Genomic DNA, 230,686 nt, shown 5'->3' on the forward strand with positions numbered 1-230,686 from the left:
GGCAAATCAAGGAATATGGCGTCAATTTTCCCGAAATGCGTTCGATATCTTTCGCCGAGCTGTTGGCTCGTGATGAACAGAACCGGTGCCAGATCGGTATAGACCTCCGAAGCATTTGCCATGATATGTACCAAGAGCGGTTCCAATTCGTGCAACGGCATGGGCCTGAAGTCGTGATTCCAACATGTAAAGACAGCCGCTATGCGCTGCTCTTCTTGGTAATGTTCGGAGCTTTTCCGGAAAACTCTGACGTGGCGCAGGTTTACATCAATGCTCTCGACGGGGAATACAAGGAATCCGCAAAGATCAGGCTTTGCCGATTTGAAAACCAGATCGAAAATTTGTCGCCTTAAGTAACTCTCAATGGCCCAATGTCACACTTCTCATCTCTGTACTGTCACGGGAGATTGAGCGTTATTGACAGCGCCCGTGAAACTCATGCTACAATTCGCCCAATGCGATAACGTTTGCAACATCTGTCTGGGGTGTGGCAGTCGCCAAACTTCCGAAGTAGCAAGGATGACGAAGTTCAAGTGATTGTCTCATGCAGTATTGTTCAGACTTATCGATAAGAAGAAAGTTTAGTCGTCTGCGTATCTTATTTCCTCTTATCTATCTGTTTAGCCCAAACACGCAATTCTCTCTCTTTGCGGTCTAGTCTTCGCTAGAAGATACACTCTTGTGTCACTCACGAGAGCGAATGTGCACGTGTCAAACCGTTGTTGTTCAACAAACTGCAGGAGAACCCATGAAGGCGAAAATTCTTCGTGTAAGCATGTTTCTTTTCGTTCTGGGCGTGACGATGAACTTCTTGGTTCACCAACAGGTCTTTCAAGCTGCTCCGCACGCGGCATCATTCCTGGTCGGTGGCAGCAAATTTTGGGCTGGGCTTGCATGCGGCGCGACCGTAGGCGGCTTGGTGTTTGCCGCGCCAACAGGAATACTGCTTGTCGCAGGTGTCGTTGCTGCTGTTGGGACATGCGGCGATGCTTTCTTCGGATAATCAACCCTTGATCAGTGGATTCACTCCCGCAAAGCGGCTAGGGTATGCGGTTGTCTTCATAGGGTTGGTAGGCGCGTTTTTCTATTTGAGCAATCTGTTCTTTGAACGAGTTCATCGAGAAGTGCGCGTTTACTCCACCCTAAGAGGACAATCCCTTGACACTTATCTGGCCGGGGGGATTTCGTCAACTGAGCAACTGCCTGTGGAGACGTAACTTCGATTGTGTAAAAGGCAGGAGGGTGTAAGGTGGCTTTGGCCTGACGAGCTAAAGCCGAACCTGAAAAGGAGCCTTACACCCATGGCGAAGATTGTATCGATCACCGAGCAATTTCAGCAGTTCTTGACCAACCTGAAGGAGAGCTTCTGGGGCGATCTGGAGCAAACGCCAGTGCGTGCAAATGCTGGTGGCTTATGGGGTGCGGCAGGATAAAAGGCGCAAGTTACTGGCCTTTCTGCGCACCCAGGGGGAGGGTCAGGCTCACTGGGAGGCGTTGCTTGAGGATCTCTACCGGCGCGGTCTGAAGGGCGACAAGCTGCTGCTGATCGTCACCGACGGCTGCCCCGGATTGGCTGCCGCCATCCAGACCGTGTATCCGCGCGTGGCCCATCAGCGCTGCTGGGTGCACAAGATGCGCAACATCTTGGACAAGGTCCGCAAGCGCGACCACGACGCCGTCAAAGCCGATGCCCAGGCCATCTATCTGGCCGAGGGAAGACGGCAGACCGAAGCTGCCGCACGCATCTTCTGCCGCCGCTGGCGTCGTGAGTATCCCACCATGGTGCGGCAACTGGAACGCGATCTGCCCGACCTACTGGCCTTCTACCGTTTTCCCAAGCACCTGTGGCGCAAGCTGCCCACCACCAATGTCATCGAACGCTGCTTCGTGGAAGTCCGACGCCGTACTCGACCCATGGTCTGTTTCGTCAATGTGCAGTCCGTGGACCGCATCATCTACTCCATCTTCCAGAGATTCAATCTGGAATGAAAACCCGCACCCTCCAAATATTTACACAAGCTGCTTGACGTCACCATGATGTTCATTTACTTGAAACAATCGTTTCAATAATGTATTTTGAATGGATGAGCCGTCCAGTCGACGAAGAGCGCCCGGTAGAACTGCGCGCAGCTATTCTCCAATATTTGATCGAGCACGGGATCACAGATCTATCCCTTCGACCATTAGCGAAAGCCGTCGGATCGAGCCCCCGCGCTTTGCTCTATCATTTTGATTCGAAAGAAAATCTTGTCATATCCGTCCTGGCCGACATGAGGCAACAGCAAGGGGCGCTTTTCGCTCAAATACGGACCAAGACATTAGCTGAGGCGTGCGGCGAGATGTGGAAGATTTTGAGTTCTCCGAACTTTGAGCCGCAAGTGCGCTTGTTCTTTGAGCTTTATGGAATCGCCCTGAGACAGCCTCTGCTGTACAAGGAATTTCTCGCGTCCGCCGTCGACGACTGGCTTGAGTTTACCGTGAAGCAGTTACGGGAAGACGGCTATCAACGCCGCGAGGCGATGTTGGTTGCGACCACGGTACTCGCTGGTTTTCGCGGTTTCTTACTGGATCTGTGCGCAACGCAAGACCGCCTGCGTGTAAATCGTGCGGTTTCCGCGTGGCTGCAAACCCTCGACACAATCGTGCCGACGAGTAAGGCGTAGCAAAAATGCTCAGAACAGACCAGCGATCTGCACCGACGATAGTTGCACTTTTGCTTATTCTGACGATCCCGGGCCTGCCGTTGTCGAAGTGGGAAAACGAATTCGCTGGAGTAGGTCACCTTGTTGGCTACGAGATCATCTGGTGGATTCTCACCCTCTCAGTTCTCTTTTACGTTCAATACGTAGAACTCCGTTCGCTGAGTTCGATCGGGTTTCGGAATGTCAGTTTGCAGGATTTGCTGATCGGTCTCGGTGCAGGGATTGTAATGATTGCCGGATTTGCCGGAATTTACTACGGCGTGCTTCCCGCCATGCATTTGTCCGAAAGCTCGCAAGTAAATCAGTTGATCGCTACCCCATTCTGGTGGCGACTCATCTCCGTAGTCCGAGCAGCCATTGGGGAGGAAGTAATTTTTCGAGGGTTCGCTATCGAACGAGGCCGTGAAGTTTTTGGAAGCCTGCGCATCGCAAGCGCACTCTCCTGGATAGTGTTCACTTTGGAGCACATCACCACATGGGGGTGGTCGCACGTGCTCATCGCGGGGTTCGGAGGTTTGCTTTTAACACTTCTTTATGTTTGGCGAAGAAATCTCTGGATCAACATCATTGCCCATTTCATTGTTGATGGAGCCTCTGTCCTGTTGGCATAAAACTCCAAGGAGCTCGACCAATCTGTGGCGCGATTGGGCGCTTCACCAATATGGATGAACTTCTATACGGAATAGCGATCCGCTAACCTTCATCCGGCGCTTAAAGCGCTTGAGCTAGGTATTAGCGTGTTGTCATGCCTTCGAGCTACACGTTGCGCATCAGTGATTGTACGATCCCATTACAGCGGAGTCCGCGCATTGCGGCAGTGCGCAAGGGGAAAATGCCTGATTGCGGGTTGAAGACAAATCATCAGTGGCTGCTGGCCGCCTTCTTCGCCCTGCTAAATTCACACCAGCATCGCAAACGTCTGGGGCCGCCGGGCGTACTCTCTTCAGATAACAGAGGAAAGAGATTCCGAGACACCCATCCACATACCATTTCGCAAAACTCCCCTCAAAAACCTGCTCGAAAAACCACCATCATGAGCGTCCCACTCCGGACCAGAGATAACTTTACTTAGATTTTGGCGGAAACGGTGCCTCTTGGGGAAATAGCTGCGAAGCCAACTTGTCAACTTGTCCTTTCTGTAGTGTTTTGGTTTTTGCATATAGTTTCTCCGCCTCCGGCCTATTCCCTGAAGCCTGATACGCGCGTCCCAGCAGAAAATAAGCCTCTGGCTGTGTAGGGTCCAGGTCCACGGCGCGCTTCAAGGCCTGAATTGCCTCTGGATAGCGGTGTTCTTGCGTTAGGATGGCCCCAATATCGAGATAAGCAATACGGATATTGTTCCGCAGATGCAACGCCTTTTGCAGCAGCTCCAGGGACCTCTTTAGATTGCCAGTCTTATATTCCACGTCACCCAGATACGCCAGTGCCTGGGCCTGATCGGGATAACGGGCCAGTTCCTCCTCAAATTCTTCTCTGGCCTTCTCAAACTGAAACATTTTCCAGTAAAGAAACCCTAGTCCGAAATGAACATCGGGTTGCTGCGGAGCGGCCTGAGCGGCCGCCTGAAATTCTGTAATGGCCTCCGGGGTACGGTCAAGGCCATCCAAAGCTTCTCCATACAGAACATGTACCGCTGCCGAATCCGGTTTTTGCTGAAGAATTTTCCGGAATTCCTCAAGCGCGCAGGAGTATTTTTTAGCGAAGAGGCAACTTTGAGCCAGCACCTGCCGCAGTTCCAGATTTTCTGGATCGGCTTTTACCGCGGCAGCCAATTGTTCGGTAGCTTTTGCAAATTGCTCAGAGCCATAATAGCTCATCCCCAGCAGTACGCGGATCTGCAGGCTATGTGGATCTGCCGCTTGCGCAGCACGCAACGGTGGTATAGCAGATTCAAAATGCCCCTGTTTGAATTCAGCAAGCCCAAGATTAAGTTGTAGAATACGCAGCGTTGGTTTGATTGCCAGGGCTCGATGATATGCAGAAACTGCTTCAGCATATTGGCCCTCCTCTGACAGTACAAGACCAAGACTGGCGTAGGCCTCAGCATCGTTCGGATTGGATCTTATGATTGCGCGCCATACGTCAGCGGATTCGGTGAGTTTTCCCTGAGCTTTCAGTTCCATGGCTCTCTTTGCGTCTGAGCTCACTATCTGAGCCCCCATCCAAAGAGCGAGAATGAATGGTGTCAAGAAAATCAGTTTCTCACGATGCATGTAACCAATCATAAAAAGCCTGCTTCTCGCTTGTTGGCGAGAAGCAGGGTATAAGCAGGAGGCTTACTACGACTACCAGATGATCTTGGCACCGAACTGGAAGACTCTCGGATCATAGGCTGAATTGATCTTGCCGAAGTCGGTACCATTCACTGAGCTGCTAATACCACCGCTGGCCCCTCCGCCAACAGTGTTTGCAGAAAACTGGGTGTGATTGAAGACGTTATAGCTTTCCGCACGCAATTCAATGTGCTGCTGTTCGCGCCACAATGGAAACTGCTTAAAGAGGGCCAGATTCCAGTTGTCGCGCCCTGGCCCGCGTAATGCGTTGTGACTCAAATTTCCGAAGGTCCCGATACTGGAAGTGCCCGGCAGAATCGCGGCCGAAAACGGCGTCGGGTCAAACCAAAGAACGGTGTTGTTGCCGCTGGACAGAGTGGCCTTTGACTTGGGATAAGTAATGCGCCCGTTCACATTAGGTCTGATGGAACAGTTTGGAACGACATTGCAGATGTTGTTCGACACATTGCCACCATTGTTCACTCCAAGGTTGAGAGGAGCGCCCGTCATCATGTTGACGATGCCGGACAGCTGCCATCCTCCAATCGTAGACTTCAAGAAGGAATTCGACGAATTGCGGAAGAAGGGCATGTCATAGATAAAATCAGCAAAGCCGACATGGGTGCGATCGAAAATGGACGGTCCCATGTCGTAGGTCCACCCTATATAGGGATTTGAAACTTGGTCCAGATCAAAGCCGTCGCCGCCAGTGCCCGTAGTGGCGTCCATGGCTTTGGAATAGGTATAGCCTAGTTGCAGTTGCAGCCCCATTCTGAAGTTGGAATTGAGCGATACCTGCAAAGAGTTATAGTTGGAGTTTGCCTCGTTTTGGTCCATCAGGATGGAATGATATCCGAGATAAGGAAGCGAGCTGTTATAGGTTGGCTTGGTGCTCGGACAGTTTACTCCCCCTACTAAGCAGGCAAGCGAACTGAAGGCAGGAAGGTTGATATTCGCAGCATCGCTCTGGAATCGGTTCACGTTTCCTACATAAGAAACATTTAGTACCGCCTGCGGCGCTAGCGCATGCTGGATGCCGAGACTGTACTGCATGCTCATGGGCAGACGGTATTTGTCGGAATTCAATGCCGTGATGGTGGGAACAACCACCGGAAGTTGCTGGGCATTGATCACGCTGCCGTTCGCAATGTTTAAGTGTGGGTCAGAGAGAGAGACATTGTTGAGCGTTACATTAGAACTAAAGGGCACGTTCGCACCGGACTGATACATATCGTTGCCTTGGATGCGCTCATACATAATGCCAAATCCGCCGCGGAATACCGTGTTGCCCGTACCGGTCGCATCATAGGCAAACCCAATGCGTGGGCCAAAGGCAAGCCAATGATTTTTTACAAGCCCACGGGGAACACCGGGTGTTACTCCACCAATTCCCATACCATTCAGATAAAACTCGTATCCCTGCAGAATGGGGTTGGGGCTGGTACCAAGCCCTGGGCTATTGAGCGCTATCTGATTATCGTTGCTTCCCGGATAAAAGATCGGCGTCTTTGACGGATCATACAGATTTGGGTAAAAGTTCGCATGTTGTTTGTTGGCTTCATAGGTATGCGGAATTCCGTCCCAGCGCAACCCGAGATTGAGCGTGAGCCGTGAGGTTGCGCGCCAGTCATCTTGGAAATACAACGCATAAGACATACTGTTCCAGTGCCGTGTGTCCTTCAGCGCAGCTTCACTATAGCTTTGTGTCAAACCAAGCAGGAAATCAGCAAAGTCATAACCTGTAAATGCGCCGTTGAAAGTGAAGCTTCCCTGGGGAGAAACTTGAAGAGGCTGGGCCTTGAGGAAATAAAGCCAGCTTCCTCCAACCTTGAACTGATGACCTCCCTGCGTCCATGAAAAATCATCAGAAATCCCGTAGGAATCGGCGGTGTTTTGCCATGGCTCCCAGTTGTTATTGTAGGTAGCACCGGTCTGGCTCCCAAGGCTGATGGTTGGGGTCACGCTGACCGGTCCGTTGAAGATGCGGTTTTGCTGGAATCCGGAAACGTTGCTCAGCCCCAGCGGCAGAATGTTAATCCTGTTTCCGCCATAAGTAAACCTCGCCTCATTCAGCATATGGCTGTTGATTGCGTATGTCGCACCCACAACAGCGCTGTAAGAAGGATTGCCAAAGGTATCACCCACCGTGGGCAGATTGGCGCTACTCCAGCGCGTTGGAATATCGGTCTGCGAAACCTGTTCTGCGATGTAATGGCCGAAAATCGAGAATTTCTGCGTAAAGGTATGGTCGATGCGGACAATTTCCTCGCGTACATTTGTTGGCGCATTCGCCGGTCCTACAAAGCGTGCTCCGGAGTTCGGCGCAGGAAAGATGCCAGCCTTCAACAATGCCTGTGCATTGGGATCGAGCAGACTAGCAGGAATCGTGTTGTTCGTGAAGTAATTTAGCGTTGCGCCTTTGGATGTATCGGTCGTTCCTCCCGGACCGCATTGACTAAGAGTTTGACCTGCAGCGGCAAACTTGTTGGCGACTTCCTGGGACACCTGGCAGTTGAACGGCGTATGCACGCTCGTCACAATACCCGAGTTGATGGCCTGCGCCAGATTGCCTCCATACGTGGAGGTAAATGGTACGCCTACGTTAAAGTTGTTGCCCTGGATCAGACTGCGCCATTCCATGTTGTAGAAGAAGAAGGTCTTCGGATTTCCTCCTCCATGCAGCGCAACCGGGCCTCCTACGTTGAATCCCCAGAGGTTGAACCGAAGCTTTGCCACCTCATTATGCGAGCCGTTGGCGTTGTACTGCGGATTGAAATAATTGCGCGCATCAAAAGCGTCATTGCGCCCGAACCACCATCCTGATAGATGAAAGTTTCGGGTGCCCGACTTAATCACTGTGCTGATCGTCGCAGCGGAGGAAAGTCCATACTGCGCACTGTAGTTCGAGGTAAGCTGTCGGAACTCTGCCAACGCATCTTCTGAAGGCATGACAATTGCACTGCCGCCGCCCCCGCGATCGTCAATCTCGCCGCCATCCAGCAAAAAAAGATTGTGGCTCGTGCGCATTCCATTAAAGCTAACGTTGGAATCGCCCCCCATCGGCGTAGGAACCTGAAAGTCTGACTGAAGACTCGATGATCCTGTCGTGAGGTTCATGAGCGAATACAGGCTGCGGCCATTCGATTCCAATTGCGTGATCTGCTTACCGGAAATGACATTACTCACTTCTCCAGAATCGGTTTGCAGTTTAATTCCGGCAGCAGATACAGTAATCGTTTCCTGAGTGGCACCAATTTGGAGGGCAAAATTTTCACGGGCGCGATCGCCTACGTTGAGGACGATGCCGTTTTTTGTTTCCGCCTTAAATCCCGGCGCTTCTACCTTTAAGTCATAAGTGCCAATCTGCAGGGCAGGAAGTACATATTGCCCTGTCTCATTCGAGGTGGCGTTGTGCATAATGCCTGTTGCAGTGTCCGTTGCCGTGATAACGGCATTGGGAATGGCCGATCCGGATGGGTCCGTGACCGTTCCCACAATGGTTGCTGTGGCCGACGTCTGTCCAGTTGCGCGGAAACCCACGGTCAGCAACAAACAGGCGATAAAAATCCTGTTCGTCATGCTTAGCACCCTAAGGATTCTGGCCTGCCTGGAAATGGGCTGCATCATAACGTTTTCCTCCTAAATCAAGGCTTCGCTAACTCGATTTACTAAATTGATTTAATCACCGCCATACACGATAATCACAGAACAGTACATCTGTCAATCTTTCGCTTTTGTCGGGTAGAAATACTGGAGGATGAACTTGAAAAACGAGCGCCAAAAGCGGTACCTGATAACATCGCGATCCGGCGTCCGGAGTACCCATCGCGATTTGTCGTGTATATGGCTTGAGGCCTTCATTAAAGGATGACTCTCATGAAAATGAAATTTCTGCTTGTCTGCGTCATGACCGCGGCCCAAGGGGCAAACCTTACGGCGCAGGTTGAAACAGAAGTGCCTCCTGTGATCCCCCATGCCAAACCCATTACCATGGAGCACATAAAAGTACATGGAACGTCACTGGAAGGTAACTTGGAGGGTGAAGCTGTGGACCGCGAAGTGTTGGTCTTTCTGCCCCCCAGTTACCAAAAAGATCGCCATCGGAGATATCCGGTGGTCTATGCGCTGCATGGTTATTCCATAGGAGCTGAGCAGTGGACGCGAGAAATTCACGTGCCGCAAACAATCGAAGGGGCCTTTGCGCAGGGCGCACAAGAGATGATCATCGTGCTTCCTGATTCGAAAACAGTCTATGGTGGATCGATGTACTCCAGCTCCGTCACCACGGGAGACTTTGAGGACTTCATCGCGCACGATCTGGTCTCCTACATAGACGCCCACTATCGCACGATTCCCAATCGCATGGCGCGTGGGTTGGTCGGCCACTCTATGGGTGGATATGGCGCAACCCGCATTGGCATGAAGCATCCCGATGTCTTTGGAAGTCTCTATATCATGAGTCCATGCTGCCTTTCTGCGCGGCTTGCTGGCCCTTCCAATCCTGAATTTGAAAAGCAAGTGGAATCTGTAAAAACACCTGCCGATACGGCCAACCTTCCCTTCTTGGTGCGCGCGCAGTTTGCCACCGCGGCCGCATGGTCTCCTGACCCGAAAAGACCTCCTCTGTATCTGGACCTGCCAGTGAAGGATGGTGTTGCTCAGCCTGATGTCCTGGCCAAGTGGGCCGCAAATGCGCCACTGGCCTTCGTGGACCAGTACATTGGCAATCTTCGCCGCTATCGCGCCATCGCTATGGACGTCGGTGACCAGGATGGCTTGCGCTTGGATGCAGGCAAGCTGCACGAAGTTCTTGATAACTATGGAATCGCAAACAGCTTTGAAATCTATCACGGCACTCATACCAGCGCTGTGGCAGACCGCTTTCAGAACCACGTGCTCCCGTTCTTCAGTCGGAACCTTTGCTTTGAGGAGAGGTGCCAATGATTTTCTCCTCGATCACTGCCACAAAACACCCGTCATGATATTTTTCAGAATGCCTGCTGCTGTGGCATCACCGAACTATAGGCTTAAGTACTCGGTTAAATATGTAGGCCGGGGATTTCGTCGCGTTCTGGTTTTCGCCGTCCATGAGCGAAGTACAGTAGGAGTAGGGGCAAAGTCGGCAAAAGCATTCGGCGCACATTGAGGCGCCGAATCACTTTTTCCGGGCACTGCTTCGCTTCTTTCGTGATCGCATCGGCAGCATTGCCGGCAATAACCCAGCTTGCCGATTCGGCCACCACAGCTTCATCCTCGAACCAGAGAAATCCGAAGTCGTCAATGCACTCGGGAAAATCCGGCTTGATGATGATGTATCCCGGAATCACGGCGCCCGGAATGTAGGAGTTATCGGCTCGGTTATTGCTGTAGGTCTCGGTGGCAAGTCGCGAAGCCGGCATCGCTGAGCAAACCCACTGCCGCTGGTGCAAGGATTATGGCAGTCTGAAGGTGAATCAGGCCAAGCGCCTGAATGAGCTTGAGGCGGAGAACGCGAAGCTGAAGTGTTTGCTGGCGACTCTTAGCCTAGTAATCTCGTGTTGAAAAACTTCCCCTGGGGAAATGGGTGGTCTACTCCGTTTTTGCAAGCGCAGAGATGCTAGTGACACACAGCAGTTTGCGCAAATCTATCCAGCCACTTGCGAGTCAGCTGCTTTTGGCAATCAGCCTGGCGTGCTGCTTGTTCCGCATATTACAGGTGGCTTGCCCACATCCAGCTTGTAATCTATGTTGTGTTGTCACCGTTTCTATGCGGTTAAAGCTACGGCGGACATCTGCTGCTCGCTGTACAGCTTCTTGTGCACGTTGACTCCTGGTCATTGCTGCAGAGGGGGCTTAATTGTTAAAGTACACCAGTTCGATTGCGCTATCTGCAATTGTTATTGCTCAATAGTAAAATTGCGTTGTCTCACGCCAACCGCTGGAGTGCCCTTGAGAAAAAGACGTACAGGTTCCGCTGGTACTGCTGATCCTACTGTCGTTGAGGAATCCATTCGGCCTTACGCGATCGCAGATAAACTGCGGACATTGCGGCTTCGCCGAAGTATGGGATTAAAGCAGCTAGCACAGCATACAGGCCTTTCACCTGCAATGCTTTCACGTCTGGAAAATGGAAGGCTTATGCCAACTCTGCCAACACTTGTGCGAATCGCCCTCGTATTTAATGTGGGACTCGATTACTTTTTCACCGATCCTCGCAAACGGCATATTGTTGCCATTACTCGTAGAAGCGAACGCAAACTCTTTCCCTCTGATCCGGAAGCACCGCTCGTTCCCTGGCATTTTGAAATATTGGATTTCCGCGCAAACGAACGTAAGCTGAACTGTTATCTTGGGCATTTCCATTACCTCCCCGAAGATAAGGTCCCCTCGCACGCACACCCCGGGATTGAATTCCTCTATCTGATAAAAGGGCATCTGGAGATTGGCATAGGAGTAGACAAGTTTCGCCTAGGGGCAGGAGACGCTATCTACTTCGATGCGATACAAAGGCACTCTTACCGGAGCGTAAAAAAGTCTGCATGTACAGCACTCGTGGTCACATCTAGGACTTAAGGAACACCCTATAGTCTGACAGCCATGGTCGGATCACTTTTCTTTCTGCGCAAACAAAAGCGGTCTGCTTTGCATCCCAAGCAACAAATCCTACTTTTCACTCTTTGAATCAGATCAATTTCCAGTAGGTACGCCTAGCTTATAAGTATGGCATCTACTTCAAAGCGGCGGGTTGTTATTGTCGGAGGCGGCCCTGGCGGTCTTGCGGCAGCCATGCTCTTGGCGCAGCGTGGTTTTAACGTTCAGCTTTTTGAAAAACAGACTGTGATCGGTGGCCGCAGCGCTGAGGTTCGCCTGGGACCATATCGCTTCGACCTCGGCCCCACATTTCTTATGATGAAGTTTCTCCTGGACGAGCTTTTTATAGAGGGCGGGCGCACATCACAGCAATATCTCGAGTTCAGGCGGCTGGATCCAATGTATGCGCTGAACTTTCCTGACAAAACACTTCTTGCTCGTTCTCACCCGGAAGCGATGAAGAAAGAGATTGAAAAGCATTTTCCGGGTGAAGGCCAACACTTTGACAACTTTTTGACGAAAGAGGGTCGACGCTTCGCGAAGTTATATCCTTGCCTTCAGAAGCCCTACGGTACATGGACTAGCCTTATCAGTCCCACTCTAATTGCTGCCACTCCATATATAGCTGCGGGCAGATCTCTCCATGATGTATTGGCAAACTATTTCACTTCAGAGCAATTGCGCTTGGCATTTACTTTTCAGTCAAAGTATCTGGGCATGTCTCCCTGGGAATGTCCCGGATTATTCACGATGATTCCGTACACGGAGCACGCTCATGGTGTCTATCACGTCATGGGTGGTCTTTGCCGCATAGCAGATGCTTTCGCCCGAGTAATTAGAGAAGAAGGCTCTGACATCTACACCGGGACACCTGTAAAGCGAATTCTGCTTGACGGACGGCGGGCCCGCGGCGTCGAACTGGAAGATGGCGAAAAAGTTGAAAGTGATTACGTTGTCATCAATGCTGATTTTGGTCATGCCATGAGCACACTTTTTGACGCATCACTGTTAGGCCGTTATAGCCCCCAAGCTCTGCGTCGCCGACGCTTTTCCTGCTCAACATTCATGATGTATCTGGGTCTGGATCGTTCTTATACAGCACCACATCACAGCATCATTTTTGCGAACAATTACAGACAGAACTTGGAAGCGATCGCACGAGGAAGAGAAGACTTTGAAGATATGTCCGTATATGTTCGGAACTCGGTTGTAACTGATCCTTCCGTAGCACCACCTGGTCACAGTGCTCTATACATTCTGGCCCCGGTAGCGAATAACACCAGCAATATTGATTGGTCCCGCCACAAACAGAAGTGTCGTTCAAGCATACTTCGAATCCTGCGTGAACGTACTTCATTCGGAGACATCGAGCGACACATTCAAACTGAACTGATCATTACACCGGAAGATTGGGAGAAGCAGTATTCAGTTTTTCTTGGCGCTACATTCAACATGGCGCACAGTTGGAGCCAGATGCTCTATTTTCGTCCTCACAATCGATTTCAATTATTCGAGAACTGTTATCTGGTCGGCGGCGGAACACATCCTGGTAGCGGGCTGCCAACTATCTTTGAATCTGCAAGGATTTCGTCCAATTTGATCTGTCGTGATAGTGGGGTCGCATACCCAAAGGCGACACACTTTCAAATGGCGCTTGTATGAAGACAACAACCGCACACACCATGACTATTGAGGCTCGCGCCAATCAGCCTGAATGGGCCGGATTACCGGTTCCAGTGCGCTGTAGTTATCTCACGAAGCTTCGGCATATTCTCGCAAAAGAATGCGACGTGATTTCTCATCTCATTGCTGAAGAATGTAACAAGCATCCCCTGGATGCACTTGCCGGAGATATATTTGTCACCCTTGAGTATTTGCGCTTTGTGGAACGCAACGCACCCCGAATTCTAAGACCACGTGCTCTATCAAAGCCACGGTTCTTTTTCTCCGGTACGCAGTTTGAACTACGTTATGAGCCTTATGGGGTCGTACTAATTTTTGCGCCATCCAACTATCCTCTCCAGCTTTCGCTCGTACCAGCTGTCACTGCTCTGGCGACAGGAAACGCGGTGATTTTAAAGCTGTCTGACCGGACTCCGCGGACATCAGCCTTGCTTTCACAGCTTTTTGTTAAGGTTGGACTGCCATCGGGACTTGTTCAGATATGTAGCGTAAAGCCAGAAGAAGCCTCCGCTTTCGTGGAGGGAAAACCCGATTTTATCTTCTTTACTGGAAGCAGCTGCAACGGCCGAACGGTGGCCCAACAAGCAGCCAAGCACTTAATTCCTGGGGTATTCGAATTAGGAGGAAAAGACGCAAGCATTGTTTTCGCTGACTGTGACATTCAGCGTGCAATAGAGGGCATAACATATGGGGCATTCACGAATACCGGCAGGCTTTGTGTAGCTGTAAAGCGGGTTTATGTGGAGGCTTCAATCTACGCGGATTTCCTTATCAGGATCCGAGACCGGATCAAAGATTTGCGTATTGGCTGTACTGGGAACGAGTGTGATTTTCTACCCATGCCTGAGATTGACAGAAAGCACCTTCGATTACAGGTCGAGGATGCGCTGAGTCGCGGTGCTCAACTTATTTGGCCGCAGGATCTCGTTGAGGCACTTGATCAACCAGTCGTCCTTGCAAATGTTTCTTCTGCATCGACCTTGCTTACCGAAGAGTCTTTTGGCCCTGTGCTGTGCGTTGGCTCCTTTACGAGTGAAGATGAGGCCATACAGCTAGCCAATTCTAATCCGTTTGCTTTAAGCAGCAGTATCTGGACCAAAGATCGCGCTCGGGCTGATAGAGTCGCTACTCAAATGAGTGCAGGAAGCTGCATGATCAATGATGTTGTGCGGGCCATAGCGAATCCGTACATGCCTTTTGGTGGTAACGGCCTGAGCGGATACGGGCGATATCGCGGTCCTGAAGGGCTTCTTACTTTTTCGCGTTGCAAAAGCATCATGAAAACATACACCCACCGCACACGTGAAAGGAATTGGTTTCCATACCGCGCACACACTATGCGTCAACTTTCATTTCTCATGCGAATACGCCATGACATCGCTGGTTTTCTTCGTAACACTTCACAGATGTTTGTAGCGTGTCTGCTTATGATAGTTTTGCATCCATTCCTAACGGCACAAGAGTTTTCAAAGACACAGTTGACCGTTATTGCTCAACTCACATCTGAAGCACAAGGGAATCTTGGATATCTCGTATTTGCGTCACACAACGGATTTCCTGACGATCGGAACCGGGCAGTCCAGCACGGTTTCTATTCAATTCCGCGAGGAACTACACAAATGAATTTTACCCTGGCTCTGTCTCCAGGCACCTACGCGATCGCCTTGTATGAAGATTTGAACGGGAATCATAGGCTCGATCGCAACTGGATTGGAATACCCAAAGAGCCAGTTGGTGTTTCGAAGAATCCTTCTACTCATTTTGGTCCTCCCAAATTTGACGATTGTTCATTTCTCGTCACGAAACAGCGAATGACCATAGTGATTCGATTGGTGCGTCCATGAAAAAAGAGATCATTGTCATCGGCGCTGGGCTGGGTGGAGTATCAGCAGCCATTATGCTTGCGCAGAGAGGTTATCAGGTTACTGTCTTTGAAAAAAACGGTCATGTTGGCGGAAAACTTAACCTGCTTAAAACCCAAGGATTTAGTTTTGATCTCGGCCCTTCCATTTTTACTTTGCCCCAGATGTTTCGGCCACTTTTTGATCATGGCAATCGACGTATGGAAGATTATCTAGACCTAAAACGCGTTGATCCTCAATGGCGCAATTTTTTTGAAGATGGCACTGTACTCAACTTGTGGGAAAAACCTGAAAGGATGCAATCTGAGCTAAGTCGCTTTGGACCACACACATGGGAGGAGTACTGTGAGTTTCTGAAATATTCTCGTCAGCAATATCGCATTCTTGAGCGAGGCTATTTTCGGAAGGGGTTGGATAATTTCTGGCAATTCCTTCAATTTTACGGTCTGCGGGATGCAAGAGATCTGGATTATTCCAGGACCATGTCGGGGAGTATTTATCAAAGACTGAGTAACGCATATCTGCGGGACATATTCGAATACTTTATTAAATATGTTGGTTCGAGTGCGCTGGATTCACCAGGGTTCATGAATTTGATGCCCAACATACAACTTGAATTTGGACTGTGGTATATCTCGGGTGGTCTTTATCAGCTGGCGCATGCCCTGAACTGCCGGATGAAGGAATTGGGAGTCACTGTATGTCTGGAGCACACAGTGGAACAGATCCAGACGAAAAAGAGTGTCGCAGTTGGAATTCAATATCGCGATCCATCTGGTGACTTACATACGCTGACCGCAGATTATGTCATCTCCAATATGGAAGTCATACCTGCAATGAGGCGACTTCTTAAAGTTCCATCTCATGTGATGAAACGGCTACAGCGCTTTGAACCTGCCTGTTCTGGAATCGTACTGCATCTTGGACTTGATCGCATTTACCCACAATTGGCGCACCATAATTTTTTCTTCTCTCGGGATCAACATGCACATTTTCATCGTGTATTCAGGAAAAAACAGTTACCGGATGACCCAACAATTTATCTTGTGGCCCCTACCCGCACAGATCCATCACAGGCGCCGGCAGGATGTGACAATTTGAAAATTCTGCCACATATTCCTCATCTTGATGAGCGCCGGCCATATTCGAGTTCAGATTATGCAGCGCTCAAAAACATATGCCTGGACAAGCTCGAACGTATGGGGTTGAAGGATTTACGCAAACACATCATCGTAGAAGACTTCTGGACTCCGTTGGATATCGAGCGTCGCTACTTATCGAATTGCGGATCCATATATGGAGTTGTATGTGACCGACGAAAAAACTTCGCCTTTAAAGCCCCTCGCAAAAGTTCTAGATACAAAAATCTCTACTTTGTTGGTGGAAGCGTAAATCCGGGGGGTGGAATGCCCATGGTTGTTTTAAGTGGACAGCATGTAGCAGATGCAATCGCAAAAGAAGATGGGTTGGCGTCATGATCTGGACGGCAATTAGCGCAGCAGGCATTCTTGCCGGAGCCCTGCTGCTTCGTCATGTCCCAAAATGCGGCCCTGTCGCTCACTGTGATTTTCCAGAATTTTCCATCATTATTCCAGCACGCAATGAAGCCACAAATCTGCCAATCCTGCTGGGTTCCATTGCCCAATCAAGACTGCAGCCTGTGGAGACTCTCGTAATTGATGATGCTTCAACAGACAATACTGCCGCCATCGCAAAAAGCTTTGGGGCGCGAGTCCTACCTTCCAACGCTCTGCCGCATGGGTGGACGGGCAAGACATGGGCCTGTTACCAAGGTGCAAAACAATCGAAAACTGATCTGCTCTTGTTTCTTGATGCCGATGTCTCATTTCTTCCCGGTGGTCTTGAACGAGTCATTACAACATGGAGTTTGCAGTTTAATCCAAAGACAGTCCTTTCAATCCTGCCTTACCACAATGTGTCGGCTGTTTACGAGCAATTATCGATCATTTTCAATCTACTCATGGCGGCGGGAGCCGGAAGTTTCGGAGTATTTTCTTCTCCGAGACTATTTGGCCAATCCCTTCTGATTCCAAAACAACTGTACTTTGAGGTTGGCGGGCATCAATCTGTCAAAGGTTTTGTTCTTGAAAATCTTCGGCTTGCCCATTTGCTTCACCGCAGGCAGGCAAACATTGTGCCTCTTGTCGGTCAAGGAACGATTCAAATGAGGATGTTTTCTAAAGGTTTTCAACAGATGACAAGAAGTTGGTCGAAAGCTTTTCTTCAAGGGGCCAAAGATTCAAGCAAGCTAGTTGTTTTTTTGTCGGTCTATTGGATTTCAGCATTATGGTTCTGCCCGCTTCTTGTGATAGGCCACTCAAGCCAAGAGCTCATGTCACTGGTTGTTGTTTACTTGGTTTTGGCATTGCAACTATACCTGGTTGCCCGGCAACTGGGTAAATATCATTTGTTGACTTGTCTTCTCTATCCCATACCTCTGGCTTATTACTGCATCGTGTTCGGGATGTCCATGATTAATCAGGCAACTGGTCGAAAAACACTTTGGAAAGGGCGTCAAGTATGAAGCTGATTGGCTATACCGCAAACATTCTAGGGTGGCCAATACTCCAGTTAACCATCGGATTCGCAGTGACACATTTCCCAGACCGGTTATTTGCTCGGGATTGTTGGCTCACTGCTAGTCGCGCCTGGGAAGACAACGGTGAATTCTACGCAGGCCGCTTAGCAATCCGTCGGTGGAAACATCTACTTCCTGACGGGTCTTCATGGTTTGGGGGATTTCCAAAGCGAAAGCTTATCTCGCATCATACGGGATATTTAGCCAGATTTGTGACTGAAACCCGGCGCTCAGAGATCGCACACTGGTGTATGTTATGTTGTTTCCCGCTCTTCTTTCCCTGGAATCCCACTTGGGCATGCCTCGTGATGGGGACCTACGGCCTTGCCGCTAATCTTCCTTGCATTATCGTACAGCGGTATAACCGGTTAGTTTTATTACGCATTCTTACCATGCGCTTTGAGAAGAAGAAAATTGCACGACATTGCGGAGTACATAGATGAAGGTATCGAGTCAAAAACGACGTTACCTTATCCATATAATGAGTACCTATGATGAGCGAACCGGCACCCGCAGCTACATTGTACGGACGCGACGTTGGTCAACGCGACCAACTCAGATAGTCAGAGCTGCGGAACGACAGTTTGCAGACGAATGTGAGCTTATCAAAGTCCTGAATCCCCTTCTGCCGCAGGGATCTGATGTACGAGATGTTTTGAACGATGTGGAAGGACCCGAAGGATTTATTTATCTTCTTCATCTAAACCATACCCAGGCAGCGAGTCTTGGATGCATTTGAAAGAATATAGAACCCGTCTGAACGTCCTCTGTATCTGGACCTGCCAGTGAAAGATGGTATTGCTCAGCCTGATGTCCTGGCCAAGTGGGCCGCAATGCGCCACTGGCCTTTGTGGACCAGTACATTGGCACTACTTCGCTTCTTTCGTGATCGCATCGGCAGCATTGCCGGCAATAACCCAGCTTGCCGATTCGGCCACCACAGCTTCATCCTCGAACCAGAGAAATCCGAAGTCGTCAATGCACTCGGGAAAATCCGGCTTGATGATGATGTATCCCGGAATCACGGCGCCCGGAATGTAGGAGTTATCGGCTCGGTTATTGCTGTAGGTCTTGATCTTTGAGACCGTGCCCACACCGGCTACGTACGAAGTGCTGGACACCGGATGTGTACCAAGAATGTAGTTAATAGCTCGAAGTGTGTATTCAGGGCCCACAAGGTCGGGAAATGCCTTGTGCAGAAAGTACATCCGGATAGCCATGTTTACCACGGCACCTGAGCCGCCCCATGTGCCCAGACTGGGAGGCACTCCGAACGGTGTGGCATCCAGCTGCTTATCCAGACTCGCCATATAGTTCTTCACTGCTTCCCGCATTTGTTCTTTTGCGCTGGTGTCCAGATAAGGCAACGCACGGACCGCGGTCCAGCCATACATGTCCATCTGCTGTGGCATGATCATCTGAGGAAAGAGCTCCCTCACGCGGGACTTATAGGGCTCAGCGCCATGGGTGGTTATAGTTAATTCCAGGGCCGCCGCCCAATCAAGTCCAACATTGACTCCGGGAGGGCCGAAACCGGCGGGAGGTGTTGCCGGTGCGCTTGTCATGCCGGAAGTTGTCGAAGCGCCCGAGCTCCTCTGTCCTGGATGAGACACCGCGCCCTGAGACGCCGCAAGAACTCCACTCCCGGTAAGACGCGCCGGGTACTGCGTAGGGTGGGCCTTCTCCTCGTTCCACGCTTTGATCGCGGTATCGAGGCAGTCTTTAGCGAGTGCGTCGTCCCAGCCTTTCAGCACGTCGGCGGCTGCGGCCAGAGCCGCAATAGCATTCCATTGGAAAAATGGATTGTTCGTCGTGAAAATCCAGCGGTCGTCCGGCTTTCCGGAGAAGTCGCCTTTGACTTCATTTGGCCCGAGCTTTGGATCATAGATGCGGTTATCGGTCTTCGATGCTCCGTCGCCAATCTGCGTATACTGGCGCAGATCTGGTTCGTGAGTGCCGCGAATGGCGTGGCCGATATTGTGGAACTGCGCCAGAATATACAGCGCACCGTGCTTGACTTGTTCAACCGTATCGGGGACACCGTCCGGGCGGTGCATCTCAACTTCTCGCGCAGCTTCGTTCACCGTCAGTTCGTCATATTTGAGATGGAATTCACGATAGGCCAGCGCTAAGGACTGAATCACGCTGAGCTGCGCAGGTTCCTCCAAATCAAAGTCGCCTGCATCGTACCAGCCGCCTACGTTCATTCCTGGGATGTGGTCGCCGCCCTTATACTTCCCGTCCGTTGCCTTGTCTTGATACCATCCGTCGAATTGTTCGCCGACCACTGGCGCCATGCGCCCATCGTCCAGATGCGAAGCGCCGTGCCACATATGGTAACCCTCGCGCACCGAGACGTGGTCCATCTGCTCGGCGAGGTGATGGTCCAGGCTGTCCTGCCAGATGTTCGCATAAACATCCTTCGCAATTGGAAAGGGTGCCGTACGCTGGTCTGCATATTCGATGACATACAGACCCGGCTCCCGGACCGAGGTGAAATCAAATTTTGAGTAAACATAGCGCAACCAAGGCATTGCGGGCGTAATCGGCCCCTCAAAAACCTGCTTGTAAGATCCGTTTTCCGTCAGGCGCAGAACTTTGGCTGTCTTTGGACCCTTGTACTTCGGATCGAGCTCAAGCACCGCAACTTTGGAAAAATCTGGTGCATAACCAACCTGGCTGTGCGCAATCATCGGCGGCCTTGTCCAGTTCGGAATCACGTCCGGTCGGACATGCCAGACGATGGCCCCTGCGGTCTTGCCAGAAGGAATCAACGAGCGCAAAACAAACCAACCGTTCTGCGCCCTGTCACGACCGTCAAACAACATAAGGTCGGTGGTGTCTGACGTAACCTTGACTCGGGCCAGCGCGTCGTCAACTCCCAGGGTAATGCTCGTGCCTTCAGCAAAGGGCAGCGGCTGCATATATCCTTTTGCTCTGTCCCAGTCCTCCAGATAGTATGCCTTTTTCGGCTCGTCGGGCAGCGGCAAAACCTTGACCATGGGATCATTCGGTGTGCGAGGGAAGATGCCGGCCTTGGTTCCGTCCACCAGGTAGGCTTTTCCCATATAGATCGAAGGCAGGAACTCCAGGTTAAAACCTGCTCTTCCAACCAACTTCTGCGGCAGCGGCTTGTCCAGATTCACACTGACCCTCACACCACCTGGCTCCGCCGCGACTTCCAATGTATAGCTGAAATCAAAGCTCGGAAACGCGAGATCTGCCGTAAGGCGGTTATTGGCCTTATCGGCATGTCTTCTTTTAAGGGTCGCTACCAGGTCCCACTGCTCGGGGGTCGGCACCAGTCGCACATCGCCATTGGTGGCGATGCGCTGGTCGTGAAGGATCATCTCTAAGGCCGCATTCTTCTGGTCTACGAAAACTGGGTGATATGTACTGTCGTACAGAAATACGCTGAAGCCCTGAGCGTCCAGGTAATTCTTGTCGTTCACCCTCATGGTGAAATCAGCACCGAACAGGCCAGGGCCAGAGATCAGGATAAAAAGAAGACAAAACTTGATCGTGTTAAGCATGGATGGAAATCCCGTTTCCGATTGCTAGAGAGAGGCTTTTACTTTCCATGGCCCACGGATGATGGTTGCCCGACTGGCTGAAACAGCCGCGGAGCGAACTCTCTCAGATCCCGGCGCCATGTCTGCCACTCGTGGCTGGTACCGGATGATTCATAAAACACATGCTGGATCCCAGCTTTCTCAAGAGATGCGTGTAGGTCCTCGATCCCTTCTTTCATGCGCGTCGGTTCATCAGTACCCACGCCGATCCAAAGCAGATGCACGCGCTTTGCGAACGCATATGGATCTGCCATTGCGCCGTGAAACGCAGTGTTTAGGTCTAGGCTGTTGTTTCCTCTTGCAAACACATTCATCGCGCCGCTAAAGCCGCCGATGTATGAGAACAGATCAAGATGGTTGAACGTAACCTGAAACGTTTGCATGCCGCCCATCGAAAGGCCCGCCATGGCCCGATGGTCCCGATCAGCTATGGTGCGAAATGTCTTGTCAATAAAGGGTATTAACACTTGTGTCATGTCATCTTCAAACGCACCCATCCGCTCCTGCATCACCTCTAGAAACCCTGGAGAGCCGAACGGTTTTCCACTCAGGTCAGGAACCACATAACCAGCGCGACTGGCATAGCCGTTCGCCATTACCACGATCATCGGTTTCGTGCTTCCGCTGGCAATTAGATTATCGAGGATAAAGTTTGCTTTGCCCTGGCGGATCCACCCTGTTTCATCTTCACCCCCGCCGTGTTGCAAATAGAGCACTGGATAGCGCGTCTTTGATGCGTCATAACCCGGGTGCAGATAGACAAGCGCATGGCGCCAACTACCTGTCACACTGGAGTGATACCAAATTTCGCGCACTTGTCCATGAGGAACATTCTGCGGCAGGTAATAATCCGCTCCTGCCTCAGGCACTTCGACAGCGCTCGCCCACTTACCTCCGCCAAAGTAGGCCGTGCTGCCCGGATCGCTGACCTCGGCCCCATCCACATTGATGGTGTAGTAATGGAGCCCCGGGGCCATGGGAGGAGTCGTTGCGGTCCAAGACCCATCCGCCTGCTTGACCATGTCCATCTTTGGGCCGCTCCAGAAATTAAGTTTTACCGTGCTTGCATTTGGTGCCATGATGCGAACTAGGACACGTGAATTGCTGTCAACTTTTGGATACTGTGCATCGAGAACATTGGAACTTGCGGGTTTGAAGTCACTCGAATCCTGCGCAAAGCAGAAGCTCAGTGCGAATACCACTCCGATTGCAATCGATCTCACCCAGTAACTCCCCAATTAAAGTGAATTTGCTGGCTACCTTCTTCGAGCAAAACGAATACTAAACCAAGGAAATATTTACAGTAAAGCGATTTATCTAAGAAATTATCGCGTGCTGAGTGATGGACTTCGGATCCACAAGTGCTGTTCTGTGGCAACGTACTCATACAGAAGGAGAAGCACAGGAGAAGAAGCGTTCTCTGGGCAGTTCCCATGGGATGAGAACTATAGACTCTAAATAAATGTAAATAAACGCAATAACGTTTTTAATATTTACCTATAGCTGTGGCCTGTTAAGCGCCTGATTGATCGGTAACGGTTCTCGTCGCCTAGTCATGGTTGCTCACCGTCCCATCTGTTGTCCGGTGAGCGAGCAATCCAACCTGATCCCAACCCAGAACTCCGGCGCCGGACAGCGCGCCGAACAGGCCGGGAATGGCATCCTAAAACCTCCCGGTCATCATGCGAATTCCGGCAAAAATCAGGCCACCGAGGCGGATGACTTCTCCGGCATACATGGCGAACGTCTTAAACGTGTCGATCAGGGTGGTTGCCCCGGAGAAATCCATCATTCTCTGAGCATGGGCGACGGCACTGCTGGCACCCGCGAACAGGAGTGCAGTCAGAGTCGGCTTCATTGTGTGTGCGGCGCGGAGAAGGCTTTCTTTGGTGAGGAGTCTTCTCAAGCTTCGGGCAGGCTGAATTGGCTGCCGGGAGGCAGCTTTTATGGCTTCCTTTCGAACAAGTCAGAGGCATGCAATAGCCAAAAATGCTAATTTGGCTGCCCGGCCGCGTGATAGAATCGCTGCTGCTTCAGCAGTGTACGACCCGGCGCTTCCTGCGTTCACGAAGCAGATGACTTTGCTTCCGTTTCGATTCGTTCACAGAAGCTGAGCATGTTTCCAAAAGGATCTATCGCCACAGTCTCGAGCGTGCCCCATTCGGTGGTGTCCAAGCCTGGACGCATGTAGCGATACCCTTTCTCGCTGATCTCGCAATGAAACTCGCGAACGCCGCGCATCATCACTCGAAGCCGTGCGCCAGGCGAGCCATCACCATGATGTTCGCTCAGATGCAGGACAAGCCCGTTCCGAGAAATCTGCCGGTACAGCGGAGCGTTCTCGTCGTAGCGGTGGTCCCAGTCGACGGCGAAGCCCAGGAAACCGAGGTAGAATTCGTCGGCTTTCTGAACGTCAAAAATGCGCAGGATTGGTACGACCTGCTGAAATTGGATGGCCTCCACCATCTTTCCTCACCGCCTCATTACACGCAAATGCGTATGTGAAATGGATGATGCACCTTGCATTGCAGCCGAACCGCAGATAGATAATACGCATACTCTTACTAACTCGCAACCCCTTGAGCCAGCCGGACTGCGTGCTCTGATCATCAAGGCTGCAGGCACACTTCGGGTCGGGTGGCACATGAAGATCACGAATTCAGTAACCTGCGACTTCTGTCACGGCAGAGGTCGCGGGTTCGAGCCCCGTCGTCCAAGCGGCCATCTTTCACAGCTTCTCTTTCTCTATTTCAACAAAGAGCTGCGCCGTTTCCTGGCATAACGGGAGAACAAGCTGTCCGTGTCACCATCCTGCGCGCCCCAGATCAGGCCGGTTGCTCGACCAGAGGAGCATGGGTTTCGGCCTTGGGACGGTCTGCTTCCGGAGCATCTGCGATTCGCTTTGAATAGTTGCAGGCCACCGTTGGTTCTTCCTCCCCTTTCCGTCTACGTTTCCTGGTGCCTTCTTCCTCGTCAGATGCAGCCTTGCGGTTGGGGCAGACAAGGTAGATGCCCGACTTTAAGGTCTTCTCCAGCAGATAGGAGGAACCGCATTCCGGGCACTTCTGGTCCACGGGTTTATAGTTTGCTGTGAAGTCGCACTTCGGGTAGTTCTCGCATCCATAAAAGATGTTCCCGCGACGCGCCTTTTTCTCGACGATCTCGCCTTCATGGCACTTCGGGCATTTCACGCCGATGGTGTTCTGTTTGATGTATTTGCATTTCGGGTAGCCAGAGCAAGAGATGAACTCGCCGTACTGGCCCATGCGTTTCACCAACTGCTTGCCACACTTTGGGCAGCTTTCATCGATCGGTTCTGGTGGCTTCTGTTGCTGCTTTTGGTTCAAGCGGCGAACGGTCTTGCACGGTGGGTCCTCGTTATAGCCGGGGCAGGCCATGAATGGCCCCCAGGGGCCGTTGCGCAGGACCATGACACGGCCACAGTTTTCGCAATATTCCTCTTCTTGCTCTTCCTGGCCCTCGGTCTGAAGATGAGGCTTGGCTTCGAAGTTCTCCCGGGTGTAGTCGCAGCTGCCCTTCTTTTTCTTGTCGTAGGAACTGCAAGCATAAAAAGAGCCAAATTTGCCCCATTTCAGCACCAGCGGAGAGCCACACTGAGGACACTTCTCATCTGTCGGCTTCTCCATCCGCTTGATGTTCTCCATGTGCTTACTGGCGTCTTTCAGCTCTCCCTCAAAGTGGCCATAGAAGCCTTTAAGGAGGTCGGTCCACTTTTCCCGACCGTCTTCGATGTCATCCAGTTCTTCTTCAAGTTTTGCCGTATATTGGGTGTCGAAGATATAGGGGAAATTTTTTACCAGCAGGTCGTTGACCACGGTACCAATTTCCGTGGGGACAAAACGGCCGGACCGGCCGCCAATCTTCTGCACGTACTCACGGTCCTGGATCGTGTTGATGATGGAGGCATAAGTGGAGGGACGGCCAATGCCGCGTTCTTCGAGCTCCTTGACCAGCGACGCTTCGTTATAGCGCGGAGGCGGTTCGGTGAAATGCTGCTCGGGCTTCAGTCCGCGGAGTGAGAGGGACTGGCCTTCACGGAGTGCAGGAAGCTTGTTGGCGAGTGCTTCATCTTCCTCATCCTTTGTGTCCCTGGCCTCTTCGTAGACCTTGAGGTAGCCGTCAAAGCGGAGCACCGATCCGGTAACACGGAAGTCATAGCTGCGGTCAGCGCGGGCGACGATGTCCACTGTGGTCTGATCAAAGACGGCCGGAGTCATCTGCGAGGCCACAAAGCGCCGCCAGATGAGCTTATACAGTTTGTACTGTTCTTCACTCAGATACTTGCGGATCTCGTCCGGGTGCAGGTCCACATTGGTCGGACGAATGGCCTCGTGTGCATCCTGTGCGTCCTTTTTGGACTTAAACGTATTTGCAGATGCTGGCAGATAAGCATCGCCAAGGTTGGACTTGATCCAGTTGCGCACGGCGGTGATGGCTTCAGGTGCGACACGGGTAGAGTCCGTACGCATGTAAGTAATCAGACCGACGGTCTCATTGCCGATGTCGACGCCTTCATAGAGGCGTTGTGCTACGCCCATCGTGCGCTTTACGTTGAAGCCCAACTGGCGGGCCGCATCCTGCTGGAGCTTGCTGGTGGTGAAGGGCGCGGCAGAATTGCGCCTGCGCTCTTTGCGCTCCACGGAGCGGACCGACCATGAGGCACCTTTCAATTGCGCGATGACCTCATCAGTCAGCTGCTGATTGGGGAGCGCAGGTGCGTCCACTGTTTCCACGCGGGCGCGCTGGCCGTCGATACCGACAAAGCGTGCGGTGAAAGGGGCCGATTTGTGTGCTTCCAGCTCGGCGTCAATCGTCCAGTATTCCACTGGTTTGAAAGCTTTGATCTCACGCTCGCGCTCGACGATGAGGCGGACGGCCACTGTCTGCACGCGGCCAGCAGAAAGGCCGCGGCGGACCTTGTCCCACAGCAGGGGAGAAACCTGATAGCCTACCAGCCGGTCCAGGACGCGGCGCGTGGTCTGCGCGTCCACCAGATGGGAATCAATTTTGCGCGCGTGCTGAAAGGCATCGCGCACGGCCTTGGGTGTGATCTCGTTGAAGGTGACGCGATGGATGGCGTTCTTTTTGACGACCTTGCTCAGTTCTTCCGCCAGGTGCGCGGCAATGGCCTCGCCTTCGCGGTCGGGGTCAGGCGCAAGGTAGACCGCTTCTGATTTAGCGGCCAGCTTTTTCAGGCGGTCCACGACCTTTTCCTTGCCGGGGATAATGACCAGTTCCGGCTCAAAGGTGCGGTGTTTTAATTCAACGCCAATTTCGTTTTTGGGCAAATCCTTGATGTGACCGAGGGATGCCTCGACCGTGTAGTCTTTGCCCAGATATTTGTTGATCGTCTTGGCTTTTGCGGGAGACTCGACGATCACAAGTGATTTACTCATCGTTTTCCTTTAAGGGCCGGTACCTACAGACCCAATGCTTCTGGAAGCTATCACGGTTGGCCGCACAGAATCCAGAGCCAGACATCTTAGAGACGCAAAACATTCGTGAACGATGCATGACAAATGCTCATACTCACGCGGGAATCAAAAACTTTTGACGTAATTTTTGCCCGGAAGTTGTTTGATGCGTCCTGCGAGCTCCAATTCAAAAAGCGCGGTAAACACTTCTGACGAACTCAGCTCTGGCTCCAGCTTCTCCATGATCTCGTCCAGTTGCAATGCTTCGTCATGCCGAAGCACACTCATCAGACGGGACTCAGCGGGCGGCAAGGGAGCTTCCTGAAATAACGATGCACCAGGTTGCGGTTTTGATGCAAGCTCCCAGGTGGATTCGATTTCCAGACGAACCTGTGTAGGCAGCTCTTCCCAGACGTCCTCCCAGGTGGCGACAAGTTTAGCTCCCTGTTTTATCAACGTGTTAGGGCCCCAGGCGTTTCTGGTGGTCACGTTGCCGGGAACGGCAAAGACGTCACGGTCCTGTTCAAGAGCACAACGGGCGGTCACACGTGTTCCGCTATGCTCGCCCGCTTCGACGACCAGTACGCCGATACTCATTCCGCTAAGGATGCGATTGCGCTTTGGAAAGTTTTGCGGAGCAGGAAAGGTTCCCATGGGAAACTCAGAGACGATGGCTCCGCCGGTGGCGATGATCTGCTCAGCGAGAGACTTGTTTTCCTTGGGATAAATGATGTCAAGGCCCGTTCCCCAGACGGCTATGGTTTTACCGTTGGCGGCCAGGGCGCCTTTGTGGGCGGCAGTGTCTACACCGCGCGCCATTCCGCTAAGAATGACCATTCCACGAGCGGCCAGGTCCCGGGAAAGCATTTCGGCCATGCCAGTCCCGTAGGGGGTGGGATGACGAGTGCCAACGACGGCAATGGCAGGTTTAGAAAGCAGGGATGTGTCGCCACGGACCCAGAGCAGAGCCGGCGGGTCAAAGATCTGTTGTAAGCGCGGCGGGTATTCCGGGTCCTGGCAGGTGAGAAATGTGATGCCGGCCTTTTGCATGGCTTCCCACTCCTGACTGGCCGCGCGGAATGCCTCTCCATCTGCGATGAACTGCACGGACTGGGCAGGGAAGTTGAGCGCTTCCAGTCCGGTAAGAGGTAGGCGAAGGACTTCTTCAGCAGATTGAGTCTGACGGACAGCAGCGCGGATACGACGGGGGCCAAGACCCGGAGTCAGTGCAAGGGCGAGCCAGGCGAGGCGTTCTCCCGCGACGGCTTCATAGGAAGCAGCAGTGGTCATCTCTATTTTGCTCTCTTGTGCTTTTGTGGAATTAGCAGGGAGAGTAGCGGGGGCGGCAATGCAGAGTCAAGTTACGGAAGAATCAGTATGGGGCTGCTCTCATGCCGCGCGCAGGTCCTTTGCAGGACCCACCCCGCAGACGAGAGGCTGTTATTCGCCGAGCAGCAGCCTCTGGATCCCCTTTGCCCTGCCTGTTTCTCCGTCGCATTCAATGATTGTGGCGGCCATGCGCGGGTCGCCTTTCGCCGCCTCAAACTTTCCTGGCATTCCAGTAAGAAAGCGCTGTAGGACGAGGTCTTTTTCTACGCCAATGACGCTTTCATAAGGACCGCTCATTCCTGCATCCGTCTGATACGCTGTGCCTCCTGGCAGGATGCGATCATCTGCGGTCGGCACATGGGTATGGGTGCCGATGACTGCTGTTACCCGGCCATTGAGGTACCAGCCGAGGGCGGCTTTTTCAGAAGTTGCTTCGGCATGGAAATCGACAAAGATGACCCGGGCAGTGATGTGTTTCAGCAGGGCGTCGGCCGTGCGGAAGGGGTCGTCGCTTTGCCCCATAAAAACGCGGCCCTGGAGATTCATCACAGCATAGGGCTGACCGGAGGGAAGCTGCCCCTGATAAAAACCATGTCCCGGGGTGCCGGACACATAATTTGCCGGGCGGAGAACACGACGAGGTCGCTCGTGGCTGTCTGCAGGGACGGATTGCAGATACTCCAGGATTTCGCGTTTGTCCCAGACATGGTTTCCCGTGGTGATGACGTGGGCGCCCATGTCAAAAAGCTCATCGGCGATGGCCGGGGTCAGTCCGAAGCCACCGGCAGCGTTTTCACCGTTCATGATGACCAGATCAATGTGTCGTTCTTCGATAATGTGGCCGATGTGCTCGCGCACGATGCGGCGCCCGGCACTGCCGAAAACATCTCCTACGAAAAGAATGCGCAAAAAAGCAACCTTTCTAGAACATAAAAAATTCTGATGCCGCGCGGGGATGCGGCGCAATCTCTCATTGTCGCATGAAGGATTTCTGTCAATTTGCAATACGCATTCGACACGAGCTATGGTAGCGTGGCTCTATGGCCGTCAATACCCGATTCGCAACCGGAGTACACGCATTGCTTCTGCTCGCTGCCGAACCGGATGTACTACAAACTTCAGAAGACGTAGCGCGCAAGCTCCATACCAATCCCGTCGTTGTCCGCCGCGTATTTCTGCAATTGCAGGAGGCTGGTCTGGTAAAGAGCGTCAAAGGGCCCAACGGCGGCACCCGTCTTGCGCGGTCAGCCAAGGACATCACACTGGCCCATGCCTGGCGCGCCCTCGATGGCGGCGAGCTTTTCCATGTTCCGCCAGACGGGAAAATCAATTCTTTTCTCGAACAGGAATTCAAGAGCGTCCGCAAGGCACTGGAAAAAGAGCTGGCCAAGACCACCCTGAGCCAGATTGCGAAAAAGGCAGGGAAGGGCGGGAAGAAAGAAAAACGCTGACCGGGCTTTGCAGTCATAGACCAGAAACACATCTCCGTCGTAGTCTGAATAGCATTGTCAGATTTCAGACGGAGTACACGGTTGCTGGACGCCCATTCATGGCCCTGCTCACATTTCTCTATGCCGTTGCGGTTTTCCTGAGCGCATTTCTGCTTTTTGTGGTGCAGCCCATGGCGGCCAGGCAGCTTCTTCCGGTGCTGGGTGGATCGGCGGCGGTCTGGACAACCTGTCTGGTGTTTTTTCAAACCGTCCTTCTGCTTGGCTACCTTTATGCGGACCAGGTGGCCACGCGGCTCGCGCCCAAAAGACAGGCAATGGTGCATGTGGTTGTCTTGGCGTCTGCACTGGCAGGTCTGGGAATCCGAATCCATCCCAGCCCGTGGGCGGCCACATGGCACCCGTTTCTTACGATCTTTGTTCTGCTGGCACTCATCGTGGGAGTGCCCTATTTTGCCCTCTCGGCCACAACTCCGCTGCTTCAGGCATGGCATGTGCTCAGTTTCCGCAGTGAGATGCCGTACCGGATGTTTGCTTATTCCAATGCGGGAGCATTGCTGGCACTCGTGCTCTACCCTGTGCTGATCGAGCCGTACCTGAGTCTTCATCTTCAGACCCGCTGCTGGTCTGCGGGTTTCTTCCTGTTCGCCGTACTGTGTGGCGGTATTGCCTGGAGTGTGCGTCATACCTTGCCGGTCCGTGCAACCGGGCCGATGGACAAAGAATGCATCCCTCTGCGACGGAAGCTACTGTGGGTCTCTCTGCCGTGCTGTTCTTCGTTGTTGCTATGCGCCTTCACCAGCCAGTTGAGTCAGAACATTGCTGCCATCCCGCTGCTTTGGATCCCGCCGCTGTCGATGTATCTGCTGACTTTCATTCTGGCCTTCCACTCACCACGCGCCTACCCGCGGTGGTTGATGCTGCGACTGACGGCTTGTACGCTTGGGGTCCTGGGATATGTGGCCTACGGAACAAAGACGACATGGCCAGTCCAGGTACTGGTTCCGCTCTATTGCATTTCTTTGTTTGTCATCTGCTTTTTCCTACATGGGGAGCTGTACAGGATGCGGCCGACGGCCGAGACGGCCACCCGGTTTTATCTGGCCCTCTCTCTGGGGTCTGCCATCGGGGCCATGTTTGCCGGAGTGGCCGCACCTGTTTTCTTCCGCGCCAACTATGAGCTGGTGGTTGGGCTGGCGCTGACCTCCGCTCTTGCCCTGGTGGTTACCTGGAATTTTGGCCTGGGTGCGCGCCTTTTCTGGACAGCAGCGGTGCTGGCCCTGGTATGGGTGGGTGCAGTGCAGGCGCGTGTGTGGCAGCAGGACACCATTGCGCAACTGCGCAGCTTTTATGGAATTCTTCGTGTGACCCAGACCCACTGGCCGCCCCGGGCCGAGATCACGCGAACTTTGTATCATGGGACCATCCAGCATGGGACCCAGATGTTTGGCAATGGTCTGCGTATGCAGCCCGCCTCTTATTACGCCCCTGACTCAGGGGTCGGGCTGGCGTTGCGTTTCTGCTGCTCAGGACGGCCGAAGCGGGTGGGCGTAGTTGGCCTGGGAACGGGTACGCTTGCGGTCTATGGCCAGCCTGAGGACTCATTCCGTTTTTATGAAATTGACCCACTGGTAGAGCGGCTGGCGCGCGAGCTGTTCACGTATCTGCGCGAGACCCCGGCCCGGGTCGATGTTGTTCCTGGAGATGCGCGGTACTCTCTGAACGTGGACCGCGGGGCCCCGTTTGATGTTCTGGTGCTCGACGCCTTCTCCGGGGACGCGGTGCCGGTGCATCTTCTCACCACGCAAGCGCTATCCCTGTATCAAAAGCATTTGACGCCGGATGGCATTCTGGCCTTCCACATATCGAGCCAGTATCTGAATCTGGAGCCAGTGCTGGCGCGCGAGGCGCAGCAGGCAAGGCTGCACGCGGTCACCGTCTTTTCCTCAGCAGAAGAATCTTCAGGAATCTTTGCTGCGGAATGGGTCTTGCTCACGCGCAATGAGCGTTTTCTGGCCCAGCCCGAGGTCGCGCGCGCCTCTCGCCCTGCACAGATACAAAAGAACGTAAGACTCTGGACGGACGATTATGCCAGCGTGTTGCCGATTCTGAAATGGGGACCGCACACCCGCTGATGCAGGGCCGCCCTTGAGGCGGAAAGATGGCACCAGCGTGGGCCCTCCTCAAAGGGCAAAAGATTGCATGGCCTTATTTCGGCATGGGCCTCGGCTGAGGAGCAGGAAGATTCGGTATCGGACGCCCCTGAGGCTCGGATGGATGCAGGATGGAAGGTTCGCTGTAAGAATGCTGCTCACTGCTGGCCGCGATGATATGCCCGTCGCTGTTATAGGTAATATTCCATAGCCAGTAGCCCGTGTTCCACAGCGGTCCGGTAAAAAGCACCTGTTGCTGGTCTCCTCCTACGCTGACGCGCAGGGTGGGAGGAATGGCGGAGATCAGACGCAGATCGACGCCGGGATTTTTGAGGACCTGCAGGCTGTTCCCCGTCATTTCTGCATAGCACACGGAGAGCAGCAGCCATTGTCCGTCCTCATGGCTGTTCTTCCTTGCGACCTCGTGGGGGACCACTTCACTGAATAGCTGAAAGTTTCTGGGGTCCTGAGGGGCCGGCTTGAAGCGGGTCACGCCATGATCAAGGACCGGAACGATGCGGACGCGGCCCTTCTGGCGGGGGACCAGAGCGGTGAAGACAGATTCCGCTCCAGAGGCGTCTTTGCGTGTGTAGTGCATCAGCAGGTAGTCCGGAATCAGAGGGCACACGGCCTGTTCCTGCGTCCATGGTCCCATTTGGAAGTCGAAGCCATAAAATTCGGCAGCTTCCTGGACCCTTCTTTGCTCTTTCTTAAGCAATGCAGCGTCCGCAGGATCCATTTGCTCTGGCGAGAGATGCTGAAGAGAAAAATACTCAGGCTGCTGCGCACCCTGCTGAGCGAAAATCCATGAAGAGGAAAAAAGAAAAAGAAGTGCAACGGGAACCAGACGCAGACGTTTCTTCATGCGCTTTTACTCTATATCATTCTTCGATTATGCCAAAACAGAAAAGGCAGCCGAAGCTGCCTTTTCTGTTGAGTCCCAGGGGACTACTGGCGTGTCCGGTGGGTGGTCGTGGCCCGCCGCGCGGGGGTCTTTTTCGCAGGGGCCGGAAGCTCACCATCCTTCATGGTGATCATCAACGGATTCTGCGTGTAGGAGTCAAAGGTGGCAATATAGGTCACCTGCGTGTTGGGTTGCGGCACTTCCTTGAGCGGCGTCTTCATGTTGATGGTGAAGTCCGCTTTTTGTGACTGCTTGGCATCATCGGAAACTGCGAGTTGGACCGAATCGGCCGTAGCAGAGATGACCGTGCCCGGGACCTCCACGGTCTGGCCTTTCAAGACGTCCCAGACCTTTCCTGAATCTTCCGGCGAGCCATTGGCCAGGATGAACTCCTTGTCGCCGAGGGCCAGCGTCTTCAGGTCAGGTGTGCTGACAACAGCCTGGTGCGCCAGGTCCTGTGGTGATGGCGGCGGAGGCGCTGCTACAGGCTTATAATCAGCCGGCGGAAAGAGATTGGTGCGGGCAAGCTGCTGGATCTGCGCATATCCATCCAGATTGGTCTGGCAGGCCGTGTCGGTCTGGGCGCAGTGGTATTTCTTATACCAGTATTCGGCAGCCTTTTCAATCTGGTCTTTATAGGGCGGCTGGGCGAACTGGGCGGCACGTGTGAGGAACCAGATGCCGTTGACCAGGTCCTTCGGGTCCTGCTGAAGGTAGGCATTTCCCAGATTGTAGACAGCCAGCAGACCGGGGCCGGGCTTTTCTGTGTCCGCCTGGTTTATGGCCTTTAATTCGGCCGTGTAGGCATCGATGGCGCCTTTGTAATCTTTTTTGGCCACATCATCAGCGCCAATGATGTCTTCAAAGACCGGCGTAGTGGTCGCCTTCAGCTTCTGATAATCCGCATCCGACATGCTTGCCGGCTTGGGAGCATTCAGGCCAGCCTGGGCCTTGGCTGCCGCGTCATCGAGCTTCGACTGATCACCGTTGGCCGTCTGCTTCTCGATATAGGCGACAAAAAACAGAGCACGAAGGTTATTGGGGTTGACTGCCAGCAGACGCTTGGCCGCATCAAGGGTTTTGTTGGCGTCGCCAGTCTGCTGGTAGGCGGCCATAAGCTGCTCCAGCATCTCTTCTTTAACCACGCTGTTCGGATACTGTTGCAGAAACTGCTCAATGGCTGCGGCCTTTGCTGCGGGAGACGACTGGCCCATCGCATTGGTGTAGGCATTGTACTCAGCCGGGTCTTTGATGGTGATGGTTTGCCCCTGCTGCGCACCCTGACTCTGGCCATCATCGAGAGCCAGAGCTGCAGGGACGAGCGGCGCTGCCCCGGCGGTGACGGCCAAGACTGAAGCAAATACGACCTTCTTCATTCAACGCTCCTAGGAAAAATCCTGAAATATTGCTGATGCGGATTGGAGGGTGCTCCACTTGCATGGAGCATATCATTCTTTCCTGCGAGAGAACCGGTCATGTCCATGCATTGTGCTGAATTATAGAAATCCACAGCTATGAGTGACAAGTAAACGCTTTTCGCGTCTGCGTCAATCGGAAAATGTGATGCATCTTCAACACAAACCGTTGACTTGATTTCCTCTGTTTTCCTGAGTGTAAAGAAAAACAGTTTTGGCAAAAAGGAAAAGGTGCGCCCCGGCTATACTCAAATTCGCAATCTTATCCCGCAAGAGGAGTTTCTATGCCAGAAAACGAAGTCAAGATTACTGTCCGTCCGAATGGGCCATTTCGAGTGGAAGGCCCGGTAAAGCTGATGGATGCAGATGGAAAAGAATGGGACCTTTCGGGAAGACCAGCCTTTTCCCTTTGCCGCTGTGGCGGATCGACCAACAAGCCGTTCTGCGATGGCACCCATTCGAGGATCGGATTTCAGGCGGCCGAGGCCGCTGTGGCCAAAGCAGAAGCAGAGAAATAGCCTGTCCGCGCCCGACCGGAGTGATCAAGGCATCTTTTTGCGGCCCTTGATGGGCCGCAGGGGCGGGCGTACGCTGAATTTTCCATTCTCGCTGCCACTTCATTCCATACCAAAGAATTGACAGCAACCGTGCCTGCCTGAATACTGATGCAGAAGCACGATGATAAAACCAGGCTCGCATCCAACGCTCGCCGATGTGGCGCGCAAAGCCGGGGTCGGCACAACCACTGTCTCGCGCGTGATCAATGGCGGACACCGGGTCAGTCCCCGAACGCTGAAACGTGTCCGCGCAGTGATTGAGCAGCTCGGATATATGCCCAACCAGGCGGCGCGCATCCTGAAAGGCGAACGCACCAAAACGATTGGGCTTGTCGTGCCGAGTATTGCGGACCCCTTTTTTTCAAGCTGTGCTGAAGCGGCGCAGGAGATCGCCCGGGTCCATGATTCGTTGCTGATTGTTACGGTCACGAACAATGATCCGCATGTGGAAATGGAAAACCTGAATGTGCTGATGCGGCACCGGACCGACGGCCTGTTGCTGGCCCCGGCCAACTACCAGAGTGACGCTCTGGCTGAATATCTAGGGCGGATTTCGACCCCGGTGGTCACCTTTGACCGTCCTGTGCCGAAAACGGGGATTCCCAGCGTGGTGGCTGATAACTACAATGGCGCGCGCATTGCCACCGAGCACCTCATCAGCCATGGCTATAAGCGGATCCTGTGCCTGGGCGGAGAGCCGACCCTTTATACGCTGCGGGAACGCCTGCGCGGATATCGCCATGCGGTTGAGGAGCACGGCCTGACGCCGATTATTGATATGTCGGTAAAGGACTACAAGTCGGCAGAATATGCCATCGAAAGCCACCTGGCTACGGCACAACCGCCGGAGGCCATTTTTACTCTGAAAAACAGCACAACCATCTACGCGTTTGAGACCCTGCAAAAGCTGAAAGTAGCCATTCCTAAAAGCGTGGCCCTGCTGGGCTTTGACGATTTCGAGCTGGCCGCCACGCTCCGGCCCTCGATCAGTGTCATCCAGCAGCCGATTGAAGACCTGGGGCGCATTGCCGCCGAGATGCTGTTTGAACAGCTATTGCCTGCCAAGAAGGGCAAACATCCAACTGCAAAAAAGCGTCAGGACCAGGTAAAGCTTGAAACGAAGCTGGTGCTTCGCCATTCCTGTGGGTGCAATCCGGTGCCAGAGCCAGCTGCCTGATTCTCGCAGCAGCATTCTGACGGAAGCCGAAAAGGAGAGGCGGGTTTCCGGAGAGGGAATTTCCCCCCGGAACATGATGGAATCGTTTCCACCTATCAAAATTTTCGTGTATATTGCAAAGGGCTGCTCCCGGCAGTGTGCAGCACGACCGGAAAGGTTTTCCAGGCTGCCTTTGTGGATCCTGTTCCGGCACCTGACTGCCAATTTGCCGTCTGTCTCAGTAGGGCTTTTTACGATATATGAGTTCTTTTTCGATTGGTGTGGACCTAGGTGGCACGAACCTTCGCATTGCGGCCTACAACCGCGCATCCGGTATTCTTGAGACCATCCTTCTGCCGACGCGGTTAGCGGCGGGCCGCCACGCAGTGGTGGAAGACATCTGCACCGGGATCCGTGGGCTGCTGGAAAGGTGGTCCGGAGAGTACAGTCTGACCGGGATTGGGATTGGTACACCGGGGCCGCTGGAGCTGCCGGCGGGCCGCCTGCACAGTCCCCCGAATCTTCCAGGCTGGGACGGTTTTGGCCTGCGCAACGAAATTGAAGCTTGTTTGGGAATGCCGGTCATTGTGGAAAGCGACGCCAATGTCGCCGCGCTGGCGGAGTGCGTGCTCGGCAGCGGGCGGAGCCTGGGACTGGACTCGCTTTGCATGTTGACGCTGGGGACGGGTATTGGCAACGGCATCATTCTCGAAGGCAAGGTCTGGCATGGTGCCAATGGCATGGCCGGGGAGGCCGGACATCTCACCATTGATCCGGATGGGCCAGCCTGCGGCTGCGGCAGCTATGGCTGCCTGGAAGCATATGCCTCGGCCACTGCCGTCAGGCGGATTGCTCTGGAAGCGGCTGCTGCAGGAAGGGCGCCGGGGATTGCGGCGCTGGCTGGGCGAAATCCCGAGTTCACCACTCTTGACCTGTCGGATTTGGCAGAGCAGGGGGACGCCGACGCAAAGCGTATTTTTGAAGATGTGGGAAGGGCCCTTGGCATTGGGATTGCGGATCTGGTAAATACCCTGAATCTCCCGCTTTATGTCGTGGGCGGAGGGCTAGCAAATGCCTGGAGGCTTTTCGCTCCTACGCTGTTGGCTGAGGTGCGTCGCCGGAGCTACGTCTACCGTTTAACCGAGCCGGGAAGCTCGGTGCTGGACAGCGGGGCCTCCGAGGGCACACGTATTATGGCTGCAGAACTAGGCGCGGATTCCGGGCTGCTGGGGGCCTGCATCCTGCCCTACACGATGAGCAAAACAAAGCAAGACGGACTGGAAGCAAGATCAAGTCGGCGGGCATGAAAATCAATTTCTATCTCTTTAAAAGCACCATCGTTGGCGCATTGGGCGGGCTGCTCTTTGGATTTGACACTGCTGTCATCGCGGGTACCACCCATCAGCTAACGGAAGTCTTCCATCTTTCCCCTTTTGCACTGGGGGTGACGGTTTCCATCGCACTGTTTGGGACTGTAATCGGCGCCATGTCCGCCGGTGCGGTGGGACAGAAAATCGGCAGCCGGGAGACGCTGCGCATCATGGCCGTGCTTTATGTGATTTCGGCCATTGGGTGTGCGTTTGCCTGGAACTGGGCAGCTTTAGTGGCCTTTCGATTCATTGGCGGGCTGGGCATTGGCGGGTCCTCGGTCCTGGGGCCGGTGTATATTGCAGAACTGGCCCCGGCAAAGTGGCGGGGCCGTCTGGTAGGTCTGTTTCAGATCAACATTGTGATCGGGATTTTGCTCGCGTATGCCAGCAACTATCTTATTGCCCGGCTTGACCTTGGAGTCTTGCAGTGGCGGTGGCAGCTCGGCATCGCCGCCGCTCCGGCCCTGCTTTTTCTGATAATGCTTTTTGGCATACCGCGCAGCTCTCGCTGGCTGGTTACTCAGAACCGGATTGATGAGGCCCGTCAGGTGCTGCAGCTGATGGGGTCACCGGATTCAGAGGCAGAATTGCGCGAAATTGTGGATTCCATCCATCTGGAACGCAGCGAGAAGACGGAGCCATTGTTTCAGTTCAAGTACAGACTGCCGATCTTTCTCGCGATTTCCATTGGCATGTTTAACCAGCTTTCGGGAATCAACGCCATTTTGTACTACATGAATGATATTTTCCGTGCCGGCGGCTTCAGTGCTGTTTCCGGAGACCTGCAGGCGGTGCTGGTGGGTGCGATGAACCTCGTCGCCACACTGCTGGCCATGACCGTAATTGATAAACTCGGCCGCAAGACACTCCTGCTGGTAGGATCGGTGGGAACGACGATCTGTCTTGCCGGAGTCGCTTCCATTTTCTTTATGAACCAGCACCAGAATTATCTAGTGTGGCTGCTGGTTGCTTATATCTTCTTCTTTGCCATTTCGCAGGGAGCGGTCATCTGGGTCTACATCAGCGAGGTCTTTCCAACGCGGGTGCGCTCCAAAGGGCAGAGCCTGGGCAGCTCCTCGCACTGGATCATGAATGCGCTGATTTCGCTCACCTTTCCGGTTCTGGCGAAGCATTCCTCAGGAACGCCCTTTGTCTTTTTTGCGGCCATGATGGCGCTGCAGTTTTTTGTAGTGCTGTTTGTCTATCCTGAGACCAAAGGCCACACACTTGAAGAGATGCAGCACCGGCTGGGTATTGAATAACAGACTGAAACAAGGTCCGGGAAAGATACGGGAAGGAGACCCCATCCCGGACCCCGAGGCTGTAGGCTGCGGAGTTCAGACTGACTGGCCTGCAAGCCACGCCTCTATGCTGGCGGCCGGAATCCTTTGGCCCAGAAAGAAGGGACCAAAAAGAGCATATATGGCACTGACGCGGTCAAAACGCATTTCATAGATGAGTTTTTTAAAGACGAGAGGGTCGTCGGCGAAAAGATCCACTCCCCACTCCCAGTCATCAAATCCGATGGATCCAGTGATGATCTGGCGTACCTGGTCGGCATAACGGCGGCCGATCATGCCGTGCTCGTGCATCATCTGCTGGCGGCTGTTCATTGGCTCTGTGTACCAGTTCACCTGCTCGCCGCGCTTACGGTCCATGGGATAAAAGCAGAGATAGCGGGCGTCGGGTATGGCTGGATACAGGCGCTGCGACATGGCCCTGGACTGGCGGTCCACGACTTCACGGACCCCTGCGTCCCATTCTGCAGTTCCTGGTTCGATGCCCTGTTGGGCCAGTGCACCGTAAGTCTTGGCGGAAGACTCGTAAAGCCCCAGCTCGACGACCGAAAGATAGGAATTGGATGGCCTAAGGAAGTCGTGCAAAGTCGTCTGGGCCAACTGATGCTGTGTACGGTCCAGATCGGCAAAAGAGGGGCGGAAATGGAGTAGCAGCAGGTCTCCCTTATGTCCGAGAAGGGAGTATGCGGCAGAATGCTCCCAGCCGGCCAGCAGGGTTGAGAACTCTTTGGCTGCGGCCTGCCTTGCTTCCGGAGCAAGTTTTTTCCATGATGCCCAGTCGATGTGGAACATCTGGTGCAGGACGCAGGAGCCTTCAAGAGTGATGGGTACGGCAGGTAACTCTACCAAGGGAACAAACCTCAGAATGGAATATCGTCATCGCTGATTTCAGCCGCCTGACTCAGGTCGTCCGGGCCTGGGGTGCTCTGATTGAATGCGCCAGCGCCTGAGGAGCGCGAGTAGCTGCCGCCTTCGCCTTCTCCGCGTCCACTCAAAAGAGAAAGATCATTGATGACAATCTCAGTGCGGTATTTCTTCTCCCCGGTATTCTTGTCGTCCCAAGACCGGGTCTGAAGTTTGCCTTCCACGTAAAGTTTTGAGCCCTTTTTCACGTAGTCGCGAATAATTTCAGCCGTGCGCTGAAAGGCGACAAGATTGTGCCACTCGGTTTTGTCCGTCCAATTTCCGCTCTGGTCCTTGGTGCGATCGGTGGTGGCCAGAGAAAAGCTGGCAACAATTGTGCCATTGGGGGTGGCGCGGATCTCCGGGTCCTTGCCTACGTTGCCGAGCAGGATGACTTTGTTGACGCTCTTTGCCATAGAATCTTCGCTTTCTCCTGAAGCATAACAGAAGAAGGAACCATATCTTTCCTGTGCCTTCCGAGGGGGGAAAGCTGGCGCCAGGCAGGGCCAGATTGTTCCGGCGACTTCATGCGTTTCATAAGACAAGGCCAAGTTTTCAGGGGAAGAAAAAAATCTGAGAAAAGTAACAAATTTTTATGTGGATAATGGTAACTTTTTTTTGATAATTATAATGACTTAAGTAACATTTCTGCCAGCGGTTCCGATTCGCAAGGAAAGGTGCTGGTGTATTTCAACGATACATGCTTACAAGAGGATGCGTTTCCAATGCCGGAAGAATATAAGCAGCGCCATTGTTTCCCCCTGCGCCTGTCCGCAACGATGCGGCGGCAAGCCAATGATCTTGCGCATCGCGAAGGAATTTCACTGAACCACTTCATCAGTCTGGCCATCGCGGAAAAAATCAGCCGCATGGAATATCAGGTGTGGCTGCAAGAGCAGGCAAAGCCGGACACGCTGACGTCTGCTACGCCAATTTCCCGTCCACCATCCTTTGACAAGCGAATGTAAGCACCCTTTGCGCCAGCCACCTTAGCGCAGGCGGCTGGCGAAGCCTGCTTTCAGGCCATGCCGGAGAAGTTCGAGAAGGTCTTTGAGCGGTACGGGCCGACTATAAAGGTATCCCTGCGCATAGAAGCATCCACACTCCATCAGGGCCTGGGCCTGGGCGGGTTCTTCAACCCCTTCAGCTGAGATCCGCATTCCGGTACTGCGCGAAAGCTCAACCAGAAACTGGACGATCCCTGAGCTCACGGCGTCCTTTTGCATGTTCCGGACGAAGCTCTGATCAATTTTGATGGCGTCGATGGGATATTTCTGAAGATAGAGCAGGGAAGAGTAGCCGGTCCCAAAATCGTCGAAGGCGATGCTGACTCCCATGGCCTGGATCTGCTGAAAGAGCGCGCCGGTCTGTCCTGCATCTTTCAGCGTGATGCTCTCTGTTACTTCAAGTTGTACGGATTGGGGTGGGACCTGATACTTTGCCAGTGCATCGGAAAGCCCGGTGAGAAACCCCGCCTTTTCCAGCTGCTGGCTGGAAACATTGATGCTGGCCAGCAGGTCTGTTTTCAGTGTCTGCCGGATGGTCTGCATGTCGGCACATGTCTGCTCAAGGACCCAGGAGCCCAGAGGAACGATATAGCCGGTCTCCTCGGCCAGGCGGACAAACTCACCCGGAGAGATCATGCCGCGAATGGGATGTCGCCAGCGGACCAGAGATTCAACGCCATAAATGGAAAGGTCGCGCAAATCCACAATGGGCTGATAGTGCAGTTCGAACTCTTTGCGCTCCAAGGCCTGCTTCAGTTGCAGTGTGGTTTGCAGTCGGAGAAAGATTGCATCGCCTTCGGCGGCATCATAAAAGCTGTAGGTGTTTCCCCCCGCCTTTTTTGCGTGTTGGAGTGCAACATCGGCTCCGCGCAGCACCTCTTCAGCACTTGTGCGGTCGGCATCAAGAACGCACAGGCCAATGCTGGCTGTTACGGAAAAGGAGATGCCCTCCAGGTCAACTGGTTCTTCAATGACGCCCAGGAGGCGTTCTGCCATACGCGCTGCCTGCTCGCGGTCGTAAATCCTTGTGATAAGAATGGCAAACTCATCGCCTCCCAGGCGGATGAGAATGTCTTCACTCCGTGTACTGACCCGAAGGCGATGGGCGACTTCCTTGAGTAAAAGGTCGCCGATGTGGTGTCCCCAGAGGCCATTCACGGTCTGGAAGCGGTCCAGATCCATGTAGAGCAGAAATCCTCGTGTTTTTGCTGCGCCTCTTGCGGAATTCAGCTCATCCCCCAGCACATTCAGCAAGTATGCGCGGTTGCTCAGGCCAGTAAGGGGGTCGTGATAGGCAAGGTGGCGCAGTTTCTCTTCTACCCGCATCCGCTCACGAATCTCTTCGTACAAGGCCTCATTCTGCCGCGGGATCCTCTGCTGGCTGAAGTTTTCTACCAGACGGCGCTGCTGCTGGAGCAGTTCCTCGTCCGACTGCTGCATCGAAGACCGCTTTTTCCATTTGAGAATGGCAAGAGTGGTCCTGGCGAGAAGTAGCAGAAGAGCGAGACATACAAGTATCCAGACAGCGAAACCAAAGGACATAGGCAGTTTTCCGATCAAGCTACAAGCGGGACAAACTTTGGTAATTGATCACTTGCGCTGATTTTACGCTGCAGGTGGGAGAGCGTGTTCCGAAATTTGTTTTGAACTTCGGAACACGGCCCCATTTTAACGAAAGAGAGACAGGTCGATGGCATCGCCCATGGCTTGATATCCGGCATCTTTGGGATGTAGATGGTCGCCGGAATCGTATTCGGGCAAGAATGTGTCAGGATGGGCGGGGTCCTGGGTGACCTTATCAAAGTCTATGACGCCGTCAAAGACTCCGCTGGTCCTGATCCAGTGGTTATAGGTCTGACGGATTTGTTCCCCTTCGGGAGTGGAATACCCCGCACCCATGTAGGGTGTCAGTGTGGCACCAAAGACCTTGATTCCGTGCTGATGGGCGCGAGTGACAAGCTGTGAGAGACCAAAAATCAGATCATCGGCGGTAATGGGCTTGTCCGCAGCATTTTCCGGACGCTTCAGGTGGCCGATGTCGTTAATGCCTTCCAGGATGATGAGGTATTTCACTCCGCTTTGTGCGATGACGTCCCGGTCAAAACGCGCAAGGGCGCTGGGTCCGTAACCATCGTGCAGGACGCGGTTTCCACCGATGCCTTCGTTAAGTACACCAAGATGGGCAGTGCGCTTGTCGGCCTGAAGGCGGGCGGCAAGAACATCGGGCCAGCGGTGGTTGGCATCGCGCGTGGAAAGTGCTCCGTCCGTAATGGAGTCGCCAAAGGTGACGATGGATGCGGCATGGTCTTGTGCGCTGGTGCTGACGTCTACGCCTTTCACAAAACACCACGAATAGAGGGGGCTGGAGTTGTCCGGATTTGAGGCGGCAGTGGCATCGCCCTTCAAAATATAGTTGGTTTGGTCGGCGAAGGAGTGGCAAGTCATGGTGTGAATGTACTGTTCCGGCAGGTAAACGCTGACGATCAGGTCAGACAATGGCGGGACCTGCATGGGGACAGGGTCGCTCACAATAAAGGCCCCTGCGGGAATGGTTGCTGAAGGTTTCCCCTGAAAGGTGAGCGCGCGATCGGAACCGGGCCGGGAAGACCCTCCACCTGCGCTGATGGCCACATGGGCTGCGCCAATGACTAGCGGATCGGTGCCAAATTCATTGCTCAGCTGAACGCGAACCGCATTTCCTCCAATACTGATATGAACAATGTTCCGATAGGTGGAGTTTGACGGGGACACCTGTACCGGATTTACGGCATGAGGAAGCGGCGAGGCGGCCCAGGTCCCGGTCCAGGTTGCAGAGGTCTGGGCGAAGGCCGACAGGCCGGTCAAGGCCAGGACAGCACATGCGAGCGTTTTCTTTGGCATTCGGTTCCTTTCTCAGATGAAAATTGGAGCAAGGCCAGCATAATGCAGAGAAGCGTATGCATGTGCAGGTTTTGCATTTCAAGACGTTATTTTATGTGGCGAAGGGGGCCTGTAAGGGAATGCAGGCCTGGGGCAACAGGGCGATGCTGCTCGTAAAATGAAAGTAGTGAGGGAAATCAATTATCTATGAAACTGAAACTGCCGGAGGGCACATTCCAGGCCTATCTTTTTGACTGTGACGGGACCATTGCTGATTCCATGCCTCTGCACTATGTGGCTTGGAGGACGATTCTGGGAGAGTGGGGCTGTGAGTTTGACGAAGAGCTGTTTTATTCCCTGGGCGGGATGCCGGTGCGTGAAATTATTGCTCTTCTCAACCAACGTCATGGCCTGGAGATGCCGGTAGAAGAGATTGCTCGCCGCAAGGAAGGCATGTACTACGAATTGCTGCCGCAATTGAAAGCGGTACCTGAGGTGCTGGAGCACATTGACGAGGCCTATGGAAAGGTGCCCTTTGCAGTGGTATCGGGAAGCACGCGGCACTCAGTGATCGCCTCACTCTCGGCGCTGAACCTGCTGGAGAAGTTTGACACCCTGGTCTGCGCAGGAGACTACAAACAAAGCAAGCCGCACCCGGAGGGTTTTCTGCTGGCGGCCGAGAGACTGGGAGTGCCTCCGGAGCAGTGTCTTGTCTTTGAGGACACTGAGATGGGGATCCAGGCGGCGCAGGCCGCAGGAATGGCCTCGGTAAAGGTCCCGTTGCCGTGGGAGCGGGTGTAGAAACAGACTGCATTTCACGGTATTGTAGGAATCATTTGGAGGGGCAGGGACCGTAAGCACCACCCACACATTGGCGAGGCGTAACTCCCGACACGGGCGTCTGGGTCTGCTGCCTTTAATTGCGGCGACCTACTTCATGGTTTCTGGCGGGCCTTATGGAATTGAGGACATCCTGGGCGGCGCTGGTTACGGCAAGGCGCTGCTCATCCTCATTCTGTTTCCCTTTCTGTGGAGCTTTCCCACGACCCTCATGCTGGGAGAACTGACCAGCGCCATTCCTGCCGAAGGCGGCTTTTATGTCTGGGTGCGGCGTGCACTTGGCCCATTCTGGGGATACCAGGAGGCCTGGCTCTCCCTGACGGCCAGCATCTTTGACATGGCCATCTATCCAACGATTTTTGTGCTTTATCTGGGAAAGTTATTTCCAGCCTGGACGGCAGGCGGGCGCGGCATGATATGGGAGCTGGCACTGGTTGCGGCATGTTGCGTCTGGAACCTCTATGGTGCTCCAGCCGTGGGGGAAGGCTCTGTGGTCCTTTTTGCCGCGCTGCTGACGCCTTTTGCCGTGCTTGTGGTCCTTGGATTTCTTCATGGCCTGCACGGAAGCCGCGGAAGTACGCTTTACAGCGGAGGCAACATCAGCACGGCCATTATTGTTGCTTTGTGGAACTACATGGGATGGGACAACGCCTCCACGGTGGCTGGAGAGGTGCAAGATCCGCGCCGCAACTATCCGAGGGCGATGTTATGGAGCGCCACACTGGTGGCCGTCTCCTATGTTCTTCCTGTGCTGGCCGTGGCCTGGGCCGGGGTTCCCGTGGAGCAGTTCTCGACCGGCTCCTGGACAGATGCGGCACGCTCTTTGGGAGGGCCGATGCTGGCCGGCGCTGTGGTCTTATGCGGGACTATCAACGGACTGGGCATGTTCAACGCGCTGGTGCTTTCTTACACGCGCCTGCCCATGGTGCTGGCGCAGGAGGGGATGTTGCCCTCATGGCTTGCAGTGAAAAATCGCCGTGGCGTGCCCTGGGCCGCCGTGTTGGTGTGCGGAGTAGCGTGGGCCGCTGCTCTCGGGTTCCGTTTTGAAGAGCTGATTTCGCTTGATCTGATGCTGTATGGCAGCAGCCTCATCCTGGAGTTTCTGGCGCTTGCCGTGCTGCGCTTCAAAGAGCCGGATCTGCGGCGCCCTTTCCGCGTAGGAAATACGTTTCTGGCCTGCAGTCTGGGCGTTCCTCCACTGCTGCTGATTGGCTACGTTCTCTATGCGGCGCGGGAAGAGCGCATGGCGCATATGCCGGCCCTGTTGTTTGGGCTTCTGATCGCGCTGACCGGGGCGGTTTTTTACCCAATTTCGCGCCGGAGATGGGGGACAGGGGCCATGACAGGGGCTGCGGCCTATCTTTCCGAGGCGGGTCCATCCTAAAGTACTGCGGCTTGCTGAAATTTTCCTCTAAAACCTGCTAAAATCGATTGAATCCACTCCATGGAGAAGCGATGCAGGCGATACTTGCGCTCGAAGACGGGCGCATCTTCCGCGGCCAGGGCTACGGCGCCAAAGGTGAGTGCTACGGCGAAGTCGTTTTTAATACTTCTTTAACCGGTTACCAGGAAATTTTCACAGATCCCTCCTATGCCGGACAGATTGTCGTTCTAACCAACCCTCAGATCGGCAATTACGGCACCAATTCCGATGACAATGAAGCGAACCGGCCTTTTATTGAGGGGCTGGTAACGCGCGAATTTTCTCCCATCAGCTCCAACTGGAGATCGCAGATTGTTGCCGATGAATATCTGGAGCGGTTCAACGTTCCGGTGATTTCCGACATCGATACCCGCGCCCTGGTGCGGCATCTGCGTACGCATGGCGTGATGCGCGGCGTGATCTCCTCCATTGAGACGGACCCCGATGTACTGGTCGAGAAGGCGCGCTCGATCAAAAAGATGGAGGGAACGGACCTGGCCAGTATTGTCAGCACGAAGTCCCGATATGAATGGGAGCACGACGGGCCGGACCCGCTCAGGCAGGGCGAAGGGCCCACGCTGCCGAAGCCAGATCTGCACGTAGTGGCATACGACTTTGGCATCAAGAAAAATATTTTGCGGATGCTGGCCAATGAAGGCTGCCGAGTGACGGTGGTCCCGGCCCAGACTTCGGCCGAGGATGTGCTGGGTCTGAATCCGGACGGCATCTTTCTCTCCAACGGTCCCGGTGATCCGGAACCGGTGGAATATGCGCAGCAGAACATACGCAAATTAATGGGGCGAAAACCGGTCTTCGGCATTTGCCTGGGACATCAGCTCATCGGCCTGGCGCTGGGCGGAAAGACCTATAAGCTGAAATTTGGGCATCATGGCGGAAATCATCCGGTGAAACAGATGCAGACCGGCAAAGTGGAAATTACCGCGCACAACCATAACTTTGCAGTAGATCCGGATTCGATCAATGCGAATGAAGTAGACCTGACGCACATTGATCTGAATGACAATACGCTCGAAGGCCTGCGGCATAAGTCGCTTCCGCTGTTCAGTGTGCAGTATCATCCCGAGGCCAGCCCTGGTCCGCACGATTCGCACTATCTTTTTCGGGACTTCCGAAAGATGATGGAAGATTTTAAGAAATAAACGGCGGGCCATTGGGTCCCGCCATTTTTATGACACAGATTGACAAGATTAAGGGAATAGATCGATGCCACGCAGGAATGACATCACTAAGATTCTCGTGATCGGCTCAGGGCCGATTGTGATTGGCCAGTCGGCTGAGTTTGATTATTCGGGCACACAGGCGTGTAAGGCCCTGAAGCAGGAAGGTTATGAGGTGGTGCTGGTGAACTCCAACCCGGCCACGATCATGACCGATCCAGAACTTGCGGACCGCACCTATGTTGAGCCGCTGACGCGCGAATATGTGGAAGAGATCATCCGCATCGAGTCGCAGATGCTCAAAGATGAGGGACGCGAGGGAAAATTTGCGCTTCTACCCACGGTGGGCGGACAGACGGCGCTGAACCTTGCAGTGGAACTGGCCGACTCCGGCGTTCTGGACAAATACAATGTCGAACTGATTGGCGCGAAGCTGGAGGCCATCAAAAAGGCCGAAGACCGGCTGCTCTTCAAGGATGCGATGACCCGCATCGGTCTTGATGTGCCGAAGTCGGCATTGGTGAACAATATTCGCGACGGACTGGATTTTGTAACCAAAATTGGCTTTCCGGCCATCATCCGGCCGTCGTTCACACTGGGTGGCTCCGGCGGCGGTATCGCCTACAACCGTGAAGAGCTGATGGAAATCCTTGCCCGCGGTCTAGACCTTTCTCCGGTGCACGAGTGCCTGATTGAAGAATCGGTGCTGGGATGGAAAGAGTACGAGCTTGAGGTGATGCGCGACCTGGCAGACAACGTCATCATTGTCTGCTCGATTGAAAACATGGATCCGATGGGGGTCCATACGGGAGACTCTATTACGATTGCTCCCGCACAGACGCTGACGGACCGAGAATACCAGAACATGCGGACCGCTGCGATTGCAGTGATGCGCGAGATCGGCGTGGAGACAGGCGGATCGAACGTGCAGTTTGCGGTGAATCCGCTGACGGGGCGTATGACAGTGATTGAGATGAACCCGCGCGTTTCGCGCTCCTCAGCACTGGCGTCGAAGGCCACGGGATTTCCGATTGCCAAGATCGCGGCCAAGCTTGCGGTCGGCTATACGCTTGATGAGATTCCCAACGACATCACGAAAATGACTCCGGCATGCTTCGAGCCGACGATTGATTATGTTGTTACGAAGATTCCAAAATGGCAGTTCGAGAAGTTTCCCGGAGCAGACGAAAACCTCGGCCCTCAGATGAAATCTGTGGGAGAAGTGATGGCGATCGGCCGTACCTTCAAGGAATCTCTGATGAAGGCCCTGCGCTCGCTCGATACCGGAAAGAAGGTTGGAGCTGAGGTCCTCGATCCACGCAGGCTGACGCAGATGTTGGTGACGCCAAAGCCGGGCCGCATTGATTATGTGCGTTTTGCCTTCCGGCGCGGACTGAGTGTCCGCGAGGTGGCCCGGATGACTTCCATCGATCCATGGTTCCTCTATCACATCAAGGAAGTGACGGACATGATTGCTTCCCTGGCCGAAAGCAGTCCGGACACGGTTTCTGAGGAGATGCTGCGGAAGGCCAAGCGAATGGGGGTTTCCGATGAGCGGATTGCAGAGGTTTGGGGGCTTTCTGGGAGTGATGGCGTCAGGCAGGTGCGGCAACTGCGTCATCGCCATGGAATCAAGCCTGTCTACAAGCTGGTCGACACCTGCGCAGCCGAGTTTGAGAGTATGACGCCTTACCTCTACTCCTGTTATGACGAAGAAGATGAGGCGACGCCGACCAACAGGCCCAAGGTGATCATTCTGGGAGCAGGGCCGAACCGCATCGGGCAGGGAATTGAATTCGATTACTGTTGCTGCCATGCCGCATTCGCACTGAAAGAAGATGGTTATGAGACCATCATGGTGAATTGCAATCCGGAGACGGTTTCCACCGACTATGACACAAGCGACCGCCTCTACTTTGAACCGCTGACACTGGAAGATGTGCTTGCCGTCTATGAACACGAAGCGCAGAGCGGGGCTGAGATTGGCATGATTGTGCAGTTTGGTGGACAGACGCCGCTGAATCTAGCCCTGCGTCTGAAGGAGGCAGGCGTACCGATTCTGGGGACTTCACCCGAATCCATCGATCTGGCGGAAGACCGTAAGCGCTTCGGAAAACTTCTGGAAGAACTTCAGATTCCTCAGCCTCCGGGCGCAATGGCGACCAGTGTGGAAGAGGCGCTGGAAGGTGCCAAGCGGATTGGATATCCGGTGCTGGTGCGGCCTTCCTATGTGCTGGGCGGACGCGCCATGACAATTGCATATGACGACGACGCGGTGGCGCGCTACATGAAGGAGGCAGTGGAGTATTCACAGGAGCGGCCTGTCCTGATCGACCACTTCTTAGAAGATGCGGTCGAGGTGGACGTAGACGCGCTGTGCGATGGAACCGATGTGGTGATCGCCGGCATCATGCAGCACATTGAAGAAGCGGGCATCCATTCGGGCGATTCATCCTGCGTGCTTCCGGCCGTAGACCTTGCACCGGAGGTACTGGAGACGATCCGCACCTATACGCGCAAACTGGCACTCGCCCTGAACGTTGTGGGTCTGGTGAACTTACAGTTTGCCATCCAGCGGAGGAATGGAGAGCCGGACAAAGTCTACGTAATTGAAGTGAACCCACGCGCCTCCCGTACGGTGCCCTATGTGTCCAAGGCGACCGGCGTTCCGCTGGCCAAGATCGCCTCGCGTCTGATGACGGGACGCAAGCTGCGTGACCTGCTGCCGGAGTATGTCTCCTCACGCAAGGACCTGGAAACCGGGACCCATTACTTTGTGAAATCACCGGTCTTCCCGTGGAACAAGTTTCCGGGTGTGGACACGGTGCTGGGGCCGGAAATGAAGTCTACGGGCGAAGTGATGGGCGTGGCAGACAACTTTGGCGAGGCCTTTGCCAAGGCCCAGCTCTCTGCCGGACAACATCTGCCATTGAAGGGAACGGTCTTCTTCAGTGTGAATGACCGCGACAAGCAGCATGTGGTGGATGTCGCGCGGCAGTATGTGGAACTAGGTTTCCATCTGGTGGCGACCGAGGGTACGGCCCATGTTCTGGAACAGGCCGGAATGGTGGTGGAGCGTGTCTACAAGGTCAAGGAGGGCCGTCCGAACGTCGTGGACCTGATCAAAGGCGAGCGCATCCAGCTGATCGTGAACACGCCGCATGGCCAGGACCCCTTCTTTGATGAAAAAGCCATCCGGAGAGCAGCGGTCATGCAACGCATTCCCACCATTACCACAATTGCCGCGGCGCGCGCAGCGGCTGAAGGAATCCAGGCACGGCAGAAACACACAACCACAGTGAATGCGCTGCAGCACCTTCATGCCGCACAGGCCGCGGCGAATGCAAAATAGCCTGCCTGAATTACTTCAGGCAGGCTGCTGCTGGGTCATGCAGTGCAGAGCCCCCAGGCCCCAGATAAAGTCACCGCAGTGAATTCCAACGACCTCGCGGTCTGGGAAGAGTCCGGCGAGGATGCTCAGGGCCTTGCGGTCGTTAGGATCATTGAATGTGGGGACCAGCACGAGGTCATTGGCAATGTAAAAGTTGCCGTAGCTGGCAGGCAGCCGCTGGCCGTCAAAAACAACCGGCGCTGGCATGGGAAGCTCGACGATTTGAAAAGGCTTGCCATCCAGATTGCGGGCCGATTTCAGGCGGTCAAGATTTTCTGCGAGCGGCAGATGGTTTTCGTCATCGCGGTTTGTTTCGATGACGGTGACGATGGTGTTCTCATTGACAAAGCGGGTGATATCATCCACATGGCCGTGGGTGTCGTCTCCTGCAATGCCACGGCCTAACCAGAGGACCTGGTCCACGCCCAGATAGTCGTGAAAGGCCTGCTCTAACTGTTCGCGGCCGATGCCGGGATTGCGCTGCTGGACTTCACTCAGAAGGCACTCTTCTGTGGTGATGAGCGTGCCTGCTCCATTCACGTCAATGGAGCCGCCCTCAAGCACCACGCGGTGGTCGCCAATTTTCGGGGTCCATTGCGGGAGACGGAGTTCTTCGGCCACGCGGCCGGGGAACTCGTCGTCGAGTTGCCAGTCGTCATACTTTGCCCAGGCATTGAATTTCCAGTTTGTGATGGCGGAATGGCCCTGGCTGTTTTTGATGAAGATGGGGCCGGAGTCACGTGTCCAGACGCGGTTGGTGGGCCAGCGATGGAACCAGATGCGGGCAAGGTTGGCACCTGCGCGCTGCAGGATGCGATGGGCGCGTTTTTCCGCGGCTGCATGGTCCACGAGAATATGGACCTCTTCGACGCGCGAAAGATGGCGGACAATATCAGCATAGACCCACGGAATCGCCTGGAATTTTCCTGGCCAGTCATTTGGGTTATGCGGCCAGGCGATCCATGTAGCGGTGTGTCGCGCCCACTCAGCAGGCATACGGTATCCATTTTCGCGGGGAGTCCCTGACAAGGTCATTTTGATCCGATTCCGTGCTTCAGAATTTACTTTTCCACACCCGATCCATCCAGAAAGCGGTGGACAATCGGTGCATAGGCATCGATGCGTCGATCGCGCAGGAAGGGCCAGTTGCGACGCACATCTTCAAGTGCGCGGACATCAATTTCACCAATCAGGATTTCTTCCTTGTCGTGAGATGCCTTAGCGAGGATGCGGCCGAAGGGGTCGGCAATAAACGATCCGCCCCAGAATTCAAGGCCGGGACCGTCAACCCGGTTTCCGCGCACATCGCCCTGTTCGTGCCCGACGCGGTTGACCGCGCCCACATAGACGCCATTTGCAATGGCGTGCGCACGCTGGATGGTCTGCCATGCTTCATACTGAGCGGTGCCATATTGCTCTTTTTCGGAAGGATGCCAACCGATGGCGGTCGGATAAAAAAGCACATTCGCTCCCTGCAGCGCCGTGATGCGCGCGCCTTCGGGGTACCACTGGTCCCAACAGACGAGCGTGCCAATTTTACCGACAGAGGTATCAAATGCCTTAAACCCGAGGTCGCCTGGAGTAAAGTAAAACTTCTCGTAATAGAGCGGGTCATCGGGAATATGCATCTTGCGGTAAAGTCCGCCGATGCTGCCATCCTGTAGCAGAAGGACGGCGGTATTGTGATACAGTCCGGGAGCGCGGCGTTCAAAGATCGAGGCGACCACGATGACCTTTTCCTCCCGGGCCACGGCGCTCAGGCGTTCTGTGCTCGGGCCGGGAACAGACTCCGCAATATCAAAGAGAGCATGGTCTTCGCGCTGGCAGAAGTATTGCGCCCGAAACAGTTCTGGCAGGCAGATGATATTTGCGCCCATGCGCGCGGCTTCGCGGACACGCTCCACCGCCTTCTCCAGGTTTTCATCCGGGTCTGGCGAGCAGGACATCTGCACGAGGCCGATTTTGTAATTTAAGGTAGATGGCATTTTTTGTCTCTAAAAAAATCTATACAGCAGCTTTGTTGCAGGACAGAGAAAAGGCGCAGGCACGAGCACCTGCGCCTTCATCCTCCTTTTATTTTATTCGAAGATCATGATTGCCGCAGCTATCGTGGTGGTCCACAGACCGCGCTTGTCGCCAATCGCTGACTGAGTAACATTTGTGGTGCGGACGATTTTGTTGGAGATCCGGTAAATCTCCTTTTTCTCGTCCCAGCTTTTGTCCGGATCAAATTCCAGATTCAAAGTGGTGGCCAGCATCTCGGCAGCCAGTTCTTCGGCATATTCTCCGGCCTGTTCTTCGGTTTCCCCAAAGCTGTGGTGCTCGCTCAGGTAGCCGTAGGTGTTGCGGTCCGATGGAATGGCCACGCCGATGCTGGAAGCGAGAAGGCGATGAGGTTCGCGCGTGGAATTCTCTGCGACCACGGCAAAGACGACCTCGCCCGGGTGCAGGTATTTCAGCCCTTCTTTTCTGGGAATAAGCTTCGCTTGCGGAGGAAAGATTGAGGAAACACGCACCAGGTTCTGCGCGGCAATTCCGGCGTCGCGCAAAGCCAGTTCAAAGGACGTTAGCCGCTCTTTGTGCTTTCCTACTCCCTTGGTGAAAAAGAGCCGCTGGGGGACCATGCTTTTGCCCAATTCCGAATCCTCCCCTGAGGAAGTTCACTTGCCGGAGGAAAAGTAACACATTTTTCAAGAAATTGGGATGCAAATTCCAGCAGAAAAGTTCAGCCACTGATGGAAGGCAGGCGCTCGGAGGCGCCGAACAGAAAAACCACTCCAATGGCCAGGCTGTAGAGGGCCCCGACAGCGGCAACGGCACGATAAAAGCCTGGATGCAGCTTTCCTGTGCCGAAGACGCCACTGAGGGCGGCCGTCATCAATGTGTTCATGACCACCAGACCGGTACCGAAAGCAAGCAGTCCCAGAAGCCCCAGGATGGTGCCTCCCAGGCTGGCGGTGAGGAGAAAAAGCATCAATTGTGTCGGAGTTTCGGCCCCCAGCCCATGCAGAATGCCGATGCAGAAAACACTGCTGCTCGAATAATTCCAGCGAAAGGCCGCGGGTTGCTGCGCATCTTTTTGCAGCAGGCGATACAAACGCCACTTGGCCTGAAACAGGGCATTCATCAGGAGCTCCCAGCGGCTCTCCAGTGCGCGGTGGGAATGAGAGTGGTCATGCCGTAAACGGACCAAATTGACCATCACAAGGAGGCCCAGGAGGATCAGGGTAACGCCGACCACACGCTCGGCCCAGGAGTCCATCCGGGCGGGCAGTGACAGATGCAGCAGGATGACGAGCGCGCCCAGGGTCAGCACGGTGAAAGCATGCCCAAGCGCGTAGAGAACGCCAAGCCTGATTCCTTCCAGGCGTGTGCGCTGGACGGCGGTAATGTCTGAAATCGCGGCCAGGTGGTCGTAATCAAAACCGTGCCTCAGCCCGAGCAGAGCGCAGGAACCAATCGCAAGTACAAGTTTCCAGTGCATTTCCAGCCTTTAAAGATGCAGTCTACCTTATCCCTTGAGGCCGTGCTTCTGTGTGCGGGGAGGGCACAAAGGACGGCCGGCAGGACCAGTAGAATCAAAAATGTGCTGGTAGCCGATTTTGATTTCCATCTTCCTGAAGACCGCATTGCGCAAAGACCGCTGGCTGACCGGGCCGGAGCGCGGATGCTTGCGTTTGACCGGACCACGGGTGCGTTTGAGGACCGCGTCTTTCGCGATTTGCCTTCCCTGCTGCGGGAAGGTGATGTGCTGGTGCTGAACAATAGCCGTGTGATTCCGGCGCGTCTGTTCGGACACCGGTCTGGGCTGCATACACAGCCCCAGCACAGGGTGACGGGGCGTGTCGAAGTCTTTCTGACCGAGCAGATCAGCGAATGGGAGTGGCGCGTGCTTGCGCGTCCCGGACGTAAGGTGCTCAAAGGGGAGATTTTAACCTTCGGCGAAAATGTCCTGCGCGCAGAGGTCATCGAGCATGGCGAATTTGGAGAGCGCGTTCTGCGTTTTGAACCGGTCGTCGATTTTTATGGCGCTCTGGAACATCTGGGACATATTCCGTTGCCGCCTTACATTCATCGGGAGGATGAAATGGAGGACCGCGAGCGGTATCAGACAGTATACGCGCAGCAGCGCGGATCGGTGGCTGCTCCGACGGCAGGATTGCATTTTACGCAGGAAATTCTGGAACAAATCCGCGGGCAAGGAGTTGAAATTGTCTCCATTACACTGCATGTGGGGCTGGGGACCTTCCAGCCGGTGCGCGTGGAAAAAGTAGAGGACATCCATTTACACACCGAGCGCTACACGCTCTCGTCCGAGGCGGCATCCGCAATGAACAACGCGAAGCGCGAGGGCAGGCGCATCGTTGCAGCCGGTACAACGACCGTTCGCACGCTGGAGCACTGTGCCCTAAAGTCCGGCAATGGTCCTCTGGAGCCGCACTCTGGAACAACGGACATCTTTATTTCGCCGGGGTTTTCTTTTCGTTTGGTGAATGCCTTGTTGACCAACTTTCATCTGCCCAAGTCCACATTGCTCATGCTGGTCTGCGCCTTCGGAGGAACAGAGAAGGTGCTCAAGGCCTACCGCCATGCTGTGCAGTCGGGTTATCGCTTCTTTTCTTATGGCGACTGCATGTTTTTATCCTAAGCTGAGGCGAAGAAGAAACGAAAATCAAAGTAGAATGGGGACATGCAGTCCCCTTCGGTTCCGGAAAGCCTCGCCTGGGCGCACCCTGTGGTCCAGGAATGGTTTGTACGCCGCTTCGGTACTCCAACCGAACCCCAGGAACAGGGCTGGCCACATATTCTTGCGGGCAGGCCCGTGCTGATCTCGGCCCCGACTGGGTCAGGCAAAACGCTGGCTGCATTCTTGATCTGCATTGACCAGCTCATCCGCAAGGCGCTGGACGGAAGGCTGGAGCCGCGGACTGAGGTCGTGTACGTCTCGCCGCTGAAGGCCCTGTCGAACGATGTCCAAAAGAACCTGGAAGCGCCGCTTAAAGAAATCCAGCAGCTGGCCCTCGAACGGGGCCATCTTGGAACGCAGATCCGCGCGGCCGTGCGCACGGGGGACACTCTGCCTGCTGAGCGACAAAGGATGCTCAAGCAGCCACCTCACATTCTGGTAACGACGCCGGAGTCGCTCTACATCATGTTGACGGCGGAGAAGAGCCGCAACAATCTGCGCCATGTACATACGGTGATTGTGGATGAGGTCCACGCGATGGCCGATGACAAGCGCGGTGCCCACCTGGCACTGACGCTGGAACGGCTGGACGCACTGGTGCGGGGTGAAAATCGCCTGTCGGTTGGAGAATGGGTAACAGGACACAAGGCAGCTCCGCAGCGCATTGGGCTTTCGGCCACACAGAACCCGATTGAATTGGTTGCCGAGTTTTTGCGGGGTGGATGCGAATCACCGGTGGAGATTGTGCAGGTAGGTCGGCGGCGCGATCTCGATCTGGCCGTCGAGGTCCCGGATGAAGAACTGGGCGCTGTGGCAAGCAACAGCATTTGGGACGGTATTTACAAGCGGCTTGCAGAACTGGCCCTGGCGCACCGCTCCACCCTGGTTTTTGTTAATACCCGGCGCATGGTAGAGCGGATTGCCTTCCGCATGGGCGAGCTGCTGGGAGAGGAAAACGTCGCGGCCCACCATGGAAGCCTTTCCCGCAAGCTGCGCCTGGAGGCAGAACGCAAGCTCAAGCAAGGTGAAATCCGTCTGCTGGTTGCGACCGCATCGCTCGAGCTGGGCATTGACATTGGCAACGTAGACCTGGTTTGCCAGATCAACTCTCCGCGCGCGATTGCGGTGGCGATACAGCGAGTGGGACGGGCAGGGCACTGGCGCGGCGCAATTCCCAAAGGGCGATTTTTCGCAACGACTCGCGATGATCTTCTGGAGCAGGCAGCCACGATCCGGGCCATCCGTGCGGGCGCGCTGGACCGGCTGGAGGTCCCGCCCAAGCCACTCGATGTGCTGATGCAGCAAATTGTTGCTGCGTGTGCAGCCGAACCGTGGGAAGAGGACACTCTATTTGCGGTGCTGCGGCGCGCGCAGCCCTATCACTCGCTGACGCGCGAAGAGTTTGACGAGATACTCTGTCTGCTGACCGAGGGCATTGAGGCCAGCCGTGGCCGGTACGGGTCCTATTTATTGCGGGACCGCGTGCGTGGGCGCGTGCAGGCACGGCGTGGTTCGCGGACCATAGCGGTATCGAACGCAGGAACGATTCCGGACACCGCTCTGTATGCGGTGATTGCCGAGCCGGAAGGCGTGCAGATTGCCACCCTTGACGAAGATTTTGCTGTGGAGTCCTCCGCGGGGGACATCATTCTGCTGGGCAACACAAGCTGGCGCGTGGAACGTGTGGAGAGCGCCGGCCGGGTCCTGGTTTCCGATGCTCAGGGGCAGCCCCCAACGGTGCCTTTCTGGCGGGGAGAGGCCCCGCAGCGGACGGATGAACTCTCCCAGTTCGTCTCCGATCTGCGCGAAGAGATAGACCGCCGCACAAAAGATGTGCTGCCCGGATACATCAGTCAGGCCCATCCGCAGATCGCTGAGACAGTTTCCTGGCTAAAGCAGGAATGTGGTGTCTGTGATTCCGGCGCAGAGCAGATGATTGCCTACATTGCAGCCGGCCGCTCCGTGCTCGGTGTTGTGCCTTCACTGACGACGATTGTTGCGGAGCGCTTTTTTGATGAAGGCGGCGGAATGCAGCTTGTCATTCATGCACCGTTTGGGGGGCGCATCAACAAGGCCTGGGGCCTGGCGCTGCGCAAGCGCTTTTGTCGCGGCTTCAACTTTGAATTGCAGGCGGCTGCAACAGACAATGGCCTCAACATCTCCCTGGCTGAACAGCACAGCTTTCCTCTGAGCGATGTCTTCCAGTTCCTCACAGAACAGACCGTCACCGAGCTTCTGGAGCAGGCCTCGCTGGCATCACCCATCTTCAAGTCTCGCTGGAAATGGGCGGCGGGGCGGAGCCTGCAACTGCTGCGGTACAGGAATGGGAAGCGCATTCCACCCCAGATCCAGCGCACGCGCGGAGACGATTTGCTGGCCAGCGTCTTTCCACAGGTGGCGGCGTGCTTTGAGAACATTGAGGGCGACATTGAGGTCCCGGACCATCCTCTCATTCGCGAAGTGATGAAAGATGTGCTGGGAGAGGCCATGGACCTGGAGGGGTTGAAACGTGTTCTTGCTGGAATGCATTCAGGCAAGATCCGTTGCGTGGCTGTAGATACGGCGACCCCTTCGCATTTTGCGCATGAAATGCTGAATGCGAATCCTTATGCTTATCTGGATGATGCTCCGTTGGAAGAGCGCCGTGCGCGTGCTGTAAATATGCGCGGGATCCTGCCGGACCATCTGCTGGGTGAAGCAGGAAGGCTCTCTCCAGAGGCGATTGCATCTGTGCGGGAAGAAATCTGGCCCGATGTGCGCGATGAGCACGAATTTCACGACCTGTTGTGCTCTCTCATCATTGTGCCTGCCGAGATATTGTGCTCCCCCGGCGCGCGGGACTGGGATGTTTTCTTTTCACGTCTTGAAAGGCAGAGACGGGCCACACTGGCACGCACAGCAGAGAAAAACTACCTCTGCGCAGCGGAGAGGATGCAACATTTAAGGCTGCTCTTTCCGGCAATCGAATATGCCGATGCTCTGGATTATGTATCTGAAACAGATACAAACAGGGAGGAGGCCCTGCGCAGGGCCATCCAGGGATGGATGGCGATCCTGGGCCCGGTCACCTGCCGCAGGATGGAAGAAAAGCTTGGCATCGCTGCCGGCGAAATCTGGAAGCAGATGCTGAGGCTGGAGATGAATGGCACGATTCTTCGCGGAGTGTTTGAAGGACACGGTCCGCTGGAGGCCATCCCGGACGAAGATGTGGAATGGTGCGAGCGGCGCCTGCTGCAGCGTATCCATAAGCGGACCCTGGTGACGTTACGCCGACAGATAGAACCAGTTTCAGCTTCGGTTTTCATGCAATGGCTTTTGCGCTGGCAGCACCTTGCGCCATGTACGCAGCTCAGCGGCGAGTCTGGCTTACTGGAAGCGCTACGCCAACTGGAAGGCTTTGAGGCACCGGCCATCGAATGGGAGCGTTCGATTCTGCCGCAACGTGTTTCCGGATATGATCCACGCTGGCTCGATGCTCTCTGTCTTTCCGGAGCTGTCGGATGGGGGCGCATCTCTCCGCATCCTGCATTTCATTCCATCGAATCGGGCGGCCCGCGGCGCGTGGTGCCAACCAGCATGGCGCCTGTCACGTTTTTTATCCGTGAAGAGGCGTTTTGGATGGATCGATGCCTGACCCAGCGTCAGATTCCGGAAAATTGCCTGGCTGCCTGTCTGAGCGGGACTGCAAGCAAAGTACGCGAAGTACTGTTATCGAGTGGGGCGATGTTTGCAGGAGACCTGGTGCGCAGGCTCGGCATTTCTGCAGCAGAAATCGATATGGCATTGTGGGAGCTGGTGGCTGCTGGACTGGTGACAGCCGATGGGTTTGACAGTCTGCGGATGCTGATCGATCCGCGACGAAACCTGGGACGCAGAACAAAACAAGCTGCGGGACGCTGGAGTCTGTTTCGAAGCGCGGAAGGGGCGACCCCGGTACAGCGCGAAAACGAGATTGAATCAGCCTGCCGTGTTGTATTGCGTCGCTATGGGGTTGTTTTCCGTGACCTTCTGGAGCGCGAAACAACCATGCCACGCTGGCGGGACCTGCTGGGCTCCCTGCGCAGAATGGAGGCCCGCGGCCAAGTGCGCGGCGGACGGTTTGTCCAGGGTTTCCATGGCGAACAGTTTGCTTTACCTGAAGCACTGGATTCCCTACGCGAGGCCCGGCGCGAGGGGACCTCCTCCTGGACTGTGAATCTTGCAGCAGCCGATCCGATGAACCTGATTGGCATTGTGCTTCCTGGCGAACGCATTGCCGCTGTCGCTGGAAACCGGGCCACGCTGGATGAAAATGTCTGGGCACCACTTCAGGCCCGGAACGGAACGATGGTCCCCGGTCCTTCTTTTCTTCTGACTGAGTCAAATTATGAACAGCCCCCCACGACCTGACCCACAATCGTCGTTGAAGAAAGATGTGGACTACTATATGGACGGTCCTTTTCTTGTATTCACAGAGGCCTATCACCTGAAACGCGGTTATTGTTGCGGTTCGGGTTGCAGGCATTGTCCCTGGAAGCAGCAGGGGAATGCAGGAGAGGCTTCCTGCTCTGACCCTGGCAGTCCGACCTGAACAAACATCATTCGCTAGCGCCCGCCTGGCGACGGCGTGGATCCAGGCGCTGGAGTAGTGACTGGTCCGCGCACCAGCAGGGCCATTCGCGGAAAGGTAAAACTGCCGCCAGCGTCGTCAATTACGTTGACCTGACAGGTGTAAAGGCCTGGTTTCAGATCGGTCAGAGGTACATCAAACTGAAATGCCACAGCATCGCGCGAGGGATCATTCAGTTGTGTGGCCTGCACCAGGGGTGTTTCATAGACCTTGAGTCCATTGCTCAGAAATTCAATGCTGGTCATGACCCGGACCGGCGCAGCTGGGCTGTCCTTTTCGCCTTTGGATTTTGCAGGGGAAACGGATGCTGTCGTGGCCTGTGCAGCCGCTTTCGCAGGGTTATAGACCTCATAGAAAAAGTAAATGTGCTGGTCCTGGCGAAAAACGTGCGCCAGATTCGGCACTAGCTCTTGCCCGTCATGCACGAGCGGACTGTCAGATTTTTTATTGGCGGGAATGCGCTGGCTGGCGAGCACGACGGAACTGAGTTTCACCGGGGCCTTGCGCAAGTCGGGCACATTGATGTCTGTTTCAAATGACCCCATGCGCCCGGTCTCGTTCTCACGGACCACAAATTTCAGGTGATACTTGCCGGCAGGCAGGATGAAGCTCGTGGAGTACTGGATATTTTTCTGACGTACCTGCTGGGACTGGTCAACGGCGAGCTTTACGGTGTCGCGCGCGTCTCCTATGCGACGACCCGCTGCATCTTTCACTTCGCCGATAATGTCGAGTGTGGCCTTGTCCCGATCGCCGCCTTTCACAAACGGTATCTGTGATCCGGGGACCAGAATGGAAATCGGAATGTAATAGCGGTTGTCATCCTGCCGGAAGTAAAGCGCCTGCAGATAGACGGCGACATCCGTAGCGGGCAGGTCGCTGGCAAGCTGTTCATCCAGTTCGCGCTCACGGTCTTCCTTATTGGAATGTTTGAAGTCTGCGGGGGCGTAGTATCCGTGGCGATATTCCAATTTGACATCGCTGCGGTTGACTTTGATCGTGAGGCGGCGATAAGTCCCGTCGCGCCGGGGATCGGTGGAGCGATAGCCCAGGACGTAGTAGGCGGAAGTGTCCTGCTGCATCTGCTGGAAGGCGGGGGCGAAATCGTTGGAGTCAAACAAGGCCTTGCCGCCGGTGTCTGAAGACAGAGTGGCCATCACTTCCTGCGAATTGAAGTTGGCGTCAAGGTTGTTCTGGAGCGCCGCTCCGTTGTAGCCACTGGTTCCACGCAGGCTCCCTGTGGTTGCATCGCCCAAAGGCGAGATGGCCTGGAGACCGCGTGAGTCAATGCTATAGATGGACAGATTAGCGCGCACGGCTGCATTGATGGCTGCATGAAGCGAAGCCTGGTTCTCAATACCATCGCGCGAAATTCCGCCAGAGAAATAGACCAGCGCCTTTTTCTGATTGATATAGTTCAGAGATTTTGCAATGGATGCAATCGCATAGAGCTCACGGTCCGTATTGATATCGTTGTATTCACTCTCATCTGGCGTATAAGCGGTCGCGTCCTCCACTTGATTGGTGGTGCTTGTGGCACCGGGGGCGTAGCCCTGGGTCTGGTCGCCTGAGTAGCGGTCAATCGCATTCAGCAGCAGTTGCTTGTTCTGCGTGAAGTCCTGGTCCAGCGAAAGGGAGGCATCCAGAGAAACCACGGCGACCACGTCGGCGGGCTGCATTTGTTTATTGATGTAATTGCGTGCTGCGTCCTGCGCGCGTTCCACATCTTCCGGCTGCATGGAAGTGAGGTCGAAGAAAAGGACCACCAGGCGGTGGTTACGCAGCGCATCTCCGGTGACGATACCAGTTTTCCCCAGGACAATATTTCCGGCTTTGCCGCTGATGGTGGCTTCATTAAGGGCGGCAGCCTCGTCTACGCTTTCAAAGTCAAAACTGATGATCTGCTGCGGCTTGCCATTTTCAGTGATGGTGAAGTCATTTTTGGTAAGTCCCTTCACAATCTGGCCTGTTTTTTTATCGCGAACCACTACGTTTGTGAGGACGAGGTCGCTATTGACTTTCAGGGTGAAGGACTGAGATTGCTGGCCGTCCTGCTGGGCCTGAAGCAGCAGCGGGGCCATGCACAGAAGGAGAAAAAGATGCTTCAGAACGATGCGCGGCGCGAAGTGATTTCTCATCCCTTGTGTCCTCCTTAGAAGCGGTATCGTCCGAGGAATGTGAATTGCCGCATGGTTGCAGCCGAGGTCACCTGTCCGTAAGTGGCCGATCCTAGGGTCGTGTCTACACCTGCATACTGGACGGTGTTAAAGACGTTGTTGGCGGTGGCGCGCAATTCCAGATTTCTGAAATCTCCAAACCGGATACTTTTCGAGAACGAAGCATCGACGGAAACCGTTCCTGGCCCGGGAATCGAATAGCGGGATGCAGTGCCGTATGTGCCGGCAGGTTCAGAAAAAGCCGCACGATTGAACCAGCTTTGCAAAGAACCACCTCCCTGCGTGATCGAGACGCCCGGCACACGGTCGGGCCGAAGGGAACCTGCACTTCCGCGGGCCACATCTGCAACCGCTGCGGCGTAGGCAGGTGTGAGAGGTTCACCGGTCGCAAATTGAAAGGTGCCGGAAAGGGAGATATTGGCCAGAGTGTGCGAAATCCAGTTCCCGCTGGTCAACAGGTGAGTATCTGGTCCAAAAGGCAGTTCATATACAAAATCACCCCTGAGATTGTGGCGGACATCAAAGCTGGAATTGGATTCTTCAGCGAGAAGATTTTGCCAGTTCTGGGCAACGGTCAGGCCGGTGCCTCCATTTCCGCCAATCGAACTTGCATTGTCTATCGAATGCGAATAGGTATAGGTTGCGCCCAGTGCAATGCCGTTCTGCATCCGTTTGCGCAGGCGTACGGCGAGCGCATTGAAGTTTGAAAAGGCGATGGAATCTTCCCAGTCGTAGTAGTAACCGCTCAGGCTTTCCGTAGCTGTTCGGCCGGGTGCGCTGACAATGTCAAGGCGTGTGCCTTTCGATCCGTTGTAGCCCACATTCAGCACAATGCCCAGTGGAAAGGTGTGCTGCACGTCCAGGTTCCAGACCTGGACATAAGGCAGACGGTAATTTTTGTTGACTGCATAATTGCCGACTTTTTGCGGACCTGGAAAACCATTGGCCAGTGTGATGTCAGCCCCGGAAGTGGCCTCATTGGTCTGTACATCAGCAAAAGGAGGCTGGAAGGCGAAGTTCTGCACGAACTTCACATACTGTCCGTTGGCAAAATTGATGCCATAACCTGCGCGGACGACAGTATCTTTCACTGCACGCCAGGCAAAGCCAAGCCTGGGAGAGAAGTCCAGGTGTTCGGGTTCAATCAGAGTGCGTGGGAACTTTCCCGAGTAAGGTCCGACTCCATTTGGCATGACTGGGACCACGGACGTAAAGTCATTCCCCACGTCAAGGTTTACTAGTCGATCGTCTTTTTCCGAATAGGGCGAGAAGTACTCATAGCGCAACCCGGCCATGATGGTGAAGTTTGGCAGTGCCTGCCAGGTGTCCTGTCCGTACAGGTCAAAGACATTCTCCCGCAGATATGCCTTCTGGTAGGGGGCCTGAATCGCTGTCTGCTGCGGCAGGCCCAGAAGCAAATCGGCGAGCGAGGACCCGGAGTCGGCCAGCGCCCCGCTGGTATTTTCATTCGTGCCCGGGGCCTGGGTGTAGAGTCCTGTGAAGTAGAAGGTCCCGGTTGAGTTGCTAGTGGCGCCAATCATGTCCAGATGCACACGCCGGAAGTCTCCGCCGAAGCGGAAATTGTTCTTTTTATGGATCCAGGAGCTGGACTCAGAAACGGAGATGGTCTGGTTGATGTGAAAATTAGGCTGCTGCTCATTGAATCCTGTGAACTGGTTCATCACCAGATTCGGCAGGCCATAGTTGAGTGGGGAAGCGGCCTGGCCATTGAAGATGTTGATGCCAATCTGGCTGGCAATATCGGTGGCATTTGTAAAGTAATTGGTCAGTTGCAGGTTGCTGCGGTTCCAGCCAAGATTCAGATTGTTGATGAATTTTCCTTTGCTCAGCGAATAGCCCGCCTGCACGGAGTACTGGTGCATTTGCTCCTTGCCGCCGAGAACCGGAAAGATATTCAGCTGGTCAGAAGCCGTGTGACTGTAATTGAAATTGCCGTTGATGCTTTGTTGCCAGTGGTTGCCGCCCTGGCCCATAAACTGCCGGATCATCCCCATGATCGGTGATCCAGCGTTCTGGCCAAAGCTGCGCATATATCGCACGCCTAGGTTCGTGGTGTTGTTTTGGGCTGTTGTAATCCGCTGATAGTTCTGTGCCTGCCCGGGAAGGTTGGGAAGAGGAATATAGCTGAGCAGGGCCGTGGCCTGCGGAGCAATCCGCTGCGCAGGAATGGTGTTGTTTGCAAAGGGCTGGCCAGTCTGCGGATCGTAAATGATAATGGGCTTGCCTTGCTGGTTGGTCAATGCGGAAAGGTCCCCGGCACGTTCCTCCGCAGTGGGTACGGTACCGTATTGGGTGAAAGGAGAAGAAGTGCGATTGTCAGCAAGTGTAAAAAACAGAAAGTCTTTTGTATCGTTCTCCAGCAATTTGGGAATGTAAGGAGCACCGACAAAGGTCAGTCCAAAGTGATTGGAACCATAAGCGGGTTGGTTCAGCGGTGCACCGCGAACAGAAAAAGGTTCTGCGTTGAGGGCAGAGTTGCCGCCATTCCAGAAGATGGCGCCGTGCGGCTGGTTGGGTTTAAAGTTGCGGAAATTGCCGCGTCCGCGGCCACCGATCATGATAGGGCCACCACCAGGCCCCCAGGACCGCCAAAGCCGCCCGGCCCGCCCCTGCCTCCACTGCTGCTGCCCGGAACCTGCGACAGAGACTGGTCAAACTGCATGTTCTCCATGTTCTCCCGCATCTGGCCCATATTGATTCCGGCGAATGGATTGGTGGACCCACTCTGGCCGCTGACTGCAACTGATTCATTGGAGAAGTCGGAGTTGTTTGCTAATGAGGGAAGCGATGTATCTGAAGACGCATTGCTGTTTCCCGCCTGAATCAGCCCGGAGGCAGCATTGAGCAGGCCAAGGTTTTGGGCGCCTCCAAGATTGCGAAGGCTCTGGGCGGCCAGGGACGTGCCTTCCTGCTGCTGCGCACGGGAAGCCAATGTCAGCGCAAAGTCGGCCTGCTGGTCATGCGCTGAAGCAGCATTGAAGATCACCTCTTTGGTTTCCGAAGCGAAAGCGGCAAAGTCTGTACGCACCACATAGCGCCCGTTCTGAGGGATGGCCAGCGAATAGGACCCGGTAATATCTGTAACCGTGCTGTACTTTTTTCCCGTCAGTGTATTTGTTGCCGTCACGCTGACTCCGGGAAGCGGCACGGTGCCTGACTTTACGGAACCATGAACGGTGCCACCCGATGCCGCGGCGGAAGCAGGAGGGCCCTGCGTTTGTGCAAGGCAGCAGGACCAACAGACCAGCAAAACACAGATTGGCAGCAAACGGCGCACAGAGAATCTCTCCTGGTAAAACTAGTGTGGCAGCTGTAGAGGGGCACCGCTCCCTGGGGCCGGACCACCTTGGCCGCGCATTCTCGGTTCCACCACATTTAATACGGAAGCGACAAAGTTTCCGTTCTGTAGTTCGCCGCGTGCAGAGACCATGTCGCCTACCTTGATGTCGGCCAGAGTGATGCTCTCACGATGCTTCTGGAAGGAGGTATTTTCATTCACTGTAATGGTCTGTGTTTTCTTGTCCGGCCTTTCGATGGCGATGGTCAAATTGTCCGTATTGATGGAGGTGATTTTTCCGGCTGTCCATGTCTTTCCGAAATCTGCTTCCATCTGCTTCATGCGCTGCACAGCTTCGGCATCTAGTACAGCGAGGAAGGCCGCGCCAAGTTTATGGCCCTGGTCGTCCAGCTGTCCGCCTGCCACAATGACATCCCCCACATGCACGTCGGAGACCTTCGCTGGTTGTCGGTCTTTCATGATGCGGGTGTTGGGGCCGGTTTCAACCTGATAGGTCTCACCCTGTTCATTTTTTACCGTCAATTCATTTCCAGAAATGGCCGTGACCGTTCCGCGCACTCCATTTCCCATTCCCATGGTGCCGAAGCGCGGTGGGCCTTCCTGCTGCTGGGCGCAAACCAGGGTGAGCAGAAGACAGGGGAGAAAAATCAAGGCAAAGATGCGGGTTTTCATGGTTGGCCTGCCTGCAATGGATTTGACTGCCAGTTTAGACGGGAAACAGGTCCTCCAAGACTCAAGGAAAGCACAGTTTCCCGAGGGTAGGTGTTGCGATGAAAAGCAACAGCGATGAGCCAAACGTAGATGCCATGGAAAGCTTTTCCGCGAGGCGAGGAAAATTGAAGCTCCTTCCCCGGTTGACGAATCTTTCTTCCATGCGGGCAACACGCAGCGGCAAAACACCTCTAAGTTAAAGGAAGGAGACCAGGATGGGGCAGGGCGTGGTCATTTCTGATTCTTTGGTGCAGGATTATTGTTGTGTTCGATCACAAAGCGAGTGGCTGGTCCGGTCACTGAGTCCTGAGGACATGATGGTCCAGTCCTGTCCTGAAGCCAGCCCGGCAAAATGGCATCTTGCACATACGACATGGTTTTTTGAAACATTTCTTCTTCGCGAAGCCAGTCCCGATTACCGCCCCTTTCATCCTGATTTCCTTTGGCTTTTTAACAGCTACTACAATGCCGTCTCTGATCAACCAGAAAAGAAGCTGCGCGCAGTATTTTCCCGGCCCTCCCTGGCCGAGATTCTGGCATACCGCAGGCATGTGGATGATGCAATGGCAGGGCTACTGCATCGAGGGCTGCCGCCAGAGATGGAACAGCGCGTGGTGTTGGGCCTGCATCATGAACAACAGCACCAGGAGCTTCTGCTGACCGATATCAAGCATGCATTCTGGACGAACCCATTGCGGCCGGCCTACCTGGACCTGCCGTTTGAGCAGCCGCTCTCGCCGAGCGAGAACCTGGACTGGCGTCAGTATGAGGGCGGAGTGCTGGAGATCGGCCATCGAGGGAGCACTTTCTGTTTTGACAACGAGTTGCCCCGTCATCCGGTGTACCTTCAGCCTTTCCAATTAGCATCACGCCCGGTGTCATGCGGGGAATACCTTGCATTCATGAACGATGGCGGATATGAACGGCCTGAACTCTGGCTTTCCGAGGGATGGCAGACCGTGCAGTCTCACGGATGGCGCAGTCCGCTGTACTGGTACAGGGAAGAAGGGACGGAAGAATGGCAGATTTTTACGCTAAGAGGAAGTTTTCCTTTCTCTGTACTTGAGCATACTGCCGTGTGCCACGTAAGTTATTTTGAAGCCGACGCCTATGCGCGCTGGTCCGGTAGGCGACTTCCCACGGAGGCGGAATGGGAAGTGGCAGCAGCAGAAAAGCCAGTGTGCGGAAACCTCTTGGAGCAAAATCTGCTCCACCCAGCAGGAGTTTCTGGACAGATGTTTGGAGACGTGTGGGAGTGGACGGTGAGCGCGTATCTGGGCTATCCAGGCTTTCACGCATTGCCCGGAGCGCTGGGTGAATACAATGGCAAATTCATGGCCAACCAGATGGTGTTGCGCGGAGGTTCCTGCGTTACACCGCAGACGCATATTCGGGCCAGCTACCGGAATTTCTTTCCCACGGCGACCCGCTGGCAATTCTCGGGCATTCGCTTAGCAAGTTAGAAACCACATAAAGGGTATACGATGCACGCTCTATCTGCGATCGCACCACCATTCCCCGCCGCGTCGGGCCCTCTGGGCGCTGAGGTCTTTGCGGGGTTGACGGCATCTCCCAAACGGCTCAGTCCATGGCTGTTTTACGACGAGCGGGGCTCCGGGCTCTTTGAGCAGATTACGGCGCTTCCCGAGTATTATCTGACGCGTACAGAAAGGTCCATTCTGGAGACCCATGCCGATGCGATGGTTTCTGCCGCCAGTGGCTGTGGACGGATATCGATCATGGAACTTGGCGCTGGAACCGCTACCAAGACCGGGCTGATTCTGCAGGCGGCGGTCCGCAGGCAAAATACGGTGACATACTACCCAATTGATGTAAGTGAAACGCCGTTGCTACAGGCCAGGGACCGATTGGAGGCCGACATCCCGGGAGTGTCGGTGCTTCCGCGTATTGCTGACTATACGAGAGAACTGGCCAGGGTAGAAACTTCTGGAGAACGACGACTGGTGTTATATATCGGATCGAGCCTTGGAAACTTTGAGCCGTTGGAGGCGCTCGGCCTGCTGCAGTCTCTTCGCGAGACCCTGACTGCCGGAGACAAACTGCTGCTGGGGGTGGACATGGTGAAAGACGTCTCGCTGCTGCTGGCGGCCTATGACGATTCCGCCGGGGTCACTGCGGCCTTCAATAAGAACGTGCTGGTGCGAATCAACCAGGAATTAGGCGCCAACTTCGATATCAATCTTTTTCAGCACCGTGCCGTCTGGAATGAAAATCATTCCCGCATCGAAATGCATCTGGTCAGTCTGGTTGCCCAGCAGGTGCAAATTCCAGCGCTTGGGCTAAAGTTGTTTTTTGAGCCAGGAGAGAGCATCCATACGGAAAACAGCTACAAATTCCATGATGAGGACGTGATTGAAATGCTGGAGCGCTCTGGCTTCCATCTCTCGGACCACTGGACAGACAGCAGGGAGTGGTTCGGCGAGTACCTGGCCACAGCATGGTAAGAGAAAAAGCGGGGTTGATTTGAAGGGACTGGAACCGGTGTTGCTCTCCCCAGCAAAGGCCGTGCATTTTTGTTGCACAATGGAGGCATGGGACTGCGGGAGATCATCTGCGCGGGAGTGCTGATTTCAGCGTCTGTGACCTGCACAGCAGATGCCACGCAGAGTGAGCCGGCCCCGTCCCTGCGGGTTCCCGTGGCCCCTCTGGGTTATGTAGCGCCAAGCCCCTTTTACCTTACGGCCCGCCTGTCTTCCGTTTCTCTGGATTTCATTGATAAAGACCATCTGTTGTTTACCTTCCGCGTTCCCGGCTTGATGCAGCGGATCCCGGAAGACCCTGTTGAGGATGAAGACCAGACCATCCGCGCTGTGGTGCTGGAGCTGCCGTCCGGAAAAGTGCTCACCAAGGCGGAATGGAGGATGCATGATCGCTCCCGCTATTTATGGTGGCTCGGGGACGGACTCTTTCTGGTGCGGCAGCGCAGCCGGCTGTTTGTTACCGACAAGACCCTGCAGCTGCGGCCGTTTTTAAACAGTGAGACGGCGCTGGAATCGGTACAGCTTTCTCCCGATCGAAGATGGATTGCCATTGAAGCAGAAGGGAAAAAGGAAGAGCGTCAGTCCCTGGCCAGCACGGTCCCGTCTTTTGGGGATGCCCGGCCGGAAAACAAGCCGGTGCAGATTTTTATTGTGGATGCAAAGAGCCGCGCCGTGACTGCCCGCGCCGAGGCGCTGGATGCTGTTGATATCCCAATGGTGGGCGACGGGCACCTGCTGGCCATTGAGGGAAAACATAACAGTTGGATCATCCGTTACGACCCATTTCATGGCGAAGCGCGACAACTGACAGAGATTGAGTCCTCATGCCATCCATCAGAAATTGCGGTGAGCAGCAACGTGGCCCTTGTCATTGCCTGTCCGCGTTCTGGAAACGATCATCTTGTCAGTGCAATCAATTTGGAGGGAAAGGTCCTCTGGCAGCAGCGCTGGGAGTCGCGCTATATCTGGGCCACCTTTCAGTTGAGCCAGAACGGGAGCCGCTTTGCCTATAGCTCTCTGCAGGTGTCCCATCCTGTGGGCACGCTGGACCCCGTTGACCAGGAGTCGATTGAAAGGCAGCTGGTCGGAGTGTTTGATACCTTCACCGGGAAACTGCGCCTGGTAAAAAACGCTACACCGATACTCAGCGCCGGGCAGAATTATGCTCTTTCTTCAGACGGTACGAGATTCGCCATTCTGCGCGAAGGGGCCATTGAAGTCTATGATCTGCCCCCCGCAGAGGAAGACCCAGGAGCAGAAAGACTTCCGCCGAAGAAGTAAGCTGAGTATCAGAGTTTGAACAGTTCGCGTAAGCGTCGAGTCTGGGCGCGGCTGACAGGGATTTCCGTCTGCTTTTTATCATCCATGCGCAGCTGATAGCTGCTCTTGAACCACGGAACGACTTCTTTGATGTGGTTGATGTTCACAACGTAGGACCGGTGCGCCCGCCAGAAGATGGATGGATCAAGCTGTTCCAGCAGCTCTTCCAGGGTACGGCACTTGGACTGCCCTTCCAGCGTAGGTGTAACCACCGTGATGATGCCTTCATCAATGGAGGCAAAGCAGATGTCCTTCTGGTCCACCAGGAGTAGACGGCTGTTTGCCTGAAGGACAATTTTTCCGCTGTGCCGCTGGGGCTGCTGCTGCTCGATGAGCTTTAGAAGAGCACTTAGACTGGCATTGCCGCTGCCCAGGTCTCCGATCTTTTCATGTCCGTGGACCTCCTGCAGGCGCTGGCGTGCGCGCTCAATGGCTTGCATGACACGGTCGCGGTCAAAGGGCTTCAGCAGATAGTCAATTGCGTTTACGTCAAAGGCCTTGACCGCATATTGATCATAAGCGGTAGCAAAGATGATCTGGGGAAGGTGAGCCGATTCGTCGTGTTCCAGCAGCTTCTTCAGAACGGCGAATCCGTCCAGCCCCGGCATCTGAACATCGAGAAAGACCACATCCGGCTGATGAGTCCGGATCAGGTCCACGGCTTCGATTCCATTTGTGCCCTGGGCCAGTATCTCCACGCTGCCCGTAGTGTCGAGCAGATATTTCAGCTCTTCGCGAGCCAGCTCCTCGTCGTCAATAATCAGGGCAGTCATGGCTATCGGTGCAAATTAAAAGTATAGGGAGTGAGGGGCGCTACAAGCAAACATGGGAGACGGACGAAGAAAAGTCCAAACAGCATTTCTCTCCTCCTTTGCACCGAAACCAGGCGCAAGGGAGGAGAGCTGCTTGGGGAGAAAAGCTACTTTGCTGCGGGAGGAACAAACAGTGCCAGTTTGCATTTCCAGGTAACGGACTGGCCCGGTTTCAGCGTGATCATGCCGGTGTCCATGCCGTGCCATTCCTTCCCCCAGGGATCGCCGAAGTTGAACTGCTCTTCGATTGCGGCAAACTGCTTGTCCGGCGGGGCATAAACCTGTACCGTTTTGATCTCTGGCGACTCGCCGATGATGTGAATCCCGTACTGGGAAGCAGGGTCTGTAAAATCTACAACCACATTTCCATCGCTCCGCTTCAGGTGAGCAAAATTGTCGTCGAGGAAGATGTCATCGAGTGGTTTTCCGTCCGGAGCGTTGAAATCATATTTCGTTCCTTTTACAGGAAGCAGTTTGCCGGTAGGGAAGACGTCATCATAGTTGTTTACCTGCGCAACCGCTTCTGCAGGAACGTGCAGGCGTGCCTGGGTCCGGTTGCCGCTGGGCACAGCAAAATATGGATGCCATCCGATGGAAAGGGGCTCAGGCTCATTACCTACGTTTGTTGCTTGAATCGTGGCTTCTACTGCATCACCCGTCAGCGAGATGGTGAATTTCAGGTCTGTCTGCGAAGGCCAGTATCCGCCAAAGTTTCCTGCATGGATGACGCCTGTAACGGTCTGGCCGTCGGATGTGTTCTCTACATGAACATCCTGGGTTTTGCTGGCCAGGATCAGTCCATGCATGGCATGTTTCTCTGCGCCGGGCTTCTTGCCGGCCCAGTTGGCGGGCAACGTGATCTGTTTCCCATTCCATTCTGTCGTGATGGTCTTCCCATCAGCAGAAAGCTTGCCGCGGATGCGGTTCGGGTAGGGCACCAGAAAAGCTCCGCCGAAGGAAAAACTAGCATTTCCGTTCAGGTCATCTGGGCCGCCATTCAGTTTCTGTGCAGCTACTTCCAAAGAAGGCGAGGCGAGCACATTGATTTCACCTTTGCCCGGAATATTGGCCGTGATCTGGAACAGATTCATGCCGCGGCCCGGCAGAACCGTGGCGGAGAGGAATTCGGGCTTGGCGCCATGGCTGGTCGCGGCGCGTTGCAACCTGACCACGTCCTCGCCGCCAATCTGGGTGACGGCAGGCTGAGCAGGGGCTTCATTTTGGGCCGGAGGCGCGGGCTGATTGCATCCGGCGACTGGCAGCAGCACGACTGCAGCTGCAAGCAGAAATCGTTTGTCACAGACGGACATAGTTGGACCTCATGAAAAGGAAACGTTTGCTTTCAAAAACGTTATCATTCTACGCGATAGGGTCATATTTCATCAGGCTTTCATTCCGGCAGCCGTGCAAATTCTTTCTGCATCCCTCAAAATAAAAAAGAGGAGAAGGAATGACGACGCTGCACACTGCCTCAGCAGAAGAATACACAGGCGAAGAGTTTCATCGGGCAGTCCTCAAAGTGAAGCCAAAGACTGCCGTCTTTGATTGCGATGGCACTTTATGGAGCGGCGATGCCGGATATGGCTTCATGGTCTGGTCGATGGAGTCCGGGCTGCTCTCCCGCAATGCCTCCGACTGGCTCGATTCCCAATATCGCGCTTACCGCGCCGGCAAGGTCTCGGAAATGGAGATGTGTGGAGAGATGGTACAGGTTTATGCCGGATTGCGCGAAGAAGAGATGCGCAAGGCTGCGGCCACTTATTTCCGCACACACATGGAAGCCAACATCTTTCCAGAGATGCGTGCCCTGATTGCGGCTTTGCGAGAAAACGGAACGTCCCTCTGGGCGGTAAGCTCCACCTGTAACTGGGTGATTGAGGAGGCCGTGCGGCACTTTGGAATTCCGGCGGAACACGTTCTGGCCGCAAGCGTACAGATAAAGGACGGGGTGGTCACCAGCGAACTGCTGGATGTACCAACCGATGAGGCCAAGGCGGATGCCCTGGTACGGGCCGGGGTGCCCCATCCTGACTGTGTCTTTGGCAATTCGATCCATGATGAGGCGATGTTGAAGATTGCGCGTCATGCCTTTCCTGTCAATCCCACGCCAGCGCTGCTTAAGAGTGCGGCCGACCAGGGTTGGACCGTCTTTTTCCCGGAATCCGTGCTGAAGGACAGCAAGGTCTAGATTTGCAAGATGCGGATTGTATCGCTTCAGCCCAGTATTTCCATCATTCTTGAGAAGCTGGGCCGCCTGGATACGCTGATTGCCTGTACACGCTACTGCCTGGCTGCCGTTCCCGGGCTGCGCCAACGCAACCCGGTTGTGGTCCATGATTCGTGGACAGCTGCCACAGACGAATTGACGGCATTGTCTCCCGATCTGGTAATGGCGTCAGCACCTTACCGGCAGGAATCTCTGGCCGCGATTCTCAAGGCCGGATTTCCTGTGCTGAGTTTCTCGCCGCACACTTTGGCAGATATTTACAACGATATTCGCCTGATTGCCGCAGTGGTCGACGCCAAGTTTCAGGGTGAAGTATTGATTGGAGAAATGCAGTCTACGATGGAGAAGGTACGACGGCAGGCAGCATTGGCCGCCACATCCCCACTTGTGTACTGCGAAGAGTGGGGAAAGCCTTTGATCCATTCGCAGCCCTGGGTGAAAGAGCTGGTGGAGATCGCAGGTGGGCAATTTCTGGGCGCACCTGGGAAGACGACGAATGCCGAAACGGTGGTCTCGGCAGATCCAGACGTCATCGTGATGGCGTGGTGTGGTGCAGGGGACCGTGTGCCGCTGGAGCGCGTCGTCAGACAGCGAGGCTGGCAGGACCTCAAGGCAGTGCGCCAAGGGCGGGTTTACTGTATCGCCGATGAATGGCTGAACACGCCGGCTCCGGTTCTGAAGAACGGCCTTCGCGCGCTGGCCTCTGTCCTCCACCCGGAAGTTTTTGGTGATATCGAGCAACAGATGGGCAGGCGCATCGGTATTTCCCTCAATAACGCTTAAACTAAAATAAGCTTGGTGACCGACGCACATCCGAGGGAAACGGCCCCTACAGTCCGCTATGTGGTAGCAGCGCTCATTCTTCGTGGAAACACGGTCTTGATTTGCCAGCGCCGTCCTGATCAGGCCATGGCGCTCAAGTGGGAATTTCCCGGCGGAAAGATGGAACCGGGTGAGGGGCCGGAAGAAGCGTTGGTCCGTGAGCTCAGGGAAGAGCTGGGCATTGAAGCTGTGATTGGTCCGCTTGTGGCCCATGTGCGGCACACCTACCGTAATGGGGGCGCCGTGGATTTGCAGTTCTTTGCTGTCCGCCAATTCAGTGGCGAAATCACCAACCATATCTTCCATGATCTTCGCTGGTGTCCGCTTACCGATCTGGTGCAGTTTGATTTTCTCGCTGCGGACCGGGGGCTGGTCAAAGACCTGGCCGCAGGTAAACTGCTCTAATCTTCCGAAGGACAAGGCCTGGTGCGGCGTCCTTACTGCTTTCAATGTTATGGTTATCAGGAGCCATGAACAGTACGCGGAACCCTGTTTTCTTTCTCCTGGTCGTTTTGCTTTCTCTGCTGGCCTCACCTGCTGAGGTCCGCCTACCGGATGTCATCAGCAGCCACGCGGTCTTTCAGCGGAATGCTCCCATTCACATCTGGGGATGGGCCGCTCCCGATGAGGCCGTCACCGTGCGCTTCCATGATCAGTCCCTCCAGGCCACGGCTGATGATCTGGGGAGGTGGGCCCTGTGGCTTTCTCCGGAGAAGGCCGGTGGCCCCTATACCCTGACGGTGCAAGGCTCCAGGCCGGGAGAAGCGCCACTTACGCTGACGGACATCCTGGTCGGTGATGTCTGGCTGGCCTCCGGCCAATCAAACATGGAGATGCCGCTGATGGGCTTTCCGGGAAGCGCTGTTGTGAAAAACAGTTCCCAGGAAATTGCGCAGGCGAATTTGCCCCAGGTGCGGTTGCTTCGCATCGAGAAAAAGAGTTCGTTTTATCCGCAGACTGACATTTCAACTTCATGGACGGAGTGCACTCCGCAGACGGCCGCTCAGTTCTCTGCCGTGGCGTACTTTTTCGGAAGAGAGATCAGCCAGCGAGAGCATGTGCCCATTGGCCTGATTGATTCCACTTGGGGAGGGACCCCGGTGGAGGCGTGGATCAGTATGGACACCATCGGTTCCAACGCTGGATTGATGCCGGTCTTTTCCTACTGGGCGCAGTTTACAAACGAACTCAGCGATCGGGACCTTGTCCTGGCAAGGGAAAAACGCGACGACGATGCGGCAGCGCAGGCTGGAAGGCCAAAGCCGCAGCACCCGTGGCATCCCGATGGGACCTCCTGGCAGCCCTCTGGGTTATACAACGGAATGATCGCTCCCTTGGTTCCTTACACCATCAAAGGTGTGCTTTGGTATCAGGGAGAAACCAACAGCAACCCGGTCCGCGCTCCTTATTATGCGCGTTTTTTCCGTGCCCTCATTGCCGACTGGCGGATGCACTGGAAGGAAGGTAACTTCCCCTTTCTTTTTGTGCAGATCTCGAATTTCTATTCACCAAATGAAGATTGGGGCATGGTCCGAGATGCCCAGCGACGCACCCTGAATGTAGCGAATACGGCGATGGCCGTGACACTCGATATTGGTGATCGCAACAATGTGCATCCGGCAGATAAACAGGATGTTGGCGCAAGACTCGCGTTGGCCGCGCGTGCTCTGGTTTACGGTGAGCCGCAACTGGAGTACTCCGGGCCTCTTTTCCGCACGGCAACTGTGGAGGGCCGGGCCATGCGTGTTTGGTTTGATCATGCCGGAGGCGGCCTGATGATTCACGGTACTGAGCTCAAAGGTTTTGAGATTGCCGGGGAAGACGGAAAGTTTGTCCCAGCAAAAGCACGAATCGAGGGGCAGACAGTGGTGGTGGAAGCTACGGATGTCTCTCGTCCCCAGGCTGTCCGCTATGGGTGGGCGAGCTTCACGGATGCAAACCTGTTCAATCAGGCAGGGCTTCCGGCATCTACTTTTACCTCGGAGCAGGGGCCCGACTAGCCGAAGGCCAGTTCATCGGCGGATTCCAGCGGGGTCCCACAGACGCGGCAGATGACAGCAGAGCAGTCTCCGCACACCAGAGGGTCATAAACTTCGCGTCCGCAATTTGGACACCAGAGGCGTATTTCGTTTTCTTCTTTGGATTTTTCAGGGTGCGGTCCAGGCATTCTGAAGATGAGCGTAGCATGGAAATGGCTGGGGCTGTTCAATTCATTCTCAGGAAATACAATGCAACAATTTGTCAGAATCTGTGGAACTTCCGAATTGCCTGCTTCAGGAGCAGCACGCGAAATTGCTTCAGGCGACCGGATGCTGTGTGTGGCCAATGAGGGCGGCGTCATTTCCGTCATGGACAACGTGTGTCCGCACCGTGGCGGCCCGCTGGGACAAGGAATGGTGGAAGCAGGCAAGATCATCTGCCCGTGGCACGCCTGGGCTTTTGACTTGAAGACTGGAGCGGCGGAGCATACACCTCTGGCCAAAGTGCAGGTATATGAGGCCAAAATCGAAGGTGAAGATGTGCTTGTGAAACTGTAAATTACAAAGAAAGCTGATGAAAAGGCAGGAGAGTCTTTCATGTTCACATGGCTGGAGCGCTTTCAACCCTTTGGCGTATTGGTAGGCCGCTTCGTCCTGGGTGCCATCATGATGGTCCACGGAGCAGATAAAATTTTTCCACGTGGATCACTCTATAGTTTTACCCGGATGGTCGGTCATCTTGGGATGCCGCCCTGGCTCGGATATCTTTCTGCCTTTACGGAATTTTTTGGCGGAGCGCTCCTGATCCTCGGACTCCTCGTTCCGGTTGCCTCCCTGGGGATTGCCGTGAATATGGCTGTGGCAGTGCTCAAGGTCCACCTGCATCATGGCCTGACAGGGCCGGAAGGATTTGAATATCCTTTGTCACTTTTTGCCCTGGCGCTGCTGCTGCTTTTCAGCGGTCCCGGTTATCTGGCCCTGGATTCCGTGCTAGGGATACAGCGGAGACGGTAGCTTATTCCACTTTCAGCGTCAGCACCTGTTGCCCATTCAGTACGCTCTCAATGGGAACAGAAGCCAGCGGTACTGCCGACTCGCCATTCAGTGTGAGCTTCTGGTTCTGGCGCATGGGTTCGAGCACGTTTGCCATGGAAACAGGCAAGATGGTCAACGTGCGTCCATCCACTACCGCCTGTGGAGAGGGATCAAGGAGCGTGACATAGAGGTGGTCATTCTCATGTTCACTATTTAACTGTTCAATGGTCGCCGCCACGTCGAGGGGCTGCGAATTCAGAAACCGGGAAGGAGATTGCGTAAGACGGTCAAGCGTACTTCCATCACTGACCAGCAGGCGGACATTGCCTTCGGGTAAAACTGCGGGCAGCGTCACTGGAATGCGAATATTTTTGATTTCTCCATGCCAGGGGCGGATGGCCGCATTAATCATGATCGTTTGTCCCGCGTGGACCATGGTGGCCGCCGACTGAGCGCTTTCCAGTTGCGCGGTAAGACGCCGCGGTATGGCCTCGACCTCGACGTTTACGCTGTGGATCGGGGCCTGACGAGCAGCATTGTCATAGATGCGGGAAAAGTGCTCCCCTACCATGAGCGCGGCAGTCAGGTTGGCAGGAAGGTCGCCGGGTGCGGCCAGACCGGTGAATCGGACCTGAGGGTAGCCGGAAATGTCGACCGTGCTCTGCACGCGGTAGCTGGTTTCGGCGGTAAAGTTATTGCGCTGCATCAATCCCTGAAACACAGCAACCATGATTACCGAGGGGGTAATCTGCGGCTGGTCCACTACTTCCATGTGGAGTGTGTGCGGCGTGGCCTCGCCATGGATGGTCACGGTAATCGGAATCATCCTGGCCTGCTCGCCGAAGCGGCCGAAGATGGCAGATTCCCGGTCCTCCGTGAAGGAGCCTACTGTTTCCGTGGTGTTAATGATTTTGAATGCATTGTAGGGAGAAGGAAGCGTTGCCACGACCTGCGCCTTGGTCATGGGCAAGGAGACAGGGCCATATTGAGTAATCGGATGTCCGCAGGCCAGGAGCTGCTTCGGGTCCACATAGGTCACCGTGCAGGTCGCGGCAATCTCAAGGTCGCCGCGCATCAGCAGCGCGCTCACGGCGGATCCGGGAACGATGGGATCGGGCTGTTTTTCATCTCCAGAGGAGCCACCGATTCCCGCCACTGCTGTAGTTCCCAATGCAGCCGGAGCATGTTCTTTCCAGAACGCGAGCGCCTGCTGGTCAAACCCGCTGAAGACCAGGGGTGTGTCCATCGGACGGATGGCATCAGTTTGCACCGAATCAGAAACCGGGGGCAGCTCATCGGCTGCAGTGCCCTTCGAGGCAGCCAGCAGACCCGGGCCACCGTGGGCCACCTCCAGCATCTGTGCAATCGGGGTGATTCCGGCTATCGGTTCCTTGCTGAAGAGACCGATGCGATAGCTGAGGGCACCCAGAAGCTTGCCGTCTATATAAACCGGGCTTCCGCTCATTCCAGCAACGACACCCGTATATTCCGGTTTAGCTCCCATCAGGCGGGCCAGGATCATGTCCTGCCCGGGGCCCAGTGCGTTATGCAGAAGGCCCAGAATTTCCACTTCCATTGGCTCCGGTCTGGTGCCAGAGAAAACGGTGTAGGCGATCCCATGCTGGCCGCGGTGTACCTGGTCCAGAGGGTAAAAGCCTGCTGTATAGGGGGGAGGAGTCGGTGGCAGAGCATTGGTCCCGGACACGGTCTGCCCCCCCATGGTGATTGCTGCTCCCAGGATGAGCCAACCGATGTCTTTCAGGCGGGTAATCACGTCTACAAGAGTAGAGTATCAGTTCTGTGGACAGAACCATTTTGGTTTTGTAACAAAGGCACCTTCAGAAAGCTTGCAGTCGGGTGCCTGGGAGTCCGACAATGAAGTCACCGATGACGTATTCCCTTCGTAAGGCCCTGGTCTTGTGCGTGCTGGCAGTTTTTCTGCAAGCCGAGCTGCCCGTTCCGGCACAGCAGCAGACACAACAGTCGACCCAGCAGCAAAATCAGCAGACCCAGCAGGACCAAAACGCCCCCGAAGCCGGAGGGCCTGCCGGCGATACTGGCGCCATTGCCATCCCGAAAAAGAAGGAGAACGAGACGCCTCCGCCTCCGCCGCCGGAGCCCAAAGTAAAGAACCCGCCCGGGTTGGAGAATTATTCTCTGCGGGTGAATGTTCCGGTCGTGAATGTGGATGTGGGCGTCATTCTGGAAAAAACCCACCAGTTTGTGCCGAACTTACAGAAAGAAAACTTCCGTATTTATGAGGACGGGGTCCCGCAGACCATCACTGACTTCCGCCGTATCCAGGCCCCCATCACCGCAGTGCTGCTGGTGGAGTTTGCCGCCAATAGCTGGTGGTTTATTCAGGACATGGAAAATGCTGCCTATACTTTTGCCCAGCAGCTTAGACCTGACGACTATATCGCCGTTGTCATGTATGACATGCACACGCAGATCCTGACAGACTTCACGCAGGACAAGCGGCTCGTTTACGAGGCGCTGAATTCCCTGACCATCCCCACCTGGCATGAGACCAACCTGTTCGATGCGCTTTATGAAACCCTCGACCGGCTGACTCGTGTGGATGGACGCAAGTATGTGATCCTCATCTCTTCTGGCCGCGACACCTTCAGCAAGATCACGCTTGACAAGGTGATGCAGAAAATCAAGGCCACACCGAATGTAACGATTTTCTCCATTGGTACTGGCCAGACGGCGCGTATTCTGGCCGACAGCTATGGCATGATGGGGCCTATTCGTAATCTCGATTACCTCCAGGCTGACAACCAGATGACGACCTTTGCCCGTATGACCGGAGGTATGGCTTTCTTTCCTCGTTTCGCCGGCGAAATGCCCGACATCTTTCACCAGATCAATGATTCCATCCGAAATGAATATGTACTTAGCTATCACCCCACAAACCAGAAACTGGATGGAACATACCGCAAAATCCGCGTGGAACTGGTGGACAATGAGGGCCATCCCCTGCGGATGCAGGATGAGAAGCACCATCCCTTGAAATATGACATTATTGCCCGCGACGGGTATAAGGCCCAGCAGGAAGTAGAATAACCAGATTTTCACCTCCCCGGGGAGCGCGCTTCAAGAGCGGATTCACAGTCGATTATCCTGATTTCTACATGTCCAAGGCTTCTGTGAAACATCCGCTCCCCTCGGTTCGCGCGCAGATGGAAGCGCATCCGGAAATTCCTCTGGCTGAGGCCCTCTCGGCGGACCCTTCGCTGCCTCCGCTGGTCCAGCTGCGCCGTTTCGATACGCATCGGTTGATTCCTGCCAAGTACAGCAGCAACCTAGAATCGGTCCTGACTCGGATCGCTGACGACGATCATCATCTGCAGCACATCTTTGAGCTGGACAACGCCACCAACGCCCGGCTGGAAGCGGAGGAAAATCTTCGCCCCGGAATTACGCAGCGCGAGCTGGTTTTTCACGTACCGCACTATCGCATAATCAACGCAGCATTCACCCATCCTCACCCGCTCGGAGCGCGTTTTTCCACACCGGACCGCGGAGCTTGGTACGCGGGGTTTGAACTGGCGACGGCCAAGGCTGAGATCATTTTTCACAAATCGGTTGAGTTTGCCGAAATTAACTGGAAAGAACGCGAAGAGATACAGTATGACGAATATCTGGCAGATTTCACCGGCAGCTTCCATGACCTGCGGGCAGAGGCGGTAACGCCGGGACGCTTTCATGCATGTCTGGCCCCGGACAGTTATGTAGAATCCCAGAAATTGACGCTTCATTTGCTGCAGCACGGGTCCCTTGGCGTCATCTATCCGAGCGTCCGCCGTAAAGGAGGAACTTGTATTGCCTGCTTTCTTCCCAGTGTGGTGGCCAATGTGCGTAAAGGCAACCGCTACAGACTCACGTGGACGCCTACACGGGCCACACTGGTCAAAGAAGGATTTTGAAATTGAGATACAAACGCGTGCGCTGGAGAGCTATGTAGGGTCGCCCAGGTCGAAAGAAACATTGGGCCGGATGCGGAAGGTCCTTTGTTTTCTATCTTCCAGTGCTAACAGGATATGCTCTTCATTTTCAGAGGTCCCAACAGCCTTGAGAAGTTTTCCGGAGGAAGAAGTCAACAGACGCACCCGTCCGGAGACGGTGGCCAGGCTTTTCCCACCCAGACACAATTGCGCAAGACTTCCCTGATAATGAAGCTCAGCGCTCACGCCGTGCACTTTGGCTTTGAAGGTGGATTGTCCGGAGGGTGAAACAGGGCGGATGTTCCACTCAATGAATTCGCCTTGCTGACGCACGCCGGAAAGGCGCCAGACATAATCTAAGAAGACCAGTGCCGCCGGTGAATAGCCGCCTGGATCTATCTGTGTAAATTCGCCAGTCAGCGGGTCCATCTGCTGACGAAATTCTGCGTGGCGGCTGATGGCTTCAACCCAGCGCTGCATCATCCAGGCAAGATCAGCCGGTTTGCCGTAGTGCTCCATCCAGCGCGGCGCACGCAGTGCGGTGAGGGCCTGCGACGCTCCTCCCCATGAGTTGCGCGGAATTGGACGCACAAAATCAGGATCATCGAGTGCAATGGAGGGTAGTGGATAGGGTGCCCAGAATGCCTTTGGGTTGTGAATCTGCCGTTCGTAGATTGCTGCAAAGAGCTTGGCATCGACAACGTGCTCTCCAAGGACGCGGGAAATCACATCTCCGCGAATGCGAACAAAATGACCGTCCGTGTCGAGATCGTAAAAAGCAGCGTCTTCCGGGCAGTAGAGCTTTGCGATGATGAGTTTGCGGATGTGCTCTGCCTCTTCAGCCCAGCGGTCGGCCTCACTCTGCTTTCCGAGGGCCTTGGCCATGGCAGCCAGCGCCACTCTGCCGCCGTAAACAGTAGCTGACAAATCAGGGCACAGACGCGGCATTCCCGGAACAGGTAGGCACTTACGGGCGTCCGCATCCGGGCAGCGATTAGGAACTCCCTTCCAGCGCGGGCTGTTGTCGTGACCTGTATCGTAGGTGCAAAAGCCTTCGCACAGTCCCGTGCCCCGCGTATTGCGGTAACGGAGCAGCCATGCATCCCAGCGGCTGCACGCAACATAGGCCTTTTCGAGCAGTTCATTGTCTTGAAACCTCTGGGCCATTTCCCATGCCGTAGCAGCGATCGGTACGACCATCTGAATTTGCCCAAAGCCAACGGAGTCCTTCTTTATGCTGCATGGTAGCTGCCCATCTTCCTTTTGCAGAGAGAAGAAAATCATATGGTTGTTGCGGGCGATGTCCGGGCAGAGCGCACTGTAAACTTCGCCTTCCTGCGGCGCGCATTCCAGCCACACGCCGGGATACACGCTCCCTTCGACCAGTACCGAAGCGGAGTAAGGATGCAACTGCGTGATGTTTCCATGAAGCACAGAGAGCGCCGCTTCATAGGTGTGCATCAGGCGCCCATCGTCCGTGCTGAATTGCAAATCGTCAGGTTGCAGGACCTGCTGACTTTCAGCAAATAACCTGTATCCGCCGAAGGCCAGGATTCCCGTTTGAAGAAAGCGTCTTCTGTCCATCGTATGCTTTCTGAGGTTTGACCATATAGGGCCTGTTGTCAAGGTGGAAGGGCTTCATAGCTGGAAATCTTAATTATGAACAGGTCAAGTGAATCTTTGACAATTCATGTGGTCAGACCTCACACTGAAAATTTATATGACACTTTTGAAACGCCGCGATTTTTTGAAGGCGGCCGGGGCTGTTGCTGTTACTTCTTCAGGCAGCTTTTTCTCCTTGCATGGAGCGGAAAATGTCCCGCGGGCAAAATCCGCTTCGAATCGCAATCTATTTGACGCTCGTGATTTTGGCGCGGCAGGAGACGGAAAAACCAAGGACACCTCAGCCATTCAGCAGGCAATCGATCGCTGTCATGTCATGGGGGGTGGCGAAGTTTTCCTCTCCTCTGGGAATTATCTGACCGGAGCCATCCAGTTACGATCCCAAACGACCTTGCGGATCGATCACGATGCCGTGCTCCTGGGAAGCCCTGATTGGACTGACTATCCCGTAACCCAGGTGCGTTGGGAGGGGAAGTGGATTGCCGGACATATCGGCCTGGTCTACGCCATAGACGCCGAGCAGATCGCTGTAACTGGTAGCGGAAAGATCATCGGAAATCCAGCACTGGGTGGAAGACCAAATCAGCGGGACCCCCTGCGGCATCCGGCCCTCATTGAGCTGATTTCATGCCGGAATGTTCGGCTTGAAGGATTTTCTACCAGCTACGAGCGCATGTGGTCCGTGCATCCTACCTATTGTGAAGATGTCACCATCCGCAATCTGACCATACGCAGCAGCGGAGGCAATGGCGACGGTATCGACGTGGATTCCTGTAAGCGCGTATGGATTGATCATTGTGATATTTCCACCGGGGATGACTGCATTTCTCTGAAGTCCGGCCGGGGCAGCGAAGGGCATTCCCTCATGCGGACGACGGAAGACGTACGCATTACGAACTGCACTTTTGCAGATTCGCTTTTTGCATGCATCGGAATTGGCAGCGAGACATCCGGTGGAATTCGCAATGTGCGCATCGAGCATTGCCGGTTTACTCATGCCCGCAGCTATGCCATCTACATTAAGAGCCGGGAAGGGCGAGGTGCGTTTATCAAAGATATTGTGGCCGACGACCTGGATGTTTCCGGGATGGAAGGCGGGTTTCTCCGCATCAACCTGCTCAGTTCGGGACTGCAAGACCAGGCACCGGTTCCCGGCAGCGAGGGCATTCCCTCCGCGGAAAACTTCCGGTTCTCCAACATTCATGTGGACGATGTTCCTGTGCTTGTGAAAGCAACTGAAATTTCTCCAGAGAAGCCCCTGCACGGGTTTGTGCTGGAAAATGTTACCGGGACCTGCCAGAAAGGCGTCTTTCTTGCCCATGCGAAAGGAGCGCGTTTTCGGAAGCTTCACCTGACCGGACATACAGGAACCATGATCAACCTTCAGCCCTGAGTAGAGGTTTGTTCCTGCTTCCGCTCAAGGTCGGCCTCGTGGGCCACGCGCAGCGCATAGCGAGTCGCAGAATATTGCGCTCCGGCAAGCAGGATCAGGCCGGTAAGAAATGCCCACATCATCAACGTTACGGAAACAGAAAAAGGTCCATATACCGAACGGAGATCGAGCCAGGGCAGCAGCTTTACAAACAACACTTTGGCCCCTTCCCAAATCAATCCAGTGACGATACCGGTTGGAAGTACTGCCCGGAGCGGTAGTTTCCGGTTGGGTAGTACCCAGTACACGATGGAAAAAACAGCAACGCTCAAAAACGCCGCAGAAATGCGCAGAAAACTCCGCTCCAGGAACAGATAGACGAAGTTGTTGGTCTTTCCAAAGAAGAGAAACTTCAGTACTGCTCCCTGGGCGGCGGTGAAGGCAATCGAAGTGAGTGCCAGCAGGCCCATGCCTAAAGCCAGTCCCAGAGAGATCATCTGGTTCATTCCATAGCTGCGGTTTTTTGCCACCTGCCAGACCCGGTTCAATGCGACTTCGAGAGGCAGAAAGACGCCGGTAGAGGAGATGAGAAGCATCAGGATGGAGAGGACCTGCACTCCACCCCGGGGTGTTGCAAGCAGGCTCATGTTCCGGACCACGAAGTCCTGGTTGGAGGGGAGAAAGTAGCGCAGCATGTCAGCAATGACATCTTCCATGGCCTGCGAGTGAAAGATCCTGCGCGCCAGCGTGAACATCAGCACAATAAACGGAAAAAGAGAGAGGATGGCATTGGCCGCGACGCTAAAAGCATAGGTATGGACCTCGGTCTGTGTCAGATAGCGGACAAGGGAAACGATCTGGTTCCGGAGTCCATGACTGTGTCTGGGTGGTTTTGCCAAAGGTGGAACGGCATCTTTTTCAGGCATTGGCTCTGTTTTTCATCATAAACATGTGTCCGGCGTGCTGGTCCGTCCAGGCAAGACAACCGCATTTCAGAAATGGGTGACCGAAGGACATGCTGGGCCGTCCAAGGCCCTGGACCCTTTTAGACATTTCCATGCTTTGAGATTACCAAAGGCCACTGTCCCTTCGTAACTCACTGAAAATTGTGCCATTTAAGTGCATTTTTTACTTGATTTTGCGGCAAAATTCCTACATAACATAGGGCACAGCCCCGCTTTTGGGGCAGAGGAACATTTGTTGGAAGGCCGTTTTGTGTTGGGTGTTCGTTTCAGGAAAACTGCTCTGAATTGAAAGGCTGCCGCTTGCAGAAGTGGCGGCCTTTGGCATTTTGGAGAGACCTTTCCTGAAACCTTAACGAAAGGAGTACGCGTGAAAGAGCGTGGTGTCGTGAAGTGGTTCAACGGAGCCAAGGGCTATGGATTCATCCAGCGTTCGACAGGTGAGGATGTCTTTGTACATTTCTCGGCCATTCAGGATTCTGGATATAAAACTTTGAATGAAGGCGAATCTGTGGAGTTTGAATGCCAGCAGGGTCCCAAAGGACTTAGCGCGGCAAATGTTGTACGCAACAATTGATCAGATCATTTCCGGGGTCTTGACCGCCCCGCAGCTTTGATGACCGCAGGTCTTCATTTCTGTGGACCCTCCCTCCGCACAGAATGAAGACCGCGATACATGTTCCTTTGAAATTTCCCCGGGTCTAAAAAGAGTGCAATCCACAAGCCGGAAGAGTTCGTGCATTTTCAAAGCGAGCTGGCCTGATTCAAACCTTTCCATTTGTGAAAAATGGTAAGCCAAGTCGTCTTCCCGAAAGTGCATAGGAAAAGCGGCTTCCATGGATACTTTCGATTCGATTACTTTTCAACAACATACAGCTCATGCAATATGTAGATATTTCATAAATGGAAAAACTGGATGCCTAAATCTGCTCCTACGGTTTTCGTTGTTGATGATGAGGTGGTCATCGCGGAAACGCTGGCCACGATTTTGCTTACACACGGCTATTCCGCCATCCCATTTATGGATCCGTTGCAGGCCCTGAACTATACCAAAATTCGTCTCCCGGATCTCTTGGTTACGGATGTAAGAATGCCCCAGATGTCCGGTATCGAGCTGGGGATTGAGATCAGAAAAATTTGTCCTGGGTGCAGGGTTCTGTTGTTTTCAGGCCATGCATCGTCGGCCAGCATTCTCAAAGATAAGCGCATTGCGGAGATGAACTTTACTCTGCTTGCAAAGCCAGTCCATCCAAAAGACCTTTTACTAAAAATAAATAGTTTAATGGAGTGAATCCTTGCCAGCGATCTTCTGCATGGCCCATTGGGCTGCCTCAGCCAGTACCGGGTCATCCTCTCTGGACCATTCCTGAAGTTTAGGCAGGAAACGTTTCAGACGGCTATTTCCCATCGCGATAGCGATATTGCGGCGCAGGCCCTGCAATTTTGTCCGCTTCACCGGTGAGCCGTAGAAAAGTCTGGCGAAGTCTTCCGGACCAATTTCCGCCAGCCAGTCCAGGGAGGGATTTACCAGCTCGGTCCGGGGTTGGAGCTCCGGGTCAGCGGCGATGGGCGCTTTGCGGTTCCAGGGGCAGACGTCCTGACAGATGTCGCATCCGAAGACCTGCCGTCCGATTCCTTCGCGTAGCTCCAGAGGAATTGCGCCGCGCTTCTCGATGGTCAGATAGGAGATGCAGCGGCTGGCATCCATCTGACGGGGGCCAGTAAGCGCCCCTGTGGGGCAGGCATCCAGGCAGCGGGTGCAGCTTCCGCAGCGGTCAGCGGCAAATGCGGCACGCTGCTCCGGAGGAACAGGAAGTGAAGTCAGAATGACTCCCAGAAAGGTCCACGAGCCAAGCTTCTGGTTGAGGATACAGGTGTTTTTCCCGGTCCAGCCGATTCCTGCATATCGGGCATAGACGCGCTCCACCACAGGGCCGGTGTCCACATAGCAGCGTGATTGAAAAGGTCCCAGGTGTGTTTTGAGGGCAGCGTCCAGTTTTTCCAGCCGCTTTCGCAATACGTTGTGATAATCACTGGGCACGAGGCCATCATCTTTGCCGACGCGTGCCGTCCATGCATAGCGCGCAATCCATCCCGATTCCTCGGGTGCAGGCTGGATGGAAAGCGGTTGGTTGGAGTGGTAGGCGGCGGCACAGACAATGACAGACCGCGCCCAGGGTGCGGCAGCATGTAAAGTTGACCGTACGTAATCTCCGGCCTCGTTCCGCCGCTTGAGATATTCCATTTCGCCCGCATTTCCTTCTTCCACCCAGCGAGTAAAGCGATTGCGCTCCTGGATGTCCTCCGGCGAACCAGGCTCCGGGACGGCCGCGATTCCGGCGGCAGAAAAACCGGCCTCCTGGGCCTGCTGAGAGATGATCTTCTGGAGTGAGGACGGCATGGAAATGCTCTACTCTATGGTAGTTGAGAAACGGGGGGCCATTGCCTGACAAGCGGATACCACGCCGTCGCTGGCGCATTGCACTTTTGCTGGCGTGTGGCGTGCTGGTCAACTATTTTGACCGTGTAAACCTTTCCGTCGCACATAATGCACTCTATGCCGCGTTTGGCATTTCTGACATCACATACGGATATCTGCTGGGTGCTTACAACTGGACCTATGCCCTATGCCAGCTTCCCGTAGGTGTGCTGCTGGACAGATTTGGTGTGCGACGGGTCGGACGGATCAGCACCTTCCTGTGGAGTATGGCTTCTTTTGCCGCTGCCCTTACGCCAAACATCGGGGGCTTTTTTGCTGCCCGTTTCCTCCTGGGCATCGGAGAGGCGCCGACCTTTCCGGCAAATGCAAAAGCGGTGGGGTACTGGTTTCCTGCCAAAGAACGCAGCTTTGCTACGGCGCTGTTTGATGCCCAGGCAAAATTTGCGTCAGCGATTGGCGTGCCACTCATCGGCCTTCTGCTCTTGCGTATCGGCTGGCGACTGAGCTTTGCAGCTACCGGTCTCATCAGCTTCTGTTATTTTCTTCTTTTTTCCCTGGTCTACCGCGATCCAAAAGAAGACGACGGACTGACCGAGGCGGAAAGCCGTTACATTGCTGAAGCAGATGCCGAGAAACAGGTGTATCAACCGGACGAACATGTTTCCCTGGGATATCTGTTGCGCCGAAAAAAGGTCATCGGGCTTGCGTTGGGCTTCGGCTCCTACAATTATGTGTTCTACCTTCTTTTGACCTGGCTGCCGAGCTATCTTTCGCGTTCCCTGCACATGGACCTGATGCAATCGTTTCTTTATACCGGAGTGCCCTGGATTGCGGCAACCGTGACGGACCTTATGATTGGCGGCTGGCTGGTGGATGCGCTGATCCAGCGCGGATGGAATGCGGACCTCGTCCGGCGTGTTGTGCTCATTAGTGGAACGGCCCTGGGACTGGGCATCTTCGGAGCGGCCTATGCTCATTCTTCCGTACAGGCGTTGTTCTGGATCAGCCTCTCCATCAGTGGCCTTGCCGCCGCTGCTCCGGTGGGCTGGTCTGTGCCCTCGCTGATTGCGCCTCGGGGCAGCGTGGGAAAACTTGGTGGCATTCTGAATTTCGCCAATCAGGTCTCCGGCATTGCTGCCCCGGTGGTTACAGGGTATCTGGTCTCGGCTCAGCATTCCTTTGCGCTGGCCTTTGGCGTTGCTGCTGCGTATCTGGCGGCGGGAATCGCTGGCTACATTTTCCTTCTCGGAAAAATTGAACCGATTCCTGCAGAAGCGGGTCCGGAGTCCGTAGCATAATGTGTCAGGGAAGGTAAAAGACCTCGCGCATCATGGGAAAACGCTCTCCAGGGCGCAGTCCTTCCAATGGAGCGAAATACGCAGCCATGGCTTGCTGCCAGCGCGTATTGACCGGATCCTGTTCAATCTTGCTCCAGGTATCTTCAAAGTCCTCCACACGCATGGTCAAGACCAGAAGTTCATCACGCCGGAAAATGGAATACTCAGTGACCCCGGCGCGCTTGAGCAGTGTGAGCATCTCTGGCCAGACGGACTCATGGGCTTTGTCATAGGCGTCTCCGGCACCGGGCCGAAGCTTGAGCATAAATGCGACTCTCTGCATGGTGCTTCCCCTTCTATTGTGCTGATGGCCACGTAGCGACGGTGACAGCAAAGGGAGCCATCGTGACGGTCGTGCCGTCTGCCTGCGATTTCCGCGGCGCTTCTTCCCCGGTGGCTTCGTCCACTGTCCACAGCATCGCGTGGGCCGCTTCCTGCGGCAGGACCACTTCGACAGGATGGTTTCGTTTGTTGACCAAAAGCAGCTTTTTGCCTTTAGGTGTCAGGAAGGCCTGCGCTGCCGTCTCTTGCTGGTCGTGGGAGATGGTTGTTTCCATGAGTTTGTCTCCGGCGTGGAAATTGTCCCGAATAAGCTTCAGCACCCAATAACGCGCATTCGGCTTTCCCGTACGCCAGTCCATCATGGATACGCTGGGAAATTGCGATGGATAGCCGACGAGCTGAGACTCGCCAATCACATCAATCCCTTGCCGTGCGAGGCCCATAAAAAGATACGCATACATGGCCCCGGCAGCATTCCAGTAAATTTCAGGGGTGGTGAAGGGAAGCGCCCTTCCCAGCGCGTTCTCTTCGCCGTCGCCAGGAAGAATGACACCTAGCTCGTCGATGTCGGTCCTGGTTTCAGGAGAGAGACGCTTACGGATGGCTTCAATAAATTTGACCTCAGCCAGAAAACGGTCCGCCTGGTCGAAAAAGGCATATTGCCAGACATTGGCATCGTGACCATCCGGCGGAGAGGCATAGAAGTGATATGAGATGAAATCGAGCGGGATTCCGGGCTTGTGGTTCGCATGGTTTAGAAAGTATTCATACATGTCGGGCCGGTCGGCCATGGCAAGCGCAAGGCCCACAAACTTTGTTTGCGGGCTAACCCGGTGGATGGCGGAAACAATGGCGTCATAGCGTTCGGTGTACTGTTGTGGCATTGTCTTGTGCTCAAAATCGGGCTCATTCAGGACTTCCCAGTAAGGAAAACTGTAATGGTAGCCGGAGCGGTGCTCTTTGCCGCTTTCGTCAAGAAAGCCGCCTTTGGTGTACCAGCTCACCAGACGCGCATAGTAGTCGCCCAGCTCCTTGCCTGATGGGTCCCTGAGCTCTGTTCCCTGCGTGTAGTTCCATGTGACCTGATTGGGATCGTCAGGATACGCGACGGGCTTGTCTGTCTTAAAAAGCCACGCAGGTATTGTGCTGAAATTCATGATGGTGGAATGACCTTCAGTGGCGTTGAGAAAATCTGTGGTCATTGGATCAATGAGAGAAAAATCCCACGATCCTTTTTCAAGTTCCGCCACGGCGAGCCTGGGATAGGGCAACCAGGGGACATAGCGGACATAATCAGCGCCCAGGGCCTTGAGCGCGGCGAAGGACTGGTCGTGGATGGGGGAGCCTCGCCGCAGCATCGGATTTACGACAACCTGAAGGGTGGGTGTGGACCGGGAAATGAGCAGGACTTTGTTCCAATCCACTGAGATGGAAGGCGTCTGCTGCGCAGGGGAAAAAGTGGCCAAACCCAGCAGAAGCGCGAGTGTCGAAAGCGATATTTTTCGCGTCATAAGAAGTGGTCTAAACTCCGTCGGCGCAATGATAGTACGCCCGGATACAAATATGAAATAGAATTTCTATTGAAAATGCACAGCGATTGGAGCTACACTCCGCTTTGCCTGAGTCAGGTCATGAAAAGAGGATGAAATGCACACAGAGGACCGCTACGAGCGGGTTTTGGATCAGCTAGATGGCTTTGTCATTGAAATTCCTTCCTGGGGTTTTGCCAATACCGGCACGCGGTTCGGCAAATTTCTTCAGGCAGGGGCCGCAGCGGCCCTGGAGGAAAAATTTGCAGATGCGGCCCAGGTGCATGGTCTGACCGGGGCCACCCCCTCGCTGGCGCTCCATGTGCTGTGGGACCTACCCGGTGGTGTTGCCGATGTGGCAAAGGTAACGCAAATGGTCTCCCGATATGGCATCCGGGCCGGTTCGATCAATCCAAACCTGTTCCAGGACCAGGAGTACAAATTCGGGTCTATCTGCAATCCGGACCCTGCTGTGCGCCGTAAAGCCGTAGATCATCTGCTGGACTCGGTTGAGATCGCAAAGGCGCTGGGGTCACAGGACATTTCCCTATGGGTGTCCGATGGTTCGAATTATCCGGGTGCTCAGAGTATTCGGAAGCGGATTGTCTGGATGGAGGAGGCGCTGCAGGCCACGCATGAAGCCATGAATGACGGCCAGCGCCTTTTGATCGAATACAAGCCCTTTGAACCGGCGTTTTATTTTACCGACATCGCCGATTGGGGAATGGCCGCGCATCTGGCGCAACACGTGGGGCCGCGGGCCTTTGTTCTGGTAGATACCGGACACCATTACCAATCACAGAACATTGAGCAGATCGTCGCCTGGCTTCTGCATCTGCGGCGCCTGGGCGGGTTCCATTTCAACGACCGCCGCTATGCCGATGATGACCTGACCATTGGATCGATTGATCCGTACCAGGTGTTCCGGATTTTCCATGAGATCCTGAGCGAGTCGGACAGAAACGTAACTGAATCGGTTGCATACATGATTGACCAGAGCCATAACATTAAAGGCAAGCTGGAAGCGATGGTGCAGACCGTGGTCACAGCGCAGGAGCTTTATGCCAAAGCGCTTCTTGTAGACCGCGAGCGTCTGGCGGAGTTGCAGTCTGCATCCAGGACGGTGGAAGCTGAGGAGTGTCTGCGCGACGCATTTTGGACAGATGTACGTCCCTTGCTGAAGAGCTGGCGTGAGCGGCGTGGTCTGCCGGCAGATCCATTGAGTGCGCTTCGCGAAAGCGGGTATGTGGAAAAGATTGAGCGTGAGCGGGGCGCGCGAAACGCTACGTTCACGAGCAGTTATGCGTGATGATTTCTATTGGTAAATAGATTCTATATAGGTATAATCTGACTCAATTGCTTCTTAGAACCAGTAAAGGAACTTTTATATGTCTCCCGTCGCCGAACCGGCAAAAAAACTGAACCTGAAATATTTGGAAGACCGTTGGAACGATACGGAAGCAGCCGGGATGGATGAGCCAGAACGACTGCGCTATCGCTCGAACCTGCTGGGCTCGGACCTGCGCATTACCAATTTTGGCGGCGGCAATACGAGCTCCAAGATCGATCAGTCCGATCCTCTTGACGGCAGCACAAAGCGGGTGCTGTGGGTGAAAGGAAGCGGCGGAGACCTGGGCAGCATCAAGCGAAGCGGTTTTGCCACGTTATATCTCGACAAGCTGCTGGCGCTTGAAGCGCTTTACAAAGGCGCGGAGTTTGAGGATGAGATGGTGGATTACTATCCGCTCTGCACCTTTGGCATCAATCCGGTGGCGGCTTCGATTGATACTCCGCTGCACGGCTTTCTGCCTTTTGCCCATGTAGACCATCTGCATCCAGACTGCGCGATTGCGCTGGCAGCGGCGGCCAATGGTCGCGAAAAGATGGAGCAGTTCAATCGCGAATACGACCACAAGCTCATTTGGCTGACGTGGCAGCGTCCAGGCTTTGAGCTGGCCATGATGCTCAAACGTGCTGTGGCGGAAAATCCGGGCTGCGATGGTGTGGTCCTCGGCGGACACGGGCTATTTACCTGGGGAGAGACCCATCGCGAATGTTACGCAAACACTCTTACGATCATTGATGAGCTGACAGACTTCATCGAGAAGCATATTCAGAGGAAGGGCAAGGCGATTTTTGGCGGCCAGAAGAGAAGGCCACTCGACAACCGAAGCGATCTGGCGCTGGAGATCCTTCCCTTTTTGCGCGGCCGTGTTTCCCAGCAGAAGCGGCTCATCGGGACCTACTGCGACCTTCCGGAAGTGCTGGAGTTTGTGAACTCGACGGATGCCGCAAAGCTGGCATACCTGGGCACCAGCTGCCCTGACCACTTCATCCGCACGAAGATTCGTCCCTTCTTTGTAGACTGGGACCCAGCCAGCGACCTCAGTGTTTTGAAAGAACAGATTGAGTCCGGGCTGGAGCAGTATCGTAAAGATTACGTAAGCTACTATCAAGGCCATCGCGATCCTTCTTCTCCGGCCATGCGGGATCCCAATCCGACCGTTGTGCTCATTCCCGGCATCGGCATGTTCAGCTTTGGCAAAAATAAACCGGAGTCACGCATTACTGGCGAGTTTTATGTGAACGCCATCCATGTGATGAAAGGCGCAGCTGCGCTTGACGAGGGAAGAGTTTCAGGAACCGTTCCGCAGTGCGGATCGGCTGCGCTGGCCAGTGACTTCAAAGTAGAAGACAATTACGTAGCGCTGCCTGCGTCGGAAGCCTTCCGCATCGAATACTGGAAACTTGAAGAGGCGAAGATTCGCCGCCAGCCTCCGGAGAAGGAATTGAGTCGACAGATTGCTTTGGTCGTCGGAGGCGGCAGCGGTATCGGCAGGGAAGTGGCCCTGCTGGCGGCCGAGCGTGGCGCGCATGTTGTTGTTGCCGATCGCGATTTTGCTGGGGCAGAGCGGGTTGCAGAGGAAGTGAAGAGCGTTGCGGGCAAAGAAGCGGCCCTGGCAGTTTCCGTGGACATCCGCAGCCGCGAGGCCATTCGCGCCGCAATGCGCGAAACGGTGAAGGCCTTTGGCGGACTCGATATTCTGGTCAATACGGCTGCCATCTTTCCTTCCTCCCCAGACGGGGTCATTACAGAAGCGCAATGGGCCCTCACGCTGGAGATCAATGTGACTGCGAACTTCCTGCTGGTGGATGAGATTGGCAAGTTGCTGCGCGACCAGGGGCTTGCGGCCAATGTGGTGTTGACCAGCTCGGCCAATGCTGTGGTCCCGAAAAAGGGAAGCGAGGCCTATGACGTGAGCAAGGCAGCGTTGAGTCATCTTGTGCGTGAACTGGCCGTTTCACAGGCGCCACTGGTGCGTGTCAACGGCATCAGTCCGGCAACGGTTGTAAAGGGTTCGACCATGTTTCCGCGCGACCGTGTGATTGCCTCGCTCAAAAAATACGAGATTCCGTTTGATGCAAAGCTGAGCGATGATGACCTGCGGAACCTGCTGGCAAAGTTCTATGCAAAGCGCACGTTGACGCACCAGCCGATTGACCCGCGCATCTGTGCCGAGGCCATTTTGTTTCTTGCGGGCCCCAAGGCCCCATGCACCACCGGTCACCTGATTCCTGTGGATGGTGGTTTGGCCGATGCATTCCTGCGCTAGCGAGAAGACTCCATGCCAGAGAACCTTCCCTCGATGGTCGCAATCGATCTGGGTGCGGAGAGCTGCCGCGTCTCGCTGCTGTGCTGGAAAGACGGCCGGCCACAGATAAACCTGGTGCATCGCTTCCGGAACGCTCCGGTGGAGCAGGGCGGCTCCTTGCGCTGGGAACTGAGTCGGATTTGCGCTGAGGTGGAAAGGGGCCTCCGGTTTTGCGCAGAAGAGGCCCAGGGACCAATCGCTTCGATCGGTGTAGACGGTTGGGCAGTGGATTATGTCCGCCTGGACCAGGAAAGTAGGCCGTGGTCAGAGCCGTATTGTTATCGTGATACCCGAACCGAAGCCGCCGAGGCCGCGGTGCGCAGGCAGATTACTCCGGAGGAGCTGTTCCTGATTGGCGGAGCCCAGCCTCTGCGACTGAACACGCTCTTTCAGCTTGTGGCGGACAAGCTGGCCGGCCTGCCGGACAGTGCGCCGTGGGTGAATCTGCCCGAATACCTGCTGATGTACCTCGGAGGAAAGCGCGTTTCAGAATTTACCAATGCCACACACACTGGTCTGGTGGATGCAAAGACGCGCTCATGGAGCAGGGAAATCTTCAGCCGCTGCGGTCTGGATCTCAACTCGGCCCCGGAGTTGGTCCCCACGGGCAGCATTCTGGGAGAGGTCAAAGGTGAAATTTCCAGCTTGGCAGCCTTCCGGCGGGCAAAACTGGTTGCTCCATGCTGTCATGATACTGCTTCTGCTGTCGCTGGCATTCCGCTGCATGGTGATGACTGGGCCTACATCAGTTCCGGGACCTGGTCGCTTGTAGGTGTGCTTCTCGACCGCTCCATCGCCACTCGCGAGGCCTTTCATGCTGGTTTTACAAATCTGGGCGCGGCAGGAGAGCAGATCTGTTTTCATAAAAACGTGAATGGGATGTGGTTATTGCGGCAGTGTATGGCACAGCTCTGTCCGGAACAAGAGTGGCCGATGGCTGACCTGATTGCTGCTGCGGAACGCTTGCCCGCTCCGCAGGAACTGCTTGAGGTAGATGATCCTGATCTATTACTGCACGGAAAGATGGCATCGCGCATCAATGCGCAACGGAGGCGGCGTGGACTGGCGCCACTGGAGGAAAGTGCCTCGGCGATGCCCGAATTCGCGTCGCTGATTTTCCACAGTCTCGCGGCGCGCTATGCAGAGGTCTTACGCAACGCAGCCGAGTTCAGCGGAAAGAAGCTCCATCGGCTTGCCGTGGTAGGTGGTGGTAGCCAGAACCAGTTCCTAAATCGCCTGACGAGCCAGGCCACCGGCCTTGATCTGGTCTGTGGCGTGGCAGAGAGTTCGACTGTCGGTAACTTTGCCGTGCAGATTGCAGCGCTGGAAGGGGCGGCGCAATCGCGAGAGCGCCTCGCATACTGGTCCGGCCTGCTGACTGGCATGAGAGAATGCTGACGTTCGCTGTATACTTACGCTTTCATCCTTGCCCTTTGGGAGGCGTGGTTCAATTTGGCCCAGCAAAAGATCAAGCGGCTCTATCTTATCCCGATTCTGTCCAAAGCGCTCGACATTCTGGAGCTCCTTGAAGAAGAAAAGCGGCCCATTACGCTGGAGGCCATTTACCAGCGCTCGCACATCTCCAAAACAAGCGTCTATCGTATCCTGAAAACTTTTGTGCATCGCGGGTATGTGGCCCAGTCCGCAGACGGGTCATATCGTTTGGTTTCCCGCCCCAAAAAAATGCGGTTCGGCTTTGCAGGACAGAGCGCGGAGATGCCGTTTTCAGAGGCGGTGACCAGCAGCCTGCGAGCAGCCGCAGCCGCGTCTGGAGTAGAACTGCTGGTCCGCGACAACCGCTATGACGCAGAAACCGCCATCAAAAACGCACGGGAGTTTGTGGCCGAAGGCGTAGACCTGGTGATTGAATTCCAGATTGAGGAGCACGTCGCACCGACCATCGCGCACATTATTTCGCGTGCGGGGATTCCGCTGATAGCCATTGATATCCCGCATCCTCATGCCTGTTATTTCGGAGTAGACAATTTTCAGGTCGGCTACGAGGCTGGAGAGCTGCTGGCGCAGCACGCCATCTCGAAGTGGAAGAGAAAGGTGGACTGGGTAATTGGTCTGGATATTGCCGAGGCGGGTGGCTTTGTGCAGAGCCGCATCACGGGCGCATTTGAAGGCATCCGCTCGCTCTTGCCGGACCTACCGCAGGAAGCGCTCATCCGCCTGGATGGCCGCGGGATGCGCGAGACCAGTGCCCGTGTGGTGGCTGATTTCTTCCGACGTCATCAGCGCGCGGACCGCATTTTGATAGCCGCGGCCACCGACACCAGCGCCCTGGGAGCTTTGCAGGCCACACTGGATGCACAGCGAGAAAAGAACGTGGCCATTGTTGGACAGGACTGTATCCCGGAGGTGCTGGAAGAGATGAAAAAGCCGCAGAGCCCCATCATCGCTTCTGTCTCGCATGAAGCCCATACCTATGGCCCGCGGCTGATTCAGTTGGGTATCGCTATCCTGCGCGGACACACCGTGCCGCCCTACAATTGGGTCCAGCATCGGATGGTTACGGCGAAGATGGTGCAGGAGCAGCAGGACTGAATGTTTTAAAGAGATCCAGGCTCCACCAGCCGGTAACCCGCTGGGACTGAAAATTTTGCATCATCAATGGGTGCGGTTGAAAAACCACCACTCTGTGTCTGCATTTCCATAAGCACATTCGCTGTCTGCGCCTGCGGCTGGGCCGTCTGCGTGTCCGCCGGAGCCGTATTGTCCTGAGGTGGCTGCTTTCTACGCCCGAAGCCGCCGAGTCCAAACCCGCCCAGGCGGCTGCTGAGCGCGGAAGCAGCCGATTGCTTCGCAACATCACCCGCAGAAGGCGTTTCCGGGGCAGAGGAAGCGGGCAGAGGGGCCTCACTGGCTGCCGGCAAAGGGTCACCATTTGCGGTAGCGCCCACACGCAGGACCTGCAGGATGGGAATGCCCTTCATCTTCGAGACTTCCTTCACCATATCGGACATTCCCTGCGACATGGCCGGTTGCATGGCTGCCATTTCAGCGGAAATACCACTTCCGCTGAAGACTGTTCCCATCTTGGCTGCAAATCGCTGATAGAACGCTCGGGCCTCTTCGTAACCAGGGATGTCTGAGGCAAGCCACATATCATTCGTCATGGCAAATGCTCCCTGCTGCCCGGTTTTCCTATCTGTGCCGACCATCTGCATGGTCAGAATGGTTTCATGGGTGTCCAGTCCGCTGACCTGTTTTGTGGCCCCGGTATCGCGCAAGTTGATTTTGAACTGCACGTCTGTATCATTGGCGGCCTGTGGTTGTTCTCCCTTTTGTTGTGCCTGCTGCTCGCGCGCCTTTTGCGCGGCGCGTTCCATATTTTCCCGCATCTGCTGAAAGGTCATTACGGTGTAGGTGTGCTTCTGCAGGTCCACATTGGTGACCGTTTCCTTGTCCAGGTCTACGATTTCCATAGCGTATGGGCTGATCCGGGCCATACGGTTTTTCTGCACATAGATGGTGGAAACGATGGGTGCATTGGCCTGCTGGCGCATGCGTGAATTGAAGACACTGGCCATTTTCATCATGCCTAACATAGAGCCGCCAGTCATCTGGGTTGTTTCCTGGTACTGGAAGTCAGCATACGCAGTGAGAGGGAAGAGCGTGCCCAGCAATAGGGCGCCGTAAAGTTGTGCCTTCATAAGTTCCTTCCTTCAAGAGGAATTGAACGGGTCCGGGCAGGCGTGCAGGAGAAAAGGTCCTTCCCTGAAGCCGCAGTCGTCCATTCGGATAGGGAAGGGTCCGGCAAAATGGTTTCAGGCATTGCTTCGTGGTTTTGTTTCCTCTGCCGACTTGCTCCCCTTGGCCGTACCCGCTACTCTCATCCTGTGGGTTTTCAGGACTTTTGGGGGAACGAAGCCGCAGTGGGACAACTGCGGGCGGCCATTGCGCAGGGAAGGCTTCCTCACGCTCTGGTGCTTGCCGGACCGCGGGGAGCAGGCAAGTACACGCTGGCCCTGATGCTGGCGCAGGCAGCAAATTGTCTCCAGCCACGGGAAACCAATGGTCTGCCAGATTTTTGTGGATCCTGCCGCAACTGTACGCGGATTGCTGAGTCCATGCCACTGGAAACCCGCGTCGAGGAAGCGATTGCTGCCCGTGAAGAACTGCGCGAAGTAGATAAAAAGGAAACGCGCATCCTTGTCCAGACCCATCCCGATGTTCTCGTTGTTCCTCCCGATCCTCCGCAGCTGCTCATCAAGCTGGGGCAGGTCCGGACGGTCATCCGGGAGATTTACCGGATCCCCTCGGACGCAAGGCGTGCGTTCTATATCTTCACGAGTGCAGCATTCATGAAAGAGGCCGCAAATTCCCTGTTGAAGGTCCTCGAAGAGCCGCCGCCGCACGCAACCATCGTTCTGCTGGCGGAAAACCCCGGCGAATTATTGCCTACCATCCGGTCGCGTACCGGCCTTGTCCGTCTCCGGGCGCTTGACCTCAGAGAGATGGAGCAGCTTGTGGCCGATTGCCGTACCGATCTGCGCCCCGCACAACGCTCCTTAGTCGCACGTCTGGCGCAAGGAGCTGTTGGAGCCGCTCTGGGCTTTGATCTGGATCGATATCTGGCCTCCCGTCAGGACGCGATGACCCTCCTCCGTTTTGCAGTGATCGATCCGGACCACACGACCCTTTTCCGCATGACGGAAACATATCGAGCTGGGGCAGAAGGCCAGGGAAAAACAGAAGGAATGTTGCTGGCCTTCTCTGGATTACTGGAAGACATTCTGCTGGTCCAAAGTGGGCAACCCTCGCTGGTCCGCAACCAGGACATCCTGCCCGAATTGACGAGCATTGCCGGGAAGGTCCATTTTGAATGGCTGGAAAACGCAGCGCGGGCCGTCCAGCATGTGCGCTCAGGGATGCGGCGCAATCTGCTCCGCTCGCTCTCGCTCGATGCCTTTGCCGAACAGATTTGCAGTCGGTAAGGATTGCGGAATCATTTCATCGAAAAATTGTTTCTTCGTGACCCTATTTGGGTTACTCTTGATGTCAAGTTACTGCTTACAACTGTAATCTGAGGGATACTCTGTCTTTGAGGAGAAGGAATATCCATCCGGGGCGGAAGTAGCATCTCAATTTAAAAAACGCTGTACGGAAAAGATATGGCTGACGCACTTTCTTTACCGGATACGCGCAGGCTGCGTTCCGGAGATTCTGCCCTGGCTCCCGGAACAAGCAGCGCAAATGCGCCGTCTGACCCTGCAAGCCTTCCAGCGACTGGGCCAAGGAAGCTGGTTCGTCCTCCCTTGTCGGCCCGCGCGGGAACAGCCCCGTTCCCACGTCGCCGCCCTTCTCCTTTGCTGGCGCATCAGGAAATGCAGCCTGTACCCGAAGAAAGCTCCCATGCAGAGACCTTTTATTTGCAGAAGCAGATGCTGGCCCAGACGCCGATGGTCTTCGTACTGGAGGACGGGCAGCGCATTGAAGGCATCATCGAATGGTATGACAAGGACTGCATCAAGCTTCGGCCTCCAGCCCGGGTCCTCATTTATAAAGCGAGTATTAAGTACCTTTATAAAGAGCAAGAACAGAAAACCTGAGTGGCTGGCCTGCAGCAGGTTTGTTATGCCATGAATCATTCCTTTCCGCTGAACTTTCGACCTGGGCTACCGAAACTCCCCTTCCTGCACTCATACCTAGATAGCGATCCCCAGAGACGTTAAGGTTGAGAGATTCCTCCTAAGGCTGTTAATCTCCCTTTAGCGCATCTAAGTGATTGATTTCATTGGTGTAATTACATTTCTGAAAGTGCACTCGTAGTACTTCTTCATGGTGTCTTTACCGAAAGTCAAACCCGAATGGCCGGGCAGAATTGCAGCTTTGATGCAGAAGCATCGCCTGACGCAGGCGGCCCTGGCGCAGCGCCTGGGGGTCTCCTCGGCCACTGTTTCCCGTTGGATGAAGGGTACACATGAGCCCACCGGGGCCGCGTATGTGGCATTGGGCAATCTGGCTGGGCCGCCGGACGATGTCTATTTCTGGGAGCAGGCTGGTATCAACAGTTCGGGATTTGCCGAAAGCCGGTCTCGCGTGCTGACTTCATCGCTGAAGGTAAAGCTGGGTGAGTTCAGGTTCGTTACCGGCCGGAAGTTGAAGAAGAGTACTGTCGCCGACAAGGGGAATGCCGTCGCCATTCCTTTGCTGAACATCACAGCGTATGGAGACGAGGTCCCTCCGGAACAGCATGTGCGGATTGGCGATGCCCGGATTGAAGAGGTCCTGACTGTACCCCTCTCGTGGTGTCCTCATCCCGAGGCCATGATCTGTGTGCATATGACCGGGGATTCCATGCTTCCGATCATCGATTCAGGTACGCTGCTTGCGGTGGACACCGAGGTGACGGACAAAGACACTTTACTGGGAAAGATTGTACTGGCCAGCCACCGAAATCTTGGCTTTAAAGTCGCCCTTCTGCAAAGACTGCCTTCGGCGGACATTCTGGTGCCTGCGAATCATCGCTATGCGCCGATTGATATCGCCAACGATACCAAATGGAGTATCTTTGGGCAGGTGCTCTGGTGGCTTACCCGGCCACCCGTTGTCAGTCCTGAAGCAGATACGCAATCGCCTCCAGCATCTCCTCGGGAGCATAAACAGAAGCCACACCGGTAGCAATGTTATATTTCTGTCCCAGCTCTCGGATGTAATCGGCACTCCCTAAAGTTGTTTCAAGGGCAAGAAGGCGCACGGCCGGGAAAAGACGGTGGATCTTCTCTGCCAGAATTGCCGCTTGGGGCTGTTCTATGGTGTGGCAGAGGACCACGATGTGAAAGGTGTCCTCACGCAGGGCTTTCAGTGTGTCTTCTGGGTCTGCAGCTTTCGATTGCCATCGGGTGTGCACGACCGCGGCCCGCGTTGCCAACAATTGCGGATCGTTTCCAACCAGAAGGATTCTTGCACTCATGTTTCGTTCCCGACAGTGAAAGCCTGCCCATTGCGTGAGAGAAATTGGTTACAGAAGTGAATTGCAGCTCTGCAATAGTTGTATCCTCTTGACCGCAAAAGGGCAACCGTCACGGAGAAAGTTTGGAATCGGTTAGAGTAAAGTCATGCCATCAGAACAGGATGCAGGTCAACAGTTTCAACAAGCTGTTGCCATCATGGCGCAGCTTCGCGCCCCGGGGGGGTGCCCTTGGGACCGGGAGCAGACCTTTGACTCCATCCGCAAATATACGCTGGAAGAAACCTACGAGGTGCTTGATGCAATCGAGCAGAGAGATTGGGGACACCTCAAGGAAGAACTGGGTGACCTTCTGCTGCAAGTGCTCTTTTACGCGGAAATGGCTTCCGAGGCGGGGCATTTTACAATTTCCGATGTGATTCGCTGCCTGAACCAGAAACTCGTCCGGAGGCATCCGCATGTTTTTGGCGATGCGGCTTCGGCTGCGGCTGGAAACACGGCCGAAGGGTTGGCAACGCAGGGGATTGATGCCGGACAGGTCCTGCGCAATTGGGAAGAGATCAAGCAGCGCGAAAAATCCGGAAAGGAAGGGCGGAAGGGAAGGTTGGAGGCTGTTCCCCGTTCGCTGCCGGCCCTGATGGAGGCACAGAAGCTGGGATCGCGGGCCGCAAAGAGCGGCTTTGACTGGCCAGATGCGCAGGGCATCCTGGAAAAGCTGCAGGAAGAAATTGAAGAACTGGAAGCAGAGAGAAGGAGGCCGGAGCAGGACCTCGAAGCGATCAGCATGGAGCTGGGAGACCTTCTGTTCACGGTAGTCAATCTTGCCCGCCACCTGAAGGTGGATCCGGAGATGGCCCTGCGCGAGAGTAATGCAAAATTTCGCCGCAGGTTTTCTCAAATGGAAGCCCTGAGTCCAAAACCGCTGGAAGAGCTTCCATCTGAAGATCTGGAGGCGCTTTGGACGGCTGTCAAAGAGCAGGAGTCCAGAAGCGTTTCCGAATAAGAGAAGAAAAGCACAATTTCTAGACGCCGATGCTCAGCAGGAACCACATGACCTTTACCACGCCGCAGGGGCGGCAAATTTTGGTACGCCACTGCCAGGGATTTGAGGAGCTGGATGCCTGTGTCCAGTTACAGATAGACGTCTGGGGATACTCCGACGGGGACGTCATTCCCCGGCGGGTCTTTACCGTGACACAGAAAATCGGCGGCCAGGTGCTTGGAGCCTTCGATATCACGCACGGGAACCAGGCAACACCTGAGCGCCTGGTAGGTTTTGCCATGGCCATCCCGGCGGTCCGGGAGCCATCGTCGGCACGTCTGGAACCATACTTGCACTCCCACATGCTGGCAGTGAATCCTGAATACCGGAACTCCGGCATTGGCCGCCGGCTGAAGCTGGCCCAGCGGGAAGATGCAGTCAGCCGGGGTTTTCGGTTAATGGAATGGACCTTTGATCCGCTGGAGATCAAGAACGCTTTTCTGAATATCCACAGGCTGGGGGCCGTGGTCCGCAGATATACGCCGAACTTTTATGGTGTATCCTCATCTCGTCTCCAGGGTGGGCTGCCAACAGACCGGCTGCATGCTGAGTGGTGGATGCAATCGGAGCGGGTCGAGGCAGTGCTGGCTGGAAAGGCCGCCCTACCTCTGCGGGTGGAGCAGACGATTCTGGTCCCGCGTGAGATATACGAATGGAAGTCCTCAACAGAAGACCACGCACGTGCGCTCGAAGTGCAGACCAGAAACCGCCAGCTCTTTCTTGAGGCGTTTCAGCGTGGATTGGCAGTCATAGGCTTCAGAACAGATGCCGAAGGCAACGGGGTTTACGAACTCGGGGCCTGGCAGGAACCCAGGTGAGATTGTATGAAGATTGATTCCATCGTTCTGCGGGAAATCCGGATGCCACTGGTACAGCCGTTCCAGACCAGCTTTGGGACGACGACAGACCGTCGCATCATGCTGGTTGAGGTCCGTGCTGAAGGGCTGACCGGGTGGGGAGAATGTGTCGCCGGCGAGCATCCTTATTTCAGTGAGGAGACCATAGATACCGCCTGGCTGATGACCATGCAGGAACTTGCGCCAGCCCTGGCCAGCGCCGATCCTGAACACGGCGGCAAGTGTCCCGGAATCTTCCGTAAGGTCCGTGGGCATCGCATGGCGAAGGCCGCGCTGGAGAATGCTGTCTGGGACCTGGAAGCACAGATGCGAGGGATTCCACTGGCACAGCTCCTCGGCGGCACACGGGAGGTCATTCCCTGCGGGGTCTCGATTGGGATCCAGCCCACGCTGGAAAAGCAGCTTGCCGCGGTAGAAAAAGAGCTTGCAGCCGGGTATCAGCGCATCAAGCTGAAGTGCAAACCTGGGTGGGACGTTGAGATCTTTGAGGCGGTACGAAACCGATGGCCCGAGATTCTGCTGAGCTGCGACGCCAACTCCGCATATCGTCTGAACGACATGGACCACCTGGCCAGTTTTGACGCCTTCGATCTGCTGATGATCGAGCAGCCGCTCTGGGCCGATGATTTTTACTTCCATTCCATGCTGCAGAAGCGGATCAAGACCGCAGTTTGTCTGGATGAATCGATCCGCAACCGGCGCGATGCGCTGGCAGCCATCGACATGGGGTCATGCCGCATTATCAACATCAAAAACGGGCGCGTCGGCGGCTTCAGCGAGGCCATTGCCGTGCACAATGCTGCGCAGGAAAGAGGCGTACCGGTCTGGTGCGGGGGAATGCTGGAAAGCGGCATCGGCCGCTCGCACAATATTGCGCTTTCTTCACTTGAAAATTTCTCACTTCCTGGAGATGTCTCGGCCTCAAAGCGCTACTGGACTGAGGACATCATCGAGCCAGAGGTGGAAGTCTCTTCGCAAGGTGAGATCCGCGTGCCCACGTCGCCGGGACGCGGTTTCCAGGTGAAAACGGATCTTGTGGAAAGGCTTACGGTGCGCAGGGAAGAGGTCCGTGCCCTGGCGCTGGCCTGATGCATTCCTGAAATGACTGGGCAACACCTTACCGTTGCGTAGCGTTCCAGTGAGATGTCCAGATATGGGTGCCATCCAGAAAAAAAGTTGAGGCACCCAGAAGGTCTGTGCGATAGGTGCGAATGTGCGCCTGTTCGAGCTTTTCCAGGGTCTCAGGTTTCGGATGGCCGTATAAGTTGTGTCGACCCACCGAGATGACGGCGTAGGACGGTGAGACGGCCTGAAGAAAGGCTGCTGTTGTCGAGCTCTTGCTGCCATGATGCCCTACCTTGAGCAAATCGGATTGCAGGCCGCCTTCGGCAATCATGCGCGCTTCACTGGGGGCTTCGGCATCGCCTTCCAGTAGTGCTGAGGTGTGTCCATAGTTGACCCGCAGTACTAGAGAATCGTCGTTGGCAGGTGCAGCTTTGGGGGCGTAGTCCGGGGCCGGGGACAGGACATGTACTTCGATTCCTCCAAAGCTGAAAGTATCTCCCGCGAGATGCTGCCGAAGATGTACATGGTTGTAATCGGCTTCCTGCAGGATGCTGTCATAGGCCGGGCTGTGAGGATTGCGCCCCACCCACAACTCGTCAGGATGAAAATTTTCAATTACAGCGGGAATGCCGCCGATGTGGTCCGCGTGGGCATGGGTGATGGCAAGAGCATCCAGGTGACGGATGCCCAGCGCCCAGAGCGTTTGTGAGACTACATCTTCCCCGATGTCAAAGCGGGCGTCGGGAGCCGCACCCACGATTCCGCCTGCATCAACCAGCAGCGTCTTTCCCAGCGGGGTCATCAACAGAATACAGTCACCCTGTCCCACATCCAGTGCGCTGATGCTGAGATAGTTTTGCCGATGGAAAGGTCCATGCCATCCGGTGAGGATGGTGGCTCCGGCAAGAAGGAAGAACAGGGCTGCGGCCGCTGCAAACTTTTGCCTGCGCGCCATCCAGAGTGCGAAGGAGAGACAGGCCAGAAAGGCCAGAATCGCAAAAGAGGAAGGTGTGGCCAGCCGCAGGTTTCCCCAGGGGGAAAGCGAGGCCCAATGTACAGGCAGCAGCATGAGATGCAGCACTGCGGCCGTAAGCAAAGAGGGCAGAAGGGCAAGGGCGGGCAGGAAGGCCACACAGAACAGCGTCAGCATCGCGCAGGGTAAAAGGATGCCCAGAAGAGGAAGGACCAGCAGATTCACTGGGATGCCGGTGACGGTCACGCGATGAAAATAAAGCGCCATGGGCAAAGACATCACCAGTTCAATCACAACAGAGACCAGCAGAAGTTCCAGCAGGCGGAGCGCAAACCCTGTCCCTAGGGGGACCATCTGAGCGATTCGTGGGCCAGCCACCAGTTGCATGTGTTCGACGAGCAAACGTAGGCCTACGCGGAACTGCACCACACGCGGCGGGAGCGCCGGGTCACAGGGTAGTACCCAGAGATTTCGCAAGGCCCGCAGATAAGGTGCAAAGCTCTTCTCTGCGATGGGGGCGGCCACCCCAGCGGTAGACAGCACGGTCAGCATAGTCATCTGAAAACCTGCATCAAAGAGAGCGCGGGGATTGGCCACCAGAAGCGCCAGAGCTGCCAGACCGAGTGCATTCAATGCACTGCGTTCCCGCCACAAAAGACGTCCCGTGAGGTAGAGTGCAATCATCCAGAAGGCGCGCTGGACAGGCTGCCCATATCCAGTAAAAAGCGCATAGAGGAAGGCAAGAGCGATGGTGACCAGGGTCGCAACCGGACGAGAAAGCCTCAGGACATCGGCCACAAAAAAGACGAGTCCGGCAAAGATGGCCACATGCAGTCCTGAAACAACAAGGAGATGAAAAGTTCCAGTCCGCTCAAAACTTGTGCGGACACCGCGCGTCAGATATGCACGGTCTCCTGTGAGCATGGCCGTCAGCATGGTGGCGTCTTCGCGGCTGATGCGAAAAAAACCTGGGGATGGATTTGCAGCATGAGCAATCAGGCTTGCACTTACTTTTTGCTGCAAACTGTGCAGCCAACAGGAAAAGGACGCGCGGCCGCCCTGGCGAATGATATGGATGGCATGAAGGTTCGTGCTGCCAATCGCCCCAATACCTTGGGAAAGAAGCCAGATCCGTTCGTTCCACACGCCGGGGTCAAGATATTGCTCCGGTAAATGGATGGAGGTGGTCGCGCGGACGATACTTCCACAAGGTATCGCTGGAACAGGATCGGCCAAGGGTGCGTAGATCTTAAGCAGAATGCCACCGGAGACGGTCTGCATCCCTTCTTTTTCCTCGCTTACAGCGTGGACCTGCAGATGAATCTGCTGGGTCTGCTCCTGTCGGATATTTTGTGAAAAAGGCAAGGTCGATACGGCCAGGTGCGGAGCGTCTGTGCGGACGACAGTCCCCTCCACCGTGCGTACTTTACCGTCGGCCAAGTACGCAAGATCTGTCTGAGGATTCGGATAGGGAACTGCCTCGACGCAAAATGCTCCCAAAAGCAGAAACAGCACTGTGGGAGGGACGAGAGCCAAGGGGGATGGGGCATCGGCAGACAGGAGGCTGAGCATTGCGCACAGAGTTGCGCTGACAAAGAGCAGAGCAGGGGAGATCCAGAAAAAATGGCAGATGCAAACACCGCAGGCAAACCAGAGGGCGGCAAAAAACAAGGGTACTTCGGTAAAACGCAGCGGTTTCACAGCCTCTGCTGGCATAGCTCAATCAAGCAACAACACCGTTACACTTTCCAGATGGAACGTCTGCGGGAACAGGTCCACCATGTGGATGCTTTGGACGTGATAGCCGAATTCTAGCAATGCTCTCAAATCGCGGGAGAGAGTTGCCGGGTCACAGGAGACATAAACCAGCTGTTTGGCCCTTACTTTCGTAAGTAAGGAAGTGATTTCCTTGCCAAGTCCTGCACGAGGAGGGTCGGCCAGGATCAGGTCTGGTGGGGCCTCTTTCCGCTCTACCTGTTGGCGCAAAAATTTAAGCGTCTGGCTGGCAACCGCCTGATGGCCAGTTCCGGACAAATTGTGATGCAGGTCCTGTGAAGATGAGGGGGAAGCTTCAACCCCGATGACATGATCAAAAGTTTCAGCAAGTTTGCGTGAAAAGAGGCCAACTCCGGCGTACAGGTCCCACGCCAGATTACCAGAGCGGCCGTGGCAGGCCAGGCTGGCAAGATGGTCGACGAGAAAGCGGTTGACCTGGAAAAATGACCCGCTACTGACGCGGTAGGTATGGCCGGCTGCCCGGTATGTTAATGATTGCGCCTTCCATGTGGCCGCCCTGGAAACACGGTGTTTTCCCTTTTGTGAAAAATAGACGGCGGCCCCGGAGAGTGCAGGGACTTCCGGGCGAAGCGCCTCACAGAAGTGCCCAAGGACCGCGCCGACGCGCGGCAAATGTCTGTCTGTCCAGAGAGAAAGAAGCAGTTCATCCTGGGCATGGTTGGTAAAAAACTCGATCTCCTGAAAATTGCCGATGCCGCAGCTCTGGCCCACGCGCTGGACAGCGGCGATGGCCTGCTCAAGCATGGGTGCGGAGATGGGGCATTGATGGACCGCCAGCCCCTGATGCGAGCTGCGCTTTCGATAGCAAAGGCCGAAAGGCTGCTCAGCAATATGAAGGCGGACGCGGTTTCGATAGGCCCAAGGAGCAGCGAAGACTGGTTGAATTTCCGGCAAACCACGCAGATGCGCCCGCTCCAGTGTTTCAGACAAAATGCTGCGCTTGATTTCCAATTGCAGAGCATAGTCTGCATGCTGGTAATGGCATCCGCCGCATAATCCATAGTATTCGCAGGGAGGCTGAGAGCGCTGGTGTGAAGCTTCCAGTATCGTCTCCACCTCTGCCTGAATGTACCCAGGTCGTTCTTCAACGCTACGGGCCTCCAACAGTTCTCCCGGAAGCGACAGAGGAACAAAGACGGCCTTGCCTTCCACGCGAGCGAGTCCGGCGCCGCCATAAATGCACTTTTCAATTCGCAGCTTCATGACTGGTCCATGTAGAAGAGGCTCAGGCGGTGCAACTTGTATCGTTCGAGTAAGCGCTTGTGTACGAACTGCTGTTCAATTTGCCGGATCTGTACGGCGCTCATCCGCCGCTTGTAGGGGGCCAGTTCCTGCTCTGCCTGGGTGCGGAGGCTTCGCAGCTCGTCTTCCGGAGTCATGGTCAGTAGCTGGGCAAAGAGCTTTTCTTCGAGCGTGGCCAAAGTGCGCTCTAAGTCTTCCAGATCAGGCAGCTCAACACGGACGCCGGCAGCCAGCGCCAGAAGACGCTGTGCGGTTTCCTCGAAGCGTGCGGCTTTCAGGTCCTCGGCGCAACGTTCAAGATGTGAGGCGATGCGGTCTGCCTCAAACCCGGCAGCTGCCGTATGGTCGTTATGCTGTGCTGTGGAGGCACCCGTCGCTGCCTCTCGCATCTCCTCCACGGCGGCCATGACCTCCTGCGCGCAATAGGCCAGTCCGTTGATGCGCCGAGAGCGCGATCTCGCCCTGCGCTGTTCATATTTCTCAAACGTAGCGTCAATGCCTCGCAGAACAGCTTCAAGTGGCACGCCGGCCTCGCGCCAGGCCTCAATCAGCGCCCAGTCCAGGGTGGAAAGCAGAAGCACAGAACCGCGTTTCCTCTGGAAGTGTTCTTCGATTTCCGTAAAGTAGTTGAAATAGTTTTCCAAGATGTACTTCTGTTGATGCGGGTTGCGGAAATGGCGCCGCTTCTGTGCACATTCATTTCCCGCGGGCCGAACTACAGTGCCATCCGTAGTGGAAGCCACCGCCTCCGAGGGCCTTGTCCAAATCTATAGCGTCAGACGGCAGCTTCTAAGAAGATGCCCGGTTAGTTTCATCCGCATGGGCATGGCTCTTTGCGCTCCGGTTGCGGTCATGGATGATACGAAGGCCGTCAAGGGTCAACATATCGTCAATTTCTGAAATATATTTTGATTCGCTTGCAATCAGGTGGGCAAGTCCACCGGTTGCGATGCACTTTGTGCCTTCCCCTAGCTTCGCAATCATGCGTCCAAGGATAAAGTCCACCAGACCAATATGGCCATAAAAGAGACCAATCTGCAGATTGTCAACGGTGTTTGTGCCAATGATCTTTGCCGGACGTTTGATTTCCACGCGCGGCAGGCGCGCAGCGCGCGCAAATAGCGCTTCCGCAGAAATATTCAGCCCCGGGGCGATGGCTCCGCCAAGAAATTCTCCCTTGTGTGAAACCACATCAAAATTCGTCGCTGTACCAAAATCCACAACAATGGTCGGGCCACCATATTTGGCGAATGCTCCCACGCAGTTGGCTACGCGATCAGCACCAACCTCACTGGGGTTGTCGGTCAAAATCGGCAGACCGGTCTTGACTCCCGGCTCAATGAACAACGGTTTCTGGTGAAAATAACGCTCACAGAACTGGCGCAAAACCCAGTCCACCGGCGGGACCACAGATGCAATGACCACCGATTGGATGCGGGAGCTTTCCACCCCCTCGCTGTGTAGCAGGCTCCGTACCAGAATGCCATATTCGTCGGCGGTCTGGCCGTGGCGCGTGCTGATCCGCCAGGTGGCGCGCAGTTTGTCCGTGAGGCCATCGCTCTTCAGCGTGTATAACGCGATGACCGTGTTCGTATTGTTTACATTCAGCACCAGGAGCATAAGTTTCTTTCTTGTTTCAGGCTTCGCGGACTCCTCCGGAATACACCGTCCGGACTCCTTCGGTGGTACGCACCAAAAGAAATCCACGGGGGTCCAGACCCTCGGTCACGCCCCAATATCCCTCACCTTCCTCGACGCGCACATGCTTGCCGCGCACCCAGGAGGAGGCTGCTTCCAGACGGCGCAGAATTGCCGGCGCTGATTCGCGGGACAGCCCGGAAATCTCACGATGAAGCGATTGTAACAAGGCAATCAGCAGCTCCTGTCGCGGCCAACTCCTTCCCGTCTCGATTCGCAGGGAAGTCGCGATATCTCCCAGATCCGGAGGAAATTGTTCCTGCTGGACGTTCATTCCAATACCAACGACGGCATGGCGGATCCGAGTAACTTCGGCATTCAGCTCCGTAAGAATTCCGCAGAACTTCCGACGGCCAAACAGTAGGTCGTTGGGCCATCGCAGATCGCATTCCAGAGATGTGACCTGCCGGACCGCCTCACGCACTGCCAGTCCAGCAGCCAATGAGAGCCAGAGCACCTCTGCTGGAGGAATCTGGGGACGAAGCAGAATGCTGACATAGAGTCCGGAACCGGGCGGAGAAGACCAATGGTGTGCGCCCCGTCCTCGGCCCGCAGTCTGTTCCTCCGCAAAGTAGACGCTGCCGTGCGGCGCGCCAGCCTCTGCCTGCTTTAGAGCGTGGGTGTTTGTGGAATGAATGCTGGGGAAAAAATGCAGTTTGCCGTGGAAGGGAGTTCTCTCCAGGGCATGGTCCAGAGCTTCAAGATCAAAGCAGTCCTTCATGGCACAAATTCGTTATTTTTGTCGGGCCAGGACGAGAGTAATATCGTCCGGCTGCTCCTGGCCACCGATCCAGTTGCGCAGCGACTGCATGACTTGTTCCGAGATAAAGTCAAGCGGCTTATGGCGATGGCGGCGCACAACCTCAATCAGCCGGTCTTCGCCAAATTCGCCAAATTCATTTTCCGGTTCGGTGACTCCATCGCTGTATGCAATCAGAATGTCCCCCGGATGCAGTTGCTCCACACCCTGGTCATAAGTTGCGTGCTCCAGAAGACCGACGACGGTGCCACCGCAACCCAATGTTGCCACACTGTCGTCGGCCCGCAGCACCAGCGGTGGCAGTTGTCCTCCGCAGGAGTAGGTCAGTTGCTGCGTGGATCCATCGTAATGCGCGAGAAATAACGTTGCATATTTTTCCGGCTGTGTGCTGCGGTAAAGATGACGATTGAGCTGTGTCAGGATTCTGGCTGGTTCCAGAAATGGGTCGCCCTCCCCATCTCCATTGCGGCTGGCCAGAAGGTCCTCGCCAGCAAAGCGGTATGCGCGGACGGCCGAATGCAGAGTGGCCATCAAAAGTGCGGCAGAGATTCCCTTTCCACTGATGTCGCCGAGCGCCAGCCCAAGCTGGGAATCACCGAAAACCAGGAAGTCGTAGTAGTCTCCGCTTACAGTGCGTGCCGGATAGCATGCGCCATGTAGTTCCAGCATGGGCAGGGAAATCGCGCCGCGAGGGAACAGGTTGGCCTGGACTTCCTGTGCAATGGAAAGCTCACTTTGCAGACGCTCTTTTTCCCGCTGCTCGGCCAAAAGGCGCTCCAGTGAGTAGGCCATGCGATTGAAGGAACGGGAGAGGGCCGCGAGCTGGTCATTGCGCGTCACCTTTATGCGGTGGGTCAGATTGCCTTTGTCGATCTCCACGGTGGCGTCATACAGATCGCTGACCGATTGCGTGATGGTCCGGTTCAACCGCATGGCCATGATGAAAGCAATCATCTCCAGCAGGCCAAAGAAAATCGCCACTCCAATCAGGATGTCCTGTACAACTGTGGCGATCCTCAGTGAGGTGATAAAGAGACGATTGTAAAGAAGCGAGGGGCGGGATGTGACGATGGTAGACGTATCGCGCAGCTTTCCTGTGGACCAGTCCCTGGTCTCCAGCGGAGCATAGAAGGTGATGGGAATATCGTAGAAATGTTGGGCTGCGGGCAGAGAGCCGCCAGCGATGGAATTTTCCCGGATCTCCTCGGTGACTCGCTTGTGCCGGGTCAACTCTGCCTCGACGCCTGTATGTTTGCCGTCAGCCGATGGAGCTGGAGCAGTCTCATCCTGCACAACGGGAATCATTTCAATCCTGCCGATGCCATGAGCCACTTCATCAATGCTTGAGCTGTCCAGAAGTACGCTGGAGATGAGGGTCGTGGTATGTCCGTTCAGGGTATGCGAGTCCACCGCGCGCAGATAAAACCTGTTCTGGTCCCAGACCACTCCTTTCTCAAAGCCGTCTTTTACCCAGGCGGGCACTTGAGTAATGGAAGTGGCGTTCAGGCTCTCAGGCAGGACCGGGAGGGGTTTGCCATCATAAAATGCGGCAACACGCAGGCCCAGGTCACGACTGTCAGATGAGATGTCCACTTCAGGCAAGGGAACGGCGCGGACCGAAGGCTGCTGTGCGAGTACATGCGCCACATGCATGGAAAAGGCGCGATTTTCCGCAGCAAAGTGTTCCAGTTGGGCATTCAACTCCGCCGTAGCAGCAAAAATGGCAAACTGTCCGCTGAATACATAAAGCGAGATCAACGCCAGCATCACAAACAGCACCACCGGCGTCAGAGCCATCAGCAGATAGGTAAGGATGAGACGGTTACGCAGCTTCCAGAGAAAGCGGCCGAAGATCCAGCGAAAGAAGAGTGGTACACAAAAAATGACCAGTAGGACCAGCGTAAAGATGCTGATACCGTTAAAAATGTGTCCCGCCAGCCCAGGGAGCAGCCGCTCCGGAATCAGGACCAGATAAATGGTCAGCAGCCAGAAGGCAAGGCGATGTACCTTACTTTGCGGAGGCTCACGCCGCAGTGCACGAAATACGCGAGCTTCAAAATTTCTGACTCGTCCCATAAAGTGCTGATGCAATTGAGTGTATCGCAAGGCGGAAGGAGAGGAGCCGCTGGCGGGACCGTTTCCGCAAAGCGGGGGTCTCGGGATTTCCTCCACTGAAATCATCCGTGGGTCCGGGCTTCAGAGGAGTAAACCGGTATGTTTCGCAGCAGGTAAACTAGCCAGGACCTGGTCGACCCTCAAGAGGACAAAAATGCTTTTTCTGGAGAGGGGCAAATGATCCATTCTGCAAACTTGGCCTAAAACCAATTTGTTCAGAAATGGACATGCTCTGTTCGGAAGCGAACATTTCCCGAAAAGGGGGAATTCAGCAAGTCTTTTTATATCTATTGCTTAAACATAAATTGGCTTTGGTATATCTCATGCTTTTATGATGCGCTAAGAGGCCCACCATGCAAACTCTCCGGCAGGACGTTTCTTATGCTCTGCGCCAGATGCGCCATTCTCCCGTCCTCACGCTGACTGCAATGCTCACGCTCGCGCTTGGCATTGGTGCAACGACGGCAATTTTTTCTTTGATCCATACAATCATGCTGAAGTCCCTGCCAGTTGTGGATCCCTCCAGTTTGTATCGGGTGGGCAGCGGCAATGACTGCTGCGTAGAAGGCGGCCCGCAGGATGAGTGGGGCATGTTTTCTTATTCGTTCTACCAGCGGATGAAGGACGCAGCCCCGGAATTTGAGGAGATGGCGGCTTTCCAGGCAGGTGCATGGCAGTATAGTGTGCGCCGGGCAAATGCCGAGCGGCAGGCCCGAGCCATGTATGGTGAGTTCGTTACCGGCAATTACTTTTCTACTTTTGGAATCAAGGCTTTTGCTGGACGCACGATGACTCCGGCGGACGACCAGCCCTCCGCGCCTCCGGTGGCCATGCTGAGCTACCGCGCATGGCAGCAGGAGTATGGCGCTGATCCCTCCGTGGTGGGCTCTTCGTTCATTCTGGAAGGTCGTCCTTTCACCATCATCGGAATTACACCGCCAGGATTTTTCGGAGAGACATTGCGCAGCAATCCCCCGGATTTGTGGCTTCCGTTACAGCAGGAGCCGATGGTGCGGGGCGATGATTCTCTGGTCAAGAAGCCCGCTTCCGCGTGGCTCCGTGTGATTGGACGGTTGCGTCCGGGTGCTTCCGTGAGTGGCTTGTCTGCACGGTTCACAACCATGGTGCGAGAGTGGCTCCAGACAGACTTTATGTCCGATGCCGGCGCGCCTAAAGAATGGCTTCCCCAAATCAAAGCCACTCTTCCCAAGCAGATCATCAAGGTCATTCCGGCCGGCTCGGGCGTAAGCGATATGAAGCATGAATACAAAGACAGCTTACGCATTCTTCTTATTGTTTGCTGTCTGGTCCTGCTGATTGCCTGTGCCAATATCGCAAACCTGCTCCTGGCCCGAGGAGCTGCGCGCCGAAATCAGACTTCGGTGCGGCTGGCGCTGGGGCGTCCCGACCGAGGCTTATCCGGCAGTCGCTCACAGAGAGTCTTGTTCTCTCTGTGTTTGGTGGGGCATTGGGAGTCGCTGTGGCCTATCTTGGCGTAAAACTGATGATTTCTTTGGCATTCAGCAGGGCGCACTTTGTGCCAATTGATGCAACGCCTTCGCTCCCGGTCCTGGCCTTTGCTTTTGGGTTGTCGCTTGTCACCGGGGTGCTCTTTGGGACCGCGCCAGCATGGATTGCCACACATGCTGATCCAGCCGAGGCGCTTCGTGGAGCAAGCCGCAGCACGCATGACAAGGCATCCCTTCCGCAGAAAGCGCTGGTTGTGGTCCAGGCGGCACTTTCGATTGTTCTTTTGGCCGGTGCGGGATTTCTCACACGGAGCCTGCAAAAGCTCGAACATCAAAACATGGGGTTTGAGACAGACCACCGCGTGAGCATCGTTCTGAATACGCCTCCTGCCAGTTATTCCCAGGCACGTCTGGATGGACTCTATCGCGAACTGCAGGACAGGCTGTCTCGGATTCCCGGAGTGCAGCGGGCGGCGCTGGCCCTGTACTCTCCTCTGATCGACAACTGGGGTGAACTTGTAATTCGGGAAGGCAAAGGTGTGCCTACATTCAGTGATGATGCGTCATCGTCCTGGGACCGTGTCAGCGTCGGATATCTGGAACTGATGGGACAGCATCTTGTGCAGGGCCGCAGCATTACCGAGCAGGACACGGCCTCCTCGCGCAATATTGCAGTAGTGGATGAAGAGTTTGTTCGCAAGTTTTTCAAAAAAGGAGAAGATCCGCTGGGCGCACATTTTGGCATGGACATGCCACAGTACAGCGGAACCTACGAGATTGTTGGCGTAGTCCGCTCGGCCAACTACACCGATACGACGGGTCATTGGCGGCGGCCCGTGATCTTCTTGCCCCTGGCGCAGCACGCTCGTTATGACAATCCTCTGATGCAATGGGTAGACGACCGCACGCATCGAATCGAAAGCGCCGTCCTGCAGATTCGGGGCAGCATGACGGGTCTGGAACCCCAGATCCGGCGCGCCTTCAGTGAAGTGGATCCCAACTTGACGATCGTTCGTATCCAGACGATGCAGGAACAGGTAGACGGCACCTTGGATCAGCAGCGCACCATGGCGGAGATGACTGGGCTTTTCGGCGTTCTGGCTCTTGCCCTGGCTGCGATTGGTCTCTACGGCGTGACCGCATACACGGTCGAGCGGCGTACCAGCGAGATCGGTATACGCATGGCGCTGGGGGCCGATCGGGCGAACGTCGTCAGAATGGTGCTGCGGGGCGCATTTTTGCAGATCCTGATTGGTCTTGCGATTGGTCTTCCGATTGCCATTGCTTGTGGACGCCTGATTGCAGCCCAACTTTATCAGGTAAAAAGCTGGGACCCGCTGGTATTGTTCGGGGCCGTATTCTCCCTCGGACTCTGCGCTTTCCTGGCCAGTGTGATCCCGGCCCAGCGTGCGGCCTCGATTGATCCGGTAAAAGCATTACGGACGGAGTGATTTGCCGCAGAACCAGGAGTAGCTCCGGTTCCATCCTGATCTTCCGGCTTTGCGAGGCATTGTCGGAAGATCTTGGATGCTCAGGCGCAATTTGTCCCTCGACTGTCCTGCCAGCTATGATGGCTGAGGAACTTTTCTGAAGACGGAAGCCAATCCGGAACAATTTCATAGAAGGAGAAGACAGGAAATGCGAGTTGGTCTGCTTACTGGAGGCGGGGACTGCCCCGGTCTGAATGCAGTGATTCATGCTGTGGTGAAAAAGGGCATTTACCACTATGGCGATGAGTTTGTCGGCTTTCTGGAGGGCTGGCGTGGTGTTCTGGAGAACCTGACGACGCCGCTGACCCTTGAGGCCGTGGACGGAATTCTGGACCAGGGCGGCACGATTCTGCGCACTTCACGCACCAACGTCCGCAAGATTGAAGGGGGCATTGAGAAGTGCATTGCCAATCTGAAGGCCAATAAGATTGATGCGCTGATCGCCATTGGCGGCGATGATACCCAGTCGGTGACCAACGCGCTGGTCAAGGCCGGCGTACCCGGCGTGGGCGTTCCCAAGACGATTGACAACGACCTTTACGGCACCGACGCGTGTTTTGGCTTTGATACCGCTGTCTCCATCGCGACGGAAGCCATTGACCGGCTGCATACGACCGCCGAAGCCCATAACCGAGTCATTGTCTGCGAAGTGATGGGCAGAGACGCAGGCTGGATCGCACTGACCGCAGGCGTTGCCGGAGGCGCACATGCCATTCTGGTTCCGGAAAAGCCGATTGATATTGACCACGTCTGCAAGCTGCTCAAATACAACCACGATCACGGGAAGAAGTATGGCATTGTGGTTGTGGCAGAGGGGGCAAAGCTGCCCAGTGGCGGCCAGGCTACCGTGGGTGGCAAGGTAGACAGCTTTGGTCACGCACGGCTGGGGGGAATCGCCCAGGCACTGGCAGAGCTGATTGAAGAGAAGACCGGCTATGAAACCCGCTCGGTCAACCTTGGGCACACCCAGCGCGGTGGTACTCCTACAGCTTATGACCGGATGCTCTCGACCCGCTACGGTCTGGCGGCGATTGACCTGGTACATCAAGGAAATTTCGGACGACTCGTGGTGCTGCGCGGAACAGAAATTAAAGACATTCCGTTGGAAGAAGCCATTTCAAAGAACAGAACAGTGGATGAGCATTTTCTTGAAATCCTTAATGGACTCGAACCGAAGGTGTAGGGTCCACTCCGCAGACGGACAAAAGGCTGGAGACATCTATCTCCAGCCTTTTCTGTTGCCAGCTCTCGATACTTCATTAATTACTTTAAGCAATTGACTGCGGGAACCATTTTGGTTAACAGGAGAAAACCCGCATATTTACGGTCGAAACCCGAGGTTTTTCCTCAACTATAAGGAAAAGTTCTTGAATTTCAGGAGGAAAACGGGGTATAAGCACAGGGCCGGGAAAATTCTTCAGGCGGCATCATGATTTTCAGTGGGGGCAGAAAATGAAAACGTCAGCAGCGCGCAGTGAAGTTCGTGAGGTCATGGACATTCGGCAAGCAGCAGAATATCTTGGCATCAGTCCCGACACTCTTTATAAATATGCCTCGGAAAGCTTTGTTCCCGCTTTTAAACTGGGGAACCGCTGGCGGTTCAAAAAATCGCGGCTGGACGATTGGATGGACCAGCAATCCGGCGGAGCTTCCCGGGCGGAGATCAGGGTGGTCCGGCCGCGGCAAAAGAAACCGGTCCGGGCGGCACGATAAGACGGCTTTTGGGCGGCTTTCCTTTAAGAATTTCTGTTGAAAAACAGGCATACGGAATGCCTTGCGTCATGGCGTGAGCGTATACTCGCCAGCTGATGGGGGAGTAACGTTTATGGAAACGACAGAGGCACGATTGATTCCGCACCTGACGGTGAGCGATGCCGCAGCGGCCATTGATTTTTATAAAAAGGCCTTCAACGCTGTGGAAGTTGCCCGGCATATCGCCCCGGATGGAAAACGCATCATGCATGCTCGGGTGGAACTCTTTGGCAGTGCATTGATGCTGAACGACGATTTTTGCGATTATACCGGGGGAAAAAGCAATACCCCGGAGGCGCTCTCCGGCTCTCCGGTGACATTGCACCTGCAGGTAGATGATGCACGCCGGGTATGGGATTTGGCGGTGGCAGCAGGGGCCAAGGTTGTCATGCCATTACAGGAACAGTTTTGGGGCGATATTTATGGCATGTTCATCGATCCCTTTGGCCACAAATGGTCCGTTGGAGAGACCGTGAAAAAACTCAGCGAGACCCAAATTCAGGAAGGAGCAAAGCAAGCCTTTGGGCATGCCCCCAGGGCTTAAAGCAGAAGTTCTCCGGACAGACCCTGTACCGCCGGGGGAAGGCTGCGATTCAGCGGATCTGAATCTCCCCGGAGCCAGTTTCGGCACGAACTGTCGGGCCTCCTCCGTGGATGTCTCCCATGACGTGATGAGAGTTGAGGTTGCCGTGGATGGTCAGAGGTTGGCTGCTATGGATGGAGCCAGATCCGGAGGACGCATCCAGCGAGAAGTGTGCATCTCCTGTGATCATGGTGATGGAGCCCGAGCCGGTTTCGAGTTTCCATGAGGCCGTAGGCTGTCCCTGAATTTCCAGATCACCTGAGCCAGTTTCGGCAAAAAGGGCGCCCTGAACATTTTTCAGACGAATGCTTCCGCTGCCGGTCTGCGCCTTGACATTATCAGATGCGAGCATTTCCGCGCGAATCTCTCCGGAGCCAGTTTCGAGTAGGACCTGGCGAGACAGCCCCGAGGCATCAATGGATCCCGAGCCAGTGCTGATCTTTGCCGGGCCACTCAGGTTGGTGATGTGAATATCGCCAGAGCCGCTGCTTGCGGAAAGGTCTGTACCTTTCGGGGCTGTGATGTCGTAATCAATCGAAACATTGTGTTCGTTCAGGTGCTTTCCAATGGAAACCGTGTTGCCATTTTGCTCAATCGGAGGGTTGGAAACAATTTGTTGTACTCGCTGCTCGGGTGAAGAGCTGTCCATCCAGCTGCCCCATTTGCCGGCATGAACGTGTCCAATGATGTGAATCCTGGAGTCCTGTCCCGCAGTGACCCGAATCGAACCGGACCCGGTGCTGATGCTGAGTGTTGCCGGACCATTGACGTGCAGTGTTTTATCGAAAGTGCCGTCGGCGGCAAACAGGGCCGCGGGACAAAGCAGCAGCAAAACTGCAGACGATTTTTGAAAGACAGATACCATTTTGTTCTCCTGGCGAATGTCCTGCATTATTGTTGCAAAACGACAGTGTCTCCTTCCTTCAGTCCCTCAAGAATCTCGGTCTTGCTTCCGTTTGAGATTCCGAGCTTTACCGGGACCTTGCGCTGCCCATCTTTCTGTTTTGGGTCAGGGACAAAGGCGAAGGCATTCTTCTGGTTGTCATAGACAATTGCCTGTTCAGGAACAGTAAGTGCGTTCTTGTGTTCCGTAATCAGAATCTCTGCATTGGCAGTCATGTTGGCTTTCAGCTCGCCGGTAGGATTGTCAATCGAGACGCGAACCTCAAAGGTGGTCACATTGTCCTTTTCAACCCCAAGAGGTGCAATTTTTGTGACCTTGCCATGGAAGGTCTTATTGGGAAAGGACTCAACGCGGATCCGTGCCGGCTGGCCAAGGTATACGCTGCCGATGTCGGCCTCGTCCACTTTTCCCTGAACATAGACCTGTGTTGTATCGCCAAGTGTCATGACCAACGTGGCTGTAGATCCGAGAACCAGAATTGAACTGACCGCATCGCCAATCTCCACGTCGCGAGACAAAACGACGCCGTCGATAGGAGAGACCAGAGTGGTGTAGCTGAGTTGCTCGTTGAGCTGGTCGAGGCTGGCCTGGGCCTCCCTGACCTGGGCTTCGGCCTGCTTTAATTTGGCTTCATCCACCTGGATCTGCGCCAGTGCCGCATCCCTCTTGTTCTTTTCAGCAACGTAATTGCGCTGCGCGTCATCGAGCACCTGCTGGGAAACGATTCCATCCTTTTGCATGGCGAGATTGCGCTCGTAAGTTGATTGATAGAGAGGCAGATCCGGGGCCGCAGCGTTGACCCGGTCCTGGGCGATATTTGCCTGGTAAGTGACGACATTGGCCTGGGCTGCGGAAAGCTGCGCCTTTTGCGCCGCTACCTGGGCAAGAATTTCCTGCTGATCAAGTTGCGCCAGCACCTGTCCTTTGTGTACATGCTGATTGATGTCGACGAACAGTTTTTCGACGATGCCGCTGGCTTTGGATTTGAGCTCCACTTTGGTAATGGGCTGGATCTTGCCAGTAGCCACAACGCTCTTTGCGATGTCAGCACGCGAAGCTTTTGCCAGACGGCCGGAGTCAATTTTTGTCCCGCTGCCATGTGCTGCCGAAACAATCACAATCAGAATGATGAGCGAGGCCGCCGAGATACTACCCCAGAGCCACCATCTTTTTTTCTTTCGCTGCACAGCCACTGGACATACTCCCACAAATCAGTCTCATGGCGGCTGTAGATACTCCGCCTGCCAGGTATACGTAGAGGAAAAGGAATTGGTTCCCGGACCCTGTCCTCTTGATAGACTCAGAAAAAATGTCTGGATTTCTGCTTTTCCGGTTTGTTTCCATCGCCATGCTGATTCTGGCCAACGGATTTTTTGTGGCAGCAGAATTCGCCATTGTCAGCTTGCGCGATACCAGAGTGGAACAACTGATTGCGCAGAGGAGGCCGGGAGCGCGCATCGTCCGGCGGCTGCAGCAGAACCTTGGAGACTTTCTGCCTGCAGTCCAGTTTGGAGTTACGCTGTGCAGTCTTGCTTTGGGCTGGATTGGCGAGCCGGTGGTTGCAGACATTTTTGAGGTGTGGCTGGCAAATGTGCCCCACGCGAGGGTCTATGCGCATTTGATTGCAGTTCCGGTGGCCTTTGCGCTCATTACCTATTTTCACGTGCTGCTTGGGGAGCTGGTTCCAAAGTCACTGGCCCTGCGAAAGGTAGACCAGATGGCGCTGGGCGTTGCCGGTCCGATGGATGCGTTTATCCGCGTGACGCGTCCGGCGGTGCGGCTGATGAACCGGTCTGCCTCCCTGGTACTGAAACTATTTCATGCCCCCATGGCGCATGAGTCTTCCGTGCACACCCCGGAAGAGTTGAAGCTGGTGGCGACAGCGGCGCGTCGTTCCGGTGTGTTGCCGGAATTTCAGGAATCGTTGATTCATCGTGTGGTGGAGGCCAATGATATTTCTGCCAGAGAGATCATGACGCCCCGCCAGCGCATCTTCTCTCTTCCGGCCGACATGCTTGTAGAAGAGGCTAGTGCGCGCATCATTGAGGAGCAGCACTCACGTGTTCCTGTCTATGATCCGGCGCGAGGGCAGGACTACATCATCGGCGTCGTCTACTCAAAAGAGATATCGAGATTGATGCATTTCCGGGCCATGGCCCGCACACGGTTTGCGGATGCGCCATTTTCTGAGCTGCGGCTGCGGCAGGTAATGCGCGAAGTGCTCGTAGTGCCGGAGACCAAACCTGTCCTGGATCTGCTGCGAGAGTTTCAGCAGCGCCGCCGGCACCTGGCCATTGTTGTCGATGAATTCGGCACGACGGTCGGGCTGGTCACGGTAGAGGACGCAATCGAGCAGCTCATTGGCGAAGTCGAAGATGAATTTGATGTGACGGTGCGCAGGCCTTTGACTTCAGCCAGCGGAGGGGTCGTCCTTGATGGAAGCGTCAACCTGCGCGATCTAGAAACACAGATGAACTGGCATTTGCCCCGTGATGGAGGAGCAGAGACGCTGGCTGGTTTCTTGCTGGCCCGGCTGGGGAGGATCCCCCGGGGAGGCGAATGTGTGGAGTACGAAGGCCGTAGGATCACCGTGGCCGAGATGAGCGGTCATCGCATCAGCAAAGTACTTGTACAGGAGATTGCTCAACAAGAGAAGACGGAGAAGGCCTCCTGATGCGGGTGCTTCGCATACTGCTGATGCGACTGATGTACATTCTGCCAGTCATCTGGCTCGTGGTGACGCTGGTTTTCCTGCTGATCCACATCGTGCCGGGTGATCCGGTGGAGCAGATGCTGGGGGAAGGTGCACGCACACAGGACATCGCCGCTCTCCGCCATGCTTATGGGCTGGATGTCCCCATAGGAACGCAGTATCTGCACTACTGGCGAGGTGTGCTGCACGGAGACCTGGGTCGTTCCCTCCGGTTGAATGATTCTGTGACGCATCTGGTGCTGACGCGATACCCGTACACACTGGAGCTGACGCTGGCAGCGTTGGTCATTGCTTTGGTACTTGCTGTTCCGGCTGGAATCAGCGCGGCACTGCACCGCTCGCGTTGGCAGGACCATACGGTCGGTGTGGTCAGTTTGCTCGGTCTGTCATTTCCGGTCTTTGCTTCTGGGCCAATTCTTATCCTGCTGGTCTCCATCAAACTCGGCTGGCTGCCTGTTAGCGGGGCGGGAGGGTGGGACCACCTTGTCTTGCCCGCGTGTACGATGGGTGCGGCCCTGGCTGCGATTCTGACTCGCATGGTGCGCACGGCCATGCTGGAAGAGCTGGGACAGGACTATATCCGAACGGCACGCGCCAAGGGTCTGCCGGAGCGGACGGTGGTCTATAAACATGCCCTGCGCAACGCAATGGTTCCTGTACTGACGCTGGTAGGACTGCAATTTGGCGCGCTTCTGGCCGGGGCGATCGTGACCGAGACAATATTCAGTTGGCCGGGAATCGGACGGCTGACCCTTTCCGCTATCTCCAATCGGGACTATGCTCTGGTACAGGGCTGTATCCTCGCCGTCGGGCTCACCTATGTGCTGGTGAATCTCGTCACGGATTTGCTTTATATGGTTGTGAATCCGCGGGTCCGTAGCTGAAGAAGATCTTTTACCGGTTGGGCAATGGGCTGCACTCCCAAAATGGTCTGTCGCATATTTTTCCTGAGCGGCGGCTCTTCACAAAAGTACAGAAAAATGACGATGATATATGTTTCAGGCCCCTACCTTGGGCCGTCATCGAGCGTGTAGACTGAGGATATCTCCCCTGAAAGTAAAGAGTAGGAATGGCACTTCTTCAACCCAAACTTAACCTGAAAGTATCGCAGCGGCAGATCCTCACGCCCGGGCTGATGCAGATGGTGAGCGTGCTTGCGCTGAACAAGATCGAGTTGAAGGAGATGATTCAGGCCGAGATTGCGGAAAATCCGATCCTCGAAGAGTTGGAAGAAAACGTTCCTTTGCTGGATGATGTGGCCAGCCGGGAAGAACAACTGGCGCAGCCAACAGAGAGCAGCTTTGGCGATGCCGCCATAAAGAAATCGGACCCTTTTGATGAGATAGATTTCGGCTCTTATTTTCAAGAGTATCTGGACCCGGGCTTCCGCTCCCCGGACAGCTTTGAGGTCTCGGAAAAACCCTCAATCGAGAATTTTCTTTCCCGACCGGGCACACTCACAGACCACCTTAGCTGGCAGCTTGGATCTCTGAACATCTCACCTGCCGTGCGTGACGCGGCGGAATATATCATCGGCAACCTGAATGAAGATGGTTACCTTACCGCAACCGATGAGGAACTGCTTGAGGGGCATCTGCGCGAGCAGTTAGAGCCGGAGCACGACCACGGTGTTGTTCCGGCCGTCCGTCCGGAATTCCGAATGACTGACATTCCGGAGGCGATCCGGGAGCGGGCCCGAGGACATCTGGCAACGGCATTGGAAGTTGTCAGGTCTCTTGATCCGTTAGGCGTAGGGGCACGCGACCTTCGTGAATGCCTGTTACTACAACTGGATGCCCAGCGTCATGAATTTGAACTCATCTATCAGAGGCAGAAACACGCGGCGCAGGCTCCGGAAATTCATGCTTCGACAGAAGAGATCTCCGAAGATCTGGCAGGAGAAGACCACAAGCATGGAATGAATGGCAATGGGCATGCCCAGCGCCTGGCTGTATTTCAGGCCGCAAGAGAGATTGCGGACAAGCACCTGCTGCTGCTGCAGAAGCGCGACATGCGGGAGGTGGCAAAAGCTGCTGGATGCTCGGTAGAAATTGCCCGGCAGGCCGTGGATCTGATTCGCACCCTCGATCCACGTCCGGGACAGCGTTATAACCGTTCAGAGACGCGCCTGATTGAGCCGGATGTCGCCTTCGTGAAGCGCGGCGATGACTATGTTGTCGTGATGAACGATGAAGATATGCCTTCTCTGCGTCTAAACCAGGGATACCGTCGTATGATTACGCAGGACGGGACAGAAAAAGAGGTCCGGGACTACGTAAAAGAACGCTACCGCTCTGCGCTGCAGCTGATGCGGAACATAGAACAGCGGAAGAACACGATCCTGCGGACCTGCGAGGCCATCGTGCGGCGGCAGAAGGAGTTTCTGGAAAAGGGCGTGGAATCGCTCAAGCCGATGATGATCAAGGAAGTGGCGGAAGAAATTGGTGTGCATCCATCCACAGTGAGCCGCGCTGTATCCAACAAATATGTACATACTCCGCAGGGAGTTTACGAGCTGCGCTTTTTCTTTTCGGAGGGAGTCAACGGACCGGAAGGTGCGGGCACTCCCTTGATGCTGCTCAAACGGAAGGTAAAAAAACTGATTGAAGAGGAGGACCCCAAAAAACCGCTGACCGATGATCAGATCGCAAATATGCTTCAGTCACAGGGAATCAACGTGACACGCCGTACCGTGGCCAAATATCGCGAGGACATGAGAATTCCGAGCACCCATCAGCGTCGGGTACGGAGTTGAGGTAGAATCTACAAACCTGCTGAGGATTTGTGCATCTCCAGCAGTACAACATTTGGGAAGGGAGCTTTCGCCATGCAGGTTGAGTACACTGGCAGGCAGGTGACCGTCACCCCCGCTCTTCGCGCCATTGCCGATGAATCCATTGCGCGCATCGCAAAAATCCTGGGAAAAACTACGAGCGCCCACGTGGTCTTGACGGCGGAAAAATACCGTAAATTTGCCGAAGTCACCATAAAGACGCGCTTACAAGACATTGTGGCGACGTCAGAGGCCAATTTCATGGAGACCGCGCTCCGCGAGGCGCTGGAAAAGGCCGAAACCCAGGCCATCCGCTGCAAAAAGAAGATACAGGCCGTGAAACGGCAGCCGAAAGAGGAAAAACTTGCCGCTGAGCCCCAGTTGGCCCGTCCTCGCCGCTCGGCAAAGACCTCGCCTTCAGCAGCAGAAGAGACCATTCCAGCCCAGACCTCGGGAAAAGCCAATGGAAATGGACATGCCCGCCAGAGCATTCCAGTAACCGTGCATTCTTTTCCGGCCCGGGTCCCCGTACCGGAGCCACACATCGTCCGTTCCGCTGATTCTGTAGCGATCCGTCCCATGACCCTGGAGGAGGCGGTGAAAGAAGCGGAGTTTCGTGACCGCGAGGTCTTCGTCTTCCGCGACCATGAGGGGCAGGTGAAGGTGCTGCACCGCAAGCGGGATGGCAAGATGGAGCTGATTGAAGCTCCCTGAACCAAGCTGCCTTCTGCGGGTGGCCTTCTGGACAGAGAAGGTCATCCGCATACCACCTGGGGCCTGACAATGGTACGCTGGGCACATGCCATCCAAAAATGTCCGTAAACCTGCTGATGGTCCACGGAAAAAAAAGAACACTCCTGCGCACAATGTAGAGGAGGACCGTTCGCTCATTATCATCACCGGCCTCTCCGGGTCCGGAAAACTCTCCGCCCTCAAGGCATTTGAAGACATGGGGCATTATGCCGTGGACAATATGCCAATCGATCTGGTCCCGCGTTTTGCCGAACTGATTGGGGAATCCACCACCACAACAAAAGCGGCCCTGGTTGTTGATGTGCGGGAAGGGCAGGGACTGGAGCGTTTTCCTCAGATGCTGCAGGGCATCCGCCACATTTTACCCACGACGGTCATTTATCTTGAGGCTTCGGAGCCGGTGCTGCTGCGTCGTTTTTCTGAGACGCGGCGGCCGCACCCTCTGGGCAGGCAGGAGATGGTCGCCTCGGCCATACGCGCCGAGCGGAAGCTGCTGGATCCTATCCGCAATGTGGCAGACGTCATTATCGACACCTCGAATTTTAATGTCCATGAGCTGCGGGCCTACATACAGGACAAGTTCGCCGGGGCCGGAGATGGGAAAGACCTTTTGATCTCCTCCATCAGTTTTGGATACAAGAACGGTCTTCCACTGGAGGCTGATCTTGTCTTTGATGTTCGCTTTTTGCCGAATCCGCACTTTATTCCTGAATTTCGTCCTCTGACCGGCAAACATCCAAAACTGGTGTCCTATCTCCGCAAATTTGCGCAGACGCGGGAATTCTTGGATCGTGTAACCGGGCTACTGCTGTATCTTCTGCCTCATTACATCCATGAGGGAAAAAGCTATCTGACAATTGCTTTTGGCTGCACAGGAGGCCAGCACCGCTCGGTAATGATTGCTGAAGAAATCGGCAAGCGGCTTGCAAAAGAGGGCTATCGTGTTAAGACCGCCCACCGCGACATGCCGCGTTAATAGATCTCCGCTGTGATTTTCATACTCAGGTCTACGGCCGGGGCAGAATGTGTAAGAGCTCCTACGGAGATGTAGTCCACGCCGGCAAGAGCGTATTTACGAACAGTTTCAAGGTTCATTCCGCCAGAAGCCTCAATCGGAATGCTGAGGCCGCGTTCACGTACCAGCGTGACGGCCTTCCTGACTTGTTCCGGCGTCATATTATCCAACAGCAGGGACTCTGCGCCGTGATCGAGCGCAGTCGTCAGTTCCTCGAACGTGCGCACCTCGATATCGATCGTCTGGCCCGGTTGGCGCAGTTCCTTTGCGCGATTTAGAACTTTTTCAATTCCTCCGCCAAGAGAGATGTGATTGTTCTTGATCAAGATGCCATCGGAAAGGTCGAGGCGATGGTTCTTTCCTCCGCCGCAGCGGACAGCATATTTATCCAGAACGCGCAGTCCGGGTACGGTCTTTCGTGTGTCCAGGATGTGCGCGCTGGTGCCGGCAATGGCGTCTACATACTGACGGGTAAGTGTGGCGATTCCGCTCAGGCGCTGCATCAGATTCAAAATGACGCGCTCGCAGGAGAGGATGACGCTGGCTTTGTGGCGGATGACGGCAAGGGCGTGTCCCCGGGAGACACGGACGCCATCGAAAATTTCAGGATGATGCACAACCTCAAAGCGGCCGTGGTCTTTGCCATCAAGCCGGGCAAAGATCTCCAGAAAGCGCGGAATGCAGCCCAGTCCTGAGACTACACAGTCCTGTTTGGCGATGATGGTTGCTGAAGCACGCAAGGATGGATCAATGGTAAGCGCAGTGGTTACATCATGCGTAGCTTTGTCTTCTACTAATGCCTGTTCGAGAATCGCGTCAATCCGCCTGCTTTTCCAATCCATTATGCAAATTGCTCCAGTCTTTCCAGTGCGTCGAGCGTTTCCTGCCGTAACATGGATGCTTCCTCTGCCTGTTTTTTCAGGCCGGAAACAACCTTCTCCGGTGCTTTGGCCAGAAAAGATTCATTTTCCAACTGACGTTTTGCATTGGCCAGAAGTTTTTCGTACTGTTCCAGTTTTTTGTGCAGGCGTTCACGTTCCGCCGCAAGGTCTATCTGTTTTTCATAGGGCGTGCCAACGGTAAAGTTGGCTGTGGTCCGCGTATTGGCTGGCCCGAGCTTCCACTCTGAAGGAAATTGAATTTCAGAAACGCGAGCGAGTTTTTCAATGATGTCCTGGTTTGAATCGGCGAGGTTCCTGATTGCATCCGTCGCCGTAAGTTCGATGGCCACCGGCTCGCGTTCTGGCACATCCAGGTCTTTCCGCAGGGCGCGGACCGTCACGATGAGTTCCTGCAGGACAGACATCTCATTTTCCGCTACAGGATTCCGAGCGTCTGCACTCGCCTGAGGATAACGGGACAAAGCGATGGACTTTGCCGGAGGATTTTCCTCATAGAGCGCGTGCCAGAGCTCTTCTGTAAGGAATGGCATGAAGGGCGAAAGCAGTCGAAGCGCTGCTTCAAATGTGCTCAACAGGGTCATCAAGGCTGACTTGCTGCGCTGCTGATGGATGGAACTGCTGAAATCCAGCCTGATTTTTACCATCTCCAGATACCAGTCGCAGAAGTCGCCCCAGAAGAACTGATAAACAAGATTCGCGGCTTCGTGGAAGCGATATTCGCCCAGGGCCTGATTGACCTCTGCTGCAACCTGGTCCAGTCGCGATGTGATCCAGCGCGCCTCGATGGGAGCATCCGGCCCGGGAGCGGTCCTATTTGTAAACCATTGCGGATCAAGTTCAATCCCAGCTTCTTTTGCCTTGTCCACGTTCATGAAGATGAAGCGCGCCGCGTTCCATATCTTGTTTGCAAAAGCACGATATCCCTCAGTACGCGCTTCGCTAAAGGCAATGTCGGTTCCGGGAGACGCCATGGCCGCCAGCGTGAAGCGCACAGCATCTGTGCCATATTTGCTGACGATCTCGATAGGGTCAATCACATTGCCTTTGGTCTTGGACATCTTCTGACGTTCCGCATCGCGCACCAGTGCGTGAATGTAGACCTCGCGGAAGGGCACAGCATCTTTCAGTGTGCGCTGCGAGCCGTCCGGCATGGGCATGTCCAGCATGAAGTGGCAGCCCAGCATGATCATCCTCGCCACCCAGAAGAAAAGTATGTCAAAACCTGTAACAAGCAACTGCGTCGGATAGAAAACGTCGAGATCCTGTGTGTGCCTTGGCCAGCCAAAGACAGAGCAGGGAAGCAGTCCGGAGGAGAACCAGGTATCGAGCACATCGGTTTCCTGCTGAAGCACAGCACTTTCGCAGAAGGAACATTTTGCCGGCGTTTCGCGCGCGACCGTGATCTGTTTGCAGGCCCGGCAGTGCCATGCAGGGATGCGGTGCCCCCACCAGAGCTGGCGTGAGATGCACCAGTCGTGGATATTGCGCATCCATTCGAAATACGTTCTGGCGTACTGCTCCGGAGTAAACCGGATATGCCCCTGCTCCACCGCGGCAATGGCTTTGTCCGCCAGAGGTTGGATCTTGATGAACCACTGCGTCGAGAGCCGAGGCTCTACCACCGTCTTGCAGCGGTCGCATTTGCCAATGGATAGGGTATGGTCTTTGATCGCACCCAGCAGCCCCTGGGATTCCAGGTCCGCCAGAATCTGTTTGCGCGCCTCGTAGCGGTCGAGTCCGGCATAGGCACTGCCTTCGGCATTGATGTGTGCCGTTTCATCCATTACATTGATGGAGGGCAATCCGTGGCGCTGTCCCAATGTAAAGTCATTCGGATCATGGGCCGGAGTGACTTTTACCGCCCCGGTGCCAAATTCGGGACTGACCCACGCATCGGTAATGACCGGGATTTCGCGACCAACCAGAGGCAGCCGCAGGTGCTTGCCGTGCAGATGCTGGTAACGCTCGTCATCAGGATGTACGGCCACGGCCACATCGCCCAGCATGGTTTCCGGACGGGTGGTGGCGATGGTAAGAAACGCTCCTGGTTCTTCCGTGACGGGATACCTGATTTCCCATAGTTTTCCTTGCTGTTCTTCATGAACAACTTCAAGGTCGCTGATGGCTGTCTGGCAGCGCGGGCACCAGTTGACGATGTAGGCGCCGCGATAAATCAGTCCCTGTTCATATAGCCGCACAAAGGCTTCTCGCACAGCCACAGACAGGTTGTCGTCCATCGTAAAGTATTCGCGTGCCCAGTCCACGCTTGCGCCCAGGCGCTTCATCTGGTTGAGAATTGCGCCGCCGTAGTGCTGCTTCCATTGCCAGACGCGCTCAATGAAGGCCTCGCGGCCCAGGTCCTGCCGTTTTTTTCCTTCGGCGGCCAACTGGCGTTCCACCATCATCTGGGTGGCAATTCCGGCGTGGTCCGTGCCCGGAAGCCATAACGTCAGGTCGCCACACATGCGTCGCCAACGGGCAAGGATGTCCATCTCCGTCTGGTTGAGCATGTGCCCCATATGGAGCCGTCCAGTGACGTTGGGCGGGGGCAGAAGCATGGTGAAGGGGGATGCGGCAGGAGTGCCCTTCGGCGTAGGCGTTTCAAACAGGCGCTCGCGCACCCAGTACCCTGCCCAGCGGTCTTCTATGGCAGTGGGATCATAAGCTTTTGGCAAATCGTGAGACATGAATCAAAAATCCTAACCTTTCACGATAAAGCATTGTGATGGAAGAACAAAGGCCGCCGGAAGTGGCGGCCTTCGCTGCTGAAATTCTTCTGCTCTAGAACGGGTTCAGCTTGCCCAGGCCTTTCTTCTTCTTTTTGGTGGAAGACTCTTTACTATTGTCTACTGGGACATTCTTCTTGCCTTTGGTCCCGGTCTGGACCTGTGCTTTAGACTGTTCTCCCGCCTTTACGTCGTTGATCTGCTCAGGAGCAGGGGCGGGTTTGTCTACCGGGGGCAGCGGAGCATTGGTATTCGATGGGCCTACGGGCTTCAATCCATATTCTGCTCCCGGATTTGCAGGAGCGCTGCTGCCATTTCCAGGCGCGGCGGTCTCGCCAGTCCCTGTAGCTGGAGCACTCGTGTTTGCTGCTCCCGTACTGGAATTTGCACTAGGATTGATGACTTCCACGCTGGTGGACGTTCCCCCACTGCTTCCGGTTGGGACTGCTTCCATCTCCACCGCTGCGCCGCTGGAAGCCCCGGAGGCCGGAACAGAAGCGCTGGTGGCCGCCGCGGCCGCGGTTGCGCTCGCGCCTTGCGTGGGAGCGGGAATCGGCTGGCCCTTGACCGCAGCCTCGTACATGGCGGCTGTGGCCTCTCTCACCTGGGGCGCCGTGGTTTGGGGCGGATCCGTAACTGTAGGCTCGCCAACACGGGCAGCGCGGATAGTAGACGGCCCTGGTTTTACCAGGAGAAGCGCGCGGTCTTTAATGTGGACGTTGGTGCGGCTGCCTTCTTCGGCCTCACTTTCGGCCAGCTCGGCTTGCGTGGGTTCAGGAATGGGACGTCCCATGGCAATCAGGCGGTCCTTGGCATCTTCCACGTGCGGTGCCATCGCATAACGGGTCACCACGCGATCGTAAGCGGCGGCAGCGCGGTCGTTGTATGCCTGGACCAGCTCTTCTTTGGCTTTTGGCGGCAAATTCAGCTTCTGGGTCATCTGCGCCAGAGTGACATAGGCGTCACCAAGAGTAATGAGCGTCTGGTCACTTTTACTGAAGAGTGGATACGTATCAGCCACTGTCTGCAAGCGGGCAATGGAGGCAGTCCAGTTTTCGCGCGCAGCGTAGAACTCACCAATTTCAAATTGTCGTTGCGCCAGCACTTCCTGCACTTCGCGCAGCCGCTGTTTGGCCCTGGGAATCAGAGGCGAGTCCGGAAACTGCTGGATCATCGTCCGGTATTCCTGTTCGGCGTGCATCGCATTCTGAGGATCGCGGTCCGGCTTTTCCATCTGCTGGAAATAAATGTCGCCCACCTTCATCTGCGCTTCGGCAGCCTCAGGAGTGTTGGGGAAGAAGGTGATGAAGTCCTTGTACTCCTGCTCGGCCTGGGTAAGGGCGGCCGATCCGCCTTCCTTATACCAGGTGTCGCCGATGGCGAGCTTGGCGCGCATCGCGTATTCGGTATCAGGGTAGGTATTCAGGAGGGTCTGCAAGTCAAGGCGGGCCACATCATACTTGCCCTTTTTCAGGGCCTTCATCGCCTTGTCAAACAGCTCCTTGTCCGGCTGCTTGGAGTTCACGTTCGCCAGCGGATTCTGGCTCAGGTCCGTTTGCTTCTTCTTTTTCTTGCCCAGGGCGTGAGACGCTGCTGGTATCAGCGCCAGACACAGGCAAACAGCCGACATTTGTGTAACAAACCGTTTCATAACACTTCAACTCCTGGGCACGGGTGAAACGCAGGGTCCCGCGATTCTAAAAAGATCTGGCACCTTGCTGTGACCCGCATCGCCGCGAACCTTAAACAACTACTTCTGCCGCCCTGCGTGCCGCTTCGAGCAGAGAACGCGCATTTTCCTCGGCCTTTCCGTCACCAAAGACAGCATTGCCTGCCACCAGCAGCTCGCCACCATTTTCGACGACAGCGGGAATCGTATCGTGAGCCACGCCGCCATCCACTTCAATCCTATAACTCAGCCCCAGTTCCTGGCGAAGCTCGCGCAGCTGCCGCAGTTTTTTAAGCGAGTAAGGGATAAATTTCTGCGCCCCAAAGCCCGGATTTACGCTCATGACCAGCACGTGGTGCACCATGCCCAGCACCGGGCGCAGCAGATGCACCTCTGTTGCCGGATTGATGACAACAGCTGGCTGCATTCCGTGCCGCGCAATCAGTTCCAGAGTGCGGTGCAGGTGCCGGCAGGCTTCATAGTGGACACTTACCCAGTCGGCCCCGGCGTCAGCGAAAGCCGGAATATATTCATCCGGATTTTCAATCATCAGATGGCAGTCCAGAGGCAGTTTGGTGACCTTGCGCAATGACTTGACCACGGGCGGACCGAGCGTAATGTTCGGGACAAAGTGGCCGTCCATCACATCCACATGGATCACGCTGCCGCCGCCGCGCTCTGCCGCCGCAACCTCGTCCGCAAGACGGGCAAAATCAGCCGAAAGAATAGAGGGAACCAGCTCAACCACGATATGGCCAGTGTATCAAGTTTAGTGCAAACGCTCATCCCCGTTAGAATCAAAACGTGTCCCGGCAAGACGGCCCGAAATTCACTGTTCGACAGCGTATGGCGCTCGCCATTGTGCCGCGGTTGACGGCGGCCCTTCTGGCAGCCATTGGAGCAACGCTGCGGTTTCGGGTAATCGCTGAACCGGGGGCCACGCCCGCGACGCCTCCGGCAAGAGGGATCTTCTGCTTTTGGCACCGTTGTACGTTACCCTGTGCCTGGTATTTCCGCAAATTCCGCTGCTCCATCCTCATCAGCCGTAGCTTTGACGGCGAGCTGATCGCCCGGACGCTGGCGCTTCTGGGCTTTGGTAGTGTGCGCGGATCGAGTTCGCGCGGCGGTGCAGCAGGTCTTCTGGCATTACAGCAGGTCATCGAACAAGGGGAGCCCGTGGTCTTTACTGCTGACGGCCCGCGCGGCCCGATCTATCAGACAAAAATGGGGCCGGTAAAACTTGCCCAGATGACCCAGCGGGAAATTGGCAGCTTCTATCTTTTGCCGGAGCGGGCGTGGGTGGTGCGCTCCTGGGACCAGTTTTTGGTTCCAAAACCATTCTCGCGGGTGGCGGTCAGTTGGTCACGCCCAGTTGCACCTCCCTCGCCGGATGCAGACGCCGCCGCATTGGAAGACAAGCGCAGAGAACTGAATGATGCACTGGAGCGCGCAAGAACCAACGCAGAGCGATATTTCGCTTCATCCGGCCAGACGCACTAGCTGCTCGGCTTCCACCCGGGGGCCAAGAATTGAGACCTTGGGCAACTGGCCGCGGGCCATGGCCACTTCATCGCAGCGGTATAGGCGCGGGCAGTTCTGGCAGTCCTTGAAAATTTTGTCTGGAAGCGCGGCGCGGTCTTCGACAACGCGGAAGCCATATTTGAAGAAGAAATCCGGGATGCGTGTAAAGAGGCAGACGCAACCGACGCCGTGCTCCTCCGCTTCATCGAGCAAAGCGCTCAACAGGTTTGCACCCGCGCCCTGGCCCTTGGCCTCAGGACGGACGACGATCGAGCGCACCTCGGCCAAGTGCGGGCCATAAAGGTGGAGCGCGCCGCAGCCAAGAAAGACACCAGAATCACTTTCAGCCACGGTAAAGTCGCGTATGTTTTCACAGATCTCAGGAAAGGCGCGACGCAACAGCGTGCCGTCGCCGGAAAGGCTGTTCACAAGCTCGTAGATGTTGGTTGCGTCCTGGAGGCGCGCCTTACGCACCTGCATGGGATGCCTCCTGCGCTCCGAGATCGACCTTGCCGTAGATATCGATGAGGTTCTGTACTCGGCCCTCGGCGTCTTTCAGCGCTTCCTGCACGCGGTGACGTGCCGTTCCTCCAAGCACATCATGGCAGTCGAGTGTCGCTTCGAGTGTAATGGCAGCAAAGAAGTCCTGCTCGAACTCAGGGCCAAATTGCTTGAGTTCATTGAGGGTCAGTTGGTCCAACTCACAGCCTTTGTCCAGACAATAACGAACAGCATTGCCGATTTTTTCATGGGCCTTGCGGAAGGGAACTCCCTTATGAACAAGATAGGTCGCCGCAGCCATTGCATTCATAAATCCGGTTTGGCAAGCTGCGCGCATCCGGTCGGTGCGGAAGTTTAGCGCCGCCGTAAATTTCGCCAACAGATTGAGGGTAAGATGCATTGCGGTGGTTGCGGTAAAGACAGGCTCCTGGGTCTCCTGTAGGTCCTTGTTGTAAGCCAACGGCAGGCCTTTTAGTTGTAGAACGACTGCCTGGGCTGCTCCATTCACCCGGCCCACTTTGGCGCGGACCAGCTCCGTCAGGTCAGGATTTTTCTTCTGCGGCATCGCGCTTGATCCGGTAGAAAATGCCTCGGGCAAATCGACAAAACCAAACTCAGCAGTGGAGAACAGCGTGATCTCTTCCGCAAATCGGCTGGCATGCAATGCAACCAGCGTCAGCGCGTTCAGATATTCGAGGACAAAGTCGCGGTCGCTGGTTGCGTCCATGCTGTTGGCCGTTGGGGCGGTGAAACGAAGCTCTCTGGCAGCAACATTGCGGTCCAGCGCCAGCGTCGCTCCAGCAATGGGGCCCGAACCAAGCGGGCAGAAATTCAGGCGCTTCGCGCAGTCTTCGAGGCGTGAAATGTCGCGCAGCAACATCTCGACATACGCCAGCAGCCAATGTGCAACAAGCACAGGCTCGGCGCGCTGCAGGTGCGTGTATGAAGGCATCACGGCACTGCCCATCGTTTTCGCTTTTTCAATCAGCTGTTGCGCCCATGCTGCAATGTGCATGATGGCCACGCGAATACGGAAACGAATGTATAAACGCAGGTCTGTTGCGATCTGTTCATTACGGCTGCGGCCCGTGTGCAGTTTCAGGCCGAGATCGCCGAGGGCGTCGACGAGTTTCATCTCGACGAAGTGATGGATGTCTTCGGCATCGGCCTCGCTGATACCTGATGCTGCAATCTGGTCCAGAGCAACGGAAATCCGCGACCTCTCATCCTGTGTCAAGACCCCGGCCGCTTCAAGAGCGAGCGCATGAGCTTTACTGGCAGCTACTTCGTCATCGAGCAGTTGCCGGTCAAAGCGAAAGGAACGCTGCCAGTGGTCGAACGCAGGATCCAGCGGTTCGCGGAAGCGACCAGACCACATCTTGCCCTGCTGTTCACTCATCAAGATTCTTTGCCTTTCGTGGTGCTTCCGTTTTTCGCCCCGCTGTTCAGTTGCGGCATCTCTGATCCCTGGCTCAGCGTAATCAGGCCGGTCTGCGCATAGGTCAAAAGCTTTGCGCGAGTGTCCGCGATGTCGAGATTGCGCATGGTGAGTTGGCCGATGCGGTCGCGAGGAGAAAACGCGGACTCGGTCTTCTCCATGCTAAGACGTTCGGGAGCAAAGGTCAGGTTCGGTGATTCGGTATTCAGAATCGAATAATCATTGCCGCGCCGCAATTCGAGCGTGACCTCTCCGGTGACGGCGCTGGCCACCCACCGCTGCGCAGACTCGCGCAGCATGATGGCCTGCGGGTCAAACCATCTCCCCTGATAGAGCAGACGGCCCAGCTTGCGGCCGTTCTCGCGGTACTGCTCGATGGTGTCCTCGTTGTGAATGCCGGTAATCAGGCGCTCGTATGCAATGTACAGAAGCGCCATTCCTGGAGCTTCATAGATGCCGCGGCTCTTGGCCTCGATGATGCGGTTCTCAATCTGGTCACTCATTCCGAGGCCATGACGTCCGCCAATGCGATTGGCCTCCAGCATCAGCTCAACCAAGTCAGAAAATTCCCTGCCGTTGATTGCGACCGGAACACCCTGTTGAAAGCGGACCGTCACCTCTTCGCGCTGGATCTCCACATCCTCGCGCCAGAAGGGCGTTCCCATAATGGGTTCGACGATACGGATGCTGCTGGAGAGCAGTTCGAGGTCCTTCGCTTCATGAGTTGCGCCCAAAAGATTGGAGTCAGTCGAATAAGCCTTCTCCGCGGACATCTTATAGCTGAACCCGGACTTCTGCAGAAAAGCAGACATTTCAGCGCGGCCGCCGAGCTCTTCGATGAAAAGCGGATCCAGCCATGGCTTGTAGACCTTCAGGTCCGGATTGACCAGCAGTCCGTAGCGGTAGAAGCGCTCAATGTCATTGCCTTTGAAAGTGGACCCGTCGCCCCAGATGTTGACGCCGTCCTCTTTCATGGCCGTCACCAGCATAGTCCCGGTGACCGCGCGTCCAAGAGGCGTGGTATTGAAATAAGTCACTCCGGCAGTCGAGATGTGAAAGGCCCCTGACTGCAAGGCGGCAATGCCTTCGCGCACCAGCGGTCCGCGACAATCGATGAGCCTTGCCTTTGCTGCGCCGTACTCAAGGGCCTTGCGCGGGATCGCATCGTAATCGCTTTCGTCTGGCTGGCCCAGGTTGGCAGTGTAAGCATAGGGAATAGCACCTTTCTGCTTCATCCAGTGAAGAGCGGCACTGGTGTCAAGGCCGCCGGAAAAAGCGATGCCAACCTTCTGCCCAATCGGCAGACTTTCAAGAATGACAGACATCTGGTCGAAAACCTCGGATTTTATCGTTCGCAATGACGTTGAAAATGGAAATTTACTTTTTCGTGCCCTTGTTCCCCGTCGCTGCCCCTAATAAAAGCAGCAATAGCGCCTTCTGCGCGTGCATCCGGTTCTCCGCCTGATCGAAGACCACAGACTGCGGGCCATCGAGAACTGCGTCGGTCACCTCAGCATTACGATGCGCAGGCAGACAATGCATAAATACAGCGTGAGAAGCGGCATGGGACATCAGCGTTTCATTGACCTGATAGGGCTTGAAGATCGGTGCACGCTTGGTCGCCTCATGTTCAAATCCCATACTGGTGCACACGTCGGTGTAGACCGCATCGGCCCCTGTCACGGCCGCAATCGGGTCGTGAATGACTGTGATATTGCTCCCGGTTTTGTTGGCGATGGCACGTGCCTGCGCTACAATCTCGGCCTTCGGAGCATAATTCTTTGGGGTGCCGATGGTGCAATGTGATCCAAGCTGCGCCGCAGTCAACATCAGCGAGTGGCACACGTTGTTGCCATCACCGACATAGGTGAATTTCAAGTCCTTCACCGACCCGAAGCGCTCCTGAAGCGTCATAAAATCCGCCAGCGCCTGGCAGGGATGTTCCAGATCGCTCAGTGCATTGATTACCGGAACACTCGCATACTGCGCCATTTCCGTAATCGTCTCATGAGCGTAGGTGCGCAGGACGATGATCGAAACCCAGCGCTCAAGATTGCGGGCCATGTCTGCCAGCGATTCGCGCTCGCCGAGCGGCGACTGCGTCTGGTCTACGAAAATCGCATTCCCGCCCATCGTGTTGATGGCAGTTTCAAAGGTGAGCCGCGTGCGCAAAGACGACTTCTCGAAGAACATCACCATCTGCTTTGCATCCAGCGCATGCCGATAAGCCGATGGATTTGCTTTTACGTCGTGTGCCAGGTCCAGAATGGCCGCTGTTTCCTGCGGCGTGAGATCTGAGATAGAACAAAGGTCGCGCCCCGCAAGCGTCGCGCCCAGGCCAGCTTCGGGTTCAAGAACAGCAACGGTTTTGCTAGCCAATTTCAGTTCCTCCTTGGGATTGAGCGCGCTCGCCGGCGTAGGCAGGGCTGTGCTCGGTAAAGATTTGGTCCAGGGCAGCCGCGGCTTCATCCACGTGTGCCCGTTGAATGATATAGGGCGGCAGGAAGCGCAGCACTGTCTCGCTCGTGCGGTTGATGAGGATGTGCCGTTTCATCATCTCCGCCAGAACAGTTTTCGCCAGTTCAACGGATTCCACTTCAATGGCCAGCATCAGGCCAAGCCCTCGCACTTCCGTAATGGCGCTGTGCTTCTGCATAAGCGTTTTGAGCTTTTGCTGGAAATAACCGCCAACGCTGTGGATGTGGTCGAGAAGGTGCTCCTTCTCCATGGTGTCAATCACAGCAATCGCTGTAGTGCAGGCAAGCGGACCGCCTCCAAATGTTGTGCCGTGCATTCCCGGATGGATTGCATGCGCAGCCTCTTCCTTGCAAAGCATGGCGCCCAGCGGCAGCCCTCCGGCAAGCGGTTTTGCGAGGGTGGTCACATCGGGCTGCACTCCGTAATGTTGATAGGCGAACCACTTTCCTGTGCGCCCGAGTCCGGCCTGGATTTCATCTATGATCAGCAGCGCGCCTGTCGATTGCGTCAGTTCGCGTGCCGTCTGCATAAATTCCTGCGAAACAGGCCGGACACCGCCCTCGCCCTGGACTGCTTCCAGCAGCACTGCACAGACATCGGTCGAAAACTTTGCCTTGAGGTCAGCAACATCATTGAAGCGGACAAACTCCACTCCAGGCATCACCGGAGCAAATGGCTCCCGGTACTTTTCCTTGTGTGTCGCAGCCACCGAACCCATCGTGCGCCCATGGAAGCTGTGCTCAAGGGCCAGAATCTTTGTGCCCATCGGTTTGCCTTCACCGCGCTTTAAGCCAGCGTGAGCGCGGGCCAGTTTCAGGGCCGCCTCAATAGCTTCCGTTCCGCTGTTGCAGAAGAAGGCACGGTCCATTCCGCTCTTCTCCGTCAGACGCAGGGCCAGCTCGGCCTGGCCTTCATGAAAGTATAGGTTGGAGATGTGAATCAGCTTTTTGCTTTGCTCAGCAATGGCACCTACGATGGCCGGATGGCCATAGCCCAGCGCATTCACGCCGATACCGCTCAGCAAATCCAGATAGCGTTCGCCATTCTCGTCAATCAGATGAACGCCTTCTCCCCGCACAAAGAGCAGAGGATTGCGCTCATAGGTGGAAAGCAGCAGCTTTGTCTCTGCCGCGCGAATTGCATCGAGTTTCATTGAAGAAGTCTCCAAAGTTGCCTGCGAAGAATGCTGTCTTTTAAGAGCACAGCGGCGAAGGATTCTAAGCCACCATCACTTCCGTCCCATGGTTGACCCGGGCGCTGCACAGGTCAGGTAGGACCGATGCCACTTCTGCAGGCAGAATACGCACGCGCTTGACGCCCTGCAGCAGGGCCTCGCGGCAGGCGCTCAGTTTTGGCAGCATTCCTCCGCTGATCACGGCGTCTTTGGCGAGCTTCGCGATCTGGTCAATGGAGAGCCAGCGCATCACCTCACCATTCGCGTCCTTCACCCCAGGAACGTCCGTGAGAAAAACCAGTGCATCGGCTTTGCAGGCGGCTGCGCAGGCAGACGCCATCTCATCGGCATTGATGTTGTAGTATTCGCCATCAAAACCGAGTGCAAGGCTGGAGATCACTGGTACTGCGCCCATCTTCCAGATGGCTTCCAGCCAGCGCGGATCAGACGCAACAATTTCACCCACAAAGCCTAGATCGGGCGCCGTGCGCTTTTTGCGTGCACGAAAGACCAGGCCATCACCACCACAGAGTCCTACGGCAGCCTGCCCATGCTTGCCCAGAGCGGCCACCAATGATTTGTTGACGCGCCCGCTTAACACCATCAGCGCAGTGTCCCGTGTCTCAGCATCCGTCACACGCAGGCCGGAAATAAATTCACTCTGTTTGCCAAGCTGCTTTAAAGTTTTGGTCAACTGCACACCGCCGCCATGCACCAGGGCCACCTGGTTGCCGTCCTTCACCAGTTCCGCAATCGCCTTGGCGCAACTCTCGCGCAGTTCGGGATTTTCCAGTGCAGCGCCGCCAAGTTTTACGACGAATTTCATATCAACCCCTCCGCTTCATTCCATCCATACATGACATTGAGGTTTTGCACCGCTTGTCCAGCAGCGCCCTTGAGCAGGTTGTCCAAACACGACACAATCACGCATCGTCGTCCATCGGCGGCAAGCTGAAAACCGATATCGCAGAAATTCGTCCGCACCGAATACTGGATCTGAGGCAGATGTCCGGCAGGGAAGACCCGCACCAGAGGGCTATTTTTATAAAACTCGCGGAAGCAGGCTTCCACTTCCTCTGAAGTCCTTTTTTCTTGAAACCAGAAATAGATCGTTGAAAGAATTCCACGCGGAATCGGCAGCAGATGCGGCGTGAAAGTAATCTGTTCCGACTTCAGATCCAGCTGCTCCAGCAACTCGCCTGTGTGACGGTGGCCGAAAACACCATATGCTGAAAGATTGTCCGCGGCATACATGAAGTGTGTTTTCGCCGTCGGGGCCTTGCCTGCACCGGAGACACCGGATTTTGAATCACTCACGATGCCACGCTCAGCGTCCACCCAGCCCCTTGCCACCAGCGGTTTCAAAGCCAAAATAATGGACGTGGCGTAGCATCCGGGATTGGCAACCAATTCCGCATCCTTAATTTCATCGCGATGCAGCTCTGGCATTCCGTAGACAGCTTTGGTCTGCGTCTTTACTGCTACATCCGAGCCTTCATCGGGAAACTGATAAACAGCGCGGTTTTCCGCATGGACCAGCCGCCACGCTCCGCTCAAATCCACCACACGAATGCCGTGTTCCAGGGCCGAGGGCGCCCATTCACGCGACTGTTCATGCGGAGTAGCAAGGAAGAGCACATCCACGCCGCGGTCCTTTATTAGGTCCCAGGAAAATGGTTCAACCATTATCGCGTGGGAACCATTGTTGTCCATGAGATGCGGATGCAGTTGCGTCAAGGGCTGTGCTGCTTCTGTGCGCCCCAGAAATAAAGGCGCTGCGCCCTTAAGCTGTGGATGGCGCAGCAGAAGCCGGGCCAGCTCCATTCCGGCGTAGCCTGAAACTCCCATCACCGCGGTTTGAATCTTCTTTGTCATCGTCAGCCAATCATTTCTTCCAGGCGTGCCTTTAAATACGACGCACTCTTCTGGTCCGGACAAATAATCAGGACCGTGTCATCCCCTGCCAGGGTCCCGACCACTTCTTTCCAATCTTCGTGATCAATCGCCAGCGCCACAGGCTGCGCACTTCCACTGGCAGTAATCACAACCAGTTGGTTTTGCGCCTGTTTCACCTTCAGGCCAAAGCTTCTCAGAACTTCATGAACAGAAGGCAAACCCGTCTCTTCTTCGGCGCGGAGGTGCCCATTTCCATTGCCATTTCCATTGGGAAGGGCATAGCCGTTGGGCCCTTTATAGAGATGTAATTCGTGGATGTCCCGCGAGACTGTGGCCTGGGTCACATCAAAGCCGCGCCGCACAAGTTTCCGCCGCAGCTCCTCCTGGTTGGAGATGACCGTTGTCGCCACCAGTTCCCGAATTGCGTTATGTCTCTCTACTTTGCTCAAAATCAGAAAAAACGCGGCAGCAGAGCCGCGTCCTCACGATGCATAAAAATACAATATCATTGTATAAATATACAAATCCCACTTGTCAATAGATTTTGTTTATTTTCCGGAAAAAGGGCCGGGAATGCGGCCAAGTGGAGCTGAGGATGACGGAAGGACGGCGTCATCCTCAAACGGGCAAGGCAGCCGGGTCAGGATGTAGCCGTCAACTGATAGCGCTGTTGGTGCCACTTCCAGGCGCTGGCGAGAATGCTGTCCAGGGATGCGAACTCTGGTTTCCAGCCAAGTTCACGACCAATTTTTTCTGAACTCGCAATCAGAATGGCTGGGTCGCCGGGGCGCCGCTGTGCCTCTTCAACGGGAATGGGATGGCCGGTCACACGGCGAGCAGCCTCAATGACTTCGCGGATGGAGAAGCCGTGTCCATTGCCGAGGTTATAGATGAGGCGATCGCGTTCAGCAAGAGCGTTGAAGGCAAGCAGGTGGGCTCTGGCCAGGTCCCACACATGGATATAGTCTCGAATGCAGGTGCCGTCCGGCGTGGGATAATCGGTTCCGAATACCTTGATGTTGGGACGACGCCCCAGGGCCACGTCCAGTACCAGGGGAATCAGATGCGATTCTGGTTCATGGGCTTCGCCCCGTCCCTCGATTGCCCCCGCAACATTGAAATAGCGCAGGCTCGCGTAGCGAAAGCCGTGGATCCGATTCAGCCAGGTCAGCATCTGTTCGACCAGGAGCTTCGATTCACCGTAAGCATTGGTAGGACAAAGTGGCGCATCTTCCTCAATTGGCGTAGTTTTCGGCTCGCCATAGACCGCTGCGGTGGAGGAAAAAACGAACTTCTTTACCTTATGCGCCAGCATGACCTCCAGCAACGTGAGGGTCGAAGCGGTGTTATTACGAAAATATACCTCGGGAGACTTCATGCTCTCTCCGGCTTCAATCAGGGCAGCGAAGTGCATCACTCCATCGAAGGCGTAACTTTGAAAAGCGGCATCCAGCGAGGCCCGATCAGCCAGATCACCCTCAAGAAAGGTAGCTTTGGCAGGAATGAGGGCCCGATGGGCATGGCACAAATTGTCATAGATGACAGCTTCATGCCCGTTCTGCATTAGAAGCTCGGCCACTGTCCCACCAATATATCCGGCGCCGCCGGTGACGAGAATTCTCAAAATTCCATCTCCTTTTGGGTTTGTTACGGTTGCAGATGCGGAAGGGAAAACATCAGGAACAAAGGGAACCTTTTTATTCACTTCCAGAGTAGCTGAAAGTTTTTATGGAAGCATCTAATCAGGAAAAGATTACACGGAAGAGGTATGAAATTCCGTAAAGTGACCAAGGTAATAGTTACTAGTAAGTTCTACTTAATTACTTGTTTGCGACGAGAATTGTCCTTAAATTTAGGCGGAAATGAGTGTCTTGCAGAGGATGTGAGATAGTGATTGGAGTGGGTGTTTTTACCTAGAGAGTGAAGACCGACCCCTCGTTATTTGGCAATCAACTTGCACATCATTCATTTGAGGGACTGCTCGTCTGCCTTCCATGCCTTGGGAAGTGAATATTTTGAATGTAGAGGCGAATGGATTCGTCTATCAAATTTTAGAGTTTTAGAGAAAAAGGTCATTTGGACAACTGGAAGTTATGGCGAGTAACGGGAACGATCCGCTGAATCGGGCAAATTTGGGTCTTCTGCCCGAAGAAAAGGGCAGATTCGGGTCATTTGGTGTAAGTACAGTCATCAACCTGGTGGCTGCCGGAATCCTGATTCTTCTAACGATGGCGCAGATTCATCAGGAGCAAAAGCGCCGTCAATATCAGACCACGGAATTGATATTTCCGGTAGAGCAGCCGAAGCCGTACGTGCCGCCTGCTCCAAAAATCCACATTATTCCTCCGCCTCCAAAAATTGAGCAACCGAAGATCACGCTCCCGAAGCCTCAGCCGGAGCCGCCGAAACCCGTGGCGGTAAAAGTTCCGACCCCAGAGATGCCGAAACTGGAGCCTGCGCCGCCCAAGGCCGTGACGCCACCGCCGCAGCCAAAGGTCGGGCTTTTCAAGAGCGCGGTCCCGACGCGAGTGGCGAACAATAATTCAGCTCCCACCCCGAAGACGGGCGGCTTTGGCGACCCCAACGGAGTAACTCCTAATCCTCATGCTACCCGTCCAGCCACCATTGCTGCGGTCGGAGCTTTTGCTGCAGCGCCTGGTCCGGCAAATGGAGCCGGAGCGGCGCGTCAGGGGGCAGTCCATGGGACGGATTTTGGCTCTGGAGTCGCCAATGGGGTACCCGGTGGGAAGGACCGCGGTACAGTTGCCTCGGCGGGATTTAAGAGTGGAGTTGTGGGAGGTACGGGGGCCCCGGGGAGCCATGGGACTGTGGCCACAGGCGGATTTCAGACTCCTGTGGGTACAGGAAATGGTGAGCAGCACCTGGCCAAGATGCAGGAGCCACAGTCGACCCCAATTGTGGTGGTCTCGAAGCCGCTTCCACAGTACACACCAGAGGCGAGACAGCTACGGATTCAAGGGGATGTAACGCTGGAAGTTCGCTTTACCGCCTCCGGGCGGGTTGAAGTGCTGAGGGTTGTCAGCGGGCTTGGACATGGTCTGGATCAGCAGGCAATTCTGGCTGCGGAGAAGATCCGGTTTAAGCCCGCCACCAAAAATGGCATTCCGGTGGACGAAGTGAGCACGATCCGGATCACGTTCCAGCTGGCATAGTAGAGCACGGCAACTTCTTGTGAAGGAAGGTCAGGATTCAGTGGTTTTCAGGTGCGGCAAATGCGGTCTGTCCGCCAAGACAAAGAACATAAATATATATCAGGAGCTAGACAATGCTTTTTCGTAAGGTGTGGATGACTGCTGCTGCAGTCATACTGGCGGCAGGTGCCGCGCATGCAAAGACACAAAAATTTGCGCCTCCGGTTCCGCTCTCTCCTGAACAATCAGCCCTGGTGCAGAAAGCGATTGCGCAGGAAAAGACCATCGTCAAGGCCATTCAGCAACACACTCCTGTGGTGCAGACTTACATCCAGAACATGCGTCCGGACCCGCAGCTTTATTCTGTGCCGGATTCAGACCAGTACATGCTGGGACGTGTGGACTTCAGCAAGGCCTTCTACAACAAAGGATACGAGGCGAAGCCTTCACGGCATGGATTCTTCAAAGGATCCATGAATTTCCTTTCTGGACTGACCAAGTCTTTTGACCTCAGCTATTCTCCTACTGGATTTATGGACATGATGTTCCTGGATCCGGTCAGCTTTGATCAGCAGCACTATGATTTCTCCTATGTCCGGCGCGAGTTTTTGGGCAGTATTCGCACCATGGTGTTCGACGTGCACCCAAAGCCTGGAACCGGTGCTGGCCGCTTTTTCGGACGGATCTGGATCGAAGACCAGGACGGCAATATTGTCCGCTTTAACGGGACGTACACGAACAGTAAAAATTCCGACATAACCCGGTACTATCACTTTGACAGCTGGCGTATGAACCTGCAGCCGGAAGTCTGGCTGCCTGTGGCCATCTATGTGGAGGAATCCGAAGGGGGTACTGGGAAAAAACATGGCGGCTTCCGTGCGCAGACCCACTTCTGGGGCTATTCGCTGAAGCTTCCACAGCGAGAGTCAGAAGCCGAATCCATTGTGGTGGAAAATGCACAGGACCAGAGCGAAAACTCCCAGGACGTTGGTCCGCTGGGGGCCAAGCGGCAGTGGGTTGCGCAGGCCGAACAGAATGTGCTTGACCGTCTCGTGCAAGCTGGACTCCTCGCTCCGCCCAGCGATTTTGACAAGGTGCTGGAGCAGGTCACGAATAACATCATCATCGGCAATAAGCTGGATCTTCCGGCAGACATTCATTGCCGCGTAATTCTCACCACGCCTCTGGAATCCCTTGCAGTCGGCAACACAATTCTGCTTAGCAAAGGTCTGATTGACGTGCTGCCTACAGAAGAGGATCTGGCTGCGGTAATCAGCTTTCAGCTTGCGCATATCGTTCTCGGGCACCATATTGACACGCGGTACGCCTTTAATGACCGCCTTCTCTTTCCAGATGAGGCCACGTTCCAGCGCATCAATATGAGCCATACTCCGGCCGACGATGAGGCTGCCGCGAAGAAGGCCGTCGAGTTATTTGATAACTCCATCTACCACGACAAATCGGCCAGTGTAAGCCTCTTTTTCCAGCAGGTTGTAGCCAGGGAAAAATATCTTCCGGGTCTGCTCAGCCCTAGGTTGGGAGACCCTTTGCTTAAAGCGGATGGAACACCTTGGTTGTCTGCCTTCCTGAATCGCGGACCGAAGTTGAATCTTACGGACATGAACCAGCAGCTTGCCGCGTTGCCACTGGGCAGCCACTTGAAGGCAGATCCCTGGGATGACAAGGTCTACGCGCTGAACATCCGTCAGGAACACATTCTCAATCCGAGCGACAAAATGCCGCTGGAACTGACTCCGGTTTATTTCCGACTGCAGCGCTATCAACCCCCGGCAGCCGCAGCATCACTTCCTGCGGGACAACAACCAGTGAATGGAAGCGCGCCTGCGGACAGTAACACGCCTCCGCAGCAGCCTGACAACAACACTCCGCAGCCACAGCAGACACAACCGCAACCGGGACAAAATCCCCAGTCATGAAGGGACAGAATTCATGACTGGCTACCTACATCAAGTTCGCTATGTTTTTTGCTCCTTGGCAAACCATCTACAGGAGACTGCTCGTGTCTAAAAAAATATTGGTCTTGGCCATTGTTCTCAACTCCCTTCTTTCTTTTGCGCAGGTGGCCCCGGCGAATCGCGGCGGAGGACTTTCGCTATCAGCAGGTGCGGAATATTCCGACTTTAACCCGGATTGGGGGCCTGACCGTTTGCAGGGCATGGCCGCTTTTTTTGATCTGGATCATCTTTTCCTGAACCGACTGGGAGTGGAAGGTGAGGCGCGCTGGCTGCGCTTCAATCAGCCCCACGGGGAAACAGAGGACAACTACCTGCTTGGCCCGCGCTTTCGGATGGTTCGTTTCGGAAAACTAGAGGCTTATGGAAAGTTCCTCATGGGCGGAGGGTGGATAACATATCGCGATAAACTTGGCAGCGGCAGCTACTTTGCTTATGCCCCTGGCATCACCGGAGAGTACCGTCTCTCTCGGCACTGGAAGGTGCGCGGCGACTATGAATACGAATTCTGGCCAGCCGCTCCCGGTGAGGCCTTCACCGCGCCTTTCGGAAAAACGAGTAGCGGTCTAACTCCGAATGGCTTCAGTGTGGGTGTTTCTTACCGCATCTTCTAAAAAGTAAGGAAGCAAGCCGCGGGCGGTTTGATGCTGCGGCTTGCTCTCCGTTCAGAACGTAGCTGGAGTATCATCTACTTAGCGGCCCCTTGCTGCAAGAGTGAGTCCATGTCCAAAAATTTCAAACGCGTCATTCTAGGAATATCCGTGCTTCTAGTCGCCATTGTCCTGATTGGCGGTTTGGGAATGAATGGTGTACGCGCCGGTACACAGAGTGATGGTGCGTACAGGCAAATGGGTGTTTATGAAGAGGTGCTGCATAAGATTCAGAGCGACTACGTGGTCGAACCCAACCTGAACAAAGTAACGACTGGGGCGCTCCATGGACTGCTGGAGTCCCTTGACTCTGATTCAAGTTACTTGACCCCGGCTGAATACACGACCTTTAAAGCGCATGAGAATGAAGGCTCCGCAGCACAGGTGGGCCTGAATGTTTCAAAGCGCGGTGGATATGCCACTGTTGTCTCTGTTATGCCGGGAAGCCCTGCGGAACGCGAGCAGATTCAGGACGGGGACATCATCGTGGCCATTGGGGACCAGCCTACAAGGGAAATGTCGCTGGCGATGGTTCGTCTTCTGCTGGAAGGCAAACCCGGGACCCAGGTGACTTTCTCACTGGTGCGTCCGGAGCGGGGCAAATATGACCCGGAGAAAATTACTCTTACCCGCACGAATGTGACCGTTCCGGCGATGGGACAGCAGGAGTACGAAAACTCAAGCATCCTCTATCTCAAGCCAGTGGTCCTGAACAAGGAGCGCGTAGACGAAATCGAGTCCCGCCTCAAGGCAATGCAGAAGAACGGCAACAAAAAGGTTTTACTGGATTTACGCGATGTTGCCCTGGGAGACGAGCAGCAGGCGGTTCGTCTGGCCAATGCTTTTATTCGTAACGGAACGATTGCCATGCTTGAAGGACAAAAAGTAAGCAAACAGACCTTTGCGGCAGATCCGAATAAGTTCATTACCAATGCTCCTTTGGCTGTTCTGGTCAACCATGGCACATCAGGCCCCGGAGAGTTGGTGGCTGCGGCAATTCTTGATAACAAACGCGGTGATGTTGTCGGAGACCGCACGTTTGGTGAAGGTAGCGTACAGAAAACCATTGAATTACCAGATGGCGCTGCTCTGATACTGTCCGTGGCAAAATATGAATCTCCTTCCGGAAAAAAGATACAGGACGAGGCCGTAACTCCAAACGTTCTGGTTGCTTCTGACTTTGACCAGTATGATGATCCAAACCAGAAGCCGGTCTCCCATCAGGACGATCAATTGAATAAAGCGCTGGATCTGTTAAAACAAAAGAACGCATAAACGCGAAAGCGGTCATGGCCAACTCTTTCCTATTGCAGATATGCGGCAGGATAAGCGGTCATCCTGAAAAACGTCTTTGAATCAACGCATTCAGATGAGATCTCCCTTTCGTCCGGGCACAGGACGGCGTAAAGTGGCCGGCGGCGTAGCGATAGCTGTCCTTGTGCTGTTAGCTGTGGCCGTTGGCTCTCTCAGCGGTCTCATGCTGGTCTACACCATCAATCTTCCGCAAATTGCCGATCTCATGCGTTATCGTCCTGACACGATTACGGAGTTGTACGATACACATGGACGGGTTTTTGGCTCCTTTGCGCTGGAGCGCCGGATTCCTGTGAACTACAACGATTTCTCACCTCTGCTTCGCGAAGCGGTAGTCTCGATTGAAGACAAGAATTTCGAAGATCATTGGGGAGTCAACATCTTCCGTGTTCTGGGAGCGGCCTATCATGATCTGACATCCAAGACCCGAGCTCAAGGGGCCTCCACCCTGACCATGCAGTTGGCCAGAAATCTTTTCCTGGGCCGTGAACGGACGTTCGGGCGCAAGCTACAGGAAGTCCTGCTTTCCATTCAGATGGAGCATGCCTTCACCAAGCAGCAGATCTTTACGCTTTATGCAAACCAGATTTATCTGGGGCACGGCATGTATGGATTTGAAGCTGGCGCGCAATATTATTTCAGCAAGCATGCCAAAGATCTCACTTTGCCGGAGGCCGCGCTTCTGGCTGGTTTGCCGAAAGGTCCTGTTGAGTATTCGCCCATCCTCAATCCGGAGAAGGCGTTCCGACGGCGCAATATGGTCATCAATGCCATGCTGGAGGATGGAAAGATTACCGCAGCGCAGGCCAATGTGGCACGGGCCGTACCGCTAGGACTCCACCTTCAGCCCCCTGCAAACAGCGTAGCGCCCTGGTTTGTCGAGGCGGTCCGGCGTGAGCTGGAGCAGAAGCTGGGAACAGACCAGGTCCACGAAGCGGGCCTAAAGGTCTACACGACGCTCGATCTGGATTTGCAGCAGGTAGCCAATCATGCTCTTCTGGATGGTCTGGCCAGCTATGAGCGGCAGCGTGGATGGCGCGGGCATTTGCTGAATGTGATTGCTGGCGGAGTTGCAATGGAAGGATTCAGGCACCCGGACTGGGTCATTCCGCCGCAGCCAGGAGATTACGTTCATGCACTTGTGACCGGGGTGCTGCCCTATCAGGTAACGGCGCGTGTGGGTGACCATGACTTATTGCTCGTGCCTGAAGACTGGACATGGACGAAGTTCCGTACTGCAGATGCATTTCTGAAGGTGGGCGATCTTGTCTATGTACACCTGCGGCAGCCAGAGGGCAGCCTTTTGCGTGGCACGCTGGAGCAGGATACGGGTGCTGAGGGAGCGTTATTGGCCATGGACAATGCTACCGGCGATGTCCTGGCCATGGTGGGAGGAAGAGACTTTCACCTATCGCAGTTCAATCGCGCCACGCAGGCCCAGCGGCAAACCGGATCATCTTTTAAGCCTTACGTTTACACAGCTGCAGTGGAAGAAGGCGCCAGGCCGGAAGAGATGATTCTTGATGCTCCAACTTCATTCGGCGGGTATACTCCCCACAATTATGAGGGGAATTACCTTGGCAGTATCACACTGCTCAAGGCCTTTGCGGATTCACGCAATATTCCTGCGCTGAAGCTGGCAGAACGCGTTGGCATCCGCAAGGTCATTGACGTTGCACATCGGTTTGGCATAACCACCAACATTCCAGCCTATCTGCCAGTGGCTCTCGGCTCCGTCGAAGTTACGCTGGAGCAGCAGGTGGCCGCATATTCTGTTTTTCCGAATGATGGCATTCGTATTTCCCCGCGGATCATACGCCGCGTCACTTCGGCTGACGGTGCACCGTTGCTCGAAGACAAACCTGCAGTCAGTGAGGTCACGAGCGCCCGTGTGGCCAGAATTATGATGACCTTTCTGCGTGAGGTCACACGTTCTGGAACGGCGGCCGCAGCGTCTTCGCTGAACCATCCTGTGGGTGGTAAAACGGGCACCACAAGCGACTTTACAGATGCATGGTTTGTTGGTTTTTCTCCTTCGGTCACCTGCGGGGTCTGGACCGGCTACGATAATCGGGAAAGTCTTGGAGACAAGGAAACAGGGGCCCGGGTTGCACTCCCCATATGGATGGATTTTATGCGGGCCGCCATTGCCGGCAGGAATGACGAGGCCTTTCCTGGAGACATGAGGCCAGTTTCGTCTCAGGCACGGATTGCAGCGGCGGTCAGCGCGCACTAGAGGTCCCGATTGCGTCCGGGTGGTATTCAGGATGAAGAGGCGGAGGGAAGTGTACGCCGGGCGCGCTGCCAGGAATAGGCAATGCGCGCGAGAATGCCAGAGAACATATACATAAGCGCCATGATGATCAGCACATATTCGGAAAAGAAAACCAGCGCGTAAAGGAGCAGGCCAATCAGCACCATCCACTGGAAAGGATGACGGCTGGAAAGGTTGATCTCCTTGCCGCTCCAGAAGCGCCAGGTGCTGACCATCAGGAAGCCAATCAGGCCGACCAACGCCATCCAGATCAAAGCTACCCATGGAATCGAAATAGGGATGCCGTGAAAGAAATGAATCACGGCAGCAATGATTCCCGCCGCTGCCGGAATGGGCATACCCACAAAATACTTTCGTCCCGGCCGGCCAGGGTTTTTGGGTACAGGATTCACACTGATGTTGAAGCGGGCCAGACGGCTGGCGCCACAGATGAGGAAGAGAAAACAAACAAAGGCGCCAAACTGTATCAGCTTCTGGCGGAAGACGAGATCACCCAGAGGTGGGAGCATACGGAAGCCCCAGGTAAAGGCAAGAATGCTTGGGGCAACGCCAAAAGTAATCACGTCGGCAAGGGAATCGAGTTCTTTGCCGAATTCGCTGGTGGTATGGGTCATGCGCGCGATGCGGCCATCGAGCGCATCGAAGGGTATTGCAAAACCAATGGCCAGGGCGGCCCAGTCAAAATGATGCGGCTCCTGTGCAGAGCCTTGCAGGCTCTGCATGATGGCAAAATAACCTGCCGCGATGTTTCCTGCCGTGAAAAGAGAGGGCAGGATGTACATCCCACGGCGCCGGCGTGAGCCTCTGGCCATTAAACCAACGTCTCCACTTCAAGTTCGGCCAGTATCGGGTCCTCAGTGAAAGCAGCAAGTTGTGCCAGCACCGTGGAGCCTCCCTGTACTCGATCGCCCTTCTTTACTCGGAGTTCGGCATAAACGGGCAGGAGCACATCGACGCGAGAGCCAAATTTAATCATGCCCACGCGTTCACCTCGCTCCAGGTAATCTCCCGCTTTGGGCTGAAAAACAATCCGTCGCGCCAGAAGTCCCGCAATTTGTTTGAAAGCCACCTCGTGGCCTTCCGGGCTATCCAAAACCGCCAGATTTTGCTCGTTCTTATCAGCCGAGGCGGGATCCAGCGCATTCAGATAAAGACCTTTCTGGTAACGGACTTCACGAAGCACCCCGCTGATCGGAGAGCGGTTTACGTGAACATCAAAAACGCTAAGAAAAATGCTCAGGCGGAGGCGCTCACCAGAAGGGGTCATGATGCGTTCAATCGCTGTGAGCTTACCGTCGGCAGGAGACACAACCAGACCCTCCCCCTGGGGGATGGTGCGCTCGGGGTCACGAAAAAACCAAAGAAAAAACACAGCGAGCAGCAGAGGCAACACTGCCCAACCCCAGTGACCGGTCAGTAAATATACAATGACCGAGACCGCAATCAGGGCAAACCCGTAATAGTATCCGTCACGAACCATGAGAGATTGATTCTCTCATTATAGAGGGAAGTACTCTCAGGCTACGTGATGATACATACCGTTTCTCAGGGCCTCCAACTGGTCTTTTACTGACAGTTTCAGCTTTTTCAGCCTTACCTCTTCAAGCTGCTCTTCGGCTGACAGGTAGGGTTTCTGGAGCAGACTTTCGAGCTTCTCCGAATAATGACGGTGCTGCTCTTCAAGACGACGGATGGCATCACTATCCGGTGACCCAAATATTTCCATCAGAACACCTCCTTATTTCTCTAAGACGTAACAAGCTAACACCACGTTTGCCTGAAGGCAACTGTGTTTTTAGGAGCAAGCGTGAAGAGGACCAAGCTCCATGCCCATGAGCAGAGCGTCTTCCGAAGGGGAAGAATAATAGCCTGGACGCAGGCCCTCAGTCCTCATCCCAAAGCTCTTGTAAAGTCTGATGGCCGTTGTATTTGAAGCCCGTACTTCAAGTTCCAACCGAACAGCATTTTTCAAACTCGCCCAGACCGCGACGGCTTTGAGCAGGGCCTTCCCCACGCCCTGGCTGCGTGCTTCTTTTACCACAGCGATGGATTCAAGCTCGCAGATATCCACAACGAGCCGGACAATCGAAAAGCCAATGATGCGATTGTCTGATTCGGCCACAAAGCCGGAGCGGCCCTCGTAGTCTCGGCGGGTCCAATGAGGTACTTCCGGGACCTCTTGTGCCAGCGCCAGTAAAGCATCAAGATCTCCGGTTTGCAGTGGGCGGACAGTAAATTTCACGGCCTCCGGCTCCTCAGCGCGCTGCTTCTGCGTGAGCCAGCAATCAGAATGTCCACAAGTTTCTTTGCGCTTTGCTGCCAGTTTGCTCCGGTTGCGATGTGTGCCACACCAATTAAGGCCCGTAACAGATCAAAAGGTTCGATGTCTGGCCGCAGCTCTTTGCTTTGGATGCCCCTCTGCACCAGCATCTCCACGGCCTCTTTCATCAGCCCATGCGAGCCTTGATAGAGCCTGCTTGGCCCTCCGGTCAGCGAATTCAGTGCGGGCGCAATGATGTGCTTGGCTGCAATGTAGTCCACAAACAACAGCATCCATTGCCGGAGTGCCTCCACCGGAGGCATGGTTTTGGCATATTGGCGTGCCGATGCTGCCAGTTTCTCCACTTCGCCCTGATAGACCGCTTCAATCAGAGCATCCCGGTTTGGGAAGTGCCGATAAAGGGTGCCTGCACCGACACCAGCCTGTTTAGCAATATCGTCAAGGCTTGCATCTGCTCCGTGGCGGGTAAAGGCCTCTTTTGCAGCTTCCAGAATTCGATCGCGGTTGCGCCGTGCATCTGCGCGGGGCCTTCTTGCTTCGGGTTGGGAGTTTTGGATCGACATAAAAATTTGCAACCGGAGAGTATCTCCGCTTATCTATTGCAACGGAGGCGTCCTCCGTTTTTGATATCAGCCGCTGATACAGTTCCGCGGCGCTACGGTTTAAAAATGTCCACATCAGGAGAATAAAACATGCGTGTTTTTGTTACAGGTGCGACAGGATTTATCGGATCAGCCCTGGTCCCGGAGCTGCTTAAGGCGGGCTATGAAGTACTCGGATTCGCTCGCAGTGATGCCGGAGCGAAGTGGCTGGCCGAAGCAGGCGCAGAGGTGCAGCGCGGCGATTTGGAAGATCTGGACAGCTTGCGTCGCGGCGCCGCCTCGGCGCAGGCCGTTATTCATCTCGCCTTCATTCATGACTTCCAGAAGTTTCGGCAAAACTGTGAGATTGACCGGCGGGCCATTGAAGCGATGGGCGCGGTGCTTGCGGGCCAAGACCGTACCCTCATCGTGACCAGTGGTCTTGCGTTGGCCTCACGGGGCCGTCTTGCTACGGAAGATGACCCGTCAGAACCTGTTTCCGAAAACTTTCCACGCGCCTCGGAGGCGGCCGCAGCCGGGCTGCAAGGAGTGCGGACCATGGTGATCCGTCTGCCTCAGGTCCATGACCGGAGAAAGCAAGGGCTGATTACCTGGCTGGTCCAGCTAGCCAAAGAAAAGGGTGTCTCTGCATATCTGGGTGAGGGGAAGACCCGCTGGGCAGCGGCGCACGTAAGCGATGTTGCCCGGCTGTACCGGCTTGCTATGGAAAAGGGAGAGTCCGGAGCACGATATCACGCGGTGGCGGAAGAGGAGATTCCCCTCCGTCAAATCGCCGAGGCCATAGGTCAAGGACTGGGATTACCGGTTGCTTCTGTGGCACCGGAAGATGCACTTGCGCACTTTGGCTGGCTCACGCGGTTTCTGACGTGGGACCTCACCGGTTCCAGCGCCAAAACACGCAAAGAGCTAGGCTGGGACCCAGTGGGACCTGATCTGATTACCGATCTTGCAAGCTTGCGCTTTTCATAAATTTCACCTCAGCGTCGGCGCGGCGCAGATAGTTTCCATCCAGGAATGTGGGATCGACAAAGTCGCGCCGCAGCCATCCAGGCAGCGCGAACGCAATCGCGTCGCTGGCAGTCGGCGGAGAGACGAACTGCGCATTTGGAAGCTTTTGTGCTGCTGTTTCCTCACAGATAGCAAGTTCCTGTTCTGCACAAGCTTTGCGAAGGACTTCCAGCGAAAGCAGTGCTTCCTGGGCCTGATTGAGCGCAGCATTGCGGAAGTAGAATTCGCCACGTCCGGCATCGAGGGCAGCATATTTTGTTTTTGCCTTATGTGCCAGTACAGCAAGGCGTGATATGGCCATGACCGGAACATGAAGTGCTTCCACCAGTCCTTTGACTGTACTCAGGCCGACACGGATTCCGGTAAAGCTTCCCGGCCCATGAACAACGATAATGGCCTGAATGTGCTGGACCCCGACTTGGTTCGTACGAAGCAGTTCTTCGATGCGTGGGACCAGCATGGACGAATATGTTTTGCCTGTCAGCTCAGTTTCAGCGAGCAGAGAGGCCTTTTCCTTATCAGGACGTGCAAGAGCGACGGTCCCTGTAGTGCTGCAAGTGTCGATTCCCAGAAGCAAGAGTAGGTCTATCCCCTTAACATGAGACGATGATTTTCGTGAATCGGGCCGGATCGGCTGCCCAGGCGGCGAATGCCTGCGGCGCCTCCTCCATTGGCACGATGGCACTGATGGCTGCGTCCACAGGAAAACGTTTGAGTTCCAGCATCGCGATGACTTCGCGGAAGTCCTGAGGAAGAGCATTGCGTGTGCCCAGGATGTCCAGCTCTTTTTGTACAAAGAGCCTGGTTTCATATGGCACCGGCTCCTTTGCGTAGCCAATGTAAACAACGCGACCGGTAAAAGCTACAACCTCAACCGCGGCAAGAAATGTTTCGGGCCGACCGACCGCTTCGATCACCACCTGAGGCCCAAGACCCTCGGTGAGTTCTTTCAGAACAGCCGGCACGTCTTCTTTTTGAGCGTGAATGGCATGGGAGGCGCCAGCCTGAAGCGCGATTTGCAGTTTGCTTTCGTCTACGTCAATTGCAATGGTGCGGGCGCCTCGAAATGCGCAGGCGGAGACGGCACCCAGGCCAACTCCTCCGCATCCAAAGATGGCCACAGTGTCCGTATTGGTCACGCGGCCCCTCGCTACAGCATGGAAACCCACAGTGAGCGGCTCAACAAGACAAAGCTCATGCAGCTTCAGGCGGGCAGGGAAGAGTTTTTCTGCCGGGACGGCAATGTATTCCGTCAAAGCGCCATCGCGCTGCACCCCCAGGGTCTGGTTCATCTGGCAGGCGTTGCTTCTTTGGTTGCGGCAGGCCCCGCAGCGTCCACAGCTGGTGTAAGGAGAAAGGGTCACATCCGTGCCCACGGGAATCACGGAGAAATCGCCGTCTGTTTCCACGACCGTTGCCGCAATCTCGTGTCCCGGAATGCGCGGATAGGAAACAAGCGGGTTGCGACCGCGGAATGAGTTCAGATCTGTCCCACAAAGCCCCACGTAGCGCACACGCAGCAATACCTGACCGGGTTTGCGTACCGGTGGAGGAACATCTTCAATTTGCGCGATGCCAGCTCTACGCAGGACCAGCGCCTTCATGCAATCTCTCCTTTTGTGAGCAGGTCCTGCTTGTCATTGCCGACGGTGCGGTCCGTCGGCAGGCAAGTCCTGGCAGATTTCCAGCAGAACGCCTCCGGTACTTGAAGGATGGATAAAGAAATAGAGATGACCGCCAGCGCCAACCTGTATCTCATTGGAGATGAGATTTACGCCGTTTGCCTTAAGGTCTTCCAGAGTAGCGGAGATGTTCTCCACGTGCAGGGCGACATGGTGCAATCCTCCCCCCCGTTTTGCAAGAAACTTGCCCACCGGTGAATCTTCCGAAGTAGGCTCCAGCAACTCAATGCGCCCTTCATCCAGAGGGACCATGGCGACACGCACTTTTTCATGTTCAATCGTTTCCTCCTGCAAGACAGACAGGCCCAGAGACTCATAAAATGCGCGTGCTTTGGAAATGCTTTTGACTGCGATTCCAAGATGATCAATTTTTGTCATAAGCGGTAATCCTGGAAACCAATTGATAGGGATCTTCTTCTCCGCGTGCAACGCGCGCTGCATAAAGCTCCAGCTCGGCATCAGTCAGAATCTGTTCCCGCAACCGCAGCATCAGCGCCTGAAGCACCATCTGGACGAGGCGTTCCCGCCAGCAGCGTTTGCGCCGCGTTTGCAGGTGGTCCTCAGTCTGGAGCCATTGTTTCATCTCTTCGATGGCCGAGGCCAGTTTGTCCAGTCCTTGGCCGGTGGCTGCAACAGTTTGGATCACAGGAGGCGTGCGGGACATTTGTGTGCTGGCCAGCGACTGCATCGCACGGACCTCATTTTCCACTCGGTCGGCCCCTTCACGGTCAGCTTTGTTGATCACAAAAATATCAGCGATTTCCATCATGCCGGCCTTGATGCTTTGTACATCGTCACCCATTCCAGGCACCAGAACGACCAGCGTGATATCAGCCAGACGGACAATATCCACTTCATCCTGTCCTACGCCGACGGTCTCAATCAGGATGATTTCCTTTCCGCTGGCCTCAAGAACCGAGGCCACATCGGCCGTCCTCTGTGCCAAACCTCCGAGAGAGCCGCGTGTGGCCATACTACGCACATAAAGACCGGTGTCATGCAGACTGTCCTGCATCCGAATGCGATCGCCAAGGATGGCGCCCCCGCTGAACGGACTGGTCGGGTCTACAGCGATGACGCCAACGGTTGCTCCCCTTCCGCGATAATGCCGGGCGAGCTGGTCTACCAAGGTGCTTTTCCCGGCGCCCGGAGGTCCTGTGACCCCAACGCGAAGGGCGCGGCCGCTCAAGGGAAAACATGCTGAGAGGACATCGCTGGCAAGCGGGGAGCCATTTTCAACAATAGAAATGGCCCGTGCCAGAGCACGGACATCGCCTGCGCGCAGGCGCTCGATGAGTTGCGGAATATCAGCAGTGCTCATGGACGGTGATGGGTGGCGACAAGGTTGCGCCAGCGCAAGGGCCGGGAAGATCCTTTATGCATCAGAGGCCCTCGCACAATCGCTTTCCTTGTCCTATGTGGTGGTTGTCTTACGGCAGCATGATAGCACCCTGGTTTTGGCACTCAGATGCCTTCATCCTCGGGATGGCACAACTTTCAGAATTTCACGCGCAATCACCATCCGCTGGATTTCGCTGGTGCCCTCGCCAATCGTGCATAGTTTCACGTCCCGATAGTACTTTTCAGCGGGGTAGTCTTTGATGAAGCCATAGCCACCATGTAATTGTACGGCCTGGTCACAGATGCGGACTGCGACTTCACTCGCGTAGAGCTTGGCCATAGAAGATTCGCGGGTCACACGCTGGCCCGCATCCTTCAGCACGGCCGCGCGCAGCGTCAGCAGCCTGGCCGCGTCCAGTTCCGTTGCCATGTCTGCCAGCTTCCATTGGACGCCCTGAAATTCGGCGATGGCCTTTCCGAACTGGCGGCGCTCCTTTACATAGCGAAGGCTGGCATCGAGTGCTCCTCGTGCGATCCCCAGAGATAGGGCAGCAATGGAGATGCGTCCTCCATCCAACACGCGCATGGAGTCAATAAATCCTTCGCCGAGGTTGCCCAGAAGATTTTCCTGAGGAATTTCGCAGTCTTCAAAGATCAGCTCAGAGGTGTCACTGGCGCGTAGTCCTAGCTTGTTTTCCTTCTTGCCGGGACGGAATCCCGGCGTTCCCTTTTCAACCACAAATGCTGAGAGTCCGTGCGTGCCCTGGGTCTTGTCCGTTACAGCAATGACGACGGCAACGTCGGCGTAATGCCCATTGGTAATGAAGGTTTTATTGCCGTTGAGCACCCACTTGTCTCCTTTGCGGACGGCCGTGGTCCTGGCCCCGGCCGCGTCAGACCCGGAGTTCGGCTCAGTCAGCCCCCACGCGCCCAGCCATTCGCCACTGGCCAGTTTGGGGACATATTTGCGGCGCTGCTCTTCGGTCCCGGCAAGAAAAATGTGGTTGGTGCAAAGTGAATTGTGGGCTGCAACGATGATGCCGATGGACCCGTCTACAGCGGAAAGTTCCTCAATCGCCGTGACATAATCCACATAACCCAATCCAGATCCGCCGTATTCGACCGGGAAGATGATCCCCATCAGGCCCATTCGCCCGAGCTGTCGGACAACCTCAGCAGGGAATTCACTGGCCTCGTCCCAGCGCATGACATTCGGTGCGATTTCCCGTTGAGCAAAATCACGGACTTCTTTGCGCAGTTGCTGCTGCTCCTCAGTAAGGGTAAAAGGATAAGTCCGGGCCGATGGCTGAACGACTTCTGTTTCTTCTATAGACATGATGACTCCTAAACAGCGTAGGATGACGAGAAAACCTGCAATCGTAGCATTTTTTCGGGGCATTTGTCGTGCGGACCAGACCAGCCGGTACTGTTGAAGAAAAAGGAGTCTGTTTTTTCTCAAGATACGGGCTTGTGCCCCAAAGGCTGTCTTTCACAGTTTGGCAAAGGGTTTCTGGTTATACTCACTGTGTCCATGAAAACACCAGCTTCTGACCTGCTTCGCTGTGCTGCTATTGCAGTGCTGATGCCTCTTCTGGCGGTACCCCCCTCTTTTGGGTGGGGAAATACTGGCCACCGTCTTGTCAATCGGCTGGCTGCGGAAAGTCTCCCTGCCGATGTGCCAGCGTTTCTGCGGACCGCAGCAGCTGTGGATGAGATAGAGTATCTCGGCCCGGAGCCGGACCGCTGGCGTTCGCCCGCTGAACCGGAATTGAATGCGATGCAGGCCCCGGACCACTTTATTGATCTGGAGCTGGCCGACGTCATCCACCCGCTTCCGCGCCGACGCTATGATTTCATTGCTGCAGCCTATGCCGCTAGCCTGATGCACCCGGCACAGGCGCGCGATCTGCGGCCGGAGCACATTGGCTTTCAGCCCTATATCACGAACGAGGTCTGGGAGCGGTTGAAGGCGGCCATGCGCGAATATCGCACCCTGAACACAAAACATGAGGACACAAAACCGGTAGAGGCAGCCATCCTCTTCTACGCCGGCTGGCTCGGTCACTATGTGGGAGATGGTGCGCAGCCCCTGCACACTACCGTGAATTACAACGGATGGGTAGGCAAGGAGAACCCGAATGGTTATACGACCGACCATCGGATCCATTGGAAATTTGAGGGTATTTTTGTCGACGCAAACCTGAAGGAAAGCGATGTGAGGCCGCTGGTTTCTCCGATGCGATCAATTGGCGATGAATTTGATGACTACTTAGGGTATCTGCGGCATTCGTCCACTCTGGTGGAGAAAGTCTATCAACTGGACAAAACCGGCGCCTTTGATGGGACAGGAACGCCCGAGGGAAAGCAGTTTGTGGCAGAGCGCCTGGCAGCAGGGGCGAGCATGTTGCGTGATCTGATTTATGCAGCATGGCTGCAGAGCGCGCAGCCTGTTCCTGAGCAGCATTCAGAAAACTAGGCGATGGCCGCCGGCGCAGTTTCAGCTTCCGCCTGCGCGGCCTGTTTTATCTGCGCCACAATTTCATAGGACCGCAGTCGTGCAGCATGATCATAAGGACTGCAGGTCAGAATCAGCTCATCGGCATTCGTTTTCTCTAAAAATGCTTCCAGCTTGCTGCGGACTGTGTGGCTCTCCCCGACAATGGCGGCCGCACGCTTTGAAGTAATTACAGCATGTTCCATCTCTGTTGCCAGGCCATTCAGGGAGTCCACAGGAGGAGAGAGAGGAGCCAACTGGCCGCGCACCAGACGGAGGAAGTTTAGATATTCCGTGGTGGAGAGGCGCTGTGCCTCTTCGTTCGTGTCTGCTGCCAGTACAGGCAGGCCGATCATGACGTAAGGCCGTTTGAGGACCTCAGAAGGCCGAAAGAAATGCCGGTATATTTCCAGCGCAGAGAAAAGGTCTACGGGCGAGAAATGCGCTGCAAAGGCGAAGGGAAGCCCGAGATCTCCAGCAAGCTGTGCGCTAAAGCCGCTGGACCCAAGGAGCCAGACGGGGACATCCAGGCCCGCTCCGGGAATGGCCCGGACAGCCTGTCCGGGACGTGGAATAGCAAAATATTCACGTAACTCCGCCACCAATTGCGGAAAAGGATCATGATTGTTAAGGTCGCGGCGCAGGGCCTGCATGGTGGGATAGTCTGTTCCCGGTGCGCGGCCCAGGCCAAGATCAATGCGGCCTGGATAGAGGCTTTCAAGCGTGCCGAACTGTTCGGCAATGACCAGAGGTGCATGGTTGGGCAGCATGATTCCACCTGCGCCAACGCGGATGGTGGAGGTGCCCCCGGCAACGTATCCGATGAGCACAGCCGTCGCGGCACTGGCAACAGAGGCCAGATTGTGGTGCTCGGCCAGCCAGTAGCGCCGATAGCCCCAGCGCTCGGCGTGTTGGGCCAGGTCAAGGGTCTCGCGAAAAGTTTCGGCGATGGTGTGGCCTTCCTTGATGGGCGCAAGGTCGAGAACAGAAAGCGGCGTACGGGCCAGACGGGAAGGTTGTGCCATGTTTGAATGATGCCTGAAAGAAGGAGATTGATTCAGGCGCGGCGACAGGTTTCGCGTAAAGCAACTCTTTCTGTTAGAATCTGATGAGTCAGCAATACTCTTCCCGCTGGACCTTCTGGCGCCATGGTGTAATTGGTCAACACGCCGCCCTCTCAAGGCGGAGAGTTCGGGTTCGATCCCCGATGGCGCTACCAATTTAGAATCAATAAACTTACGGGAGAATCACAGAATGTCCTAAGAGGCATTCTGTGCCGAATTGTTGTGCCTAGAGTTTACGGCGAAAGAGGCACACAATGAGACGCAAGACAGAGCACCCCGGCCATGCTGCCCGGTTTGCCAGATCGGTTCGGGCGTCCTTTTTCAGTATCCTAAGCTAGACATTTTTGCTAAGCTGCCGCTATGGTAGCAATAGAAACAGTCGAAGCTGTTCCCTCTGTAGAGGAGTGGACAAAAATGATGGATGACGCTTCTGCAGAAGAGGCGATTAAACTCTGGCAGCTGTCCATCGCATGCCTAGCCGCAACTAATTGCCAAGATCAAGATGGCTGGGGAAGGCGAATCGGCATCGCTGAAAGAATCTTGGACAAGCGCGGAATTTCTCGATATTAGGGCAGCTAAGCCCCATGCAAGCACGTCAGCCGGGCAGCCCTTACCTCGGCCAAAACTTCGCTCAGAAACCGGCTTAGAACGAGCTGCTGGCCCTCTAGTTAAGGTCAATGTATGGCCGAAATTCCGGGCACATTACAGGGCATTTTTTGGTCTAGATCTTTGTGTCTAGCGACTTCCAAAACAGCCCATAAGCCGCACAAAGAAACAAGCAGAATCGCTTAGAAATAACATGCTTATTTTTTAGCAGTTTATGCTTAATTTTCTGTGGTCTGTCTTACTAATTTACTGACGAAAATTTTGCCCTCTCAAGGCGGAGAGTTCAGGTTCGATCCCCGATGGCGCTACCATCAAAAATCAAGACCAGGCCGGCAGTACTTCAAAAGGACGCATCATCTCGTTGTCCTCGTGTTCGAGCACGTGGCAGTGCCAGACATAGCGTCCCGTGTATCCCTCAAATGGAACGATAATTCTTGTCACCATATTGGGGTCGCAGCGCACGGTATCTTTCCAGCCCCTCTCATTCGCATCCGGAGCAGTAAGAGGGCCAGTAAACCGCAGCTCACCTGTCTGCTGATAGTGAAAGGAATCGAAGCGGCGCCTGCTGAGCACCTGGAAGCGTACCAGATGCAGGTGAATCGGGTGCGAGTCGTCGGTCAGGTTCACAAATTCCCATATTTCGGTCGTGTTGAGCACCGGATTCTCCGTGACAGGAGCGTGCCACGGGGTGTTGTTCAGCAGCATCCCCATGGACCGCTGGACATCGTCCATGTTCTCGCCTAAGGTCAGACGGCGTGTCCGGACTGCTTTTGATTCGGCCAGCGACGCGAATTCGCATAGCTTTTCAGGAATTCGATGCTGGTTGTTCCGCGTGACCGTGCCTACCCTGAATTGCAGTACGGGAAAGGTGTCGCTGACCATCTCAAACCTTTTTCCCGCCTCGGTGCTGAAGTCAATAAGGAGGTCGGCACGCTCTCCCGGGGCCAGGAGCAGCCGCTTCTGCTCTACGGGGGCTCCAAGAAGTCCCTGGTCGGAGCCGATTTGGAGAAAGCTGATGCCAGTTGTCAAAGAGAGGCGAAAGAAGCGCCCATTTGAGCCATTCATGATGCGAAGGTGGTAGAGACGCGGTTCCACGTCGCAATAAGGCAGCAGCTTGCCGTTGGCCAGAATGGAGTCCCCGAAGACCTCCGGCACCCAGATCTGGCCAGGCTTGTCTGAGACCGGATACTCCAACTGCCCATCGGCCCTGAGGATGCGATCGCAGAGAAGCAGCGGAATTTCATAGTTTCCGCTGGGTAGGCCCAGGTTCTCCTCAAGCAGGCTGCGGACCAGGAACATGCCCATCATTCCGGCATAGGTATTCAGCCGGTTAATGCCCATGGTGTGGTCATGGTAGAAGAGCAGCGCTTCTCCGTGCTGCGAAGGATAGAAGCATGTCTGGGACTTTCCAGGCACCACCCAATGCTCGGGATAACCGTCGCTGTCCGCAGGAGTGCGTCCGCCATGCAGATGGATGACACCCCGTACCTCGGGGACGTCCTTGCCAGCTCCATGCAGAGAGTGGTCAATGGGAAGAAAATGGCGGGCCGGAAGGCGGTTCTGCCATTCAACAATGAGCCCTTTCTCTACCCGTGTTTCCAGGGTCGGCCCTGGGAAGGTCCCGCCGAGGGTCCACATACGGGTGGGCGGAAGGTCGCGATGTACTTTCACCATGACCTCGCGCATGGCGATGCGGTAAAACGGGATTTTCTCCTTGGGGTTGAAAGGATTCGTGCGCATTTCCTCTGCACGCGCAGCCGGAGGGACCGGTAGCGGATCGACATAGGGGTGCAAGGAGGAAGCTGTGAGCGGTGAGGACACCGGTCGGTCCAGGGCCGAGCCCGCCAGGACCAGCCCGGCGCGGGAGATGAACTTGCGTCGAGTAATCAAAGAGGGTCCCCTCAAAAGAAAAGGGTAGCAGCGCAGGGCCGCTACCCTGAGACGAGGTTTAGCAATTAACGCCAGTCGTGGTCTTCGTCTTGGTCGACCAGCACAAGCCCGGAATTCTGGTCAAGCAGGAAGAGGCCGCCATTACGAGGGTTGCGGAAGTCAAACATACCGTTCAGCGGCCCGGCAAGAGCGTCAAAAGCGCCGGTGATTCGCTGGCCGCCAAGCCAGTTATCTTCAATAAAGCGCAGGATCGAACTCTGGTCGGTGATGGTGTGGTCCACGTAATTCTTTTTTGCCCAGGGCGAAATGACCATCAGTGGAATCCGAGGACCATAGCCGCAGCGTCCTTGAGCGTGTTCAGCATTGACGCCCGCCAGGTTGGTGACGGTGCTGCTGCCGCACTGTCCAGGACCAGTGAGAGCATCCGCGGCAGTCTGTGACTGGTTGACGATCGGACTCATCTGATGGTCGTACCAGCCATCGGAATCGTCATAAGAGATGACGACGGCCGTGGATTTCCATTCCGGACGGGTCTCAAGAAAGTTGATCACCTGGACGACAAAGGCCTGTTCATCGAGTGGGTCTGAGTATCCGGCATGCGCGTCCTGATAGCCAGGGGCCTTCAGGAAGCTCACCGCAGGCATGTTCCCCGCCTTTACCGCAGCAAAAAAGTCATCGATGTCGTATTGATGGTTGGCCTGGTCGGTTTTCCCAATCATAGCGACAGATGTGGGGCGAAGGTGTTTCGGGTTCCAGGTAGATTCGTAGTACTGGAATGGTTGGTGGTGAGGAATGTAGTCCGCTTTGGTTACGTGTGTAATCGATGAGGTATGCGAACGCTTGCAACCGGTGGTCCCATTCGGATTGATTTTGGTCAGGTCGAAGCCGCCTTCAAAAAAGCCCCAGGTAATGCCTTTGGCATTCAGCAGGTCGCCTACGTTTTGCCCGCTGAACTGCACCAGTGCGCCTGTGGTTGTGGAGCACACATCGCCGACCGGATCAGCATCGCTGATAAGAGTGTAGCCTCCGGAACCGTCTTCAATCACATCGCCACTGGCGTTGATCTGATCGGTGACGCCGTTGGTCTGGCCGGAGATGAGATTGATGGCGCCTGGAGTGGAGGGTCCGAAGGTGGTGCCATACGAATTGTCGTTCATCGCATATCGCTGAGCATAGTTCCAGAGCGCGGTGACCGTGTTGCCATCGTAATAACCCATGACCAGGGCGTTGGTCGTCTGCCCGCTTGGCGGCGGTCCAGGAGTACCGGTGTATTCCGGAAAGGAATCCATCAATCCATTGTGAAAGGCCTGCTGCTCAGGAGTGTAGTCGTGGTCCTGGTCGGCAGTGGCAGCCTGCGTACGGTCCAAACGGAAGGGATTGCTGGCAGATGCGCCATTGCCTGCGGTGTTCAACAGATTTGGGTTGTTATACAGCAGCGCATCTGTAAATCCATTGACGGTAGGAGTGTTGCGCGAGGCCACAAATCTAGGCTCGCCTGAGGGGTTTAGAGCATGTGGATACGTGCCAAAGTAGTGATCAAAAGAGATGTTCTCACCAAAGATCACAACCAGGTGCTGGATCGGAGTCGTCGTGTCGCGGTCATGTTGTGCCTGAGCGATCGCAGGGATGGCGAACTGGCCTGACACCAGCAACGCTGCCAGGGAACTGGCAATCAACTTCTGCATGGTTCTTCCTCCATGCCGGGGGATGGGTCCTTCTTTCCGGCCATCTATGTAAGTAATGCGCGGGTGTGACTTTTTGTTTAAAGCCACGTTAGGGAGAGAAGAAAACTCATTCCGGAAAAGAAGTAAGGAAAGGGAGATGAGGGGACCAGGAATTCAGCGATGGTTCTGTTTTGGCTTCTTAGGGCAGAAGCAGGAAATTCCTCTGAACATCGGTTGTCTGCAACCGATAAAATATCTTTAGGTTACAGGACAGAAAACAGGCTTGAAACAGATTGCAATTCTCGGTTCGACCGGGTCCATCGGGACCAGCACCCTTGACATCATTGAAAAATACCCGGAACGTTTCTCCGTAGCTGCTCTGGCGGCGGGGAAAAATATGGATGCAGTCCTGGAGCAATGCCTCCGCTGGCGGCCCAGGGTGGTCTCTGTGGCCACAGAAGAGCTCGCAGAGAAAACGGCGTCCCGGCTGAAGCAGAGTGGCCTTCAGGAAGTCGAAGTGGTCTATGGTACCGAAGGCACGGTGCGTGTGGCCACCCTGCCGGAGGTGGACTTTGTGGTTTCTGCCATTGTGGGTGTGGCAGGACTGGAGGCCACCTACGCTGCCGTCCGGGCAGGCAAGGCCATCGGTCTGGCCAACAAAGAGGCCCTGGTGGCTGCCGGAGAAATCCTGGTCCGCGAGGCGCGAGCGGCAAATGTTCCCCTGCTGCCCATCGACTCAGAGCACAATGCTGTTCACCAGTGCATGAGAGCAGGAGAGAAGTCTGAGGTGCGGCGCATCTGGCTTACGGCATCCGGAGGTCCTTTCCGCACCCTGCCGTTGGACCGTTTCGACTCGATCACCGTGGAACAGGCGTTGCGGCATCCGACCTGGGTGATGGGGCGCCGCATCACGATTGACTCGGCCACCATGCTCAACAAAGGACTGGAGATCATCGAAGCCTGCCGGCTTTTTGATCTTCCTCCCTCCGCAGTGAAGGTCACCATTCACCCACAGTCCACGGTCCATTCGCTGGTAGAGTACATCGATGGAAGCATTTTGGCGCAGATCTCAGTGACAGACATGCGTCTGCCCATCCTCTATGCAATGAGCTATCCGGAACGTGTGGCTTCGGACCTTCGTTTTGATATGGCTGCACTGGGCCAGCTTTGCTTTGAACCTCCGGACTTTGACCGTTTCCCTTGTCTTCGCCTGGCCTATGAGGCGGCCGAGAAGGGCGGCGCACACTGTATCGCGCTCAATGCGGCCGATGAAATTGCCGTGGAGGCCTTTCTAAATAAGTCCATTCCTTTTACAGGAATCGCGCGTACAATAGAAGAAGTCCTGGAAGCCACCCCCGAGGCCCACCCTGCGACCATTCAGGAAGTGCTGGCATCAGACAAAAGAGCACGCGAATTGGCGAGGGAGGCCCTGTGCAGGGCCGGAAACGCTGCCGTCTCTGACGCCCGCTGACAGGTTTTCTTAAAGATCATGCCATTTGCAATTACCGCTATTCTTTCCATGCTCGTGGTGCTTGGCATCATGGTGCTGGTGCACGAGTTCGGACACTTCATCGTGGCCAAGCTGTTTGGTGTTCGAGTCGAAGTCTTTTCCATTGGCTTTGGAACACGGCTGATTGGCTTCCGGAGAGGCGATACCGATTATCGCCTGAGCCTGCTGCCTTTAGGTGGCTATGTGAAGATGTCTGGAGAGAACCCCGGTGAGGCGCGCACTGGAGATCCAGGAGAATTTTCCTCGCATCCTCGCTGGCAGCGCATCCTGATCGGGCTGGCCGGTCCTGCGGCAAACTTTGTCCTGGCCTTTGTGCTCATGACCGGCTATTACATGATGCACAACGAGGTAGACCAGTACCTTTCAGGCCCAGCTGTGGTTGATTTCGTACCGCAGAATTCGGCAGCGGCCCATGCCGGCATTCAATCCGGCGACCGCATTGTCCGCTTCGATAAAGACGTCAATCCTACCTGGGAAAAAGTCCGTATCCGGGCGGCGCTGGATGCCAATTCCACAGTTCCGGTGACGGTAGAACGCAAGGTAGATGGCCAGTTACAGCAGTTTTCTACCCAGCTTTACCTGCTGGATGGAAACAAAAGCGATGATTTCGAGGTGGAATCAGTCGGTTTGATTCCGCGCTATCAGGATGGCCCGTTGAAAGTGCATGATGTCGAGCCGGGATATCCAGCGGAAAAAGCCGGCCTGAAGCCGGGAGATGAGATCCTTTCCATTGATGGTCAGGAGCTTCACTGGACCTCAGCAGTCGTGGCCTACCTCCAGCAGAATGGTAGCAAGCCTGTTGTACTTACCGTGCTCCGCAACGGCAAAACGCTGCACCTCACCATGACTCCGGCCCTGGGGGATGATGGCACAGGACATACCAGCTACCGGCTTGGATTCAAGCCCTACCTGCCTCCATTCCGTGTGGAGCAGTTGCCGCTTCCGCAGGCTGTACGTCACTCTGTGAGCTTTAACCTGCAAAATTCCGGGTTGATCCTCGATGTGCTGCACCGTCTGGTGACCCGTCAATCCAACATCCAGCAGCTAAGTGGGCCGATTGGCATTGCGCGGCAGACAGGGGAAGCCATTTCCATGCCAGGCTGGCAGCCCATCATTACGCTCATGGCCCTGATTAGCCTGAACCTCGGCATCTTCAATCTGCTGCCCATTCCCATCCTGGATGGTGGAATGATTCTGCTGCTGCTGATTGAGGGCACGCTGCGTCGGGACCTGAACCAGCAACTCAAGGAACGTATTTATCAGGTGGCGTTTGTGGTGCTGGTCATCTTTGCGGTCTTCGTCATGTTTAACGATGTTTCCAAGTTTAACCTCTTCTCGAAGTTAAAACCGTAAACCACACTTCAGAAGGTATTTATAGATTCTTTATGCTGCTGAGGGGAGTTTTGGCCCGGCTCAGCGCATAAAGGAGCGGTCGCTTGGATTATCCCTTGCGGTTTCGCAGCCACTTGGCCAGTCCCAGCAGTAAAAGCAGAGAGCCAAAGGGCAGGCACATCATGGCAACAATCAGAGCAATCCAGCCAGGATTGGTATGCGGGCCCTCTGGTCCGATGCCTCCAAAAACAAACTTGGCCAGGCCCACAGAAGCCAGTCCCGCGGCCATTGTCCATATGCCAGAGAGCAACAACTGACGGGTACCATCGCCAGATGTGGGCTGAGTGGGAGCTTCAGCAGCGATCGGCATATCTTCTTTCATCGCCATGCAGCCAGCATGACATAAACAATGACCCCCGTGACGGAAACATACATCCAGACCGGAAACGTGAAACGCGCCAGCTTTTTGTGCTGCGGAAAGCGTCCTGTAAGGGAAAAGAAGAACGTAATCAGGACCATGGGCAGGGCCACAACCGAGAGCAGAATATGGCTTATCAGCAAAACCAGATAAGCTGTCCGGACGGGACCGTGCCCAGCAAAGCGCATTTCCCCATGCAGAGCGTGATTGATCACGTAGGAAACCAGAAAGAGCACGGAGAAGACGAAGGCCGTAAGCATGGAGGCGCGGTGCGCGGTCAGATTTCTTTTACGAACATAGGAAAAACCGATGGCCAGGGCAATGGCGCTCATCCCATTAAAAAGGGCGTTCAAGGCAGGCAGAAAGAGCAGCCTTGTGGCGTATTCCTGCGACGGAGGGTGTACATAAATCAGCCAGAACAAAAAGGCGCTGGCGGCCCCGCTGATGAGAATCAGGGCCGTGATGGGGGCCTTCGGCTGACTTTCTATCGTTTGTGCAGTTGCCTTTGCCATCATTGCGTCTCCTACCTTGTCGTATCAGGCTGCTGGCTGATTGGTTCTGCGGTTCACAATTGCCCAGGAGGCGGCAAATATCAGGAAGCAAAAGACCATCGTCACACCAAGATTGGTTTCCAAAGAGAAATCGGTTGTCTGCGTGGGAAAGAGGGCATTGCGCAATGCGTCAGTGCCGTAAGTAAGCGGGTTCAGGCGCATCAGCACACGCAACCAACCGATGGCCCCGCTTGCAGGGAAGATAGAACCTGAAAGCATCCAGAGCGGCAACAGAAGAAGATTCACAATGGCATGGAAGGCCTGAGGTGAATCCATGGGCCATGCGATTGCGAAGCCGAGCGCAGTGAGCTCAAAACTGATAAGCGCAATGGTGAGCACGCTGAGGGCAATCGCAGTGAGAGAGGGGTGCACGCCAACCAGCGGAGTAAAGAGCAGAAAGATCATGCCCTGGATGGCCGCCAAAGTTGTGCCGCCCATGACCTTGCCGAGCACGATGGCCGAGCGACTTACGGGAGCAGCCATGACCGACAACAGAAATCCCTCATTGCGGTCCTGAATGAGCGACATCATGCTGAAAATGGCCGTGAAGAGAACAATCATCACGACAGCTCCGGGAAAAAAATAGGCCAAATACTGGTCGGAACCGGTGCCGCTACTGTGAAAACTGTGAGCAAAGCCTGAGCCAAGCACGAACCAGAACAAAAGCGGTGAAGCGATCACGCCGACGACGCGCGCCTTCTGGCGGTAGAAACGGACAATTTCACGCTCCCAGAGGGTGCGGGCCGCAGTCCAGAGACTGGCGTTCCGTGAAGGAAGGGCCTTTGGCGCAGATGCAGTTGCGACAACGGTAGCCATGAATCAGTCCTCCTTGATCCCTGTACTGATTTCTTGTTCTGTCCAGAAGCGGTGACCGGTGCGCTGAATGAAAACATCTTCCAGACTGGGCTTGGAGACAGAAATTCCCTGGACCAGGCCCGGGAAGGCTTCCACCACCTCGGTGACGAATTTATGGCCTTGCTCCCGTTCCAGACGGACCGTGTTGCCGAGGGCAGAGGGTGCGAGGAGAAAGCGATTGGCGATCTTCTCGGCCAGCTCCTGCGCGTCAGAGGCGCTGGTGGTCTCAAAGATGACCACATCACCGCCAATCTCTGATTTCAGATCAGAGGGCGAACCGAGTGCAACCAGTTTCCCCTGATTCAGAATGGCGAGGCGGTCGCAATGCTCTGCTTCTTCCATCAGATGGGTCGTTACAAGCACGGTCACACCCTCCTCATCGCGGAGCATCTTGAGATACTGCCAGACATCGCGGCGTGCTCCGGGATCCAGACCGGTAGAAGGCTCATCCAGCAGAAGGACAGAAGGGGAATGAATGAGTCCCTTGGCCAGTTCGACACGGCGCTGCATCCCTCCGGAGAGGGTCTCTACGCTGTCCCTGATGCGGTCGAGCAGTCCGACACGAGAGAGCACCTCGCTGATCCGTCGTTTAAGGGTGGCGCCTTTCAGCCCGTACAAGTGGCCCTGATGTCTGAGGTTTTCTCCAACCGTGAGTTTGATGTCGAGGCTGCGCGCCTGAAAGACGATGCCAATCTGCTGGCGGACCCGGTTGGGTTCATGGGCAACGTCGAAACCCTGAATGCGAGCGGTCCCGTTTGTCGGCACCATGAGTGTGGAGAGGATCCGGAAAAGTGTGGTTTTGCCGCTGCCATTCGGTCCGAGCAGGCCGAAGATCTCTGCCGGACGCACCTCGAAGGAAAGATGGTCCAGGGCCAGCCTCCCTCCGTAATCATGAGTAAGCTGCGACAAAGCGATGGGCGGTGCTGCGCCAGCGGAGTTCTGCGGCGCGGGACTTGTTCTATATACGGCTGGTTCCTGAACAGAGGCCATCATCACACTACTTTCCTGCCGCGTTGAGCATGAGCACGGTGAGCAGAAGGGGCAGGTAGATCACGCTCACCTTGAGGAGGTCGCGCGCATACATTTTCGATTCGACCACACTGCGCGCGCGTGTGATACGAGCAAAACGCAAAGTATAGGCCAGATAGAAAATTCCCAGCAGCAATGCTGTCACGCCATAAATTCGGCCGGTCATGTGCAAATAGACCGGGAGCAGGCTGACGGGGATCATGAGCACTGCGTACGTAATGGCTTCAAGCACCGTAGACCATCCGTCCGGCTGCACCACAGGCAACATGCGGATTCCGGCCCGTCCATAATCTTCCTTATAAAGCCAGGCAATGGCCATGAAATGCGGAAACTGCCAGACGAAGAGTATGGCAAAAAGCGCCACGGCAGGCCATTCAATGGTCCCGCGGACGGCAGTCCAGCCGAGTAAGGGAGGCATGGCTCCCGGAAAAGCCCCGATAAAAGTTGCAAGGGTGGTATATCGCTTGAGAGGGGTATAAATGGCGACATAGCTAAAAGCCGTCAGCAAGGTGAGAGTTCCCGTAAGCAGGTTCGTCGCGTAAGTGAGCCACAGTGCGCCGGAGACGATGGCAACCATGCCGAGGGTCAGGCCATGGAGCAGGCCGATGCGGCCCGAGGCCACTGGCCGCTGGGCGGTACGGACCATCCGGGCGTCAAGACGGCGCTCTAGGACTTCATTGAGCGCCGCAGATCCGGCAGAGACCAGACCAATGCCCACGAGGGCGGCAAGGAGGCCAGGTTGCAAACTACTGATTCGACTACGCACAGACGCCAGATAAAAGCCGGCCCATGCAGTCATGACCACAAGTGCCGTGACGCGGAACTTGAAAAGCTCAGCATAATCTGCAAGACGCAAGGCCGTTTCTCCAGCGCGAAGAGGCGCTGGCCGTTCCAGGATGGCCTGTTCTTCAGCCACAGACGCAGGTGCGGCGGGCGTCATGCCTGTTTCGCTCGGAATGGTATGAAGTTTACCGTCAAGACCACTCTCCATGATACCAACGGAAAGAGCTGAATTGACGGGGGAATTGCCGTGGCGCTGGATTTCAGCTCACGAGTGAAGGTTTTCAACCTCCGAAAGCGAGCGGGGACCGCAAATCACAGGTTCGCTCTGCACCGCATATTCATCAAGCAGGACCGCGACCAAAACGGCAGTCGGCACCGCAACCAGGGCCCCACGGACACCATCGAGGGCCGCACCCAGCATCAGTGCGATAATAATCGCCAGTCCTGGGAGGTCTACGCGCGACTGCATAATTCGAGGGGTAAGGAACGAGGTTTCCAACTGTGCATAAATTGCGTAGAAAATAGCGACGCCCAGCACACGGCCCCAGGAATCGATGGCAGCTACCATGAGGGCCAAAGAGACGGTAATGATGGCCCCGGCTATGGGAATGATGTTGAACAGACCCATCAGGACGCCCAGAGCGTAGGCATATCGCAGATGCAGGGCAACAAAAACAATTGTGCTGCAGGTGCCCAGAATCAGCATGAGCGCGCCCTGTCCTAAAAGCCATTGGCCCATGCGCGCTTCGGCTCGGACCAGAGTTTTGTCGAGCCGCTGACGCATCTCAACTGGGAAGAAGCTCAGCATCCAGTGATAGGCCTTCTCCCCTTCCAGCATGAAGTAAACCGTCAGGACGATGCCGGTAATGATGTCAAAAAGCTTGCTGGCCCAGTGTTTTGCCGAAAGAAAAATGTAGGTTGCGAAGTTCGCGGCGAAGTCCTGAATGCGTGTATTGAGGGAGTTGACGTCGAGCCGCTGCATCAGGGGAATCTTCCGAATGCGTGCCAGCAACTGCGGGCCGCGGGTTGGAAGTTCGCTGATGAACTCGCGCAGGTCGCGTGCCACCGGAGGCAAGGCAAAAATGAAGAACATGGTTGCGAAGCCGGCAACGACAACCACAAGGACCAGGATGGCCACTCCCCGGCCCGGGCTCCATCGGCCAATGCGAACCTTCATGATGCCCTTCACTACGGGCGTCAGGACCACGGCAAAGAGTGCGCTGACGTAAATCAGGAGCAGGACATTGCGGACATACCAGGCAAGGATCAGGGCCAGGGCAAGGGAAAAGGTAAAGACAATGTCGCTGCGCAGAGTGCGACTTTTCATGCAGGGCGGCCTTCCTCGGAAAAAAGATTTAGAGATTCCATGATGTGCCGCGCCGTTTCCTCAGGGGAGCGCGCGGCCGTCTCTACCACAAGATGCGCTTGGCGGTAATATGGCAGCCTGGCTGCAAATCTTGCTTCTAGACGGTCGCGGTCCTGCAGCACCGGACGAACAGCGGCCCCGGCCTGCTGCTCACATCTTGCAACCATGGTCTCCAGAGGGGCCTCCAGAAAGACCACGCAGGTCTTCGGCGCGGAGAAGATAGCCTCGCGGGTCACTTCGGTTTCAATGGCGCCTCCACCTACGGCCAGGACCAGGTTTTCTTCGCGCAGTAAGGCGCGGATGACGTCAGCTTCCATCCGGCGAAAAGCTGCTTCGCCGCGGCCGGAAAAGATTTCCGCGATGGTCTGGCCGGCCTGCTGCTCCAGCACGACATCTGCATCCTGAAAGCGCCATCCGAGGTGCGGTGCGAGCAAAGAGCCCACGGTGGATTTGCCGGCCCCCATAAAGCCGATGAGAACAATTCGCGAAAACTCCGCTGGATGTTGTACTGTGGCCTGCATGTACAGGCATTATAAGAGGGCAGCCTCCGCGCAAGTACAATGGCGGAGGGAAGGCACCGCATGAGGTTGTTCCGTAAGAAACTGAAACAAGAACATAAGGTCATGCTGCAGGCAGAGCGCGCAGGTGGAGCACTGCTGCCGGAGTATCATCGGCCCACGTCAGAGTGTCCACATCCGGAACGCTGGCACATGTATGACTCTATGACGGCAGAGGCTGAAGTGCTTGAGTTTTTGCAGACGCTTGTGATGACCATCAAGCCGCAATTGGTGGTGGAAACCGGCGCTTTTCTTGGGGCCAGCACCCTTTGGATTGCCAAAGGACTGAAAGCCAATGGATTTGGCAGGATTGTAAGCTGTGAGTTTGATCCCGTGGTATATGCCAGGGCAAAAGAGAGAATTGCAGCTTCCGGGCTGGCGGATTGGGTCGATCTGAGGAATGAATCCAGCCTGGAAATGCAGGTCGAGGGAACGATTGACCTGTTCTACTCCGACAGCGACATGGAGATTCGTGCTGCGGAAGTCAAGCGCTTCCTGCCCCAGATTTCTTCCAACGGAGTTGTATTGATTCATGATGCCAGTTCCCATCTAAGAGTGGTAAGGGAAGCGGCATTTGCCCTGGAAAGAGAAGGACTGCTCTCGTGCGTGTTTTTGCCTACGCCGCGTGGAATGGTCCTTGCGCAGAAGCGGGAAGGCCGTCAGTAACTACGTCAATAACTAGAGGTTTTTGAGAAGGACCAGGATTCCATTGAATCTTGCCCCAGGAATGTAGCATCTTTTAGAAAGCACGATGTCTCAGAAGCGCGTCATTCTTTACAGCCAGCCTGGATGCCCTCCATGTTTTGCCGCGAAGCATTTTCTTTCCTCGCGTAAGGTGCCGTTTGAATATAAGGACGTGACGGCGGACCCGGCGGCTTTGCGTGAGTTGATGGAGTTAAACAGTCGTTCAACACCGACGATCGTGGTCGGGGAGGAAGTCATGATTGGCTTTGACGCAGAGCGGCTGGAGAAGATGCTCGGCTAGGCCTTTCTTTCTTGCCGCTCCCACCCTTTTGCTTGTCCTGCATCATTTTTAGTGCAATCAGCCATCCAGCCAGTGTACAATTCACATCCTAACTGCTTGCTGCCGAAAGGGTTTGCATTATGGCGTCTACGGTCTGGAAAGGCTATATCTCCTTTGGTCTGATCTCGGTCCCGATTCACCTGTTCGTCGCAGCTCGTGAAGAGCATGTGAGTTTCAACCAGGTCCACGCCGTCTGCGGGACGAAAGTAAAGCAGCAATTGTTTTGTCCGACCTGCGAACGTGTGGTGGAGCGCAGTGAAATTGCCAAAGGCTATCCGATTGACAAGGGCACTTATGTCCAGGTGACTCCGGAGGAATTAAAGGCACTGGAGGCCGAGTCTTCCGAAACGATGGAGATTGTACAGTTCGTGAAGCTCGATGAGGTGGATCCGCTGTATTACCAGACCTCGTATTACACGGTCCCTGAAGAACCGGGCCGCCGGGCCTATACGCTCATCCTGAAGGGCATGGAGCACTTGAAGCTGGGTGCGATTGCCAAAATTACGCTGCACCAGCGGGAGCAGATTGTGATGATCCGGCCTTATCACAAAGGCCTGGTGTTGCACACGCTGTATTATCCGGCAGAAGTGCGTGAGATCGCCGAATACGGTGTGGACGAGGAGAAGATTAGTCTGCAAAAGGCCGAGGTGGAGCTGGCCGAGCAGTTTATGAAACAACTGACGGCAAAGTTCAATCCTGACAAATTTAAAGATGAATATCAGGACCGCGTGCTGAAACTGGTCGAGGAAAAAGAGGCCGGGATGGTTACAAAGAGCGAGAAGCGACCGAAAAAGAAGCTGGCGCCGGTCATCAATCTCATGGATGCGCTCAGGAAGAGCATGGAGCAGCAGGAAGAGGCGGTAGGGAAGAAAGCCCCGCAGAGGGAGACTGCATCGGCGAAGTCCTCTGGCAGGCGCAGGAAGGCCGGATAAACGAACCTTTTTCCCTTTTCATGCTTGCGGTCAGGCTTCAACCGGAAAGGGCACTCGTCCGTCTAATCAACAGCAGTCATGATGAGATCCCAGACGAAACATGTGCTCTGCCTTTTTGTGCCGTTGATGGCCCTGTGTGTCCGTCTACCTGTTTGTTTTGCGCAAGCCGGCCAGCCCGCAACATCTTCTGCATCTTCCACGACCTTGACCGTAAATGTGAAAGTGGTCACGCTTCCTGTAACTGTCCGTGACAAGAAGGGCCAGATTGTGACCAACCTGACGAAGGACGATTTCACTTTGATGGAAGACGGACGTCCACAGACCATCAAATATTTCAGTCTGGATACAGACCTTCCGCTGACGCTGGGGCTCCTGGTGGACACCAGTGGCAGTATGCGAAATGCGCTAGACCAGGAAAAGACCTCCAGCAAGAGCTTTTTAAACCAGATGCTGGTCAAGCCGCAGGACCAGGCCTTTCTCATTCATTTTGACCGCGAGGTCGAACTGCTGGAGGACCTGACCAACGCAAAGGAAAAGCTGGCGTCCGCCTTGGATGATTTAGGCCCGACGCGCGTGAGCGATACCTCTGATTCCGGACAGGAGGGCGACCGGAGTATGCATCGCGGAGGAACGCAGCTTTATGACGCCATCTTTCTTGCTTCAGATGAATTGATGAAAAAGCAGCAGGGGCGCAAGGCGCTGATTGTTCTGAGCGATGGCAAGGACCGCGGCAGCAAGGAGACACTGCACTCGGCGATCGAGGCGGCGCAGCGCGCAAATACGGTCGTCTATACGATTTATTTTCAAGGGGAACAACCTCATGACTTTGGCAATCGTGGGGGAGGTTACGGGCGTCCCCGCATCGGCATGGGCGGTGGGTGGCCCGGCGGAGGTGGGTATCCTGGTGGCGGGGGCTACCCTGGCGGGCGAGGAGGGCAACATCCAGCCGAAGGGCCTCAAGTGGATGGCAAGAAGATCATGATCCAGATTGCGCAGGAAACAGGCGGCCGCATGTATGAGGCGAAAAAGAAGGAAAACTTTGACCAGATTTATTCCGCCATCGCTGAGGATCTGCGTTCACAGTATATGCTGGGGTACACGCCCGACAAATTCAGCGCCGATGGCAGCTATCATAAGATTACTTTGACGGCCAAGAAAAAAGACCTCTTTGTGCAGACGCGAGATGGTTATTACGCGGACAAATGAAGTTCTTTGAGATTGTGAAGCTGTTCAAAGCCCCCCGGTTTACAGCATCTGCGAAATGCTTTAGCGTAAAAAGTTCTGCACTTTACGTCTGAAGGACAATGCTGTGTCTACAACTGCTTCTCCTGCGCTTCGCAAAACCGCGCTGAACGCCGTCCACCGCCAGATGGGTGCCAAAATGGTGGATTTTGGCGGATGGGACATGCCGGTGGAATATTCTGGTCTCATTGCCGAGCACATGGCCGTGCGCACCGGTGTAGGGTTGTTTGATGTAAGTCATATGGGCGACATTCAACTGCGAGGCCCGGAGTCTTTCGACGCCGTCCAGCACATCTGCATGAATGATGCCGCCAAGCTCCAGGTAGGACAGGCGCAATATTCTGCGATGCTCTATCCGCAGGGAACGTTTGTGGATGATGTGATCGTCCACAAATTTTCTGACAATGATTATCTGATCGTCATCAATGCCGGGACCCGCGAGAAGGACTACAACTGGGTCCGGAGCAATGCGCAGAAGTTCCATTGCCACGTGAGCGACTACAGCGACTACTACACGCAGCTTGCCATCCAGGGGCCGAAGGCGGCTGAAACGCTGCAAAAGCTGACCAACGTGGACCTTTCCACGATCAAGTTCTACTGGTTCAAGTGGGGGACGGTCTGTGGTCTGCCGAATACGCTGATTGCGCGCACCGGATACACGGGCGAAGATGGCTTTGAGATTTACATCCCGTCGGATGAAGCAACGAGCCGGCGCGTTTGGGAAGAGGTGCTGGAGGCCGGCAAGGAGTTCGGCATTCTGCCCTGCGGACTGGGCGCGCGCAACACGCTGCGACTCGAAGCAGCGTTGTCGCTTTATGGACATGAGATTTCTGAGACGATCAACGTCTTTGAAGCCGGCCTGGACCGCTTCTGCAAACTGGAAAAGGGGCCATTTATCGGTTCCGAGGCATTGCAGCAGATTCTGGCAAATGGCGGCCCTGAACGCAAACTGGTGGGGTTGGAAGTCATCGAACGCGGCATTGCTCGCGACGGCTACGGCGTGTTTAACGAAGCGGGTACTCAGATAGGCGCAATCGCCAGTGGATCGCCCGCTCCGTTCCTGAAGAAAAACATTGCATTGGCCTTTGTACCGCGTGAATATGCAGCTTTGGATACCGAAGTCTTTGTGCAGGTGCGCAACTCGATGGTGAAGACAAAGGTGGTGCCGATACCCTTTTACCGTCGCCCAAAGAAATAGCCGTTTAGACCGTACAATAAGAGAGAGAAAATTTCATGGCATATCCTGCAAATTACCGCTATACCCGTGAGCATGAATGGATTGAGGCCGATGGTAAAACTGGCAAGGTCGGCATTACGGACTACGCCCAGAACTCGCTGGGCGATATTGTTTTTGTCGAATCGCCCAAAGTTGGTGCGAGCCTGAAGAAGGGCGAGGTCTTTGGCAGCGTTGAGTCGGTGAAGGCCGTTTCCGACCTCTATTCGCCAGTGACCGGAACAGTGACCGAGGTGAACGAAGAACTGACATCGGCGCCGGAGAAGATCAACTCAGATGCACACTCGGCTTGGATCATGAAGGTGGAGCTGAGTGATCCGGCGGAGCTGGAGTCGCTTTTGACTGCGGCAGACTATGAAAAGTACATCGCCGAAGAGACCGGACACTAGCAGTTTTCTCCTGCGTGTACTCAGACATTGCCTCGACTCCGGTGTATGGCTGGGTCTAGTTTTGTATTGTTTCAAAAGCAGAAGACTGGCGCTGTCGCCCCGTTTTGCAAGAAGGACCACACATGCGTTATCTCCCGAAATCGCCTGCTGAGCGCGCAGCAATGCTGCGTGAGATAGGCGTGTCTTCTATTGACGATCTTTTCGCCACAATTCCTGAAGAGTACCGTTTGCAGCGGGACCTGAGGATTCCGCGCCAGATGGGCGAGTCAGAGATTGTGGACCACTTCAAGGCTGCCGCCGCGCAGAACGCTGTCGGTTATGCGAGCTTTCTTGGTGCAGGCGCCTATCGCCATTACCGTCCGGTCGTGATTGATTCGCTGGTGCAGCGTGGCGAATTTCTGACCTCATACACGCCGTATCAGGCCGAGATTACACAAGGCACACTCCAGGCCATCTTTGAGTTTCAGACCATGATTTGCGAGCTGACCGGGATGGACATCGCCAATGCTTCAATGTATGACGGCTCGACCGGCGCGGCAGAGGCGGTGATGATGGCCGTTCGCATTACCGGGCGGGATGGTGTCGTCGTGGCCCGGACCGTGCATCCGGAATACCGCGAGGTCATGGAGACTTATTCGCAGCACCAGGAGCACTCAGCGCATGAAGCTGGCTACGGACCGGATGGACGGGTGGATCTGGCGGCCCTGGAGCAGATGGTCACGCAAGAAACGGCCTGTGTGCTGGTGCAGTCGCCGAATTTCTTTGGGATTGTCGAAGACATTCCGGCCGTTGCTGAGATTGCGCACAAAAGAGGCGCATTGCTGATTGTTTCCATTGCAGAAGCGGTCTCGCTGGGCATCGTGCGTCCTCCAGTAGAGGCTGACATTGTTTCTCTGGAGGCGCAGTCCTTCGGAGTGGCCTCAAGCTATGGCGGTCCATTCTGTGGAGTGTTGGCAGCAAAGGAAAAATATCTGCGGCAGATGCCTGGCCGACTTGTAGGCGAGACAAAAGACAAGGACGGGCGCAGGGGGTTTGTGCTGACGCTTTCCACGCGTGAGCAGCATATCCGGCGCGAAAAGGCGACCTCAAACATCTGTACGAACCAGGCGCTGGTGGCGCTGATGGCCACCATCTTCATGACGGTCTATGGCAAGGAAGGACTGAAAGAGCTGGCAGTGCAGAACCTGGCCAAGGCCCAGTATGCCGCCAACAGACTGAGTGAAGGTGGCAGGCTGCTCTTTGCCGGGTCGCCCCGATTCAACGAATTTGTAGTTGAGACCAGCGAAGCTCCGGAGCAACTGAATGCAAGGCTGCTGGAAAACAGGATCATTGGCGGGGTGCCGCTGAAGAAGTGGTATCCGGAGCTGGGTCAAGCAACGCTGTGGTGCGCAACTGAGCTGACCACCAAGGAACAGATAGACGCGGCCGCTTCTGTATTGTCAGAAGCGCCCGTTGGAACCACGGTCTGAGGTAAGGATTTTTCATGGCAACCGAACAAGCATTTACAGGAACGACGCGCAAAGTCACTGCACATCTTACCCAGAATGAAAAACTGTCGTTTGAACTCTCTTCTCCCGGCAAGAAGGCCTACAAGCTGCCTCCGTTAGATGTGCCGCAGGTGGACCCGGCACAGCTGCTGGGCGGGGCCGTGCGCGAGAGCACAGGCACTTTACCGGAACTGAGCGAGATTGAGATCATCCGCCACTTTACGCGCCTTTCCACATGGAACTACGCCATTGACCTTGGCATGTATCCTCTGGGCAGCTGCACGATGAAGTACAACCCTCGCGTAAACGAGTTTGTGTCGCGTCTAGAAGGAATTGCGGAGGCGCATCCGTATCAGCCAGAGTCGCTCTCGCAAGGCTCATTGCAGATCATCAAGCTGTTGCAGGACTGCCTCATCGAAATTACCGGCATGGATGCCATCACGCTCCAGCCGGCAGCAGGAGCGCATGGCGAGTTTACCGGAATCCTGCTGATCCGCGCCTATCATCGCTCAAAGGGAAATACACGCAAGAACATTCTGATTCCTGATTCGGCACATGGGACCAATCCAGCCACAGCTGCGGTCTGCGGCTACCAGGTGGTGAATATCAAATCAAACGCATTGGGCGGCATTGACGTGGCTGCGCTGGAGCAGATGGTCAATGAAGATACCGCTGCGCTGATGCTCACGAATCCTTCGACGCTGGGCGTCTTTGAAAACGAAATTCATAAAATTGCGGACATCCTCCACGCAAAGGGCGCCCTGCTATACATGGATGGCGCGAACATGAATGCTCTCTGTGGCAAGACACGTCCGGGTGATTTTGGCGTGGACGTGATGCACCTGAACCTGCACAAGACCTTTTCCACTCCACATGGCGGCGGTGGTCCAGGCTCGGGCCCTGTGGCTTGCAAGAAGGTCCTTGAGCCGTATCTGCCCGTGCCGGTCCTTGAGAACGGAAGCGATGGTCAGCTTCACTGGAACTATCATCGGCCTGAATCCGTTGGGCGTGTACGCGCTTTCTATGGAAACTTCGGAATGTTCGTGCGTGCGCTGGCCTACATTCTTGCAAATGGGCCGGACGGTCTGCGCCAGACCACAGAAGATGCGGTATTGAACGCAAACTATATTCGCAAGAAGCTCGAAGATGTTTACGATCTGCCCTACAAGACGCCTTCGATGCACGAGGTTGTTTTCAGCGACCGCAGGCAGCTAAAGAACAGCATCAAAACGGGAGACATTGCTAAGCGCCTTATTGATTATGGATTTCATCCCTATACGGTTTCCTTCCCGCTGATCGTGCCAGGAGCACTGATGATTGAGCCGACGGAGAGCGAATCGCGTGAGGAACTGGACCTGTTCATCGATGCGATGCGACAGATTGCGCGCGAGGCTGAAGAAAATCCCCAACTCGTGCTGAATGCACCGCATTCCACCCGCGTTTCACGCCTGGATGAAACGACTGCGGCCCGCAAACCGGTCCTGCGCTGGAAGCCAACACCGGAAGCATCCTAACCCTGAAACCTGGAGGTGCATCCTGTCTCCTTCACAGAAGGGATGCTTTTAACAGACCGCTTCACGACCCTGCCGGATGAGGTCCGGCAGCCCGACACCGTGATAGGCATTGCCAATCAGCCGAAGGCCGGGCAGGGAACGAAGCCGACTGGCAAGCAGGTTCATTTTTGTGAGGTGCCCCACAGCATATTGCGGAAGGGACCGGGGCCAGCGACGAACAACAGTAAAGGACGGCTCGGGCAGGTGGCCCAGATATTGGGAGAGCTGCATGTGGGCCAGGGCCAGCAGTTCTTCGTCAGACCGACCCAGCAGGCGCGGTGCGTCATCTCCGCCGAAGAATGCGCGCAGAAGCACAGCTCCCGGCGGCGCTCGATGCGGAAATTTCTGCTCGACGAAGGTACAGGCGAGCAATTGTGGCTCGTGTACGAGAGGGCCGTTGGCAGGGGGTACAAGAAAGCCAAATCCGCGAGGGATCTGTATCGTCTCCGCATCTGTCGGCAGAAAGGCCAGGGCAATGACGATGGCCGATGAGGCGTCCATCGCCAACAGAGAATCAAAGGCCGGATCCAAAGGGGCAAGCAGCGAGCGGGTCACATCGGCCGGAGTCGCCAGAACCACGGCATCGAAACTCTCGCTTTCCAGCGGCGTAAAGACGCGCCAGATGGCTCCATTGCGGGCCAGTGCGGTGACCGACGTGTTTAACCGTATGGAAGAGGCAGGCAATGTCGCAGCCATGCTGTCAGTCAAAGTCTGTAAACCTGAGCGCAGTGTGGTGAAAACAGGCGCCGGACCCGAGCTTCGCTTTTGCTGTTGCAGGGCCAATACGAGCGAACCGTACTCGCGTTCCATTTTTACGAATGCGGGCAGGATAGCGCGGACGCTCAGATCCTGAATACTCCCGCCAAAGACGCCTGCCAGCAGCGGAGCGGCGAGGGTGGCGGTCACTTCGTCGCCAAAGTGGCGGCGTACAAAGTCGGCCACGGATTCATCGGAGCCTTCCGGAAGAGCTGAGACCTTCAGTTCGGCAGCACGTTCCAGCTCGCGGGTATATGCGAGTTGCGCATCCTGAGTGAAGAGCGGCGAATGTCGCAGTGCCTCAAGATCTCCAGGGACCATCATCCGCATTCCGTCAGGTATGGGAATGAGCTGCCTGTGCCGGGCGATGTAGGTCCGGCGGATGTGGTCATTGGAAGAGATGAGTTCCTCTTCCAGACCGAGTTCGCGAACAAGGGTTTGCGCCCAGGGCTTTTCTGTGACCCAGGAATCAGGCCCGCATTCAACAATAAACCCGTCGCGGCGTATGGTCTGAATGATGCCGCCAAGCCTTGGCGACGCTTCGTAAAGAACGAAAGGCCTTCCGGTGCGGGCAAGTTCATAGGCGGCTGCAAGGCCAGCGATTCCTCCTCCAATGACTGCGGTCTTCATAAGGAGGCGAGGCGCGCAAGCCCCTGACGCGCGATGTCAGCCAGTGCGGAAATCAGCAAAGGAGAATCGTTGAGCGACGGAGGACGTTCAAGATGCATACCGAGGGTCTTCGCATGCTCCCGAAAAGCGATGTCGATGTCATAGAGCACTTCTACATGATCACAGAGAAAGCCGATGGGTTGGATGATCGCTGCACGATGGCCTTCCTGCTGAAGTGCTAAGAGCGTTTCTTCCACGGTTGGTCCGAGCCAGGGGCCGCCCGACATGCCCTGGCTCTGGAAGGCAAAATACCAGGGGCACAATTCCGCAAGACTTTCGGCAACCAAGCGGGCCGTAAGCTTGGCTTCAACAGCGTAAGGATCAGGGGGCTGTTCCGGGCTGTGTTGTATGGTCCGGCAGGGAACGCTGTGTGCGGTAAATACGACGGGGACCCTGGTCTTCAACTGGTCCGAAAGCTTTCGCCATACGGGTGCAAGGCGCTCCGCAAAGGCCTCGATCAGTTGTGGATGATTGGCCCATCCCTCGACAAAGTGGATTTTCATGCGGCTTCCTGCAGCCTGCAAAACCGCGCGCTTGTAGAGTCCAACGCTGGTACGGGAGTTTTGAGGCGCCAGGCAGATGACCACAACAGAGGTCATGCGTTCCTCGGCCATTTGTGCCACAACGTCTGCAATGTATGGCCGCCAGTTTCGCATCCCCACGTAGACGGGGACATTCAGACGTTCTGCTAGAAGGCGGCCCTGTTCCAGTGTGAGGCGTGTGAGGGGGCTTTTGCCGATGGCCTGCATCCGATGCCGCACTTCTTCAATCACAGCTTCGGGCAGAGGGCGGCCTCCAGTCACATTGCGTAAGTACTCCGGGACCTCTTCGACAGAGTCTGGAGTGCCGTGGGCCAGCAGCAGGACTGCTGTACGGTCAGCCATGCTTTACCTCGCCAGAGATCTCACGCACAAGGCGGACGACATACTGTACATTCTCTACCGGAGTTCCTGGCACGATACCATGCCCGAGATTGAAGATGTGTCCGGGCCGGCCGCGGGCCTGATCGAGGATCTGTTTTACGCGGTGGCGTAGAAGTTCAGGTTCTGCAAATAACGTGATGGGGTCAAGATTGCCCTGGACCGCACAGGAGTAATCGAGAGACCGCCATGTCTCGCCGAGAGGGGCCCGCCAGTCCAGCCCAAGAACATCTGCTCCGGTTTCGCGCATGGCACCAATCAGGCTGGATGTTTCCACTCCAAAGTAGATGACAGGCACTCCCGAGGCCTGGACTTCACGAACAAGGGTCCTGGCATGCGGCAATACGAACTCGCGATAGTCTTCTATGCTCAAAACTCCGGCCCAGCTATCGAAAATCTGGATGACATCAGCTCCAGCCTCGACCTGCTGCCGCGCATATTCGTGCAGGACCTTTACCAGCTTGTCCATCAGGCTGCGCCAGACTGCGGGCTGGTGATACATCATTTTTTTGGTTTCAATATAGTGGCGTGAGGCCCCACCTTCAATCATGTAACTGGCCAGGGTGAAGGGAGCACCACAGAAGCCAATGAGCGCAATGCTGTCCTTAAAGTGCGCTGCGACTTTTTGAATCGCCTCTGCCACATACGCAAGTTCAGCCGTGCGGTCCGTGCGCAGACGGGAGACAGCTTCAGCAGTGCGCAGCGGCTTGTGGACGACGGGGCCTTCGCCGGCCTGAAATTCGAAGTCCAGCCCCATGGGAGCAAGAGGCAGAAGGAGATCGGCAAAGATGATGGCTGCATCCACATCGAGCTTTTCCGCCGCCGTGATGGTCACCTCTGCGGCCAGCGACGGTGTTCTACAGATTTCCAACAGGGAATGATGTTTACGGACTGCCTGGTATTCCGGCATGTAACGACCAGCCTGCCGAAGAAACCAAACCGGGGTCCGGTCTACCGGACGGCGCAGGCAGGCGCGGATGAAACGGGAACCGGAGGTAAGACTAAGTGTTTCCGGAGGCGGCCCGGAGATGCTTTCGTGCATGGAAAGGGTCACATACAAGGGTAGCATTTTTGCGGAATGCTGGCGGATGGACTTCGCCCTAAAACGGGCCCGTCAGCCCTGGACCACATGGGTGCCTCGGAATGTGTCGTATTGCGTGAAGATAAAATTATCGGTCATTCCCGCAATATAGTCGGCCACGACCCGTGGAGCTCCTTCTTCAGCCACTCGTGAAGCGTATCCGGCAGGAAGCAGATCGGGATCGGCCGTCCAGGCATCAAACAAGACCTGAATAATATGTGCGGCTTCTTCATGATCGCGGACAAGTTCTTCGCAATGATACAGCTCGGAGTAAAGATAACGCCGGGCCTCCATGCGTAGATCTTCCATGGATGGTGAAAACCGCGCAACCCTTAGTGGGGCATTGCGAATGTCTTCCAGGGCGGTGATGCCATGGTTCTGGATGAGGCGGGTGGTTTCTGAAATCAGATCATCCACCAGCGCATTCAGCATCCGCTTGAGTGTTTCCTGAAAAACGAGCTTCTCCGGAGCATCAGGCCATGCCGCTTTCATCGAAACATAAAACTGGTCAAAAAGACGCACATGCCGTCGAATGTCCTCCAGATGCAGGATTTCGGCTTCCATACCATCGTCCAGGTCGGCGGTCAGATACGCAATCTCGTCAACCAGATCAATCAGCTGCGCTTCCAAGGGCGGCCGTTTGTCCAGAACATAAGGGGCCAGTTCAGGATGCTCTTCCGACGTGTAATCGCGGGAGTGCTTAATTATGCCCTCCCGTAGAGCAAAGGTGAGATTCAGGCCACGAAAGGCAGCGTAGCGCTGCTCAAAATGCTCAACAGTGCGCAGGGCATGAAGATTATGGTCAAATCTGAGACCATGCTTTTTCAAAGACTCGTCGAGGGCCCGTTCGCCTGCATGTCCGAAGGGTGGGTGTCCGATATCGTGGACCAAAGCCAAGGACTCTGCCAGGTCCTGGTTCAACCCGAGCGCGGCGGCTACCGTGCGCGCAATCTGCGCAACTTCCATGGTATGCGTCAGGCGACTGCGAAAATGGTCTGAGTATCGGTGGGTAAATACCTGCGTCTTTCCGGCCAGGCGGCGGAAAGCACGCGAGTGGATGATGCGTCCACGATCGCGCTGGAAGGCCGACCGATAAGGATGCGGGTCCTCAGGAAATACACGCGAGGTCAATAGCGGATCGTTGTCCGCGACGGCGCATTCTGCCGAAAGCTGCATAAAGCTATTTCGGTGCAGCCATGGCCGCACCGGAGGACTCCCGGGCGAGGCGGACGCGGGCACTATCCAGCTTTTTCTGGACCTTGCTCACATCGCCCGGATCAGCGTCGGCGGAGAGAGAATGGGCGTAATCGTTCAAAGACTGCTCCCATTGCGCGGCGGCCAGCTTCAGGCGATTGGTTTTTTCGTATACCTCTCCCAGATGGTCATGCACCGTGGGATCTCCACTGTTGCGCGCCAAGGCCCTGGTCAGGTTTTCCTCTGCCAGATTGTACTGGCCGAGCTTGAAATAGACCCAGCCAAGAGAGTCAAGGTAAGCATACTGTTGCGGGTCAAGCTGGACGGCCTTTTTGATCATGGACAGCGCCTCGTTGAGTTTCACTCCCCGGTCTGCCAGCATGTAGCCGAGATAATTCAAGGTAACGGCGGAATTTGGTTCGAGATCGAGTACCTTACGGAACCATGTTTCCGCTTCATCAAAGTGCTTCTGGCGCTCTTCCAGTTCGCCGCGAAGAAAATAGACGTTGGCCTTGTCGTCCCGTTTGGTAGAGAGCGCATCGGCCTTGTCGATGACCTCTCCAGCGTCTTTCCACCGTTTTAAACGGATGTACATGTCTGCCATGCGCAGATACACATTGCGGTCGTTCTCAGCAGATCCGTTCAATACAGATTTCGCCAGACGGATGCCTTCTTCCGCCTTTCCCGTATCGCAGAGCTGCATGGCCAGCATAAGCTTGGCGTCGCGGGATGCATCCGGGTCATTGGACGTTTTGGTAACAGCCTCACGGGCAGTAGCTACCGCTTTGTCGTACTGATGGGCATCGCGGTATGTGTCCACCATGTAAGCATAGGCACGGGAAACGTAGTCCCCGCCAAGAGCTGCCATTTTCTGATAAGCGGCGATGGCCTGGTCGGTTTTGCCCTGCTCGCGATAGACATTGGCCAGCCGGTCAAGAAACACCGCGCGGTTGTTCTTCTCCCCTTCGGTGTATTGGCCGGTAACATGTTCGGAATCAGAGACGAGTTTCGACAGGACCTGTGCAGCCTGATCGAATTGCCCTAGGGCGTCGTAATCGAGCGCCTCTTCAAAATTGATTTCAAGAGAATCGGAGACCAGGTCTTTTGCCTTTTTCAGGGCCGCCAGGGCGTCTTCATATTTTCCCTGCTGGCGCTCAATCTTGGCTATGTTCAGCAGGGACTGGGCGTCGCTGGGGTCGCTGGAGGCAATGTCCTTGAAAGACTTGAGCGCAGCGTCTTTCTGGCCGTTGGCGAGCTGAGACTGGGCCAGGGCGCGCTCCACATCGAGGTTGTCCGGTTCCAGATCATAGGCCTTCTGATAAGCATCCAGGGCCTTCTGATTGTCTTTCATCTGCTCATAGGTCTGCCCCAGAGCATAAAGGGTTTTCGGGGTCTGGTCATCTTCCGGTAGCGCGCTCAGGACCTGCGCGGCGCGCTGGAGGTCTCCCTGCTCGGTGTAAAGCCCGGCGATATTGAGAACAACATCTTCAGAATCGGGATCAATCTTTTGCGCTGCCTTGAATTGTTCTTCGGCATGAACAGAATCGTGGTCCAGAGTATAGAGTCGTCCCAAAAAGAGATGGTTTTCGATACTGTTCGGTTCTAGCCGGACAATTTCCTTGTATTCATTGATTGCCAGCTTGAGCATCTGCTCGGACGGGCCGCCATTCTGCATGTTCCCCAGTGACCGCAGATAGATGCGGCCAAGCAATTTGTGTGCTTCCAGATTGTCAGGGTTTTTTTGGATCTCTGCCTGGGCCGAGGCAATGGCATCGCGTACTCTGCCGGTGTCAAAGTAAAGCTCTGCCAAGTGAGCATTCAGCCACGAAGAATCCGGGTCGGCGTTGAGCGCCAGCTTGTATTCTTCAATGGCGCGATTGGCATATTCTGGACGGCCATAGGTGGTGGCCATCTCTTCGTACATGTGTGCGAGCGTGTAATGGTAGTAGGCGGAGGCACGGTCCGGCTTCTGCGAGGAAGCGGAATGGTCCGGGGCAGATGCAGCCTTCTTCTGGTCCTGCTGGGGGGCCGTCTGGGCCAGGGCCGCGGGCCAGCAGGAAACGGTCAGGGCCAGCGTGGCAATGGATAGAAGTCGATGGTGCGGTATCAAACGGGCCTTGCTATTGATTTTCAAGAAGAACCCCTGCCAGTAATCCCCGGCCTGAATCAGTTGGATGCGCTCTCATGGCGCATCCTCAACTTTAAGACGATTGTAAACCGGATTGGGCTTCAGATAACAGCCGCCCTTGGTGGTGTCCCTTTCGGCCTGTGGGAAAGAAATACGGACAGAAGGGGTTGCGGCCCACCATTTTCAAAAAGCATTAGTGCCGGAAGTGGCGCATACCTGTGAAGACCATGGCCACGCCCAGCTTATTGGCAGCAGCAATGACCTCTTCATCACGGACAGACCCCCCAGGCTGAATGACGGCCGTGGCACCCGCCGCGGCCACGGTCTCAAGGCCGTCCGGGAATGGAAAGAAGGCATCGGAGGCGGCCACGCATCCTTTGAGGGGCAGCACGGCCTTCATGGCCCCGAACTTCGCCGCGTCCACTCGGCTCATCTGGCCTGCTCCCACGCTGATTGTCTGGCCATTGCGTGCGTAAACAATCGCATTGGATTTGACGTGCTTGCAGACCCGCCAGGCAAAGATGAGTGCGGCCAGCTCATCCTCGGTTGGCTTGCGTTCGGTCACGGTCTTCAATTCACCCACGGTGATGTGTCCGCGGTCAGCATCCTGCAGGAGCAACCCACCAGAAACCTGCTTGAGTACGCGAAGGGTCTGTGCTGGTCTCACTTCCACCAGGCGCAGGTTTTTCTTCGTAGCAAAGCAGGCTTTTGCTCCTTCCGTAAAGCCTGGGGCGGCAATGGCTTCGACAAACAGTTTTGTGATCTCCTCTGCCGCTTTCTCGTCCACCTCGCGATTCACCCCGATGACGCCCCCGAACGCAGACACCGGATCGGCTTCCAGCGCTTTCTTATAGGCTTCCAGGACCGTTGCACCCGTTGCTGCCCCGCAAGGGTTCGTATGCTTGATGATGGCCACGGCGGTCTGGTCGAATTCCTGGACCAATTCCCAACATGCGTCCAGATCCACCAGATTGTTGTAGCTCAGCTCCTTGCCCTGAATCTGGTGGCTGCCAGCGATGCCGGTAGCGCTGCCGTCTGTGTATAAGGCAGCCCGCTGATGAGGGTTTTCCCCATAGCGTAGCGACATGGCCAGTGGGTAGTGTATGCGCAAGATTTCAGGAAAAGGCGCGGAGGCGGGTCCGGAAGACTGGACCGGTGTCTCGGAAGGTCCAGACGGGGCAATCTGTTCTAAGGTGTTGGCGATGGCAGTGTCATAGGCGGCAGTCAGGGCAAAGGCCTTCTTTGCCAGACGCCAGCGGGTTTCGTACTTGAGAGCGCCCTGACTGGCTTCCATCTCCTCAGCAATGGAAGCGTAGTCCGACGGAGAGGTCACAATGGCCACATCTGCAAAATTCTTGGCAGCAGAGCGGACCATCGATGGGCCACCGATATCAATATTTTCAATCATTTCGGCAAAGGTCACCCCGGGACGGGAAGCGGTCTTTTCAAAGGCGTAGAGGTTGACCACGACCATGTCAATCGGTTCGATGCCGTGCTGCTTCACCGCAGCCGCGTGCTCGGCGTTCTCACGGATGTGCAGGATACCTCCGTGGACCTTCGGGTGGAGCGTCTTGACGCGGCCGTCCAGCATCTCGGGAAAACCCGTCAGGTCTGAGATGTCTCGGACCTGAAGTCCAGCCTCCCGAAGAGTTTTAGCGGTGCCCCCGGTGGAGACCAGCTCCACGCCGTGTTTAGCCAGTTGACGGGCAAAATCCACCAGCCCTGTTTTGTCTGTCACACTCAATAATGCGCGCCGGACCTGTCTGCTGCCGCTCAAGCTTTACTCCTTGGAGAAAATAAAGGGTCAAAATCTGATTGTAAAAGCAGAACAACCAGAAGTGGGGTAAGGTTAAATGAGACTGCTTTATGGGCGCGTGGGACAACAACAGGGATGCACAGGGGGAACGCCCCTATTCCACGCAGGCCGGACCGGAAATTCTTCCTCCGGAGAGCAGGGAAGAGCAGCACTCCTGGTACGATCAGCCCCCGCAGCCCGAATATGCGCCCCCTGCGCAGGTGCGCCGACCATCGCGGTGGGCGTATGCGCCAGCCACCTACGTTCTAGTGGCCCTCAATTGCCTGGTATTTCTCATCATGTGGGTGGATGGCGGCTCGATCGTGGAGCCGACCCTGCGCAGCTCCTTGTTTTCAGTCTTTGCCCTGAATGGGGGAGTGGTCCTTGAATATGGGGAGTGGTGGCGACTTTTCACCGCCACGTTTACCCATGTTGGGTGGGTCCATCTGCTCAGCAATATGTGGTGCCTGTGGAACCTGGGGCTTCTGGGAGAGCCGCTGCTCGGTCCCTTTGGAATGCTTGCAGCCTATGTCCTGACGGGCCTGGGAGGAAACCTGCTCAGCACCGCCGTCCATCCGGGCCTTCCTGGGGCGCCCAATGGCATTATCGGCGCGGGAGCATCGGGTGCCGTCTTTGGCCTGGCCGGCGTTCTGATTGTTTTGTTGAAATCGCCCCTTCTGCCGCTGCCGAGAATGGAGGTGCTCAGGCTGCGGAAGAGCGTCATCTGGTTTGCCGTGCTGAATTTTGTAATTGGGGCCGGGACCTGGGTTGCTCGTACGCGTATTCAGATAGACAATATGGCCCACCTGGGAGGTTTTTTAAGCGGACTGGCCTTTGCATTACCACTGGTGCCACGAATCGGGGCCTCGCGCGAAGATTTTTTACGGCGCCGCCGTTTTGCGGTGTGGGGAATGGGCTTTTTCCTGCTTTTGCTTGCTTTTGGCGTGTACTCGTTTTATGTAGGCAGATAAAACAGGCCAGGTACATCCGAGTGAATGCCCTGGCCCGGTTTACAGAAGGACTTGTCAGCGGACAGCCGTAGCTGCGAACTTTTTCACCATGGCGAGCAGCAGCTTCCGATCACTGTCATTGAGGTTAGAGGAATAGCGGCGTATCTGTGTGAGAAAGCGAAGCTCTTCATCGCTCAGTTTCTGCGTATTCAACTCCTGGGCGAGTGTATCTTCGGCGAAAAGTTGTGAGAGCGGTAAATCCAACGCGTTGGCTATTTTGGAAAGCGTGTCAAGCGAAGGGACGGTATGCCCGTTTTCCACCCTTGACAGGTAGCAGCGCAGCAGGCCGGTGCGCTTTTCTATGTCACCCTGCGATAACCCTTTTTGCAACCGATAACCCCGAATCGTAGTTCCAATTTTCATGGCTATGCCCATTTCCCGCTTTTCCGTTACCGGAAGAAGCGGTTTTTTTTATTGTGTTGGCTGCATAGTTAACATGCTTAAGGGCAGGAAGCAAGAAAAATTTTAAAAATTCAACAATTGTTACCGAATCGGATACTCCTCAGCCATTCCCTTTCAGGGTCCGAGCAAAAAATCTCTTCATCCGCTCCTGGGCATCTTTGGCGTCTTCTGGCTTGTAACCCTGGCTGTTGTTTGGATTTTCAAAGGCATGGCCGGCATCGGGGTAGATCTTTGCGTCCACTTCCTTGTGAAGATCTTTCATTGCTGCAACAAAGGCCTCTACAGAAGAGGGCGGAATTCCGCGGTCCTGGCCGCCGAAGTTCCCCAGCACCATGGCATGAATCCTGGCCAATGCGGCCTTTTCCGTGGGAAGCGGGCCATAGTTGATGGCAACTGCCCGCAGATTCGGTTCTGCCACGGCAAACTGCGCTGCATAGCCCCCACCCATACACCAACCCACAGCGCCGATTCGCTGCGGATCCACATCTTTGCGTTTTGCCAAAAAATCGAAGGCAGCCACCAGATCACGAATTCCGCGGTCCTGGGGCAGGCCGCGAGAAAGTTCATGGGCCATTTCCGGATCCGAGGCCACCTGACCTCGATATAAATCCACAGCCAGGGCCACATATCCTTCTCCGGCCAGTTCATTGGCCTGTTCTTTTATCCAGTCATTCAGGCCCCACCACTCATGAATGACGATGATTGCGGGATGAGGCCCTGCTCCGGAGGGTAGGTATAAGAGACCGGAAGCAGTTTCACTGCCGCTGGGAAAAGTGACCCTTTCCGGAGTTGCTGCCATGAGAGGAAGGCTGCAGAGCAGCAGGACACAGAAACAAAAACGCTTCATGAAAGGCCTCACAGATTGAAAATATTTCCATCGCCAGAAATCTTGCACTCAAATGCCATGGGATAGCAAATCCGCGCATCCTTGCGGGGAAAAGTTTTCATCGAAAAGAGTGGGCCCACGCATGAAAAAACGCAAAAAAACCTGCATAAAACCCTTCTTCCAACAGCTGGTCCAACTCAGCGGCATTGTCTATGACGAGTTATGGCGCAATCGGGTCTTTACGGTGGCTGCCGGTCTGGCCTATTATTTTTTGCTTTCTCTGGTTCCATTGGTCATTGTTTTTACCTCTCTCCTGCATTTTCTGCCGATCAATAACCTTGCGTATCAATTGCTGGGCCTGGTCGCGGCTCTGGTCCCTCCGGAGTCCATGAATCTGGTGTTGTCTGCTGTAAGCGGTATTCTCGCTCCGGGGCATGGAAAGGTCTTGTCTTTTGGAATCGTGGGGTACTTGTGGGCGGCGACCGGAGGATTTTCTGCCCTGATTGAAGCGCTTGAAATTGCTTACGATGTTGAAGATTGCCGGCCCTGGTGGCGACAGCGTCTCCAGGCCTTTTTCCTTACTTTTACTGCCGGGGCGGTGGCCATTCTGGCCCTGATGGCAATCCTGGCAGGACCGCACTTCGGGCACTTGTTGCTTCTGCTTTATCCCATCCCGGAGCGTTTCGTGGTTTTATGGCCTGCGCTGCGCTGGAGCATCATTGTTTTGACGTTTGTTGGCGGCACCGAGCTGATGTATTACTTTGGGCCGCGCGTCAGACCGAGTTTCTGGTCCACACTGCCTGGCGCCTTTCTGGCTGTCGCTATGTGGTTTTTGGGATCATTTGGTTTGAGCTTCTACCTGGGGAACTTTTCCAACTACAACAAAACTTATGGGTCTCTGGGGGCAGTCATCGCACTGATGTTATGGCTCTATATCAGCAGCCTGGCCATTCTGATAGGCGCAGAAGTCAACGCTGAATTGACCAAGTTAAAACAAAAGAAGCAGGTCCCGTTGCATGCAAAAGCCGCCTGAGAATCCAGCGAGTATGGAAATCGAAGCTGCACTTCCTGTGAGACTGGTTATTGGGGATTATGCGAAATGCTGCGGACAAACTGATAGTAGCCGGCCGCCCAGTCCCGATTTTGCAGACCTGCCTCTGCGGCCTGATGGAGCTGTTCAGCGAAATGGTCAGCAAGAGGGGTGCGTGTGTTGGTCGCGGCGGCCGATTCCCGGAAAAGCCGCATGTCTTTTTGTCCGAGTGCAATCGTCGCTCCGGGGACCTCTGGTGGGTGCAGCATGACCCTGGAATAAGCCTCATAAAAAGGCGAGCGGAACAGGGCAGCATTGACAACCTCAGCGTATTGGGCAGGATCAATGCTTTGTGATTCCGCATAGACAAAACCCTCGCTAAGGGAAGCAATCATGGCCGTAATCAGAAAATTCCCGCCAATCTTCATCGCATGGGCCTTATAAGGCTTTTCTCCGACCACGGTGATGCCGCGGCTAAATGTCTCCAGAAGGGGACGGATTTTCTCGATCGCGTCTGGTTTACCGGCGACCACGGTCCACAGTTTCCCCTCAGCCGCGACGTTCGGTCGGCCAAAAACCGGGGCTGCAACAAAAGAATGCCGGCGCACGGAATGTTCTGTTGTAAGCTGCTGCGAGAGCTGGACGCTGATCGTGCTGAGAGAAACATGAACTGAGCCTTCCGGCATAGCCTCCAGCACACCTTTGTTCAGCAGGACCTCAGAGACTGCAGCATCATCCATAAACATGGTGAAAAGGATGCGTGCATTTTTTACTGCCTGCCGAGGATCTGGTGCCTCGGATGCGCCGCGTTCCACCAGCGGTTTGAGACGGGAAGCTGTTCTGTTCCAGACCGTGAGCGGGAAGCCGTTTTCCAGGAGGCGCACCGCGATGGCGCTTCCCATCTGTCCTGTTCCTAAAAAGGCAATTTCCATATGAATCTTAGATTCGCAAAAGTGGTGACAGTCAGCAAGACGACGGACATCTCTGGATGGGGATGTCCGTCTCTGCTGCTTACGGATGCGGGGAATTTGTGTCCGATACGGGCTGGGCCCCGGGCACGGACCGGCCCTGTGCCTGGTCCTCCGCGGCCTTTTTCCTCAGCGAAATGATGCGAGCGTCTTCCGCCGTCTGCACAGCGGCCCGGGCATAAGAGATTTCCTGCTTACGCTGGCTCTCATGGTTTTGCATGTCCATCGCATTCTGTAATTCCTGTTTTGCAGTAGCGAACGTATCACTGGCATATTTCGCTGCGCCTGCGGCTTCGGCAATCTGTACAGCATTGATCGCCTCATAAAGTTCCAGCGGCCACTGGTCGTTGCGTGTAATCAACTCCCGCGAAGGCGTGCCTGTCGTAATGAGGCCATAAGAGCCTCGGGGCAAAAGCGAGGCGTGGGCATTGACTGGCTGAATGATGCCCTGCGTTTTGTCCGGAAGCACCTGGTTTTGCAGAACGACTGCGTCGCTGGGCATGGTAACGGCGAAATACGGCTCAGCCGTCACGATAAGGCCAAAAGACTGCAGGTCCGTAGTGACGGTCATCTCCGCCTCGGTGCCGTCGGGCAGCACTTCACCCAGGTTTACAGGACGGCCTTCTGGCGTGATGGCCCACAATACATATGTGAGGTACTCAACACCAAAGGCATTTGCAGGCTTCAGACCCTTGAACTTTGCGTGGATCGAAGTGCGGCCCAGATGGCTTTCCACCTCTGCCGTTCCTTTCGCCTCCGGCAGAAGCGGAGTTCCAGCAAAGCCGATCTCGGTCTTCCCGCTGCGATGGAAATAATTGATGGCAGGAATGTCTCTTCCAACCACCTGAATTTTGTAGACAGGAACTCCATTGCTCACTTCCATGGAAGGTTTGTTTTGCGGCCACTGATAAGTGGTTGCAGGATTGGGTTCCTGTGCGGATCCAAGCGCCGGAAGCATCAAGAAAATCGATGCAATTGTCAAAGTGGAACACAGCATTTTTCTCATCCTTAGGACTCCTGAACAAAAAGGCGACCGTTGCCAGCTTGGCAACTGCCACTTGTTGGAAGATGCGCCGGATCCCGGACGGAGATTGCTCAAACCATGGGAAAGAAAATCTGCTTTTGAGGCAACCCTCAGATCAAACAGGCAACGAAATTTTAAGCATTCAACTGCTGTTAACAGAGCGTTTAAAAAGTTTTCCCAATGGGTGGTTATGGTAAGTCCATGCAATCTCATTACTTTGGCCAGCTTCGCATCGTTTGGGGAGGCATTGTCCTGCTGATGATTTCCCTCGTTGCTCATGCACAGTTTGAAAACGGCAGTCTTGTGGGCACGCTGCGTGATGCAACGGGCGCCCCGGTTGCCGGGGCAGATATCAGCGTAACCAATACCGCCACCGGGATCGAAAATAAGACCAAAACCAATAGCGAAGGCAGCTGGGAGATTCCCTCCCTGCGAGTGGGGACCTATCGCGTGATGGCATCCATGCCTGGTTTTTCCAATGCGATTGCGGACAACATCATCCTTTCAGTGGGAAGCCGTCAGCGGATTGACCTTGTTCTGAAGCCGGGTGCGGCACAGGAAACCGTCGAGGTGAGCGATGTGGCGCTGCAACTGGAAACAGAATCCAGCCAGCGTGGTCAGGTGATCACTCAGTATCAAAGTGAAGCCCTTCCTCTTGTGAGCCGGAATTATGCGGACCTTTTGGGGTTGATTACAGGCGCTCGCGCCAATCTGAATGGTGTGCTTACCACCAATGCCAGCAGTCTGGTGCGTCAGGGGTCCTTCAACATCAATGGCCAGCGCAGTATGTATAACAACTTTTTGCTGGATGGTATGGACAACAATGCTTATGGTGAGAGTAATCAGGGTTTTGATAACCAGATTATCTCCCCGCCACCGGATTCAATTGCACAGTTTCAGGTAGTTACGAACAATGAGAGTGCCGAGTACGGACGCGCCTCGGCCGCCACGATCAATGTGGCCACGGCGAGCGGAACCAATCAGTTTCACGCAACGGCGTATGAGTTTCTTCGGAACACGGACCTGAATGCCATCGGTTATTTTGCTCCGCCTCTGGGAAAAAAACCGACCTTCAATCGCAATCAGTTTGGCTTTAATTTTGGCGGTCCAATTTTGCGCGACCGGCTCTTCTTCTTTCTGGACTATGAAGGATTCAGGCAGGTCCTCAAGCCGTTGACCGTTCTTAGTCTGCCAACGGCAAACGAGCTGAAGGGAATTCTGAGTGTGGACATTGTGGATCCTTATACCGGCATCCGCTATCCGGCCGGAACGCCCTTGCTCAATTTGCCAGACATCTCGCCGCTGGCCAAACAGATTATCGGATACATCCCAAATACAGGCTCCTCGACGGTGTCAAACAACTATCCCACCAATGCTCCGTTTACGGACAATTCTGACAAGGGAGACCTAAGGCTGGACTGGCAGATGAATCCGGCAAACTCTTTCTTTCTGCGTATCAGCGACAGAAAAGAGACGGGAGTCAACAAGCCCACGCTTCCGTTACCTCTGGATGGCGGTACGAATGGAACACAGAGAATCCTTGACCAGCAGATAGCTCTGGGCTGGACGCATCAGATGGGTGTGAACCGTCTGCTGGATGCCCGGCTTGGTCTTTCCCGCACAAAAGCCGGCAAGTACTCCTTGTCCATTGGCGACAATGCGTTCACGATTCCAGGACTGCCAACGGACCCCATCGTGGCGGGCGGACTTCCTTCGACGAGCATTTCCGGCGGATTTTCTTCTCTTGGCCGCCAAAGCACAAACCCTCAGTGGCAGAATCCAGCATTGCTGGACCCGAAGTTGAACTATTCGTGGGTCGTGGGCAAGCACTCCCTCAAGACCGGCTATGAATACCTGAAGATATGGATGGCCGTGCAGGATGCGAATCCCTTATATGGCAGCTTCACGTATTCAGGCGGCTTTACGAAAACAGGCACCAGCGCTGCTCCTGACAATTACTGGGCCGATTTTCTCTTTGGCGCCACCAGCCAGTACTCGATCGCTACCTACTTTGTCGCACATCTGCGGCAGGCCATGCACTTTGCCTATGTGCAGGACGACTGGAAGGTCTTACCGAACCTGACGCTAAATCTTGGCGTGCGGTATGAATATGGTTCACCTTACTGGGAAAAAGACAACCATTTGACGAACTTTGACCCAACCACGCAAAGCCTGGTCTACGCCCGAAATGGCAGCACCTATGACCGCACCCTGGTGGACCCAGACCTGAATGACTGGGGACCGCGCGTTGGTTTTGCTTATGCAGCCACGCCGACAACCTCGATTCGAGGAGGATTTGGCGTCAGCTACGTGCATTACAACCGGGCAGGTTCGGGCAACATTCTGGCCATTAATCCGCCGCAGGCCATTTTTGTAACGGTGAACCAGAAACCTGGGCAAGCCGGCTACCGCCGTATGGACCAGGGATTTCCGAACAATCTGGCGACACAGTTCAATCCATTAACAGCAAACATTGCTTATATCCCCAAAAACACTCGGGACAGCTATGTGGAGAGCTATTTTCTGTCTGTGCAGCAGCAGTTGGCAAAGAATGTTTTGCTGGATGTGGCCTACATCGGGAATCATGGCCTGAAGCTTCTGGACTTTTTGAATTACAACCAGAAAAACCCGGCCAATGGTTTTACCCGTCCACTTCCGTCCTGGGGCGACATCACCCTGGCCCTGAATGAGTTTTACTCGAACTACAACGCACTCCAGGTCCGGTATGAACAGCGTTTTGTTGCAGGGCTTACCCTGCTGAACTCCTTTACCTGGAGCCATTCGCTGGACAATGACAGTGCATCTTTGGAGAGCAGTACTCCCTCTCCTCAGAACGGTAACAATCTGGGGGCAGAATATGCGCAGTCTGACTATAATCAGCCCGTTGTCAATACAACCAGTCTGGTTTATGACCTGCCCTTTGGCCGTGGCCGCCGCTTCCTGAATGAGGGAGGCGTAATGAATGCGGTCTTTGGTGGATGGCAGATCAGCGGCATCAATCAGATGCAGGCCGGATTCCCATTCAACCTGACCTATAGCCCTTCGACTGCAAACCAGGTATCGCCAGGAATCAGCGCAACATATCGCGGTGCGAATGAGTACCGTCCGAATCGCGTGCCGGGACAGAAGCTGGTGGTTTCGCATTTGCAAAAAACGGTGACAGCCAGCGGAAGCCAGTATGTTCAATACATCAACACATCTGCTCTGCAACTGCCAGCCACCTATGCAGCGGACGGAAAGACGTTACTGAGTCCATTTGGCAACCTGGGTAGAAATCCGGCGCGCACGCCGGCGTATTTCGATACAGACTTGGCCTTCAACAAAAAATTCGACCTCCCGCTGGAAAGCATGAAGCTTGAGTTTCGCAGTGAGTTTTATAACATCTTCAACAAAACCAACTACAACACTCCAGGCACCGGAATGAGCGGCACGCTTGGCTCTACGCCGACTTCCGGTGGCGCGATTACCAGCACCTTTCAGCCCCGCATTATTCAATTCGGATTAAAGCTGACTTACTGACCCCAAAGGGTATATAGATATGCTGAAGCTGTTTTCGGCAAGGTCCATGGACAGGGGGCCATAAATGCAGCAAGTACTGGCAACAGCCACCGGGATCGCACTGGTATGCCTGCTGCTGAGCATCATCGCTTCGCATGTGCAGGAGATTGTTGCATCCTTTATATCGAGCCGCGCACGCACTCTGGAGGCGGCCATTCAAAAAATGATGGAAGATCCGCAGCTATATCAGATCTTTCTGAACCACCCTTTAATTCAGAACATCTCGTTTTGTCCGCCGAAGTTTCTCAAATTGAAATTTTTGTCTGAAAATCGGGCGCGTCCCACGTATATCCCTTCTTCGCTGTTCAGCAAGGTGCTGCTTGCTTCTTTGGCGATTCGGCATCGTGCGGCAGAAGCCGATTTTCCCACCCTGCTTGAGGTCATGCCGGAATCCCCGCTAAAGACCAAACTGCGAACCTTGATGACCGGGGTGCTACGCGACGCAGAGTCCTGCAGACTGGCCGTAGAGCAGTGGTATGACAGCACAATGGACCGCGTCAATGGTTTTTACAAGCGGCAGACCCAGTGGATGCTGCTAGGTTTGGGACTGCTGCTGGCGATTCTCTGTAATGCCAACCTCCTGCATCTGGCCAGTGGCCTGTGGGCCAGTCAGGCGGCGCGCGACCAGGTGAATGCTGTTGCCGAGATGTACCGTTGCAGCGGAGGACCGGAATGCGAGTCCCTGCGCAGAGATTATGATCATGCCCGGCGCACCATCGAAAAAGACTTATGGGCCCTGCCGCTAGGTTATGACCTGGGTTATGTAAAAAACTATTGGTGCACCTTCAATCAGCCAGCTTTAGGAGAAACCCGGCTGCACCACACGATGAAGATACTGGCACACTGGTTGGTAAACCTGTTTGGATGGCTTTTGACAGGTATTGCTGTCTCGCTGGGAGCGCCATTCTGGTTCGATGTGCTGAATAAATTCATCAATCTGCGCATCACAGGGGCGAAGCCGCCAAAGGCCGAGAATGCACAGCCCGCCTGAGCTGGCCTAACACTCATCCTGAAAAGCGTGCAGACGTGCCGGCCGCTGGTCTGTTGAAAGATTGTGTCCGCAGTGGACACAATAAAGGTCCGTAATGCGAACACTGCGGTAGCACTTTCCGCAGGAGGCAGAGATCTGATACGCGCACTGCGGGCAGAAGTGGTATTCACTCTGGACACGAGTGCCGCAAGCGGGACACAGAGAGATGATCGGCTGGCGAAGAAGAAAATAGAGCACCGCGCCGATTCCTCCAGGCATAACCAGGCAGATGACAATCCAGATCCGCGCACTCATGCCGCGGCGCGGTGAGTCATTACTCACATACCCCACCATCAGCATGTATAAAGAAGCCAGAAGCCCCCAGGTAATGGCAAGATAAAGCCGAATCCCCATGGGGGGATGATGGTGATTCTCATGCGGGAAGACCACCCAGAAGAGATACTCCATGCCAACGAAGGCCAGAATGGCGGCGGCGACAGACCAGCGAGGGATGAGCTTCAGCTCGCTCGAAAAGGATCCATCAGCTTCGATGCGGATTGGGTAATGAGTGGCCATGGCAAATCAACGGCGTTGATGACGCCCGAATCGCAGCGGTCCCTGATCTTTAAAGCTAATCAGAAGCACACCGAGTACGGCAGAGAAAAGGACCAGCGCCAGGAATGCGACCATCTGCGGCAATTCATAAAGATGTTCTCCGCCAAAATAATCATCCATCGTGCTCCAGATGGCAGGGGTCAGCAGCGCGGAAAGCGCAAGAAACACTACAGAGACAATGGCAATGTTCCGGCGGTTGCGTCTGCGCTGTTCGCGCAGTTCATTCGCAGTTTGCAGGACAGCGCGGCGGGTGCGCTGCACTACCGCGGTGCTGGCGGATGTATTCATCCCGGCCAGCATGTCAATCAACTGTGGATCAGGAATGCGCGGTGCGCTCATTGCGCCTCCTGCTTTGCGGTCATGGCTTCCAGGCGTGGTTTCAGAGAGGCCAGTCCCCGGTAAAGCCTGGATTTCACGGTGGACAGCGGGGCGCGCGTAATCTGGGCAATTTCTTCAAGCGCAAGCTCTTCGTGAAAGCGCAGGACCAGGACTTCGCGATGAAGAGGGTCGAGCGTCAACAGCAATTCTGCTACGATGCGGCTGTTTTCATAGCTCTGATAAAGATCAAAGGGATTTGGATCATTTCCGGCAACTTCGTAAGGACGCTCATCTTCGCCAGAATCGCAGAGTTCTTCCAGGCTGACCATGCTCCGTCTGCGTCGCAGGTCGATTACCAGGTTCCGGGCGATCGTAAAGAGCCATGTTTCAAAACGCGCGTTGCCGTTATACTGGTCGCCACGCATCAGGACGCGCATCCATGTTTCCTGAAACAGGTCCTCAGCAAGGTCGCGGTTTCCCGTGAGATAGAGCAGATACCGAAGCAGCCGATGCTGATACTGCACAATCAGTTCATCGAGAAGACCGGCGTCATGTCGCTTCAGGCCCTGGGCTATCAGCACGCTTTCTTCGCGCGCCTGGGCAGTCAGGGTAATCGATGCGGTGCTCATACCTTTGTTTGAGACGGAAGATCTGCCTCCGAAGACTCGCCCGGACAGAATATTTTCGAGCTTTTTGATCTGGCCCGTAAGCATAGGCTCCTTTTCTGGCCATATGGTTCCTGCTCCGGGGACGGCGCTGGGACCGGAAGGATTCTCCGGAACAAAAGGCAATTACTACCATTATCAGACACTTAGAGGTAAAGGAGCAAGGGATAAACTACTTCAATGGAAGTCCTTTATGGCCTGCATCCGGTTGAAGAGGCCCTGCGGGCAGGAAGACGCCGGTTTGACCATGTCTGTATCGCACGCGAGCGGCAGGACCAACGGCTGCAACGAGTAGTGGATCTCTGTCGAGAGGCAGGAGTCCGACTGCGGTTTGAACCACGAGAGCATCTGACTCGCCTGGCAAAGACCCCGGGACATCAAGGTGTTGTGGCTGTTGTAAGAGAAAAGGCGACTCTGGAGCTCGAAGATCTGCTGCAGTCTCCTGCGGACGGACGAGCGCGCTTGCTGCTTGCCCTGGATGGTGTGGAGGACCCCCAGAATCTGGGGGCACTGCTGCGTACGGCCGATGGGGCAGGGGTGGATGGAGTCGTCCTGACCGAGCGGCGGTCCGCACCCCTGAGTCCAGTAGCGGTGAAGGCATCTGCAGGGGCGGCGGAACATGTTCCGATTGCCCGCGTCGTGAACCTTAGCCGCGCCATGGAGCAGATGAAGCAACAGAATTTGTGGTGTGTGGGGCTCGATGAACGCGGTACCCTCTCTTACGATGAGTTTGATTTCACGTCTAACACTGTAGTTGTCCTTGGGCGGGAAGGGGCAGGACTGCATGATCTGGTGAAACGGCACTGTGATCACCTTCTCCGCATACCGATGGCCGGTAAGGTGGCATCTCTGAATGTTTCCGTAGCAGGAGCGGTTGTTTTGTATGAGGCTGCGCGGCAAAGGCGGGCAAAGGCGGGGAAAAGTGTGTCGCCGCCCAAGAAAAAAGAAAAAAGAGGTCTGGGTTTAAGTTCATGACGCTGGTAAGGCTGCTTGCTGCGGCCGCTCTCTGCACTGCAATTGCCTCGGCTCAGGAGGCGGTTCAGAATGCACCTTCGGAAAATCACGGGAAGGTCCTGTTTCGGAGTTCTGTGAATGGCCCGCAGACCTCGACTCCGCAAAAAGCACCGGCCATTCAGGCAAAGGCGACAGATGCGGAGCGCTCTGCTGTCACCTTGGTTCGCTACGACCTTGATGTGCACTTGATGCTTCCACAGCATGCCCTGGCTGTCCAGGCGCTCGTGACTCTTCGCAATGATGGCGATGCGCCCCTTCGTGAGGTCCCGCTCCAGTTGTCCTCACAGCTCCACTTTGAAACCGTGACTCTGGAAACAAAGAAGCTCGCGTTTGCACAAAACCTCATCAACAGCGATGCGGACCATACGGGCCAGCTTCGCGAAGCGGTGGTCGAACTGCCACAACCGCTCGCACCCAAAGGGGCACTGACGCTGGACGTGGCCTACAGCGGCGAAATCACGCCTTCTGCAAAACGGCTCGAACAAATTGGTACTCCTTCTGACATTGCCCAGCAGGCAGACTGGGACCAGATCTCTGAAGACTTTACTGGCTTGCGCGGCTTTGGTGATGTGGTGTGGTATCCGGTGGCTTCTGTCCCGCATCTGCTGGGCGATGGACCGCAGCTTTTTTCCGAGATTGGAAGCCAGAAATTAAGGCAGCAGGAGGCCAGAGCAATCATCCGCGTCACCGCGGAATATACGGGCACAGCCCCGAATGCTGCTGTCCTGGATGGCCAGTATCTCGCAGTGCCAGCGCCAAAGGTAACTCCCACAGCGTCCTTTCCCGGAGTCGTGACTTTTTCGCTTCCAGAGCACCGTCTTGGCTTTGGTTCCCTAAGCCTTTTTCTTGCGCCTCGAACGGTGCATGAGGCAAATGGCGTGCGAATTCTTACAACCCTGGACGACGAACCTTTTGTACAGAGTTATCAGACTGCAGCCACAATGGTGCAGCCGCTTGTTGAGCAATGGCTAGGGAAGGCAAAAGGCCCTCTCACAATCTTGGATTTGCCGGGCAGAGAAGACGCCCCATTTGAGCAGGGTGCACTCATCGCGACTGGACTTCGGCCTCTGGATCCCCAAAAACTTACCGGAGTGCTTTGTCATGGATTGGCCCATGCGGCCTTCCAGTCTCCGCGGGAGTGGCTGAATGAAGGCGTAGCAAATTTTCTGGTGACGCTCTGGCTGGAGCAGAGCAGGGGCCGCGAGGTCGCGCTGGAATCGATGGAATCATCGCGAGGTGCTTTGGCCATTGGCGAGCCATCGAGTCCGGGCGAGAGCGCAGGAGAACCGCTCATTGCCGCCTCAGATGCGATCTATTACCGCAGCAAAGCAACCTATGTACTTTGGATGCTCCGGGACCTTGCCGGAGATAAAGCTCTATCGGCTGCCTTGCGCAACTATGATCCCGCACAAGACACCAACTCGGACTATTTTGAACATCTGGTGGAGCAGGCCAGCGGCAAAGACCTGAAATGGTTTTTTGATGACTGGGTTTATCGTGATCCCGGGCTCCCCGACCTCTCCATTACCGCGGTTTATACAAATACCACATCGCAGACAGGGCAGTATCTGATTGCAGTCGACCTTGCCAACGATGGATATGCGGCAGCTGATGTTCCTTTAACGATCCACACGCGGGAGGGAACACAGACCAGCCGCGTGCAGGTTCCTGCCCGCTCCAGAATCACGCGGCGCATTCTTGTTACCGGCCTTCCGACAGAGGTGGTTTTGAATGATGGTGTGGTCCCCGAGGTGCAGGCCACCGTCCATAAGCATGAAATCGTGATGAGCGGAAATGCGAACTGAAAGAAAGGCCGTCTCTTGCCGAGAGGCATCCGCTGGATTCATTTTGGCGGGTGCTACAATGCCTGATATGCGGTGGCGCATCTTGTTTGCCGTTCTCATCGCGGCCTTGCTGGTTGCCGGACCAATCGCTTCTGCTCTGTGCGAGATGAGCTGCCTGCCGCAGGCCCAGCAGGGTCCATGCTGCTCCCCGCATGTGGTCGCGCAAGCGATGACCCATTGCGAGCATTCCAGGTCGTTATGGCTTACCGAAGCACATGCCTGTGACCACCCACAGCAGGCTGCGGTGATTGCAAACACGGTCGCTTGCGCCGGAATGAGTGTAATCCACGAGACAGAGTCTTCGCTCCACGTTCCGCCCGTGCCTGTCTCGATGCCCGAAATGACCAGCCTGAGGCCAGTAACTCCTGTTCCTCTTCGTATCTGAATCTCTCAGAGCTCTCTCTTTTCATCCTGCGGTCGATAGGCCGCGCGCATCTCTGTTTTTACTACGAGGAGCTCTTGTGACCCGATTTTTGCTCTTTTTCCTGCTTTCGTGCAGTGTTCTGTCTGGACAGGACATGTCAGACCTGATGGACCGTGGAAACCATGATTTTGCGCAGCAGATTGTGCATCACGCGACCTCCGGCACTAGCGCTGAGCCGAATTCTACCCCCACGCCGATGTGGATGAAGATGCAGGGCAACTGGATGCTGATGTTCCATGCCAATGCCTTTGTCATGGATGAGCAGCAAACGAGTCCACGCGGAGGAGACAAATTTTTTTCGACCAACTGGTTCATGCCCATGGCGCAGCGTTCGCTGGGGCCTGGATATCTGACCTTGCGCGGAATGTTCAGCCTGGAACCAGCGACAATCACAGAGCGCCGTTATCCATTGCTTTTCCAGCAGGGAGAAACCGCTTACGGCAAGCCGATTGTAGACGGACAACATCCGCATAATTTTTTGATGGAATTGGCCGCCATTTATGACTGGAAGCTGGGCGAGCATTCGTTATTGACTTTCTATGCGGCCCCGGTCGGAGATCCCGCCATTGGCCCAACAGCATTTCCCCATCGCGCCTCCGCATTGGAAAACCCGGTGGCCCCCCTGGGACACCATCAGGAAGATTCCACACACATTGCTGCAGATGTCATCACAGCAGGATTCACGCACGGCATTGTACGTATCGAGGGCAGTGGATTTCATGGGCGGGAACCGAACGAGCACCGCTGGCAGGTCCAACAGGGGGCGATCGACTCCTGGTCTCTGCGGCTGGCGATGCAACCCGGGCAAAACTGGAGCGGACAGTACTCCTATGGGCGCCTGCACAGTCCGGAAGCGCTGTTTCCTACCGAAGACCAAGAGCGCATGACAGCATCTGTGATGTATAACCGGCCTCTCAAAAAGGGCAACTGGGCGAGCTCACTCGTATGGGGAAGGACCCGGTCTCTGTCCGATCAGGTGATCCAGAATAGTTATCTGCTCGAATCCACGCTGCAATTTGCCGAAAAAAATTACCTCTGGACACGCATGGAAAACGTAGACCGCACTACAGAGCTGCTCGATGAAGCAGGACCGGAAGAACCGGCAGGCCGGGTTCAGGCTTACACCTTTGGATATGACCGCAATTTCAGCCTGCTGTCCCACTGGACGACAGCCTGGGGGGCGCAGGTGTCCGTTTACAGCCCCGGTCCGCCGTTGCAACACGTGTATGGAAGCGATCCTATGGGGGTGATTGTGTTTTTCCGCTTACGCCCGAGAGGGAAATGAAGCCCATGCGTTCACTGAGACATCGAAGAAATAGAACGGACGGATGAAAAACAAGGGACAGACAAAACCAGAGAAACCAGCGGCAAATAGGGATTTTTCTCACGCCTGGCGCGCATTACGGCACCGTAACTTTCGCCTCTTTTTTGGCGGGCAGAGCATTTCGCTGATTGGTACCTGGATGACGCGGATTGCGACTTCCTGGCTGGTCTATCGCCTTACGAAGTCATCACTGCTGCTAGGCACGGTCAGCTTTGCCGGACAGATACCAACCTTTCTGTTCGCCCCATTTGCAGGTGTTCTGGTAGACCGCGCAGACCGCCGCAAGGTGCTGATCTGGACACAGGCGCTGGCGATGGTGCAATCGCTGGCGCTGGCTGGATTGACGCTGACGCACATCATCACGATCCATGAGGTGTTGCTGCTGAGTGTCTTTCAAGGGCTGATTAATGCCTTTGACATGCCTGGCAGGCAGGCCTTCATGGTCCAAATGGTCGAGGACCGCGCAGACCTATCCAACGCCATTGCCATTAACTCTTCGATGGTCAACCTGGCGCGTCTGGTGGGGCCTTCGCTGGCAGGTCTGGTCATTGCTGCCACCAATGAAGGCTGGTGCTTCCTGATGGATGGTGTGAGCTATATTGCGGTGATCGCCTCGCTGTTGATGATGCGGGTCAGACAGGGAGATGAGAGGCCTGGTGCAACCTCCATGATCGAACAACTCAAAGAAGGCTGGGTCTATGTCTCCGGTTCTGTGCCCGTTCGCACAATTCTCTTGCTTTTTGCCCTGGTCAGTCTGATGGGGATGCCTTTTGTCGTGCTGATGCCGGTATTTGCTGCGCAGGTGCTTCATGGAGGGCCGCATACACTGGGTTTTCTGATGGGGGCATTGGGAGTAGGGGCCCTGATATCGGCACTTTCGCTTGTGGTCCGCAAATCAGTACGTGGGCTTTCCAAAATGGTCCCGCTGGCGGCCTTGATTTTTGGCCTGGGGCTGATTGCTTTTGGATTTTCCACCCGCCAATGGCTTTCCCTGCTGTTGATGCTGGTCACCGGCTTTGGCATGATGCAGGGAATGACGGCCAGCAATACGATCATCCAGACGCTCGTTCCGGAGGACAAACGAGGCCGTGTTATGAGCTATTACACCATCGCTTTTGTGGGTATGGCCCCCTTCGGCAGCCTGTTGGCCGGTGGGCTGGCCCACGCAATTGGCGCGCAGCGTACCGTCATTGTAAGTGGAATTGCCTGTATCGCCGGTGCCCTTTGGTTTTGGGCCCACCTAAAAGACGTGCGGGAAGAGATGCGGCCGATCTATGAACAACTCGGTATCCTTCAACCGCGGATGCCGGCAGTCGTAGAAGAAGAAGTCAACAGTTGACTGCAAATGCCAAAAACCGGTGCCTTATGACGAAATGCCGAGTGAAGACGGCTGCGTGGGCAGTTCCAACTGTTCTGACCCGGTAAAAGGTTCAAAATGCGTCCTGCACCGTGCTTCATATAAACCGACGGCCCCTACAACGACGAGTTCACGGCTTTCACCAAGCCTTTGCGTGTGGATCGCCGGCGCTCCGCACACCATACAAACAGCAGAAAGCTTCAACACCTCGTCGGCCACCGCCATCAGGTCGGGAATCGGTCGGAACGGTTCACCGGCGTAGGTCGTGTCCAGACCGGCAATGATGATGCGCTTTCCCCGATGCACCATCTCGAGCGCGAGATGCACCAGGCTTTCATCAAAAAACTGGGCTTCATCGATGCCCAGGACATCCACTTCATCAAGTTTTGGAAATAGCGCCTCGCGCAAATGGTCCACACTCGGAACCACGCAGGCATCATGGGTCTGGGCGCTATGGGAAGCAATTGCAGTTTTGTGATAGCGCAGGTCAATGTCCGGCTTGAAGCAAATCACGCGCTGCCGCGCAATCTTTGCTCGGCGAATCCGTCGAATCAGTTCCTCAGATTTACCGGAAAACATCGGTCCGGTGATGACCTCGATACGTCCTGGAAAGGGGACTGCGCTCATGGCAGTACCCCCTTTGTGCGGACGGCCTCATGAACTGCGAGGAGGCTTTCGAGGACAGGCCGAAGGTCCTTGAGGGCCAAGGCATTGGCTCCATCAGACTTGGCCTCTTTTGGATTGTCGTGGACCTCAAGAAAAACACCATCCACGCCGGCAGCGACTGCAGCGCGCGTCAAGACCGGAATGAATTCAGGCTGGCCGCCGGAAACTCCATTGGCAGCCGAGGGCGTTTGCACAGAATGTGTTCCATCGAAGACAACTGGAGCAAACCGGCGCATGATGGGAAGGGAGCGCATGTCCACAACAAGATTGTTGTATCCAAAGCTGGCGCCTCTTTCCGTCAGAAATACGCGGGAGTTTCCGGTAGCGGCTAGTTTTTCAACAGCATGTTTCATGTCCCAGGGCGCCACAAACTGGCCCTTTTTTACGTTGACTGCACGCCCCGTCCGTCCGGCCGCAAGCAACAGGTCTGTCTGTCGGCAGAGAAAGGCAGGAATCTGCAGGACATCGGCGCCTTCGGCGGCAATCTCGCAGTGTCCCGGCTCATGTACATCGGTGAGCACCGGCAGTCCGGTGCTTTCTGCCAGACGGCGCAAAATGGCCGTGCCCTCGACCAGGCCAGGCCCGCGAAAGCTGGTGACCGATGTTCGGTTGGCCTTGTCATACGAGGCCTTGAAGATATAGGGAACGCCCAGATCTGAAGTTACGCGCTGGATCGCTTCCGCCATTTTGCGCGCATGGGCTTCACTTTCGATGACGCAAGGACCGGCAATTAAAAAGAGCTTTCCGGCGCCCACGTGGACAGCACCAATTTCAAATTCACGACTCACATTCATGATTGAAACATAAGATCCACTGCACTGAGCAGTGGGAGTATTTGCCCGGAAAAGCAAAAAGGCCGCATTGAAGGGCCTTCTTGCTCAGAATAACGATAAGGAACGTTCCTCCGGGCCTGCGCTCCGTTCAAGCGCAATCCAGAGTGAAGGAAACCATCACCCAGCCGTGCTTTGGACGTTCTGTAAAGAGTGGTTTCCGTGTGGAATGGCCGCAGCACAGGTAGGCTGTCCGCTAGCGCTGTAGGGCGAATTCTGCGTGGAAGTCAACGCGCCGGTATTTGGGTTCAGCTCAAAGCCAGTCACGGTGTTGTCAATAAAGTTGGCCGTGTAGACGAAACGCCCCAACGCTGGCTCAACCAACACGCAGAAGGGTCCTGCCCCGGTGGCATAGGTCCCTGCCCCGGCTACCGCTGACGGAGTTCCATTGGAGCCAATTGCGTATGCACTGATGTCGTTGGCATTGTAATTGGCGACATAGAGATACTGCCCACGAGGATCCACCGTAATATTGAACGGCAAAGTGTCCGTCTTGGTGGGACCATTGGGGTTAGGGCTCAAAGCACCGGTGGAGAGAATCGTAAAGGTAATGAGCTGGTTCTGGAGACTGTCGGTTACATAGAGGTAAGTCCCGTTCTGGCTCGTCACCGCAATCAGAGAAGAGGGCGAGGTCCCGGCCTGGAAGGGGCTGCCGGCCACATTCGACAGGGTTCCGCCAGAAGCCACATTAAAGGCATAAACTTCACCCAGGCTGGATGCGGAATTCTGGGCCGAGACGTAGACATAGTTTCCATTGGCCAGAGCAGAAACACCCGTTGGATTCATCCCCACCGGTACATAGGTTGCCGTTTGCGTGGTGTTGCTGGAATCCACAAACGTCTGGGTCACCGGAGTGCAGCCGGTAAGTGCCTGGTTGGAATTCAAAGGATAGACAACAACGTCGCCCGGGCCAGGATTGCTGCTGCTGTATACCGGTCCACCCGGATATTGCGGCGAGTACTGGTCGACCACGTATAAGAAAGTCCCGGATTGGTTCACGGCGATGGCCAGCGGAGCAGATCCCGGCGTATTGCAGGTCTGCTGAGGATAGATTTTGGCGTCGGTACCGATGGCAAACTGCACAATGTTGTTGTCGTCCTTGTTAACAACATACAGATACTTGCCATTCGGCGATGTCACCATGGCCACAGGATTTCTGCCGCCAGAGGGGTAGGGTGACTCCTGGATCTGCGTCAGTGCTCCAGACAGAGAGTCAGCCAGATAGACGTTGATCTGTCCTGGATTGTTCTTGGAGGCTGCCACATACACGTAGTCCACTGTGTTGCTGGGGCTGCAGGAGGTAAGAGCAAGACCCGCCCCCAGAGACGTTGCTGCGGCCAGAAGCAACCGGCCCGATTTCCTCAACTTCATGCGCTTCCTTCATCCTGGCCTCAAGCGGCGCAGGTATTCTTTTCGATTCGGGAAGTGACTCCCGTTTGCATTGTAAAATCCCGGGCCATGTTTGGCATATGACACCCTACATGGCCTATGGTCCTTGCCAACCGCTGCTCAGCTTGTGCGTCCGCTGATAGCACACCAGGTCGGATTGCCGACGGTATTAAAGGTCGACCCGCGGCGCAGAAGAGTCAGCGAGCCGGATTTTGGATCAAGAATACGTCCGGTAATCTGACTGTCGTTAAAGCCAGTGGTATACACATACTGGTTTGACGGGTCTTCCAGAATGCAGCTGACCCCGGAGCCTGAACCATACGGCTCTCCGGGAATGGGGGAAAGTGCTCCGCTGCTCGAATCTACAATGGTAAAACCCGTAATTTCACTGATTGGATTGACGGTTCCTGAGGTGGGCCCGGAATTGGCGACGTAAATAAATTTACTTTGACTGTCGACGATCAGAGCGGTTGGGTTCTGGGCCGTCGAATCGTTCTGCGTCACACCACTGGACTGCAACTGGAGAATTCCATTGGATCCTACCGTGTAAGAGCGTATCTGATTCAGACCGGCATCCAGGATATAAACGTCCGAGGCCCCGATCAGAGAGGTACCTTTGGCCGTGGTAATCGCTGACATCCGCTGGGTGCCCATGGCTAAAGGAGCATTTTGCGTCAGTGTTAACTGACCGGTGGAGCTGTTCAACTGATACGGGAAAACGGTTTGCAGATCATTGTTTGTGGAGCTTCCAGCATCTGCCGTCAGAACATAGCCGCCGGAGATGGTGAAGTCCACCGGGAAGCAGCCGACCGGGAAGTACGTAAGTTGTACCGTTGTGCCATTGGCAGTAGTGGCCTGCTGCTGCTGGTTGGTAATAATGGACAGGCGGCCCGTACTGCTGTCAATCGAAAAGACCGTGATCCCTCCCCGCGGATAATACTTTCCATCTGAGCCCTGGCAGGGATAGGTGCTGCTATAGCTGTTCTGCGGGGTGAAGGTGCTGGTGAAAGTCCCGTCCGCTTTCAAAATAGGAACATAAGTGTCCAGAGCGAACATGAACTTGCCGCTCGAATCGGTCAGGATGCGGGTAGTTTTTGAACCCTGGCTGGTATAGCTCAACTGAAAGGCCAGATTTCCGTACCCGCCGACGTTGAAAACAGCAATCGTGGCGCCGTTGTAAGTGATGGCGCCGCTTGAGTCTGTCTGTTCCGCCCCCTCATTCAGGACGTAGACATAACGTCCTCCACTGAGGACAAGGACCCGCACGGGGTTCGTGCCGCCGGAGCCGTATGGAGATCCCGGAGCCGGGTTTAACGCGCCGGTCTCATAGCTCACACGGTATGAGCCGATTTGGTTATATTGCGAGCCAACTGTGAAGAGGAATGCCTCTGTGTAATCGTTCCGGCACGAAACAGTCCCGACAATCAGGACTGCGGTAACTACCGCGGCCAAAGCCATCTGGCCAAACTTTTTAAACCTCATGCGCTTCCTTCATCCTGGCCTCGAATGCGGCGCAGGGAACTTGTTGGGAACCACTCCCGTCTGCATTGTAAAACATCAGGACCCAAAACCGTGCATATCACTCAAAGCAGAGCCTGTCAGGCGGACACTCTGTTGTGATCCATAGTTTTCTTGACGGCCTGATTGTTATTGAGACTTTTCTAATTTTGCACCGTAAGCAGAGGAAAGGGAATTTTCCGGCAGGAAAATTTCTTCTCCACAAGGTGCCAAGGCACCGATGAACAGCATCGAGGAGGCTGATTTTCGAGCAGCCCTCCACCGGGCCTGAGCGAAAAACTGGCCCGGTAGGAGGGATCGAAGCAGAAATTTTTCTTCTCCAGCACCCAAGGAGGCCGCTCACCATACGCGGCACGGATTGTCCGGCATCATGGGTTGGCCCTGATGGCAGCCAAATGCCTTGCCGAATTCGTCAAAGTTACGTACCACGCCATTGACGCGATACATACCGGGGGAATGTGGGTCTACCTTTGCGGAAACCCGCTGGGCCTGCTCGGTCCGGTTTTCGCACCAGATCTGCGCATAGGAGATGAAGAACCTCTGTGGCGCGGTATAGCCGTCGATTTTCGTTTCCGGGCTCTTTTGCTCCTCGGCCAGAGTGCTCATCAGCGCCTGATATGCGATCCGGATACCGCCGTTGTCGGCCGTGTTTTCACCCAGGGTCAGTTTGCCGTTGAGGTGCGTTCCCGGAACAGGTTCAAAGCCGTCATATTCTTTCACTTCGCATTCCGTGCGCTCGTCAAAGGCCTTCTTGTCTTCGGGTGCCCACCAGTTCTTCACATTTCCTTTGGCATCATATTTACTGCCCTCATCATCGAAGCCATGCGTCATTTCGTGTCCAATCACGACACCGATTGCGCCAAAGTTCACAGCAGGGTCCTTACTATTGTCAAAGAATGGTGGCTGAAGGATTCCGGCAGGGAAGTTGATGTCGTTCATGGACGGATCATAGTAAGCGTTGACCGTAGGTGGAGTCATTCCCCACTCTTTTTCGTCCACTGGTTTGCCAAGATGATGGATTTCCCAATCCCATTGAAAGGCAGCGGCACGCTCTACATTGCCAACCAGGTCATCCCGTTTTACTTCTAGTTTGGAATAGTCCCGCCACTTTTCCGGGTAGCCGATCTTCTGCCGGAAGGCCGCTAGCTTTTCCTCTGCCTGCTTTTTGGTCTCTGGGCTCATCCAGGGCAGGGACTGGATGTCTTCATCCAGCGCTTTTTTGAGCGCCTCCACCAGTTTTTCCATGTTCTGCTTTGCGGAAGGAGGAAAGTTTTCCTTGACCCAGTCCTGACCTACGGCCTCACCCATGGCGCGGTCGGTCAGCATGGTGCAGCGCTTCCAGCGGGCGGTTTGTTCAACCTGTCCTTGCAGCGTCTTCTGGAAGAAGTTGAAATTGGCATCATCAAAATCTCGCGATAGCCAGGGGGCCATGCCATTGATGACGTGGAACCGCAGGTAGCTTTTGATACTTTCCAGGCTTTGTCCGTCAAGGACCTCGTTGAGTGCCTTGAAGTAGCCGGGGGTGGCTACGTTCAACGTGTCAAAGTGCGGCGCATTCAGTCCGGCAATGTAACCCGACCAGTCAAAGTTGGGGGTGAGCGTATCCAGCTCGGTGACCTTCATGATGTGATAGACATTGTCTGGATTGCGCAACTCGACCCGAGGAAGCGACCCTTTGGCCAAAGCCGTTTCAATGTCCAGTACATTTTGGGCCTCTGCCTGGGCCTGACTGTCGGAATCTCCGGCAAGCTTGAAAAGCTGCACAATGTAATCGTGATACTGGCTGCGGATCTTCGCCATGCGATCATTGTCTTCCAGATAGTAATCGCGGTCCGGAAGCGAGAGGCCTCCCTGGGAGGTGCTGGCGATCTGTTTGGTTGAATCCTTCTGGTCCTGCTCCACGCCAAAGCCCATGAATGCATGGATTCCGTCCTGGGTCTGCAACTCAGCCAGCAGGGGGCCGAGCTGTTTTTTGTCACTGAGGGAATCGATCTTTTTCAGGACCGGAAGAATCGGCTTGTCTCCCAGTTTGTCTGCGAGGTCCGTATTCATGCAAGCAGCAAAGAAATCACCGTATTTGTGCTGGAGAGGAGATTGCGGGTTGTCTGCGGCCTTTTTAAGGTCGGTGTAGAGAAGATAGCGGTTATATTCGGCCAGCTCATTAAATCGCCCCCAGCGCACCTGGTCCGATGGGATGGGATTATTTTTACGCCAGTTTCCGCAAGCATACTGGTAGAAGTCGGTGCAGGGGTCAGCGGAGGTATCGATGGCCGAAAGGTCGAAGCTGTGAGGGGTTTTCGGAGCAACGGGAGCTGAGCTTCCCGAGTTTGTTCCGCTGATGCTTTGCGCCATGGCCAATCCAGCACTCAGCAGCAGTACCGAGGCAATACGAATCTGTTGCATAAATGTCCTCTATCTTCTTTGGCTTTCAATCTGACAAAGTAAGGTATCACGTACCGGGCGGGAGAGTCAGCATCTCTGGGCCGCCCAGTGGAGAGACAGGAAGGCCGCCAGCGATTTGCTCTATGGCGGCAGCGAGGCGGCCATAAAGCCGCGACTGATGGATGACTCAGAAAATCTTCAGGCGGATGGTCAGATATTTCTTAGGGTTTTGACGGATAGCTGTAATCAGGTCATTGCTGTTTTGCATTAACTGGTCGGCATGATCATATAGGCTGCGGTTGCGCATAAGCTGACCGATGGTACCCTCGCCATTATCGACGCGATTGAGAATAGAGTCCAGCTTGGTGACCGTGTCATTCAGCTTGTCGGCAAAGCGGGGATCTTTGGCCAGAATGCCGATGCTGCCTTTGCCAGCATTAATGTCAGTCAGCAATGCATTCAGGTTTTGGGTCGACTCGCGGAGGTTTTTATAGAGAGTGTCGTCCTTCAACAGTTTGCCAATGGTGCCCTGTCCCTGGTCCAGCTCGTTGGCCATCTTTTCCAGCTTCCCTACAGTATTGTTGGCCCGGTTGTAGAGCGTGTCGTCGGCGATGAGCTTGCCAATCGAGCCTTTTCCATTGCTGATCTGGTCAACCAGCCCCTGGATCTCATTCAGTGTATTGTTGGCCCGGTTGTAGAGTTCAGGATCGTTAATCAACTTGCCGATGGAGCCTTTGCCTGTGTTCAGAGCGTCTACAAGATTGTCTACTTTCGCAAGAATGGTATTGAGCTGCTCAATCGTCCCTTGGCTGGACTTGATGACATCGCTCAGGTTGGGGGATTCGGTGGTCTGCAACTCAGCTCCGTCCTGAATTTCGGGTCCTGTCGCGAATTTGCTGTTGATGTCTACGACTGTGTCGCCCAAAACTCCGATGGTTTCCAGGCTGGTTTTCGAATCGGTATGCAGCGCAGGAAGATATTTTCTGCTGACACGCATGATCACTTCTACCGGCGTCAGCTTGCGTTCAGGAACGATGCGGATACTCTTCACGTTGCCGATGGTGACCCCTTCAAGATTGACAGGCGCCCCGACCTTCAGGCCGGCAGAATTTTCAAAGTATGACCGGATGGTAAGTTTCCCGCTCAGGAAGCCGCCGGTACTGCTTGACATGAGAAAGACAAGCGCGGTGAGCGCTACCAGCGCTACCAGCACCAGAACGCCCACTTTCAACTGAGACCATTGAACTTCCTGCTGGCTAGGCACAAACCCCCTCGTACAAAGAAAGTGGTCACTAAACCGTGCTGCGACTAGAGGATATCAGACATAAGGTCCTCGGTTGCAGTCATCATTTGGATGAAGGATGGCTTCAGAGTGTTGCTAAAACTTCCAGTGCGCGCGGCCGTAGTTAATCTCCTTCCAGCAGCACCGAAGCCATGGCCAGCGACCCGGTATGCGAAATCGAAAGTGAAGTGTGGCGTACTCCGAGCCGCTGTGCAATTTCCAGCGCCCTTCCAGCAAAGTGCAGTGTAGGGCGTTGCCCCGGCTCGCGCCTGACTTCCAGCTCTTTCCAGGTGACCCCGTATTGGATGCCGGTACCCAGGGCCTTTGCGCCCGCTTCTTTGGCGGCAAAACGCGCAGCAAAACTCTCCGCTGCATTTTTCTTTCTCCGGCAGTAGCTGATTTCACCCGGAGTGAAGACTTTGTTCAGAAAGCGGTCGCCATATCGCGCAATCGAATGCGAAATCCGCTCAATTTCCACAATGTCAATCCCTGTGCCCAACAGCATGAAAGCACCGTACCACAATTCAGTCCTAAAGCTGGACGGTGAGAAGAAAAAACGAAGGGATTCCGATGGAAAGACTGTGCAGCCTGTTGAAGAAAAAATAGACTGGGACCTGACTCTTACCGGATTCGATTCGGGAGATCGGCAGCGGACCATCCGCTTTTTATCAGGTGCGATTATTGGATGTGGTGGCTGGGTGCTCTCCCGCAGTCTTGACGCCTCTGATTCGGCCGAAATTACCTTTGAATTTGCCCGCGTCATCAGCGTTGAGATTTACAGCGTGTTGATCGCGGCCGGGCTTGAATTAAGCCGTGACGCCCATTTGAGCATGACGGAACTCTGCCAGTGCACAAAGGCGCTGATTGACACCTGCGCCTATGATATTGCTCGCATCCGTCTCCTGGTCCTGCCTAAGGTGGTCCAGCCAGAACGCAAGAAGCGTGAAACCACGAAGACCGCTAAAAATCCAGGTTCCTGAGGAGAAGACAGGCAGCGCCACCCTCTTACACTCCTTTTTTCTGCGGCTCCCAGATGAATTTGTGAATCTGCAGGCTTAATCTCGCCTCCAGACCATCGGCCAGCATCCATTCCACAAGTTCGCGCGGATCAAGCAGGCAGTTCTCAGTACTGCGGGCTGTAGACGGAAGCTTGTGGAACGCAGGGGAGAGAAGCACACTGCCAACCCGGGCCTCCAGTGCATGACGGCGGATGAAGTCCCGTGCAAATTCATAGTCTTCACGATTGGCGATGACAAACTTGACCTCGTCTCTTTGGGTCAGGAACTCCAGGTTGCTGGCGCGAAAACTGCCGCTTTCCCCAGAGGCTGGACATTTGACATCCACGATTTTGTGGACAGCGGGCGGGACCCGGTCCAGCGGCCGCTCTCCGCTTGTTTCCATCATCAGCTCATAGCCAAGCACCAACAGACGCTGCATCAGCGGCACAAGCTCACGTTCCTGCAGCAGAGGTTCGCCGCCGGTGAATTCAATCAGACGCACGGGGGCAAGTTTTTCTATCTCAGTGAGGATTTGTTCCTCAGACAGCTTATGGCCCCCGTTGAAGGTATATTCTGAATCGCACCACGAACAACGCAGATTGCAGCCTGCCAGTCGAACAAAGATACAGGGGCGTCCTGCATGGCTGGACTCGCCCTGTACAGACTTATAGATTTCAATCAGATACACGGTCCGTTACTCGTAGTAGGTGGCCGTAGTGGTGTCGGTTTCATAGATGGTGCAGTCTTTCACGCGAACACGTCCACCAGTCATCTCTGCCAGTTGCTTGTTAGTTTCATCGTAGAAGTAGCGCGCGAGGTTCTCGGCAGATGGATTGATTTCCGTAAATGGATCAAGGTCATTGAGCATCTGGTGGTCCAGGCGGTCAATGACGGGACGCATCACCTGTTTAAGGTCTTTAAAGTCCAGCAAAAGGCCAGCGGCATCCAGCTCCTCTCCTCGCAGCGTGATGCGGACCTTGTAATTATGGCCGTGCGGATTCTCGCATTTGCCTTTGTAATTGCGCAGGTAATGTCCGGAGGAAAACCCGCGTTCCACGGTAACTTCGTACATTCTGAAATGGCTCTCTCAAGGGCAGATTGCCCATCTTTTATTGTATCGGTTAGCTAACGCGGTTTTCGCCTGCGCTGCTGATATTTGCGCTCTTCTGTCCGGCGGTCCACCTGTTCAAACATGGCAGTCAGTGACCCGGCCAGGGCCACGATCAGGCCGGCAAGGGCCAGAAACATGGCAGCGGTCTTCCAGAGCGAGCCATTGCCGGGCAGACCTGGCTGGGAGTTGCCCACATAGACCATTCCGCAGGAGATGAGTGCGAACAGCAGCAGCGTACTGGCAAGAATGTATAAGTTTCGGGCCATTTCCCCTCAAAATCTACGCTTGTTTCTGCTGAAAAAATGTCTCCACATCCATGATATTTTGTGTAACGCGGTATGGCGGCAGGCTTTCCAGAAAAATGCGGCCATAGCGCTGCTTTTGAAGGCGGGGATCCAGTAGAACAAGGACGCCCCGGTCTTCCAGGGAACGAATGAGGCGGCCAAATCCCTGTTTCAGCGTAATGACGGCAGCCGGCACTTGATATTCAAAGAACGGCGTCCCGCCATTTTCTTCAATCGATCGCATCCGCGCCTGCACGACCGGGTCCGTTGGGACCGCGAAGGGCAAGCGGTCAATAATGACGCAGCTTAGAGCGTCTCCCTGCACGTCCACGCCTTGCCAGAAGCTGGATGTCCCAAAAAGAACGGCATGGGGTGTGACGCGGAACTCTTCCAGCAAGGCCTTCCGCGGCGCATTCCCTTGAAGAAGCAATGGATAAGGCAGTTCTGTGAGGAGACGGTCATAGATCTCGCGCATCTGCTGATAGCTGGTGAAGAGGCAGAACGCGCGGCCTTGAGTAATTTCAAGTACCCGGCGGATGCGCTGGACGGCTTCATCCTGAAACTGCGGGTCGCGGGGATCGGGCATCTCGGGCGGTAGATAGAGCAGGGCTTGGTCACTATATCGAAAATGGGAGGGCACCACGAGTTCGCGCGCATCCCGCATTCCCAGTCGTTTGCGGATATGGTCGAAGCCGCCCTGTACCGTAAGCGTGGCCGATGTAAGCACCACGCTGGGAAAGTTCTCAAAGAGCAGTTCGCTTAACAGGTCGGAGACATCAATGGGAGTGGCCTGAAGGTATGTCGTGCGCGCAGGTTCCCGTCCTCGTCCTCCGCCGCGCCGTTCGAGCCAGAAGACCGTGTTGCGGTCGTGGGCTTCCATGAGGAACTGCAACTGCGTGCGAATTTCTGCCGTTCTGCGCCGCAACCCCGGAGCCTCGTCGACTCCACGGACGCGCTCTAGTTCGCCTTCCAGGCGGAGCAGCGCGTTGGTAAGTGCTACATAGAGATCACCCCGCGTTTCCAGAAATTCTTCGCGCTCTTCAAACTTGATACGTCCTTCCCCATTCATGCTGGCTGGTAATGCGGCAAAAAAAACACGGGACCGCTCACGCACTCTTTCCGTAGCAGCTTTCAGTCCGTCGCTGAGTGCCTGCCTTGCGCGAAGCATTGTCTCGACATCGCGTGCCAGCTCTTCAAAGCGAACATTACTGAGGCTGATTCCGAAGTAGCTGGATGCAATCTCTTCCAGTTCGTGTGCTTCGTCAAAAATGACTGCGCCTGCATCCGGCAAAACGCCGGCATCCGGGGCGTGACCGGCCTGCTGTTTGATGGCAAGGTCGGCAAAAAATAGATGGTGGTTGACGATGACAACATCGCTTTCTGCAGCCCTACGGCGCATCTCCGTGATGAAGCAGCGTTCGTAGTTGGGACAGCTCTGGCCCAGGCAAGCGTCGCTGCGGGCATCGAGCTTTGACCAGACAGCACTGGATTCCGGAAGGGCATTAATCTCCGCGCGGTCTCCGGTTTCTGTAGTTTTTTCCCATTCGGCGATGGCGCGGTACTGTTCGATTTCTTCCAGACCATTCAGGATCGGCTGGTCACGTAAGGCATAAAGCTTGTGGCGGCACAGATAATTGCTGCGTCCCTTCATATAGCAGACGCGAAGCGGACCCAGCAGCGATTCAAGAAACGGGACGTCCTTAAAAAAGAGCTGTTCCTGGAGGTTTTTGGTCCCGGTAGAAATAATGACCCTTTGCCCCATACGCAATGCGGGCAGTAAGTACGCCAGCGTCTTCCCGGTTCCTGTTCCCGCTTCCACGATGAGATGGCGCTGCTCTGACAAAGCCCGCTCAACGGCCTGCGCCATCTCTAGTTGCCCTTTGCGGAACTCATAAGGAAGGCTCGATTTGGAAAGAATGCCTCCCGGCGCGAAAAAGTCATAGAGCGAGGGAAGAGCGGAGGTTTGTGGGGCAGTAGAAGACACAGAAGGTTTCGCCTGATGTTCTCCATATCAGAATAGCGCAAATTGCTGCAATTTTTGTCCGAGCAGGAGCATGGATTTGGCAAAAGTCTCCCATGCCTCTGTAGGCCTTGTGGCAACCGGCAACAAACGCGAGGACCGCTGCGTCCCTGCTACTATCGCATTTGTGCTGACGATGGAAACACCTGTCCAGTTCGTCAAGGGAATTGGACCGCAGATTGCACAATTACTGGCCGCGAAAGGCATTTCGACCGTAGAGGACCTGCTCTATCATTTGCCCTTCCGGTATGAAGACAGGCTGCATCCGCGCAGGCTGCACGAATTGCAGCCCGGTGAGATGGCCAGCGTCATTGCGGAAGTGCGCGGCACCGCTCTGTTGCGCACACGGGCCATGCCAATTTTTGAGATGACCGTGGGCCAGGGAACACAGTCCCTCAAATGCATCTGGTTTCATGGGGCCTATCTCAAAGACCGGTTCAAGCACGGACAGATGCTCGCACTTTATGGAAAGGTGGAGGCATCGCGCTCCGGCCGAGGATTCAAGATGATCCAGCCGCAGTTTGAACTGTTGCCCACAGACCACGATGACGATGAGGACCGTCTGCTCGAAGTGGGCCGTATTGTTCCGGTCTATGAATCGCTGGGTGGAAGCAGGCTGACTTCGCGCTGGATCCGGCGCATGATTTTTCAAGTCCTCAGAGAACTAAGAGGAAATGTTCCGGAAACCATACCTGCAGCATTGCGGGAGCGCCTGGGACTGCCCGCCCGGGCAGAGGCGCTCCATCATGTGCATTTTCCGCCCCCCGGAACGCCGATTCCTAAGCTGCAGGCATCTGCCACTCCCGCGCACAGAAGGCTGATCTTTGAGGAGTTGTTCTATCTCGAACTGGGGCTTGAGCTGAAGCGCAGACGGTTTCGCGAGCGTGCAGGAATTTCATTTGAGACCAGCGACAAGGTCCGCAATGCCATACGCGAGGTCCTGCCCTTTCATCCTACGACGGCACAGAAACGGGCATTGGCAGAGATCGTTGCTGATATGCGCCAGCCTTCCCCGATGCGGCGGCTGCTGCAGGGCGACGTCGGCTCAGGAAAGACCATCGTTGCATTCCAGGCCATGCTGGTGGCCATGGAGAATGGTTACCAGGCGGCGATGATGGCCCCGACCGAGATCCTGGCAACCCAGCATTACCTGGCGGCGAAAAAGCTACTGGAGCGGTCTTCAAGAAAATATCGGATTGTGCTGCTGACGGGCTCCCTGGATGATGATCTGAAGCGATTGAACCGAAGGAGGATCGCGGAAGGTGAGGCGGACCTGGTCATTGGGACGCATGCGTTGATTGAGGAAAAAGCTGAGTTCCATAAGCTCGGCCTCATCGTGGTCGACGAGCAGCACCGTTTTGGCGTGATGCAGCGATTCAGACTCATGCGGAAACCCACCGATGCCGAGCCGGATGTGCTGGTAATGACGGCAACACCGATTCCTCGCACACTGGCTCTCTCTCTCTATGGTGACCTCGATCTGAGCGTACTTGACGAGCTCCCGCCCGGGAGGACTCCGGTCGTGACGCGAAGGGTTGCTGATGAGCGTGCGGAAGAAGTTTGGAAATTCATCCGTGAGCAGGCCGCGAAAGGTCATCAGGCTTATGTGGTTTATCCGGTAATTGAAGGAGCAAAGGATGACCAGCCGGAGCTCGATTTTGCGCCTCCAGAACAGGAAGAAGAAAGGCCCAAAAAGAAAAAGGCAAAGGCCCCGGAGCTGTTTGAAAGGCCTTCGCTGAAAGCCGCGGTGGAAATGTATGAAGCACTGCGTACAGGGCCCCTTGCTGGGCTGCGCTTAGGGTTGTTGCACGGACGGCTTGACTCTGACGAGAAAGAAGTCGTGATGCGACGATTTCAGCGGGGCGAAACCGATGTTCTGATTGCGACCACGGTGATAGAGGTGGGCGTGGACGTTCCGAATGCTACTGTGATGGTCATAGAACACGCGGAACGTTTCGGACTGGCGCAGTTACATCAGCTTCGAGGCCGGGTTGGGCGGGGAGCTGCGAAGTCCTACTGCATTTTGATGACAAGTGGCAAGGTCACTTCCGAAGCCGAGGAGCGTCTGGCGGCCATGGTGCGCACACAAAATGGTTTTGAACTGGCCGAACTGGATTTACAACTGCGGGGTCCGGGCGAGTTTTTTGGAACGCGGCAGGCGGGACTTCCGGATTTCCGTATTGCCAATTTGCTGCGTGATCGCGAAGCGCTCGAACTGGCCAAACAGGAGGCTTCGACATTCGTCAGAAATTCGGGCGAAGTAGCCACTGAAGAAGAGAGGTCGGTCATAAGGCAAAGGCTCCGTGAAGCATGGCAACGCCGGTATGGACTGATAGAAGCTGGCTAAAGAAGAGGGCTACTGCGGCTGCGTCTGCAGATATTTATCAAAGGGAATCTCAAAGTAAAAGAGCTCTTTGCCATCTGCGTCTTTCAACTGGCGTAAAAGGAGTTTTGCTCCATGCAAAGGCGAGGAACCGAGTCCCTGGATGTCATAGAAAAGGAACCCGGCGCGAGTCGTGTGAGGTTCGACGACAAGTGCCTGATATTCGTAATCAGAAAAGTCCTGTTCGACCTTTGCATCAGGAGTCTTCGGTTTGGTATGCAATTTGATCGGACCTACGGGAATATCCGACCCCTTTTTGTCTCGCAGCGAAATACGGCGTTCGATATCATCCGGTTCCGCAGCGGGGATACGGTCGCCCGCGGCACTGATGAAATAAATGCGGGCCTGATCAAGAGAAATGGGCTTGTCGCCGCTATTGGTGATGATGATGCGTATCGGCAGAAACTGGTGATCAAGGTAATTGACGCGAAAAAATCGTATCTTTTCCGCTGTGTTGTAAGGCTCGGCTGCAATGGCGACATGTTCGTCCGGATGCACATCGACGGCAGGATAGGAAGTTGCGTCTTTTGCCGGGGGCGGTCCGTGTTCAAAAGCGTGAGAGCAAGGTGAGGCAAGGAAAAACAGAACAGCCGTCAGCAGAGACCAGAGGCGCTTCATTCTGCCGACAATTATCATCATTGATGAAGACTTCGCAAAGCAGGATTTCGTAAGCGGATGATTTTTTATAGTTTTGCCCTGACGATGGCCATGCTGCTAGGCGCGCCATACTGGCTCTTTTGCATGGTCCGCAGCGGCAAATACCGTGAGGGGTTCCGAGAGCGCTTCGGAATTGTGCCACGGAGGATAAAGAGAGAGCATGGACGGCCTGTCATCTGGGTCCATGCTGTATCTGTAGGGGAGCTATTGGCCGCGTCGCACCTGCTGACCGAACTGCAGAAAAGGTTGCCAGACTGGCGCTTGGTGGTTTCCACCACAACGGGGACCGGACAGAGACTTGCAAGAGAGCGCTTCGGACAGGAAAGCGTCTTTTATTTCCCGCTGGATTTTGCTTTTGCGGTACGAAGTTATCTGCGCGCGCTTCGTCCTGCCCTGCTAGTGCTGGTGGAAACCGAATTCTGGCCCCGTATGCTGGTGGAATGCCGGAAGGCGCAAGTCCCGGTGGCGGTTGTGAATGCGCGCATTTCTGACCGCTCCTGGCCCCGTTATCGGCGGCTGGGGTTCCTGTGGAAACGGCTTTTACGCGGTCTGGCCCTAGCGCTCACCCAGAGCGAGCAGGACATGGAAAGGCTCCGCGCCCTCGGCGTTACCCATGTGCGCCTGGGCGGCAATCTGAAATTCGATGTTCGTGCCAGCGCCCTTGCTCCTCTGACGCAATGCGTGAAAGAACATCTCGCACCGCAAACCAGGGTACTGATCTGTGGCAGCACTCTGGATGGAGAAGAGAAGGTCCTGATCGAGAACGCGCCAGAAGATTGTTTGCTGGTCCTGGCTCCGCGCCACCCTGAGAGATTTGATGCAGTGGCCCATCTGCTTCGCCAGCAGGAAAGAAGATGGGTCCGGCGCTCGGAATGGGCCAAGCAACCGCAGATGCTGGGAAATGGACAAATTTTTCTGCTCGATTCGATCGGAGAGCTGGCTTCGCTGTACTCTCTGGCGAAAGCGGCCTTTATCGGGGGCAGCCTGGTGCCGTCCGGAGGACATAATCCTCTGGAAGCGGCCCAGTTTGCGGTCCCGGTTGTCATGGGGCCGCACTATGAGAACTTTCGCGCAATTGTTGAAAAACTTCGCGCGGCCGATGCAATCCGCATCGCAACGCAAAATGAAATCGGAGCAGTACTGCGAGCGCTTTTGCAGGATGATGCGACTGCGCGGGGCATTGGCGAACGCGGCCAGGCAGTGTTCATGGCTGAGTCCGGGGCAACGGCGCGCGCAGTAGAAGCCCTTGTGAAACTGGTTAAGGAGAGACGCTGATGCGCCGGCTTCTCTCTCTGTGCAATCCGGTCTACGCGGCCGCCCTGGCCGTGAAGAACCACGCATATGATCGTAAATGGCTGCGCATACGGCGGCTGGAATGGCCTGTAGTCAGTATCGGGAACCTCTCAGTCGGAGGGGCAGGCAAAACGCCGGTGGTCATGGCACTGGCCCGGCTGCTTACCGCAAATGGCATCCAGGCAGATGTGCTTTCGCGGGGATACGGCCGTGAATCCAGAACAGTGGAGCAGGTGGACCCGGGAGGCGATGCAAAACAATTCGGAGATGAGCCGCTTTTGCTTGCACAGGCTGCCGGAGTTCCCGTCTATGTGGGGGCAAACCGCTATCAGTCAGGACTTGTGGCGGAACGAGAGGTGGCCGGCCCGCGCATCCATCTGCTGGACGATGGCTTTCAACATCGACAACTGGCCCGCGACATGGACATTGTGCTTCTCCATCGCGACGATTTTTCTCAGAGCTTACTGCCTGGAGGCAATTTGCGCGAGCCCCTTTCCGCCCTACAACGAGCATCAGTGGTGATTCTGCGGAAGGAAGATGCCCATCTCGAAGAGCAACTCAGGATACATTGCCAGAAGAAGCCAATCTGGTACGTCAAGCGTACCCTGATGGTACCGTCGGGCATGGGAAAAGTCGTAGCCTTTTGCGGAATTGCGAGACCGGATGAATTTTTTCAGGCGCTCCGTCAGCTTCAGATCGAAATTGTCGAAGCAATCTCATTTTCAGACCATCATGGTTACGCGGAGCAAGACATCAGAAGACTGGTCCAGTCCATTTCCAGCGCCGGAGGAAGTGTCTTTCTTACAACAGAAAAAGATTTTGTACGTCTTTCCCGAACACAGAAGGCACAGCTGCAGGGTGTCGCGCCGGTGAAAGTGGCCAGACTGGAGGCGCATCTGCAAAATCAGGAAGCCATACTCAGTCGGATAAGCCAGCTCCTGCTCCGCCCCCGGTCTTAACTATGCCGCAGCGTGGGTCACTGACCTGCGTGCGTGCGAATCATGAGAAAATCAAATTTGCCAACAAAAAACCAAACATTAAGGGTGCTCATTGTAAGGCTGGGTGCGATGGGCGACATTCTGCATGCTCTGCCGGCCGTTACGGCCCTCCGCGCGGCACATCCGGAATGGTTTCTCGGCTGGGCGGTTGAGCCGCAGTGGCGCGGATTGCTGGCCGCCAACGGGGCCACGGAACGGGGCCCGTCCATGCCTCTAGCCGACAAGATCCATCTTGTGCCTGCGAAGCAGTGGGGACGAAATCCGCTAAGCGGCAGCACCATCCGTGACATCCGCCGCGTGCGCCGGGACTTGAGGGCGGAACACTACGATATTTGTGTGGATTTGCAGGGGGCCGTGCGGTCCGCCGTTCTTGGCAGGTGGTCACATCCGCAAAGATTGATTGGAGAGGCCAAGCCACGCGAGTGGGCCGCCCAGTATCTGTTCGATGAAACCGTGAATACACGCGGTGTGCATGTCATTGAACAGGCGATCGAGGTCGTGTGTGCAATCGCGCAAGAGGAACTTCCGCTGGTGCCACCGCGGCTTCCTCGGAGCGAAGATGCGGAACGGAAATATAGTTCTGTCCAGCGGCCGTTTGCCATTCTGAATCCAGGTGCTGGATGGGGTGCGAAGCGATGGCCGGCAGAGCGTTATGGTGCAGTGGCCCGGGCGCTCGCAGACAAAGGCCTCTTCGTTGTCATCAATGCGGGCCCGGGAGAAGAGGAGCTGGCAGAGGAGGTAAAGCGGTCCAGTATCGCAAAGGCCATCGTACTCTCGCCCAGCGTGGAGGAGTTGATTGCCCTGACTCGGGATGCCTCCCTCATGATTGCCGGAGATACGGGCCCCCTGCATCTGGCTTCAGCGCTTGGTGTTCCCGTAGTTGGCATCTACGGGCCAACGGACCCGGCGCGCAACGGGCCTTTCGGCGGAAGGTTTCGGGTGCTGCGGAATCCGCAAAGTAAACGGGACCACTCTCGGCGTGCGGAGCCGGAGGCTGGACTACTGACGATTTCCGTCGAGGAAGTGGTCCAGGCTGCGGAGGAGCTTTTAAAGGAGACGGGGAAAGATGTCTGTTGACTGGGACCATGTAGCGCGCCGGATTCGCGTACCCATGGGGTTTGTTTTTGCTTTTGTGTTTGTTCTTCTGGCACGGCCCACGCTTGTCTCAATGATGTATAGCCTGCTGCTTGTGGTCCCAGGATTGCTGCTTCGTGCCTATGCATCCGGATATGTAAAGAAAAATGCTGAACTAACGACGACCGGCCCTTATGCCTACACGCGAAATCCACTGTATCTTGGTTCGATGCTCATGGCATTCGGTTTTGCCGCTGCTTCCAGAAGTCTGCTGATTACTCTGCTGCTTGTCCTCTTGTTTGCTGTTATCTACCTTCCTGTCATCCGGGCCGAAGAGACGTTCCTGCGAAAGACATTTGCCGGCTTTGATGCCTATGCGGCAAGTGTGCCCCGTATTTTGCCGCGTCTTCGCCCCGCCCATCCAGGGCAAAACGGCAGCGGTGCTTTTTCCTTTTCTCTTTACCGGAAACATCGCGAGTACAATGCACTCATGGGAGCGGCGGCCCTTTATGCCGTGCTCGCCCTCAGAGTCCTATATTTCCATTAAGAGTGAGCACGTATTTTGAACAGGCATTCTCGACTGCTTCCCATCTTTTTATGCGCTTTGTTGCTGGCCAACCTGAAGGCACAATCCACAAACAATCCGCCGGTTTTACCCGCACCGCATCAGGGGCTGGGGCTCCCGGCAAAGCAGACCCTCAGCTATAGCGTGGACTGGAGGGTGTTTCCGGCCGGGACAGTAACTTTTCATCAGGAGGCGGAGGGTGACGCGCAGCACATCACTGTTGTGGCGGATTCGATCGGCGCAGTGAATCTTATCTATCGCGTTAGTGACCGCTTCCAGTCCTCTTTTGATCGCCGCACGGGCTGCTCGATTGCATTCAGTAAGCAGCTCCAGGAGGGGCGCCGCCAGGTAAACAGCACCCTGAACTTTAACTACGCGCAAAAAAAGGCGGTCATGGAGGAAAAGAACCTGGTTTCCGGTATCAGTCGGCACCAGGAAGCCCCTCTCCCTGGCTGCGTGAGTGATCTGCTCTCTGCCATCTTCTACACAGCATCGCAGCCCTTACAGGTAGGACAGAGCTTTCAGGTCCCGGTTTACGACGCCATGAGGACCATCCCGGTCACCATGAAAGTGGAAAGCAGGGAAGCGGTAAAGACCCCATCGGGTACCTATCAGACCATCCGAGTGCAGCCCACTGCTGATGCCGGTGTGGTGAAAAACCGAGGGAACATCTGGATCTGGTACACAGATGATGAGCGGCACATCCCGGTGCAGATGCGCGCCAGGCTCTTCTGGGGAACGCTTACGTTTCAGCTTACCGGCATAGACTCCAAATAATTTATTGGATACGGTAACGCTCGCGCATCAGGCGCTGGAGACGGGGCCTGTAGAGCAGGTCCCAGGCCAGTTCTTTGCCGGGAAACATGGCCAGCGCGGCGCGACGTGTATCGGCCACCATTTCTGATGCCTCATCAATCGTGAGCGAACCGTCTTGGCTGATGACAGACATGACCATGTTCATCATCATCTGGAGGCGGCGGATTTTCCGCTGCTCTTCCAGAACTTCTTCCGGTGTCTGCTGCGTGGAACCCTGCGATTGTTGGAACGTATGGCTGCTTCCGGCTTCGCCAACCCCCATTTGCATCCTCCCAATCTGCGAGCTAGCTTTTCCGTCATCCTACAACGGTAGCGATGCAGAGAGAATGGAAAAAGATTCCCGGCGGGACCAGAATGGATACATCTCGTTTCCTCGCCCGGGACGGATGAAATCAGGAGGTCTTGCCGCTGCTGCGCGCCACCTGCGGGCCGGCATCTTCCTTGAGCAGCATGTCGATCGCCTTCTGATAGCCAATGTCCGCCGGAACAGGTTCAAAGTGGCTCGCATCTTCCGTGGTCTGGAAGCTCAGCGGCTTGATCATCAGCGCTTTTCCAGTCAGATTGAGCTTCATATGCGTCGTTTCCCAGTGATGGTCGCCGACGTCGGCCTGTTCCACCAGAATGCTGCCGCCCTTGTACAGCTTCCCGAGGATGCCCCAACCAAAGTTCACATCGGCAATCAGATGTGCATCCAGACGGACCATGCGCTCTTGCGCCTTGTCGATCCAGAGCTCGCCCGCCATGCCGGCAAAGACTTCTGATTCGCGGTCAGGCGGGTTGAATGCTGGGTTGGGCCTGAAGCTGAGCCGATAGCAGGGGCCATTCGGTCCATCGACCATGCCCTCATATTGGTAGGTAAACGCATCCGGCAGTAGGCGGATCATTTTGTTGGCCCGGTCGCTATCTTCCTGCTCCTTTTTCCTGCGATGTTCCTGAAGTTCAGGATGTGCAGCCAGATTGTTCAGCCGGTCAATCTCAGCTTTTTCTGCTGCCGGATCGAGTGGCTTATCATTGACGGCGATCAGCCGGGCAACATCCCCCTCCTTGGTTTCGATGATTTCTTTGGTAGTGATTTTCCCATCGTCAATTTTATGGAGCTGATAGCGATAGGGATGATTTGCGTTGCTGGAATTCAATTCATTCCTGGAGGCCCGGCGCACTAACGCAATGGGATCGTGGCTGACATCAGCAGACGGCTCAGACTGCGTTTTTCCATAAGCAAGCAAGGGAAGTATGCCACATACTGCGGCACTCAGAATCCAGAAGGTCCGGCGCTTTTGTTTAGGGATCAGAATTGAAAATTCCATGTGGATGCTAAATCGCATGTTTCCATGCTTTGGGTTTAGACGCTGTGGGGAAGGGGGAAGTTTTCCCGTTGCGGTCGTTTCCATAGCGATTTTATAACCGTCATCGGTCCTGAGGTTCTTTTTCTTGCGGCTTTCATGCGGTTTACGTATATTCGTTCCAACGCTTCGAGTCACGGGTTATCACAGGAGATGGACAGATGGCAGGTGCGGGTAACGTTGCAATTGCAGCGATCGGCAAGTCAGTACAGATTCGCGGAGAAGTGAAAGGGAGTGAAGATCTTCTGGTAGACGGCGTCGTCGAAGGGACGATAACGCTGAGCGACAGCAGATTGACCATCGGTGCAAATGCCCGAGTGCAGGCAAATGTTGCTGCCCGAGACGTAGTGGTGAATGGCACCTTAAACGGAAATATTCACGCAACCGGAAGGGTCGAACTGCGGGCCGGCTGTCTGGTTACTGGAGATGTCCATGCACAGCGCCTGTCGATTGAAGAAAACGCTGTTTTCAGCGGAAAAGTAGACCTGATGCAAGGAACAGGGGCTACGGAACGGCCTTCTGCACCGTCCTCAGCGCCTGCCTCGTCCACTGCTGGGGAGAAACCGGGAGCGCTCTTTAGCGCCCCAAATTGAGACCCAGGGCAAGGACCGTTGGCCTCCAAACGATACAATGATGACAAACTTGCTTTCGGAGACAGGGACTGCTTTCCTGAAATGCCTCTGACGGGCATCGTCGGGACAGGCCTTCCAGAGTGGATGCTGTTTTCGGGAAAGCCCGTGTTCTGCTCTGTCTTGTGTGATAAACGCAAATGAGTGTTCTGCGTAGTTTGTTTGGCCGTGGGTCTGCGGAACCGCGGTCTGAAAAGCCGACCATCCTCTCTGGACCGCGGGTGCCCAGGCATTCCAGCGGATGGTCCGCCCTGCAAAAACACCTCAAAAGTGAACAGGCATTGAGGGTGCTGGACATTGGTCCCACCTCGCCCTCCAATATCAACTATCTGACCAGCCTGGGCCACAGCGTATGGATGGCAGACCTGGTCCATGAGGCCCTAAAGGGCGGCTGGGAGCTTCCCGCAGCTGAGGAGGGCGATGCCCCGGGATTTGACGTGGAGGGTTTCTTCGAGCAGAACATGAACTTTGGCGGTCGAGAGTTTGACGTTGTCCTCCTATGGACAACGCTCGATTACGTGCCTGAGCCGCTGGTGGCCCCGCTCATAGAAAAGCTCTATCATTCACTCCACGCCGGTGGACGGGTACTTGCTCTCTTCCACTCCAAGAAAACCGGCCCCGATACGGCCTTTTGTCGATATCACCTTACCGACAGCGAGTTGATTGAGATGCAGGAAAGCGAACCTTTTCCGATCCAAAGGGTTTACACAAATCGCAATATTGAAAAGCTCTTTTCGGCATACAGCAATTGCAAATTTTTTCTAGCGAAAGACCACCTTTACGAAGTAATGATTACTCGCTGACATCAGGGCGCTTCTTCCCAAAAAGACAACTGTTCCGTCTGCTCCACTCCACGTTCTGCGGTGCTGGGAAGACTTTCGTAGCGCTCCCCCAGACGATATTTGCTTGTGACCGCCCGGAGCAAATCAGAGATCCTTTTCCGGTATGCTTTTGACACAAAGGCGGCCTCCCCATAGCGTTTTTCATAGCTGGATTGCAGCGCGGGAAAATATTTCCGCACAAAATCCAGAAAAGTTTCTTTTGAACAAGGCTTGAGATAAAGCGGGTTGGCCGCCAAAAAGCAGGCCCGTGCATCCTTTGCCCGTTTGGCCATTGCTTCAAAGGCCGCTGGAGTATCGTTAATTCCCGGCATGATGGGACAGCACAGAATGCCGGTACGGATTCCGGCCTGACGCAGGCGCGCAACTGTCCGGAAACGGAGGTCAGGACGCGGCGCACGAGGCTCCAGAATGCGTGCCAGTCCAATGTCGGGCGTGGTGATGCTGAGATGTACCGTCAGACGATTGTGCTCCGCGAATTTCTTCAAAAGATCAAGATCGCGCACAATGAGTGTCGACTTTGTAACGATACCAAGTCGCAATCCACGACATCTGGCCAGCACTTCAAGCAGGCTGCGGGTCACGCGGGCCCGCCTTTCTATGGGTTGATAGGGGTCCGTCGCCGTGCCCATCGCAATTTCTTCGCCCCTGCGTAGCTTGCGCAGTTCCTGACGAAGCAGCCACGCCGCATTCTGCTTGATAAAGATCTGCTGCTCAAAGAGTGAGGGGTCGCGCAGTTCCATAAATTCGTGCGTGTAGCGTGCAAAGCAATACCTGCATCCAAATTCGCATCCGCGATAAGGGTTGATGCTTCTGCCAAAAGGTACGCCACGCTTTGAAATGACTGGATTCAAGACCGAACGGACCTGCATCGCGCGATATTCTGTGAGATGGCCTGTATCTGCGACGGCGGACTGGCTTGCGATGCGGGCAATCCCGATGAGAGGTGTCGGTCCGGGACCGGAAGGGAAGAGCGGCAGAGTATGAAGATTCGCTTTTTCTTCGCCCATGCAGACAACAGTAAGCCGGAATGAAATCCAAGTCAATCCACGGTGCGAAAACATCTCATGATGAAGGAGTTATGCAATGAATGATCTAAAGGGAACTACTGTCACCTGGTTGGGGCACGCAACGGTGCTGATTGGAACTCCGAAGGGTGTTTCCATTCTCATTGACCCGTTTATTACCGGAAATCCGAAATACCCCAAGGGATACAAGCTGCCAGACAAGATCGACCTGGTTCTGGCTACGCATGGCCATGGAGACCATATTGCAGACCTGGTAGAGGTGGCAACCCGACATCACGCTACGGTGGTAGGGATGCCCGAGGTTGTAGTTTGGGCCCAGTCCAAGGGGGTAAAGAATGGCGTCGGAATGAATCTTGGGGGCACCTGGCATTATGAGGATGCCGCCATCAGCATGGTCGAGGCAAAGCACAGTTCCGGCATTGTGGATGGCGAGCAGAAGATTTATGGCGGAGAGGCAGCAGGCTATGTTCTTACGATAGAAAATGGTCCGGTGCTCTACCATGCCGGCGATACGGCGCTCTTCTCAGACATGCAGTTGATCCGCGATCTGTACCAGCCGCAACTGGGGATGCTTCCGATTGGAGACCACTACACCATGGGGCCGAAGGCGGCAGCTCTGGCTGCGAAATATCTTGGGCTCAAGAGCATTTTGCCCATTCATTACGGGACCTTTCCTGTGCTAACAGGAACGCCTGAGGAGCTGAAGAAGCATCTGGAGGGAAGCGGCATTGAAGTGAAGGCAATTGGGCCGGGAGAAAGCATCCGATAATGGCGGAGAGAGTGGGATTCGAACCCACGATACGCTTTCACGTATACACGCTTTCCAAGCGTGCGCCTTCAGCCACTCGGCCATCTCTCCGGGGAAGCGTTCTCTACTAACGGTAACATATTTTTCACCGTTCTTCCGTGGGGCAAGGAGGCCATCGGGCCTC

General features: G+C 55.2%; 202 protein-coding genes, 2 tRNA genes and 1 pseudogene (1 of these 205 cut by a window edge). 102 read left to right on the forward strand and 103 right to left on the reverse strand.

The window, feature by feature from the left end; translation table 11 throughout:
• From N655_RS0113295 to N655_RS0113315, 6 genes are all read left to right on the forward strand, one after another.
• Positions 1-353, forward strand: partial view of a hypothetical protein gene (locus tag N655_RS0113295; protein WP_155987598.1) — the 3' portion only. The gene continues 181 nt to the left of window position 1, outside the view; the window shows 353 of its 534 coding nt (coding positions 182-534); its start codon lies off the left edge, out of view; it ends in the stop codon at positions 351-353.
• 395 nt (positions 354-748) lie between these two features.
• Entirely contained in the window at positions 749-1,003 is a 255-nt protein-coding gene (locus N655_RS0113300; protein WP_026443380.1) for a hypothetical protein, read from the forward strand.
• Between the two features lie 298 nt (positions 1,004-1,301).
• Entirely contained in the window at positions 1,302-1,433 is a 132-nt protein-coding gene (locus tag N655_RS21060) for a hypothetical protein (RefSeq protein ID WP_285222254.1), read from the forward strand.
• Positions 1,402-1,989, forward strand: a complete 588-nt coding sequence (locus N655_RS18990) for an IS256 family transposase (protein WP_049961431.1) — start codon at positions 1,402-1,404, stop codon at positions 1,987-1,989. The genes N655_RS21060 and N655_RS18990 overlap by 32 nt, the downstream gene beginning before the upstream one ends.
• Before the next feature lie 80 nt (positions 1,990-2,069).
• Complete coding sequence (locus N655_RS18995) at positions 2,070-2,663, forward strand: TetR family transcriptional regulator (protein WP_049961432.1); 594 nt, start codon at positions 2,070-2,072, stop codon at positions 2,661-2,663.
• 5 nt (positions 2,664-2,668) lie between these two features.
• Entirely contained in the window at positions 2,669-3,313 is a 645-nt protein-coding gene (locus tag N655_RS0113315) for a CPBP family intramembrane glutamic endopeptidase (RefSeq protein WP_026443381.1), read from the forward strand.
• A 453-nt stretch (positions 3,314-3,766) separates the two neighbouring features.
• Here N655_RS0113315 and N655_RS19000 read toward each other — a convergent pair whose 3' ends face one another.
• A complete protein-coding gene (locus N655_RS19000; RefSeq protein WP_049961433.1) occupies positions 3,767-4,927 on the reverse strand; it encodes a tetratricopeptide repeat protein in 1,161 nt (386 codons plus the stop codon).
• A 60-nt stretch (positions 4,928-4,987) separates the two neighbouring features.
• Positions 4,988-8,554 carry an outer membrane beta-barrel protein gene (locus N655_RS0113325; RefSeq protein ID WP_155987600.1) on the reverse strand — a complete coding sequence of 1,189 codons (3,567 nt, stop codon included), beginning with the start codon at positions 8,552-8,554 and terminating at the stop codon, positions 4,988-4,990.
• Positions 8,555-8,851: 297 nt separating this feature from the next.
• Between N655_RS0113325 and N655_RS0113335 the strand changes: the two genes are divergently transcribed.
• Complete coding sequence (locus tag N655_RS0113335; RefSeq protein WP_044934692.1) at positions 8,852-9,919, forward strand: alpha/beta hydrolase; 1,068 nt, start codon at positions 8,852-8,854, stop codon at positions 9,917-9,919.
• A gap of 95 nt (positions 9,920-10,014) precedes the next feature.
• Here N655_RS0113335 and N655_RS0113340 read toward each other — a convergent pair whose 3' ends face one another.
• Positions 10,015-10,374 carry a hypothetical protein gene (locus tag N655_RS0113340; protein ID WP_026443384.1) on the reverse strand — a complete coding sequence of 120 codons (360 nt, stop codon included), beginning with the start codon at positions 10,372-10,374 and terminating at the stop codon, positions 10,015-10,017.
• On the opposite strand from N655_RS0113340, the pseudogene N655_RS20790 reads away from it, so the two are divergent.
• The 7 genes and pseudogenes from N655_RS20790 to N655_RS21220 form a co-directional block, all read left to right on the forward strand.
• Positions 10,352-10,501 (forward strand): annotated as a pseudogene (locus N655_RS20790) (transposase); the annotation flags it as partial. The gene N655_RS0113340 and the pseudogene N655_RS20790 overlap by 23 nt on opposite strands.
• Before the next feature lie 198 nt (positions 10,502-10,699).
• Positions 10,700-11,527, forward strand: a complete 828-nt coding sequence (locus tag N655_RS21065; protein ID WP_081823722.1) for a helix-turn-helix domain-containing protein — start codon at positions 10,700-10,702, stop codon at positions 11,525-11,527.
• Positions 11,528-11,674: 147 nt separating this feature from the next.
• Entirely contained in the window at positions 11,675-13,207 is a 1,533-nt protein-coding gene (locus N655_RS19005; protein WP_044934694.1) for a phytoene desaturase family protein, read from the forward strand.
• The gene (locus N655_RS19985; RefSeq protein ID WP_081823723.1) at positions 13,204-15,072 is read left to right on the forward strand and encodes an aldehyde dehydrogenase family protein; all 1,869 of its coding nucleotides are present in this window, start codon (positions 13,204-13,206) and stop codon (positions 15,070-15,072) included. The genes N655_RS19005 and N655_RS19985 overlap by 4 nt, the downstream gene beginning before the upstream one ends.
• Positions 15,069-16,568 (forward strand): phytoene desaturase family protein, encoded by a 1,500-nt coding sequence (locus tag N655_RS0113360; protein WP_026443386.1) that lies wholly within the window; start codon positions 15,069-15,071, stop codon positions 16,566-16,568. The genes N655_RS19985 and N655_RS0113360 overlap by 4 nt, the downstream gene beginning before the upstream one ends.
• Positions 16,565-17,635 carry a glycosyltransferase family 2 protein gene (locus N655_RS0113365; RefSeq protein ID WP_026443387.1) on the forward strand — a complete coding sequence of 357 codons (1,071 nt, stop codon included), beginning with the start codon at positions 16,565-16,567 and terminating at the stop codon, positions 17,633-17,635. Before N655_RS0113360 ends, N655_RS0113365 begins: the two co-directional genes overlap by 4 nt.
• Positions 17,632-18,132, forward strand: a complete 501-nt coding sequence (locus tag N655_RS21220; RefSeq protein ID WP_432757647.1) for a glycosyl-4,4'-diaponeurosporenoate acyltransferase CrtO family protein — start codon at positions 17,632-17,634, stop codon at positions 18,130-18,132. The genes N655_RS0113365 and N655_RS21220 overlap by 4 nt, the downstream gene beginning before the upstream one ends.
• A 426-nt stretch (positions 18,133-18,558) precedes the next feature.
• Here N655_RS21220 and N655_RS0113370 read toward each other — a convergent pair whose 3' ends face one another.
• A complete protein-coding gene (locus N655_RS0113370) occupies positions 18,559-21,222 on the reverse strand; it encodes a glycoside hydrolase family 9 protein (protein ID WP_026443388.1) in 2,664 nt (887 codons plus the stop codon).
• Positions 21,223-21,260: 38 nt separating this feature from the next.
• Positions 21,261-22,484, reverse strand: a complete 1,224-nt coding sequence (locus N655_RS0113375) for an alpha/beta hydrolase-fold protein (protein WP_026443389.1) — start codon at positions 22,482-22,484, stop codon at positions 21,261-21,263.
• A gap of 362 nt (positions 22,485-22,846) precedes the next feature.
• Between N655_RS0113375 and N655_RS21120 the strand changes: the two genes are divergently transcribed.
• On the forward strand, positions 22,847-23,257 hold the full coding sequence (locus tag N655_RS21120; protein WP_155987601.1) for a hypothetical protein: 411 nt from the start codon (positions 22,847-22,849) through the stop codon (positions 23,255-23,257).
• Positions 23,258-23,325: 68 nt separating this feature from the next.
• Here the strand turns inward: N655_RS21120 and N655_RS0113385 are convergent, their stop codons facing one another.
• The 4 genes from N655_RS0113385 to N655_RS0113405 all read right to left on the reverse strand — a co-directional run bounded on the left by N655_RS0113385 (position 23,326) and on the right by N655_RS0113405 (position 28,934).
• A complete protein-coding gene (locus N655_RS0113385) occupies positions 23,326-23,727 on the reverse strand; it encodes a glyoxalase superfamily protein (protein ID WP_044934696.1) in 402 nt (133 codons plus the stop codon).
• Between the two features lie 359 nt (positions 23,728-24,086).
• A complete protein-coding gene (topA, locus tag N655_RS0113395) occupies positions 24,087-26,678 on the reverse strand; it encodes a type I DNA topoisomerase (protein ID WP_026443392.1) in 2,592 nt (863 codons plus the stop codon).
• 144 nt (positions 26,679-26,822) lie between these two features.
• Positions 26,823-27,986, reverse strand: a complete 1,164-nt coding sequence (gene dprA / locus N655_RS0113400) for a DNA-processing protein DprA (RefSeq protein WP_026443393.1) — start codon at positions 27,984-27,986, stop codon at positions 26,823-26,825.
• A gap of 150 nt (positions 27,987-28,136) precedes the next feature.
• Positions 28,137-28,934 carry a TIGR00282 family metallophosphoesterase gene (locus N655_RS0113405; RefSeq protein ID WP_026443394.1) on the reverse strand — a complete coding sequence of 266 codons (798 nt, stop codon included), beginning with the start codon at positions 28,932-28,934 and terminating at the stop codon, positions 28,137-28,139.
• A 131-nt stretch (positions 28,935-29,065) separates the two neighbouring features.
• On the opposite strand from N655_RS0113405, the gene N655_RS19020 reads away from it, so the two are divergent.
• Both N655_RS19020 and N655_RS0113415 read left to right on the forward strand, forming a co-directional pair.
• Positions 29,066-29,476 (forward strand): Rrf2 family transcriptional regulator, encoded by a 411-nt coding sequence (locus N655_RS19020; protein ID WP_044934698.1) that lies wholly within the window; start codon positions 29,066-29,068, stop codon positions 29,474-29,476.
• Between the two features lie 98 nt (positions 29,477-29,574).
• On the forward strand, positions 29,575-31,608 hold the full coding sequence (locus N655_RS0113415; protein ID WP_026443395.1) for a fused MFS/spermidine synthase: 2,034 nt from the start codon (positions 29,575-29,577) through the stop codon (positions 31,606-31,608).
• 73 nt (positions 31,609-31,681) lie between these two features.
• On the opposite strand, the gene N655_RS0113420 is transcribed toward N655_RS0113415, so the two are convergent.
• Together N655_RS0113420 and N655_RS0113425 are read right to left on the reverse strand one after the other, a co-directional pair.
• A complete protein-coding gene (locus N655_RS0113420; RefSeq protein WP_026443396.1) occupies positions 31,682-32,491 on the reverse strand; it encodes a hypothetical protein in 810 nt (269 codons plus the stop codon).
• A gap of 83 nt (positions 32,492-32,574) precedes the next feature.
• Positions 32,575-33,906: a tetratricopeptide repeat protein gene (locus N655_RS0113425; protein WP_026443397.1), complete on the reverse strand. Its 1,332-nt coding sequence runs from the start codon at positions 33,904-33,906 to the stop codon at positions 32,575-32,577.
• Positions 33,907-34,229: 323 nt separating this feature from the next.
• Between N655_RS0113425 and N655_RS0113430 the strand changes: the two genes are divergently transcribed.
• The 4 genes from N655_RS0113430 to N655_RS0113445 all read left to right on the forward strand — a co-directional run bounded on the left by N655_RS0113430 (position 34,230) and on the right by N655_RS0113445 (position 38,290).
• Positions 34,230-34,463, forward strand: a complete 234-nt coding sequence (locus N655_RS0113430) for a CDGSH iron-sulfur domain-containing protein (protein WP_026443398.1) — start codon at positions 34,230-34,232, stop codon at positions 34,461-34,463.
• A gap of 160 nt (positions 34,464-34,623) precedes the next feature.
• Entirely contained in the window at positions 34,624-35,679 is a 1,056-nt protein-coding gene (locus N655_RS0113435; RefSeq protein ID WP_026443399.1) for a LacI family DNA-binding transcriptional regulator, read from the forward strand.
• A 239-nt stretch (positions 35,680-35,918) separates the two neighbouring features.
• A complete protein-coding gene (locus N655_RS19025; RefSeq protein ID WP_044934701.1) occupies positions 35,919-36,965 on the forward strand; it encodes an ROK family protein in 1,047 nt (348 codons plus the stop codon).
• Positions 36,962-38,290: a sugar porter family MFS transporter gene (locus N655_RS0113445; protein WP_026443400.1), complete on the forward strand. Its 1,329-nt coding sequence runs from the start codon at positions 36,962-36,964 to the stop codon at positions 38,288-38,290. The genes N655_RS19025 and N655_RS0113445 overlap by 4 nt, the downstream gene beginning before the upstream one ends.
• Before the next feature lie 75 nt (positions 38,291-38,365).
• Here the strand turns inward: N655_RS0113445 and hemQ are convergent, their stop codons facing one another.
• The gene (hemQ, locus tag N655_RS0113450; protein ID WP_026443401.1) at positions 38,366-39,175 is read right to left on the reverse strand and encodes a hydrogen peroxide-dependent heme synthase; all 810 of its coding nucleotides are present in this window, start codon (positions 39,173-39,175) and stop codon (positions 38,366-38,368) included.
• Between the two features lie 11 nt (positions 39,176-39,186).
• Positions 39,187-39,645: a single-stranded DNA-binding protein gene (locus N655_RS0113455; protein WP_026443402.1), complete on the reverse strand. Its 459-nt coding sequence runs from the start codon at positions 39,643-39,645 to the stop codon at positions 39,187-39,189.
• Positions 39,646-39,906: 261 nt separating this feature from the next.
• On the opposite strand from N655_RS0113455, the gene N655_RS19030 reads away from it, so the two are divergent.
• The gene (locus N655_RS19030; RefSeq protein WP_044934704.1) at positions 39,907-40,197 is read left to right on the forward strand and encodes a hypothetical protein; all 291 of its coding nucleotides are present in this window, start codon (positions 39,907-39,909) and stop codon (positions 40,195-40,197) included.
• 21 nt (positions 40,198-40,218) lie between these two features.
• On the opposite strand, the gene N655_RS19035 is transcribed toward N655_RS19030, so the two are convergent.
• On the reverse strand, positions 40,219-41,778 hold the full coding sequence (locus N655_RS19035) for a putative bifunctional diguanylate cyclase/phosphodiesterase (RefSeq protein ID WP_049961438.1): 1,560 nt from the start codon (positions 41,776-41,778) through the stop codon (positions 40,219-40,221).
• Positions 41,779-41,904: 126 nt separating this feature from the next.
• Positions 41,905-43,116 carry an SGNH/GDSL hydrolase family protein gene (locus N655_RS0113470; RefSeq protein ID WP_026443403.1) on the reverse strand — a complete coding sequence of 404 codons (1,212 nt, stop codon included), beginning with the start codon at positions 43,114-43,116 and terminating at the stop codon, positions 41,905-41,907.
• A gap of 186 nt (positions 43,117-43,302) precedes the next feature.
• On the opposite strand from N655_RS0113470, the gene N655_RS0113480 reads away from it, so the two are divergent.
• The 4 genes from N655_RS0113480 to carB all read left to right on the forward strand — a co-directional run bounded on the left by N655_RS0113480 (position 43,303) and on the right by carB (position 49,888).
• A complete protein-coding gene (locus N655_RS0113480) occupies positions 43,303-43,896 on the forward strand; it encodes an HAD family hydrolase (RefSeq protein WP_026443404.1) in 594 nt (197 codons plus the stop codon).
• A gap of 70 nt (positions 43,897-43,966) precedes the next feature.
• On the forward strand, positions 43,967-45,319 hold the full coding sequence (locus N655_RS19040) for an APC family permease (RefSeq protein WP_238324741.1): 1,353 nt from the start codon (positions 43,967-43,969) through the stop codon (positions 45,317-45,319).
• A 71-nt stretch (positions 45,320-45,390) separates the two neighbouring features.
• Positions 45,391-46,518 (forward strand): glutamine-hydrolyzing carbamoyl-phosphate synthase small subunit, encoded by a 1,128-nt coding sequence (gene carA / locus N655_RS0113490; protein WP_026443405.1) that lies wholly within the window; start codon positions 45,391-45,393, stop codon positions 46,516-46,518.
• Positions 46,519-46,582: 64 nt separating this feature from the next.
• Positions 46,583-49,888 (forward strand): carbamoyl-phosphate synthase large subunit, encoded by a 3,306-nt coding sequence (carB, locus tag N655_RS0113495; RefSeq protein WP_026443406.1) that lies wholly within the window; start codon positions 46,583-46,585, stop codon positions 49,886-49,888.
• Positions 49,889-49,903: 15 nt separating this feature from the next.
• Here the strand turns inward: carB and N655_RS0113500 are convergent, their stop codons facing one another.
• The 4 genes from N655_RS0113500 to N655_RS0113515 all read right to left on the reverse strand — a co-directional run bounded on the left by N655_RS0113500 (position 49,904) and on the right by N655_RS0113515 (position 53,411).
• Positions 49,904-50,962: an agmatine deiminase family protein gene (locus N655_RS0113500; RefSeq protein ID WP_044934706.1), complete on the reverse strand. Its 1,059-nt coding sequence runs from the start codon at positions 50,960-50,962 to the stop codon at positions 49,904-49,906.
• Between the two features lie 26 nt (positions 50,963-50,988).
• Positions 50,989-51,912, reverse strand: a complete 924-nt coding sequence (locus N655_RS0113505; protein ID WP_026443408.1) for a carbon-nitrogen hydrolase — start codon at positions 51,910-51,912, stop codon at positions 50,989-50,991.
• Between the two features lie 93 nt (positions 51,913-52,005).
• Complete coding sequence (locus tag N655_RS0113510; RefSeq protein WP_238324743.1) at positions 52,006-52,563, reverse strand: pyruvoyl-dependent arginine decarboxylase; 558 nt, start codon at positions 52,561-52,563, stop codon at positions 52,006-52,008.
• Between the two features lie 89 nt (positions 52,564-52,652).
• On the reverse strand, positions 52,653-53,411 hold the full coding sequence (locus tag N655_RS0113515) for a HoxN/HupN/NixA family nickel/cobalt transporter (protein WP_026443410.1): 759 nt from the start codon (positions 53,409-53,411) through the stop codon (positions 52,653-52,655).
• A gap of 102 nt (positions 53,412-53,513) precedes the next feature.
• On the opposite strand from N655_RS0113515, the gene queA reads away from it, so the two are divergent.
• The 3 genes from queA to N655_RS20695 are packed head-to-tail and all read left to right on the forward strand — an operon-like array spanning position 53,514 to position 59,184.
• Entirely contained in the window at positions 53,514-54,575 is a 1,062-nt protein-coding gene (queA, locus tag N655_RS0113520) for a tRNA preQ1(34) S-adenosylmethionine ribosyltransferase-isomerase QueA (RefSeq protein ID WP_026443411.1), read from the forward strand.
• Between the two features lie 42 nt (positions 54,576-54,617).
• Positions 54,618-59,003, forward strand: a complete 4,386-nt coding sequence (locus N655_RS19045) for a DEAD/DEAH box helicase (RefSeq protein ID WP_069955830.1) — start codon at positions 54,618-54,620, stop codon at positions 59,001-59,003.
• Positions 58,981-59,184: a C1orf53 family protein gene (locus N655_RS20695; RefSeq protein WP_081823726.1), complete on the forward strand. Its 204-nt coding sequence runs from the start codon at positions 58,981-58,983 to the stop codon at positions 59,182-59,184. The genes N655_RS19045 and N655_RS20695 overlap by 23 nt, the downstream gene beginning before the upstream one ends.
• Positions 59,185-59,198: 14 nt before the next feature.
• Here N655_RS20695 and N655_RS19050 read toward each other — a convergent pair whose 3' ends face one another.
• Genes N655_RS19050 through N655_RS0113540 form a run of 4 tightly spaced genes read right to left on the reverse strand, consistent with a single transcriptional unit; the run spans position 59,199 to position 65,391 of the window.
• Positions 59,199-61,361: a VWA domain-containing protein gene (locus N655_RS19050; protein WP_044934708.1), complete on the reverse strand. Its 2,163-nt coding sequence runs from the start codon at positions 61,359-61,361 to the stop codon at positions 59,199-59,201.
• A 14-nt stretch (positions 61,362-61,375) separates the two neighbouring features.
• Positions 61,376-63,979 carry a TonB-dependent receptor domain-containing protein gene (locus tag N655_RS19055; protein ID WP_049961439.1) on the reverse strand — a complete coding sequence of 868 codons (2,604 nt, stop codon included), beginning with the start codon at positions 63,977-63,979 and terminating at the stop codon, positions 61,376-61,378.
• Positions 63,976-64,698 carry a carboxypeptidase-like regulatory domain-containing protein gene (locus N655_RS19990; RefSeq protein WP_049961440.1) on the reverse strand — a complete coding sequence of 241 codons (723 nt, stop codon included), beginning with the start codon at positions 64,696-64,698 and terminating at the stop codon, positions 63,976-63,978. The genes N655_RS19055 and N655_RS19990 overlap by 4 nt, the downstream gene beginning before the upstream one ends.
• A gap of 21 nt (positions 64,699-64,719) precedes the next feature.
• On the reverse strand, positions 64,720-65,391 hold the full coding sequence (locus N655_RS0113540; protein ID WP_026443412.1) for a DUF5666 domain-containing protein: 672 nt from the start codon (positions 65,389-65,391) through the stop codon (positions 64,720-64,722).
• 254 nt (positions 65,392-65,645) lie between these two features.
• On the opposite strand from N655_RS0113540, the gene egtB reads away from it, so the two are divergent.
• From egtB to N655_RS0113560, 3 genes are all read left to right on the forward strand, one after another.
• The gene (egtB, locus tag N655_RS0113550; RefSeq protein WP_026443413.1) at positions 65,646-66,893 is read left to right on the forward strand and encodes an ergothioneine biosynthesis protein EgtB; all 1,248 of its coding nucleotides are present in this window, start codon (positions 65,646-65,648) and stop codon (positions 66,891-66,893) included.
• Between the two features lie 21 nt (positions 66,894-66,914).
• Positions 66,915-67,895 (forward strand): L-histidine N(alpha)-methyltransferase, encoded by a 981-nt coding sequence (gene egtD, locus N655_RS0113555; protein ID WP_044934711.1) that lies wholly within the window; start codon positions 66,915-66,917, stop codon positions 67,893-67,895.
• A gap of 87 nt (positions 67,896-67,982) precedes the next feature.
• Entirely contained in the window at positions 67,983-69,212 is a 1,230-nt protein-coding gene (locus tag N655_RS0113560) for a hypothetical protein (RefSeq protein ID WP_026443415.1), read from the forward strand.
• An 8-nt stretch (positions 69,213-69,220) separates the two neighbouring features.
• On the opposite strand, the gene N655_RS0113565 is transcribed toward N655_RS0113560, so the two are convergent.
• A complete protein-coding gene (locus N655_RS0113565; RefSeq protein ID WP_026443416.1) occupies positions 69,221-70,030 on the reverse strand; it encodes a LytR/AlgR family response regulator transcription factor in 810 nt (269 codons plus the stop codon).
• Between the two features lie 140 nt (positions 70,031-70,170).
• Entirely contained in the window at positions 70,171-71,373 is a 1,203-nt protein-coding gene (locus N655_RS0113570) for an aldose 1-epimerase (protein WP_026443417.1), read from the reverse strand.
• A gap of 140 nt (positions 71,374-71,513) precedes the next feature.
• On the opposite strand from N655_RS0113570, the gene N655_RS0113575 reads away from it, so the two are divergent.
• The 6 genes from N655_RS0113575 to N655_RS0113605 all read left to right on the forward strand — a co-directional run bounded on the left by N655_RS0113575 (position 71,514) and on the right by N655_RS0113605 (position 76,105).
• Positions 71,514-72,251, forward strand: coding sequence for an HAD family hydrolase (locus tag N655_RS0113575; protein WP_026443418.1), 738 nt, complete (start codon positions 71,514-71,516; stop codon positions 72,249-72,251).
• Between the two features lie 9 nt (positions 72,252-72,260).
• Entirely contained in the window at positions 72,261-73,073 is an 813-nt protein-coding gene (locus N655_RS0113580; protein WP_026443419.1) for an ABC transporter substrate-binding protein, read from the forward strand.
• A 15-nt stretch (positions 73,074-73,088) separates the two neighbouring features.
• Entirely contained in the window at positions 73,089-73,517 is a 429-nt protein-coding gene (locus N655_RS0113585; protein ID WP_044935961.1) for a (deoxy)nucleoside triphosphate pyrophosphohydrolase, read from the forward strand.
• Positions 73,518-73,582: 65 nt separating this feature from the next.
• Positions 73,583-75,112: a sialate O-acetylesterase gene (locus N655_RS0113590; protein WP_026443421.1), complete on the forward strand. Its 1,530-nt coding sequence runs from the start codon at positions 73,583-73,585 to the stop codon at positions 75,110-75,112.
• 228 nt (positions 75,113-75,340) lie between these two features.
• A complete protein-coding gene (locus N655_RS0113600) occupies positions 75,341-75,649 on the forward strand; it encodes a Rieske (2Fe-2S) protein (RefSeq protein WP_026443422.1) in 309 nt (102 codons plus the stop codon).
• Positions 75,650-75,688: 39 nt separating this feature from the next.
• The gene (locus tag N655_RS0113605) at positions 75,689-76,105 is read left to right on the forward strand and encodes a DoxX family protein (protein WP_026443423.1); all 417 of its coding nucleotides are present in this window, start codon (positions 75,689-75,691) and stop codon (positions 76,103-76,105) included.
• A gap of 1 nt (position 76,106) precedes the next feature.
• Here the strand turns inward: N655_RS0113605 and N655_RS19060 are convergent, their stop codons facing one another.
• Positions 76,107-77,900, reverse strand: a complete 1,794-nt coding sequence (locus N655_RS19060; protein WP_049961441.1) for a SpoIVB peptidase S55 domain-containing protein — start codon at positions 77,898-77,900, stop codon at positions 76,107-76,109.
• A gap of 101 nt (positions 77,901-78,001) precedes the next feature.
• Between N655_RS19060 and N655_RS0113615 the strand changes: the two genes are divergently transcribed.
• Both N655_RS0113615 and N655_RS0113620 read left to right on the forward strand, forming a co-directional pair.
• On the forward strand, positions 78,002-79,195 hold the full coding sequence (locus N655_RS0113615) for a VWA domain-containing protein (protein WP_026443424.1): 1,194 nt from the start codon (positions 78,002-78,004) through the stop codon (positions 79,193-79,195).
• 83 nt (positions 79,196-79,278) lie between these two features.
• A complete protein-coding gene (locus tag N655_RS0113620; protein ID WP_202900340.1) occupies positions 79,279-80,058 on the forward strand; it encodes an RES family NAD+ phosphorylase in 780 nt (259 codons plus the stop codon).
• Between the two features lie 30 nt (positions 80,059-80,088).
• On the opposite strand, the gene N655_RS19065 is transcribed toward N655_RS0113620, so the two are convergent.
• Complete coding sequence (locus N655_RS19065) at positions 80,089-81,660, reverse strand: MGH1-like glycoside hydrolase domain-containing protein (protein ID WP_069955831.1); 1,572 nt, start codon at positions 81,658-81,660, stop codon at positions 80,089-80,091.
• Between the two features lie 136 nt (positions 81,661-81,796).
• Here N655_RS19065 and N655_RS19070 point away from each other — a divergent pair, with 136 nt between their 5' ends.
• Positions 81,797-83,092 carry a glycoside hydrolase family 28 protein gene (locus N655_RS19070; protein WP_049961442.1) on the forward strand — a complete coding sequence of 432 codons (1,296 nt, stop codon included), beginning with the start codon at positions 81,797-81,799 and terminating at the stop codon, positions 83,090-83,092.
• On the opposite strand, the gene N655_RS19075 is transcribed toward N655_RS19070, so the two are convergent.
• A complete protein-coding gene (locus tag N655_RS19075) occupies positions 83,083-83,997 on the reverse strand; it encodes a YihY/virulence factor BrkB family protein (RefSeq protein ID WP_044934714.1) in 915 nt (304 codons plus the stop codon). The two genes, N655_RS19070 and N655_RS19075, sit on opposite strands and share 10 nt — an antisense overlap.
• Before the next feature lie 406 nt (positions 83,998-84,403).
• Between N655_RS19075 and N655_RS0113645 the strand changes: the two genes are divergently transcribed.
• Positions 84,404-84,610, forward strand: a complete 207-nt coding sequence (locus N655_RS0113645) for a cold-shock protein (RefSeq protein WP_026443426.1) — start codon at positions 84,404-84,406, stop codon at positions 84,608-84,610.
• Positions 84,611-84,949: 339 nt separating this feature from the next.
• The gene (locus N655_RS0113655) at positions 84,950-85,324 is read left to right on the forward strand and encodes a response regulator (RefSeq protein WP_026443428.1); all 375 of its coding nucleotides are present in this window, start codon (positions 84,950-84,952) and stop codon (positions 85,322-85,324) included.
• On the opposite strand, the gene queG is transcribed toward N655_RS0113655, so the two are convergent.
• Positions 85,313-86,434 (reverse strand): tRNA epoxyqueuosine(34) reductase QueG, encoded by a 1,122-nt coding sequence (queG, locus tag N655_RS0113660; RefSeq protein WP_026443429.1) that lies wholly within the window; start codon positions 86,432-86,434, stop codon positions 85,313-85,315. The genes N655_RS0113655 and queG overlap by 12 nt on opposite strands.
• A 41-nt stretch (positions 86,435-86,475) precedes the next feature.
• Here queG and N655_RS0113665 point away from each other — a divergent pair, with 41 nt between their 5' ends.
• Positions 86,476-87,771, forward strand: coding sequence for an MFS transporter (locus tag N655_RS0113665; protein ID WP_026443430.1), 1,296 nt, complete (start codon positions 86,476-86,478; stop codon positions 87,769-87,771).
• A 4-nt stretch (positions 87,772-87,775) separates the two neighbouring features.
• Here the strand turns inward: N655_RS0113665 and N655_RS0113670 are convergent, their stop codons facing one another.
• Both N655_RS0113670 and N655_RS0113675 read right to left on the reverse strand, forming a co-directional pair.
• Complete coding sequence (locus tag N655_RS0113670) at positions 87,776-88,093, reverse strand: L-rhamnose mutarotase (protein WP_026443431.1); 318 nt, start codon at positions 88,091-88,093, stop codon at positions 87,776-87,778.
• A gap of 13 nt (positions 88,094-88,106) precedes the next feature.
• On the reverse strand, positions 88,107-89,603 hold the full coding sequence (locus tag N655_RS0113675; protein ID WP_026443432.1) for a GH39 family glycosyl hydrolase: 1,497 nt from the start codon (positions 89,601-89,603) through the stop codon (positions 88,107-88,109).
• Between the two features lie 136 nt (positions 89,604-89,739).
• Here N655_RS0113675 and N655_RS0113680 point away from each other — a divergent pair, with 136 nt between their 5' ends.
• The 4 genes from N655_RS0113680 to N655_RS0113695 all read left to right on the forward strand — a co-directional run bounded on the left by N655_RS0113680 (position 89,740) and on the right by N655_RS0113695 (position 95,824).
• Positions 89,740-90,930, forward strand: a complete 1,191-nt coding sequence (locus tag N655_RS0113680; RefSeq protein ID WP_026443433.1) for a sugar isomerase — start codon at positions 89,740-89,742, stop codon at positions 90,928-90,930.
• A gap of 79 nt (positions 90,931-91,009) precedes the next feature.
• Positions 91,010-93,235 carry a bifunctional rhamnulose-1-phosphate aldolase/short-chain dehydrogenase gene (locus N655_RS0113685; RefSeq protein WP_044934716.1) on the forward strand — a complete coding sequence of 742 codons (2,226 nt, stop codon included), beginning with the start codon at positions 91,010-91,012 and terminating at the stop codon, positions 93,233-93,235.
• 12 nt (positions 93,236-93,247) lie between these two features.
• The gene (locus N655_RS19080) at positions 93,248-94,672 is read left to right on the forward strand and encodes a rhamnulokinase (RefSeq protein WP_044934719.1); all 1,425 of its coding nucleotides are present in this window, start codon (positions 93,248-93,250) and stop codon (positions 94,670-94,672) included.
• A gap of 54 nt (positions 94,673-94,726) precedes the next feature.
• Positions 94,727-95,824, forward strand: a complete 1,098-nt coding sequence (locus N655_RS0113695; protein WP_026443435.1) for a substrate-binding domain-containing protein — start codon at positions 94,727-94,729, stop codon at positions 95,822-95,824.
• Positions 95,825-95,829: 5 nt separating this feature from the next.
• Here the strand turns inward: N655_RS0113695 and N655_RS0113700 are convergent, their stop codons facing one another.
• Positions 95,830-96,933 carry a hypothetical protein gene (locus N655_RS0113700; protein ID WP_026443436.1) on the reverse strand — a complete coding sequence of 368 codons (1,104 nt, stop codon included), beginning with the start codon at positions 96,931-96,933 and terminating at the stop codon, positions 95,830-95,832.
• Between the two features lie 108 nt (positions 96,934-97,041).
• On the opposite strand from N655_RS0113700, the gene N655_RS0113705 reads away from it, so the two are divergent.
• The 3 genes from N655_RS0113705 (at position 97,042) to N655_RS19090 (ending at position 99,904) form a co-directional block, all read left to right on the forward strand.
• Positions 97,042-98,217 (forward strand): DNA polymerase III subunit, encoded by a 1,176-nt coding sequence (locus N655_RS0113705; protein ID WP_081823826.1) that lies wholly within the window; start codon positions 97,042-97,044, stop codon positions 98,215-98,217.
• 177 nt (positions 98,218-98,394) lie between these two features.
• Entirely contained in the window at positions 98,395-98,832 is a 438-nt protein-coding gene (locus N655_RS19995) for an LSm family protein (protein WP_049961444.1), read from the forward strand.
• 229 nt (positions 98,833-99,061) lie between these two features.
• Positions 99,062-99,904, forward strand: coding sequence for a S24 family peptidase (locus tag N655_RS19090; RefSeq protein ID WP_044934721.1), 843 nt, complete (start codon positions 99,062-99,064; stop codon positions 99,902-99,904).
• Here the strand turns inward: N655_RS19090 and N655_RS20605 are convergent.
• Positions 99,834-100,196: a hypothetical protein gene (locus N655_RS20605; protein ID WP_155987602.1), complete on the reverse strand. Its 363-nt coding sequence runs from the start codon at positions 100,194-100,196 to the stop codon at positions 99,834-99,836. The genes N655_RS19090 and N655_RS20605 overlap by 71 nt on opposite strands.
• A gap of 145 nt (positions 100,197-100,341) precedes the next feature.
• On the opposite strand from N655_RS20605, the gene mazG reads away from it, so the two are divergent.
• Genes mazG through menC form a run of 3 tightly spaced genes read left to right on the forward strand, consistent with a single transcriptional unit; the run spans position 100,342 to position 103,181 of the window.
• Positions 100,342-101,196 carry a nucleoside triphosphate pyrophosphohydrolase gene (gene mazG / locus N655_RS0113720; RefSeq protein ID WP_026443439.1) on the forward strand — a complete coding sequence of 285 codons (855 nt, stop codon included), beginning with the start codon at positions 100,342-100,344 and terminating at the stop codon, positions 101,194-101,196.
• A 47-nt stretch (positions 101,197-101,243) separates the two neighbouring features.
• The gene (locus N655_RS0113725) at positions 101,244-102,053 is read left to right on the forward strand and encodes a GNAT family N-acetyltransferase (RefSeq protein ID WP_044934723.1); all 810 of its coding nucleotides are present in this window, start codon (positions 101,244-101,246) and stop codon (positions 102,051-102,053) included.
• Positions 102,054-102,059: 6 nt separating this feature from the next.
• On the forward strand, positions 102,060-103,181 hold the full coding sequence (gene menC / locus N655_RS0113730) for an o-succinylbenzoate synthase (protein ID WP_026443441.1): 1,122 nt from the start codon (positions 102,060-102,062) through the stop codon (positions 103,179-103,181).
• A gap of 28 nt (positions 103,182-103,209) precedes the next feature.
• Here the strand turns inward: menC and N655_RS19095 are convergent, their stop codons facing one another.
• The 6 genes from N655_RS19095 to N655_RS20000 form a co-directional block, all read right to left on the reverse strand.
• A complete protein-coding gene (locus tag N655_RS19095) occupies positions 103,210-105,831 on the reverse strand; it encodes a ComEC/Rec2 family competence protein (protein ID WP_162173558.1) in 2,622 nt (873 codons plus the stop codon).
• 18 nt (positions 105,832-105,849) lie between these two features.
• On the reverse strand, positions 105,850-107,130 hold the full coding sequence (locus tag N655_RS0113740) for a class I SAM-dependent RNA methyltransferase (protein ID WP_026443442.1): 1,281 nt from the start codon (positions 107,128-107,130) through the stop codon (positions 105,850-105,852).
• Complete coding sequence (locus N655_RS0113745; RefSeq protein WP_026443443.1) at positions 107,127-107,813, reverse strand: hypothetical protein; 687 nt, start codon at positions 107,811-107,813, stop codon at positions 107,127-107,129. The genes N655_RS0113740 and N655_RS0113745 overlap by 4 nt, the downstream gene beginning before the upstream one ends.
• Before the next feature lie 145 nt (positions 107,814-107,958).
• Positions 107,959-108,789 (reverse strand): type III pantothenate kinase, encoded by an 831-nt coding sequence (locus N655_RS19100; RefSeq protein ID WP_044934727.1) that lies wholly within the window; start codon positions 108,787-108,789, stop codon positions 107,959-107,961.
• 16 nt (positions 108,790-108,805) lie between these two features.
• On the reverse strand, positions 108,806-109,588 hold the full coding sequence (locus tag N655_RS0113755; protein ID WP_044934729.1) for a biotin--[acetyl-CoA-carboxylase] ligase: 783 nt from the start codon (positions 109,586-109,588) through the stop codon (positions 108,806-108,808).
• Positions 109,589-109,600: 12 nt separating this feature from the next.
• Positions 109,601-111,703 (reverse strand): PP2C family protein-serine/threonine phosphatase, encoded by a 2,103-nt coding sequence (locus tag N655_RS20000; protein ID WP_049961445.1) that lies wholly within the window; start codon positions 111,701-111,703, stop codon positions 109,601-109,603.
• A 392-nt stretch (positions 111,704-112,095) separates the two neighbouring features.
• On the opposite strand from N655_RS20000, the gene N655_RS20960 reads away from it, so the two are divergent.
• The 5 genes from N655_RS20960 to N655_RS0113780 all read left to right on the forward strand — a co-directional run bounded on the left by N655_RS20960 (position 112,096) and on the right by N655_RS0113780 (position 116,997).
• Complete coding sequence (locus tag N655_RS20960; RefSeq protein ID WP_238324745.1) at positions 112,096-113,241, forward strand: ABC transporter permease; 1,146 nt, start codon at positions 112,096-112,098, stop codon at positions 113,239-113,241.
• On the forward strand, positions 113,196-114,662 hold the full coding sequence (locus tag N655_RS20965) for an FtsX-like permease family protein (RefSeq protein ID WP_349509492.1): 1,467 nt from the start codon (positions 113,196-113,198) through the stop codon (positions 114,660-114,662). Before N655_RS20960 ends, N655_RS20965 begins: the two co-directional genes overlap by 46 nt.
• Before the next feature lie 187 nt (positions 114,663-114,849).
• Positions 114,850-115,884: a 6-phosphofructokinase gene (locus N655_RS0113770; protein WP_026443445.1), complete on the forward strand. Its 1,035-nt coding sequence runs from the start codon at positions 114,850-114,852 to the stop codon at positions 115,882-115,884.
• 269 nt (positions 115,885-116,153) lie between these two features.
• Entirely contained in the window at positions 116,154-116,414 is a 261-nt protein-coding gene (locus tag N655_RS0113775; protein WP_026443446.1) for a helix-turn-helix domain-containing protein, read from the forward strand.
• 112 nt (positions 116,415-116,526) lie between these two features.
• The gene (locus N655_RS0113780; protein ID WP_026443447.1) at positions 116,527-116,997 is read left to right on the forward strand and encodes a VOC family protein; all 471 of its coding nucleotides are present in this window, start codon (positions 116,527-116,529) and stop codon (positions 116,995-116,997) included.
• A gap of 49 nt (positions 116,998-117,046) precedes the next feature.
• On the opposite strand, the gene N655_RS0113785 is transcribed toward N655_RS0113780, so the two are convergent.
• Together N655_RS0113785 and N655_RS0113790 are read right to left on the reverse strand one after the other, a co-directional pair.
• Positions 117,047-117,901 (reverse strand): DUF4097 family beta strand repeat-containing protein, encoded by an 855-nt coding sequence (locus tag N655_RS0113785; RefSeq protein ID WP_026443448.1) that lies wholly within the window; start codon positions 117,899-117,901, stop codon positions 117,047-117,049.
• Positions 117,902-117,927: 26 nt separating this feature from the next.
• Positions 117,928-119,127, reverse strand: coding sequence for an efflux RND transporter periplasmic adaptor subunit (locus tag N655_RS0113790; protein ID WP_349509493.1), 1,200 nt, complete (start codon positions 119,125-119,127; stop codon positions 117,928-117,930).
• A gap of 122 nt (positions 119,128-119,249) precedes the next feature.
• Between N655_RS0113790 and N655_RS0113795 the strand changes: the two genes are divergently transcribed.
• The 5 genes from N655_RS0113795 to rapZ all read left to right on the forward strand — a co-directional run bounded on the left by N655_RS0113795 (position 119,250) and on the right by rapZ (position 125,155).
• A complete protein-coding gene (locus N655_RS0113795; RefSeq protein WP_026443450.1) occupies positions 119,250-120,614 on the forward strand; it encodes a hemolysin family protein in 1,365 nt (454 codons plus the stop codon).
• On the forward strand, positions 120,614-121,537 hold the full coding sequence (locus N655_RS0113800; RefSeq protein ID WP_026443451.1) for an ABC transporter permease: 924 nt from the start codon (positions 120,614-120,616) through the stop codon (positions 121,535-121,537). The genes N655_RS0113795 and N655_RS0113800 overlap by 1 nt, the downstream gene beginning before the upstream one ends.
• A gap of 185 nt (positions 121,538-121,722) precedes the next feature.
• On the forward strand, positions 121,723-123,408 hold the full coding sequence (gene rpoN / locus N655_RS0113805; protein ID WP_026443452.1) for an RNA polymerase factor sigma-54: 1,686 nt from the start codon (positions 121,723-121,725) through the stop codon (positions 123,406-123,408).
• A gap of 72 nt (positions 123,409-123,480) precedes the next feature.
• Positions 123,481-124,140: a ribosome hibernation-promoting factor, HPF/YfiA family gene (gene hpf, locus N655_RS20700; RefSeq protein WP_049961446.1), complete on the forward strand. Its 660-nt coding sequence runs from the start codon at positions 123,481-123,483 to the stop codon at positions 124,138-124,140.
• Positions 124,141-124,225: 85 nt separating this feature from the next.
• Entirely contained in the window at positions 124,226-125,155 is a 930-nt protein-coding gene (gene rapZ, locus N655_RS0113815; RefSeq protein ID WP_026443453.1) for an RNase adapter RapZ, read from the forward strand.
• On the opposite strand, the gene nadC is transcribed toward rapZ, so the two are convergent.
• From nadC to rpe, 4 genes are all read right to left on the reverse strand, one after another.
• Positions 125,152-126,036 (reverse strand): carboxylating nicotinate-nucleotide diphosphorylase, encoded by an 885-nt coding sequence (gene nadC / locus N655_RS0113820; RefSeq protein ID WP_026443454.1) that lies wholly within the window; start codon positions 126,034-126,036, stop codon positions 125,152-125,154. The two genes, rapZ and nadC, sit on opposite strands and share 4 nt — an antisense overlap.
• Positions 126,036-128,783 (reverse strand): valine--tRNA ligase, encoded by a 2,748-nt coding sequence (locus N655_RS0113825; protein ID WP_026443455.1) that lies wholly within the window; start codon positions 128,781-128,783, stop codon positions 126,036-126,038. The genes nadC and N655_RS0113825 overlap by 1 nt, the downstream gene beginning before the upstream one ends.
• Positions 128,784-128,877: 94 nt before the next feature.
• Positions 128,878-130,473, reverse strand: a complete 1,596-nt coding sequence (locus tag N655_RS19120) for an outer membrane protein assembly factor BamD (protein ID WP_081823729.1) — start codon at positions 130,471-130,473, stop codon at positions 128,878-128,880.
• Positions 130,474-130,564: 91 nt separating this feature from the next.
• Positions 130,565-131,239, reverse strand: coding sequence for a ribulose-phosphate 3-epimerase (gene rpe / locus N655_RS0113835; RefSeq protein WP_026443456.1), 675 nt, complete (start codon positions 131,237-131,239; stop codon positions 130,565-130,567).
• Between the two features lie 56 nt (positions 131,240-131,295).
• On the opposite strand from rpe, the gene N655_RS19125 reads away from it, so the two are divergent.
• Positions 131,296-131,991 carry a lysophospholipid acyltransferase family protein gene (locus N655_RS19125; protein ID WP_238324749.1) on the forward strand — a complete coding sequence of 232 codons (696 nt, stop codon included), beginning with the start codon at positions 131,296-131,298 and terminating at the stop codon, positions 131,989-131,991.
• Here the strand turns inward: N655_RS19125 and N655_RS0113845 are convergent.
• From N655_RS0113845 to galE, 9 genes are all read right to left on the reverse strand, one after another.
• Positions 131,971-132,492: a GNAT family N-acetyltransferase gene (locus tag N655_RS0113845; protein WP_026443457.1), complete on the reverse strand. Its 522-nt coding sequence runs from the start codon at positions 132,490-132,492 to the stop codon at positions 131,971-131,973. The genes N655_RS19125 and N655_RS0113845 overlap by 21 nt on opposite strands.
• Positions 132,479-133,912 (reverse strand): argininosuccinate lyase, encoded by a 1,434-nt coding sequence (gene argH, locus N655_RS0113850; RefSeq protein WP_026443458.1) that lies wholly within the window; start codon positions 133,910-133,912, stop codon positions 132,479-132,481. The genes N655_RS0113845 and argH overlap by 14 nt, the downstream gene beginning before the upstream one ends.
• Positions 133,912-135,276 (reverse strand): argininosuccinate synthase, encoded by a 1,365-nt coding sequence (gene argG, locus N655_RS0113855; protein WP_026443459.1) that lies wholly within the window; start codon positions 135,274-135,276, stop codon positions 133,912-133,914. Before argG ends, argH begins: the two co-directional genes overlap by 1 nt.
• A 52-nt stretch (positions 135,277-135,328) precedes the next feature.
• The gene (gene argF / locus N655_RS0113860; RefSeq protein WP_238324756.1) at positions 135,329-136,330 is read right to left on the reverse strand and encodes an ornithine carbamoyltransferase; all 1,002 of its coding nucleotides are present in this window, start codon (positions 136,328-136,330) and stop codon (positions 135,329-135,331) included.
• Positions 136,323-137,582 (reverse strand): aspartate aminotransferase family protein, encoded by a 1,260-nt coding sequence (locus tag N655_RS0113865; protein WP_026443461.1) that lies wholly within the window; start codon positions 137,580-137,582, stop codon positions 136,323-136,325. The genes argF and N655_RS0113865 overlap by 8 nt, the downstream gene beginning before the upstream one ends.
• Positions 137,583-137,646: 64 nt before the next feature.
• Positions 137,647-138,429 (reverse strand): acetylglutamate kinase, encoded by a 783-nt coding sequence (argB, locus tag N655_RS0113870; RefSeq protein ID WP_026443462.1) that lies wholly within the window; start codon positions 138,427-138,429, stop codon positions 137,647-137,649.
• Positions 138,426-139,478, reverse strand: coding sequence for an N-acetyl-gamma-glutamyl-phosphate reductase (gene argC, locus N655_RS0113875; RefSeq protein ID WP_026443463.1), 1,053 nt, complete (start codon positions 139,476-139,478; stop codon positions 138,426-138,428). Before argC ends, argB begins: the two co-directional genes overlap by 4 nt.
• Positions 139,479-139,480: 2 nt before the next feature.
• A complete protein-coding gene (locus tag N655_RS0113880; protein ID WP_026443464.1) occupies positions 139,481-139,948 on the reverse strand; it encodes an arginine repressor in 468 nt (155 codons plus the stop codon).
• Between the two features lie 191 nt (positions 139,949-140,139).
• Positions 140,140-141,123 (reverse strand): UDP-glucose 4-epimerase GalE, encoded by a 984-nt coding sequence (gene galE / locus N655_RS0113885; RefSeq protein WP_026443465.1) that lies wholly within the window; start codon positions 141,121-141,123, stop codon positions 140,140-140,142.
• 469 nt (positions 141,124-141,592) lie between these two features.
• Here galE and N655_RS21070 point away from each other — a divergent pair, with 469 nt between their 5' ends.
• The 5 genes from N655_RS21070 to N655_RS19130 all read left to right on the forward strand — a co-directional run bounded on the left by N655_RS21070 (position 141,593) and on the right by N655_RS19130 (position 148,824).
• Positions 141,593-142,672, forward strand: coding sequence for an energy transducer TonB (locus N655_RS21070; RefSeq protein WP_026443466.1), 1,080 nt, complete (start codon positions 141,593-141,595; stop codon positions 142,670-142,672).
• A gap of 113 nt (positions 142,673-142,785) precedes the next feature.
• Positions 142,786-144,588, forward strand: a complete 1,803-nt coding sequence (locus tag N655_RS0113895; RefSeq protein ID WP_026443467.1) for a M48 family metalloprotease — start codon at positions 142,786-142,788, stop codon at positions 144,586-144,588.
• Positions 144,589-144,671: 83 nt separating this feature from the next.
• Complete coding sequence (locus N655_RS0113900) at positions 144,672-145,238, forward strand: outer membrane beta-barrel protein (protein ID WP_162173559.1); 567 nt, start codon at positions 144,672-144,674, stop codon at positions 145,236-145,238.
• A 108-nt stretch (positions 145,239-145,346) separates the two neighbouring features.
• On the forward strand, positions 145,347-146,549 hold the full coding sequence (locus tag N655_RS0113905; protein WP_026443469.1) for a S41 family peptidase: 1,203 nt from the start codon (positions 145,347-145,349) through the stop codon (positions 146,547-146,549).
• Positions 146,550-146,625: 76 nt separating this feature from the next.
• Positions 146,626-148,824 carry a penicillin-binding protein 1A gene (locus N655_RS19130; RefSeq protein WP_349509494.1) on the forward strand — a complete coding sequence of 733 codons (2,199 nt, stop codon included), beginning with the start codon at positions 146,626-146,628 and terminating at the stop codon, positions 148,822-148,824.
• Positions 148,825-148,850: 26 nt separating this feature from the next.
• Here N655_RS19130 and N655_RS0113915 read toward each other — a convergent pair whose 3' ends face one another.
• The 5 genes from N655_RS0113915 to N655_RS0113935 all read right to left on the reverse strand — a co-directional run bounded on the left by N655_RS0113915 (position 148,851) and on the right by N655_RS0113935 (position 151,707).
• A complete protein-coding gene (locus N655_RS0113915; protein WP_026443470.1) occupies positions 148,851-149,675 on the reverse strand; it encodes a CDP-alcohol phosphatidyltransferase family protein in 825 nt (274 codons plus the stop codon).
• Positions 149,675-150,343, reverse strand: coding sequence for a phosphatidylserine decarboxylase family protein (locus N655_RS0113920; protein ID WP_026443471.1), 669 nt, complete (start codon positions 150,341-150,343; stop codon positions 149,675-149,677). The genes N655_RS0113915 and N655_RS0113920 overlap by 1 nt, the downstream gene beginning before the upstream one ends.
• A 36-nt stretch (positions 150,344-150,379) precedes the next feature.
• Positions 150,380-150,589 carry an HP1242/YdcH family protein gene (locus N655_RS0113925; protein ID WP_026443472.1) on the reverse strand — a complete coding sequence of 70 codons (210 nt, stop codon included), beginning with the start codon at positions 150,587-150,589 and terminating at the stop codon, positions 150,380-150,382.
• A 69-nt stretch (positions 150,590-150,658) separates the two neighbouring features.
• The gene (gene rimI, locus N655_RS19135) at positions 150,659-151,105 is read right to left on the reverse strand and encodes a ribosomal protein S18-alanine N-acetyltransferase (RefSeq protein ID WP_049961448.1); all 447 of its coding nucleotides are present in this window, start codon (positions 151,103-151,105) and stop codon (positions 150,659-150,661) included.
• Positions 151,102-151,707, reverse strand: a complete 606-nt coding sequence (locus tag N655_RS0113935; protein ID WP_026443473.1) for a TetR/AcrR family transcriptional regulator — start codon at positions 151,705-151,707, stop codon at positions 151,102-151,104. Before N655_RS0113935 ends, rimI begins: the two co-directional genes overlap by 4 nt.
• 129 nt (positions 151,708-151,836) lie before the next feature.
• Here N655_RS0113935 and N655_RS0113940 point away from each other — a divergent pair, with 129 nt between their 5' ends.
• Complete coding sequence (locus N655_RS0113940) at positions 151,837-152,715, forward strand: SDR family oxidoreductase (protein WP_026443474.1); 879 nt, start codon at positions 151,837-151,839, stop codon at positions 152,713-152,715.
• Here N655_RS0113940 and tsaB read toward each other — a convergent pair.
• The 5 genes from tsaB to N655_RS0113965 all read right to left on the reverse strand — a co-directional run bounded on the left by tsaB (position 152,684) and on the right by N655_RS0113965 (position 157,113).
• Positions 152,684-153,331, reverse strand: coding sequence for a tRNA (adenosine(37)-N6)-threonylcarbamoyltransferase complex dimerization subunit type 1 TsaB (tsaB, locus tag N655_RS20010; protein ID WP_049961449.1), 648 nt, complete (start codon positions 153,329-153,331; stop codon positions 152,684-152,686). The genes N655_RS0113940 and tsaB overlap by 32 nt on opposite strands.
• A gap of 16 nt (positions 153,332-153,347) precedes the next feature.
• Complete coding sequence (locus N655_RS0113950; protein WP_026443475.1) at positions 153,348-154,358, reverse strand: zinc-binding alcohol dehydrogenase family protein; 1,011 nt, start codon at positions 154,356-154,358, stop codon at positions 153,348-153,350.
• 33 nt (positions 154,359-154,391) lie between these two features.
• Entirely contained in the window at positions 154,392-154,814 is a 423-nt protein-coding gene (mce, locus tag N655_RS0113955; RefSeq protein ID WP_026443476.1) for a methylmalonyl-CoA epimerase, read from the reverse strand.
• Complete coding sequence (gene meaB / locus N655_RS0113960; protein WP_044934737.1) at positions 154,801-155,757, reverse strand: methylmalonyl Co-A mutase-associated GTPase MeaB; 957 nt, start codon at positions 155,755-155,757, stop codon at positions 154,801-154,803. Before meaB ends, mce begins: the two co-directional genes overlap by 14 nt.
• A 153-nt stretch (positions 155,758-155,910) precedes the next feature.
• A complete protein-coding gene (locus N655_RS0113965; protein ID WP_026443478.1) occupies positions 155,911-157,113 on the reverse strand; it encodes an acyl-CoA dehydrogenase in 1,203 nt (400 codons plus the stop codon).
• Between the two features lie 195 nt (positions 157,114-157,308).
• Here N655_RS0113965 and N655_RS0113970 point away from each other — a divergent pair, with 195 nt between their 5' ends.
• Positions 157,309-158,253 (forward strand): S1/P1 nuclease, encoded by a 945-nt coding sequence (locus N655_RS0113970; RefSeq protein ID WP_026443479.1) that lies wholly within the window; start codon positions 157,309-157,311, stop codon positions 158,251-158,253.
• Here N655_RS0113970 and N655_RS0113975 read toward each other — a convergent pair.
• Positions 158,250-159,296, reverse strand: a complete 1,047-nt coding sequence (locus tag N655_RS0113975) for an LLM class flavin-dependent oxidoreductase (protein WP_026443480.1) — start codon at positions 159,294-159,296, stop codon at positions 158,250-158,252. The two genes, N655_RS0113970 and N655_RS0113975, sit on opposite strands and share 4 nt — an antisense overlap.
• A 117-nt stretch (positions 159,297-159,413) precedes the next feature.
• On the opposite strand from N655_RS0113975, the gene N655_RS0113980 reads away from it, so the two are divergent.
• A tRNA-Glu gene (locus N655_RS0113980) sits at positions 159,414-159,490 on the forward strand.
• Positions 159,491-160,259: 769 nt separating this feature from the next.
• On the opposite strand, the gene N655_RS19145 is transcribed toward N655_RS0113980, so the two are convergent.
• Both N655_RS19145 and N655_RS19150 read right to left on the reverse strand, forming a co-directional pair.
• Positions 160,260-161,831: a multicopper oxidase family protein gene (locus N655_RS19145; RefSeq protein ID WP_238324758.1), complete on the reverse strand. Its 1,572-nt coding sequence runs from the start codon at positions 161,829-161,831 to the stop codon at positions 160,260-160,262.
• 65 nt (positions 161,832-161,896) lie between these two features.
• Complete coding sequence (locus N655_RS19150) at positions 161,897-163,516, reverse strand: phospholipase C (RefSeq protein WP_081823735.1); 1,620 nt, start codon at positions 163,514-163,516, stop codon at positions 161,897-161,899.
• A gap of 262 nt (positions 163,517-163,778) precedes the next feature.
• On the opposite strand from N655_RS19150, the gene N655_RS0114000 reads away from it, so the two are divergent.
• Together N655_RS0114000 and rseP are read left to right on the forward strand one after the other, a co-directional pair.
• Entirely contained in the window at positions 163,779-164,966 is a 1,188-nt protein-coding gene (locus N655_RS0114000; protein ID WP_026443481.1) for a 1-deoxy-D-xylulose-5-phosphate reductoisomerase, read from the forward strand.
• 18 nt (positions 164,967-164,984) lie between these two features.
• A complete protein-coding gene (rseP, locus tag N655_RS0114005; RefSeq protein WP_026443482.1) occupies positions 164,985-166,358 on the forward strand; it encodes an RIP metalloprotease RseP in 1,374 nt (457 codons plus the stop codon).
• 88 nt (positions 166,359-166,446) lie between these two features.
• Here the strand turns inward: rseP and N655_RS19155 are convergent, their stop codons facing one another.
• The 7 genes from N655_RS19155 to N655_RS0114040 all read right to left on the reverse strand — a co-directional run bounded on the left by N655_RS19155 (position 166,447) and on the right by N655_RS0114040 (position 171,860).
• A complete protein-coding gene (locus N655_RS19155; RefSeq protein ID WP_044935992.1) occupies positions 166,447-166,707 on the reverse strand; it encodes a DUF202 domain-containing protein in 261 nt (86 codons plus the stop codon).
• An 8-nt stretch (positions 166,708-166,715) separates the two neighbouring features.
• Positions 166,716-167,270: a DUF420 domain-containing protein gene (locus N655_RS0114015; protein ID WP_026443483.1), complete on the reverse strand. Its 555-nt coding sequence runs from the start codon at positions 167,268-167,270 to the stop codon at positions 166,716-166,718.
• Between the two features lie 21 nt (positions 167,271-167,291).
• On the reverse strand, positions 167,292-168,122 hold the full coding sequence (locus tag N655_RS0114020; protein WP_026443484.1) for an ABC transporter permease: 831 nt from the start codon (positions 168,120-168,122) through the stop codon (positions 167,292-167,294).
• 3 nt (positions 168,123-168,125) lie between these two features.
• Positions 168,126-169,154 carry an ABC transporter ATP-binding protein gene (locus N655_RS0114025; RefSeq protein WP_026443485.1) on the reverse strand — a complete coding sequence of 343 codons (1,029 nt, stop codon included), beginning with the start codon at positions 169,152-169,154 and terminating at the stop codon, positions 168,126-168,128.
• 4 nt (positions 169,155-169,158) lie between these two features.
• Positions 169,159-170,130, reverse strand: coding sequence for a heme o synthase (gene cyoE, locus N655_RS0114030; protein WP_049961450.1), 972 nt, complete (start codon positions 170,128-170,130; stop codon positions 169,159-169,161).
• A 108-nt stretch (positions 170,131-170,238) separates the two neighbouring features.
• Positions 170,239-171,300 (reverse strand): AI-2E family transporter, encoded by a 1,062-nt coding sequence (locus tag N655_RS19160; RefSeq protein WP_044934740.1) that lies wholly within the window; start codon positions 171,298-171,300, stop codon positions 170,239-170,241.
• Positions 171,297-171,860: a shikimate kinase gene (locus tag N655_RS0114040; RefSeq protein WP_044934742.1), complete on the reverse strand. Its 564-nt coding sequence runs from the start codon at positions 171,858-171,860 to the stop codon at positions 171,297-171,299. Before N655_RS0114040 ends, N655_RS19160 begins: the two co-directional genes overlap by 4 nt.
• Before the next feature lie 60 nt (positions 171,861-171,920).
• Here N655_RS0114040 and N655_RS0114045 point away from each other — a divergent pair, with 60 nt between their 5' ends.
• The 8 genes from N655_RS0114045 to gcvPB all read left to right on the forward strand — a co-directional run bounded on the left by N655_RS0114045 (position 171,921) and on the right by gcvPB (position 179,718).
• Entirely contained in the window at positions 171,921-172,562 is a 642-nt protein-coding gene (locus tag N655_RS0114045) for an O-methyltransferase (RefSeq protein WP_026443488.1), read from the forward strand.
• A gap of 85 nt (positions 172,563-172,647) precedes the next feature.
• The gene (locus N655_RS0114050; protein WP_026443489.1) at positions 172,648-172,881 is read left to right on the forward strand and encodes a glutaredoxin family protein; all 234 of its coding nucleotides are present in this window, start codon (positions 172,648-172,650) and stop codon (positions 172,879-172,881) included.
• Positions 172,882-173,000: 119 nt separating this feature from the next.
• On the forward strand, positions 173,001-173,852 hold the full coding sequence (gene ku, locus N655_RS0114055; protein ID WP_026443490.1) for a non-homologous end joining protein Ku: 852 nt from the start codon (positions 173,001-173,003) through the stop codon (positions 173,850-173,852).
• 78 nt (positions 173,853-173,930) lie between these two features.
• Positions 173,931-175,058, forward strand: a complete 1,128-nt coding sequence (locus N655_RS0114060) for a VWA domain-containing protein (protein ID WP_155987603.1) — start codon at positions 173,931-173,933, stop codon at positions 175,056-175,058.
• 103 nt (positions 175,059-175,161) lie between these two features.
• Positions 175,162-176,292 carry a glycine cleavage system aminomethyltransferase GcvT gene (gene gcvT, locus N655_RS0114065; protein ID WP_026443492.1) on the forward strand — a complete coding sequence of 377 codons (1,131 nt, stop codon included), beginning with the start codon at positions 175,162-175,164 and terminating at the stop codon, positions 176,290-176,292.
• A 35-nt stretch (positions 176,293-176,327) separates the two neighbouring features.
• Positions 176,328-176,717, forward strand: a complete 390-nt coding sequence (gene gcvH, locus N655_RS0114070) for a glycine cleavage system protein GcvH (protein ID WP_026443493.1) — start codon at positions 176,328-176,330, stop codon at positions 176,715-176,717.
• 122 nt (positions 176,718-176,839) lie between these two features.
• Positions 176,840-178,186, forward strand: coding sequence for an aminomethyl-transferring glycine dehydrogenase subunit GcvPA (gene gcvPA / locus N655_RS0114075; protein WP_026443494.1), 1,347 nt, complete (start codon positions 176,840-176,842; stop codon positions 178,184-178,186).
• A gap of 14 nt (positions 178,187-178,200) precedes the next feature.
• Positions 178,201-179,718, forward strand: coding sequence for an aminomethyl-transferring glycine dehydrogenase subunit GcvPB (gene gcvPB / locus N655_RS0114080; RefSeq protein WP_026443495.1), 1,518 nt, complete (start codon positions 178,201-178,203; stop codon positions 179,716-179,718).
• Positions 179,719-179,766: 48 nt separating this feature from the next.
• Here gcvPB and hemG read toward each other — a convergent pair whose 3' ends face one another.
• From hemG to purH, 6 genes are all read right to left on the reverse strand, one after another.
• Positions 179,767-181,143 (reverse strand): protoporphyrinogen oxidase, encoded by a 1,377-nt coding sequence (gene hemG, locus N655_RS0114085; RefSeq protein ID WP_026443496.1) that lies wholly within the window; start codon positions 181,141-181,143, stop codon positions 179,767-179,769.
• Complete coding sequence (gene hemH, locus N655_RS0114090) at positions 181,140-182,066, reverse strand: ferrochelatase (protein WP_026443497.1); 927 nt, start codon at positions 182,064-182,066, stop codon at positions 181,140-181,142. Before hemH ends, hemG begins: the two co-directional genes overlap by 4 nt.
• Positions 182,059-183,144, reverse strand: coding sequence for a uroporphyrinogen decarboxylase (gene hemE / locus N655_RS0114095; RefSeq protein WP_044935999.1), 1,086 nt, complete (start codon positions 183,142-183,144; stop codon positions 182,059-182,061). Before hemE ends, hemH begins: the two co-directional genes overlap by 8 nt.
• 72 nt (positions 183,145-183,216) lie before the next feature.
• On the reverse strand, positions 183,217-184,359 hold the full coding sequence (gene dgt / locus N655_RS0114100; RefSeq protein ID WP_044934745.1) for a dGTP triphosphohydrolase: 1,143 nt from the start codon (positions 184,357-184,359) through the stop codon (positions 183,217-183,219).
• 4 nt (positions 184,360-184,363) lie between these two features.
• Positions 184,364-186,511 (reverse strand): tetratricopeptide repeat protein, encoded by a 2,148-nt coding sequence (locus tag N655_RS0114105; protein ID WP_044934748.1) that lies wholly within the window; start codon positions 186,509-186,511, stop codon positions 184,364-184,366.
• A gap of 187 nt (positions 186,512-186,698) precedes the next feature.
• On the reverse strand, positions 186,699-188,282 hold the full coding sequence (gene purH, locus N655_RS0114110) for a bifunctional phosphoribosylaminoimidazolecarboxamide formyltransferase/IMP cyclohydrolase (RefSeq protein ID WP_026443501.1): 1,584 nt from the start codon (positions 188,280-188,282) through the stop codon (positions 186,699-186,701).
• Between the two features lie 89 nt (positions 188,283-188,371).
• Between purH and N655_RS19165 the strand changes: the two genes are divergently transcribed.
• Positions 188,372-189,271, forward strand: coding sequence for a rhomboid family intramembrane serine protease (locus N655_RS19165; RefSeq protein ID WP_044934751.1), 900 nt, complete (start codon positions 188,372-188,374; stop codon positions 189,269-189,271).
• A gap of 54 nt (positions 189,272-189,325) precedes the next feature.
• Here the strand turns inward: N655_RS19165 and N655_RS0114120 are convergent, their stop codons facing one another.
• Together N655_RS0114120 and N655_RS0114125 are read right to left on the reverse strand one after the other, a co-directional pair.
• Complete coding sequence (locus N655_RS0114120; protein ID WP_026443502.1) at positions 189,326-189,673, reverse strand: helix-turn-helix domain-containing protein; 348 nt, start codon at positions 189,671-189,673, stop codon at positions 189,326-189,328.
• Positions 189,674-189,812: 139 nt separating this feature from the next.
• The gene (locus N655_RS0114125) at positions 189,813-190,559 is read right to left on the reverse strand and encodes a dienelactone hydrolase family protein (RefSeq protein WP_026443503.1); all 747 of its coding nucleotides are present in this window, start codon (positions 190,557-190,559) and stop codon (positions 189,813-189,815) included.
• Between the two features lie 121 nt (positions 190,560-190,680).
• Between N655_RS0114125 and N655_RS19170 the strand changes: the two genes are divergently transcribed.
• The gene (locus N655_RS19170) at positions 190,681-191,571 is read left to right on the forward strand and encodes a YihY/virulence factor BrkB family protein (protein ID WP_049961451.1); all 891 of its coding nucleotides are present in this window, start codon (positions 190,681-190,683) and stop codon (positions 191,569-191,571) included.
• A 47-nt stretch (positions 191,572-191,618) separates the two neighbouring features.
• Here N655_RS19170 and N655_RS0114140 read toward each other — a convergent pair whose 3' ends face one another.
• A complete protein-coding gene (locus N655_RS0114140) occupies positions 191,619-192,500 on the reverse strand; it encodes an NAD(P)-dependent oxidoreductase (RefSeq protein WP_026443504.1) in 882 nt (293 codons plus the stop codon).
• 79 nt (positions 192,501-192,579) lie between these two features.
• A complete protein-coding gene (locus N655_RS19175) occupies positions 192,580-193,419 on the reverse strand; it encodes an anti-sigma factor (protein WP_155987604.1) in 840 nt (279 codons plus the stop codon).
• Between the two features lie 342 nt (positions 193,420-193,761).
• On the opposite strand from N655_RS19175, the gene N655_RS0114150 reads away from it, so the two are divergent.
• Both N655_RS0114150 and N655_RS0114155 read left to right on the forward strand, forming a co-directional pair.
• Positions 193,762-197,079 (forward strand): TonB-dependent receptor, encoded by a 3,318-nt coding sequence (locus N655_RS0114150; RefSeq protein ID WP_081823830.1) that lies wholly within the window; start codon positions 193,762-193,764, stop codon positions 197,077-197,079.
• Positions 197,080-197,143: 64 nt separating this feature from the next.
• Positions 197,144-198,109, forward strand: a complete 966-nt coding sequence (locus tag N655_RS0114155; RefSeq protein WP_026443506.1) for a hypothetical protein — start codon at positions 197,144-197,146, stop codon at positions 198,107-198,109.
• A 6-nt stretch (positions 198,110-198,115) separates the two neighbouring features.
• Here N655_RS0114155 and N655_RS0114160 read toward each other — a convergent pair whose 3' ends face one another.
• The 3 genes from N655_RS0114160 to N655_RS0114170 are packed head-to-tail and all read right to left on the reverse strand — an operon-like array spanning position 198,116 to position 199,650.
• Entirely contained in the window at positions 198,116-198,664 is a 549-nt protein-coding gene (locus N655_RS0114160) for a zinc ribbon domain-containing protein (protein WP_044934753.1), read from the reverse strand.
• 6 nt (positions 198,665-198,670) lie between these two features.
• A complete protein-coding gene (locus tag N655_RS0114165) occupies positions 198,671-199,042 on the reverse strand; it encodes a hypothetical protein (protein WP_026443508.1) in 372 nt (123 codons plus the stop codon).
• Entirely contained in the window at positions 199,039-199,650 is a 612-nt protein-coding gene (locus tag N655_RS0114170) for an RNA polymerase sigma factor (RefSeq protein ID WP_044936010.1), read from the reverse strand. The genes N655_RS0114165 and N655_RS0114170 overlap by 4 nt, the downstream gene beginning before the upstream one ends.
• A gap of 216 nt (positions 199,651-199,866) precedes the next feature.
• Between N655_RS0114170 and rlmB the strand changes: the two genes are divergently transcribed.
• From rlmB to N655_RS19185, 5 genes are all read left to right on the forward strand, one after another.
• Positions 199,867-200,661 carry a 23S rRNA (guanosine(2251)-2'-O)-methyltransferase RlmB gene (gene rlmB, locus N655_RS0114175; RefSeq protein ID WP_026443510.1) on the forward strand — a complete coding sequence of 265 codons (795 nt, stop codon included), beginning with the start codon at positions 199,867-199,869 and terminating at the stop codon, positions 200,659-200,661.
• The gene (locus tag N655_RS0114180) at positions 200,658-202,505 is read left to right on the forward strand and encodes a M1 aminopeptidase family protein (RefSeq protein WP_026443511.1); all 1,848 of its coding nucleotides are present in this window, start codon (positions 200,658-200,660) and stop codon (positions 202,503-202,505) included. Before rlmB ends, N655_RS0114180 begins: the two co-directional genes overlap by 4 nt.
• A 67-nt stretch (positions 202,506-202,572) precedes the next feature.
• Positions 202,573-202,929, forward strand: a complete 357-nt coding sequence (locus tag N655_RS20620) for a hypothetical protein (RefSeq protein WP_155987605.1) — start codon at positions 202,573-202,575, stop codon at positions 202,927-202,929.
• A gap of 133 nt (positions 202,930-203,062) precedes the next feature.
• Complete coding sequence (locus N655_RS19180) at positions 203,063-204,253, forward strand: hypothetical protein (RefSeq protein ID WP_044936012.1); 1,191 nt, start codon at positions 203,063-203,065, stop codon at positions 204,251-204,253.
• 43 nt (positions 204,254-204,296) lie between these two features.
• Positions 204,297-205,631: an MFS transporter gene (locus N655_RS19185; protein ID WP_044934755.1), complete on the forward strand. Its 1,335-nt coding sequence runs from the start codon at positions 204,297-204,299 to the stop codon at positions 205,629-205,631.
• A 24-nt stretch (positions 205,632-205,655) separates the two neighbouring features.
• Here N655_RS19185 and N655_RS0114195 read toward each other — a convergent pair whose 3' ends face one another.
• From N655_RS0114195 to acpS, 7 genes are all read right to left on the reverse strand, one after another.
• Positions 205,656-206,276 carry a thymidine kinase gene (locus N655_RS0114195; RefSeq protein WP_026443512.1) on the reverse strand — a complete coding sequence of 207 codons (621 nt, stop codon included), beginning with the start codon at positions 206,274-206,276 and terminating at the stop codon, positions 205,656-205,658.
• Positions 206,273-207,109: a 3-deoxy-8-phosphooctulonate synthase gene (kdsA, locus tag N655_RS0114200; RefSeq protein WP_202900341.1), complete on the reverse strand. Its 837-nt coding sequence runs from the start codon at positions 207,107-207,109 to the stop codon at positions 206,273-206,275. The genes N655_RS0114195 and kdsA overlap by 4 nt, the downstream gene beginning before the upstream one ends.
• 156 nt (positions 207,110-207,265) lie before the next feature.
• Positions 207,266-208,516 (reverse strand): lactonase family protein, encoded by a 1,251-nt coding sequence (locus tag N655_RS0114205; protein ID WP_026443514.1) that lies wholly within the window; start codon positions 208,514-208,516, stop codon positions 207,266-207,268.
• A gap of 138 nt (positions 208,517-208,654) precedes the next feature.
• On the reverse strand, positions 208,655-210,016 hold the full coding sequence (locus N655_RS0114210) for a lactonase family protein (RefSeq protein ID WP_026443515.1): 1,362 nt from the start codon (positions 210,014-210,016) through the stop codon (positions 208,655-208,657).
• Positions 210,017-210,391: 375 nt separating this feature from the next.
• Positions 210,392-212,455 (reverse strand): M13 family metallopeptidase, encoded by a 2,064-nt coding sequence (locus tag N655_RS0114215; RefSeq protein WP_026443516.1) that lies wholly within the window; start codon positions 212,453-212,455, stop codon positions 210,392-210,394.
• 166 nt (positions 212,456-212,621) lie between these two features.
• Positions 212,622-213,659 carry an MlaD family protein gene (locus tag N655_RS0114220; RefSeq protein ID WP_349509509.1) on the reverse strand — a complete coding sequence of 346 codons (1,038 nt, stop codon included), beginning with the start codon at positions 213,657-213,659 and terminating at the stop codon, positions 212,622-212,624.
• 181 nt (positions 213,660-213,840) lie between these two features.
• Positions 213,841-214,221, reverse strand: a complete 381-nt coding sequence (gene acpS / locus N655_RS0114225; RefSeq protein WP_026443518.1) for a holo-ACP synthase — start codon at positions 214,219-214,221, stop codon at positions 213,841-213,843.
• A 76-nt stretch (positions 214,222-214,297) separates the two neighbouring features.
• Here acpS and N655_RS0114230 point away from each other — a divergent pair, with 76 nt between their 5' ends.
• Positions 214,298-214,696 (forward strand): hypothetical protein, encoded by a 399-nt coding sequence (locus N655_RS0114230; protein ID WP_155987606.1) that lies wholly within the window; start codon positions 214,298-214,300, stop codon positions 214,694-214,696.
• 25 nt (positions 214,697-214,721) lie between these two features.
• Here the strand turns inward: N655_RS0114230 and N655_RS0114235 are convergent, their stop codons facing one another.
• The 4 genes from N655_RS0114235 to yoaA are packed head-to-tail and all read right to left on the reverse strand — an operon-like array spanning position 214,722 to position 218,093.
• Positions 214,722-215,402 (reverse strand): radical SAM protein, encoded by a 681-nt coding sequence (locus N655_RS0114235; protein ID WP_026443520.1) that lies wholly within the window; start codon positions 215,400-215,402, stop codon positions 214,722-214,724.
• Positions 215,403-215,408: 6 nt separating this feature from the next.
• Positions 215,409-215,786 carry a 6-carboxytetrahydropterin synthase QueD gene (queD, locus tag N655_RS0114240; protein ID WP_026443521.1) on the reverse strand — a complete coding sequence of 126 codons (378 nt, stop codon included), beginning with the start codon at positions 215,784-215,786 and terminating at the stop codon, positions 215,409-215,411.
• Positions 215,787-215,839: 53 nt separating this feature from the next.
• Positions 215,840-216,091, reverse strand: coding sequence for a hypothetical protein (locus tag N655_RS0114245; protein ID WP_026443522.1), 252 nt, complete (start codon positions 216,089-216,091; stop codon positions 215,840-215,842).
• 13 nt (positions 216,092-216,104) lie between these two features.
• On the reverse strand, positions 216,105-218,093 hold the full coding sequence (gene yoaA, locus N655_RS0114250; protein WP_026443523.1) for a DNA repair helicase YoaA: 1,989 nt from the start codon (positions 218,091-218,093) through the stop codon (positions 216,105-216,107).
• Between the two features lie 172 nt (positions 218,094-218,265).
• On the opposite strand from yoaA, the gene recG reads away from it, so the two are divergent.
• Positions 218,266-220,476, forward strand: a complete 2,211-nt coding sequence (recG, locus tag N655_RS0114255; protein WP_044936014.1) for an ATP-dependent DNA helicase RecG — start codon at positions 218,266-218,268, stop codon at positions 220,474-220,476.
• 9 nt (positions 220,477-220,485) lie between these two features.
• Here the strand turns inward: recG and N655_RS19190 are convergent, their stop codons facing one another.
• Positions 220,486-221,151, reverse strand: coding sequence for a hypothetical protein (locus tag N655_RS19190; RefSeq protein ID WP_162173560.1), 666 nt, complete (start codon positions 221,149-221,151; stop codon positions 220,486-220,488).
• A gap of 36 nt (positions 221,152-221,187) precedes the next feature.
• Between N655_RS19190 and N655_RS0114265 the strand changes: the two genes are divergently transcribed.
• Genes N655_RS0114265 through N655_RS0114285 form a run of 5 tightly spaced genes read left to right on the forward strand, consistent with a single transcriptional unit; the run spans position 221,188 to position 225,876 of the window.
• A complete protein-coding gene (locus N655_RS0114265; protein ID WP_026443525.1) occupies positions 221,188-222,444 on the forward strand; it encodes a 3-deoxy-D-manno-octulosonic acid transferase in 1,257 nt (418 codons plus the stop codon).
• Positions 222,444-223,421, forward strand: a complete 978-nt coding sequence (gene lpxK, locus N655_RS19195; protein WP_049961453.1) for a tetraacyldisaccharide 4'-kinase — start codon at positions 222,444-222,446, stop codon at positions 223,419-223,421. Before N655_RS0114265 ends, lpxK begins: the two co-directional genes overlap by 1 nt.
• Before the next feature lie 57 nt (positions 223,422-223,478).
• A complete protein-coding gene (locus N655_RS0114275; RefSeq protein ID WP_026443526.1) occupies positions 223,479-224,537 on the forward strand; it encodes a glycosyltransferase family 9 protein in 1,059 nt (352 codons plus the stop codon).
• Complete coding sequence (locus tag N655_RS0114280; protein WP_026443527.1) at positions 224,527-225,081, forward strand: methyltransferase family protein; 555 nt, start codon at positions 224,527-224,529, stop codon at positions 225,079-225,081. Before N655_RS0114275 ends, N655_RS0114280 begins: the two co-directional genes overlap by 11 nt.
• 15 nt (positions 225,082-225,096) lie before the next feature.
• Positions 225,097-225,876 carry a DUF3108 domain-containing protein gene (locus tag N655_RS0114285; RefSeq protein WP_238324761.1) on the forward strand — a complete coding sequence of 260 codons (780 nt, stop codon included), beginning with the start codon at positions 225,097-225,099 and terminating at the stop codon, positions 225,874-225,876.
• 1 nt (position 225,877) lies between these two features.
• Here the strand turns inward: N655_RS0114285 and N655_RS0114290 are convergent, their stop codons facing one another.
• On the reverse strand, positions 225,878-226,177 hold the full coding sequence (locus N655_RS0114290) for a hypothetical protein (RefSeq protein ID WP_026443529.1): 300 nt from the start codon (positions 226,175-226,177) through the stop codon (positions 225,878-225,880).
• A gap of 130 nt (positions 226,178-226,307) precedes the next feature.
• Entirely contained in the window at positions 226,308-227,240 is a 933-nt protein-coding gene (locus N655_RS0114295; RefSeq protein ID WP_155987607.1) for a hypothetical protein, read from the reverse strand.
• Between the two features lie 179 nt (positions 227,241-227,419).
• Here N655_RS0114295 and N655_RS19200 point away from each other — a divergent pair, with 179 nt between their 5' ends.
• Together N655_RS19200 and N655_RS0114305 are read left to right on the forward strand one after the other, a co-directional pair.
• Positions 227,420-227,851, forward strand: a complete 432-nt coding sequence (locus N655_RS19200) for a bactofilin family protein (protein WP_044934762.1) — start codon at positions 227,420-227,422, stop codon at positions 227,849-227,851.
• A 176-nt stretch (positions 227,852-228,027) separates the two neighbouring features.
• Positions 228,028-228,690 (forward strand): class I SAM-dependent methyltransferase, encoded by a 663-nt coding sequence (locus N655_RS0114305; protein ID WP_026443531.1) that lies wholly within the window; start codon positions 228,028-228,030, stop codon positions 228,688-228,690.
• A gap of 2 nt (positions 228,691-228,692) precedes the next feature.
• On the opposite strand, the gene N655_RS0114310 is transcribed toward N655_RS0114305, so the two are convergent.
• Complete coding sequence (locus N655_RS0114310) at positions 228,693-229,736, reverse strand: SPL family radical SAM protein (protein ID WP_044936021.1); 1,044 nt, start codon at positions 229,734-229,736, stop codon at positions 228,693-228,695.
• 76 nt (positions 229,737-229,812) lie between these two features.
• Between N655_RS0114310 and N655_RS0114315 the strand changes: the two genes are divergently transcribed.
• Positions 229,813-230,523: a metal-dependent hydrolase gene (locus N655_RS0114315; protein WP_026443533.1), complete on the forward strand. Its 711-nt coding sequence runs from the start codon at positions 229,813-229,815 to the stop codon at positions 230,521-230,523.
• On the opposite strand, the gene N655_RS0114320 is transcribed toward N655_RS0114315, so the two are convergent.
• Positions 230,524-230,613: transfer RNA gene (locus N655_RS0114320), tRNA-Ser, on the reverse strand.
• Between the last annotated feature and the right edge of the window lie 73 nt (positions 230,614-230,686).

The sequence above is a fragment of the Pseudacidobacterium ailaaui genome, from assembly GCF_000688455.1.
GTDB lineage: Bacteria > Acidobacteriota > Terriglobia > Terriglobales > Acidobacteriaceae > Pseudacidobacterium > Pseudacidobacterium ailaaui.

Bases quoted from the DNA above. Each gene is read 5' to 3' on its own strand.
- N655_RS0113300 (WP_026443380.1), top strand. From the start codon at position 749: ATGAAGGCGAAAATTCTTCGTGTAAGCATGTTTCTTTTCGTTCTGGGC.
- N655_RS21060 (WP_285222254.1), top strand. From the start codon at position 1,302: ATGGCGAAGATTGTATCGATCACCGAGCAATTTCAGCAGTTCTTGACC.
- N655_RS18990 (WP_049961431.1), top strand. From the start codon at position 1,402: ATGCTGGTGGCTTATGGGGTGCGGCAGGATAAAAGGCGCAAGTTACTG.
- N655_RS18995 (WP_049961432.1), top strand. From the start codon at position 2,070: ATGTATTTTGAATGGATGAGCCGTCCAGTCGACGAAGAGCGCCCGGTA.
- N655_RS0113315 (WP_026443381.1), top strand. From the start codon at position 2,669: ATGCTCAGAACAGACCAGCGATCTGCACCGACGATAGTTGCACTTTTG.
- N655_RS19000 (WP_049961433.1), bottom strand. From the start codon at position 4,927: ATGATTGGTTACATGCATCGTGAGAAACTGATTTTCTTGACACCATTC.
- N655_RS0113325 (WP_155987600.1), bottom strand. From the start codon at position 8,554: ATGACGAACAGGATTTTTATCGCCTGTTTGTTGCTGACCGTGGGTTTC.
- N655_RS0113335 (WP_044934692.1), top strand. From the start codon at position 8,852: ATGAAAATGAAATTTCTGCTTGTCTGCGTCATGACCGCGGCCCAAGGG.
- N655_RS0113340 (WP_026443384.1), bottom strand. From the start codon at position 10,374: ATGCCGGCTTCGCGACTTGCCACCGAGACCTACAGCAATAACCGAGCC.
- N655_RS21065 (WP_081823722.1), top strand. From the start codon at position 10,700: ATGTTGTGTTGTCACCGTTTCTATGCGGTTAAAGCTACGGCGGACATC.
- N655_RS19005 (WP_044934694.1), top strand. From the start codon at position 11,675: ATGGCATCTACTTCAAAGCGGCGGGTTGTTATTGTCGGAGGCGGCCCT.
- N655_RS19985 (WP_081823723.1), top strand. From the start codon at position 13,204: ATGAAGACAACAACCGCACACACCATGACTATTGAGGCTCGCGCCAAT.
- N655_RS0113360 (WP_026443386.1), top strand. From the start codon at position 15,069: ATGAAAAAAGAGATCATTGTCATCGGCGCTGGGCTGGGTGGAGTATCA.
- N655_RS0113365 (WP_026443387.1), top strand. From the start codon at position 16,565: ATGATCTGGACGGCAATTAGCGCAGCAGGCATTCTTGCCGGAGCCCTG.
- N655_RS21220 (WP_432757647.1), top strand. From the start codon at position 17,632: ATGAAGCTGATTGGCTATACCGCAAACATTCTAGGGTGGCCAATACTC.
- N655_RS0113370 (WP_026443388.1), bottom strand. From the start codon at position 21,222: ATGCTTAACACGATCAAGTTTTGTCTTCTTTTTATCCTGATCTCTGGC.
- N655_RS0113385 (WP_044934696.1), bottom strand. From the start codon at position 23,727: ATGGTGGAGGCCATCCAATTTCAGCAGGTCGTACCAATCCTGCGCATT.
- topA (WP_026443392.1), bottom strand. From the start codon at position 26,678: ATGAGTAAATCACTTGTGATCGTCGAGTCTCCCGCAAAAGCCAAGACG.
- dprA (WP_026443393.1), bottom strand. From the start codon at position 27,986: ATGACCACTGCTGCTTCCTATGAAGCCGTCGCGGGAGAACGCCTCGCC.
- N655_RS19020 (WP_044934698.1), top strand. From the start codon at position 29,066: ATGGCCGTCAATACCCGATTCGCAACCGGAGTACACGCATTGCTTCTG.
- N655_RS0113415 (WP_026443395.1), top strand. From the start codon at position 29,575: ATGGCCCTGCTCACATTTCTCTATGCCGTTGCGGTTTTCCTGAGCGCA.
- N655_RS0113420 (WP_026443396.1), bottom strand. From the start codon at position 32,491: ATGAAGAAACGTCTGCGTCTGGTTCCCGTTGCACTTCTTTTTCTTTTT.
- N655_RS0113425 (WP_026443397.1), bottom strand. From the start codon at position 33,906: ATGAAGAAGGTCGTATTTGCTTCAGTCTTGGCCGTCACCGCCGGGGCA.
- N655_RS0113430 (WP_026443398.1), top strand. From the start codon at position 34,230: ATGCCAGAAAACGAAGTCAAGATTACTGTCCGTCCGAATGGGCCATTT.
- N655_RS0113435 (WP_026443399.1), top strand. From the start codon at position 34,624: ATGATAAAACCAGGCTCGCATCCAACGCTCGCCGATGTGGCGCGCAAA.
- N655_RS19025 (WP_044934701.1), top strand. From the start codon at position 35,919: ATGAGTTCTTTTTCGATTGGTGTGGACCTAGGTGGCACGAACCTTCGC.
- N655_RS0113445 (WP_026443400.1), top strand. From the start codon at position 36,962: ATGAAAATCAATTTCTATCTCTTTAAAAGCACCATCGTTGGCGCATTG.
- N655_RS0113455 (WP_026443402.1), bottom strand. From the start codon at position 39,645: ATGGCAAAGAGCGTCAACAAAGTCATCCTGCTCGGCAACGTAGGCAAG.
- N655_RS19035 (WP_049961438.1), bottom strand. From the start codon at position 41,778: ATGTCCTTTGGTTTCGCTGTCTGGATACTTGTATGTCTCGCTCTTCTG.
- N655_RS0113470 (WP_026443403.1), bottom strand. From the start codon at position 43,116: ATGCCAAAGAAAACGCTCGCATGTGCTGTCCTGGCCTTGACCGGCCTG.
- N655_RS0113480 (WP_026443404.1), top strand. From the start codon at position 43,303: ATGAAACTGAAACTGCCGGAGGGCACATTCCAGGCCTATCTTTTTGAC.
- carA (WP_026443405.1), top strand. From the start codon at position 45,391: ATGCAGGCGATACTTGCGCTCGAAGACGGGCGCATCTTCCGCGGCCAG.
- carB (WP_026443406.1), top strand. From the start codon at position 46,583: ATGCCACGCAGGAATGACATCACTAAGATTCTCGTGATCGGCTCAGGG.
- N655_RS0113500 (WP_044934706.1), bottom strand. From the start codon at position 50,962: ATGACCTTGTCAGGGACTCCCCGCGAAAATGGATACCGTATGCCTGCT.
- N655_RS0113505 (WP_026443408.1), bottom strand. From the start codon at position 51,912: ATGCCATCTACCTTAAATTACAAAATCGGCCTCGTGCAGATGTCCTGC.
- N655_RS0113515 (WP_026443410.1), bottom strand. From the start codon at position 53,411: ATGCACTGGAAACTTGTACTTGCGATTGGTTCCTGCGCTCTGCTCGGG.
- N655_RS19045 (WP_069955830.1), top strand. From the start codon at position 54,618: ATGCAGTCCCCTTCGGTTCCGGAAAGCCTCGCCTGGGCGCACCCTGTG.
- N655_RS20695 (WP_081823726.1), top strand. From the start codon at position 58,981: ATGAACAGCCCCCCACGACCTGACCCACAATCGTCGTTGAAGAAAGAT.
- N655_RS19050 (WP_044934708.1), bottom strand. From the start codon at position 61,361: ATGAGAAATCACTTCGCGCCGCGCATCGTTCTGAAGCATCTTTTTCTC.
- N655_RS19055 (WP_049961439.1), bottom strand. From the start codon at position 63,979: ATGATCGGTGGCCGCGGACGCGGCAATTTCCGCAACTTTAAACCCAAC.
- N655_RS0113540 (WP_026443412.1), bottom strand. From the start codon at position 65,391: ATGAAAACCCGCATCTTTGCCTTGATTTTTCTCCCCTGTCTTCTGCTC.
- egtB (WP_026443413.1), top strand. From the start codon at position 65,646: ATGGGGCAGGGCGTGGTCATTTCTGATTCTTTGGTGCAGGATTATTGT.
- egtD (WP_044934711.1), top strand. From the start codon at position 66,915: ATGCACGCTCTATCTGCGATCGCACCACCATTCCCCGCCGCGTCGGGC.
- N655_RS0113560 (WP_026443415.1), top strand. From the start codon at position 67,983: ATGGGACTGCGGGAGATCATCTGCGCGGGAGTGCTGATTTCAGCGTCT.
- N655_RS0113570 (WP_026443417.1), bottom strand. From the start codon at position 71,373: ATGTCCGTCTGTGACAAACGATTTCTGCTTGCAGCTGCAGTCGTGCTG.
- N655_RS0113575 (WP_026443418.1), top strand. From the start codon at position 71,514: ATGACGACGCTGCACACTGCCTCAGCAGAAGAATACACAGGCGAAGAG.
- N655_RS0113580 (WP_026443419.1), top strand. From the start codon at position 72,261: ATGCGGATTGTATCGCTTCAGCCCAGTATTTCCATCATTCTTGAGAAG.
- N655_RS0113590 (WP_026443421.1), top strand. From the start codon at position 73,583: ATGAACAGTACGCGGAACCCTGTTTTCTTTCTCCTGGTCGTTTTGCTT.
- N655_RS0113600 (WP_026443422.1), top strand. From the start codon at position 75,341: ATGCAACAATTTGTCAGAATCTGTGGAACTTCCGAATTGCCTGCTTCA.
- N655_RS0113605 (WP_026443423.1), top strand. From the start codon at position 75,689: ATGTTCACATGGCTGGAGCGCTTTCAACCCTTTGGCGTATTGGTAGGC.
- N655_RS0113615 (WP_026443424.1), top strand. From the start codon at position 78,002: ATGAAGTCACCGATGACGTATTCCCTTCGTAAGGCCCTGGTCTTGTGC.
- N655_RS19065 (WP_069955831.1), bottom strand. From the start codon at position 81,660: ATGGACAGAAGACGCTTTCTTCAAACGGGAATCCTGGCCTTCGGCGGA.
- N655_RS19070 (WP_049961442.1), top strand. From the start codon at position 81,797: ATGACACTTTTGAAACGCCGCGATTTTTTGAAGGCGGCCGGGGCTGTT.
- N655_RS19075 (WP_044934714.1), bottom strand. From the start codon at position 83,997: ATGCCTGAAAAAGATGCCGTTCCACCTTTGGCAAAACCACCCAGACAC.
- N655_RS0113655 (WP_026443428.1), top strand. From the start codon at position 84,950: ATGCCTAAATCTGCTCCTACGGTTTTCGTTGTTGATGATGAGGTGGTC.
- queG (WP_026443429.1), bottom strand. From the start codon at position 86,434: ATGCCGTCCTCACTCCAGAAGATCATCTCTCAGCAGGCCCAGGAGGCC.
- N655_RS0113670 (WP_026443431.1), bottom strand. From the start codon at position 88,093: ATGCAGAGAGTCGCATTTATGCTCAAGCTTCGGCCCGGTGCCGGAGAC.
- N655_RS0113675 (WP_026443432.1), bottom strand. From the start codon at position 89,603: ATGACGCGAAAAATATCGCTTTCGACACTCGCGCTTCTGCTGGGTTTG.
- N655_RS0113680 (WP_026443433.1), top strand. From the start codon at position 89,740: ATGCACACAGAGGACCGCTACGAGCGGGTTTTGGATCAGCTAGATGGC.
- N655_RS0113685 (WP_044934716.1), top strand. From the start codon at position 91,010: ATGTCTCCCGTCGCCGAACCGGCAAAAAAACTGAACCTGAAATATTTG.
- N655_RS19080 (WP_044934719.1), top strand. From the start codon at position 93,248: ATGCCAGAGAACCTTCCCTCGATGGTCGCAATCGATCTGGGTGCGGAG.
- N655_RS0113700 (WP_026443436.1), bottom strand. From the start codon at position 96,933: ATGAAGGCACAACTTTACGGCGCCCTATTGCTGGGCACGCTCTTCCCT.
- N655_RS0113705 (WP_081823826.1), top strand. From the start codon at position 97,042: ATGGTTTCAGGCATTGCTTCGTGGTTTTGTTTCCTCTGCCGACTTGCT.
- N655_RS19995 (WP_049961444.1), top strand. From the start codon at position 98,395: ATGGCTGACGCACTTTCTTTACCGGATACGCGCAGGCTGCGTTCCGGA.
- N655_RS19090 (WP_044934721.1), top strand. From the start codon at position 99,062: ATGGTGTCTTTACCGAAAGTCAAACCCGAATGGCCGGGCAGAATTGCA.
- N655_RS20605 (WP_155987602.1), bottom strand. From the start codon at position 100,196: ATGAGTGCAAGAATCCTTCTGGTTGGAAACGATCCGCAATTGTTGGCA.
- mazG (WP_026443439.1), top strand. From the start codon at position 100,342: ATGCCATCAGAACAGGATGCAGGTCAACAGTTTCAACAAGCTGTTGCC.
- N655_RS0113725 (WP_044934723.1), top strand. From the start codon at position 101,244: ATGACCTTTACCACGCCGCAGGGGCGGCAAATTTTGGTACGCCACTGC.
- menC (WP_026443441.1), top strand. From the start codon at position 102,060: ATGAAGATTGATTCCATCGTTCTGCGGGAAATCCGGATGCCACTGGTA.
- N655_RS0113740 (WP_026443442.1), bottom strand. From the start codon at position 107,130: ATGAAGCTGCGAATTGAAAAGTGCATTTATGGCGGCGCCGGACTCGCT.
- N655_RS19100 (WP_044934727.1), bottom strand. From the start codon at position 108,789: ATGCTCCTGGTGCTGAATGTAAACAATACGAACACGGTCATCGCGTTA.
- N655_RS0113755 (WP_044934729.1), bottom strand. From the start codon at position 109,588: ATGAAGGACTGCTTTGATCTTGAAGCTCTGGACCATGCCCTGGAGAGA.
- N655_RS20000 (WP_049961445.1), bottom strand. From the start codon at position 111,703: ATGGGACGAGTCAGAAATTTTGAAGCTCGCGTATTTCGTGCACTGCGG.
- N655_RS20960 (WP_238324745.1), top strand. From the start codon at position 112,096: ATGCAAACTCTCCGGCAGGACGTTTCTTATGCTCTGCGCCAGATGCGC.
- N655_RS0113770 (WP_026443445.1), top strand. From the start codon at position 114,850: ATGCGAGTTGGTCTGCTTACTGGAGGCGGGGACTGCCCCGGTCTGAAT.
- N655_RS0113775 (WP_026443446.1), top strand. From the start codon at position 116,154: ATGAAAACGTCAGCAGCGCGCAGTGAAGTTCGTGAGGTCATGGACATT.
- N655_RS0113780 (WP_026443447.1), top strand. From the start codon at position 116,527: ATGGAAACGACAGAGGCACGATTGATTCCGCACCTGACGGTGAGCGAT.
- N655_RS0113785 (WP_026443448.1), bottom strand. From the start codon at position 117,901: ATGGTATCTGTCTTTCAAAAATCGTCTGCAGTTTTGCTGCTGCTTTGT.
- N655_RS0113795 (WP_026443450.1), top strand. From the start codon at position 119,250: ATGTCTGGATTTCTGCTTTTCCGGTTTGTTTCCATCGCCATGCTGATT.
- N655_RS0113800 (WP_026443451.1), top strand. From the start codon at position 120,614: ATGCGGGTGCTTCGCATACTGCTGATGCGACTGATGTACATTCTGCCA.
- rpoN (WP_026443452.1), top strand. From the start codon at position 121,723: ATGGCACTTCTTCAACCCAAACTTAACCTGAAAGTATCGCAGCGGCAG.
- hpf (WP_049961446.1), top strand. From the start codon at position 123,481: ATGCAGGTTGAGTACACTGGCAGGCAGGTGACCGTCACCCCCGCTCTT.
- rapZ (WP_026443453.1), top strand. From the start codon at position 124,226: ATGCCATCCAAAAATGTCCGTAAACCTGCTGATGGTCCACGGAAAAAA.
- nadC (WP_026443454.1), bottom strand. From the start codon at position 126,036: ATGGATTGGAAAAGCAGGCGGATTGACGCGATTCTCGAACAGGCATTA.
- N655_RS0113825 (WP_026443455.1), bottom strand. From the start codon at position 128,783: ATGTCTCACGATTTGCCAAAAGCTTATGATCCCACTGCCATAGAAGAC.
- N655_RS19120 (WP_081823729.1), bottom strand. From the start codon at position 130,473: ATGAAACGGTTTGTTACACAAATGTCGGCTGTTTGCCTGTGTCTGGCG.
- N655_RS0113845 (WP_026443457.1), bottom strand. From the start codon at position 132,492: ATGCAGGTGCGTAAGGCGCGCCTCCAGGACGCAACCAACATCTACGAG.
- argH (WP_026443458.1), bottom strand. From the start codon at position 133,912: ATGAGTGAACAGCAGGGCAAGATGTGGTCTGGTCGCTTCCGCGAACCG.
- argG (WP_026443459.1), bottom strand. From the start codon at position 135,276: ATGTCTGTCATTCTTGAAAGTCTGCCGATTGGGCAGAAGGTTGGCATC.
- N655_RS0113865 (WP_026443461.1), bottom strand. From the start codon at position 137,582: ATGAAACTCGATGCAATTCGCGCGGCAGAGACAAAGCTGCTGCTTTCC.
- argB (WP_026443462.1), bottom strand. From the start codon at position 138,429: ATGAAATTCGTCGTAAAACTTGGCGGCGCTGCACTGGAAAATCCCGAA.
- argC (WP_026443463.1), bottom strand. From the start codon at position 139,478: ATGACAAAGAAGATTCAAACCGCGGTGATGGGAGTTTCAGGCTACGCC.
- N655_RS21070 (WP_026443466.1), top strand. From the start codon at position 141,593: ATGGCGAGTAACGGGAACGATCCGCTGAATCGGGCAAATTTGGGTCTT.
- N655_RS0113895 (WP_026443467.1), top strand. From the start codon at position 142,786: ATGCTTTTTCGTAAGGTGTGGATGACTGCTGCTGCAGTCATACTGGCG.
- N655_RS0113905 (WP_026443469.1), top strand. From the start codon at position 145,347: ATGTCCAAAAATTTCAAACGCGTCATTCTAGGAATATCCGTGCTTCTA.
- N655_RS0113915 (WP_026443470.1), bottom strand. From the start codon at position 149,675: ATGGCCAGAGGCTCACGCCGGCGCCGTGGGATGTACATCCTGCCCTCT.
- N655_RS0113920 (WP_026443471.1), bottom strand. From the start codon at position 150,343: ATGGTTCGTGACGGATACTATTACGGGTTTGCCCTGATTGCGGTCTCG.
- N655_RS0113925 (WP_026443472.1), bottom strand. From the start codon at position 150,589: ATGGAAATATTTGGGTCACCGGATAGTGATGCCATCCGTCGTCTTGAA.
- N655_RS0113935 (WP_026443473.1), bottom strand. From the start codon at position 151,707: ATGTCGATCCAAAACTCCCAACCCGAAGCAAGAAGGCCCCGCGCAGAT.
- N655_RS0113940 (WP_026443474.1), top strand. From the start codon at position 151,837: ATGCGTGTTTTTGTTACAGGTGCGACAGGATTTATCGGATCAGCCCTG.
- N655_RS0113950 (WP_026443475.1), bottom strand. From the start codon at position 154,358: ATGAAGGCGCTGGTCCTGCGTAGAGCTGGCATCGCGCAAATTGAAGAT.
- mce (WP_026443476.1), bottom strand. From the start codon at position 154,814: ATGACAAAAATTGATCATCTTGGAATCGCAGTCAAAAGCATTTCCAAA.
- meaB (WP_044934737.1), bottom strand. From the start codon at position 155,757: ATGAGCACTGCTGATATTCCGCAACTCATCGAGCGCCTGCGCGCAGGC.
- N655_RS0113965 (WP_026443478.1), bottom strand. From the start codon at position 157,113: ATGTCTATAGAAGAAACAGAAGTCGTTCAGCCATCGGCCCGGACTTAT.
- N655_RS0113970 (WP_026443479.1), top strand. From the start codon at position 157,309: ATGAAAACACCAGCTTCTGACCTGCTTCGCTGTGCTGCTATTGCAGTG.
- N655_RS0113975 (WP_026443480.1), bottom strand. From the start codon at position 159,296: ATGGCACAACCTTCCCGTCTGGCCCGTACGCCGCTTTCTGTTCTCGAC.
- N655_RS19150 (WP_081823735.1), bottom strand. From the start codon at position 163,516: ATGCAGAAGTTGATTGCCAGTTCCCTGGCAGCGTTGCTGGTGTCAGGC.
- rseP (WP_026443482.1), top strand. From the start codon at position 164,985: ATGCCATTTGCAATTACCGCTATTCTTTCCATGCTCGTGGTGCTTGGC.
- N655_RS19155 (WP_044935992.1), bottom strand. From the start codon at position 166,707: ATGCCGATCGCTGCTGAAGCTCCCACTCAGCCCACATCTGGCGATGGT.
- N655_RS0114015 (WP_026443483.1), bottom strand. From the start codon at position 167,270: ATGATGGCAAAGGCAACTGCACAAACGATAGAAAGTCAGCCGAAGGCC.
- N655_RS0114020 (WP_026443484.1), bottom strand. From the start codon at position 168,122: ATGGCTACCGTTGTCGCAACTGCATCTGCGCCAAAGGCCCTTCCTTCA.
- N655_RS0114025 (WP_026443485.1), bottom strand. From the start codon at position 169,154: ATGATGGCCTCTGTTCAGGAACCAGCCGTATATAGAACAAGTCCCGCG.
- cyoE (WP_049961450.1), bottom strand. From the start codon at position 170,130: ATGACGCCCGCCGCACCTGCGTCTGTGGCTGAAGAACAGGCCATCCTG.
- N655_RS19160 (WP_044934740.1), bottom strand. From the start codon at position 171,300: ATGAAAAGTCGCACTCTGCGCAGCGACATTGTCTTTACCTTTTCCCTT.
- N655_RS0114040 (WP_044934742.1), bottom strand. From the start codon at position 171,860: ATGCAGGCCACAGTACAACATCCAGCGGAGTTTTCGCGAATTGTTCTC.
- N655_RS0114045 (WP_026443488.1), top strand. From the start codon at position 171,921: ATGAGGTTGTTCCGTAAGAAACTGAAACAAGAACATAAGGTCATGCTG.
- N655_RS0114050 (WP_026443489.1), top strand. From the start codon at position 172,648: ATGTCTCAGAAGCGCGTCATTCTTTACAGCCAGCCTGGATGCCCTCCA.
- ku (WP_026443490.1), top strand. From the start codon at position 173,001: ATGGCGTCTACGGTCTGGAAAGGCTATATCTCCTTTGGTCTGATCTCG.
- N655_RS0114060 (WP_155987603.1), top strand. From the start codon at position 173,931: ATGATGAGATCCCAGACGAAACATGTGCTCTGCCTTTTTGTGCCGTTG.
- gcvH (WP_026443493.1), top strand. From the start codon at position 176,328: ATGGCATATCCTGCAAATTACCGCTATACCCGTGAGCATGAATGGATT.
- gcvPA (WP_026443494.1), top strand. From the start codon at position 176,840: ATGCGTTATCTCCCGAAATCGCCTGCTGAGCGCGCAGCAATGCTGCGT.
- gcvPB (WP_026443495.1), top strand. From the start codon at position 178,201: ATGGCAACCGAACAAGCATTTACAGGAACGACGCGCAAAGTCACTGCA.
- hemG (WP_026443496.1), bottom strand. From the start codon at position 181,143: ATGAAGACCGCAGTCATTGGAGGAGGAATCGCTGGCCTTGCAGCCGCC.
- hemH (WP_026443497.1), bottom strand. From the start codon at position 182,066: ATGGCTGACCGTACAGCAGTCCTGCTGCTGGCCCACGGCACTCCAGAC.
- hemE (WP_044935999.1), bottom strand. From the start codon at position 183,144: ATGCACGAAAGCATCTCCGGGCCGCCTCCGGAAACACTTAGTCTTACC.
- dgt (WP_044934745.1), bottom strand. From the start codon at position 184,359: ATGCAGCTTTCGGCAGAATGCGCCGTCGCGGACAACGATCCGCTATTG.
- N655_RS19165 (WP_044934751.1), top strand. From the start codon at position 188,372: ATGGGCGCGTGGGACAACAACAGGGATGCACAGGGGGAACGCCCCTAT.
- N655_RS0114120 (WP_026443502.1), bottom strand. From the start codon at position 189,673: ATGAAAATTGGAACTACGATTCGGGGTTATCGGTTGCAAAAAGGGTTA.
- N655_RS0114125 (WP_026443503.1), bottom strand. From the start codon at position 190,559: ATGAAGCGTTTTTGTTTCTGTGTCCTGCTGCTCTGCAGCCTTCCTCTC.
- N655_RS19170 (WP_049961451.1), top strand. From the start codon at position 190,681: ATGAAAAAACGCAAAAAAACCTGCATAAAACCCTTCTTCCAACAGCTG.
- N655_RS0114140 (WP_026443504.1), bottom strand. From the start codon at position 192,500: ATGGAAATTGCCTTTTTAGGAACAGGACAGATGGGAAGCGCCATCGCG.
- N655_RS19175 (WP_155987604.1), bottom strand. From the start codon at position 193,419: ATGGAAGTGAGCAATGGAGTTCCTGTCTACAAAATTCAGGTGGTTGGA.
- N655_RS0114150 (WP_081823830.1), top strand. From the start codon at position 193,762: ATGCAATCTCATTACTTTGGCCAGCTTCGCATCGTTTGGGGAGGCATT.
- N655_RS0114155 (WP_026443506.1), top strand. From the start codon at position 197,144: ATGCAGCAAGTACTGGCAACAGCCACCGGGATCGCACTGGTATGCCTG.
- N655_RS0114160 (WP_044934753.1), bottom strand. From the start codon at position 198,664: ATGGCCACTCATTACCCAATCCGCATCGAAGCTGATGGATCCTTTTCG.
- N655_RS0114165 (WP_026443508.1), bottom strand. From the start codon at position 199,042: ATGAGCGCACCGCGCATTCCTGATCCACAGTTGATTGACATGCTGGCC.
- N655_RS0114170 (WP_044936010.1), bottom strand. From the start codon at position 199,650: ATGAGCACCGCATCGATTACCCTGACTGCCCAGGCGCGCGAAGAAAGC.
- rlmB (WP_026443510.1), top strand. From the start codon at position 199,867: ATGGAAGTCCTTTATGGCCTGCATCCGGTTGAAGAGGCCCTGCGGGCA.
- N655_RS0114180 (WP_026443511.1), top strand. From the start codon at position 200,658: ATGACGCTGGTAAGGCTGCTTGCTGCGGCCGCTCTCTGCACTGCAATT.
- N655_RS20620 (WP_155987605.1), top strand. From the start codon at position 202,573: ATGCGGTGGCGCATCTTGTTTGCCGTTCTCATCGCGGCCTTGCTGGTT.
- N655_RS19180 (WP_044936012.1), top strand. From the start codon at position 203,063: ATGTCAGACCTGATGGACCGTGGAAACCATGATTTTGCGCAGCAGATT.
- N655_RS19185 (WP_044934755.1), top strand. From the start codon at position 204,297: ATGAAAAACAAGGGACAGACAAAACCAGAGAAACCAGCGGCAAATAGG.
- N655_RS0114195 (WP_026443512.1), bottom strand. From the start codon at position 206,276: ATGAGCGCAGTCCCCTTTCCAGGACGTATCGAGGTCATCACCGGACCG.
- kdsA (WP_202900341.1), bottom strand. From the start codon at position 207,109: ATGAATGTGAGTCGTGAATTTGAAATTGGTGCTGTCCACGTGGGCGCC.
- N655_RS0114205 (WP_026443514.1), bottom strand. From the start codon at position 208,516: ATGAAGTTGAGGAAATCGGGCCGGTTGCTTCTGGCCGCAGCAACGTCT.
- N655_RS0114210 (WP_026443515.1), bottom strand. From the start codon at position 210,016: ATGAGGTTTAAAAAGTTTGGCCAGATGGCTTTGGCCGCGGTAGTTACC.
- N655_RS0114215 (WP_026443516.1), bottom strand. From the start codon at position 212,455: ATGCAACAGATTCGTATTGCCTCGGTACTGCTGCTGAGTGCTGGATTG.
- acpS (WP_026443518.1), bottom strand. From the start codon at position 214,221: ATGCTGTTGGGCACAGGGATTGACATTGTGGAAATTGAGCGGATTTCG.
- queD (WP_026443521.1), bottom strand. From the start codon at position 215,786: ATGTACGAAGTTACCGTGGAACGCGGGTTTTCCTCCGGACATTACCTG.
- N655_RS0114245 (WP_026443522.1), bottom strand. From the start codon at position 216,091: ATGGCCCGAAACTTATACATTCTTGCCAGTACGCTGCTGCTGTTCGCA.
- recG (WP_044936014.1), top strand. From the start codon at position 218,266: ATGGAAACACCTGTCCAGTTCGTCAAGGGAATTGGACCGCAGATTGCA.
- N655_RS19190 (WP_162173560.1), bottom strand. From the start codon at position 221,151: ATGATGATAATTGTCGGCAGAATGAAGCGCCTCTGGTCTCTGCTGACG.
- N655_RS0114265 (WP_026443525.1), top strand. From the start codon at position 221,188: ATGATTTTTTATAGTTTTGCCCTGACGATGGCCATGCTGCTAGGCGCG.
- lpxK (WP_049961453.1), top strand. From the start codon at position 222,444: ATGCGCCGGCTTCTCTCTCTGTGCAATCCGGTCTACGCGGCCGCCCTG.
- N655_RS0114280 (WP_026443527.1), top strand. From the start codon at position 224,527: ATGTCTGTTGACTGGGACCATGTAGCGCGCCGGATTCGCGTACCCATG.
- N655_RS0114290 (WP_026443529.1), bottom strand. From the start codon at position 226,177: ATGGGGGTTGGCGAAGCCGGAAGCAGCCATACGTTCCAACAATCGCAG.
- N655_RS0114295 (WP_155987607.1), bottom strand. From the start codon at position 227,240: ATGCGATTTAGCATCCACATGGAATTTTCAATTCTGATCCCTAAACAA.
- N655_RS19200 (WP_044934762.1), top strand. From the start codon at position 227,420: ATGGCAGGTGCGGGTAACGTTGCAATTGCAGCGATCGGCAAGTCAGTA.
- N655_RS0114305 (WP_026443531.1), top strand. From the start codon at position 228,028: ATGAGTGTTCTGCGTAGTTTGTTTGGCCGTGGGTCTGCGGAACCGCGG.
- N655_RS0114310 (WP_044936021.1), bottom strand. From the start codon at position 229,736: ATGGGCGAAGAAAAAGCGAATCTTCATACTCTGCCGCTCTTCCCTTCC.
- N655_RS0114315 (WP_026443533.1), top strand. From the start codon at position 229,813: ATGAATGATCTAAAGGGAACTACTGTCACCTGGTTGGGGCACGCAACG.